Here is a 163,222-nt window from a genome sequence, read left to right on the forward strand (position 1 = left end):
AGCGATTCAACCTGCATAAAACGAACGCTGCGAATGAGGAACTGGTTATCAGTCTATTTAACGGACGCGAAGTCCAAGGAAGGAAAAGATATCCAATTGCTACCTACATTCTAACAGCTTAAGCAACAAGATGGATAATTCCTTACTGGCTGTAAGGGATATTAACCATAAATATATTGTAGTAGGAAGGAAATCAGATACCAATGATACAGGATATTTATCCACACAAATTATACAATGAATACAATCCAGCTGCCAAAGTGCAGGAGAACAGCCCTGTTTTAAATATCTACAATGGAAAGGTGCTGGTTCATACAGAAAAATTCGACAATCATATCATAGCATTCCCATTGAAGAAAGAAATGCCGGAAGAGCTGGAATATACCTATCTTTTTAGGGTGGACGACATTGAGTATTTTCTGTGGAACGAGGAGCTTCGGGAAGACTTGATTCCGGAGGGGTATGCATACGTTGAAGAGAGAAGTATACGAAAAGCAGGTAACGGTCCATGCGAAGAGGTCTTTGCAGCTACGACAGGAAAACACTTGTCGGATTGGTACAGAGACACCCGGTTTTGCGGAAGATGCGGGACAAGGATGGCGCTTCACGACAAGGAACGTGCAATGAGTTGTCCAGCTTGTGGTTATGTGGCATATCCGCGGATTATGCCGGCGGTTATCGTGGGCGTGAAAAATGGGGATCAATTACTGCTTACCAGATATCGTACAGGTTTTGCTTATAATGCATTGATCGCAGGTTTCACGGAGATTGGAGAAACAGTAGAAGAAACGGTTATGCGTGAAGTAATGGAAGAAACCGGGATCAGGGTTAAAAATATCCGTTATTATAAATCTCAGCCATGGGGAACTGCAAATGACCTTCTCCTTGGATTTTATTGTGAGGTGGATGGGGATGATACCATTACCATGGACTGTCAGGAACTAAAATATGCAAAGTGGGTACAGCGGGAAGAAATTGTGCTTCAGCCGGGGGATTTCAGTCTGACAAATGAAATGATGCGCAGATTCAAAGAAGGGAACGAAGTATAAAAAAGTGATTCATAAAAAATAAAAAAAGTGATTCATAAAAAATAAAAAAAGTGTTGACACCATATAAAATCTGTGGTAGATTATAACTTGCGTAAAGCGAACAACAAAGAAGAGTATCCACTCTCACCTTAGCGCAATCGGGCGACTAACGGTTTGATATTGAATTTATAATACCAGATATAAGTATTGTATGCAATAGATAGTGGATAGTCTGTAGCTATTCACTATTTTTTTATTGGAGGTGCACAACAATTAGCGATTTAATGATTAACGAACAAATCCGCGACAGAGAGGTACGCGTGGTTAGCGAGAGTGGGGAACAGTTAGGAATAATGTCAGCAAGAGATGCTATGAAGCTGGCACAGGAAGCGGAACTGGATCTGGTTAAAATCGCTCCGACAGCGAAACCGCCGGTTTGTAAGATTATCGATTATGGTAAGTTCAGATACGAACAGGCAAGGAAAGAAAAAGAAGCAAAGAAAAAGCAGAGAACTGTCGAGGTTAAGGAAGTGCGTCTTTCACCGAATATTGACACTAACGACCTGAACACGAAGATGAATAACGCTAGAAAATTTATCTCAAAAGGAAATAAAGTAAAAGTTACACTTCGTTTCCGTGGTAGAGAGATGGCTCATATGCAGCAGAGCAAACATATTCTTGACGATTTCGCTGAGAAGATGAAAGATGTTGCTGTCATTGAAAAGCCGGCAAAACTTGAAGGCAGAAGCCTGAGCATGGTTTTAACTGAAAAACGTTAAAAATAAATTATCTATATTAAGGAGGAAAACATCATGCCAAAAATTAAAACAAATAGAGCTGCTGCAAAGCGCTTCAAAACAACAGCTACAGGTAAACTTAAAAGAAACAAAGCTTACAAGAGCCATATCTTAACAAAGAAGTCTACTAAGAGAAAAAGAAATCTTAGACAGTCAACTATCACAGATTCTACAAATGTAAAGAACATGAAGAAAGTATTACCATATCTCTAAGATTTGGCAGGAAGATAGAAGGAGGATTAAGTAATGGCAAGAGTAAAAGGCGGAATGAACGCTAAGAAGAAACACAATAGAACTTTGAAACTGGCTAAAGGATACAGAGGAGCTCGTTCTAAACAGTACAGAATCGCAAAACAGTCTGTAATGAGAGCCCTTACATCAGCATACGCAGGAAGAAAGCAGAAAAAACGTCAGATGCGTCAGCTTTGGATCGCTCGTATCAACGCAGCTGCAAGAATGAATGGTCTTTCTTACAGCAAGCTTATGCACGGACTTAAAGTTGCCGGTGTAGATATGAACAGAAAGATGCTTGCTGAAATGGCAGTTAATGATGCAGCTGGATTCGCAGCTGTAGCTGAAGTTGCTAAAAAGGCACTTGCATAATTAAATCAGACGATTTCGTATAGAGTTTGAGAGAAGAGGGAAAACCTTGTGGAGAGAATCCGCAAGGTTTTTTTGTGCATAAATTTGAGCGATGAAGGTTGTGGTGGGCAAAGGATAGAAAAATAATCGTTCAGATTCAAGTTGTGCAAATCATTCCGATGAGCCTCTGAGGGCGAAAATTGTGTCAGCAATGGCTTCCACAATTTTTGAGTCTCATCTCCATTGCGCAAAATAGAATCCAAACGATTATTTTTCTATCCGCCGCGCATTCAACGGTATCGAGTGAAAAGCATTTTATTTACACGATATTGGAGAGTTTGTTTGCGGATTCCATGGTGGAGTGATGATGCTTGAAAGTTTGTTGAAAAATATTCTTATTTATCTATGGAGTGTTGTTATAACAACGGAATGAGATACGGTTGTGGGGTAGAATGAATGAGTAAAGTTTAAGAAATATAAATTCTAAAAAGTTAAAGTCAAATTTTAAGGAGGACATAAAAATATGATTCGTAGAATTATTCAGATAGATGAGGAGAAGTGTAATGGATGTGGGGCTTGTGCGAAGGCTTGTCATGAGGGGGCTATTTCTATGGTGAATGGGAAGGCGAAGCTGATGAGAGATGATTATTGCGACGGGCTGGGAGACTGTCTGCCGAATTGTCCGGTGGATGCCATTCATTTTGTAGAGCGTGAGGCGGCGGCTTATGATGCGGAGGCTGTGAAGCAGAATATGCTTAAAAAGCAGCAGGAAGAGGCTGCAAAGCAGAATGCGGGAGAAGGACCTAAAGCACCGGTAAAACCATTTGCAGGGGGATGTCCTGGAACCCGTATGCGTATGATGAACAGAGGGGAGAGTACGCAGAATACAGAGAGTGAAGAGGAAGGCAGGGAGACGGCGAAAAGCGTGAATAAGAGTATGCTTTCCCAGTGGCCGGTACAGATTAAGCTTGCACCGGTAAATGCACCGTATTTTGATGGGGCGAAGCTTCTGATCGCCGCAGACTGCAGTGCCTATGCTTATGGAGATTTTCATAATCGTTTTATCAAAGGGCATGTGACTTTGATCGGATGTCCAAAGCTGGATAATGTGGATTATTCGGAGAAGCTGACGGAGATTATTAAGAACAATAATATTAAGAGTGTGACGATCGTGCGGATGGAAGTGCCGTGCTGTGGAGGCCTCGAGATGGCGGCAAAGAAAGCACTCAGGGAAAGTGGTAAATTTATCCCGTGGCAGGTTGTGACCTTATCGCTTGACGGACAGATCATTGATGAATAATATGATACCAGGGTCAAAAGGTCAGAAAGCCGATGCAAGCTTGCTTGCAAGAGGATTTTGACCTCTTGACCCCAACATTATAATATTAGTAAAATAAAGTGATTTCATTACAGAAAACAGCATATGAAGTATGCTGCGGTAAATCTGTAGAGACTGTAAAAGGGCAAAGAAAAAGGCTGAAAAGTTATAAAACTTTTCGGCCTTTTTGATGCGATTACTAATGTGTTCGTACATATTCTTTGATTGCATTAAAGCTTTCTTTGCTGATTACATGTTCCATCTGGCAGGCATCATCGGTAGCGATCTCCTCCGGCACACCGAGTTCAATCAGCCATTTTGAAATAAATTCATGACGTTCATAGATCATGTTCGCGATCTCTTTTCCTGAATCGGTCAGATAAATAAAACCTGCATCTGTTACGGTAATATGATTCTCCTGACGAAGCTTCTTCATGGCGATGCTGACACTTGATTTTTTGAAACCAAGTTCATTTGCGATATCTACGGAGCGTACGACAGGTAATTTTTTACTTAACATCAATATTGCTTCAAGATAATTTTCGGATGATTCATTTTTAGCCATTTATTCCGGTCACCTCACTATTCATTCTTATACCTAATAGGATACCATGGATTGTATTTTTTTTCAAATAATATTGTTCTGTAAATGCTCTTTTTGTGCAGAAAGTAGAAGTTATAACTATTAAAAGTAAGCGCCGAACAGCAAAAATGAGAAAAGAAAAACAAAGGTTTTTTAAAACTTAAAAAAACACTTGACAACGCACAAACGTTAGAATATACTAACTATTGAACCAAAGTTGGTAATGAAAAAAATTATCATTCAAATTCCAAATACGCAAAAGAACAGGAGGTAGCGATTATGCCTTTAACGATGGCGAATATTGGTGAAGTAAATGAAATCAAGAGAATTGGTGGAAATGAAGAAACAAGGCGATTCCTTGCGAATCTCGGATTTGTAGCAGGTGCAGAGATTACAGTTGTTTCTGCAATCGGTGGTAACGTGATCGTGAACATCAAGGATTCACGTGTTGCGGTTAATTCTGATATGGCGCGGCATATCATGATCTAGCCTCTGGCTGGTCGGCGGGTCCGCTGTATATATATTCTGTATTTCGAAGCTTAAAGGAAAGGAGATACGACAATGACTTTAGGTGATGCAAAGGTTGGAAGCACTGTTGTTGTGACCAAGATTGAAGGAGACGGAGCTTACAAACGCCGTATTATGGACATGGGCATAACAAAAGGAAGCGAGCTGTACATCAGAAAAGTTGCGCCTCTCGGTGATCCTGTTGAGATTACTGTAAGAGGATATGAACTTACAGTAAGAAAAGATGATGCACAGTGTGTGCAGGTAAAATAGCATATACATAATTATGCATGAGAGTAGTACAACAAGGAGGTAAAAAGGAATGGCAATTAAAATTGCACTTGCCGGAAACCCGAACTGCGGTAAAACTACCATGTTTAACGCGCTCACAGGAGCCAACCAGTATGTTGGTAACTGGCCAGGGGTTACTGTAGAGAAAAAAGAGGGTAAATTAAAAAGTAAAAAGACAAAGGAAGAAGTTATCGTAACTGACCTTCCGGGTATCTATTCAATGTCTCCATATACACTGGAAGAGGTTGTCAGCCGTGACTATGTGCTGAAAGAAAATCCGGATGTGATCATTGATCTGGTGGATGCAACCAATATTGAACGTAACCTGTATCTGACAACTCAGCTGATCGAGACAGGTGTTCCGGTTGTTATTGCACTGAACATGGCAGATCTTCTTGCGAAGAGAGGAATCAAGATCGATGTGAAGAGACTTTCAATGTTACTTGACTGTCCGATCATCGAGACATCTGCGCTGAAAGGTGAGGGGCTTGACAAACTGATCGATGAAGCAGTAAAAGTTGCTAAGAAGTCAGAAATCGATCTTCCGAAAGATATCTTCTCAGCAGAGCTGGAAGGTGCTGTAGCAGAAGTTAAGAGCGTTCTTCCGGATTCTGTTTCAGAAGAGAAGAAGAGATGGTACGCTGTTAAATTCCTTGAGAACGACAGCAAGGTAGTAGAGAGCATGAAACTTTCCGGTGTGGCAGCCCAGACGGTAGAAGCACAGAGAAAAGCTCTTGAAAAGAAACATGACGATGATATGGAAAGCATTGTAATAGACGAACGTTACAAATTCATCCAGAAGATAGTTTCAACAACTGTTCAGAAGGGAAAAGAAAAGCTTACAACTTCTGACAAGATCGACCGTATCGTTACGAACCGGTTCCTCGGAATCCCGATCTTTATGCTGGTAATGTGGGCCGTATATTATGTTTCTGTAACAACAGTCGGTACCTTTGTAACAGACTGGACAAATGATGTATTTGTAGTAGCAATTCAGGATGCAGCAACAAGCGCACTTTCAGCGATCGGTGCCGGTGACATGGTTATGGGACTTGTTGTTGATGGTATCATCGGTGGTCTTGGAGCAGTACTTGGTTTCGTACCACAGATGGCAATCCTGTTCCTCTTCCTGTCTATCCTTGAAGACTGCGGATACATGGTTCGTATCGCGTTCGTCATGGACCGTGTGTTCAGACATTTCGGACTTTCAGGAAAGAGCTTTATCCCGCTTCTGATTTCATCAGGCTGCGGTATTCCTGGAATCATGGCTTCTAAGACTATTGAACAGGACAATGACAGACGTCTTACAATTATGACAGCAACCTTTATCCCATGTGGAGCTAAACTTCCGGTTATCGCTCTGATGGGTGGTGTTATTTCCGGTGAAGTAGCAGGATATCAGGAAAGCTCATTTATCGCACCGCTTATGTATTTCATTGGAATTGTAGCAGTACTTGTGGCTGCGATCATCCTGAAGAAGACAAAACCGTTCTCAGGAAAACCTGCACCGTTTGTAATGGAACTTCCACAGTACCATATTCCACAGGCTAAGACAGTTCTCCTTCATGTATGGGAAAGACTGAAAGGCTTCATCATCAAAGCCGGAACAATCCTGTTCCTTGCCTGCGTAGTAATGTGGTTCCTTGGTGGATTCGGATTCGTAGACGGAAGCTTCGGTATGGTAGAAGACAGTGCAGACAGCCTTATGGCAATGATCGGTGGCGTGATCGCACCGCTCTTTGCACCACTTGGATTTGGCGAATGGCAGCCGGTAGCAGCTTCTATCTCTGGATTTACAGCAAAAGAAGCGATTGTTTCAACAATGGGTGTACTTGCTAACGTATCTGGTGATACTGAAGATGCAGTGAACGTAGCAGCTGGTGTTGCATCTTGGTTCCCAAGCTCAATTGCAGCATTTTCATTCCTGATGTTCAACCTTCTGGATTCTCCTTGTCTTGCAGCAATCGCTACAATGGCACAGCAGATGCAGTCCAGAAAATGGTTCTGGTTCGCAATCCTCTTCCAGAACATCTTCGCTTACATCGTATGCCTCTGTGTATATCAGATCGGTTCATTCGTAACAGGCGGAGCATTCGGAGTTGGTACAGCAGTAGGATTTATCCTTCTTATCGGAATCCTCTTCATGCTGTTCAGACCAGATCCGTATAAAAACCAGAAAGTTTATTCAAAACGTTCTGTAAACGCATAAGATTTATAAGAACTTTAAGGCGGAAGCCGGATGCAGAAGCCTGTGTCCGGCTTCCAGTGTAAAAGAAAGAACAGGTGAAGGTTTATGATCGCTAATATTGTGATACTCGCACTGATTGCAGGATATTGTATTTTCCTGATCCGTAAAGGATATAAAAACCATAAAGAAGGGAAACCTGTCGGATGTGCGGGCTGTAGCGGAAATTGCAGTTCCTGCAGTGGATGCAGCAGTAAGGCTGCACCGAAGAAGAAAGACTGAAAGGCGGGGAGAATATGGGAAATTCATCAGGCTCTATGTTCTACGCTTTCGGTGCGATCCTGATCATTTATCTCGTAGGAGTCAGTATTTATCAATTGGTCTTGTGGATAAAGAAATGGCGTGAACGCCGGAAGGATGAGGAATAACATGGTTGATGTAATTATTATTCTGATCGTGATCGTACTTCTTATTTTTGCATTAAAGGGTACGCTTAAACATTTTAAAGGGGAAAGTCCTTGCTGTGGCGGTGGATCCGGAACGATCGTGACAGATATTGAAGATAAGGTGCTGGATAACCCGGCAATCGGTAAAAAGACAGTGAAGATTTCCGGTATGCATTGTGAGCATTGTGTAAAAAGTGTAACGGAAGCAATCAACAAAATCGAAGGTGCATCTGCAAAGGTGAATCTCAAAAAAGAAGAAGCAGTTGTAAGCTATGACAGAGAAATCGATGATGATGATCTGAAAAAAGCTGTCGAGGAAGCAGGATTTAAGGTAGTTGATATCAGAGCCTAACAGGTGACAGCATGGAAAGGGGCTATCATGGACGCGAAAGAAAGAATAATCGAGCAGCTGAAAAGAAGTGGCTGCAGGGTTACGAAGCAGCGGCTCATGCTGATCGATGTTATTTTGGAAGGAAAATGTAATTGCTGCAAGGAAATTTATTATCAGGTGTCTCTGAAGGATCCGAGTATCGGACCGGCGACGGTATACCGTATGGTCAATACGCTGGAGCAGATCGGAGCGATCAGCCGCAAGAATATGTACCGTATTTCGGATAAGGGCTGCAAAATGGAATACATGATCGAGCTGGAGGACGGAACAGTTCTTGATCTTCCGGAGGATAAATGGACGGCAGTGATCAAATCTGGGCTGGATGTCTGTGGATTTTCAGGCGGACAGAATGTAAGAAACATCACACTTAAAGAAGCATAACATTGCAAAAAAACGTTCCGGAACGGAACGGTTCGGATATGGAGGCAGGTACCGTGGTTGTATCTGTCTCTTTTAGATAGCGGAGAATGAGTTCCTTCTATATAAATATGGATATAGGTAACTGTGGAAAGTTGTGTAAAAATTAAGATGAAAATAGTGAATTTGTGGCAGATATGGTGGAAAAAAGTTTGACAAAACTGATTTTACATAAAAGTGAGAAAATTTATCAGAAGCAAAAAAAGACTGGTAATTTACAGATTCGTGTCATATAATAGGCGTTAATGAAAAAACAGGAGGTACATAGGTATGTTTGATATTACTAAAGTAAATTGGAAAAAGGTTGGAATTTTTGCATCAGGAGTTCTTTTTGGAACAGCCGGAATCAAAGCACTTTCAAGCAAGGATGCTAAGAACGTGTACACAAATTGCACAGCAGCAGTTCTTCGCGCAAAAGACTGTGTTATGAAAACAGCTACAAATATCCAGGAAAATGCAGAGGATATTTATGCTGAAGCTAAGAGCATCAACGAAGAAAGAGCTGCTGAAATGGAAGAATTTTCTGATGCAGATACAGCAGCAGAGGCTGAAGAAGCTGAAAATACAGAGTTTAACGAAGTAACAGAGTAAGAGGCGCACTGAACGTGAAGTTTATAATTAAACATGAGATGAAAGGCCGGATGAGAGTCCGGCTTTCTCAAAAAAGAATGACATATGAACAGGCTGATATATTACAGTATTATCTGCTCTGCAATGAATCAGTCAAACTGGCAAAGGTATATGACAGAACCTGTGATGCAGTCATTAATTATACCGGCGACAGAGAAGATGTAATCCGTCTTCTGCAGGAATTTCACTATCAGACAGTGGAAGTTCCGGCGGACGTACTTGCAACTTCCGGTCGTGAAGTGAATGCGCAGTATCAGGAAAAGCTGTTCAATAAAGTAGTATTTCATTATGCAAGAAAATGGTTCCTTCCGTATCCACTGAATGCATGCTATACATCAGTCATGTCGCTGAAGTATATCTGGAAGGGAATCAAGTGTCTGTGGGCACGCAAGGTTGAGGTTCCGGTGCTGGATGCGACTGCAATCGGTGTATCCGTTGCGCGTGGGGATTTCAGTACGGCCGGATCCGTTATGTTCCTGCTTGGAATCGGTGAGATTCTGGAAGAGTGGACACATAAGAAATCTGTAGATGACCTGGCAAGAACCATGTCTCTGAATGTAAGTAAGGTATGGCTGAAGACAGAAGACCAGGAAGTTCTGGTTCCTGCATCCAAGATAAAAGCAGGAGACCGGATTGTGATCCGTATGGGAACTGTGATTCCGTTTGACGGCGATATCGTGGATGGTGAAGCGATGATCAATCAGGCATCTCTTACCGGAGAGTCAGTGTCTGTCCGTAAGACGGTTGGAAGCTATGCATATGCAGGAACCGTGGTTGAAGAAGGTGAGATCACAGTCGGAGTCAAACAGGTAAGCGGAAACAGCCGCTTCGATAAGATCGTTACGATGATTGAAGAATCTGAGAAGTTAAAATCAGGAGTAGAAAGCAAGGCAGAGCATCTTGCTGACAAACTTGTACCGTATTCACTTGGTGGAACAGCCATTACCTATCTGCTGACGAGAAATGTCACCAAGGCTCTTTCTATCCTGATGGTAGATTTTTCATGTGCGCTTAAGCTTTCAATGCCGATTTCGGTGCTGTCTGCAATCCGTGAAGCAAACCTTTACAATATTACCGTAAAGGGCGGAAAGTATCTGGAAGCCGTGGCAGAGGCAGATACGATCGTATTTGACAAGACTGGTACACTTACAAAAGCAACACCTACCGTGGTGGATGTGGTTTCCTTTGATGGAAGAACACCGGATGAACTGCTCCGTATTGCAGCGTGTCTGGAAGAACATTTCCCGCATTCTATGGCAAAAGCAGTAGTAAATGCAGCAAAAGAGAAAAATCTGGATCATGAGGAAATGCATTCTAAGGTAGAGTATGTGGTTGCACATGGCATTTCTACAACGATTGGTGATAAAAATGTAATTATCGGAAGCTCTCATTTTGTATTTGAAGATGAGAAATGTACAATTCCGGAAGGCAAACAGGAGTTATTTGACGGTCTTCCGGAAGAATATTCACATCTGTATCTTGCAATCGAGAATCAGCTTGCAGGAGTGATCTGTATTGAAGATCCACTGAGAGAAGAGGCGAAGACAGTAGTTGCCGAGCTCAAGAAAACAGGATTTGGAAAGGTTGTTATGATGACAGGTGACAGCGACCGTACAGCTTCGGCAATCGCAAAGCGTGTCGGCGTGGATGAATATTATTCAGAAGTACTGCCGGAAGATAAGGCTGCATTTGTAGAAAAGGAAAAAGCAGCCGGAAGAAAAGTTATTATGATCGGTGATGGTATCAATGATTCGCCGGCACTTTCTGCGGCAGATGTAGGAATTGCGATCAGCAATGGCGCAGAGATTGCACGTGAGATTGCAGATATTACGGTAGGCGCAGATGATCTTGGACAGATCGTGACCTTAAGACGTCTCAGCAATAGGCTGATGAAGAGGATTCAAAGTAATTACCGCTTTATTGTTGGATTCAATTCCGGTCTGATCGTACTTGGAGTAACCGGTGTGATCCAGCCGACGACATCAGCACTTTTACACAATACTTCAACTCTGGCAATTGGGCTGAAGAGTATGAAGAATCTTCTGTAAGGCAGAACAATTTAATGATAGCTCTAAACGCGGGGTGTGATTCTCTGAATCATGCCCCATTGCTGGATTAAGAGGCAAAATAGCGTTGCTGGTCACAGGTACTGTGAACAGTAACAAAATAGCAGATAGTATCCAAAAGGATAAGATTGACAAATGAAGGGATAATCCATACAATGATAAATAGATTGATAAAAGGGAGGAATAAAAAAGCGTGAAAATTAATCTGTTTTCAATAGGAAAGTTTACGATACATGGATATGGACTGATGATCGCAATCGGTATCCTTTGCTGTGTGGCAATGGCTTCTTATCGGGCAAAAAAGAATGGCCTGGATCCGGAAGCAATTGTGGATATCGGAATTTACGGTGTGATCGGTGGTTTTGTAGGTGCAAAAATTCTATATGTGATCGTGGAGTTCAAGACGTTTATCAAGGATCCGAAGTCGGTACTCGGTTCAGAAGGATTTGTCGTATATGGTGGAATTATTGCCGGTTTTCTGACAGCGATTGTATATTGCAGAATTAAGAAGCTTTATTTTCTGGAATATTTTGATCTCGCTGTGGCAAGTATTTCGATGGCACAGGGATTTGGAAGAATCGGATGTTTTCTTGCAGGATGCTGCTATGGAAGGGAGACAACCTCCAGATTTGGTGTGGTATTCCCGGAAGGCGGGCTTGCTCCGGCAGGTGTTAAACTGATTCCTACACAGCTTATATCATCGGCAGGTGATTTCCTGATCATGATCGTGTTACTTCTATATTATAGGAAGAATAAAAAAGACGGTACACCGGGAAACGTAGGTTTTCTGTATATGCTGCTGTATGGTGTAGGAAGATTCCTTGTTGAGTTTTTAAGAAATGATGACAGAGGGGGAGCCGGAATGTTCTCAACCTCCCAGTGGATCTCCATGGTGATCGTAGCAGGTGGAGTTGTATTGTATCTGGTAAATAAAAGAAGGCATAAAAAGAAAAATCTCTAATAAAAATCAGAGATAATTTTACGGTAAGGAAGCTTCAGCGGATACAGATAAGAAACAGGCGAAGAATAATATTCTGAACTTTATAAAATGTGAAATGATTTCTGAAAGTTAAAGAAATCTTATTGACACAGTCGTACGGCTAATAATATACTTAAAACAAGTAATTTCGCCGTACGACATATTTTTTTTGAAAAAACAAGTAATTTTGCCGTACGACATATTTGGGAGAGGGATTATGAAAATTACAGACTCAAAATCATTAGGACAAGCAATCCGCGAAAGAAGAAAAGAATTAAATTATACACAATCATATGTATCAGACTTCACAGGTCTTTCTGTCACTTTTATTTCTGATTTAGAACGTGGAAAACCTACAGCAGAAATTGAAAAAACAATACGACTGATTAATATTTTGGGATTGGATTTATTCGTAGAGCGACGAGGATAAGAGGATGAGAACATTATTAGTTTATATTGAAATCAAAGGTGAAAATAAATTTGTTGGAGAAATTGTAGGAAACAGTTCAAACGATGCCTGTTTTTCATATGATTCAGCATATTTAAACAATCCTGAGCATCGAGCTATTTCCATTGGTCTACCATTAGAGGAAAAGACATTTGATACAATACGTACTCGAATTTTCTTTGAAGGCTTACTTCCAGAAGGATTTACAAGAAAATGTGTAGCCAAATGGATGCACATGGATGAAAATGATTATTTATCCATTTTAGCAGGTCTTGGTAGAGAATGTCTCGGAGCAATCAAAGTTATAGAAAAGTTAGATCAGGTAATTGATCCAGATTATCGTGAACTGTCTAAAGAGGAAGTTTATTCACTTGCCAGAGAAGGAGCATCAGAATCCGCAGAACTGGTCACAAAATCACATCTGTCTTTAACTGGTGCATCTGGAAAAGTTGGATTGTACTATAACGACTTAGATAAAAAATGGTATTTACCAATAGGAGAAGCGCCGAGTACACATATTGTAAAACAAAGTCATGTTCGATTAAAAAAGATTGTTGCAAATGAGCAACTATGCCTTTTGATGGCAAAGAATTTAGGAATTGAAATTCCGGAAAGCTTTATTGTTACAACAGATAAAAATGATGATGAGGCTGTGCTTTTCGCAACGCAGCGATATGATAGACAATTTACAGCAAGTAATAAAGTGATTAGTTCGATTCTTATTTAAATAGTGGATTATAGGAAAATAAAAAAGCAGAGGCTTCATTCAATAATGAGTGAGGCTTCTTTACTATAAAAAGAAAACCTCTGATAAAATCAGAGGTTTCTTTTTGTAATGCGGAAGATGGGACTTGAACCCACACAAGCGCAATGCTTACAAGATCCTTAGTCTTGCTCGTCTGCCAGTTCCGACACTTCCGCACAAACATTATTTAATTACCGGACTTAGATAAATCCGAATGCGGAAGATGGGACTTGAACCCACACAGGCGCAATGCCTACAAGATCCTTAGTCTTGCTCGTCTGCCAGTTCCGACACTTCCGCATATCACTCAGTGAGCTTTATTTTAACTGCTCGCCGCTGACAAAAGCTATAATACTATATTCCAAACACAAAGTCAACAAAAATTTAAAAGAAATTTTAATTCGCAATATATTACGAAAAATATCGAAAAGATAAATAATTCAATAATTTCACGAATTCACTTTCTTATTATGAGAAAATATAGTAATATAATATATAATTGTATGCGTTAATTGCGTGTTTTATCAATGGATTTGGGGATAATAAGAGCAGAAAATGGTGAAATGGAGGCATTTTATGGAGAAAAATGTAAAAATGAAGGATATAAAAGAACTGGGAGAGCAGCTTGGAGAACTGCAAAGAGTGTGCAGGGAGAAAAAAATCCCGGTGATGATCGCATTTGAGGGTTATGGAGCAGCAGGAAAAGGACTTCAGATTGGTAATCTGATCCAGGCACTCGATCCAAGAGGCTTTAAAGTATATGCGGTAAAAAATGAAACAGAAGAGGAAAGGATGCGTCCTTTTATGTGGCGTTTCTGGACGAAGATCCCGGAAAAGGGAAGAATTGCGATTTTTGATACCAGCTGGTACCGGAGAGTTATGATTGAACGTTTTGAAGGAAAAACACCGGAAAAAGAGCTGGAAAAGGACTTTGAATCGATCCGTGCATTTGAAAAACAGCTGACGGATGATGGAATGGTGATCATCAAACTGTTTTTAAAGATTGACCGGAAAGAACAGAAAAAGCGCTTTGAGAAACTGCTTGCTTCCAAGGATACTGCATGGCGGGTAAGCAAAGGCGATCTGAAGCGGAATCATGATTTTAAAGAGTATAAAGCAATCAATGAAGAGATGCTGCGGAAAACGGATGCAGATTACGCATCGTGGACAGTGATCGATGCTACAAAGAAGAAAGAAGCTAAAGTGGCTGTTTATCAGGCGGTGATCCAGGCAATGGAAGAAGCAGTCGCAAGAAAGGAACTGGAAGAAAAAGGAAGTCTGGAAAAGAAAACGGAAGTGAAAAGGGAAACAGCAGAAACCATTCTGGCAAAGGCGGATCTTTCCAAATCCATGCCAAAAGAGGTTTATGAGGAACGCTTAAAAGAGCTTCAGAAAAAGATGGAACATCTGCATGGAGAGCTTTATCGCAGGAGAATCCCGGTTGTCCTTGGCTTTGAGGGATGGGATTCCGGAGGAAAAGGTGGTGCGATCAAACGTCTGACTTCACATATGGATCCGAGAGGATATGTGGTGAATCCGACAGCGTCACCGAGTGATACAGAGAAAGCACATCATTATCTGTGGCGTTTCTGGCGTGCAATGCCGAAAGCCGGTCATATTGCGATATTTGACAGAACCTGGTATGGAAGAGTGATGGTAGAGAGGATTGAAGGATTTTGCACTGAAAAAGAATGGAGGAGAGCTTATGGGGAGATCAACGCCATGGAGCAGGATCTGGTAAATGCAGGAGCAATCGTGCTGAAATTCTGGATGCAGATTGACAAGGATGAGCAGGCGAGAAGGTTTGAGGCCAGACAGGAAAATCCGAAAAAACAGTGGAAGATCACCGATGAAGACTGGAGAAACCGGGAAAAATGGGATCAGTATGAGGTGGCGGTAGAAGAAATGCTGGAAAAGACTTCTATGCCACATGCACCGTGGATCGTAGTGGAAGGAAATGATAAATATTATGCGCGTATTAAAGTTCTGGAATGCGTGACAGAAGCAATCGAGAAACGTCTGAAAGAAGAGAGGAAATAAAAAATGACGATCAGGGAACAGATGGAAGAAAGAGAAAAGGAATATCTAAGTCCCTGTGCCACATTAAGCATGGCTTCCCGGGGGAGAAAGAGAAATGAGCCACAGTGTGATATCCGACCGGTTTTTCAGAGGGACAGAGACCGGATCCTGCACAGTAAGGCATTCCGGCGCATGAAGCAGAAGACGCAGGTGTTTCTCCTCCCAATCGGAGACCATTACCGGACGCGGCTAACGCATACGCTGGAAGTATCGCAGAACGCCCGGACGATCGGAAAGGCGCTCAGGCTGAATGAAGATCTGGTGGAGGCAATTGCACTGGGACATGATCTCGGGCATACTCCGTTTGGACATGCAGGAGAGAGAGCTCTGAACAATGTGTGTCCGTGTGGATTTAAACACAATGAACAAAGTGTCCGTGTAGTAGAGGTGCTGGAGAAACAGGGGGAGGGACTGAACCTGACCTGGGAAGTGATCGATGGAATCCGCAACCACAAAAGTGCGGGAATGCCTGCGACACTGGAAGGGCAGATCGTCAGACTTTCTGATAAGATTGCTTATGTGAACCATGATATTGATGATGCAGTAAGAGCGGGGATCATGAATGAAGAGGAACTGCCTAAAGAGCTGCGAAAAGTTCTGGGCAACAGTAAAAGAGAGCGTCTGAATACACTTACCCATGATGTGATCGTAAACAGTATGGACAAACCGAAGATCTGCATGTCAGAGGAAGTCCGTGAAGCACTGATGGAGCTGAGGGCATATATGTTTACCCATGTTTATGAGAATCCACTTGCAAAGGGCGAAGAGGACAAAGCAATCCGAATGATCGAAGATCTGTATTCTTATTATGAAACGCACATGGAAAAGATGCCGGAGCAGTATCTGAAACAGCTGCAGAAAGGGGAAATGCCGGAAATCGCGGTGTGTGATTACATAGCAGGGATGACGGATAATTTTGCCGTAAAAAAGTTTGAAGAAATTTTTATTCCACAATCTTGGAAATTTTAAAGGAAATAAAAAAGTTTTGTCGAATATATATTATGTAGGGGTTGCGCAAGGGGCGCGAACCCTGCCAGGAAGGTGTAGGACATAATGTATTATTCAGATGAGATTATAGAAGAAGTAAGATCAAAAAATGATATCGTAGATGTGATTTCCGGATACGTGAAGCTGAAGAAGCAGGGAAGTTCGTATTTCGGACTTTGCCCGTTTCACAGTGAGAAATCTCCCTCCTTTTCTGTGAGCAGGGATAAGCAGATGTATTACTGCTTTGGCTGCGGAGCGGGAGGAAATGTATTTACCTTCATTATGGAGTATGAGAATTATTCTTTTGTAGAAGCACTCAAGTTTTTGGCACAGCGTGCCGGTGTGGAGCTTCCGCAGGAGGAATATTCAAAAGAAGCGAAAGAAAGAGCAGATACGAGAAGTGCGCTGCTTGAGATGAACAAGCTGGCGGCCAAGTATTATTATGCGCAGCTGAAGACGGAGGGCGGAAGGCAGGCAAGAGAATATCTGCAGAACCGTCAGTTAAGCCAGGAGACGATCACTGCATTTGGACTTGGATATTCCAGCAAATACAGTGATGATCTGTTTCGGTACCTGAAGATGAAGGGCTATAGTGAAGAGATGATCATCAAAGCAGGTCTGGTCAATGTCGATGAAAAGCACGGAGTTTACGACAAATTCTGGAACCGTGTCATGTTTCCGATTATGGATGTGAATAATCGTGTGATCGGATTTGGCGGGCGTGTGATGGGCGACGGGAAGCCAAAGTACCTGAACTCACCGGAGACTCTGATTTTTGATAAGAGCCGGAATCTGTACGGACTTCACCGGGCGAGAACATCGAGAAAGCCGTATTTTATTGTATGTGAAGGCTATATGGATGTAATTTCGCTCCATCAGGCGGGATTTACCAATGCAGTTGCATCACTTGGAACTGCACTTACAGCAGGACATGCAGCATTGATCAAACGATATGTGAATGAAGTCTATCTGACCTATGACAGTGATGAAGCCGGAACTAAAGCGGCACTCCGGGCAGCTCCGATCCTTCGGGAGGCCGGTGTGACGACCCGCGTGATCCGGATGGAACCGTACAAGGATCCGGATGAATTCATCAAGAATCTTGGAGCTGAGGCATTTGAAGAGCGGATCAGGAAAGCAAGGAACAGCTTTATGTTCGGTCTTGAGATGCTGGAAAAAAGTTATGACCTGAATGCACCGGAAGGAAAGACGGAATTCCTCAGAGAGGCGGCTAGAAGGCTGGCACGTTTTGAAGAAGAAATTGAACGTGACAATTACATAGAAGCGGTGGCAAAGACTTATCATGTTGGCTACGAAGAACTTAAGAAGCTGGTTGTCAAGGTAGCAGTCCAGAGCGGAATGGCAGCTCTGGCCACAAATCCGAGACAGACGATCCGTCAGGAAACGCCAAAAGAGGATGGTCATATCCGGTCACAGAAGATTCTGCTTACCTGGCTGATCGACAGGGAAGAGTTGTTTGATCAGGTAAGCCGTTATGTTACGCCGGAGGATTTTACGGTGGAGCTGTACCGGAAAGTTGCTGAACTTCTGTATGAACAGCATGCAAAAGGAGAACTGAATCCTGCGCAGATCATGAATTATTTTACAGAGGAAGAGGAACACCGCGCGGTGGCAGCACTTTTCAATACGAGAATCAAAGAGCTGACGACTGCGGGAGAGCAGGAAAAAGCGATCAAGGAGACGATTCTCCGGGTAAAGGAGTACAGTATCGAGACCGCAACCCGGAATCTGGATCCGACAGACATTCAGGGGCTGCAAAGGCTTATGAATGCGAAGAAGGCAGTGCAGGACCTTCATAAACTGCATATTTCCATTAATTAGGGATAGAATATAAACAAGCGATGAGAGGAAGGACACTACATGGAAGAGAACGTAGTAAAGTTTCAGGAAAAATTAAAAAATCTGGTTGCTCTTGCGAAGAAAAAGAAGAACATTCTTGAAATCCAGGAAATCAATGATGTATTCCGGGATATGGAGCTGGAACCGACACAGATGGACAAGGTATTTGAGTACCTGGAGGCCAATGGGATCGATGTGCTTCAGATGAATGATGACTCCAGCGTGGATGATGATGATCTGGAGATCATGCTTTCGGATGAAGACGAAGTGGATATGGAGAAGATCGACCTGTCTGTTCCGGACGGAATCAGCATCGAAGATCCGGTCCGTATGTATCTGAAGGAGATCGGTAAGGTTCCGCTTCTTTCGGCAGAAGAAGAGATCGAGCTGGCAAAGAGAATGGCAGATGGTGATGAAGAAGCGAAAAAGCGCCTTGCAGAAGCTAATCTGCGACTGGTAGTCAGCATTGCAAAGCGTTACGTGGGACGTGGTATGCTGTTTCTGGATCTTATACAGGAAGGAAACCTTGGACTTATCAAGGCGGTAGAGAAGTTTGATTATCAGAAGGGATTTAAGTTCAGTACCTATGCAACATGGTGGATCCGTCAGGCGATCACACGTGCGATTGCTGACCAGGCGAGAACCATCCGTATACCGGTTCATATGGTAGAGACGATCAACAAACTGATCCGTGTATCCAGACAGTTACTGCAGGAGCTTGGACGTGAACCTACGCCGGAAGAGATCGCGGCAGAGCTGGACATGCCGGTAGACCGTGTGCGTGAAATCCTGAAGATTTCCCAGGAACCGGTTTCTCTTGAGACTCCGATCGGTGAGGAAGAGGACAGCCATCTGGGCGACTTTATCCAGGATGACAATGTACCTGTTCCGGCAGAAGCAGCAGCGCAGACACTCCTGAAAGAACAGCTGGATGAAGTATTAAGTACACTGACAGAGAGAGAGCAGAAAGTTCTCCGCCTGCGTTTTGGTATGAGTGACGGAAGAGCACGTACACTGGAAGAGGTCGGAAAAGAGTTCGATGTCACCCGTGAGCGTATCCGTCAGATCGAAGCAAAAGCACTCCGCAAGCTTCGTCATCCGAGCCGCAGCAGAAAATTAAGAGATTATTTGGATTAAGAAGATGGCTGAATTATCAAAAAGATTACAGGCAGTGGCGGATCTTGTCACACCGGGAATGCGTCTTGTGGATGTGGGAACAGACCACGCTTACATCCCAATCTATCTGACACAGAACGGGCTGGTTCCGTCCGCGATTGCCATGGATATTAACAAAGGACCATTAGAGAGAGCGGATGCACATATCCTTGAACATGGACTGGATGGGAAGATCGTTACCCGTCTTTCCGATGGCCTGGTGAATTTGAAAATGAAAGAAGCTGATACAATGATCGCCGCCGGAATGGGCGGCGGTCTTGTCATACACATTCTGAATGAGGATCCGGCAAAAACCAGAAGCTTAAAGGAACTGATCCTGCAGCCGCAGTCAGAGCTTGCAAAAGTCCGCCGTTATCTGGAGGAATATAGATTTCGTATCGTTGCAGAGGACATGGTGGAAGAGGATGGCAAATACTATCCAATGATGAAGGTGATCCCGGCAGAGCAGAAAGGTCTTTATGCAGAAGGTGTTCCGGCAGCAGAAGAAGAGCTTGAATACGGGAAATATTTATTAGAGAAGGCTCACCCGGTGATGGGAGCATATCTGAAAAAGGAACTGTCTGTGAATCAGAGTGTGTATGAAAAGCTTCGGGTGCAGGAGAGCGAACGCACGAAGGAGAGAAGTGCAGAGGTTCTGCATATGATAAAGAGAGCAGAAGACCTGCTTGACCGGTATTTTTAGGAGGAAAATGATGATTTGCAGAGAGATTATAAAAGAAATAGAAGCACGTTATCCAAAGCACTATGCGATGGAGTGGGATAATGTAGGACTGCAGGTCGGAAGAAGCGATAAAGAAGTAAAGAGGATCTATCTTGCACTGGATGCGACGGATGAAGTGATCGAAGAAGCAGCAGACTGGGGCGCAGATATGCTGATCACACATCATCCGATGATCTTTAAGGCAATGAAAAAGATCAATGACGAGGATTTTATTGGCAGAAGAGTACTGAAGCTGATTCGGGATGACATTTCTTACTATGCGATGCATACCAATTATGATGTGATGGGAATGGCAGAGCTTGCGGGGGAGGTACTTGAACTGAGTGAACCGGAGGTCCTGGAAGTGACGGGAAGCATGCATTCAGAATCCGGCGAAGTTCCGGTTGGAATCGGAAGAGTTGCTGATCTGGCACAGCCGATGGATTTAAAATCCTGTGCGGAAATGGTAAAAAAAGCATTTGATCTTCCGAATGTGAAGATTTTTGGAGAGCCGGATATGCAGGTACATCGCCTTGGTGTTTTTCCGGGCTCCGGGAAGAGCGCAATTTCCGTATCTTTGGAAAAAGGTGTGGATGTACTGGTGACAGGTGATATTGATCACCATGAGGGGATTGATGCGGTTGCGCAAAAAATGGCAGTAATTGATGCCGGACACTATGGCGTGGAGCATATCTTTATTGCAGATATGGAACATTTTTGCCGGGAGAAATTTCCAGAGGCAGAGATCCGGACAGCAAAGATCCGGCAGCCATTCTGGGTTTTGACGTAAGGTGTTTGGGAGCGGGGAGAAAAACAGACAGATTTGTCAAAGTGCCGTAAGGCAGAAAGAAGGCGGTAAATATGGAACAGCAGATGTACAAAGTACAGATTGACGGGGAAGAGAGAAGTTTTCCGGCAGAAACCACATATCTGCAGATTGCCGGGGAATATCAGGAAAGATACCCACATAATATTGTTCTTGTATATGTAAATGGAAAGCTTCAGGAGCTTGGGAAGAAGCTGAAAAAGGACTGTGCACTCCATTTTGTGACGACAGGCGAGACGATCGGAAATCTTACCTATCGCCGTGGTGTAAGTTTTCTGCTGGTGAAGGCAGTATATGATACACTCGGACACGATAAGATAGAACAGGTGAGAATCCATTTTTCTGTAGATAAAGGGTATTATTGTACAATAAAAGGAGATCTGAAGCTGGATCAGGAACTGCTTGCAAGGATTGAAGAACGGATGCATGAAATGGCTGATAAGGATCTTTCCATCCGAAAGAGATCGGTCCATACCGATGAAGCGGTTGAAATGTTCCGTAAGTACGGTATGAAGGATAAAGAGCGTTTGTTCCGGTATCGCAGAGTGTCTACAGTCAATATTTACAGTATCAATGAATTTGAGGACTACTATTACGGCTATATGGTTCCGTCAACCGGCTATCTGAAATATTTTAAACTATATTTATATGATGAGGGATTTGTAGTACAGATGCCGGAGGCAGCTGAACCGGAAAAGATACCTCCATTTCAGCCTCAGAATAAGCTGTTCCATGTGCTGAAGGAGTCTACGCGTGGCGGTGATATGCTTGGAATTGAAACGGTAGGGGCACTGAATGATTATGTGACAGGCGGCAACGCCAATCCAAAGGAACTGCTTCTGGTACAGGAGGCAATGCAGGAGAAGAAGATTGCGCAGATCGCAGAGCAGATTGCAGGAAATCCGCAGAAGAAGTTTGTCTTGATCGCCGGTCCTTCTTCGTCAGGAAAGACTACATTTTCCAGACGGCTTTCCATCCAACTCCGGGTAAGTGGTCTGGTCCCGCATCCGATTTCAGTGGATGATTACTTTAAGAACCGTGTGGATACACCGCTGGACGCAGAAGGAAAGCCGAATTATGAATGCCTGGAAGCGCTGGATGTGGAACTTTTTAACCATGATCTGAAAAAGCTGCTTGCAGGCGAGCGGATTGAACTTCCGACGTTTAATTTCAAGACCGGAAAACGGGAATATAACGGACATTATATGCAGCTCGGAGAGCAGGATATTCTGGTGATCGAAGGCATTCACTGTCTGAATGATGCGCTGACCCATGATCTGCCAAAAGAAAATAAATTCAAGATCTATATCAGTGCACTGACCCAGTTGAATATCGATGAGCATAACCGGATCGCATCAACAGATGGACGTCTGATCCGCCGGATGGTGCGCGATGCAAGAACCAGAGGTACTTCGGCAAAGCAGACGATCGCTATGTGGCAGTCGGTGCGAAGAGGGGAAGAGAACAATATTTTCCCGTATCAGGAAGACGCGGATGTGATGTTTAATTCAGCTCTTCTTTATGAGCTGGCTGTTCTGAAAGCTTATGCAGAACCGATCCTGTTCGGAATTGAGAAGGACTGCGCTGAATATCAGGAGGCAAAGAGACTGCTCAAATTCCTGGATTATTTTGTGGGAATCGGAAGTGAGTATGTTCCGCAGAATTCGATTTTGAGGGAATTTATTGGAGGCGGATGTTTTGATTTGTAGAATGTTGAAGCTGGTCACATGGTAAGAGAGCGATATAGATTATAGAGGCAGTTTGAATCCGTTCCGCTGTTTTTTAGTGTGATCCGTCGTCAGAAATAAGAAATAAATAGAAGAAGAGCTCCTGGGAGAATGAATAACTTTGTTCTCTCAGGAGCTCTTTTGGGTATGGTCAGAAAATACACATGGAAAATCCTTCCATAAAAAGAGCATTATGTGCCGGGGTATGCGGCTCACTTACCTGTATTTATCAGAGTAACATATCTTCAGGCACAGGTGCTGTGAAATGCATTTCTTCTCCTGTGATTGGGTGCCGGAAACGCAGATGATGTGAGTGCAGTGCCTGACGGCTGATATGGCTGTAATCCGGATTATAGAGAAAATCTCCCGGAAGCGGATGACCGATGTAATTCATATGCACCCGGATCTGATGAGTGCGTCCGGTATCCAACTTTAAGGCAACCAGAGAGTAGACCGGATCTGTATTTGTGATGGAAAGCCTGCGGTAATGGGTACAGGCGTATTCACCATGTTTAAAATCGACCATGCGCTCGATGGTAGAACCCTCTTTTCTGGCAATTGGAGCAGTGATGGTTCCGTCTTCCGGGACGATTCCTGTGGCAAGTGCCAGATATTCCCGGTGGATTTCCCGACGTGCCATCATAGCAGAGAGGAGAGAGGCACTGTAAAGATGCCGGGCAATGATCAGAAGACCGGTGGTGTCCCGGTCAAGCCGGTTAATGCAGCGGTACACAAAAGGCTCGTCTTTCTCTTTGAAATACCATGCACAGGCATTGGCAAGTGTGTTGTCATAATTTCCCTGGGAAGGGTGAATTGGCATTCCGGCAGGTTTATTGATGACCAGCAGATCCGGATCTTCATATACGATTGAAAGAGGCAGATCTGACGGAACAATATTTTCGGAGAATTTTGTTTCGGTAATCCGGATGGCAAGCCGGTCACCCGGAGAAAGAAGCGTGCGCGCCAGTACCGGCTCCCCGTTTAAATGGATTCCTTCAGGATCTTCTTTGATTGCCCGGATCAGAGAAGAAGAATATCCATGAGCTTTTAAAAACTCATGGATATTGGAAGTTTTCTGTTCGGTTATTGTATAATTCAGAATTCTTTCCCACATTACTTTGATTTCACTTCCCGCCATAATTCATTGTAGACAGCATCGTTTTTATCTCCAAGGAATTTGAAGGTCTCACATCCGGAGAGCTCGCTTGCATCCGGGAATGCAATCTTGCTGTTGCGGATGGACTCGTCTTCGATCAGTTCCCGCGCTGCTTCATTTGGAGTCGAGTAGGTGATGTACTCAAAGTTCTTCAGTGCGATGTCCGGACGGCAGAGGAAGTTGATGAACTTTTCTGCATTTTCCTTATGCTCTGCATTCTTCGGAATTACCCAGGAGTCGATCCAGATATTGGATCCTTCTTTCGGAATCACGTATTCCAGGTTTGGATTTTCTTTCTGTGTGTAAATGGCTTCACCGGAGTAAATAACACCGATGGCTGCTTCGTTTCCGATCATCTTGTCACGCACCTGGTCAACGACGTATGCCTGAACCAGAGGTTTCTGTTTGATCAGAAGATTTTTCGCTTCGTTCAGCTCGTCCAGGTCGGTTGAGTTCAGGGAATATCCAAGATATTTTAAGGTAACACCGAATGCATCGCGGACGCTGTCCTGCATCAGGATGCTGTCCTTGTACTTTGGATCCCAGAGAACAGACCAGGAATCAATTGGTTCGTCTACCATGGTTTTGTTGTAAAGGATCCCGACAGTTCCCCAGCAATAAGGAACAGAGTATTTATTTTCCGGGTCAAATGCCTTGGACTGATCCATATAGGTCTGTCCGATATTTTTGATATTCGGAACATTATCCCAGTTGATCTCGTCGAGAAGATCGTTCTCGATCATACGCTGGATCATATAGTCAGAAGGGCAGACCACATCGTAGGAAATAGCGCCGGACTGCACTTTCGGGTACATGATCTCATTGGTTTCGTATTCTTCATAGACTACCTGGATACCGGTTTCTTCTTCAAAGATATCCAGGACATCCGGATCCAGATATTCGCCCCAGTTGTAGACAATTACCTTTTCGGAGCCGGAAATCTTTGTCTTTGAATTGTAGAAAAATCCGCCGGCTGTAATGACGATCACGAGCAGTGCCGGTACGACACGTGTTACGACGAGGCGCATCGTGTGGCGTGCACGGGATGGCTTGCGGATCGTGCCGTTTTTTTCGTGAACTTCTTTTTCCGGTTTTAAATTAACCAGGAAGAGAAGGAAGAGCACCGTTACGAACATGAGTGTTGAAAGTGCGTAAATCTCCGGACGGATTCCTTTTCGTACTTCACTGTAAATCTTGGTGGACAGGGTATCAATTCCCGGTCCTTTGGTAAAGTGAGTGATAACAAAATCATCCAGTGACATGGTAAATGCAAGCAGGAAACCGGAAAGAATTCCTGGAAGGATATCCGGAAATACGACTTTGAAAAAAGCGTAGATCGGGGAAGCACCCAGATCCAGTGCAGCTTCATAGGTCCGCCGGTTGGTCTGCTTTAGTTTTGGCATGACACTTAGGATGACATACGGGATATTGAAGGTAATATGTGCGATCAAAATCGTTGTAAATCCCATCGTCATACGGAATGCAATGAAAAGCAGCATCATGGATACACCGGTTACGATGTCTGCATTCAGCATCGGGATGTTGGTGACACCCAGCATAAAGGTGCGGAACTTGCGGTTCATGCTCTGGATTCCAATGGATGCCAGTGTTCCGATCACTGTTGCGATCAGCGCTGAAAGCAGGGCGATGATCAGGGTGTTGTATAAGGTGCTCATGATCGCTTCATCCTGGAAAAGGGATACATACCATTTTCCGGTAAATCCGCCCCATTTGGCACGGGTTCTGGAACTGTTAAAGGACAGAACCATCAGTGTCATGATCGGAGCATAGAGGAAGATCACGATCAGCAGTAAATATAAATTCTGTAATTTCTTTTTCATTAGAATGCTGTGCCCTCCCCGTCTTTATCATATTTGGCGATCAGAGCCATACTTGCAATGATGAAGATCATCAGGACAAGTGAAAGTCCACTTCCTACATGCCAGTTGCTTCCCTGCTGGAATTCCTGCTCGATGACATTTCCAATCAGAAGGATCTTGCTTCCGCCAAGAAGGTTGGAAATAACGAAGGTTGTAAGTGCAGGGACAAATACCATGGTGATTCCACTGATGATGCCTGGAACACTAAGTGGAAGGATGATCTTGGTAAATGTCTGGATATTTCCGGCACCGAGATCTCTGGCTGCGGAAATAACATCTTTGTCAATCTTTACAAGTACATTGTAAATCGGCAGCACCATGAACGGCAGGAAGTTGTAGACCATGCCGAGGATGATGGCTGTCGGTGTGTTGATCACGTTCCAGGATGGCAGCCCGAAAAAGTGGAGAACGGAGTTGATGACACCGTTTTTCTCCAGAAGATTCTGCCATGCAAGGGTTCTTAAAAGGAAGTTCATCCACATTGGAAGGATGAAGATGAGAACCACGAAGCTGGACTGGTTTACATTTCTTCCGGCAAGGATCATTGCCAGAGGATAGGCGAGAACCAGACAGATCACTGTGCTGACGAACGCAAGCAGAAGCGCAAGTCCCAGAGCCTTTAGGTTCTCCGGTGTGGTGATTTTGGCAAGGTTCATCCAGGTGAATTTCCCATCATTATCTGTCAGACCATAATAGAAGATCATGATCAGAGGAATAATAATGAAAGAAACTGCCCAGAAGAGGTACGGACCTGCCAGGAGTCGTTTGCTATTCTTCAATTCCTACAGCCTCCTCATCTTCAGATTCCGGTTTTTTCATGATCTGAATATCAAACGGGTCAACATGGATTCCAACCTCAGTGCCAACCGGGAACATATCGGTGCTGTGTACCAGCCATTCATAGTTGTTGGCAAGGACTTCCATTTCATAGTGGACTCCTTTGAAAATCAGATGGGTAACGACACCCTTTAATGTGCCTTCTTCTGGTTTTACAAGATCGATGTCCTCCGGACGGATGACCGCATCGACCGGTTTGTTGGTTCCGAATCCGGTATCCACACACGGGAATTCGGCACCGACAATATTTACCAGCTTATCGCGTACCATAATGGCATTGAAAATGTTGCTATCGCCAATGAAGTCGGCTACGAAAGCATTTTCCGGCTCGTTGTAGATATCTTCCGGTGTACCGATCTGCTGGATGTATCCCTGATTCATGACAACAATCGTGTCAGACATGGTGAGGGCTTCTTCCTGATCGTGGGTAACGTAGATAAATGTGATCCCAAGCTCATTTTTCAGGCGGATCAGCTCATACTGCATATCCTGGCGGAGTTTTAAATCCAGGGCACCGAGAGGTTCATCCAGAAGAAGAACTTTTGGTTCATTTACAATGGCGCGGGCGATGGCAATACGCTGCTGCTGACCACCACTTAAAGAATCCGGATAACGGTTCTGGTAACCTTCCAGATTAACCAGTTTTAATGCATAATGAATCTTATCATCGATGTAAGATTTTGATTTTCCTTTGATCTTCAGACCAAAAGCAATATTTTCAGCAATGGTCATATGGGTGAAAAGCGCATATTTCTGGAAAACAGTGTTGAGCTGCCGTTTATTCGGTGCAAGGGATGTAATGTCCTTTCCGTCGAAAATTACTTTTCCGGAGTCCGGATTTTCGAATCCGCCGAGAATACGCAGAAGCGTTGTTTTTCCGCAGCCGCTAGGTCCTAAAAGTGTGAGAAATTCATTTTCTCTGATATAAAGGTTCAGGTCGTCCAGAACCAGATTGTCTCCATATGATTTGGAAACACCAACAATGTCAATCAGTTTGTTTGGCATATGTGTAATCCTCCTGTGTACTTAAAAACTTGGGGGAGTGCTGACCCAGATCAGGCGTGCCCCGGAAGAAGACGATGCTTCTATATAATGCTTTGCGCGGGGAGTAAAATAAAAGGATTCTCCCTTTTTAGCTTTGTAGACCTTATTGCCTACGTGGATTTTGACGGAACCCTGAAGCACGTATCCGAATTCCTCACCTTCGTGTGGAAGATCCGGGTAGGTTGCACCGCCCGGAGCCAGGGTAAGACGGATCGGTTCCATCATATTGCGCTGGGCATTCGGAATGATCCATTCGATCGTATTCTTCAGATCAGTATCCTTTTTTTCAAAATAATCCTCATCACCGAAGACAACCTGTTCTTCCTCGTCATCGCTGAAAAATTCATTCAGATTGGTGCCGAGACACTGCAGAATATCAACCAGTGTGGCGATAGAAGGAGAAGTAAGATCCCGTTCCAGCTGGGAAATGAATCCCTTCGAAAGCTCACTCCGGTCTGCAAGTTCTTCCTGGGTAAGATTTTTCGCAATACGGAGCTCCCTTACTTTCTGTCCGATGTTCATAAATAGCTCCTTTCTGTAAATTGTTTGTAAAAATAAAAATAAACCTAAAGTTTAGTATTTCTATACACACGACAAGATTTATTATACTATAGTTTAGAGAAAAAGCAACCGTTTTATAAGGGAAATAGAGTTTTTTTTGAAAAATAGAAAACGAGTAAGAATTGACTGATTTTTGTTTGGATCACCTTTGAACCACTTTTGAAAAATTGCATGAAAAAATCCTCCGGATCGAAAGAAAATTCGAAGGACTTTAGCTGATTACCGGAAAGTTTTGATTTGTCGATTCCATATGTTTGGAGGCGAAAATGATAGGATACTAATGAGGGTGTGGGAAGTGGATTCCTACATCCTTTTTTAGTGCGTAAAAAAGGATTGAATGTTATAATAATAGCAGATTGGAGGTGGATTAATGCTAACCACACCATTAGGAGATATTGAAATATATGTAGATGACAACAAAGTTGAATATGCGGAAAAGAATATTGGAGTGTCAGAAAAATTATGTCCTGACGTTAATGGAAGATATGCCATTAAAATTGATTTTATTCCGGATGGAAAAATACATACAATCTCTTGTAAAATAAAGGGACATGTTTCATCTAAAAAGGATGGAATAGAATCAGGAGAGCGATTAGAATTGAAATCGTTTTACAAAGATAATACTAAATTGTCAATAGGTATGGAAGGCGAATCAGGATATTATGCTGATGGTATCTGCGTTTCAGATATATATGATTACGATAATGAGTATATGGAAGACGGTGTTTTATATTTGGTTATGAAAGAAACTAAGACGACAACATATGTATTTGGCATTGCATGGATTGAAAGTATTACAACAGAAAACGACGTACAGACATGGTATGGAGCAGATCCAACATTATTTTGACAAGAAAGAAGGATAATTGTTATGGGAAAACCGTTTAAAGATAAATTGAAAAACGTAGGAGATTTTATTAGTGGTACTATTGCAGAGGTAGAAAAACAGGCAAAAGGCAGTGAGGTGCTTGATAAGATTTCTAAGGGAACGAAAGAGGGTCTTGTGTTCGTATCAAACGGAGTAAAGGATGGAGCTGAAAAGATTACAAATGGAGCAAAAACAAGTGCTGATACGATAAAAAATGTAGTGACTGAACATAAAAAACAGGGCACACAAGACGATAACAAAGAAAAGCAGGGAAGTCTTGATGACCAACTTCATGATGCAGTAAACAGGTATAATGCGGCATATGCAGAGTTTGAGAATAACGGCTCAACGATTCTTAGACAGCGGGAACGATCTGTGGATTTACTGGAAAATGTTGAAAATGTAATAAACAGTATTGCAAATCATCCAAAGAATTTTGATGCAGATTTTAAGGAGATCCATCTTTATAAAAAAGAATTCAAAGATGTATGTGATTATGCAACACAAGAACTTGATGCAGCCAAGAAATCCATGGCAGGTGTAGGTGCAGGAGTAGACGGAGGTATGGCTGTAGCCAGTTTGGCTCCGAGTGCAGCTATGTGGGTAGCAACAACATTTGGTACAGCTTCTACAGGAACTGCTATATCAACACTGTCAGGTGCAGCCGCTACTAATGCAGCTTTAGCATGGCTTGGAGGTGGTGCAGCCGCCGCCGGGGGAGGTGGAATGGCATCAGGAACCGCATTTTTGGCAATGGCTGGTCCAGTAGGCTGGACAATTGGAGGAGCTACATTATTAGCATCAATTGCTCTGTTTGCAAATAAAAAAATCAAACTTGGTAAAGAAAAAAAAGAAGAGATTGAGGCAGTATTACACAATGTTGAATCAGTTAGTGAAGTTAATGTCAAAATGCAGTCATTATTAGATAAGACGGAAAAATTAAGAAGTATGTTGAATGATCAGTACGGAAAATGTATGACTTACTATGGAAAGAACTTTATGGAAATAGCAGATGAAGGGCAAATATTATTGGGAACACTTGTGAACAATGCAAAATCTTTAGCAGCAACGCTTGGTGAAACTGTGGAGGAATAAAGTAAATGATAGAAGCTAAAAAGATGATTAAAAGTGGGCAAGAACAAGCTGTTGCTTCATGGATTAATTACCTGAATCAGGTGCGATTAGACAGATTGATGAAGACATTGCAGAAAGAAGAATCAAATCTGAACGATGCGATCTCTACCATTAGTGAAACACTTAAAACTATTAGCAGAGATATCGTGAATAATGGAAAAGGACGAGGCGGCCAATATGGAATGCACGGATTTATTGCTGAAGTTGCAGAATGTGGTATTGGAAATGCCAGAGAACAGATAGAAGGAAAAGCACCAATATATGAATGGATTAATGATAATGGACCTGAAGATTTGAGAAGGGGAGCAACGCTGATCCAGCAGAAATTTGTAAACGGAGGCGGACATTTATCACTACAGGCAATTCGTATGCATTTAAATGCTTATCCTAATTTCCTTGATAATGGAGGAGTATATCAGATTCCGGAAGACCATTACGAGAAAATCAAGCGGCTGCTTTCGATTTCAGAAAAAGAAGCAAATAAAATGCCGACTTCAACAGGCGATTTTTCTTTGAAACAGTGGAGAGAAGTACATGAATTTTTTAAAAATGGCGATATTCCATTAGATAAAGTAGAACCGTCCAAATTAAAATATTCTGAAGTCCAGAAAGGCACATACGAACAGACTTTTTCAAAAGAAAAGGGTAGTTTAAGAAAACGAAATCAGGAAAGAAAAGAACAGGCATATAATAAAAGTAAACCTACGTTATCTGAGGGAGTGAAAGCAACAGCAGCTGCAGCCGCAATGGAGGGTGCTATGGCATTGTGTCTGGAAATAGCTGAAAAAAGAAAGTCTGGTAAGAAATTCAATGTTTTTGATGAGAATGATTGGAAAGAGATTGCAGCTACTACAGGAAAGGGAACCTTGAAAGGTGGTATACGAGGAGCATCTATTTATACATTGACAAATTTTACTGCAACTCCGGTAGCTGTAGCAAGCGCAATGGTAACAGCAACATTTGGTATTGCGGAACAGGCATATCAATTAAAGCAGGGAAATGTAGATGAACAGAGATTTATTGAGAATTCAGAAATGTTATGTTTAGATGCTTCAGTTAGTGCACTTTCTTCATTTGCAGGCCAAGTATTGATTCCGTTTCCTGTACTTGGCGCAGTGATTGGCAATACTGTAGGAACCATGATGTATCAGATCGCAAAAGATAATCTGTCAGCCAGAGAACAGAAGATATTTGAAGAATATGCAGAAGCAGTACGTCAGCTGGATGTTTCATTACAGGATCAGTATCAGAAATTTGTAGATGAAATTGGTAAGGATACGAAGCTGTTCATGGAATTATTAAACAGGGCATTTGCACCAGACGTTCGTGTAGCCTTTGAAGGTTCTATTGATTTGGCAAAATCATGTGGAGTACCAGTAGACGAGATATTAGATAACAAAGAAAAAATAGCATCGTTTTTTATGGATTAAAAGAGGGCGTAATATGCACGCAATAATAAGACAAGGCAATGGAAAATATTATATTTCATCGGTATTCGGCTATTATAGTGATGTAAAGTCAGAAGATGATTATCAGCGTTATCTTGAAAGAATTCATACCCCATATTATATAGTATTCAATGAAGAAAAAACGAAATTGATAAAATGGTTTAACATACAGCCTGATACGGAATATTTAATAAAACGAGTACTGGTTATAGATTCTGATGAGAGTGGGTGGATTATAAACGAACAAGATGGCACGGGCGGTGTAGAATTTCTTCCAAGAGAACTAGCAGACAAAATTATTTCAGAAGGAGTTGTTCCTGATGATATTATGCAGCAATGTATAAAAATTGAAGAATCTTATACATATGAAGAGTATCGTGAGATTAAAACGAAAAAAGATATTGAAGACTTTGATTGGGCAACCGGAAATTTTCATGATGCATGTATTGAAGAACAAAAAATATTAGATGGTGGAGAACTGTATCTGAGGTTCACCGGGATATGGGGATGTCAAGTTGAAATTTGGTTTTGGGATGACTTGGAGTATTGTACGGACAGCAGAAATCCAGAATACTGGAATCCATATTGGTCATGTTCTACGCTATTATTATTCGATGGATATGTGTATTTTGTAGATGAGGAACTCGAAGTGAATGAAATTACAGATGAATACTGCTGGTTTAAAGCCAGACATATGAAATACCACATTATTCCAAATTAAATGAGATATGCAGGCGATAATTCCAAGGTAGTCATGCGTAAAGAAAATATCAGAAGTGCTTTAATTCACCAATGCGTCCGTTTGTACTTGCCACAACGTCTATTGGTCAGGAGGGTCTGGATTTTCATAATTATTGCCGTGTGATTATGTACTGGAATCTTCCAAGTAATCCCATGGATTTGGAACAAAGAGAAGGCAGGAAGAACTTCTGGAGTATTTATTCAAGGAGTTCAAGGACACAAGTGGATTGAAGAAACTGTTTATCGACTTGAGTCCATTTTCAAAGGGAAAAGAAGGTTGATGTGATGAGAATACTTTTTTGTAACATAGCGTGGATGAAGGAATATCGAGGAAATGAAGATGGAAAGGATATTCCGTTAAATGGTGGAAGTTTTGTTGATGAGACAGGAGACGCACATGAAAAATATAATTTCACACCGGTGAATATGGAAGGCAGGGAAGGGTTATATTGTCTGGGATTCTTCGAGACAAAATCACATAATGGTAAAGATGTCAATCAAATGCGGATTGAGAATATTGCAGGTTGTGAACTATTAAAAAAAAGAAGAATCTGTAGATGATGTGCTTGTTGTGTACTGTGCAAAGCATCCGGCGCATAAGTTTACGACGGTTGTGGGATGGTATAAACATGCTACAGTTTTCAGACATTATCAAGAGGCAGTGTTTGCTCCGGAAGATATACAGTATTACAATGCAATTGCAAACTCATCTGATTGTGTCTTACTTCCTGCAGGGATCAGATCAAGAAAGGTTCAATGGGAAGTTCCAAGAAAATCAAATGGTTGGGCTTATGGATTTGGACGGGCAAATGTATGGTATGCAAGTGAAGAAGATAGCAGGTTACAAGATTATCTTACGAAATTAGTAAAACAGATTGATGAATATGATGGCGAAAATTGGATTGACAAGTACGCTGAGTAGGGGTTAAAACAAGGATAGAACAGGGAGGAATAGCAATGGCGTATGGAAAGTCTATAGAGCTGTTTTTGGTCAATGGAACAGCGGATAGCTTGACTATAGCGGAGTTGTCAAATTGGAATGGAAAAGCAATTAAGATACCAAGAATTGAATTGTCTTCGTGCTATAGAGAGGATATTACTCAAGCAGGAGTATATTTCCTCTTTTGCAAAGAAGATGATGGAACAGATTCGGTATATATCGGAGAAGCAGAAAATGTAAAAGAACGTTTGTTGCAACATTTGCGAGACTATCAAGCTGAAAAAGAGAAATATTATTGGACCACGGCAGTGATTTTTATAGGGAGAGATCTGAACAAGGCATTGATTCGTTATCTTGAAAATCGATTTGTAGACATTGCAAGACAGTGTAAACGGTATTTGGTGCTTACAAAAAACACTTATCGAAATACGGTGATGAAGGAATCACAAATAGCAGTTATGGAAGAATTTATTGATAATGTGAGAATTTTGATAAGTGTTTTAGGATATAAAGTATTGGAACCTGTCAATAAACCAGCAGTTATAGAAGAAAATGATGGTAACGAGATTGAAAAAGACGAAATAAAGCTGCACTTGGAAAGAACAGTGAAGGGAATAGGAAAGATAGAAGCTGATGGTATTCGTACATCTGAAGGTTTTGTAGTGCTAAATGGAAGTCATATTGCTCCAGAGGATGATGAGACAATCTCAGCAGGTATTAAAGAAAAGAGAAGTAAAGCTAATATTGTAGAGAGTATTCTACGGGAGGATATTTTGTTTTCAAGTCCATCTGGTGCAGCAATGTTTGTGGTAGGTAAGAGTGCTAACGGATTGACAAGCTGGAAAAATGCAGACGGTATTACACTTAAAGATATTGAAAGCGATGAAACAAAATGAAACTAATGTTATTGCGAATCGGATGAGAATTGAATGTGACTTTGTTTAAGTATACGAATGAAATATTGGGAGTATAGGAGCAAGATTGATATGTGGAAAGACATATATAAACCGAATTCTATTGGCAGTGAGGGCGGCACGATTATTGCAGATGAGGAATATAAAGAATTGTGCAGGATAACCTTGGAAAGATGTGAAAGATATGATGCAATTACGTGTGGTGTATATGGAAGTATGATGCATACAGCTTTTTGTGATAAAAGTCATAGTCAGGAAGTATTTGATAACATGAAAAGAGATCTACAGGAATTTATTGATAAGGATACAACAGCTGAGGAAGAAGATATTTTCTATGAAGAGTTTACAAGTAAATATTGATTGGAAGATTGGTTCGATGACAGGAAAATGGAACAGATTCTGCATCAGGAACCGGTTCAGCTAAAGCGAGAGGCAGAATACGAGCAGCAGAGCTTATTCTTATAATGGTTCAGAGGAGGAATAGAAAGATGCAAATATTTGTTGATGCAGATGCCTGCCCAGTGGTTGCGATCATTGAAAAGATTGCAAAAGAAAATGGTGTTCCGGTAACGTTGTTGTGTGATACGAATCATGTGCTGTCATCAGCTTATAGTGAAGTTATTGTTGTCGGGGCAGGAGCAGATGCAGTAGATTATAAACTGATCAGTATCTGCCATAAAGGAGATATTGTCGTATCACAGGACTATGGTGTGGCTGCAATGGCATTGGGAAAAGGTGCTTATGCTATTCATCAATCAGGTAAATGGTACACGAATGACAATATTGATCAGATGCTCATGGAACGTCATTTGAATAAAAAAGCCAGAAGAAGTTCCCATAAGAATCATATCAAGGGACCGAAAAAACGAACAGAAGAAGATGATGTAAGGTTTGCGCAGTCTTTTGAAAAAATGCTCATGATGGTACAGGAGAAATTTCAAAAGAATACTAAAACAATGGAGACAGGCAGAAAGGAAAACAAATGAGAAAAGCAATCGTATACGCATCTGTGCATCATGGAAATACAGAAAAATTAGTAAAGAGGATCGCAGAAGAATGTCAGGTGGATTTGATTGATGCTGTAAAACAGCCAGATGCAGATCTGAGCAGTTATGATATGATTGGATTTGCATCAGGAATCTATTTTTCAAAATTTCATCAGTCGATATTGGGATTTGCAGAGAAGAATCTACCGGACGATAAAAAGGTATTTCTGATCTGTACTTATGGTGGAAGTGCGAATTATAAATCCATAGAGCAGATTTTGGACAAGAAGCGTTCTAAAGTGACAGGAAAATTCGGATGCAAGGGTTATGACACATTTGGTCCATTTAAACTGCTAGGTGGTATTGCAAAAGGGCATCCGGATGAGGAAGATCTAAAAAATGCAGTTGAGTTTGTAAAAGGATTATAAGTAGATCTGGATGTGGATAAATCTAAAGAACAGAAAGATTTATCAGAAAAAACTATAAAGGGGCTGCACATTCTTCTGGCGGAAGATAATGAGCTGAACATGGAAATTGCAGAATTTATGTTTCAGAATGAAGACGCTGAAGTGACCAAGGCATGGAATGGACTTGAGGCTGTTGAAATATTTGAAAAAAGCAGCCCCGGTGAATTTGATGTGATTCTGATGGATATCATGATGCCGGTCATGAATGGTTATAATGCCACAAAGAGGATCCGTTCTATGAACAGAGAGGATGCTAAGACAATACCGATCATTGCAATGACAGCAAATGCATTCACAGAGGACAGATTAAAGGCAAAAGAAGCAGGAATGGATGAGCATATTTCTAAGCCTGTTGATGGGAATTTACTGGTAAAGGTAATTCATGAATTGTTGAACTAGTGGAAAATAATTTCAAATGGGAGATTCGTAATGAGAAAATGGAGCAGAGGCAGTGGAGAAAGTTAAGAATTCGATTCCTGGTAATTATGATCTGGTACTGATGGATGGGTTCTTGTCCAAACCGATAGTTATAGAGGAGTTGATCAGTACCTTACACGAAAATCTGCTGGATTAGAGAGCAAATGTACGTTACAATAATGATTATTAGCAAAGATGGATGGTTATATGACAACCAGGGAACTTCGTAAAATCCATATGGTTAAAGGAAATAAAAAGTGGATAAAAGACAAACGATACTTATTGTAGATGATGCGGAATTTAACAGAGATATAAAAAAAGTCACACCGCATTCTTGTTACTTTAGTGATGAGTTAGGTGTGTCAAATTTTTCTATCAAAATACAGAACTGGTGTTTGCTATATACGGAAGCATATGGTACAATTAAAACATGGAAAAAGATATATTTACTATTGAGGGAAATACACTTTCATATGGTAGAGGATATGTTTATTCTTTACAGTACCATCTTGTCTGGTGCACGAAATATCGAAAACAGGTTCTGAAAAATGGAATAGACGCAGAATGTTAAAATTTGTGAATTCCAGCCTATTGTGCAGTTACCGTAAGTGATCGAAGCCGGGATCAGGTAATGGCATATATTGAGGGACAAAAAGAGAAGGAAAAAAGAAAGTAGGAGACTTTATGCAGATTGTATCCAGTTATGGAGTAGAAATTAAAAAAAAGAATATACCGCTCCGTCCTACGCTGGATATTTTTCGGAAGGCAGTTTCCTATCTGATTTCGGTGTATGAAGAGACCTGGGAAGAACTTTCAGAAATCAGGAATCCACAAAAACGCTTTAATGAAGCGGAACATCTGGTACATGAGACAAAAAAGAATCATGCCAGATTTCCGTTTGACCGTGATTTTCCTAAGATGCCATCTTATCTGAGAAGAGCAGCGATTCAATATGCACTTGGAGCAGTTTCCTCCTATCGGACACGTCTTAGTCTGTGGAAAAAGGGAGAACTTAAGGGGAAGCCGAAGCTGGTCTGTGAGAATCATGTGATGCCGGTATTCTATCGGGATGTCATGTATAAGGAAGCAGAACCGGGAGAAGATGTAGCCTGGTTAAAGCTATTTGATGGGCGTGAGTGGAGATGGTTTCATGTAAAATTACTTCATACCGATATGGAATATCTGCGAAAAAAATGGAGTGGGAAAAAGGCATCCGCCCCAACTTTGGAAAGGAAACATCATAAATATTTCCTTCGGTTTTCTTACACAGAAGAAGTAAGCTTATCGAAAACAACTGTAAAAGAGCAGGTGATATGCAGCGTTGATTTAGGGATCAATACGGATGCGGTCTGCAGCATCATGTGTGCAGATGGCACTATCCTGGGACGGAAATTTATAAATTTCCCCAGTGATAAAGACCATTTGTATCATGTGCTTGGCAGAATCCGCCGTTTTCAGAGAGAGCATTCCTCCAGACAGGTCCAAAGCTGATGGGATTATGCAAAAAGGCTGAATATGGAACTGTCCCACAAAATAGCTGCGGAGATCACGAAGTATGCCGTAGAATATCAGGCAGATGTAATTGTGTTTGAGTATCTGGAAATGCAGGGGAAAATATCCGGAAAAAAGAAACAAAAGCTCCACTTATGGAGAAAGCGGGATATTCAGAAGCAGTGTGAACATCAGGTCCACCGGAACAGGATTCGTGTGTCCAGAGTCAGTGCCCGGCATACCAGCAGGCTGGCCTGTGACGGAAGCGGAGCGGTAGTAAGAAATCCGGAGAACTATAGCCTATGTACCTTTCGAACAGGAAAACAGTATAACTGCGACCTGTCAGCAAGTTATAATATCGGAGCAAGATATTTTATAAGGGAATTTTTAAAACCTTTGCCGGAAACGGAAAGGTCTTCACTGGAGGCAAAAGTCCCTGTAGTGAAGCGTAGAACCTCATGTGTTTATGCAGACTTAAGAAAGCTTGATGCAGAAGTAAACAACTTAAAAGCAGGATAAACACAGGCAGATATACAGCGGACTACCTGTAATGTGGAAACCAGCCGTATCCGGTGTGGAAAAAGTGCGTATCCGCACGAATTCTAAGTTACTGGCGTATCCGCCGATATTTAGTCTTGCCGTTTAAAACGGCCGAGAAGCACGTGACTTTAGTCATGTGAGGTTCACAAAATGTTGGTAGAATAATAAGTCGCTGTGATATAATCAAGTAAACGATTTTATATGTAAATTCAAAATTTTAGAAATAAGACAGAAAAATTAAAGTCATTTAAGTTTTTTTAAAGAGAGGGAAGCGCATGGATGATTTAAAAAAACTCACAGAACAACTTTTTGAAATATATATTAATGCCGAATCAATAAATGATTTTGATATAGAAAATTATTTTGATGAAAATGTCAGTCTGATTGGAACTGGGAAACATGAGCTTTTCAGGAATCTGCATGAGTTTTTGGAATCATTTAAATTTGATGTAAAACGAAGAGGTAAAATCAGAATCGAAGTAGAAAATTTACATCAGGAAGAAGAAAGACTTGGTGATGACCATGTTCTTGCACACGGAACAGTAGATTTTACCGGTCTGTTTAAAGATGGTTCTATCTGTTTTAAAATGGAGACAAGATTTACGATTATCTATAAGTGGACGAATGGGAAATGGCTGGTTCAGCATCTGCATCAGTCAACGCCGGATCTGGAGCAGATGGACGGTGAAGAGTTTCCAGTTACCTTGGGAAAGCAGATGCAAAAAACCCGGCAGGCCCTTCATGCATTAGGCACTGCCTATTATCATATCTCAAGGCTGAACTTGAAAACAAAGAAGATCGAACTTGTCAAAAGATCCCGAAAAATGGATTTGGATATTAAAGATAATACTGCAGATTGGGATCCTCAGTTCGAGATTATCGAAGATATTATAGCAGAGCCATTTGTACAGAAGTATATAGATTTTTTTGATATACAAACCATGGCAGCACGCCTTCATAATAAAGAATCTATGTCTTCTGAATTCAAAAAGAAGAATGGAGCATGGTTTCTATCCATGATTGTTCCGCAGAGTTATGGTAAAAATGGAAATGTTACATCTGTGCTGATTGCCAATCGAGATGTGACAGATGAAAAAATGCGGGAATTAAGACAAGAGGAAGAATTGCGGGAAGCTAAATTAAAAGCAGAATGTGCAAATAAAGCAAAATCATCATTTTTGTTCAATATGTCCCATGATATCAGAACTCCTATGAATGCAATCATTGGTTATGCAGAACTGGCGTCCAGACATTTGCAGGAAACAGATAAACTTGGCAGATATATTGAAGATATTCAAATATGCGGAAAAGAACTTTTGTCGATGCTTGGCAATGTTCTGGATCTTGCAAGAATTGAAAATAATAAGGTTGAAATGGAATACACTGTTTCGAATGTCCATGAGTGCTTTGAAAATTGTATTATTATGTTCCGACAGCAGGCAGAAAGTAAAAATCAGACTCTTTCTCTGACAGAACAGATCATGTACCCGTATGTATATATGGATGCACCGCACCTGTCAGAAGTCTGTCTCAATATTATAAGCAATGCAATAAAGTATACAAATACAGGAGGTGCTATATCCTGTAATGTTGTACAGAAATCCTGTGAAAAAGAAGACTGGTGCAATATGATCATTAGCATTACCGATAATGGAATTGGTATGTCTGAAGAATTCCAAAAGCGTATTTTTGAAACTTTTGAAAGAGAACGTAACACTACATCCAGTCATATTGAGGGCAGCGGCATCGGAATGGGCATTACGAAAAAGCTTGTAGAGCTCATGGATGGCACAATAGAAGTGAAAAGTAAGCAGGGTGAAGGTTCCACATTTACAGTAACTATTCCTTGCAGAAAAGCGTCAGAAGACGATTCTCTGGTGAAGAAAAACAGTAATTTGAGCAATAAGAATTGTTTGAATGGTGTTCGGATCTTACTGGTCGAAGATAATGAGATCAACACTGAAATCGCAACGGAATTATTGACGGAAGAAGGATGTATTGTTGAGACTGCCAATGATGGTGTTGCATGTATTGATATGATTGAAAAGGCTGATGCTGATTATTACAAGATGATCCTTATGGATATCCAGATGCCGGTTATGAATGGATATGATGCTACATTAGCTATCCGAAAGATGAAGGATACGAAAAAAGCCAGGATCCCAATTATTGCGATGACTGCCAATGCTTTCGCGGAAGATGCACAAAAGGTTCTTTCTGTCGGAATGAATGCTCATGTTGCAAAGCCTGTTGATATGAACATTCTTGTTCCGATCATGATGAAATATTTATAATACCAAAAAAAGATTCGTCGGCAAATCAGTCGAAAGGCTGAGACGCAAAGCTATAGGGTCTGTAAAATGACAGCCAGCTGCAATGTTTAAGATGCATTGTCTGGAAAGGCAGTGCATTTTTTAGATTTGTGACGTGTAATAACCTGGTGATTTGAGGAGAAAAGAACAATGGATAAAAGTAGAAAAAAATCAGCCGTACTATTTGCATGTATATTTTTGATTTTAGGAATGTGGATGATATTATCAGTCCATTGCCGGGCCGCTGAAAAGAATAATGATGAAAAACAGTCACAGATCATCCGTATCGGATCCTTTGAAGATACCTTTGATTATATCGATGAAAACGGTGTCAGACGTGGATATGGATACGAACTCCTGCAGGCTCTGGCAGGCTATACCGGATGGGAATTTGAGTACGTGAAATGTGACTGGTCCAACTGCTTCGATAAGCTTGAAAATGGTGAGATTGATGTCATGGGCGATATCTCTTACACCGATGAACGTGCACAAAGGATGCTTTTTTCAGATGAAGCAATGGGTGAAGAAAAATATATCCTTTATGCTGATTTGTCAAACATGGATACTGGAACGTCTGATTTCAAATTTATGGACGGGAAACGTGTAGGTGTGCTCATGGATACGGAACCGGAGATTATGCTGACAGAATGGGAAAATAAGAATGGCATACATACAGAGCATGTAAATGTGAATAATAATGATGATGTCGAAAAGAAATTAGCGAACCATGAGATTGATGCTTTTGTATCTCTGGAGGAATCCATCTGGTCTGAACAGGGAATATCATCCGTTACCACGATTGGCAAATCAGGCATATATTTTGCAATAAATAAAGAGCGCAGCGATATCAAGATGGAGCTGGACTATGCTATGCGCAAGTTAGATCAAGATAGTCCCTTTTTCAAGGCAGATTTGTATAAGAAGTATTTTACGCTTGATTATAGTCAGGTTCTTACAGGTGAAGAAAAGTCCTGGGTGGAAGAACATGGTAACATCCGGATCGGATTTCTGAGCAACGATCCGGCGGTATTTTCCCTGGACGAAGAAACTGGAAAACTTACCGGAATGCTGGCAGAATATGTATCCTATGCCAAAGACTGTCTGGGGAATCAGAAACTGGAATTTAATATACAGGAGTACAATGATTATGACGAAATGATACAGGCTTTACAAGAGCGTGAGATTGACATGATTTTTTATGCTGGCAGAAATCCCTGCTTTGCAGAAGAAAAAGGATATGCACTTACAAACACAGCCTGGACTTACAGCCTGATGGCGGTAACTGATGAAAAAAATTTTGATGAGCATAATGTGTATACAGTAGCTGTGCCAAAGGAAAAAGAAGCCTTAAAACAGCATATTGCTTTCAGTTATCCACAATGGAAGCTGGTAGATTGTGATTCGTTAGATGATGCGGCAGATATGGTCTTGAATGAAAAGGCAGACTGTTTCCTCATGGGAGCAAGCCAGGCGATGATATATGATAACAGTCGAAATTTCAAGAGTGTTCCACTTACAAAAACAATGGAGGCATGCTTTGCAGTAAGAGATGGAGAGGATAGCCTTTTATCAATACTGAATAAAACCTTAAAGGCCATGCCGTCTGACATGCTTACAAGTGCACTTGCTATCTATGACAGTACGGCAGATAAGGTAAAATTTTCTGACTTTGTAAAAGACAATGTACTTGCTTTTTTTCTCATCACAGGATTCTCTGCACTCAGTATCATTGTTATTATCCTCATACTTTTACGAAAGGCAAGAAAAGCAGAAGCTGTTGCAAAGCTTGCAGCAAATGATACACAAAAACTCAATGATAAACTTGAGATTGCTCTGGAAAAAGCAGAGGATGCCAGTCTCGCAAAGACTCGTTTTCTTAACAATATGTCACATGACATCCGTACACCTATGAATGTAATTCTGGGCTATGCACAGCTTATGGAGAATGAACTGAAAGGAAAAGACGTGCCTGAAACGTTAGAACATCTGGAAAAACTACAGCAGTCAGGAAATCTTCTCCTGTCGATCATAAATAATGTACTTGATATGGCTCGGATTGAGAGCGGAAAGATGGAGCTTGATGAGAATTACTGCCGGATTGATGATGTCAGGAAATCCTTGTTTGCAGTATTTGATGAGAAAGCAAGGAAAAAGGATATAGCGCTTCATTACACGATGAATGTAGAACATGAGCATGTATTGACAGATGTTACCAAGGTAAAAGAAATTTTGGTCAATATCCTAAGTAATGCTATAAAATATACTCCGTCCGGTGGTTCTGTCATGATGAGCGTAGATGAATTACCATGCGATGAGCCCGGGTACATGATCGTGAGGAACAGAGTGAGTGATACAGGAATTGGCATGAGTCAGGATTATATGACGAAGATTTTCGACGCATTCACACGTGAACATAACACTACAAAGAGCAAAATCGCAGGAACCGGACTGGGAATGTCGATAGTCCGGAAATATGTTGATCTGCTTGGTGGAACAATAGATGTAGAGAGTGAACTTGGAAAAGGCAGCACCTTTACAGTTACACTTAAACATAAGATAGCAGATGAAAGCTATTATGTAAAAAAACATATTGAAGAGTCTGGAACAGGTAGCGAAATCCTTGAAGGCAGGAATATCCTTCTGGCAGAGGATAATGATCTGAATGCAGAGATTGCAGAAGCAATCCTTGGGTGTGCCGGCCTTAAAACAGAACGTGTGGAGGATGGCATTCAATGTGTAAACATGATAGAAAAGATGCCGGCAGGCACATATGATATGATCCTGATGGATATCCAGATGCCGAAAATGAACGGTTATAAAGCAACACAGGCAATCAGACGCCTGCCGGATAAGGAGAAAGCATGTATACCTATCATTGCAATGACAGCAAATGCATTTGAAGAAGATAAGAGAGATGCTATTGCAGCCGGGATGAATGGTCATATCGCAAAGCCAATTCAGCTTGATAAACTGCTGTCGATGTTAGCGGAAGTAATAAGGCAACAAGAAAATTGCTAATTTCATGTTATACTGAATGGAGTGTTATTCTGGAAAATATGTAAAAGCAGGGAGGGGTGACAGAAGCTCCCTCCTCAAGGCTGCCGACTAAGATCTACCTTTTTCACCGAAGTAGCCGGATGCGATGAGGACGGAAGATTGTTGGGTTTATTTTTCAGTGCCGTAGAAGCTTTTGAGTTTGTCCATGCGTGCACTCATATTGGTGAAGAGCAGATCGAGGATCGTGATTGCGGCCATGGATTCTACGACTACGACGGCGCGTGGGACGATGACCGGGTCGTGACGTCCTTTGATGATCATTTCGGTGTTTTCTCCATCTTTGGTGACTGTGGACTGTGGCTGCGAAATGGACGGAGTCGGCTTTACTGCCGCGCGGAAGATGATGCTGCTTCCGTCACTCATACCGCCGAGGACACCGCCTGCATGGTTGGTGTCTTTGGTGATCCTTCCATCGTTTGTATGGAAGGAGTCATTGTTGATACTTCCTTTTGCATCTGCAGCTTTAAAGCCGTCACCGATCTCAAAGCCTTTGACTGCTCCGATGGACAGCATTGCTTTGGCAAGATTGGCGTCCAGTTTTTCAAATACGGTATCACCGATTCCGACCGGCATACCGGTAACAACACATTCAATGATACCCCCAGAGGAATCCTGATTTTTAATACATTCTTCCAGATAGGCAGATGCTTTTTTTGCATATGCGTTGTTTGGCATATAAATCGGGTTCTGGAAAATCTCTTCCGGATGGTATTCATTTTCAGGAACAGATACAGGACCGATTGCTTTCGTATAAGCATGTACTTCAATGCCAAGTTCTTTCAAAATCTTAGCAGCAACTGCACCAGCTGCAACTCTGGCAGTAGTTTCTCTTCCGGAAGAGCGTCCCCCTCCTCTGTAATCACGGAAACCATACTTTTCATCAAATGTATAATCTGCGTGTCCCGGTCGGTATGTGTTCATAATATTTCCGTAATCACGGGAACGCTGATCCTGGTTCTGTACGAGAATTGAAATCGGAGTTCCGGTTGTCCGACCTTCAAATACGCCGGACCAGATCTGTGCCATATCACTTTCCTTACGCCCGGTTGTAAACTGGCTTTGTCCGGGTTTTCTTCTATCCAGATAAATCTGGATATCCTCCTCTGAAAGCGAAAGCCCTGCCGGACACCCGTCGATCACAACACCGATCCCTTTCCCATGGGATTCCCCCCATGTAGAAATCTGAAACAATCTTCCATAAATGGATCCTGCCATAAATATATACCATCCTTTCTGTAAGCTTTTATCTATAAAGAATTAATTTGTGAATCAGTCAAAACAAAAAACGAACAATTCTTCGACTTTCTATTATATTCATATGAATCCACACCTGATTTGAGTCATAAAAAGAATCATTCCAACGCAAATCATTTATTTCCCCCAATTACCTCATTATTATAATAGAAGATTCCTATCCCAACAAGTGATAAAAATATGAAAGTTAAAGTTATGTATTGTATTTACACACCCCTTCGTATTATAATGACTACATATTGAGTGAAAAAAGGAAGTCAATAGTATAAATGAGTGAAAAGAGTATGAATGAAAAAAACGAAAGAAATCTTGACAGCACAGTAGATGAAATCATGGAAGAGATCAGAGAGCAGACTGTAAGTGAGGTGAAGGACATCAATGAAAAAGAACAGAAAAGCGAAGAAAGACCGCGGAAAAAGAAAGTCACTAAAACAAAACGTCCTTCAGGCCATCACGTATCTGGCGATGGTGTGGATCATAAAGCAGCCTCAGGCGAAGATCGACCGGTTAAGAAAAAGGCTCTGCGCCGGAAAAAGAAAGTAGTTCGTGAAGAGACCGGGCTTCTGGATCTGGATGGAGCAGAAGAATGGCGGGATGAAGAAGAGACAGCAGTACCACCAGTTATTAAAAGTGCAGATATTTTAAGCAGTGGAGATGCAGAAGCATTCAATCCGGATGAGGAAGAGATTTTTGATGATTCTTTCTTTGATGAAGAAGAGGAAAAACCACGCAGAAGAGCTAAACGGGAGAAAAAGCAGGGTTCTGAAAAGTCCGGTAAAGTGGTTAAAATTGTAGTTGGCGCTGTGGTTGGAGTGGCAGCGGTTGTTTACCTTGGATTTTCCGTATATTTCATGAATCATTTCTATTTTAATACGAAGATCAATGGTGTGAACTTTTCCGGAAAATCAGTTTCTGCAGTAGAATCATATATGAAGAGTCAGGTAGATGGATATGTTCTGACGATGAAAGAATCAGATGGAACAGAAGAGAAGATTGCCGGAACAGATATTTCTCTTGCGTACAAAGCAGGAGATGAACTGCAGAAGCTCGTAAAAGAGCAGAATGCATTTCTGTGGCCGGTCTGCCTTGGAAAGACACAGACAATTACGGCATCTGTCGGTGTTACATATGACGAAAACCAGCTGGATACCCTGATTAACGGTCTCGAGTGTATGCAGGCAGATCGGCAGGTTGAACCGGTAAATGCACATCCGGAGTATGACGGCAATTCATATGTAGTCAAAGCCGGGGAGACCGGAAGTAAGATTGATACCGAGAATTTCAAAAAGGTAGTGAAAGAATCAATCGAAGGTTTCAAAAGCGAGATTGACATGACCGCTGAAGACTGCTATGTAAAACCAAAATACACAATCAAGTCAGAAGAAGTGAAGAAAGCATGTGACGATATGAATAAGTATCTGAAGGCAAGTATCACTTATACCTTTGGTTCGAATACAGAAGTTGTAGATAAAGATCTGATTTCCCAGTGGGTAACGGTAGATGATAACATGGCAGTTACCTTTAACAGTGATGCAGTTGTGAAATATGTACAGCAGCTGGAGAGTAAGTATGACACTTACCAGACAGCGAGAACATTTACAACCGGAGGCGGCAACAGTGCAACGGTTGAAGGTGGAGACTATGGATGGATCATTGATGAAGCTGCCGAGATTGCAGCCCTTGAAGCGAATATCCGCAACGGAGAGACTGTGACGAGAGAGGCGAATTATTCACAGACTGCAGCAAGTCATGACGGAGCAGACTGGGGAAATACTTATGTTGAAGTCGATCTGACAAACCAGTATATGTATCTTTTTGTAAATGGTGCAATTGTGACACAGGGACCGATCGTTACCGGTAAGCCAAGCAGAGGAGATGCTACACCGCAGGGAGTATATATCCTGAAATACAAAGAAAAAAATACAACCCTTCGTGGACCAAAGAAGGAAGACGGAAGTTACGAATGGGAATCGCCGGTTACTTACTGGATGCCGTTTAACGGTGGAATCGGACTGCACGACGCACCGTGGCAGACGAACTTTGGCGGGGACTGGTATCTGGAACATGGGTCACGCGGATGTGTCAATTTACAGTATGATGTTGCAGAGACGGTGTTCAACAATGTAGATTCCGGAACACCGGTTGTATGTCATTACTAAATTTATGAGAGAGGTTAATTTTATGTATGAGCTGATAAAAAGGGACGGTCGCGCCAAGCGCGGCCGCTTCCATACCGTACACGGAGTGATCGAGACTCCTGTATTTATGAATGTAGGAACAATTGCAGCGATCAAAGGGGCTGTTTCTACTGCAGATCTTGAAGAAATCGGAACACAGGTGGAACTGTCTAATACGTATCATTTGCATGTGCGTCCGGGGGATCAGGTAGTGAAAAAGCTTGGCGGACTGCACAGATTTATGGCCTGGGACAAGCCGATCCTTACTGATTCCGGCGGATTCCAGGTGTTTTCTCTTGCCGGACTCAGAAAGATTAAGGAAGAGGGTGTATACTTCAATTCCCATATTGACGGAAGAAAGATTTTTATGGGACCGGAAGAAAGTATGCAGATTCAGTCGAATCTGGCGTCTACGATCGCAATGGCGTTTGATGAATGTCCGTCCAGTGTAGCGGAAAGAAAATATATGCAGGCATCGGTAGAGCGTACAACGAGATGGCTCGCAAGATGTAAAGAAGAGATGGCAAGACTCAATTCTCTTGATGATACGATCAACAAACATCAGATGCTTTTCGGGATCAATCAGGGTGGTGTCTATGAAGACATCCGTGTTGAGCATGCACAGCAGATCGCAGAGATGGATCTGGATGGATATGCAGTCGGCGGACTCGCAGTTGGTGAGACACATGAAGAGATGTACCGGATCCTGGATGCAGTAGTTCCTTGTCTTCCGGTTGCCAAACCGACCTATCTGATGGGAGTCGGAACACCGGCGAATATTCTGGAAGCGGTAGACAGAGGCGTGGATTTCTTTGACTGCGTATATCCAAGCCGTAACGGAAGACATGGTCATGTTTATACAAAGCATGGTAAGCTGAATCTGTTCAATGCAAAATTTGAACTGGATGAACGCCCGATCGAAGAAGGCTGTCAGTGCCCGGCCTGCCGCCGTTATTCAAGAGCTTATATCCGTCATCTGCTGAAAGCAAAAGAGATGCTTGGAATGCGGCTTTGCGTTCTCCACAATTTATATTATTATAATCATCTTATGGAAGACATCAGAGGAGCGATCGAAGAGGGAAGATATGCCCAGTTCAAGAAAGAGACGCTGGCAAAAATGGAAGAAAAAGAAGATTAGGATAAAAAAATTCTAAAATGTCTTGATGAATGTCCTATTATTGTGTATGATAGTAACAGTGTCTATTTTAGCAGGAGGAAAGAAAAATGAATAATCCAATCGTACTTATTTTATTTTACGTTGTAATTATCGGAGGATTCTGGTGGTTACTGATGAGACCACAGAAAAAGGAACAGAAGAGAGTACAGCTGATGTTATCTGAACTGGCTGTAGGAGATACTGTTCTTACAACAAGCGGTTTTTACGGAGTTGTTATTGATATTACAGATGAAGACGTAATCGTTGAATTCGGAAGCAACAAGAACTGCCGTATCCCGATGCAGAAGTCTGCGATCATGCAGGTCGAAAAGCCGGAGAACAACTAAATCAAATTTTTTGAAAAAAGTTGAAAAAAGCATTGCATTTTATGTGCAATGCTTTTATAATACAATTATTGGAAACGTTACCGTTACCGATACCGAAACCGTTACTGTAGAAAGATATGAGGTGCATATTATGAGAACAAGCGGTATATTACTGCCGGTGGCAAGTCTGCCATCAAAATATGGAATAGGTGCTTTTTCGAAAGAAGCATACAAGTTTGTGGATACACTTGAGAAGGCAGGCCAGAGCTACTGGCAGATCCTTCCGTTAGGTCCGACAGGGTATGGAGATTCGCCGTATCAGTCTTTCTCAACTTTTGCAGGAAATCCGTATTTTATAGACCTGGAAAAGCTGATAAAAAAAGGCTGGATTACAGAAGATGAATGTAAGGCATATGACTTTGGTGATAATGCGGGATATGTGGATTATGAAAAGATTTATAACTGCAGGTATGAGATCTTAAGAAAAGCATATGAAAGAAGCCGGATCGCAGATGATGCAGATTTTCAGAAGTTCTGCAAGGAGAATAAAGAATGGCTGGATGATTATGCGCTTTATACGGAGATCAAAGCCGCGAATGATGGGAAAAGCTGGAGTGAATGGGAAGATGAATATCGTCTGAGAGATGAGCTTGCGCTGGAAAAATTCGCCAAAGAGAATCAGGAAGGGATCCTGTTCCAGAAGTTTATGCAGTATGAATTCGCAACACAGTGGGGTGCACTGAAAGCATATGCGAATGAAAAAGGGATTGAGATCATTGGTGATATCCCGATTTATGTAGCGTTTGACAGTGCAGACAGCTGGTCGCATCCGGAACTGTTCCAGTTTGATGAGAACGGACTTCCGACTGGTGTTGCTGGGTGCCCGCCGGATGCATTTAGTGCAACCGGACAGCTTTGGGGTAATCCGCTTTATAAGTGGGAATATCATAAGAAGACCGGATATGCATGGTGGATGAAGAGAATCCGTCATTGTGTAGAGCTTTATGACGTGATCCGAATTGATCATTTCCGTGGATTCGATGAATATTATTCCATTCCATACGGAGATCTGACAGCGGAATTCGGACATTGGGAAAAAGGACCGGGAATGGATATTTTCCGGACAGTAAAAGAGACTCTGGGTGATGTGAAAATTATTGCAGAGGATCTTGGATTCCTGACAGACAGTGTGATCCGGATGGTGGAAGAGTCCGGATATCCGGGAATGAAGGTTCTGGAGTTTGCATTTGATTCCAGAGAGCCTAGCAATTATCTGCCGCATAATTATGATAAGAACTGCGTAGTATACACAGGAACCCATGACAATGAAACGCTGGCAGGATGGTACAGAGAATTAAAAAAAGAAGATAAGAAGTTTGCACTTCGCTATATGGGAAGAAAGAAACTCAGTGTCAATGAAGCAGTATGGGAAATCATCCGTCTTGCGCAGTCGAGCGTGGCGGATACCTGTATCATTCCGATTCAGGATTATCTCTGCCTCGGTAATGAAGCGAGGATCAATCATCCGTCAACCCTTGGCGGCAACTGGATCTGGAGACTTCATAAGGATGAGATTTCAAAAAAACTTGTGAAAAAGATCCGCAGAATGACAGAACTTTATTGCAGGATCCCGGAGAAGACCGAGATGACACTTAAGGTTGAAGATGCAGAGGACTTAGGAGAAGAAAAAAAATAAAATGGGAATGACGATCAAAGATATTGCGAAGAAGTGCGGGGTCGGAGTCAGCACCGTATCCCGTGCGCTGAACAATCATCCGGATATCAATCCTGAGACCAAAAAGATGATTTTAAAGACGGTTGAAGAATCAAATTTTGTGCCGAATAACAGTGCGAGGAATCTGAAACGGACCGATTCGAAATCCATTGCGATTCTGGTAAAGGAGATTGATAATCCATTTTTCGCGACGATGATGCGGGTAATGGAAAAAAAGATCCGCAGACAGAAATATTCCTTTTTTATCCAGCATATGGGAAAGGATCAGGATGAGGTCGATACCGCACTGGAGCTGATCAAAGAAAAAAAGCTCAGAGGGATTATTTTCCTGGGTGGAGATTTCAGGAAGAACAAAGAGCGGATTGCAAAGATAAAGGTTCCATTTGTTGTTAGTACGGCAGCATTTGATAAACTGCCGGAGAAATGTATCGCATCCTATGTATCAATTGATGACCGTGCGGAAAGCCGTAAGATCGTAGATCATCTGTGCGAGACCGGACATAAAAAGATTGCAATCCTTGCCTCAGATAAGAAAGATGAGAACATCGGAAAACTCAGACTGGAAGGTTACAGGGAAGCACTGAAAGCACATGGTCTGGAAGTGGATGAGGAAAGAATCTGTTATCTGGATGAAGAAGATACCACATATTCGATGGAAAACGGATATCGGATGATGAAAAAACTGCTGAAAAAAGAAACAGAATTTACCGCAGTATTTGCAATTTCCGATCTGATGGTGATTGGTGCATGCAAGGCGCTTCTGGAAGAGGGAAAAAGGATTCCGGAAGATGTGGCCGTTGCGGGATTTGACGGACTTGACTATACCGGATTTTATCAGCCGGCGATCACTACGATGGCGCAGCCGGTCGAAGAGATCGCGAGACAGTCCGTCGGGATTCTGTTTGACATGATAGAAACAAAGAAAAGCCAGGAAGGGAAATATCTTCCGGCAACACTGAAAGAAAGAGAATCAACTACAGGAGGTAGAAGAACATGGAAGCAAGACTGACAGAGATTTTACAGGAGAAATTCCAGACAGGACTTGAACAGGCAACGAATGAACAGGTATATTATGCGCTGCTTACACTGACAAAGGAACGGATCAAAGAAGGACCGAAGAACGAAGGAAAGAGAAAACTCTATTATATTTCCGCAGAGTTCCTGATCGGAAAGCTTTTATCCAACAACCTGATCAACCTTGGAATTTATGATGAGACAGCAGAGGTGCTGAAAAAGCACGGGAAAAATCTTGCAGAGATCGAAGAAGTTGAACCGGAACCGTCTCTTGGAAATGGTGGACTTGGACGATTGGCAGCCTGCTTCCTGGATTCCATTGCAACACTCGGACTTCCGGGAGACGGAATCGGGCTGAACTATCATATGGGTCTGTTCAAACAGGTATTTACCGACCACAAACAGGATGAACAGAAGAATCCGTGGATTGAAAAAGACAGCTGGCTCAATGATACCGGTATTTCATTTGAAGTCCCGTTCAAGGATTTCAGTCTTCGTTCCCATCTGTATGATATTGATGTAACCGGATATGAAGGCGGAAGCAACAAACTTCATCTTTTTGATGTAGAGACGGTAAATGATGCAATCGTTGGAAACGGAATCAATTTTGATAAGAACGATATCCGTGAGAACCTGACGCTGTTCCTCTATCCGGATGACAGCGACAAGGCAGGAAATCTGCTCCGTATTTATCAGCAGTATTTTATGGTTTCCAATGCAGCACAGTACATCATCCGCGAGTGTGAAGAAAAGGGATATGATCTCAGAAAGCTTCATGAGCATGTGGCGATCCAGATCAATGATACACATCCTTCTATGGTTATTCCGGAGCTGATCCGTCTTCTTGTTCAGAAACAGATCGACTTCAATGAGGCGATTGAGATCGTACAGAAGACCTGCGCGTATACCAATCACACCATCCTCGCAGAAGCACTGGAAAAATGGCCGGTTGATTATCTGGAGCAGGTTGCACCACAGATCGTTCCGATCATCCGTGATCTGGATGCAAGAATTAAGGGAAGATATAAAGATCCGAGAGTCTATATTATCGATGACCAGAATCGTGTACACATGGCTCATATGGACATCCATTATGGATACAGTGTCAACGGAGTTGCTTATCTTCATACAGAAATCCTGAAAAATGAAGAACTGAAACCGTTCTACGACATTTACCCACAGAAATTCAACAACAAGACCAATGGTATTACGTTCAGAAGATGGCTGCTGCACTGCAACCATGAACTGACTGCATGGCTGGATGAGAAGATCGGACCGGATTACCGAAAAGATGCAACAAAGCTTGAAAAACTGCTTGATCATGCAAATGATGAGGAAACCTTAAAGAGTCTTCTTGGGGTAAAACAGAAAAAGAAAGAGGATCTGGCAGCTTACTTAAAAGAAACACAGGGACTGGAGATCAATCCAAATTCAATTTTTGATATTCAGGTAAAACGTCTGCATGAATACAAGCGTCAGCAGATGAATGCATTATATGTGATCTATAAATATCTGGAGATCAAGAGCGGAAAGAAACCGGAGACTCCGATCACGGTAATCTTTGGAGCAAAGGCTGCACCGGCTTATGTTATTGCAAAGGATATCATTCATCTGATCCTCTGCCTGCAGGAGCTGATTGATAACGATCCGGAAGTTGCACCGTATCTGAAAGTGGTTATGGTAGAAAACTACAACGTGACACTGGCAGAAAAGCTGATTCCGTCCTGTGATATTTCTGAACAGATTTCTCTTGCATCCAAAGAAGCAAGTGGAACAGGTAACATGAAATTCATGCTGAACGGGGCTGTGACAATGGGAACAGAAGATGGAGCCAACGTAGAAATCCATCAGTTTGTAGGAGATGAAAATATCTACATCTTTGGAGAATCCAGTGAACAGGTTATCGAGCATTACCGCAAGATGGATTATAATGCAGTTGATTACTATATCAATGATGAAGAGATCCGCAGACTGGTAGACTTTATCATCAGCCCGGAACTTCTCCGTATCGGAGATAAATACCTGCTTCTTGAACTGCATGCAGAACTGATCCGTAAAGACTGGTTCATGACACTTCTTGATGTGAAAGATTATATCCAGAAGAAAGAACAGGCTTACGCAGATTATGAAGATCGCATGGCATGGGCAAAGAAGATGGTTGTGAATATCGCGAAAGCAGGATATTTCTCATCTGACAGAACCATTGCTGAATACAACAGAGACATCTGGCATCTGTAAAATGTATATGTAAAAAACAGAAGTCTGTCCTGAAAAAACAGAGACAGACTTCTGTTTTTTTGTGCAAAAGTGTATTTTTATACGGTTTCTGCGGGAACTTCCTGTATTTCCCTTATTGCGGGAAAAGAGAAGGATATGCTATGATAAGAAGAAATATTGCTGTCTGTTTTCCGGATATGGAAAAGTTTTGGGGAAGATCCGGGGAGCAATAGAAGCAGATGAGAGGTGGATATATGGAAAAAAGAAGAAAAAGTGCATCACTTTTGCCGGTCGGTGTATTTCTGGTATTTTATCTGGGACTGGGTATTTTATTTGAATACATAATGAAAATTCCAATGGGGTTTTATAATGTACCGATCGTAGTGGCGTTTCTGGCGGCGCTCCTGGTTGCGTGTCTGCAGAACAGAAAGGTTGGCTTTGATGAGAAGCTGGAGATCATGGGACGGGGAATCGGAGATAAGAATATTATCACAATGCTGCTGATTTTCCTGACGGCGGGAACTTTTGTGGGAGTGGTTGGAAGAAGCAGTGCAGAGAGTGTGGCGTATTTTATGCTATCGATCATCCCGGCACGGTTTGCGGTTGCCGTCCTGTTTATGGTTGCATGTTTTGTTTCAACAGCAATGGGAACTTCGGTTGGGACGATCACCCTTCTGACTCCGATTGCGGCGGCAGTTTCGCAGACATCCGGTTTTTCCCTGGCACTTTGCGTGGCGTCGGTGATGGGAGGTTCCATGTTCGGGGACAATCTTTCTTTCATATCAGATACAACAATTGCTGCCTGCAACGGGCAGGGATGCGAGATGAAAGATAAATTCCGGGAAAATTTCCGGATCGCACTTCCGGCGGCGATCGTATCGTTGGTTCTGATCCTGATCAGCTCTTTCCGGGCAGAGATCGGAACGGCAGTTACGCACGAATACAATCTGACGCAGATCATTCCGTATGTGCTGGTGCTGATCGGCGGGATCGCAGGGTTCAATGTCTTCCTGGTACTTCTGACGGGAATTGTGTCCGGTGCGGTGATCATGCTCGCAATGGGGCAGGTAACACCGTATGAAATGCTTGCTGCCATGGGATCTGGTGTGTCCGGGATGTTTGAAACCTGTATGGTGGCGGTGCTGGTTGCTGCAATGTGTGCGCTGATCCGGGAAAATGGTGGCTTTGATGTATTGCTGGATGTGATCCACCGTGTCTTTAAGGGAACGAAAAGTGGTCAGCTGGGTGTTGGTATTTTGGTAGCGCTCCTGGATGTGGCAACAGCGAACAATACCGTAGCAATTGTGATGGCCAATCCAATTGCAAAGGAAATGGCAGACGATTATCAGATCACACCGAGAAAGACGGCCTCCCTTCTGGATACTTTTTCCTGTATTTCGCAGGGAGTGATCCCGTATGGCGCGCAGATGCTTGTGGCAATTTCGGCAGTGCATGAGCTTGGCGGTGAGATTTCTGCATTTCAGATCATTCCGAAGCTTTTTTATCCGGGAATGCTGTTTGTCAGTTCGCTGATCTTTATCTTTGTGATTCCACAGAAAACGGGAAAATAAAACAGAGTTCGCTCTGATTTTTATACTTTTACAGATTAAAGGGTTGAAACCTGACAAAAAATACGGTATTATAGTGTTTAACAGATTTTTGGAACGAAAAATGGTGCCAAAATCACAGATACATAGAAGGGAATGACAAAGATGAGCCTGAAAATCGGAGTAATTAAAGGTGACGGAATCGGTCCGGAGATTGTAACGGAAGCGATGAAAGTTCTTGATAAAGCAGGAGAGGTATACGGATTTGACTGTTCTTATGAACAGCTGCTTCTTGGGGGAGCATCCATTGATGTACATGGAGTCCCGCTTACAGATGAGACGGTAGCAAAAGCAAAAGCATGTGATGCCGTACTGATGGGATCCATTGGAGGAGATGCAAAGACTTCCCCGTGGTATAAGCTGGAACCGTCAAAGAGACCGGAGGCAGGTCTTTTGAAGATCAGAAAAGAACTGAACCTGTTCGCTAATCTGCGTCCGGCAGTTTTGTATAATGAACTGAAGGGTGCATGCCCTCTGAAAGAAGAGATTACAGAAGGCGGATTTGATCTGATGATCATGCGTGAACTGACAGGCGGTCTTTATTTTGGAGAGAGAAAGACAGAAGAAGTGGATGGTGTGATGACTGCATTCGATTCACTTACCTATAATGAGGATGAGATCCGCCGGATTGCAATCCGCGCGTTTGACATCGCAATGAAGAGAAGAAAGAAAGTGACAAGCGTCGATAAGGCGAATGTACTGGATTCTTCAAGACTCTGGAGAAAAGTAGTAGAAGAGGTTGCGAAAGATTATCCGGAAGTTACACTGGAGCATATGCTGGTAGACAACTGTGCAATGCAGCTTGTAAGAGATCCGAAGCAGTTTGATGTCATTCTTACAGAGAATATGTTCGGAGACATTCTTTCTGATGAAGCAAGTATGGTAACCGGATCAATCGGAATGCTGGCAAGTGCAAGCCTGAATGAGACTAAGTTCGGACTGTATGAACCAAGTGGCGGCTCGGCACCGGATATAGCAGGACAGGGAATTGCAAACCCGATAGCAACAATTCTTTCAGCAGCAATGATGCTTCGTTTCAGCCTGGACCAGGATAAAGCAGCAGATGCGATTGAAGCAGCTGTTTCCCAGGTATTAAAAGATGGATACAGAACCGGAGATATTATGTCAGACGGATGTACAAAGGTTGGAACAGCCCGGATGGGAGATCTGATCTGCGAAAGAATTCGATAGTCAAGGATTTGGAAAGATACAGTTCCGTACTGCTATGGGGAAAGAGAAGCAGGACGGAACTGTAATAGAATAGAGACAAAATTTACAGGAGGATCATAAAATCATGAGAAGTGATAATGTAAAAACAGGTATGCAGCAGGCGCCGCACAGATCATTGTTCAATGCGCTTGGTCTTACAAAAGAAGAACTGGAGAGACCGCTTGTCGGAATCGTATGTTCTTATAACGAAATCGTTCCGGGACATATGAACCTGGATAAGATTGCAAATGCAGTAAAGATGGGAGTTGCCATGGCAGGCGGAACACCGATCATGTTCCCGGCAATCGCAGTCTGTGACGGTATTGCAATGGGACACATCGGTATGAAGTATTCTCTGGTAACAAGAGATCTGATCGCAGATTCGACAGAAGCAATGGCAATGGCACATCAGTTTGACGCCCTTGTTATGATCCCGAACTGTGATAAGAACGTACCTGGACTTTTGATGGCAGCAGCCCGTATTAATGTACCTACAGTGTTCGTTAGTGGCGGACCAATGCTTGCGGGACATGTAAAAGGACAGAAGAGAAGTCTTTCCAGCATGTTCGAGGCAGTTGGATCCTACGCAGCAGGAACAATGGACGAATGTGATGTATGTGAATTTGAAAATAAAGTATGTCCTACCTGCGGATCATGCTCCGGAATGTATACAGCCAACAGTATGAACTGTCTGACAGAAGTACTTGGTATGGGACTTCAGGGGAATGGAACAATTCCGGCTGTATATTCAGAAAGAATCCGTCTTGCAAAACATGCAGGTATGCAGGTAATGGAAATGTACAGAAGAAATATCCGTCCGAGAGACATTATGACAAAAGAAGCCATCTTAAATGCCCTTACTGTTGATATGGCACTTGGATGCTCAACTAACAGTATGCTTCACCTTCCGGCGATCGCACATGAGATCGGTATGGATTTTGAAATTGATTTTGCAAACGGAATCAGCGAAAAGACTCCGAACCTCTGTCACCTTGCACCGGCAGGTCCTACATATATGGAAGACCTGAATGAAGCAGGTGGTGTATATGCTGTTATGAACGAGCTGAATAAGAAAGGTCTTCTTTACACAGACTGCATGACAGTAACCGGAAAGACAGTTGGAGAAAATATCGCAGGATGCGAAAATAAAAATCCGGAAGTAATCCGTCCGATCAACAATCCATACAGCCAGACTGGTGGACTTGCAGTCCTCAAAGGTAATATCGCACCGGATGGCAGTGTTGTAAAACGTTCTGCAGTTGTACCGGAAATGCTGGTACATGAAGGACCTGCAAGAGTATTTGAATGTGAAGATGATGCGATCAAGGCAATCAAAGGCGGAGATATCCATCCGGGAGATGTTGTAGTTATCCGTTATGTCGGACCAAAGGGTGGTCCTGGTATGCCGGAAATGCTGAATCCGACTTCTGCGATCGCAGGTATGGGACTTGGTTCATCGGTAGCACTTATTACAGACGGCCGTTTCAGCGGTGCATCCCGTGGAGCTTCTATCGGACACGTATCACCGGAAGCAGCAGTCGGCGGACCGGTAGCACTGATCGAGGAAGGCGATATCATCGAGATCGATATCCCGAACCTGAAATTAAATGCAAGAATTTCAGATGAAGAACTTGCAAGAAGAAAAGAAAAATGGCAGCCAAGAGATCCTGAAGTTACAACAGGATATCTTGCAAGATATGCAGCAATGGTAACTTCAGGAAACCGTGGAGCAGTTCTGGAAGTTCCACACAAATAAAGTAAAATCTGGACAAGGGGAATGTACAATGCAATTAAATGGTGCAGAGATACTGATAGAGTGTTTAAAAGAGCAGGGCGTGGATACCGTATTCGGATATCCGGGCGGCGCAATTTTAAATGTATATGATGAATTATATAAGCATAGTAATGAAATCAGACATATCCTTACATCGCATGAGCAGGGAGCTTCTCATGCGGCAGACGGATATGCGCGTGCCACTGGTAAAGTTGGGGTGTGTTTTGCAACCAGTGGACCTGGAGCAACAAATCTCGTAACAGGAATCGCGACCGCATTTATGGATTCTATTCCGATCGTTGCGATCACCTGTAATGTAGGGGTACCGCTTCTTGGAAAAGACAGTTTTCAGGAAATTGACATTACCGGTATTACGATGCCGATCACAAAGTATAATTTTATTGTGAAGAATGTCAATGATCTTGCAAAGACGATCCGCAAGGCGTTTGAGATCGCACAGTCCGGAAGACCGGGACCGGTGCTGATCGATATACCGAAAGATGTGACAGGCAATAAAGCAGAGTATGAGCCTGTCAAAATCCAGCCAATCGTAAAATACAAAAAAGAAATCTGCATGGAAGATATTAACAAGGCAGTAGAGATGATCGAAGAAGCAAAGCGTCCGTTCGTATTCGTCGGAGGCGGAGCTATATTATCTGATGCAAGTGAAGAACTCCGTGCATTCGTAGACAAGGTACAGTGTCCGGTATGTGACTCCCTGATGGGAAAAGGTGCATTTCCGGGAACTGATGAACTTTATACAGGAATGCTTGGTATGCATGGTACCAAGACATCGAACTTTGGAGTCAGTGAATGCGATCTTCTGATCGTAGTCGGTGCAAGATTCTCCGACCGTGTCACAGGTAATCCAAATAAATTTGCAAGTAATGCAAAGATTCTCCAGTTTGATATTGATGTGGCAGAGATGAACAAGAATGTCATCATTGATGAAGGTGTGGTTGGAGATATCAAAGAAGTGCTTGCGGCAGTTAATGAAAAACTGTCACAGCAGGAACACACCGAATGGATCAAAAAGATCCAGGAATATAAAGCGAAATACCCGCTTACCTATCATCCGGAAAGTCTGACCGGTCCGTATGTGATCGAAGAGATTTACAAACAGACAGAAGGTGATGCTATCATCGTCACAGAAGTTGGACAACATCAGATGTGGGCAGCGCAGTATTATAAATTCACAAAACCGAGAACACTGCTTACATCAGGTGGTCTTGGAACCATGGGATACGGTCTTGGAGCCGCAATCGGAGCCAAGATGGGCAGACCGGAGAAGACGGTAGTCAATATAGCCGGAGACGGATGCTTCCGTATGAATATGAATGAAGTTGCAACAGCGGCGCGTTATAACATTCCAATTATCCAGGTTGTAGTGAACAACCATGTGCTTGGTATGGTAAGACAGTGGCAGAATCTGTTTTACGGACAGCGCTATTCAGCAACTGTTCTGAATGATGCAGTAGATTTTGTGAAACTCGCAGAAGCGATGGGGGCGAAAGCGGTAAGAGCTACGACCAGAGAAGAATTCGCAGATGCATTTAAGTTTGCTTTAAATGCAGGCGGTCCGGTGGTGATTGACTGCCAGATCGACAGCGATGACAAGGTATGGCCGATGGTTGCTCCGGGTGCTCCGATCAGTGAAGCTTTTGACGAGAAAGATCTGCAGGAAAAACAGCAGATAAACTAGAAAAACATATGCAGCGACAGATACGCAGAGCAGGAATGGAGGAGTAATATGAAACGAGTTTACAATTTTTCAGCAGGACCGGCAGTACTGCCGGAAGAAGTTTTACGAGAAGCAGCAGATGAGATGCTGGATTACAAAGGATGTGGAATGTCCGTTATGGAGATGAGTCATCGCTCGAAAGCTTTTGCTGAAATCATTGAAACCGCTGAACAGGATCTTCGTGATCTGATGGGAATCCCGGATAATTACAAAGTACTGTTCCTTCAGGGTGGCGCAAGCCAGCAGTTTGCAATGATTCCAATGAATCTGATGAAGAACAAAGTAGCGGATTATATTGTTACCGGGCAGTGGGCCAAAAAGGCAGCTGCTGAGGCATCCAAATATGGAAAGGTGAATAAGATCGCATCGTCCGAGGATAAAACCTTTTCGTACATTCCTGACTGTTCGGATCTGCCGGTTGATGAAGATGCAGATTATGTATATATCTGCGAAAATAATACAATTTACGGAACCAAATTCAAGGAACTTCCGAACACGAAAGGCAAGACACTGGTAGCGGATGTATCATCCTGCTTCCTGTCTGAACCTGTAGATGTGACAAAATATGGTCTCATCTATGGTGGAGTCCAGAAGAATGTCGGACCAGCGGGTGTTGTTATCGCGATCATCCGCGAAGATCTGATTACAGAGGATGTACTTCCGGGAACACCGACCATGCTTACATACAAGACACATGCAGACGCAGGCTCTCTTTACAATACACCGCCGGCATACGGAATCTATATCTGCGGTAAGGTATTTAAATGGCTCAAAAAGATGGGCGGACTGGAAGTTATGAAAGAACGCAACGAAAAGAAAGCCAAACTGCTCTATGACTACCTGGATCAGAGCAAACTGTTCAAAGGTACGGTAGAAAAGAAAGACCGTTCTCTTATGAATGTACCATTTGTGACAGGCAGTGACGAGCTGGATGCCAAATTTGTAAAAGAGGCAAAAGAAGCGGGTCTTGAAAATCTGAAAGGACACCGTACTGTTGGTGGTATGCGTGCAAGTATTTATAACGCAATGCCATACGAAGGTGTGGAAGCCCTGGTTGCATTTATGAAGAAGTTTGAGGAGGAGAATCTGTAATATGTATAAATATTTTTGCTTGAACCCGATTTCTCCTGTTGGACTGGAGAAATTCAGTGATGATTATGTACCTGCCGGTGAGATGGCAGGAGCAGATGCGGTACTTGTAAGAAGTGCCGGAATGCATGAACTGGAATTTGATAAAGATTTAAAAGCGGTTGCCCGTGCCGGGGCCGGTGTAAATAATATTCCACTGGACAAATGTGCGGAGCAGGGAATCGTTGTATTTAATACACCAGGGGCAAATGCCAATGGTGTAAAAGAGCTGGTGATCGCCGGTATGCTGCTTGCATCCAGAGATATACTTGGCGGGATCAACTGGGTACAGGAGAACGAAGAGGATGGCAATATTGCCAAAGATGCAGAAAAAGCGAAAAAAGCATTTGCAGGCTGTGAGATCCAGGGAAAGAAGCTTGGTGTGATCGGTCTTGGTGCAATCGGTGTCCTGGTTGCCAATGCGGCTACGCATCTCGGGATGGAAGTGTATGGTTATGATCCATATGTTTCTGTAGATTCCGCATGGAGACTTTCAAGAAGCATCCATCACACTAAGAATGTAGATGAGATCTACAAGGAGTGTGATTATATCACAATCCATGTACCGGCACTGGAAGATACAAAGGGTATGATCAATAAGAATGCCATCAGTCTGATGAAAGACGGCGTTGTGATCCTGAACTTTGCAAGAGATGTACTGGTGAACAGTGAAGACATTGTGGATGCACTTGTTGGTGGAAAAGTCGGACGCTATGTAACGGACTTCCCGACACCGGAGATCGCAGGAGTAAAGCATGCGATTGTCATTCCGCATCTGGGAGCGTCAACTGCTGAATCAGAAGATAATTGTGCAAAGATGGCAGTAGAAGAACTGAAGGATTTCCTGGAAAATGGAAATATCCGTAATTCTGTCAACTTCCCGGCATGCGATATGGGTGTAAGGGATAAGACAAGAATTACGATCCTGCACAGGAATATTCCGAACATGATCGGTCAGTTTACTGCGCTTCTGGCAAAGGATAATGTCAATATCGATGATATGACGAATAAGAGCCGTGGCAGCTATGCATATACGATGATCGATGTGGATAATGATGTGGCAGAAGACGTGGTAAAAGGTCTGGAAATGATCGAGGGCGTTTTGAAAGTCAGAGTAATTGCATAAGAAAGTGATGGGGTGCGTTTGAAAAAGCGCATCCCTTTTATTTACATTTTGCCTGGTTATTCAAAAGTTTTCAAAATTCTTTTTTCAAAGGCAGAAAATATTTTTTTCAATGATGATTCAGTGGAAATTTGTTTTTTATAGGCAGTTCAAAAATTAAAAAAATCGTTTTTTAAATAACGATGCTTGCGTATTTTGAAAAATATGGTATGATAGAGGACAAAAGTAGCACTTTACAGTGCGAAAATGTAACGCAGGAGGAAAATATAATGGCATACGAGATTACAGGACATACAGTTCTTACCGGGTTACTGGGGAGTCCGGTAGCACACAGCATTTCCCCAATGATGCATAACGAGGCATTTCGCCAGCTGGAGCTGGATTACGCATATTTGGCATTTGATGTTGGAACAGATAATTTAAAGACAGCAGTAGATGGTCTGAAAGTCATGGGAGTCAGAGGATTCAACCTGACTATGCCTGACAAGAATCTGATGTGTTCACTGGTTGACAAACTTTCACCGGCATCTGAGATCGGTGGAGCAGTCAATACCGTTGTCAATGATAACGGTATACTGACAGGTTACACAACAGACGGAATCGGATTCATGCGTGCAGTCAGTGAGACAGGCATGGATATCATCGGCAAGAAGATGACTCTTCTTGGAGCAGGCGGAGCAGCAGCAGCGATCCTGATCCAGGCAGCACTCGACGGAGTTGCAGAGATTTCGGTATTCAACATCCGTGATGAATTTTTCACCCGCGCAGAAAAGACCATCGAGAAGCTTCATGAGAAGACAGACTGCAAGATCAACCTTTATGATTTCTCTGATCCGGAAGTCCTCAAAAAAGAGATTGCAGAAAGTGCAATTCTGGTAAACGGAACTTCGATCGGTATGGCACCGAAGACAGACAGATGTATCATCACAGACGACAGCGTATTCAGAAAAGACCTGTTTGTATTCGATGTCATCTACAATCCGGAAGAAACCTTATTCCTGAAGAAAGCAAAAGCAGCAGGATGCCAGACACTGAACGGTCTGAATATGCTGTTATATCAGGGTGCTGCATCATTTGAGCTCTGGACAGGAAAAGAGATGCCGGTTGATATTATCAAAGAAAAATATTTCTCGCGTTAATTTGTTGAAAATGATTGACAAAGCCTATTGATTCGTGTAACATAAGTTATAGATTTTAAAAATTATATATTCTACTATCAAAATACAATGAAAAGAAGTAGTAAATATAATAAGACGTCACAGAGAGTCCTTTATCGGTGGAAGAAGGATACCGAAGATTATATTGAATTCCTCTTGGAGTAGGATACTGAATGCATTCTCTTGAAGAATTGTTAATAGGTATTTCCGGTAGCAGCCGTTATCTGCAAGGGTATAACCGTTATGAACGACGTACCTGACGAGGCAGTTGTCGTGAGACAATTGTAAAATGAGGTGGAACCACGAAGTATATCATACTCTCGTCCTCTGTTTTGAAAGAAACAGAAGGCGGGAGTTTTTTGATTAGTAGAACATTCGCAAAGAGAAAGGGAAAAATTATGATTATCGTATTAAAACCAAGAACAAGTGATGAAAACGTAAAACGAGTTGAAAATATGGTCCGTGCAAAAGGACTGGAAGTACATACTGTAAAAGGTGAGGATCTTACAATTATTGGCTGTATCGGCGATACGGTCCGTGTAGATCCAAAGCTTTTCGAGGTAGACTCTTCTGTTGAGAAGGTTATGCATGTACAGGAACCTTATAAACTTGTAAACCGTGCATTCCATCCGGATGACACCATCGTGGATGTATCCGGTGTCAAAGTTGGTGGCGGACATCTTGCACTGATCGCCGGACCTTGCTCCGTAGAATCCGAAGAGCAGGTAATCGGAATTGCAAAAGCGGTCAAAGCATCCGGCGCAAACATGCTCCGCGGCGGTGCATTCAAACCGAGAACAAGCCCATATTCATTCCAGGGACTCGGACTTGAAGGCCTGGAAATCTTATGTGCAGCAAGAGAAGAGACAGGACTTCCGATTGTAACAGAACTGATGTCACCGGAATATCTGGAAATCTTCGATGAAAAAGTAGACCTGATCCAGATCGGTGCACGTAACATGCAGAACTACGATCTTTTAAAACAGCTTGGACAGACCAAGAGACCAATTCTCTTAAAGAGAGGACTTAATGCAACCTACGAAGAATGGATGATGTCAGCTGAATACATTATGGCATCCGGAAATCCGAATGTTATCCTCTGTGAAAGAGGAATCCGTACTTTCGAGACTTACACGAGAAATACACTGGATCTTCAGTCTATCCCGGTTGTAAGAAAGCTCAGCCATCTTCCGGTTGTCGTGGACCCAAGCCATGCAGGAGGAAAATGGTGGCTGGTTGATCCGATGGCAAAGGCATCAGTTGCGGCAGGAGCGGACGGACTGATCATCGAAGTACATAACAGTCCGGAAACAGCACTTTGTGACGGAGCACAGTCGCTGAAACCGGAAAAATACGATACACTGTTAAAAGAGATTACCGGAATCGCAAAAGCAGTCGGTAAAGAAATGTAAAAAACAGCATCCTGGGAGGAACAAAACGATGAAAATGACGGTAGATTTAAAGGAACACAGCTATCCGATCTATATTGAAAGAGGAATTCTGAAAGAAGCAGCAGAAAGAATAGCGGAAGTATATCAGGGATCAAAGATCATGATCATTTCTGATGACAGAGTTTATTCTTATTACGGAGAAGCGCTTAAGAAAAATCTTTCTGAAAAATATGAGTGTACGGAAACCGTGATTCCACATGGAGAACCGTCAAAAGCATTCGAAACCCTTCCGGGTGTATACAGCTCTCTTCTGGAAGCAAAGATTTCCAGAACAGACCTGATCGTTGCACTTGGCGGTGGAGTGGTAGGAGACCTTGCCGGATTTGTGGCAGCGACCTTTCTTAGAGGAATCAAGTTCGTACAGATTCCAACTTCCATTCTTGCACAGGTAGATTCTTCTGTTGGTGGAAAAGTTGCGGTCGATCTTCCACAGGGTAAGAACCTGGTAGGTGCCTTTTACCAGCCGAAGATGGTACTGATCGATCCGGATGTACTGGAAACCCTGCCGGAGCGTTACGTGACGGACGGCATGGGGGAAGTTATCAAATACGGCTGCATCAAAGACCGCAAGCTCTTTGAACTTCTGGAAGAATGCGGATCCTATGAGAATCTGAAAGAACATTTGACAGATGTGATCGCAACCTGCGTCGATATCAAACGCCGCGTCGTAGAGGAAGATGAGTTCGACACCGGAGAGCGGATTCTCCTGAATTTCGGACATACCCTTGCCCACACCATTGAGCAGCATTTCCACTACGAAAGAGAAAGCCACGGTGAGGCCGTGGCAATCGGAATGTACCAGATCACAAAGATCGCTGAAGAGAAAGGGCTTACCAAAAAAGGCGAAGCCGAGCATATCCGCAAAGTCCTGGAAGCTTATAAACTTCCGGTAAAAGCTGATGTCCCACTCCCACAACTTACCGAAGCGATCAAGCTGGACAAAAAAACATTGAATAATAAATTAAAAGTCGTCCTTCTCCATGAAATCGGAGATTCCTACACATACCCGACCGGACAGGAATTCTTTGATGGGGACAGGATGGTATAAGTAAATACGATAAATAAGAATGCCGTAAGACCATGAAAGATATTGGTTTTACGGCATTTTTATTTTCTCTTGCGGCGTCCGTTCGTTAATATATCCTTACTTTCCCGCTGACAAAATTTATCTCATATTTCTCTTCGCAAGCAAATCATGAATCTTATCTGTCGGATTCATAACCGCACTAATAGATGTAGAATGATTCATCGAATCAATGATCAGTGCAAGGAACTTACTCATATCTGCTTCAATGAAATACGGTTTATCATGAAGCTGAGGAGGCAGATAGGTCAGATTGGTTGTGATCAGTCTGTCCAGATATCCCTTTTCATAATATTCATCGAACTTGTCAAGGCCTTCTGTGAAGAGACCAAAAGTAGTACATACAAATACACGCTCAGCTCCGCGGTCTTTTAACTGTCTGGTAACATCCAGCATACTTTCACCGGAAGAAATCATGTCATCAATGATGATAACGGTCTTTCCATGTACATCGTCACCTAAGAATTCATGTGCAACGATCGGATTTTTACCATTTACGATGGTAGAATAATCACGGCGTTTGTAGAACATACCCATATCAACGCCAAGTACATTGGAGAAGTATACAGCTCTCTGCATTGCACCTTCATCCGGGCTGATGATCATCAGATGGTCTTTGTCTGCTTTCAGATCCGGTTCTGCTTTAAACAGAGCTTTGATGAACTGATACAGAGGGTTGAAGCTGTCGAAACCATTGAGTGGGATCGCATTCTGTACACGCGGATCGTGTGCGTCAAATGTCAGAATGTTAGATACACCCATTGCGGTTAATTCTTCCAGGGCCATTGCACAGTCCAGAGATTCGCGTTTGGTTCTCTTGTGCTGGCGGCTTTCGTACAGGAATGGCATAATTACATTTACACGGTGTGCCTTTCCTGTAGAAGCGGAGATGATACGCTTCAGATCCTGATAGTGATCATCCGGTGACATATGATTGATATGTCCGTTTACTGTGTATGTCAGGCTGTAGTTGCAGACATCCACCATAATAAAGAGATCTTTTCCGCGGATACTTTCGCCAAACATTCCCTTTGCTTCCCCCGAACCAAAACGTGGGCAACTGTTCTTTGCAAGATAAGAATCTGCTTCATAAGATGAATAGATTGCAGGATCCAGAAAATCATGCAGAGAATTTTTGCGGAACGATACGATGTACTGATCCACTTTTTCTGCCAGATCCTTGCAGCTTTCCAGAGCAGCAATTTTAAGTGGTGCTGTCGGAAGAGCTTTTTCCATAAGTTCGATATTTGTCATGAGTGCCTCCTTATAATAAGCGTTTTACGCGCTTTTTATCTAATCTTACCTATCTTTTATACCATTATTTAAAAGCAATGACAAGAAAGAGGTGTTAAAAAATTGCATTTTTTGAAGAAATCTAGTATGATATAGAAGCAGAATTCCGAATAAATATCAGGAGGAAGAAAATATGAGTAAACCAGTTGTTGCCATTGTAGGGCGGCCGAACGTTGGAAAGTCGACGCTTTTTAATGCACTGGCAGGAGAAAAGATAGCAATCGTTAAAGATACGCCGGGTGTTACCCGCGACAGAATTTATGCAGAAGTGAATTGGCTCGATAAAGAATTTACGTTGATCGATACCGGTGGAATCGAGCCGGACAGCCGTGATGTGATCCTTTCCCAGATGAGAGAGCAGGCACAGATCGCCATTGACACTGCAGATGTGATCCTGTTTATGACAGATGTAAAGCAGGGACTTGTAGATTCTGATTCAAAAGTGGCAGATATGCTCCGCCGCTCCCACAAGCCAGTCATCCTTGTTGTCAATAAAGTGGACAATTTCAACAAGATGATGCCGGATGTGTATGAATTTTATAATCTGGGAATCGGAGATCCGGTTCCGATCTCAGCATCGGAACGAATTGGAATCGGAGATATGCTGGATAAGGTTCTGGCACATTTTCCGGAAGGGGCAGGTCAGGAAGAGGAAGATGACCGTCCGAGAGTTGCAATCGTTGGAAAACCGAACGTTGGGAAATCTTCGATCATCAACCGTCTGATCGGAAAAGACCGTGTGATCGTATCCGATATTGCCGGAACTACAAGAGATGCCATTGACACGGAAGTAGTACACAATGGAAAAGAATATGTATTTATTGATACAGCAGGACTTCGTCGTAAGAATAAGATCAAAGAGGAACTGGAGCGATACAGTATTATCCGCACAGTTACGGCAGTAGAAAGAGCGGATGTGGTCCTGGTTGTGATCGATGCGGCAGAAGGAGTAACCGAGCAGGATGCCAAGATCGCAGGAATCGCACATGAGCGTGGAAAAGGTGTCATCATCGTTGTAAATAAATGGGATGCCATTGAAAAGAACGATAAGACCACGAGGGAATATGAGCATCAGATCCGGATGGTGCTGTCTTTCCTGCCTTACGCAGAGATCATGTATGTGTCTGCGCTGACAGGTCAGAGACTTCCGAAGCTCTTTGACATGATCGACACCGTTATTGAGAACCAGACACTCCGTGTAGCTACGGGTGTCCTTAACGAGATCATGACCGAAGCTGTTGCAATGCAGCAGCCACCGTCAGATAAGGGAAAACGTCTGAAACTTTACTATATTACCCAGGTAGCGGTCAAACCGCCGACATTTGTCATCTTTGTAAATGATAAAGAACTGATGCATTTCTCTTATACGAGATATCTGGAGAATAAGATCCGTGAAGCGTTTGGCTTCCGTGGAACGTCTCTTAAATTCTTTATCAGGGAGAGAAAGGAGAAGGACAAATAAGATGGAACGTCTTGTATGTTTGCTGATCGGCTATATATTTGGCCTGTTTCAGACCGGCTATTTCTATGGAAAAACCCAGGGGGTAGATATCCGCAAGATGGGAAGCGGAAATGCAGGTTCTACCAATGCACTTCGCACCATGGGAATCAAAGCCGGAATGATCACCCTGCTTGGTGACTGCTTCAAATGCGTGATCGCGGTTCTGGTGGTCCGCGGAATTTACGGACAGTCTCACACAGATATTTTACCGCTCCTTTCGCTGTATACAGGTTTTGGGGCAGTGCTTGGACATAATTTTCCATTCTATCTGAAGTTCAAGGGCGGAAAGGGAATTGCAGTTACGGCAGGTATGATCTTATCTACAGATATTCGGATTGCGGCAGTATGTCTGATCGTGTTTATCGTAATTGTTGCCGTGACACGTTATGTATCACTGGGATCGCTGGTGATTTCCGTACTGTTCCTTGTCGGACTTGTCATTGACGGACAGATGGGAATGTTTGGAATGGCGCAGAAGTATCTGTTTGAAATGTATGGAATCGGAGCACTTTTTGTTCTTTCTGCATTTATCCGCCACCGTGCGAATATCGGACGTCTGAGAAATGGTACAGAGAGCAAGATCAGTTTTTCAAAAAAGAAAAAATAAGAGGTAATAATTTATGGCAGAAATCGGAGTTATCGGTTCAGGGAGCTGGGGAACGGCCCTGGCGCTTGTACTGAATAAAAACGGACATCATGTAACCATCTGGTCTTATTTAAAAGAAGAAGCAGATGAGATCAGGGGGAAACGGGAAAATCCAAGTAAGCTTCCGGGCGTTCATATCCCGGAGGAGATCGAGATCACAACAGATCTGCGGGGAAGCGTGGAAGGAAAAGATGTGGTCGTTCTTGCAGTTCCGTCTATGGCAACCAGAGCTACGGCGAAGAAAATGTGCCCGTATGTAAAGGAAGAGCAGATTCTGGTCAATGTGGCAAAAGGAATTGAAGAGGGTACGTTAAAGACACTTTCTGAGCAGATTGAAGAAGAGATTCCGCAGGCAAATGTAGCTGTTCTTTCAGGTCCAAGTCACGCAGAAGAAGTAAGCCGCGAACTTCCGACAACGGTTGTAATCGGAGCAGAGACCGAAGAAACCGCCATTTATCTGCAGAAAATTTTCATGAATGATGTATTCCGTGTCTACACAAGCCCGGATATTAAAGGAATTGAGCTTGGTGGTTCCCTGAAAAATGTAATCGCACTTGCAGCCGGAGTTGCAGATGGACTCGGATACGGGGATAACACCAAAGCTGCACTGATCACCAGAGGAATTGCGGAGATCACAAGACTTGGTGTAAAGATTGGCGGAAAGCTGGAATCCTTTACCGGACTTACCGGAATCGGTGATCTGATCGTCACCTGTGCAAGTAAGCACAGCCGTAATCGTAAGGCAGGTGTTCTGATCGGTGAGGGAATGACGATGGAAGAAGCGATGGCTGAGGTCAAGATGGTTGTCGAGGGCGTGTATTCAGCAAAAGCGGCAAGAGAGCTGGCTGAAAAATATGAGGTATCCATGCCGATCGTGGAAAAGGTCAACCAGGTACTTTTTGAAGGCAAACCTGCAAAGGATGCGGTAAGCGAACTGATGATGCGTGACGGACGCAGTGAATATAGTAACCTTCCGTGGGATTAAAGTTTCAAAGAAATTTCATAAAGTCTTAATGGAAAATCCTTCCGTATAGGCGTATAATGACGTGTATACAGGAGGATTTTTTGTATGAAATTCGGAAAAAAAGAAAAAGAAACACAAGAGGAAGAGGTCGTTCGCGGCGAGATCCAGCGTGTGGTTCCGGACTACCGGGTAGGTCTTAATCCCGAGCAGATCCGGATAAGAGAAGAGAATGGCTGGACCAATGATGAGGTTGCCTCGCCGGGACTTACGACAAAAGAGATCGTTCATAATAATATATTTACCTATTTCAACCTGATCTTTCTGATTCTGGCGATTCTGCTGTGCCTGGTAGGTTCTTTTCGAAACCTGACATTCCTGCCGGTCATCATCTGCAATACACTGATCGGGATCGTTCAGGAGATCCGCTCTAAGAAAGTACTGGATAGGCTGACCATGCTGAATGCACCGCACGCAGAAGTAATCCGTGGAGGGGTATCGCTGAATCTGGAGGCGGATCAGCTGGTTGTGGACGACATTGTTGTATTTCGTGCGGGGAATCAGATCTGTGCAGATGCGGTTGTTGAGGCTGGCGAGGTTCAGGTCAATGAATCTTTACTTACCGGTGAATCCGATGAGATCACGAAAAAGCGTGGAGACCGTCTGATGTCAGGTAGTTTTGTGGTATCAGGAAGCTGTCATGCGCGTCTGGACAAGGTGGGAGCAGATTCCTATATTTCACAGCTGACTCTGGAAGCAAAAGCCATGCAGCAGGGGGAACAGTCGGAGATGATCCGTTCCCTGGACAAGCTGGTAAAAATAGTCGGAATCGCACTGATTCCGATAGGAATCATTTTGTTTGTGCAGAGTTATTTCTATAATCACGACAGCTTCCGGCAGAGTATTATCTCCATGGTTGCTGCAGTGATCGGCATGATCCCGGAAGGATTATATCTTCTTGCAAGCGTGGCACTTGCGGTAAGCGCAATGCGTCTTGCATCGAAGAAGGTATTGCTCCATGATATGAAAAGTATCGAGACTCTGGCGAGGGTGAATGTGCTTTGTGTTGACAAGACAGGTACGATCACGGAAGATAGTATGTGTGTCAGTGAAGTGGCGAAAGCCAAGGCCTATGACGAAGAAAAGATGCCGGATCTGAACCGGATGATCGGCGATTTTGTCAAAGGAATGGACGCGGATAACAGTACGATGCGTGCGATGAAAGAACATTTTACAGAGCATTCAGAAAAAGTACCGGAAAAAGTGATTCCTTTTTCTTCCACAGTCAAATACAGCGGAGTAATTTTCAAAGATCAGGCATATGTGCTCGGTGCACCGGAATTTGTCCTGCGTGAGGATTATACAAAGTATCAGGGAAGAATTGAACAGTATACGTCCAGGGGATTCCGTGTACTGGTATTTGGAAGCTATGATGGAGAGCCGGATGGCAAGCCGCTGACTGGAACGGTAACGCCGCTTGGCTATGTCCTCCTTCTCAATAAAGTCCGGGAAGAAGCACCTGCGACTTTCAAATATTTTGCGGACCAGGGTGTTGCGATAAAAGTTATTTCCGGTGATAATCCGATCACCGTATCGGAGACTGCGAAGCAGGCCGGAATTGAAGGCGCAGAGAATTACGTGGATGCGGGAACATTAAAGACCGAAGAAGATATTGCCCTTGCGGTGAGCAAATATACGGTCTTCGGAAGGGTAATCCCGGAACAGAAAAGACAGTTTGTGCAGGCACTGAAAAAGCAGGGAATGACGGTCGCTATGACCGGTGATGGTGTGAATGATGTACTTGCCCTGAAGGATGCAGACTGTTCGGTGGCAATGGCATCGGGAAGCGATGCGGCGGTCCAGGCGTCCCAGGTGGTACTTCTGGAATCCGATTTTTCAAGGATGCCGGAGGTCGTTCTGGAAGGAAGAAGAGTTGTCAATAACATTCAGCGTTCAGCGAGTCTGTTCCTGGTGAAGAATATTTTTTCCTTCCTGCTTGCAATTTTCTCGGCAGTCTTTATGATTACCTATCCGCTGGAGCCATCCCAGGTATCGCTGATCAGCATGTATACGATCGGTATTCCGGCATTCTTCCTGGCACTGCAGCCGAACCGGGATATCATCAAGGGACATTTCCTGACCAATGTGTTCTTAAAGGCACTTCCGGCAGGACTTACAGATGTACTTGCAGTTGGTGCGCTGGTTGTGTTTGGACAGACGTTCGGAGTTGCATCCAAAGATATTTCTACAGCGGCGACGATGTTGCTTGCAATTGTCGGATTCATGATCCTTTACCGGATCTGCCAGCCGATGAATGCACTGCGTATGATCGTCTGGATCGGATGTGTGATCGGACTATTAGGATGCAGTATCTTCCTGCCACAGTTATTTGCGATTACGGGAATGTCCAGAAAATGCATTATGCTTTTTGTAGTATTCTCTATTGCGACTGAGCCGGTACTTCGGTATCTGACGAAGCTGATCGAATGGCTGAGAAAGCAGTACATAAAATTTATCAAAAATCCAATCAGAGAATTAAAAGGAAAAGCTGCCGATTAAGGCAGCTTTTCTTAGAAAATGAGTATTTTTTAAAGAATAAAGATCAGATAATTCAGTCTGCAGATTCTGCATTCTGATCCACTTCTTCCGACTGGTTTACGATATGATTGGTCAATGCCTCATCATCCGTGGTAAATACAATATCCGGCAGAAGTTCAAAATAAAAATCCGTATATTTTTTTGCCAGAGCCTGGATACAGAAATTCTGTACAATCTTAAACCGGGTAATGGATACAAGATCTTTGTCAAAGGTGATGTAAACACTGATCCAGAGCTTTCTTCCGGTACGGAGAATGTCATAGTAGAGTTTTTTGTAACCATAGGCATTCAGAACAGGTTCGATCGTTTCTTTAATCTCATCAACTGTCTCTTCCTCCGGCGGGATCAGGAACAGATCCCGAAGTCCGGTGATTACCGTCTTTATCGGTGTCGGCAGCATAAAGATGGACAGGGTGACGGTAATGATCTGGTCAAGATAAGGTGTTATGGGTTTGAACCAGGAAAATGGAAGCAGAACCGGAAGGAAGAAGGCGATTGCCATACCGAAAGAGGCAATACTGTCGATCTTCCAGCCTTCCATTTCCATTGTGATCATTGGGGAATCCATCATACGGTTTTTATATTTGAGGTAAATGGATACGGTAATTCCCAGAAAAAATGCAAATAACTCAAACCAGGCAATGGTATCAAAAGCGACTTTTCTGCCACCATGGATCATGATTTCGATATTGTTCAGAATCAGTCCGAGGGTAACGCCGGTCATAGTGATTCCCTTGACGACGACGAACATGGATTCAATCTGCATGTAGCCAAAGGGGTGCTTTTCATTTGATGGCTTGTAAAGCAGCGGGATCAGAAAAAGCGACGGCAGGAGCATACAGAACTCGACTCCGTCATAGACTGCGTCCAGAAGAACTGCCTGGGAACTGGTGTAGATCGCCATGACGATCTCAACGATGACAAAAAACAGATTCCCGTACAGAGAGACGGACATTGCTTTTTTTTCTCTTTTCTGTGCTTTTCTTCCTACGTGCATAGGATACCTCCTTTTTTCACTATTATTTATCATACCCGATTTTGGAAATACTGGCAAGAAAGTAAAAGTGAACTGACAGTATAGTGGTTCTAAACTGAAAAAAGACGGCATACACTGTATCAGCAATCAAAGGGGGACAGTGTATGGATACATTTGATTTATACAAGGATATGCAGTGCCGGACGAATGGAGAGATCTATCTGGGTGTGGTAGGGCCGGTGCGGAGTGGCAAATCAACCTTTATCAAACGGTTTATGGATGTACTGGTACTGCCGAAAATGACGGATGAGCATGCGAAAGAGCGGACGGTGGATGAGCTTCCGCAGTCTGCATCTGGAAAGAGTATTATGACAACAGAGCCGAAATTTGTGCCAAAGGAAGCGGCCAAGATCCAACTCGCGAAGGATGTGAGTGTCCGGGTACGTCTGATCGACTGTGTCGGTTATATGGTAGATGGCGCGTCCGGACACCTGGAAAACGGGGAAGAGCGTCTGGTAAAAACACCGTGGAATGAGAAGGAAATCCCATTTACAAAAGCGGCAGAAATCGGAACCAAAAAGGTGATCCATGATCATTCGACGATAGGGATTGTTGTAACGACAGACGGAAGTATCGGAGAGCTTCTCCGGGAAAGCTACCGGGCAGCAGAAAAGAAAACGATCCAGGAGCTGAAAAGCATCGGCAAGCCATTTGTGGTTCTGGTAAATACCAGGAAACCATACAGTACAGAGGCGAAGAATGTGGCAGAAGAAATCCGAAGAGAATATCAGGTGACAGCACTTCCGGTCAACTGTGAGCAGCTTAGGGAAGAAGATATCCACCGGATCATGGAACAGGTGCTGTTTGCATTTCCGGTCACAGAAGTGAAATTTTTCCTTCCAAAATGGGTGGAAATGCTTCCAAAGGATCACAAGGTCCGGGAAGAGCTTGTGTCTTATGCAAGAGAGGTCATGAGTGGGATCGGGGAGATCCGGGATGCGATGGAGATTCAAAAACCGGAGCAGGCTACATACATAAATGCGGTAAATGTAACGGGTGTATCTATGGATAATGGTGAAATCTCGGTGGAGATCAAGGTGGAAGATGGTTGCTATTATGAAATGCTAAGTGAGCTGACCGGAACACAGATCAGCGGGGAATATGACCTGATCCATACCGTGCGGAACCTTGCCATGCTCCAGAAGGAATATGAAGGGGTCAAAGATGCGCTCGCCTCAGTCAAGATGAAAGGGTATGGTGTGGTCAGCGCCACCAGGGAAGAAATCCGGCTGGATGATCCGGTGGTGATCAGGCAGGGCAATAAATACGGAGTAAAGATCCATTCCGAGGCACCGTCTATCCATATGATCCGGGCAAATATCGAGACTGAGATCGCACCAATTGTGGGAAATGAGCAGCAGGCGGAGGATCTGGTAAATTATATCAGCGAGGCGGCAAAGAGTCCGGAAGGTGTATGGGGAACCAATATTTTCGGAAAATCGATCGAAGAACTGGTAATGGATGGAATGAAAAATAAGATCGCCATGATCGGAGATGAGAGTCAGGCAAAATTGCAGGATACAATGCAGAAAATAGTGAATGACAGCACCGGGGGTATGGTATGCATCATTATCTAAAATTTTTCTTAAATCATTTCGATTGCCGGTGGGAAACTTGCATGGCAATTGGGGAGTATGTTATACTAAAGTCTATACGTTAGGGGATATATTTCATGAAAAAAGGTCAGAAGACCGGTCATGGAATCTATACGTCAGGAGAAAAGAAAAGAGGGACATCTATGAAAGTAGCAATTGTATCAGCAGACACCATGATATACAGAAAACAGAAGGATGACACCTGTTCGCCAATCGTGCAAAGAGTGCTCGCTCAGGTCAGCTTTAAGACGGAACTTGTACAGCCGGTACCGAATGATAAGGAAGTGATCCGCAAGATCCTTGCCAAGATCGCTGATGCACAGATGGCAGATCTGATCCTTACAATTGGAGGGATCGGATGCAGAGAAGAGGATTGTGTTCCGGAAGCAACAAAGGCAGTGGTTGACAGGGAGATTCCGGGAATCGGAGAGTCGATGCGTCTTTTTATGACACGCACCAGAAAGCGGGCAATGCTGACGAGAGGGACGGCAGGTATCCGTGGCAAATCCCTGATCGTCAATCTTCCGGGAAGTCAGAAGGTTATCAAGGAGTGTCTGGAATATGTTCTTCCGGAGATCGTTTATGCGACAGAGACAGCAGCCGGCGAACATGATGATGTTGAGGAGTAGGCAGAAAGATGAAAGTGACGTATATCGGACACAGTGGATTTTCAGTAGAACTGGAATCCCACATTCTCTTATTTGACTATTATGAAGGAGCGATGCCGGAGTTTGATCCGGCGAAAAAGCTGCTGGTATTTGCCAGCCATTCCCATCCGGATCATTTTAACAGGGAGATCCTGAAGCTGGAGGAGATGTATCCGGATGTGGAGTATATTTTCCCAAAGGATATCGGAATCGCAAAAAAAGAACAGCGTATATCTGAACATTTTATGAGGAAAAGAGACGAGATCACTGTCGGGGATACGAAGGTACGCAGTCTGCGTTCAACAGATGAAGGAGTTGCCTTTCTTATAAAATGTGAAGACAGGACGATTTACCATGCAGGGGATCTGAACTGGTGGCATTGGGAAGAAGAAGACGATGCGTATAACCGGATGATGCGAGGTGATTATAAAAAGGAGATCGAAGCACTTGCCGGGGAAAAGATCGATCTTGCATTTGTTGTGCTTGATCCGAGGCAGGAAGAACAGTTTTGCTGGGGCTTTGACTGGTTTATGCGGCATACGGATACGAAAATCGTCTTTCCGATGCATATGTGGAAAAAGTATGAGGTACAGGACAGGCTTGCCGGAATGGAAGTATCAGAGCTGTACAGGGACAAGATCATGCGGATCCGGGAAATGGGACAGACATTTGAATTGAATTTATAACCGGTTTTGGACGGACATATTTTCTAAGATAGAAAAATGGACGGATGCAGACCGGATGATGATAAGGAGACAGACTATGAAAGTCAGTATTTATACAGATGGAGCAGCAAGAGGCAATCCGGACGGACCGGGAGGATATGGCGTTGTTCTCGAATATGTGGATCCAAAGGGAGAACTTCATGTCAAAGAACTTTCCGGCGGTTATGTGCGGACAACGAATAACCGGATGGAACTGATGGCCGTTATCAGTGGACTGGAAGCTCTCAACAGACCATGTGAGGTAGAGCTTTATTCGGATTCCCAATATGTAGTTAATGCATTTAACCAGCACTGGATCGAAGGATGGATCAAAAAAGGCTGGAAGCGTGGGAAGAATGAACCTGTTAAGAATACCGATCTGTGGAAGCGCCTACTGGAAGCCAAAAAACCGCACCAGGTGAACTTCAACTGGGTAAAAGGACATGACGGACACCCGCAGAATGAGCGGTGCGATACTCTGGCAACAACAGCAGCCGATGGAAATGAGCTGCAGATTGATCCGGGCGTGTAGAAGAATTCCCTTTACACTGATAAAAAAATGTGATAAAGTATCTAAGGCAAGTAAGACAGACGTTCGCGGATGCAAGTGCCGAAAGGCCGCAGACGAGGAAAGTCCGGGCTTCACAGGGCAGGATGCCGGATAACGTCCGGTAGAGGTGACTCTAAGGATAGTGCAACAGAAATATACCGCCTGCAGATGCAGGTAAGGTTGGAAGGGCAGTGTAAGAGACTACCGCCTGTATGGTAACATACAGGGCATATGTAAACCCCATCCGAAGCAAGACCGAAAAGAAGTGTTATGGCGGCCCGTCATGCTTCAGGTTGGTCGCTTGAGTCTGCTGGCAACAACAGAACTGGATAGATGAACGTCCACGACATAACCCGGCTTATCGTTTTGCTTGCTTTTAATTTTTTATTGAGAAATTTTGAAAAGAATCTGTACTCATATTTCTGAAGTATACAGATTCTTTTTTGCAGTATAACAGGAAAAAATTGAAGAAAACACGGATAAATTTTCGTTAACCAGGTACACAGCCACACCAGACAAAATATCCTCTCCAGATTCATGTATGTGCAATGGAGATGAGACTCAGAAATTATGGAAGCCATTGCTGACATAATTTTCGCTTTCAGAGGCTCATCGGAATGCCTTGCACATAGAATCTGGAGAGGATATTTTGTCTGGTGTGGCGTCCCTTACCGTTTACAAAAATTTATCCAGTTCCGCTTCAACATTCTTCCTCTTCTTAACCGTTGGATGTTCGATCACATTCCCTTTTGCAACCACCATTTCCAGATTCCTCAGTACTTTCAGATCCTCCAGTGGATTCTTCGCTGTCACGATCAGATCTGCAAATTTACCTTTTTCAATCGAACCGGTAAGATCTCCGATCCCTGCAAGCTCGGCACTCCTCTTTGTTGCCGTATAAATGGCAAAAGAATTGGAAACACCCACATATTTGTGAAAATAATAAAGTTCACGCCAGAAATCATACTGTGTGATCCACGGGCAGCCGACATCATTGCCGAGAACAACCGGGATATCATTTGCAAGAGCAGCTTTGGCACAGTCAACGATTCCCTCAAAAACAACATTTCCGTTATATTGTTCGACTTCGGTTGCGTTGGTAATGGAGCGGTCGAAGAGCGCATAAGGCAGAGCCGGTGAAATCGTGGTACAGAGGAATGCATCCCGTTCCTTGAACAGTTTTATCATATCTTCGCTTAGTTTTGCACCGTGTTCGATGGAGTCAACACCATTTTCCAGAGCGACGCGGACACCTTCCGGAGATTCGACGTGGGCAGCAACCAGATAACCGTCGGCGTGCGCTTTTTCACAGATAGCACGAACCATTTCCGGCGGCATTTTCAGTTCACCCGGAACGCCTTTTTCTTTGGCATCTAATACGCCTCCGGTGATCATGAGTTTGATCAGGTCGACCTTTTCCTTCTCGGACTGTTCAAGGTGTGCAAGCGCATCAGAAATGGAGGAGGCGGCAACAGCAACCGATCCTGCCATATGCCCACCCGGAACCGAGATTCCCTGGTTGGAAGCAAGGATACGCGGTCCGGTTTTGGTTCCGGCTTCGATCTCGTCACGCAGCCGGGTGTCGAAGCTGCCAAGTCCTCCGACGGTCCGGATTGTTGTGACACCGCCAAGCAGCTCATCCTTTGCAAATCCGGCTACCATCTTATAGGCGATTGTACGGGTAAGAGAAGAACTCATGATGATATTTACCAGCTTCTCGTTATCGCGCTGCTTTTTCTGTGGCTTTCCGCTTCCGGCAAGGTGAACGTGCATATTGATCAGACCAGGAAGAATATAGTGCCCGTGAAGATCAACAATTTTGTAATCATGAAGATCCGTGGTATCTGGTACAATGTCTTTAATTTTGCCATCCTGGACCAGAATACAGAGGTTTGTCTGTGGCTTCATGTCTCTGGTGCCGTCCAGAATAATTCCGTTTGTAAATGCGTAATTCATAACTCATTCCCCGATTCTTTAAAATAATTAATTTTACTATACACCAGATGCGAAGCAGGCGGCAAGAAACATTTTGATGATATCGTAGTATTGTGTGGATGATTTCTCGGATGGAATGAAAAATAAAATAGCGTGAAGATAGTTTGACAATCGTCTGAAAAATATGGTAATTTTAGGGGTATTAAAGCTATATAGGAGTGTCAAATGAGTAATGATCGTTTTCAAAGTCAGGAAAAGAGAAATGTGGCATATTACCACCTTCCGGGCTTGTTTGAATTTTATGAATTGTACAGGATGTTTCTGCCACTATTTTATACACACAGAGAGTATTTTTACGATTGGTGTGAAATCGGTTCTGTTTATGGAGCACCCGAGGACTGTCTGTGGGGCGGTGGACGCGTGGAGGCGGGAGAAGCAGATCCGGAAGGAGTGTTTACACTTACGCAGGAGTATGGAATTTCTGCGCGCCTGACATTTAGTAATTCATTGATTAGAGAAGAGCATCTTGCGGATCAGAGATGCAATAAGCTTTGTGTGTTGTTTGAACAAAGTGCAGGGAAGAAAAACGGTGTGATCGTGTATTCGGATCTGCTGCTGGATTATTTGAAAAAGAATTATCCCGGATTATATTTTGTTTCATCTACCACGAAGGTTCTGACGAAGTTTCAGGAGTGTCTGCGGGAAATACAGAGAAAGGATTTCCGGTATGTCGTGCCGGATTTCCGTCTGAATAAGGTACTGGATAAATGGAATACATTATCAGAAGGTCAGAAGGATAAAGTCGAATTTCTGTGTAATGAATGCTGCTGGTTCGGCTGCAGGGACAGAAAGCGATGTTATGAAGATGTGAGCCGGAAAAATCTTGGAGAAGATGGAGAGGAACACAGATGTACTGCGCCGAATGCGAAAGAAGGCTACCGTTTTTCAAAAGCAATGACAAATCCAGGATTTATCAGCGTGGATGACATCAAAAATATTTATTTACCGATGGGATTTACAAATTTTAAGATCGAAGGCAGGGGACTTGGAAGTGCGCTGGTTCTGGAATTTCTACTGTATTATATGACAAAGCCGGAATATCAGTTGCATGTGAGAGAAGAATTGTATCTGGATAATATGCTGGATTTGTTTTAAAATCAAGGGAATTTTCGCAGCACCTGCTGTGAACAACAAGAAAAAATTTTTAATTGGATCTTACTAACAACTTTTTGTATATTGAGGAATGCCGAAGGATAAAAATAACGTTCCATTTTATCAAAAGCATGGATTTTCAGTTGTGGAAAATGGTTAACAAACAGCCGTGGAAAAATAAAATATCCTCTCCAGATTCATGTATGTGCAATGGAGATGAGACTTAAAAATTATGGAAGCCTTTGCTGACATAATTTTCGCTTTCAGAGGCTCATCGGAATGATTTGCACATAGAATCTGGAGAGGATATTTTATTTTTTCACGGCGTCCCCTTGCCTAACTATTCAAAAGCCGGAATCTATCCCCGCTTTCTATTGTATTTCTCCTCACAGTATTTGCACCGGTATACTTCATTCTCCGGATCGGTCAGTACAAACACATGATCCAGTCCCTGTTCAATCGAAGTAATACATCTCGGATTATGGCATCTGATCACATTCTTGATCTCAGATGGCAGTTTCAGTTCCTTTTTCTCAACAATCTTGGAATCTTCGATAATATTTACTGTGATATTATGATCGATAAAACCAAGGATATCCAGATCAATAATATCGATCGGGCATTCAATCTTGATGATATCCTTTTTTCCCATCTTGTTACTCTTTGCGTTCTTGATGATGGCTACGCAGCAGTCGAGCTGATCCAGATTCAGATATTTGTAGATATCCATACTTTTTCCGGCCTGGATGTGATCCAGTACGAAGCCTTCTGAAATTTTCCCGATGTTCAGTGTGTTTTCAACCATGTCTTTCGCCTCCCTTAATCTACATGAATATCCAAAAGTGTCAGGATCAGTGCCATACGGATATAGACACCATACTGTACCTGTTTGAAATAAACGGCTCTCGGATCATCATCAACTTCAACAGCAATCTCATTGACACGCGGAAGTGGATGGAGAACCAGCATATCTTTTGGCGCGAGCTCCATTTTTTCTTTGTCCAGGATGTAGAAATCTTTCATACGGACATAATCTTCTTCGTTGAAGAAACGCTCTTTCTGCACACGTGTCATATAAAGAATATCGAGATCCGGAAGGGCATCTTCCAGACGTTCCACTTCTTTGTATGGAATATTTTTCTTATCCAGTACATCTTTGCGTACATAACCTGGCAGACGGAGCTCTTCTGGTGAAATTAATACAAACTCAATGTTTTCATAACGCACCAGGGCGTTGATCAGAGAATGTACGGTACGACCGAATTTGAGGTCTCCACAGAGTCCGATCTTCAGGTTGTTCAGACGTCCTTTTAAAGAACGGATGGTTAAAAGGTCAGTCAGTGTCTGGGTAGGATGCTGATGTCCGCCATCACCTGCGTTGATCACCGGGATTGAAGAGTGCTGGGCTGCAACCATCGGTGCACCTTCTTTTGGATGTCTGATCGCACAGATGTCTGCATAGCAGGAAACCATACGGATCGTATCTGCTACACTTTCCCCTTTGGTAGCAGAGCTGGAAGCTGCTGAAGAAAAGCCAAGTACATTACCACCGAGATTCATCATTGCTGCTTCATGACTCAGTCGGGTACGGGTACTTGGCTCATAGAATAAAGTGGCAAGCTTTTTGCCTGCGCAGGCATGTGCATATTTTTCCGGATGAGCTTCGATATCACCTGCAAGATCCATAAGCTTATCAAGCTCTTCCACAGAAAAATCTAAAGGACTCATTAAATGTCTCATAAGAAACCTCCTTAAAAATAACCGCAGAAAATGTGCGGGTTCATATATTCTTTATCTATAATATAACAAAAGCAGGGGTATTTCAACCAAGTTTTACATGTTTTTTCTGGACGGGTTTGCGAAGAAATGTAGATTTTAGGGAAAAAATATATTATAATGAAAAATTAGTAATGTCAGCGTAAAAAAGACATCAGGATAAAACGATAAGGAGTGGGACAATGCAGAGTCTGGAAGAGATGAGAAAAGAGCTGGATGTGATCGATGACCAGATCACCACGCTTTATGAACAACGTATGAAGGTCTGCGAAGGTGTTGCAGAATATAAGATAAAAAATGGCCGCAAGGTATTTGATAAGACAAGAGAGAATGAGAAACTGGCAGCGGTAGCGGAAAAGGTGTCTACAGATTTTAACAAAAAAGGGATCCGGGAGCTTTTTGAACAGCTGATGAGCATGAGCAGAAAGCTGCAGTACCAGCGTCTTTCTGAGGAAGGAGTTCTGGGAAGACTTCCTTTTATCGGACTGGAGCAGCTGGATCTTGATGGTACACGTGTGGTCTTCCAGGGAGTGGAAGGAGCCAACAATCAGGCAGCTATGTTAAAATATTTTGGGAAAAATGTGAAAAACTTCCATGTACCGTCATTCCGTGATGCAATGGAAGCAATTGAAGAGGGAAGCGCAGATTATGCAGTCCTTCCAATTGAAAATTCTTCCGCAGGTCCGGTGACACAGGTGTATGACCTTCTGGTGGAATTTGAAAATTACATTGTAGGAGAGACGGTCCTTCCGATTAAGCATATGCTTGCCGGAGTGAAAGGAACTACACTTTCCAGCATTGAAAGAGTGTATTCACATCCACAGGGACTGATGCAGACATCCCATTTCCTGGATGAACACGGAACCTGGCAGCAGATCAGTGTTGCCAATACTTCTATGGCGGCCAAGAAGATGATGGAAGAACAGGATACCACGCAGGCAGCTGTCTGCAACGAATATGCAGCAGAGCTTTACGGACTGGATATCCTGGCAAGAGAGATCAATGACGAATCTGACAACAGTACAAGATTTATCATTGTCACGAACCAGAAGGTATTCCTGAAAAATGCATCCAAGATCAGTATTTGCTTTGAAATACCGCATGAGAGTGGATCGTTGTACCATCTGCTTTCCCATTTTATTTACAATGACCTGAACATGACAAAGATCGAATCCCGGCCGGTAGAAGGAAAAAGCTGGGAATATCGTTTCTTTGTGGACTTTGAAGGAAATCTGGCAGATGCCGCAGTGAAAAATGCGATCCGTGGACTGAGGGAAGAAGCACTGAACCTGAAAATCCTTGGAAATTATTAGACTGAAAAAGAGAGGACACGGCTATGAGAACAAATGAACTGATATTATATCGTTATATGGAACATGAAGATCTGCTGCGGGACATGACATTTCTGATCGACAATGCAGATAATGATTATTACAACAAAGAGGATTTGAAGAGCCTTCTTTTCGAAAATTTAAATGAGCTGATCGAGCTGGCTGCAAACTATGGATTCGAGGGAAACCTCTGGCATACCTTCCTGACCTTCCTGCTTGCCAACAGTGAGAATGCTTACAGCACAGCCTGTGAAGTGGTAGGAGAGGTAGAGGGAAGCGTCAATAAAGTAGCCCTTCATGATTTTCAGATTTTTAAAGAACTGTTTGAATATGATCTGAAAGAGATGGGTGAAAAACTCGGTACAGACAGCCTGGAACTGATTGAGGACTATCATCCGGTCAGTGCCAAGGGACATGTATTTAACAAGAGGATTCGCGACCGGATCTGCGACTTAAGCAAAGCTCTCGCGCAGACAGATGATGCAGAAGAATTTAAGACAACTGTAACCCAGTTCTACAAAGAATTCGGAGTGGGAACTTTCGGACTTCACAAGGCATTCCGTATTGAGCACACGGAAGAAGGAGCACAGATCGTGCCGATCACCAAGATCGCACACGTCCATCTGGATGATCTGGTGGGCTATGACATTGCCAAGAAGAAACTGATCGATAATACCGAGGCATTTGTAAAGGGCAAAAAGGCTAATAACTGTCTGCTTTTTGGTGATGCCGGAACCGGTAAATCTTCTTCGATCAAGGCAATCCTGAACCAGTATTATGATCAGGGGCTTCGTATGATCGAAGTGTACAAGCATCAGTTCAAAGATCTGAATGATGTGATCGCACAGATCAAGAACCGTAATTATAAATTTATTATTTATATGGATGATCTTTCATTTGAAGAATTCGAGATTGAGTACAAATACCTGAAAGCTGTGATCGAAGGCGGTCTGGAGAAGAAACCGGATAATATCCTGATCTATGCAACTTCCAACAGAAGACATCTGGTACGTGAGACATTCAAAGACAAAGCTGACAGAGATGAAGAACTGCACACCAATGATACTGTACAGGAGAAGCTTTCTCTTGTAGCAAGATTCGGTGTGACCATCTATTTTGGCAAACCGGACAAAAAAGAATTCCAGAAGATTGTCACCACGCTTGCAGATCGTTACGGTGTCGAGATGGAAGAGGAAAAGCTTCTTCTGGAGGCAAACAAATGGGAACTGAGCCATGGTGGATTAAGCGGACGTACTGCACAGCAGTTTATTGATTATCTGCTTGGACAACAATAAAAGGAGAACCAATATGAAGTGGAATAAATTCAGATTAAAGACAACAACCGAGGCAGAAGACATTGTCAGCAGTATGCTGATGGACCTTGGTGTACAGGGAATCGAGATTGAGGATAAGATTCCGATGACACAGGCGGAAAAAGAGCAGATGTTTGTTGATATCCTTCCGGAGACAGGAATTGATGATGGCGTGGCATATATCAGCTTTTATCTGGAAGAGGACGAAGAAAAAGAAAGCCTTCTGGAGAGTGTAAAAAATGAACTGGAAGATATGCGTGCCTATGTGGAAGTAGGCGAAGGAACGATAGAAGAATCCCAGACAGAGGATGTGGACTGGGTCAATAACTGGAAAAAATATTTTCACCAGTTCTATGTGGATGATATCCTGATCATTCCGTCCTGGGAAGAAGTAAAGCCGGAAGATGAAGGCAAGATGATCGTGCATATCGATCCGGGAACAGCATTTGGAACCGGAATGCATGAGACCACACAGCTCTGTATCCGTCAGCTCCGCAAATATGTGACAGAGGACACCAGAATTCTGGATGTGGGATGCGGAAGTGGAATTCTTGGAATGCTGGCGCTGATGTTCGGTGCGAAGTATTCGGTAGGAACAGACCTGGATCCGTGTGCGATTGATGCAACTTATGAAAATATGGAAGTCAACGGTATTTCAAAGGATAAATACGAAGTAATGATCGGAAATATCATTGATGATAAAGCGGTTCAGGATAAAGTTGGTTATGGGTGCTATGATATTGTTGTAGCGAATATTCTTGCAGACGTACTGGTGCCGCTGACACCGGTGATCGTGAACCAGTTAAAAGATGGTGGTATCTACGTGACAAGTGGTATCATCGAAGACAAGGAGGAGACGGTAAAAGCAGCGGTAGAGGCAGCAGGTCTCACGGTCCTGGAGGTTCATCATCAGGGAGAATGGGTATCTGTAACAGCGAGAAAAGAAACGAAAGCGTAGGCAGAGAGGATCAGAAAAGATGCATCATTTTTTTGTGACACCACAGCAGATCTCCGGAGATAAGATCCGGATTGAAGGCGGAGATGTTAATCATATGAAGAATGTGCTCCGGATGAAGCTGCATGAAAAGGCTGAAATCAGTGACGGAGAAAGCAGAACCTATCTGTGCGAGGTGGAAGCCTATGAAGAAGATGTGGCGGTTCTGCATATTCTGGAAGAGATGGAAGCGGACACGGAACCGGCGTCAAAGCTGTATCTTTTCCAGGGACTTCCCAAAAGCGATAAGATGGAGCTGATCGTGCAAAAAGCGGTGGAGCTTGGCGTGTATCAGGTGATTCCGGTAGCAATGAAGCGTTCTGTTGTTCGGCTGGATGATAAGAAAGCAGCGAAAAAAGCAGACCGCTGGAATTCTATTGCGGAAAGTGCGGCAAAGCAAGCCGGAAGAAACCGGATCCCGGAAGTTACCATGCCGCTTTCTTATAAAGAAGCCCTGAAAATGGCAGAGGAGCTTGATGTGATTTTGCTTCCGTATGAGCTTGCGGGCGGTATGGAAGCAACAAGAGAAGTGATCCGTCAGATTAAGAGCGGACAGTCTGTCGGAATTTTCATCGGACCAGAGGGAGGGTTTGAACCGGAAGAAGTTGATGTGGCAGTCAGTATGGGGGCGAAGGTCATCACCCTGGGCAGGCGGATCCTGCGGACAGAGACAGCCGGACTTGCAACGCTTGCTGTACTGATGTTTGAACTGGAACAGTAGACCGGCAGGCAAAGAACTGCATAAGATAAAGAGAAGAAGTGTTTGGGAGACAAAGAAAAATGGAAGTTTATCTGGATAATTCAGCAACAACGAGAGCCTATGAGTGTGTTCGGGATATAGTCGGAAAAGTGATGTGTGAGGATTACGGCAATCCATCCTCCATGCATAAAAAAGGTGTGGATGCAGAAGCGTATGTCCGTGAGGCGAAGGAGACACTTGCAAAGATTCTGAAGGTGCAGGAAAAGGAACTTTATTTCACATCCGGTGGAACAGAAAGTGACAACCTTGCATTGATCGGAGGTGCACGTGCCAATCACCGTGCCGGTAAGCATCTGATCACCAGCTCGATCGAACATCCGGCAATTCTCAATACCATGCGTTACCTGGAAGAGGAGGAGGGCTATCGTGTGACCTATCTTCCGGTTGATGAGTATGGACGGATCCGTCTGGATGCGTTAAAGGAAGCGCTCTGTGACGAGACGATCCTGGTATCGGTCATGTATGTGAACAACGAAGTAGGATCGGTTCAGCCGATCGCAGAAGCATCTGCGATCGTAAAGGCTTACAATAAAAATATCCTGTTCCATGTGGATGCAGTACAGGGATTTGGAAAATATAAGATTTACCCGAAAAAGATGGGAATCGATATGCTTTCTGTAAGCGGACATAAGATTCATGGACCGAAGGGAATCGGTTTTATCTATATCAATGAAAAAGCAAAAGTAAAACCGATCATTTTCGGAGGCGAGCAGCAGAAAAACATGCGTTCCGGAACAGAAAATGTACCGGGGATTGCAGGAATCGGGCTGGCAGCAAAGACGATTTACACAGACCTGGATGAAAAGGTGGCACATATGCGTGCCTTGAAACAGCACTTTATCGAAGGGGTACAGAAAATCGATCGTACTGTGATCCACGGACTTTATGATGAAACAAGTGCACCACATATCATCAGTGTGGGATTTGCAGGAATCCGGAGTGAGGTTCTTCTTCATACACTGGAAGAGAAGGGGATTTATGTATCATCCGGTTCGGCATGTGCATCCAACCATCCGGCGATCAGCGGAGTGTTAAAGGGAATCGGAGCCGGAAAAGAATATCTGGATGCAACGCTCAGATTCAGTATGTCAGAATTTACTACAGAAGAAGAAATTGACTATACGCTGGAAACATTATATAATTGTGTACCGATGCTTAGAAAGTACACACGCCATTAGGAGGAAAGAATGAAGTTTCAGACTTATTTGATAAAATATGGAGAAATCGGAATCAAAGGAAAGAACCGTTATATGTTCGAGGATGCACTGGTAAGACAGATTAAGCATTCCTTAAAGGATCTGGACGGATTATTCCATACTTATAAAGCACAGGGAAGAGTTTATGTGGACTGTGACGGAGATTATGATGGGGACGAAGTAGTAGAAGCTCTGAAGAGAGTATTCGGAATCGTCGGGATCTGCCCGGTTGTCCGCGTAGAGGATAAAGGATTTGAAGAACTGAAAAAAGATGTGATCGCATATATGGATGAAGTATATCCGGATAAGAACATCACATTTAAAGTGGAATCCCGCCGTGCAAAAAAAACTTATCCAAAGAAATCGATGGAGATCAACTATGACCTTGGGGAAGCCATCCTGTATGCATTCCCGGAGATCCGTGTAGACGTCCATCATCCGGATGTACTGCTTCACGTAGAAGTCAGAGAAGAGATCTATATCTATTCTGAGATCATTCCGGGACCTGGTGGAATGCCGATCGGGACCAATGGAACCGCGATGCTTCTGCTTTCCGGTGGAATCGACAGTCCGGTTGCAGGTTATATGATTTCCAAACGTGGTGTCGGACTGGAGGCAACTTATTTCCATGCACCGCCGTATACAAGCGAGAGGGCCAAACAGAAGGTAGTGGATCTTGCAAAGCAGGTTTCCAAATATACAGGACCGATCAAGCTGCATGTAGTCAACTTTACCGATATCCAGCTTTATATCTATGAAAAATGCCCGCATGACGAGCTGACGATCATCATGCGCCGTTATATGATGCGGATCGCAGAGCATTTTGCAAAAGAAGACGGATGCTTAGGGCTGATCACAGGTGAGAGTATCGGACAGGTGGCAAGCCAGACCATGCAGAGTCTGATGGCAACCAACGATGTATGTACATTGCCGGTATACCGGCCACTGATCGGATTTGACAAGCAGGAGATCGTAGATATTTCAGAGAAGATCGGAACCTATGAGACTTCCATTCTTCCATACGAAGACTGTTGCACGATCTTCGTGGCAAAACATCCGGTTACCAAACCGAATGTAGAAGTGATCCGCAAATCAGAAGAGAACTTAAGTGAAAAGATTGATGAACTGTTTGCAGAAGCAGTGAATACTGTGGAGACGATCATCGTAAAATAATAAAAGAAAAAGGGGAGCTTTTCCAGGCTCTCCTCAAAAAGGAAAGGACGCAGTACAAAAATGTACTGCGTCCTGATACTTCGCATTCTATTATACTAAGTATGGTTTCAGAAGTTCAATGATGTTATCAGCATCCTGGTTCTCAGCATGGATGTTCAGATCGATCGGTTTAGAAAGATCAAGACTGAAGATACCCATGATAGATTTTGCATCAATTACATATCTTCCGGATACCAGGTCAAAATCGTAATCGTATTTTGTGATTTCGTTTACGAATGATTTTACTTTGTCGATAGAATTTAAAGAAATTTGTACGGTTTTCATTGAAAACACACCTCCTTGATTTCATTTTCTATAGTTATATTAAAAGTTATACACAAAAAAGTCAAGGAACAAAACGCCGAAGAATAAATGAAATTTTCGTTAAATGTTATAAATATTGAAAGTAGGATGAATTTATGAAAAAAGCAGCATTACACAACCTGGGCTGTAAGGTAAATGCTTATGAAACAGAAGCGATGCAGGAACTGCTGGAAAAGAACGGATATGAGATCGTACCGTTTCATGATCTGGCAGATGTCTATGTGATCAATACCTGCTCGGTGACGAATATGGCAGACCGCAAGTCCAGACAGATGATCCACCGTGCCCGAAAACAGAATCCAGATGCAGTGATCGTAGCGGCTGGCTGTTATGTGCAGGCGCAGGCAGATATGGGGGAGCTGGATGAGAATATAGATATTGTAATCGGGAATAATAAAAAAAAGGATCTGATCCGCCTTCTGGAAGAATATTTTAAAGAAGACATTCCGGAACAGATGCAGGAGGTCATTGACGTTAACCATACCTCCGAGTATGAGAGCCTACACCTTTCCCGGACAGCAGAGCATACAAGGGCATATCTGAAAGTGCAGGATGGCTGCAACCAGTTCTGTACCTATTGTATCATTCCTTATGCGAGAGGACGCGTGCGCAGCAGGAAAAAAGAAGATGTAGTGGAAGAGGTGCGTACACTTGCGGAACATGGGTATCAGGAAGTGGTGCTTACCGGAATCCATCTCAGTTCTTATGGGCTGGAATGGAAAGATGAAAATGGAAAGCAGACAGAAGGACTTCTGGAGCTGATCCGTGCGGTACATGAAGTTGAAGGAATCAAAAGGATCCGACTGGGCTCTTTGGAACCGCGTATCGTGACGGAAGAATTTGCAAAAGAACTGGCTTGCCTGCCGAAGATATGTCCGCATTTTCACTTGTCTCTGCAGAGTGGATGTGATGCAACCCTGAAACGGATGAACCGCAGATATGACGCGGCAGAATACCGGGAAAAATGTGAGCTTCTACGGAAGTATTTTGAAAATCCGGCACTGACAACCGATGTGATCGTAGGATTCCCGCAAGAATCAGAGGAAGAATTTGAAGCCTCCCGGGATTTTGTAGACAGCATCAATTTTTATGAGACGCATATATTTAAGTATTCAAAGCGGCAGGGAACGAAAGCTGCGAAGATGGACGGGCAGATCCCGGAACATGAAAAAACGCGAAGAAGCAATATCATGCTGGAGCTGAACCGCAAAAAAATGCGGCGTTATGAAGAAGGATGGCTCGGAAAAAAGGTGGAAGTTCTTTTTGAAGAGATGACAGAGCGTGATGGGGAAAATTATGTCACAGGGTACACCAAGGAATATCTCCGGATTGGGGTTCCATGCGAACCGGAACAGGCAGACCGGTGGACCAATCAGTTAAAAGAGATAGAACTTACTTCACTTTCACAAATTATGCATTGAATTTTTGTATAGATTATATTAAAATGAATATGAAGTATTGGAGGTCGTAAGATGAAAGATATAACGAATACACAATTTTTTCAGGTAGAGACAGGACCACAGATCCAGGCAAAAGATATTCTGGAAATTGTATATAATGCTCTGGTGGAAAAAGGATATAATCCGGTGAATCAGATTGTAGGATACATTATGTCCGGTGATCCTACATACATTACCAGCTATAACGGAGCAAGAAGCCTTGTAATGAAGGTTGAGCGGGATGAGATTGTAGAAGAATTATTAAAAGCTTATATCAGACATGAACTGTAGGTTGAAGATATGATGCGGATAATGGGACTTGATTATGGTACGAAGACCGTAGGTGTTGCTGTAAGTGATCCTCTGGGGATTACGGCACAGGCAGTGGAGACGGTTACGAGGAAGGACGAGAACAAGCTCCGAAAGACACTGGCAAGGATTGAGAGCCTTGCAGCCGAATATGGAGTAGAGAAGTTTGTGATCGGTTTTCCGAAACATATGAATAATGATATCGGAGAACGGGCAGAGAAGGCACTGGAATTTGGTGAGATGCTGAAGCGGCGTACCGGCATCGAGATCGTGATGTGGGACGAGCGCCTTACAACGGTGGAAGCGGAACGGACACTTATGGAATCCGGTGTAAGACGGGAGAACCGCAAGCAGTATGTGGACCAGATTGCGGCTGTATTTATATTGCAGGGATATCTGGATTCTCTGGATATGCAGAAGTAACAGGCTTTGGAATACAATCAGACGATAAGGGGAAAGTATATGAAGAATGAAAAATTAACGTTTACATGCGGAGAAGGCGGCGAAGCAGAAGAATTTTTTGTTGTGGAGCAGACCAGACTGAATGGAGTGACTTACCTTCTGGTTGCAGATTCAGAAGAGGATGATGCAGAGTGCCTGATCCTGAAGGATACAAGTGCGCCGGAAGAGAAGGACAGCGTTTATGAGATGGTAGAAGAGGAAGTAGAACTTAATGCCGTACTCAAGGTGTTCGAAGAGCTTCTGGAGGACGTGGAGATTGAAGTGTAGACGGAACTGTCAAAAGAATATTTCTGGCAGATAAGAACGGGGTTCGCACACAGGGGCGGACTCCGAATTTTACGATAATTAAATGTACGGATGAGATACATAAAAATATATGGAGGTGTGAGATTGAAGAAAAAAAGCAACTCAAAACTTAAGATCATTCCGCTTGGAGGTCTTGAAAAGATCGGAATGAATATCACTGCCTTTGAATACGAAGACAGTATTATTGTAGTGGATTGCGGACTGTCGTTCCCGGAAGATGATATGCTGGGAATCGATCTTGTAATCCCGGATATCAGTTACCTTAAGAGCAATGCGGATAAGGTGAAGGGCTTTGTGATCACACATGGACATGAGGATCACATTGGAGCGCTTCCTTATGTGCTCAAAGAGATCAATCTGCCGATTTATACAACAAAGCTGACTATGGGAATTATCGAGAAAAAGCTCACAGAGCACAATCTTCTCCGCTCAACCAAAAGAAAAGTAGTGCGCCATGGACAGTCGATCAATCTTGGAAAATTCAGGATTGAATTTATCAAGACGAACCACAGTATCCAGGATGCATCAGCACTGGCAATCTATTCGCCGGCGGGTATTGTTGTGCATACCGGAGACTTTAAGGTAGATTATACACCGGTATTTGGTGATGCGATTGACCTGCAGCGCTTTGCAGAGATTGGCAAGAAAGGGGTACTGGCACTGATGTCAGACAGTACCAATGCGGAGAGACCTGGTTTTACACAGTCAGAAAGGACAGTGGGAGCTACATTTGACCGGCTTTTTGCCGAACACTCCAATACAAGAATTATTGTAGCAACCTTCGCTTCGAATGTAGACCGTGTACAGCAGATCATCAATACGTCTTACAAGTATGGACGTAAAGTAGTTGTAGAAGGCCGCAGTATGGTAAATATCATTTCGGTTGCATCAGAGCTGGGCTATTTGAACGTGCCGGAGAATACGCTGATCGAGACAGATCAGTTGAAAAACTATCCAAGAGAGAAGACAACGATCATCACAACCGGAAGCCAGGGAGAATCTATGGCGGCTCTGTCACGTATGGCGGCAGATATCCATAAGAAGATCTCGATCATGCCGGGTGACACGATCATTTTAAGTTCTAATCCGATTCCGGGTAATGAAAAAGCGGTATCGAATATTATCAATGAACTCTCTGAAAAGGGAGCGAATGTTATTTTCCAGGATACGCATGTATCCGGACATGCGTGCCAGGAAGAACTGAAGCTGATCTATTCACTGGTAAAACCAAAATATGCAATTCCGGTTCACGGAGAATACCGCCATCTGAAAGCGAACGCAGGTATTGCCAAATCTCTTGGAATTCCGAAGGACAACATTTTCATCCTCAAGTCAGGCGATGTACTTGCACTGGATGATGAAAGTGCAGAAGTTGTAGATAAGGTACACACAGGAGAAATCCTGGTAGATGGACTCGGTGTTGGTGATGTCGGTAATATTGTACTGCGTGATCGTCAGCATCTGGCAGAAGACGGAATCCTGATTGTCGTTCTGACACTGGAAAAGCGTACCAACCAGCTTCTTGCAGGACCGGATATCGTATCCCGTGGATTTGTTTATGTACGTGAATCCGAAAGCCTGATGGAAGAGGCACGGAAGGTTGTTACGGAAGCAGTTGAAAAATGTCTGATGAGCCGTCATGCTGACTGGAGCAAGATTAAGCTTGTGATCCGCGACACAATGAATGACTTTATCTGGAAAAGAACCAAGAGAAAACCAATGATCCTTCCGATCATTATGGATGTATAATATAAAGATGCCTGTGGCATTTTTGTGAAAATAAGCAGATGCGAAGATATCTGCATAAAGAAGCGCAGTCAGAGTTGAAAAGAAAAAAAACTTTGTCTGCGCTTCTATAATAAATGTATAGGATAAGAATTTCTTTGGAAAAAGAAAAGAGGAAGATATGATAGTAGAAGAACGACTGACGACTTACCTCCATTCTCTGGAAAGCGCGGATATTCCCGTTCTCGATGAGATCGAACAGGAAGCCCTTGCGGACATGGTTCCGATCATCCGCAAAGAAACAAAAAGTTTTCTGAAAGTAATGCTGGAGATCAAACGTCCGGCAAAGATTCTTGAAATTGGGACAGCAGTTGGATTTTCGGCAATTCTGATGGGAAAATATTCTCCGGAGGAATGTCACATAACAACAATCGAAAATTACGAAAAAAGGATTCCGATTGCCAGAGCCAATTTTGCCAGGGCAGGTATGGAACAGAAAATTACGCTGCTTGAAGGCGATGCACTGGAGATTATGAAAGGCATGCCGGATGATGCAGGCTTTGATTTTGTGTTTATGGATGCTGCAAAGGGACAATATCCGGCATATTTAAAACAGGTGATGCGTTTCCTTGTGCCGGGAGGGATCCTGATCACGGATAATGTGTTGCAGGACGGAGATATTATTGAGTCTCGTTTTGCGGTGGAAAGAAGAGACCGCACGATTCATAGCCGGATGAGAGAGTATCTGTATACTCTGAAACATCATCCTGAGCTTGAGACATCTATTCTTCCTCTGGGAGATGGAGTGGCACTGAGCGTGCGAAAATAAAAACAGGAGATAACAGTAACAGAAAGGAAAAAAATAATGGCAAGACATCCTGAATTATTGATACCGGCAAGCAGCCTGGAAGTGTTGAAGACTGCAGTCGTATTTGGAGCAGATGCAGTTTATATTGGAGGAGAAGCATTTGGACTTCGTGCAAAGGCAAAGAACTTTTCCAAAGAAGATATGATGGAAGGAATCCGGTTTGCACATGAGCATGATGTAAAAGTATATGTAACTGCAAATATTCTGGCACATAACTACGATCTGGAAGGCGTGCGGGAATATTTTAAAGAGTTAAAGGAAATAAAGCCGGATGCACTGATCATTGCTGATCCGGGTGTATTTGAGATCGCAAAAGAAGTTTGTCCGGAAATTGAAAGACATGTGAGTACACAGGCCAATAATACAAATTATGCAACTTATATGTTCTGGTACAGACAAGGGGCGAGCAGAGTTGTATCCGCAAGAGAACTTTCCATGCGTGAGATCAAAGAAATCCGTGCACATATCCCGGATGATCTGGAGATTGAGACATTCGTACACGGTGCAATGTGTATTTCTTATTCCGGAAGATGCCTGCTCAGTAATTTCTTTACAGGCAGGGATGCAAACCATGGCGCATGCACCCATCCGTGCCGCTGGAAGTATTCAGTTGTGGAAGAAACCCGTCCGGGAGAATATATGCCGGTTTATGAAAATGAGAGAGGAACGTATATTTTCAATTCAAAAGACCTCTGTATGATCGAACATATTCCGGAGCTTATTGATGCGGGGATTGACAGCTTCAAGATCGAAGGAAGAATGAAAACGGCTCTGTATGTGGCAACTGTAGCGAGAACATACCGGAAAGCAATTGATGATTATCAGAAAGATCCGGAGCTTTACAGGAAGAATATGCCATGGTATCTGGACCAGATCTCGAATTGTACCTATCGACAGTTTACAACTGGATTTTTCTTTGGAAAACCGTCGGAAGAGGCACAGATTTATGACAGCAACACCTATATCCGGGAGTACACATATCTTGGAATTGCAGAAGAGATCAAAGACGGTATGGTGAAGATCGAACAGAGGAATAAATTTTCGGTTGGCGAGACGATTGAGATCATGAAACCGAACGGAGATAACGTGGAGGTTCAGGTAAAACGGATCGTAAATGAAGAAGGAGAAGAACAGGAGAGTGCACCACATCCGAAGCAGGTACTGTATGTAGAACTGTCCGGTATGGCTGACAAGTACGATATTCTCAGAAGAAAAGAGGAAGCAGATGAATAAAAAAACGTGGAAGCCATATGTGGCGATCGTACTGATCTTTCTGTACGGCGTGGACATATTCTGGCTTTCCGGATTTTGTGTCTATTATTTTGGTGAGTGGGGAATTCTAATGTATGAGGGTCTTCTTGCGGTGCTGGCACTTGGAACAGTAGCGCTTTTCCGGGAAGACGTAAAGCGTGCATTTCCACTTCACAGACCGACGATCGCAAAGACTGTCGGAACAGTGCTGATGTGGATCGGAACCCTTCTGATCACGATGATTCCGACATCGATCCTGCTTTATGTATTTCCGGAGCAGATGAGCGGGGCTACAGAAAGTGTGAGTGAATTATCCGGCGGATTGCCGTTTGGAATTGCATTTCTTCTGATCTGTGTCACGCCGGCGATTTTTGAGGAAATGGCATTCAGAGGCGGGCTTTTCAGCTGTTTCCGTGGCTTTAGGAGTCCATGGCCGGCAATTCTGATCAGTGCAGTAGTGTTCGGTGCATTTCACGGAAGCTTCTGGCGGTTTGTGCCGACAGCGATGCTTGGAATCGCCATGGGATATCTGCTTGCCGAGACGGATAACATGTTTTATAACATGCTCTTCCATCTGATCAATAATGCGTTACCGACATTGCTTTTACAGCTTACTTCCAGTGTGGCTTCAGAACAGATGGAAAGTGCAGAAGCTATGGCATCGACAGGTATTTTGCTTGTAACGGTGGCAGTGTATTTTATTTATGCATCGGCAGGACCGTTTCTGCTTTATGCGGGAAATTACCTGATCCATAAAGGACAGCCGGGATACGACAGGGGGCTTCTGCCAAGAGAAAAAAAGAAAACTCTACTGGGGCTTGTGCTGGTAAGTTGCGTCTTTCTGGGAATTGGCATTCTGCTTTTGGGTATAGGAATGTTTGAGTAGAGTGTCCTGTCTGTCGGTGTGAAAGAAGCATCATGAATTTTGAAATGGACAGACAGGATCTGGACCGGACAGAAATTAAAAATGAGAAGGAAGAAAGCAGGGGCGGAGTTTTTGGATCGCCCCTTTTTCGATCCGCGAAACGTAGGAACGTGAGATGCCAAGAGAAGCTGCAACTTCTTTCTGGGTATATTCTTTTTCACCATAAAGACCGTAGCGCTTTTTCAGTACCAGCTGTTCGCGGTCGGTGAGAACGGATTCCAGTTTTTCATAGAGAAGAGAAATATCATTTTTCAGGGCAAGCTGCATACAGGCATCTTCTTCATCAGATTCGATGATATCATACAGGCGGATCTCATTCCCTTCCCGGTCTGTACCGATCGGTTCGTATAGGGAGGTTTCCCGGTTACTCTTCCGCTTGGTGCGCAGCATCATCAGAAGCTCATTTTCGATGCAGCGGCAGGCGTAGGTGGCAAGCCGGGCTTTTTTGTCCGGGTTAAAGGTGGAGACTGCTTTGATAAGGCCGATGGTTCCGATGGACAGAAGATCTTCTGTATCGTCCTCCAGATGCTGATATTTTTTTATGACATGAGCGACCAGACGGAGATTGCGCTCGATCAAAATATGACGGGCCTCATTGTCACCGTCTGCACTGCGTCTGAGAAGCTCGGATTCCTCTTTTGGAGTAAGAGGCGGAGGAAAGGATTTCAATACGATTACCTCAAAATAGAGTTACTAACAGTGTATGTAAAAGTGAAAAGTTCTGTGCTTTTCCATTCGGGTTATTTTGCGCTTGTGGTACGTCTGAAAATGCGTTATAATGAGCGTTGAATCATGTAGTAGCAGATATGGTTTACAAAAGAAATGAGATTACGAGAGAAAAGGAAATATTATGGGAATAAGGACAAGATTAGCGGTACTTGCCTGTAAGACATCCAACGCAGTCCTGCGGCGGATGGGACGTGGCGGAACGAACCTGCCGGGCAAGATCGCATTAAAAATTGACAAAGATATTTTAAAGGAATTATCACGTGGGGTGAAGGTTACGGTAGTGACCGGAACCAATGGAAAGACGACCACGTCCCGTATGATCGAGCAGGCATTTGAAGAAGCCGGATATAAGTACTTTGCAAATAAATCCGGTGCCAATCTTCTGACCGGGATCATTACGGTGTTTGCACAGCACTGCAGTCTTTCCGGTAAATGTTCTTACACACATGCACTGATCGAGTGCGATGAGGCAGCGTTCCGTAAGACCAGTGAGATGCTGCCGGTAGAGTGTCTGGTAGTCAACAATATTTTCCGTGACCAGCTGGACAGATATGGGGAGATCACCCACACGCTGAATGCAATCCGCGAAGGAATTACCCATGTACCGGATGCAACCCTGTGCCTGAATGCGGACTGTTCACTGACGGCATCTCTTGCAGATGATGTACCGAATAAGGTTGTATGGTTCGGGGTGGATGTGCCGATTTACAAAGAGACAGCGTTTGAACTGTCTGATGCAGTGTACTGTATTCATTGTAAGACAGAATATGAATACGATTACAGAACTTATAGCCATCTTGGCGGTTTCCGTTGTCCGAAATGTGGATATCACCGGCAGACACCACAGGTTGGCGTGACGCAGGTAGTGCGTACCGGAGCAGATTCTTCGGATATCGTGTTAAATGCATTCGGGCATAGCCATGATGTGCACATTAACCTTCCGGGAGGCTACAATATTTACAATGCGGCAGCTTGTGTTGCGGCTGCGGAGATTGTTGGAATCGATGAAGACACCGCAGTTGATGCACTCGGCAGATTTGAGTGTGGCTTCGGACGTGCGGAACAGTTTGAACTTGGCAAGTCTAAAGCACGTATGATGCTTGTCAAGAACCCGGCAGGGTACAATCAGGTCATCAACCAGATTTCTAATGATGAGGAAGAGTGCAAGATTGCGTTCCTTCTGAATGACCGTTATGCAGATGGAACCGATATCAGCTGGATCTGGGATGTGGATTTTGAAGCACTTGCCCGTCAGAGTGCACGCTTTACCCGTATTCTGGTATCTGGAGTCCGTGCAGATGATATGGCGCTCCGCCTGAAATATGCAGGATTTGACACTGGACGGATTGAAGTGATCCGCGACTATGAGAACCTTTTAGAGGCAATCGGAGCTGATGAGACACCGACATTTATTATGCCGACCTATACCGCTATGTTTGACCTGCGCGGCGAGATCAGCAAGCATACCGATATCAAGGCATTTTACGAATAAGGAGGAAAGGGAATTATGGAACTGAATATCTGTCATCTCTACCCGGACATCCTTAATCTGTATGGAGACCGGGGCAATATCATCACAATGAAACGCCGTATGGAGGATCGTGGAATCAAGGTCAATGTAGAAGGCTGCTCGATCGGAGAGGCACTGGATGCAAACCGCTATGATATCTTCTTCATCGGTGGAGGTCAGGACTTTGAACAGGAAGTCCTTCTGAAAGACCTGGGAACCGGAAAAGCAGCAGAGATCCGCGCAGCCGTGGAAGATGAAAAGATCTTCCTGGCAATCTGCGGAGGCTATCAGATGCTTGGTCAGTATTATAAGACCTGGGATGGAGTCCAGCTTGACTTCACCGGCGCGATCAACATTCATACCGTTGGCTCCAAAGAGCGTATGATCGGCAACTACATGTTTGAGACACTTCCGGAGAGCAGTGGATCTGTCGTAGTCGGCTTTGAAAATCATTCCGGTAAGACCTACCTGGGCGAAGGCGTATCACCACTCGGCAAAATGCTCAAAGGCTACGGCAACAACGGAGAAGACCAAACCGAAGGAGCCCGCTACAAAAATGTCTTTGGAACCTATTCGCACGGCTCCCTTTTACCAAAGAACCCGGTACTTTGCGATTTTATATTACAAACTGCCCTCGAACGCAAATACGGCAAAATCGCCCCACTCGCCCCACTGGACGACACCTTAGAATTAAACGCCAACGAATACATGAAACAAAGATTAAGTAAATAACTATTTTAGCAAAATGCCTCTGCACACAAGGTCGCGTCCTGTCTGTGCAGAGGCATTTTGTCCCATCTATGATACAACAAGGCAAAACTTTGCCAGTAAAGTACAGCGGTCGTTGTGGGAGAATCATCTCTTTCGATTCACTTATTGTGTAATGGAGAGAAGACTCAAAAATTATGGAAGCCATTGCTGACACAATTTTCGCTTTCAGAGGCTTCTCGGAATGGTTTGCACAATGGAATCGAAAGAGATGATTCTCCCACGATGACCTCACAACCTACTCCCACAAATTTCCCCTCCCAATCATCTTGACAAAATCCCCTCCCCATACTATCATAAGGATACATTTTCTAAAAGATATCGGTTTTCTTTTAGCAAATCACTCATGGCATTTCGCCATACATTTTCTGAAATAAAACTTCTGAACTTTTGCCGGGGAAAGGCAAGGGTGAATTTAATATGGGATTTTACAAGGTACATTCGGCAACGATTCTGGGGCTGAAAGTAGAATTTGTGCAGGTAGAAGCAGATGCAGGGAACGGACTTCCAATGTTTCATATGGTGGGATATCTGTCTTCGGAGGTAAAGGAAGCAGCAGAACGGGTAAGAACTGCCATGCGCAATACCGGTTATACCATGCCGGCGAAAAAGATTGTGATCAATCTGTCGCCGGCATGTGTCCGCAAGAAGGGATCTGTATTTGATCTTCCAATTGCAGTTGCAGTACTTGGGGCAATGGGGAGATTCCCGGAAAAAGCCGTGGAGGATATCTTACTTGCAGGGGAGCTCGGACTGGATGGAAAGCTGCAGCCGGCAGAGGGAATCCTTCCGATTGTTCTGGAAGCAAAGAGGGCTGGTTTCAGGTGTTGTGTGATTCCGAAGTCAAATGAGGATGAGGGAAGGCTGGCGCAGGGAATACAGATTTTTGGGGCAGAGACTCTGGAAGAGGTATGCAGATGGCTGAAGGGTGAGTATATGCCTCAGATGGAGAAACCTGACAAAGAAGAGGCTCATGGAACGGAAGAATGGGACATAGATTATAGTGATATTCAGGGACAGGAAGCAGTAAAAAGGGCGACGATGGTGGCAGTGGCAGGAGGACATAACCTGCTTTATGTCGGGCCGCCCGGTTCCGGAAAGACGATGCTTGCCAAACGGATCCCGACGATCCTGCCACCGCTTGACCGGGAAGAAAGTCTGGAGATCACGGGGATTTACAGTACGGCGGGACTGCTTAAAAGAGAGAATCCGCTGATCTGGCAGAGACCGTTCCGGGAGGTCCATCATACCGTGACACGGGCAGCACTCATCGGAGGCGGACGAATCCCATCGCCGGGAGAAGCAACACTTGCGCATGGAGGTGTTCTTTTTCTGGATGAATTGGCGGAGTTCCCGAGAGGTGTTCTGGAGGTGCTCAGGCAGCCGCTGGAAGAAAAATGCATTCATCTGGCAAGGCAGCAGGGAGCTTATATTTTTCCGGCAGATTTTATGCTGGTTGCTGCAACAAATCCATGTCCCTGCGGAATGGCTCCTGGTCCCCAATGTACCTGTACGCCCGGGCAGATCCGGAATTATCAGGGAAAGCTGAGCCAGCCGTTTCTGGATCGGATTGATATCTGCATGGAGGCACCCAAGGTCGAATATGAAGAACTGACCGGAAAGGGAACAGGGATGGATTCCAGAGGCATGCGGGAAAAAGTGATGCTTGCAAGAATGCGTCAGATGGAACGTTTTCAGGAAGAAAAGCTGACAAAAAATGCACAGATGGGGCAAAATGAAATTGAAAAATACTGCCGTCTTGGGAAAGAGGAAGAACGGATGATGCGCCAGGCTTATGAAGTGATGAACCTGACGGTGAGGAGCTATCATAAGGTGTTAAAGGTGGCACGGACGATTGCGGATCTGGAGGAAAAAGAGGAGATCGATCTTGCGGCACTTCGAGAGGCACTGGGGTATCGGGTTATGGATAAAGAATACTGGGGATAAGAGAAATGAGTGAAATGTGGTATACATACTGGCTGGCGTGTGTGGAAGGAATCACAGGTGACAGAAAGTGTGAATTATGCAGAAAGAACGGATCTGCGGAAGCGGTCTATTATATAGAAGAAAAAGGAATCAGAGAACAGATAATTACAGAAAAAGAGTGGGGGATCCTGAAAGAAAGTAAGAAAAAAAGGAACTGGAGGGAAGCGTATCAAAAAGCGGCGGACCGGGGAATTCAGATGGCAGTCCGGGGACAGAACAATTATCCGAAACGGTTTGAAGAACTTGCAGGAATGCCGTATGCACTCTTTTTTATCGGGAAGATGCCACAGGAGGGAATCCCGTCGGTGGCGGTGGTAGGTGCCAGAAGATGTAGCAGCTATGGTGAGAAAATGACGCTTCGCTTTGTTGAAAGACTTGCGGAGAGCGGAATCCAGATCATCAGTGGAATGGCACTGGGAATTGACGGGATGGCACACCGGGCTGCATTAAATGTCGGAGGGAAGACATTTGCGGTTCTGGGAGGCGGAGCAGATGTATGTTATCCGGCGGCACATAAAGGACTTTATAAAGATTTAATAAAGCGCGGAGGTATACTGTCTGAACAGCCACCGGGAACTCCACCGGTTGCCTGGCATTTTCCGGCAAGAAACCGTCTGATCAGCGGACTTGCCGATGTGGTACTCGTTATGGAGGCAAAAGAAAAGAGCGGATCCCTGATTACAGCAGACATGGCTCTTGAACAGGGAAGAGACATTTATGCTCTCCCGGGGATGGTGACAGAGCCGCTGAGCTGTGGTTGTAACCGCCTGATCCGGCAGGGGGCAGGGATCCTTCTGAATGAAGAAGATTTGCTGGAAGAACTGGTTATAAAAGGGTTGCTAAAGAAGAAAAACGCAATTATATCAGACACGAAAAATAAAATAAAGCTTGAAACGAAAGAAAATTTGGTGTATAGTAAGCTCGGTTTGTATCCGCGGGGGCTGGATGATTTACAGAGAGAAACCGGACTTACTCCACAGGAGGTGATGGGAATCTGTGTATCTCTTCAGTTGAAAGGATACATTCAGGAAAGATCAAAAAATTATTATGTCAGAGTAAAATGATCTGACACTGTTAATATGGAGGAATATAATATATGGCACGTTATCTTGTGATTGTAGAGTCACCGACAAAAGTGAAGACCATAAAGAAATTTCTCGGCAGCAATTACGTGGTAATGGCATCCAACGGACATGTAAGAGATCTGCCGAAAAGTCAGATGGGAGTAGACCTGGAGCATGACTTTGAGCCGAAATACATTACAATCAGAGGAAAAGGTGAGATCCTTGCAGGGCTTAGAAAAGAAGTAAAAAAAGCAGATAAGATTTATCTTGCAACTGACCCGGACCGTGAAGGAGAAGCAATTTCCTGGCACCTGATGAAGGCGCTTAAGCTGGAAGGAAAGAAAGTATACCGGATCAGCTTTAACGAGATCACTAAAAGTGCGGTAAAGGCATCACTGAAAAATGCACGTGATATCGACATGGATCTGGTAGATGCGCAGCAGGCGCGTCGTGTGCTGGATCGTATTGTGGGATATAAGATCAGTCCGGTTCTCTGGGCAAAAGTAAAAAGAGGTCTCAGTGCCGGACGTGTACAGTCAGTAGCACTTCGCATCATTGCAGACCGGGAAGACGAGATTGCATCTTTTATTCCGGAAGAATACTGGTCACTGGACGCCAATTTCAAGATAAAGGGAGAAAAGAAGCCTCTTACAGCAAAATTCTACGGAACAAAGGATGAGAAGATTACGATCCATAATGAAGAGGAACTGAATAAGATTCTTGCAGAACTGGAAGATGCAGAATATAAAGTGGTCGATGTAAAGCGCGGTGAGAGAAGCAAAAAAGCACCGCTTCCGTTTACGACCAGTACCCTTCAGCAGGAGGCATCCAAAGCACTGAATTTTGCAACTTCAAAGACGATGCGTATCGCACAGCAGCTTTATGAAGGTGTGGATATCAAAGGAAGCGGAACGGTTGGTCTGATCACTTACCTGCGTACTGATTCGACCCGTATCTCTGAGGAGGCGGATGCAAATGCAAGAGCCTACGTTGGAAAAGCCTACGGAGAAGAGTATGTGGCAGAGACTGCATCGGAACAGAAGCAGAAGAATGACGGGAAAAATATTCAGGATGCACACGAAGCCATCCGTCCGTCAGATGTTACCCGTGTTCCGGCAGAAATCAAAGAATCTCTTACAAGAGATCAGTTCCGTCTGTATCAGCTGATATGGAAGCGTTTTGTGGCGAGCAGAATGCAGCCGGCAAAATATGAGACAACTTCTGTTAAAATCGGAGCAGATGATTACCGTTTTACGGTATCGGCATCTAAGATTGTATTTGAAGGTTTCCGTCTGGCATATGTGGAAAGCGATGAGGAAAAACAGAGTGGAAATGTAATGGTCAAGAGTATTGACAAAGATTCAGAACTGACGAAAGAATCCTTTGATTATAAGCAGCATTTCACACAGCCACCTGCACATTACACTGAGGCATCTCTGGTAAAGACACTGGAAGAGCTTGGAATCGGACGTCCGAGTACCTATGCACCGACGATCTCTACGATCATTGCAAGAAGATACGTTGCAAAAGAGAACAAGAATCTTTATATGACTGAGCTTGGTGAAGTGGTCAATAATATTATGAAGCAGTCTTTCACAAGCATTGTCGATGTCAACTTTACCGCTTATATGGAAGGACTTCTGGATATGATCGCAGAAGGAAAGGTAGAGTGGAAATCGGTTATCAGCAATTTCTATCCGGATTTGAATGAAGCGGTTGAAAAAGCAGAAAAAGAGCTGGAAACAGTTAAAATCGAGGATGAGGTAACCGATGTAGTCTGCGAAGAATGTGGAAGAAATATGGTCATCAAATACGGTCCCCATGGAAAGTTCCTTGCATGTCCCGGATTCCCGGAATGCCGCAACACCAAACCGTATCTGGAGAAGATTGGAGTTGCCTGCCCGAAATGCGGAAAAGACATTGTACTGCGTAAGACAAAGAAAGGCAGACGTTATTACGGATGTGAGGATAATCCGGAATGCGATTTTATGTCATGGCAGAAGCCGTCAGAAGAAAAATGTCCGAAATGCGGAAGCTATATGGTAGAAAAAGGAAATAAACTTGTCTGCGGTAATGAGCAGTGTGGATTTGTTAAAAATAAAGAGAAAGATGAAAAATAAATCAAATTTCATTGAACTATTCAGAATTGTATGATAATATATTTATGTGCACATTTTTTTGACTAATTTGTGCACATAATTTCAACAATATTTCATATTCGTGAAAAATGCGAACGGAAACGCACATTTTTAATAAAAGTATATGGAGGCAGATATGAGCGTACAATTATTGGATAAAACAAGAAAAATTAACAAACTGTTGCACAATAATAATTCAAGCAAAGTTGTGTTTACAGATATCTGTGAAGTTCTGACAGAGATTCTGGCATCGAATGTACTGGTAGTCAGTAAGAAAGGAAAGGTACTCGGTGTCAGCACATGCGAAGGAGTCCCGGAGATCCATGAGCTTTTGCAGGACGAAGTGGGAGAACATATTGATCCGATGTTAAATGAGCGTCTTCTCAGTATTCTTTCCACAAAAGAGAATGTTAATCTGCAGACACTTGGATTTACAGCTGATGTATCTCAGGGATATCAGGCGATCATTACTCCGATCAACATTGCAGGAGAGAGACTTGGAACTCTGTTTTTATACAGAAAAGAGTCCATGTACGAAATCGACGACATCATTTTGAGCGAGTACGGAACCACTGTCGTGGGACTTGAGATGCTCCGATCTGTTAACGAAGAGAGTGCAGAAGAGACCAGAAAAGAGCAGATCGTACAATCTGCGATCAGTACACTTTCTTTCTCTGAACTGGAAGCAATCATCCATATTTTTGATGAACTTAACGGAATGGAAGGCATTCTGGTGGCAAGCAAGATTGCAGACCGTGTGGGAATCACCCGTTCTGTAATTGTCAATGCACTCCGCAAATTTGAGAGTGCAGGCGTGATAGAATCCCGTTCATCCGGTATGAAAGGAACTTACATCAAGGTTGTGAATGATTACGTGTTCAAAGAACTGGATAAGATCAAAAAAGAAAAAATGAATTAAGGATAAAAGTAAAAGAGGGGTATCAGACAAATCTGATGCCCTTTTCTTTAACGGGGGACTATATTTGTAAAAAAGGAGAGAAGAGAGCATGTATGATGGAGATAAAGCTGTACTTACGATGGTACAGTATCTGAAAGAAGATAAGGAAAAAGATGAGAATATTTATGAGGCAACAGTCATAGAATATCAGAAGGAGATGGAGCAGGTACATCTGATCCTGCGCTCAGGCAGTCTTTCTGATATTTCACTGGATGCAGTATATGAATGCCGGATCCGGACGATCACATGTGAGACTGTGTGTACAGGGATGATAAAGGAGCGATATGAGAACCGTGCAGGTATGATTCTGGTCCTGCAGGTGACGAATGGATTTTATGAAATAAATCTAAAGTAATTATAAAATTCAAAATCGAATGTTGACAAAAAAGAAAGAGAGTGCTATCTTATACCTAGAAAGTTTTTAGCACTCGATTTTGTTGAGTGCTAACAAGATAGAGTTAGGAGGAATTTATAATGAAATTAGAACCATTAGCTGACAGAGTTGTATTAAAACAGTTAGTTGCAGAGGAGACTACAAAATCAGGAATCGTACTTCCTGGACAGTCAAAGGAAAAACCACAGCAGGCAGAAGTTGTTGCTGTAGGACCAGGCGGAGTTGTTGATGGAAAAGAAGTTACGATGAATGTTTCTGTAGGTGATAAAGTTATCTATTCCAAATATGCAGGTACAGAAGTAGAACTCGATGATGAAGAATACATCATTGTAAGACAGAATGATATTCTTGCAGTGATCAGATAATCCTGCAGGAGATCATATACAGATAAAAATCAGATTTTCAGATCAGAACAGAATTTTATTTTTAAGAATCAGGAGTGATAGAAATGGCAAAGGAAATTAAATACGGAGCAGACGCAAGAAAGGCACTGGAAGCAGGTGTCAACAAACTTGCTGATACAGTAAGAGTAACAATCGGACCAAAAGGAAGAAACGTAGTTCTGGATAAATCATTCGGAGCACCGCTTATCACAAATGACGGTGTAACAATCGCAAAAGAAATCGAACTGGAAGATGCATTTGAAAATATGGGAGCACAGCTGATCCGTGAAGTTGCATCTAAGACCAACGATGTTGCAGGTGATGGTACAACAACAGCAACTGTTCTTGCACAGGCTATGGTACACGAAGGAATGAAGAACCTGGAAGCAGGTGCAAACCCGATCGTATTAAGAAAAGGTATGAAGAAAGCAACAGACTGTGCTGTGGAAGCTATCAAGAAGATGAGCAGCAAAGTTACAGGAAGAGAGCAGATCGCAAGAGTAGCAGCTATCTCAGCAAGTGATGACAGTGTAGGTGAGATGGTAGCAGAAGCTATGGACAAAGTTTCCAACGACGGCGTTATCACAATTGAAGAGTCAAAGACAATGAAGACAGAACTTGACCTTGTAGAAGGTATGCAGTTCGACCGTGGGTATATTTCAGCATATATGTGCACTGATATGGAAAAGATGGAAGCAAATCTTGATGATCCATATATCCTGATCACAGACAAGAAGATTTCTAATATTCAGGAAATCCTTCCGCTGCTGGAACAGATCGTACAGTCAGGAGCCAAACTTCTTATCGTAGCAGAAGATATCGAAGGAGAAGCTCTTACAACTCTGATCGTCAACAAACTGCGTGGAACATTCAATGTAGTTGCAGTAAAAGCACCTGGATATGGTGACAGAAGAAAAGCTATGCTGGAAGATATTGCAATCTTAACAGGCGGACAGGTAATCTCGGAAGAACTTGGTCTGGAACTGAAAGATACAACTATGGCACAGCTTGGACGTGCAAAATCTGTAAAAGTTCAGAAAGAGAATACAGTTATCGTTGATGGTATGGGTGATAAGGCTGCTCTGGAAGCAAGAATCGGACAGATCAAAGCCCAGATCGAAGAGACAACATCTGATTTTGATAAAGAAAAACTTCAGGAAAGACTTGCAAAACTCGCCGGCGGAGTTGCAGTTATCCGTGTAGGTGCTGCTACTGAGACAGAAATGAAAGAAGCAAAACTCCGTATGGAAGATGCTCTTAATGCGACAAGAGCTGCAGTAGAAGAAGGAATCATTGCAGGTGGTGGATCTGCATACATCCATGCATCCAAAGAAGTTGCCAAACTTGCAGAAACTCTGGAAGGTGATGAAAAGACAGGAGCAAAAGTAGTCCTCAAAGCTCTGGAAGCTCCATTATTCCACATTTCAGCTAACGCAGGTCTTGAAGGTGCAGTTATCATCAACAAGGTAAGAGAAGCTGAACCTGGAAATGGTTTTGATGCTTACAATGAAGAATATGTTGATATGGTGAAAGCAGGTATCCTTGATCCTGCAAAAGTAACAAGAAGCGCACTGCAGAACGCTACAAGTGTTGCATCTACACTCCTTACAACAGAATCCGTTGTTGCTAACATCAAAGAGGATGCACCGGCTATGCCGGCAGGCGGAGCTCCGGGAATGGGCATGATGTAAGCTAAAAATATGATTTTTAGAAAACTCCTCAGAAGAGGAGTTTTCTTTTTATTATAAAAGTGTTACAATAGTTCTAATATATAAATTTGGAGGTTAGGATATGGGTGATTTTTACACAGAACAGCTGGTGAAGAGGCAGAAAGCATCTTCGACGACGCTGATCAAAGCAATACTTATCATACTTACTGTTCTGTCGGTCGTACTTATATTTATGATCCCATTCGGTATAATCGGTCCGGTGATCATGATCGCACTGGATGTTTTTTTGTTCCGGAGTATGGATGTTGAATATGAGTATTTATTTGTGAACGGAAGTCTGGATATTGATAAGATTATGGCAAAATCCCGTCGGAAAAATATCTTTTCGATGGAGATGACGGATCTTGAGATAATGGCACCTTCCGGTTCGCCGGAACTCAGACCTTATCAGGGGCTGAAAGGAACCGATTACAGTTCAGGTATGCCGGGGGCAGATACATATGAGCTGATCGTTGTAAATAACGGGGAAAAGAAAAAGATTATTTTTGAGCCGAATAAGACAGTCTGTGAAGGACTGAAGATGCTGGCGCCAAGAAAAGTATTTTGTAAATAATTCCCGAAAGACGTGCAGAAAAGCTTGCAGGTTCCGGGGGACAATTGCATCCGGAAAGACGGTTACGTAAAACTATCAGTGATCTGCAGAAACGTGATTGTCACGGACGGACGAATGTACTCGATAAAGGACTTGACATAGCAGGGATTTATGCGTTATCATAGCAGAAAATCAAAATTACAGACGAGAGAGAAAGGAAGAAAAATCATGGGAAAGATTATTGGAGAAGGAATTACCTTCGATGATGTACTTCTGGTACCTTCTTATTCAGAAGTAATTCCAAATCAGGTTGATTTATCAACTTATCTTACAAAGGGCATTAAGCTTAACATACCGATGATGAGTGCGGGAATGGACACTGTTACCGAACATCGTATGGCGATCGCTATGGCACGCCAGGGAGGTATCGGTATTATTCACAAGAATATGTCGATTGAACAGCAGGCAGAAGAAGTAGACAAGGTTAAGCGTTCTGAGAATGGTGTTATTACAGATCCATTCTATCTGTCACCGGAGCACACACTGGCAGATGCTAATGAACTGATGGCGAAGTTCCGTATTTCCGGAGTTCCGATCACAGAAGGAAGAAAGCTGGTAGGTATCATTACGAACCGTGACCTCAAGTTTGAAGAAGATTTCTCCAAGAAGATCAAAGAATCCATGACAAGCGAAGGTCTTGTAACAGCACAGGAAGGTATCACCCTGGAAGAAGCAAAGAAGATCCTCGCAAAAGCAAGAAAAGAAAAACTTCCAATCGTAGATAAAGATTTTAACTTAAAAGGTCTGATCACAATTAAAGATATTGAGAAACAGATCAAATACCCACTGTCAGCAAAAGACGCGCAGGGAAGACTTCTGTGTGGTGCAGCGATCGGTATTACAGCGAACTGTCTTGAAAGAGCAGAAGCCCTTGTAAAAGCAAAAGTAGACGTAGTAGTACTTGATTCGGCGCACGGACATTCGGCAAATGTACTTCGTACCGTAAGAATGATCAAGGATGCATTCCCGGATCTTCAGGTGATCGCAGGTAACGTTGCAACAGGAGAAGCAACAAAAGCGCTGATCGATGCAGGTGTTGATGCAGTTAAGGTTGGTATCGGACCAGGATCCATCTGTACAACCCGTATCGTAGCCGGTATCGGTGTACCACAGATCACAGCTGTTATGGACTGCTACGAAGCAGCAAAAGAGTCGGGAATTCCGATTATTGCAGATGGTGGTATTAAGTACTCAGGTGATATGACAAAGGCGATCGCAGCCGGAGCCAACGTATGTATGATGGGAAGTATCTTCGCAGGATGCGATGAGAGCCCAGGAACATTCGAACTCTATCAGGGAAGAAAATATAAAGTATATCGTGGAATGGGATCTATCGCAGCAATGGAGAACGGAAGCAAAGACAGATACTTCCAGACAGATGCGAAGAAGCTTGTACCGGAAGGCGTAGAAGGACGAGTTGCTTATAAAGGATCTGTAGAAGATACAGTATTCCAGTTAATGGGCGGTCTCCGTTCCGGTATGGGCTACTGTGGAGCACCAGACATCGAAACCCTCAAGACAACAGGACGTTTCGTAAAGATTTCCTCCGCATCCCTCAAAGAAAGCCATCCACACGACATCCACATCACAAAAGAAGCACCAAACTACAGCGTAGATGAATAAGATGTAAAATTAATCAAGAGAGAAGAATCATTTCCGTAAGAGAGACGATTCTTCTCTCTTACATTATCCAACTATTTTCAAACTTCACCCAAACCTTCAACAGTCAACTGAATATATGGCAAAAGGGAAAATCAGTGCCCCAGGGAAGAACAAGAATTGCCATCAGATTCGATTGTTGTGCAATGGAGATGAAACACAAAAATCGTGGAAGCCTCTGCTGAACACGATTTTCGCCCTAAGTGGTTCATCGGAATGGTTTGCACAACGGAAGCGGAGGGCAATTCTTGTTCTTCCCTGGGGTACGTCCCTTTCCATTCACCTTAATAAAAAAATAATATTTTTTTCAACAATTTCTCACCATTTTATGATAGTCTAGATATAGTTGGAATTCCAACAGAAAATTTGCAAAAAACACAAAAGATTGAGATGACGAAATGAACCGAAGAAGGAAGAAAAACGCCAGAGCCAACCTGTACAGGGGTGGCAATGGAAAAAGCTATTATGAGGCGAATAAGAGGCGCAGAATGAGCCGTTATATAAAGGTGGGGAGTACGATCCTGATCACACTGCTTCTTGCACTTTCTATTATGAAGATCAGTGGAAGAGGAATCTTTGCACAGAGAGCATACAGTGAGCTTTCTGATGAAGTGATCAGTGCCCAAAAGCCGGATATTGATGTAGAACTGTTAACTGTGAATGAATATTCAAGACCGGGACTTTCAACCAATGAGATTACCGGAATAGTCATTCATTACACTGCCAACCCTGGTTCGACAGCGATGGAGAACAGAGACTATTTTGAGGGACTGAAGGACAGTCATATTACGCAGGCAAGCAGCAATTTTGTAGTGGGACTGGACGGGGAAATCGTACAGTGCGTACCGACCTGGGAGGTTGCTTATGCATCCAATACACGGAATTTTGATACAGTGTCTATTGAGTGCTGTCATCCGGACGAGACCGGAAAGTTCAACGAGGCAACTTATAAGAGCATGGTACAACTTACAGCATGGCTGTGTGAAAAGTTTTCTCTGACAGAAGAAGATGTGATCCGACATTATGATATTACAGGGAAAATCTGTCCGAAATACTTTGTCGAAAATGAAGATGCCTGGAAGCAGTTTAAAAGTGATGTAAAAGCGGTCCTGGATAACGCAAAATAAAAAATATCTATTGATTCACTTCCAAAGAGTCTGCTATAATGTCTTAGTATAACGGGCAATTGAAGGCGCTCGGAAAGCAGTAGAGTGAGAAACGAGGAATTGATAGATGAACGATTTGGAATTATACCGTGAAGAACTTGCAAACTGTGATGCGAAGATCACAGAGGCATTAAAAGAAAGATATGCGATCATTGAAAAGATCATGGCATACAAAGAAGAGTATGGTATGCCGATCCTGCAGCCGGAACAGGAAGAAAAGCAGAAGAAGAGACTGATGTTCAGCCTTCACAATAATAAGCACAGAGACGAGATTTATGATGTATTTGAGCGTATCCAGCGCAACAGTAAGAAGATCCAGGCAAGAAAGCTTTTTGATTACAACATTGTCCTGATCGGGTTTATGGGAGCTGGAAAAAGTACGATCTCTGATTATCTTAGTACCATGTTTGCCATGGAAGTGGTTGAGATGGACCAGCTGATTGCAGAACGCGAAGGCATGAGTATTTCCGATATTTTTGAAACCTATGGGGAGGAATATTTCCGTAATATGGAGACCAACCTTCTGATCGAGATGCAGGAGAAGAAGAATGTGATCATTTCCTGTGGTGGTGGTGTGGCAATGCGTGAACGCAATGTTGCAGAGATGAAGAAAAATGGTCGTGTAGTACTCCTTACTGCACATCCACAGACCATTCTTGACCGTGTAAAAGACAGTGACGACAGACCGCTGCTCAATGGACACAAGAATGTAGAATATATCGAGCAGCTGATGGAAGCAAGAAGAGAAAAATACGAGGCGGCTGCAGATATCGTTGTAGATACAGATAACAAGACGGTTCTGCAGATCTGTGAAGATCTGATTCAGAAGCTTCTGGAAATGGATGAGAATCATGTTTAAGACCTTTTATCCGGACGAATATGCAGCGTCCACTTATGTACTGGATTTTGAAAAAATGTATCGGGAAGGCTGTCGTGGACTGGTATTTGACATTGACAATACACTGGTTCCGCATGGAGCACCGGCAGATGAGAGAGCAATCCGTCTTTTTGACAGGCTGCGCAGCATCGGGTTTGATACATGTCTGATTTCCAATAACCAGGAACCACGTGTAAAGCCTTTTGCCGAAAAGGTGCAGAGCAAGTATGTGTTTAACGCGCATAAGCCTTCCACGAAGAATTATATAAAAGCCATGGAGCTGATGCACACAGACAGAGGAAACACTGTGTTTATCGGAGATCAGCTTTTTACGGATGTGTGGGGAGCGAAGCGTACCGGGATGAAGAGTATTCTGGTAAAGCCGATCCATCCAAAAGAAGAGATCCAGATTGTGCTGAAAAGATATCTGGAGAAGATTGTATTACATTTCTATAAAAAAGAGAACGAAAAGAGAATGTCCTGCAAGTAGGCAGGACATTTTTTATTTCATAGGAAATTCCAAAGGAACTTCCTATGAAATAAAAGGCACTGCGTGCCGGAGATGCGCACTCGCACGAAGATGAAGAATGTCGCAAGCGACCGCGCTCGGCGCGAGAATGTGCCGAGGCACATTCGTTTTTATTTGGTAAAGCAAATAGAAATCCCCCGGCTCTCATAACGAGAACCAGGGGACATCAGGGGGGATACTATATTTACAAAATCTTATAAGTAGTCATGTTTGGCAAGAACATTCAGGATGTTACGTCCTTCTTCTGTACCTTCGATGATACGGCGGGCACGTACACTGTCACCGATGTTCATGATTTCAACATCTTCATCTTCAAATTCTTTACGGACTGCATCAAGGATCGGAGCGTTTGCTCTCATACCAAGACATACAAATCCATAATCAAATGGCATTTCTTCTTCATTTCCTTCTGGTGTTTTAACAAGGAAGGAATCCGCTTTGACTTCAAGAAGAGCAGTATTCGGACACTGTTTTACACCATATTTATCCATCAGTGCAAAGGTTCCGACTTTGGATACCGGATCAATTCCGTTACCGATTACCGGCATCATTTCCACAATGCTTACATCAGCGCCACGTGGAGCAAAGAATTCTACTACGTCAAGACCTACGGCACCACCACCGATAACAACAACTTTCTTACCTTTCAGATCTTCCGGATATTCCATAACATGGTCAATCATATTTGTAATAGAAGAAACTTTTCCTCCTTCTTTGTCAATGTTCTCATGAAGACCCTTGATCGGTGGAAGGAGCGGATTAGAACCGGTAGCATTTACAATAATGTTCGGGTTCATGCTTCTGATCATTTCAATCGTAGCTTCTGTGTTCTTGAAGATGAACAGGTTTTTCAGCTTGCTTGCACGATGGATCAGATAGTTCGGGAAGTCAGCAAGTCTCTTCTTGTCCGGGATCTTGGAGATCAGGGCAGCAAGTCCGCCGAGTTCCGGTTTCTTCTCGATCAGGAAAGTAGTGCATCCAACTTCGGCAGCTGTACATGCAGCTTCCAGTCCGGCAGTACCACCACCGATCACAACAACGTTGCAAGGCTTGTTGATTTTCTGCTTTTTGTAATCTTCGCCGCCATTTACAGATGGGTTAACAGTACAACGGATCGGACGGTTGATTCCGATACGGTGTCCGGCACATCCGATGTTACAAGAAATACATTTACGGATATCACATTCATCACCGAATTCTACTTTGTTTACCCATTCTGGATCAGCGATCAGTCCACGTCCCATACCGATCAGGTCAGCGTCGCCTCTTGCAAGGATATCTTCAGCAACCTGTGGGTTACGGATGTTACCCATTGTCATACATGGTTTGCCGTAACGTTCTTTTACAGCTTTTGCCATGTAAGAACGCCATCCATCCGGAAGGTAGTTTGCATCGATCTGGTACTGGATGGATCCGTTAAGACCTGCAGATACGTCGAATACGTCAACTTCTTCCTGGAAATACTGAAGGTAATCCAGACAGTCATCCAGCGTATTGCCGCCTTCCATAAATTCATCTGCACTGATACGAACGAAGATCGGGAAGAAAGGTCCAACCTGTTTTCTTACTTCTTCAATAACGAGTTTTGCAAATCTTGCACGGTTTTCCGGAGATCCGCCGAATTCGTCTGTTCTCTTGTTGGTAAGAGGTGAGAGGAACTGGCTGATCAGGTAGGAATGACCTGCGTGGATCTCTACAGCGTCAAAGCCTGCGATCTGCGCACGTTTTGCTGCTTCACCGTATTTCTTAACGATGTGCATGATCTCATCTTTTTCCAGTGGACGCGGGATTTCACCGCCTGCTTTTGAAGGAACATCAGAAGCAGAAACCGGCTGCATATTGATACGTGCTGACTGTGCAGAAGCACCGGCATGATTGATCTGGATTGCAATGCAGGATCCATGTTTGTGTACTGTTTCACAAAGTTTGAAAAGTCTTGGAATATAGTTATCCTGATCGATACGAAGCTGTGTGGTTCCGTTAGATCCCTGTGGAGAATCAACGCTGGCGTTCTCTACGATGAGAAGTCCTGTACCGCCTTTTGCACGCTGCTCGTAATAATTGATATGAAGAAAACTCATTTCACCATTCTGTTCACCGTAGTTGGTTCCCATTGGAGTCATGACGATACGGTTCTTGACCGTCATATGTTTGATGGTAAATGGCTCGAAAATGTGTTTGTATTTGCTTTTCATTAGAAATTCCTCCGTAAAAATGACTTAATAATCAAAATTAAATAGAATCAAAAAATCTTAGTCACGCGAGGTTGTCTTATACCGGCTTGGGCGTACCGGCTTTTGTTAAATCCATTATAACCACAAAAAACTGAAAAATACAAATTGAAAATATATAGAAAAATAATAGAATATAACTATAGAAACAATGAAAAAGATAAAAATAAAATTATAGTTGGAAGACGGAAAATAGAAAAAGATAGACAATTTAAACAAAACTATAGAATAATTAAATAATTTATGCTATGTTTAATATAAGAACAGGAAAGAGGGTGATGGTTTTATGAATCTGAATCAGTTGCATTACTTTGTGACACTGGCACATATAGAACACTATACCAGAGCGGCGGAAATGCTGTCCATTACGCAGCCAAGTCTCAGCCATGCCATCAGTATGCTGGAGCAGGAGCTGGAGACAAACCTGTTTGAAAAAAGAGGGCGTAACGTTGTACTGACAAAGTACGGAAAAGTATTTCTGGAATATGTAGAAGAAGCTTTAAAGATTCTGGACAGTGGCGTAAAAAAGACAAGGGCGCTGACAAGTGACACCGGCGGGGTGATCGATCTCGCATATATTTTTACGCTTGGAAGTGTATTTGTTCCACAGCTTGTAGGCGGGTTTTTGAAGGAACACGCAGACTGGGATGTGAATTTCCGCTTTTCGGTCGGGAATACGACGGAGATCATACAGGGACTGAAAGAGGAAAAGTATGATATTGCTTTCTGCTCGAGAAAAGAAAAAGAATCCGGGATTGATTTTGTACCGATCGCCAAGGAAAAGCTGGTGGTTGTTGTTCCGAAAGGGCATGAACTGGCAGGAAGGGGATCTGTTGATCTGAAGGAAACACTTCCTTATCCGCAGGTGTATTTCACCAAGAACAGCGGACTCAGACCGGTGATCGACCAGCTGTTTGAACAGACCGGAGGGACACCGAAGATCGCTTATGAGATCGTGGAAGATGCTTCCATGGCGGGGCTTGTGGCAGAGGATTTCGGAATTGCAGTGATGCCGGAGATCCCGATCCTTAAGAATCTGGATGTGGATGTACTGGATATTGAGAATCCACCATATGAGCGTTATATTTATCTGGCAAAACTAAAAGAAAAGTATCTGGCGCCGGTTGTAAAAGAATTTATTGAATATGTAAAAGAAAGTAATGGGAAGGCACTTTAATAGGCCTTCCCATCTCTTTTGACAAACTGAATGAAACGTTTGACAGCGGGGATCTGGTATTTGTCGCGGATGTAGCCCATATAAACCGTATGGGTAAGATCGGCGTCGGCAAGCGGCAGAATCGTTACGTTTGCCTGGTCTACTGCGTCTACCTTTGCAACAAGGGCAATCCCAAAATCTTCGGCAACAAGAGCGGCGATCGCGTTCTCATCCGGGCATTCACAGACAATGTTTACTTTTAGCTTCTTTTCTTTATAGAAGTTACGCGTAAATCCACCGAGTCCGGAATAGCGGTCATAACCGATCAGAGGATATTCGGTGAGGTCACTGCAGGATACCGTATCTTTCTGCGCCAGGGGATGATTTTTCGGCGTGATCACAACCATGTCCTGATGCAGGATCGGGATAAAGGAAATATCCGGTTCATCCGCAACAAAAGAGCCAAAGATCACATCGTGGCGGTCGGATTTGAGTCCCTGGATCATATCGGCGGTATGTGTCTGGTTGAAATTGAAGGTAACGTGCTTGTTTCGGTCCAGATCCAAGAAGGAGCGGACGGTATGGGGAATATAGTAGTTCGCTAGAGGGAATACATAGGCAATATCGATGTGTCCGCCACTTCCGGCAAGCTGCTTCATCTTATGCTCGGCAATGTGCACCTCCTCGAGGATTCGGTTGACGTGTTCCAGAAAGACGCGGCCAGATTTGGTGAGGACAACATTACGTCCCTGATGTTCAAAAAGCATCAGTCCGAGTTCCTCTTCCAGAAGCGCCATGGACCGGCTGAGGCTTGGCTGGGAGATCTTGAGAGCTTCGGCAGCCTGCCGGAAATGCTGCAGGGTTGCTACTTTTTGGAAATATTCAAGCTGATTGAGGGTCATGATAAAAAATCCTTTCTATATTAAATAAAAAGATTGTAACATAACTGATGTTAAAAAGCTATCAAAAATGCATATAAGATGTATTTGAACTATCAAAGGATATCGTCTATAATTTAACTATCAAGAGGTTGTTTAAAAATTAACAAAAGTTGGGCAAACGTTAAAAACATTCTCAAAGAACAAAGAAACAAATTTCTATGGAAGAAGAAAAGGAGAACAAATCATGGCAGAGAGAATTACAGGACACACAGAACTTATTGGACTTATGGCTTATCCGATCAGACATTCAAGTTCACCGGCAATGCACAACGAAGCATTTGCTTACCTTGGACTGGATTATGCTTACCTTGCATTTGAAGTTGACAACAGCACACTGGAAGATGCAGTAAAAGGACTTCGTGCTCTGAAAATGGTAGGATCTAACGTGTCTATGCCAAATAAAACAGTTGTTGGACAGTATCTGGACAAATTATCTCCGGCAGCAGAGCTCTGTGGAGCAGTAAACACAATCGTAAATGAAGATGGTGTTTTGACAGGACACATCACAGACGGTATCGGATTCATGCAGTCATTAAAAGACAATGACATCGATGTAATCGGAAAGAAGATGACAATCGCAGGAGCGGGCGGAGCTGCTACAGCAATTGAAATCCAGGCTGCACTTGATGGTGTAAAAGAAATCTCCATCTTCAACATCCATGATAAATTCTGGGCAAACGCAGAAGAAACAGTAAGAAAGATCAATGAAAAGACAAACTGTAAAGCAACTCTTTACGATCTGGACGACAAAGAAAAATTAAGAGAAGAAATGAACGATTCTTACATTTTTGTAAACGGAACAGGTGTTGGTATGAAACCACTCGAAGGAATGTCTGTTGTACCGGATAAATCATTCTTCCGTCCGGAACTGATCGTAATCGATGTTCCTTACTCACCACTGGAGACAAAGATGCGTTCTATGGCAAAAGAAGTTGGATGTAAGACAATGAATGGTCTTGGAATGATGTTATTCCAGGGAGCAGCTGCATTCAAACTCTGGACAGGAAAAGAAATGCCGATCGAACACATGAAAGAAGTATTAAATATCAGATACGATGACTAATATCCGGCAGGCTGGTATTTAATTTAAGAAGAAATCGAGAAAAAAATGAAAAACAGGAATGTGAGGAAAAGAGATGAATAAGAAATACATACCTAGCGCCCTGATACTTTATTTAAACTACTTTATCCACGGTGTTGGATGTTCCATCCTTGGACAGGCAGTCATCAAGGAAGCACTTGCTGCTTCCTGGGGCGTAGAAGTTATGGCAATCACTGCAATTTCAGCAGCACTCGGACTTGGACGTCTGATCGCGCTTCCGTTCGCCGGACCGCTTTCTGACAAACTCGGACGTCGTATTTCGACAGCGATCGGTAGTGGATCCTATGCAATCTACCTGATCGGACTTGCACTTGCATTTAATGCAGGAACAAATGGCGGATACCAGATCGCATATATCTGTGCAATCGTTGGTGGTATCGCAAACTCTTTCCTGGATACAGGAATTTACCCGGCTGTTTCAGAAATCATTTACAAAGCACCGGGCGTTGCAACTATGGGGATCAAATTCTTTATTTCTGTATCACAGATGCTTTTGCCGTTCGTACTTGGTGTAACTGTTGCTACCACAGCAACAGGAGCAACTTCTTACAACACGCTGTTCTATGCATGTGGAATCGCTTATCTTGTACTTCTGGTACTGGTTATGATCTTCCCACTCCCGGATACAGATCAGAAAGCAGCAGGAAAGAAAGAAGGACTGATCGACAGCTTAAAGCATACCCATTTCTCTGTAGAATCCATCGCAATGATCCTGATCGGATTCACATGTACAGGTACTTTCCAGTTATGGCTGAACTGTGCACAGAACTTTGCAAAAGAGAATGTAGGCTGGGCTGATCCGTCTATTATGCAGACATATTATTCAGCAGGAACAATGCTTGCACTTGTTGTAACTGCACTTTTAACAAGAAAGATCAAAGACGTAAGATTTATCCTGGGATACCCGGTAATCTGTCTTGTAACTATGATCGCTGTTCTGGTTGGAAAGAGCCAGACACTTATGATCGCAGGTGCTTTCCTGATCGGATGGGCAGGAGCTGGTGGACTTCTTCAGATCGCAACTTCTGTATGCAACATGCTGTTCCCGAAAATCAAAGGAACCGTAACAGCACTTGTTATGATCGCATCTTCCCTGTGTAACTACACCATCCTTACCGCAGCATCCAAAATGCAGCCGGCACAGGTTATGGTTATGAACATTGTTCTTACAGCAGTCGGAGTCCTCCTTGGATTATTCGTAAACTTACGCTATACTAAGATGGTAGAACAGGCACAGGCTGACAACTAAGAAAAAGAGGAGAAAATAGACATGAGTAAATATGTAGAAGTTCGTGGCGTTAAAATCGGCGAAGGGGTACCGAAGATCTGTGTACCGATCGTTGGAAAGACAAAAGAAGAAATTCTTGCAGCAGCAAAATCTTTTGAGGATGTTGCACTTGACGTTGTAGAATGGCGTGTAGACTGGTTCGAAGGTGTGTTTGATTTTGCACAGGTTGAAGATGTATTAAAAGACCTTCGTCCGGCACTTGGTGAAACTCCGATCCTTTTCACATTCCGTACTTCCAAAGAAGGCGGCGAAAAAGCAATCGAAGCAGATGCATATGCAGAGCTTAACAAGAAAGCAGCAGCAACAGGACTGATTGACCTTGTAGATGTAGAAGCGTTTACAGGTGATGAAGTTGTGAAAGATATCATCGAAGGTGCACATGCACACGGCGTAAAAGTTGTTGCATCCAACCATGATTTCGATAAGACACCGGACAAAGACGATATCGTAGGACGCCTTGTGAAAATGCAGGAACTCGGTGCAGATATCCCGAAAATTGCAGTAATGCCACAGTGCAAAAAGGATGTGCTTACACTTCTTGAAGCAACACGTGAAATGGCAGAAGAACATGCAGACCGTCCGATTATTACAATGTCTATGGCAGGTACAGGACTGATCAGCCGTCTTTGCGGTGAAGTATTCGGTTCCGCACTTACTTTCGGGGCAGTTGGAAAAGCTTCTGCACCTGGTCAGATGAATGCATCAGATTTAAGAGAAATCCTGACGCTGATCGATAAGAGCATCTAGTAAAGAAACATCCGGAGAAGTCCTGTGGCAGATCCGTTATGTTTAACCTGAATGAAGAGTGAAAAAAAGGCAGGATAATAACCCGCAGTCATACCGGGGATTCCGGTGAGACTGCGGGTTATTTATATCTGATGTTTGTTAAAAATCTAACCGATGCCCGGAGCGGAACGGTTATAGAGATTTTCACTATTTAAAGGGATAAAATCAATATGGAAAATAATAGACAACTTCCACAGAAATTGTTATCATTTTTCTATATGACTACATGAATGGAGGGCAAACGTGAATGAAGAAAACAGTAATCTGGCTGGATAACTATCTGGAAGAATTTCTCATGGTGGTCAGCCTGATCTTGATGACGGTGATCATGGGAATCCAGGTGTTTTCCAGATATGTACTCGGCTCAGCTCCGTCCTGGTCGGAGGAGATTACCCGATACCTGTTTGTATGGTCGGGCTTTTTGAGTGTCAGCTATTGTACGAGAAAGTGTATTTCTATTAAGATCGAACAGTTTGTGGCGATTTTTCCGAGAAGAGGAAAGGCAATGTTTAAATTGGTCAATCATACTTTTGAGCTTATGGTATTCCTCTATCTGATTCCATTTGCATTCAAGTATATGATGTCGGCAGTGGAGAGCGGGCAGGTGAGTCCGGCGTGCCACATTCCGATGTATTATGTACAGGCAGCACCGCTTGTCAGCTTTATCCTGGTGGCGATCCGTATTGTCCAGCGGTGGTTTGCAGAGTTAAAAGTCGTAAGAGATAAAGAGGAGAAAGGAGACAAAGCATGCCGGCAGCAGTAGTATTTATCTTATTTGTAATCTGTCTGATTATTGCCATTCCGGTATCGATCGCGCTTACGATCGCATCGGTTCTCCCGGGTGCTTTTGATCCATCTTTCACAGCCAGCGGACAGTTCGTGATCCGTTCCATGCTGGGAGGAATTGACAGTTTCCCGCTCCTTGCGGTTCCGATGTTTGTACTTTCCGGAATCATCATGGCAAGAGGTGGTATTTCCAAAAAATTATTTGATGTATTTTCGTATTTCCTTGGAAATCTGACAGCAGGTCTTCCGTGCGCGGTCATTGTAACCTGTCTGTTTTATGGCGCAATCTCAGGTTCCGGACCGGCGACGGTTGCAGCAGTCGGAAGTATGACGATCCCGATTCTGATCGAGCTTGGATACGATAAGGATTTTTCCGCGGCGATCGTAGCCGTTGCAGGTGGTCTTGGAGTTATTATTCCACCAAGTATTCCGTTTATTATGTTCGGAAGTGCTTCCGGCGAATCAGTAAGTGACCTGTTTATCGCAGGGATCATTCCGGGACTTCTGATCGGCGGACTTCTGATGGTTTATGTAGTCTATTACTGTAAAAAGAATGGAGAAGACAAAGAAAAGATCCAGAAAGTAGTCGGGGAGCTTCATGAGAAAGGACTTTTGAAGGTTTTAAAAGAAAGCTTCTGGGCACTTTTGAGTCCGGTCATCATTCTGGGATGCATCTATTCCGGAATCGCATCGCCGACAGAAGCGGCAGTCATTTCGGTATTTTATGCATTGATCGTCAGCCTGTTTATTTATAAGACGATGACGTTTAAAGATATCTGGCCGGCACTGGTGGAAGGGGTGCGTACTTATGCACCGATCATGTTCATTCTTGCGGCATCGATTGCGTTTTCAAGAGTTCTGACTCTGATGCAGATCCCACAGATGGTCAGCACCTGGATCCTGACGCACTTTACCAATAAGATCGTCCTTCTTCTGGTGATCAATGTATTCCTTCTGATCGTGGGAATGGTCATGGATACCACACCGGCAATCCTGATCCTGACACCGATCCTTCTGCCGATCGTAACAGCAGTCGGCATGAATCCGATCCACTTTGGAATCATGATGGTTGTCAACCTTGCGATCGGATTTGTAACACCGCCGATCGGGGTTAACTTATTTGTGGCAAGTTCGCTTACAGATATCCCGATCATGCGGATTTCCAAACATGCGATGCCGATGATCGGCTACTTCCTTGTTGCGCTTTTGTTAATTACGTTTATCCCGGCGATCAGCCTGGCACTGATATAGGAGGTGGCAGCATGAAGAAAGCAGTAAGAATGGCAGTAGCGGCAGGAATGTGTGCGGCACTTGCACTCAGTGCGGGATGCCAGAAAAAGACGGTTACGGATGATGAAGTACAGCGATATGCATGGCCGCTTGCAACGGCGAGTCCGGAGGATACCGTAACACAGATCTATGCAGAAAAATTTGCGGAAGAAGTAGAAGAATTAAGTGATGGCAAGATGAAGATCCAGGTCTATCCGAACGGTACGATCGGAGGGGACAGGGAGCTTCTGGAGAGTTGTAAGGATGGGGACATTCCGTTTGTGATCCAGAATACAGCTCCGCAGGTAACCTTTATGCCGGATCTGGCGGTATTCGATCTTCCGTGCCGTTTCAGCACGATTGATGAAGTACGTAAAAAGGCCGATGATCCGGAATTCTACGGACTTCTGGAGAATGTCTATGAAAATGGCGGATACAAGCTTCTTGGTTATGCAGATCAGGGATTCCGCGTGATGTCAACGAATAAAAAGGTCGAATCATTGGCTGATTTTAAAGGACAGAAGATCCGTACCATGGAGAATTCCTACCATATGGATTTTTGGAAAAAACTGAAAGCATCTCCGACACCGATGAGTTTCAGTGAGGTGTATATCGGGCTGCAGCAGGGAACCATTGACGCCCAGGAAAATCCATACGAGGTTATCGTATCCAACAAGCTTTATGAACAGCAGGATTATGTGGTGGAGACCAATCACCTGCCACATCTGATCTCTCTGATCGTCAGTGATGAATTTTTTCAGGATCTGCCGGAAGATAAGCAGGCGATCCTTGTAGAAGCTGCAGAGATCGCCAAAGAAGAGGCTCGCCAGGCATCGGATGACCGGATTGCGGACAAGATCAAAGTAATTGAGGACAGCGGAACACAGATTGTTACACTTAGTGATGAACTGAGAGTGGAAATCCGTGAGGCAGTGCAGCCGGTTTACGATGAAATCGAGAAAAATGTGGATAAAAAGCTTTATAATTCCTATATGAAATAGCAAAAAATACGGAAAATCAGGGAAATCTGTAATTGATTGAAATTTTTTGTTGAAAAATAGAGTTTTTTATTATAGAATTATAAGTAATGTATATAAAAAAGTAAAAGGAATGCCTCAGGGCATATATAAGGAGGATATTACAATGATTTCAGCAGGCGATTTTAGAAATGGTCTTACAGTACTGATCGAAGGAAATATTTATCAGATTCTGGAATTCCAGCATGTAAAACCGGGAAAGGGAGCAGCTTTCGTTAGAACAAAACTTAAAAACATCATCAGTGGTGGTGTAGTAGAAAAGACTTTCCGTCCGACAGAGAAATTCGATACCGCTCATATCGACAGAAAAGATATGCAGTATCTGTATTCTGATGGTGAACTCTATCATTTCATGGATGTTGAGACATTCGACCAGATCGCAGTTGATGGAGATACAGTAGGAGATTCTCTCAAGTTCGTAAAAGAGAACGAGATGGTTAAAGTATGTTCACATGAAGGTAACGTATTCTCAGTAGAGCCGCCGATCAGTGTGGAACTTGAAGTTACAGAGACAGAGCCGGGAGTAAAAGGTGACACAGCTACAGGCGCTACCAAACCGGCTATCGTTGAGACCGGAGCAAGCGTTCTTGTACCTCTGTTCGTTAACCAGGGTGACAAGATCAAAATTGATACCCGTACAGGAGAGTACAGCTCAAGAGCATAATCCTTTCGTCATAATTCACAAAATTAAGACAGAGATAAAAGCCGAAAGCAGAGGCAAGTCCTCATGCTTTCGGCTTTTTTGCATGTCAATGCCATTTTGGAAGGGAAAAGAATGTTCTTGTAATCTGAAAAAAGGGCAGATATAATTGGCAGTACACACCTGCTTGAATGCAGGTGATATTCAAATCATAAGCTGCCTTAAGATGGCAGAAAAGGTTCTTTGCGGCGCATGGCTTTCGGGAAGGAGAACGGATGAATTATACAGAATTTATGAATGCTATGTTATGCGAGATCAGAGGACAGGTAGATGCGCAGGTGAGGACAGAGCTGTACACTGTGACAAAGAATAATGGAACCAGAAGAACGGGGATTCTTTTTAAGCAGGAGGACAGCAACCTTGCACCGACGATCTATCTGGAGGAATTTTACCAGAAGTACCTGAAGGGGCAGCAGGTACCGGATCTGGCGGATTCCATTTGCAGTATTTATCAGGAGATTCGGGTGAAGAAGACCTGTGATTGTCAGAATCTGTTTGATTTTAATCATGTAAAAGAGCATATCGTGTACAAGCTGATCCGGCGGGATGCCAACGAAGAACTGTTAAAGCAGATTCCTTATGAGCCGTTCCTGGATCTGGCAGTGGTCTATTATATCCAGATAGACAACACACGCTTTGGTTCGGCGGCGATCCAGATTCGCAACGAGCATCTGCGGTACTGGCGTGTGGAAAAGGAAGAGATCCGGCGTCTTGCCGAGAAGAATACACCGCGGATCTATCCGGTGCAGATCCAGAAGATCGTGCGCTTTATGTATGTGGCGACGAACGAGCAGTGCAGTCTGGGGGCAGCAGTGATGCGGTATCCGGATTTCTTGGAAAAGGTCTGGGGGATGATCGGAGAGGGGTTTTATATCCTGCCAAGCAGTATCCATGAAGTCATTCTGGTGCCGGAAAGCTTTGGAATGGAGCCGGAGCGGATGCAGGAGATGGTCAAAGAGATCAATCAGATCGGAGTGGCGCCGGAGGAAGTGCTTTCGGATTCCGTGTATTACTCTGATGGGGAGGAGATTCGGATCGTGGCGAAGTAGGGATAGATTATAAACGTGTATAGAGTAGGGAAAATTGACAGGGAAATATACCATTGTATAGCAGAGGATATAGTAACAGATGAAGTTATTATAACTGTTGTGCAGATTATGCATATTAGGGAAAGACATCCCAATGATTATGAACTTTTTTCTACATACAAATTCTTTACAAAAGAGAATAATATTGATATACTGAAAGTAGAGAAAAATTTATTCATATGATTATTTAAGGTGGAAGATTTCGTGCGATCCACACGCCGATGGTATAGACAGGGGAAACCTGAGAGATGCAGGAGAAGCGCACGCCTGCTGGATAATCATTTGAAGAAGACTTAAAGAGGTGTCGCAGGTTTGCGGCACCTTTTTGTGTATACGATGAGCCAAGTGCAGATTTGTGCTTGCACAAGAATCTGCATTTGGCGAATGTACATCATCTGGCTGTTAAGCGAGATGGTGTACAAAGTATACGAATCAAGTAGGAGTCAGCCTGCTCGATTATATAGATCAAGTAGGAGTCAGCTTACGCAATCATACAATAGAAATAAAGAAAGGAATTCCAAGCATGAACACAGAAATTTTAGTAATTGAAGATGACGATCTGGTAAGACAGGGAATCGTAGACATCCTGGACCTAAAGGGATGGAATGCGGTCGCAGTAAAAAACTGTAGTGAGGCGCTTACAAGGATCCGAGAAGAAGAATATATGCTGTATGTACTGGACATGAAGCTGCCAGACGGGAACGGAATCATGCTCTGCAGGGAGATCCGCAGATATACAGACAATCCCATTCTTTTCTTATCAGCCTATGACAGTGAAGAATTTATTGTAGAGGGATTTGAGGCGGGAGCAAATGATTATGTGATAAAGCCTTTCCGCACATTTGAATTTATTGCGAGAATCAAGGCTTTGCTGCGACGTACCGGTATGCAGAATGGCAAGAAAGTGAAAAAAGGAATCAAAAGCGGAGAATATGAACTGGATTTGCAGAATCAGATTTTGCAGAAGGATGGTGTCCGGATCGATCTTACAAGGACGGAGTACCAGGTTCTGCGCAGTCTTCTGGAAAATGCACCGAATCTTGTCGCACGGGAGTTCCTGTTGGATACTATCTGGGATTCCAATGAAAATTATATCGATGACAATACCTTGTCTGTACATATGAACCGGCTGAGAAAGAAGCTGACTGCAGAAAGTGAGCAGGATCCGATTGAGACAAAGCGTGGAGTCGGTTACGCATGGACGATGAAAGCAGAGGATGTGTATGATGAAATCTGAGAAAAAGACAGAAAAATGGAGAATACCGGGAAAATGGATTCTGATTTTTCTTTTGATATTGCTGGCTTTTTATGGATATCAGAATATTCTTGCAGAAAATTATGAAAGACAGGTTGTTTCCTGGATTGGACAGACAGAAAAAGACAGAACGGTTTCTGCCTTTACAGAACCGGATGAAGAAGCATATCAGAAGGGCTGCGAGGCATTGAAAGAGGCAGGATATGGAGAGACAGGAAAAGTCTGGCTGGGAAAAAGAATCCGAAGCTATGGAAGAGGCACGTTTGTGTTTGCAATCGGCATCATCTGCATTGCTGGTCTGCTGACAGAACTGCACATGGAGAAAAGACGGAAAAAAACACTGAATAATCAATTTGCAGAAAAAGACAGGGAATTGGAAGCAAAGCTAGCGGAAGAAAAAGAATTTCTGCATCGGGACCGGCAGAAAATGGGAACTTATATGGAAAATATTTCCCATCAGCTAAAGACGCCGATCGCGGGAACACTTCTGAATCTGGAGGTGCTTCTTGCGACAGAAGAGAATGAAAAGCGGTATCAGAAGCTGGAAGACTGTGTGAAAAAAGTGCAGTGGATGTCGGATATGACGATCGTGCTTCTGAGGCTTGCACAGATTGATTCCGGGAAAATCTGGATGAAGCGGAAAAAAGAAAATCTGACCGGACTCATCGAAGAATGCATGGACAGAACACAGCCTTTAGCGGAAGAAAAAAGCGTTGGATTTGAAAAGGATGTTCCAAAAGAATGCCTGCTTTCCTGTGACGGATTCTGGCTGAAAGAGGCAATGGAAAATGTACTGAAAAATGCCATAGAATATGCAGATACAGGAAGCAAGATACAGATTCTTCTGAAAGAAGATACAGATTATTACAAGCTGTATATCACTAATCAGGGAAAACGGATTGAAAAAGAGAAAAGAGAGCTGATTTTTGACCGTTTTTACCAGATGGAACAAGGCAGTGGAATCGGGATTGGCCTGCATCTTGCAAGGGAAATTGTCACGCTTCATCGGGGGACACTGAAGGTTGTAGAGCGGAGTGGTCTGGAAGAGGCGACAACCTTCCAGTTTATACTGCCAAAGATGATCGCAAAGGATCATGGGCGGGAAGTGAGTAATCTTACGATATCGTAAGATTAGGGTAAGTGAATCGAAAGACAGATCTGGTATAGTAAGACTAACAAATGAAGGAGGTGATGGAAGATGAAAACCGTAATCAGACTGGACAAGGTAAGCAAAAGCTATACCCTTGGTGAAAAGAAAATCACAGCATTAAAGGAGTTTTCTTTTGAAGTGAAAAGTGGTGAGTTTGTGGCAGTGATGGGGCGAAGCGGATCCGGGAAATCTACTTTTCTTAAGATTGCAGGAACACTGGAAAAGCCAGATACCGGAGCAGTCTTTCTGAATGGAATACAGATCAACGGACTTTCCCAAAAGAGGATCTGCAAGATCAGGCAGAAGAAAATCGGGTTTATTTTCCAACAGTATCAGTTACTGCCGGAGTATACGATCTGGGATAATGTATGTATGCCGCTTTATATCGCACATACAGTACCGGATAAAGCCTATATCCGACAGCTTCTTGAAAAGGTCGGATTATGGGACAGGAATGGAGATTATCCGGATCAGTTATCCGGTGGAGAGCAGCAGAGAGTGGCAATTGCCCGTGCAATGGCGGCAAAGCCGGGAGTGATCCTTGCGGATGAACCGACCGGGAATCTGGACTATCAGACCGGGCAGGAGATCATGAAGCTGATCTGCGCATCCAGAGAACTTTACCGTCAGACAATTGTCATGGTGACACATGATATGGACAGTGCCAATTATGCGGACAGGATTGTGTATATGGAAGATGGTGCATTGCGATGAAAAGAGAGAAAAGACATGGAATTGAACGGGAACTCAGTATAAAAAGAATTCGCAGCCAGAAGAAATACAGCATCCTGATTGTCTCAGTCCTGCTTCTTACCTGCACACTGGTCCAGATTGGCTTCCAGATGTCAGAAGGACTGAAAGCCGCATATATCGAGAATCGCAAGGCGGTATATGGGGAATGGGAACAGGTATTTGTGGATATGGATGAAAGCTCGGTGAAAGTAGCAGAAGAGAATCCATTTCTTGCACAGACCGGGAAAATAAGGATCTATGGTGCGATCTCCGGGGATTATCTGGAAAACCGTCAGATGAATATCGGGACGATGGACGAGACGGCGTGGAAGCTTGGCAGACTGGAAATGAAAGAAGGGCGCCTGCCGGAAAATGAGCATGAGATCGCAATGGAATACAGTACACTTCGCTCACTTGGATATGAGGAGATGCTTGGAAAAGAAATTACACTGGACGTTACATCGGCGCTTTCCATTCTGGAGCAGGGGGAATCGAAAAGCTATGCTTATACTTTGTGCGGGATTCTAAAAGATTATCAGATAAACTGGGAGATCTGCAACCGGCATCGGTTCCCGACCGGGATTGTGACCCGGGAAGGCGGTGACAGGATTGGATCTATTCAGGATATGCATATGCTTGTAAAAGCGAAAGAAGGCAGTGAAAGTGTCTATGAAGATCTGAAAGACAGTGAAGAATTTACCTGCGGCATGGATGAAAATGTGGAACAGGACAAACTTTCTGATGTAAGTCTTCCGTATATGGATTTTCTGGAAAATATCCGTTTGCTGATTGGTGGTGCGTCGATCTGTATCCTGTTTCTTACGGTATCGCGTTCGATTATTTCAAGAGAACAGTTCTGGAGGTTCCTGGATGCACTTGGAATGAGAAGAGGGCAGATGTACCAGATTATTTTCTGGGAAGCAGTTCTGTTTGGTGCAGGGGCTGTTATTGTTGGAAATCTTGCAGGAATTGGGATTTACCAGCTGGTTATCCCTGTTTTTGAAAAGATAACCGAGCAGACATTACCACAGGCAATTGCTTGGGAAGGAGTTCTTTTTGGAACTGGATTCAGTGTGTTATGCATTGGGGCAAGTTATGGACTCAGTGCAGTGCAGCTTCGCATACTTCTGAAAGAAAAAAAGAAGAAAGTTCAGAAAAGAAGAGAAAAATATAGGAAGATCGTAAGGTTTACGCCGGGGAGAGTTTTACTTCATAAATGGCAGATGCATCGTGTGCGTAAGAGTGTGGAAATCGTTCTTCTGGCAAGTGTTTTTCTGATCGTGGGATTTGGAAAGATGGAAATCTCAACCAGGCAGGAAGAACTGAAAGTATATCAAAGGCTGACAGGAAATGGATATTATTTAAGTACAATGGAAATTACGAATTCACCGGGAATTTCAAAGCAGACAGTTGATAAACTGGAACAGGTTGCCGGAGTGACTTCTGTAGAGCAATATCACAACAATGAGAAAGAGGAGTTCTGGATTGATCTGTCAGAATATGCCGAAAGCGAGTATTTTCAGAAAGTAGTCGAAACATTGGTGGCATATCTGAATGAGACATCAATAAAGGAAAAGATATCTATTGAGAAAGTAAGATTGTCTTTGCTTACAATAGACAGATGGCAGGATATACAGCGTTTTCTGAGAAATCTGGATGAAGGCAGCCTGACAAAAGAAGAATTTGAACAGGGAGATTTTTGCATTCTGGATCTTACAGAACTGCAGGAATATGATGGGAAATATCTGAGCGCATTCAGCCCGGACGGACAAGGAATATCAGAAGATACGGTACAGGTTGGTGATGAACTTCCGGTTTATACATTGAATGAGGATGGAAGCAGAAACGAAAATCCGATTCCGGTAACAGCGATTTTACGTGGCATGAAGGAAGAAGATGTGCGGAATCCACAGATAGGTGGATCTGGTATATCGATGATTGTTGGAAAGAATTTCTGGAAGAAATTTGGGAAAAGCAGAATTATGGAATATGATCAGATTGTAAAAATTCTGGTATCGGATGATGTGGATGCGTATGATACGGAAGGGCATATTCTAAGTATTTTAAAACAGGGAACAGCTGTAAATGTGCAGAATAACCATGAAGAGTATAAGAAAATACGTCAGGAATTGTATTCCTTTATAGGAATGTACAGCATTTTTGCAGTGTTTTACATGATTCTGATTTCTATCGTTTTATATCAGATGTTCCTTGCAGAGAAGCAGGAAGAAAAAAGAGAATGGGAAATCTTACAGTCACTTGGAATGGAAGAAAAGTTCCAGAAGAAAATGCATCGGATAGAAGTTCTTTGGATGATGGGATGCGCAGGAGTAATTGGAGTTTTTACGTTATGGGGTGCTTGCCGACTGATATAGAGGAGGCTTTGAAGAAAGAATAAATTAGTTGAAAGCAGCCGGAAATGGCTGTAATATAAACTGGATTTTTCTTAAAAAAACGGATATACTGTAACTAGAAGTAGAAATCGAAACTGTTGAATAAATGCCAAGGAGGATTCAAGATGAAGAGAACCTATATCCTATATTGCTACATAATCAGCTTTATTCTAATGCCGTTCAAATGGTTTGCGCCGGAGTATATGACGGAGTTATCAGAATGGGGATTTAAGAGTATTGCCAATCCGGTTGGGATTGCGTTGCTTGTGATTGGCGTTCTGCTGATTCAGGCAAAGCGTATAGAAGCAAGAGAACGGATTCTGGCGGGAATTGGATTAGTGGCAATCGTTCTTGGTGAATTCTATACTTATTTCACCTGGTATAAGGACTTATATTATCCGGCAATTTCACTTGAGGCGGCAAAAGCCAGTGCGTTACCAACCTTTTACATAGGTGTGTTCTTAAGCTTTCTTGCATGTATTATTTTTCTTATTTTGTGTATAAGGGAGAAGAACAGGAAGTGATTCTTCAGAACGAATTCTGTGATTGAAAGTACAAGCTATGGTAGTATGAATTTCACTTGAATAATTGCCTGTATGGAAGAGATAACCTAAAAAACTGACAACAAAGAAAATGCAATGGAAAGCCAATCAAGCTACTAAAAAAGACTGTCAAGCCATAAAAGCTTCACAGTCTTTTCACGTCCCTGATCAGAATCGAACTGACGCACCCGCCTCCGGAGGGCGGTGCTCTATCCACTGAGCTACAAGGACATTTACTAATATAGCACTTGCCCAGAAAAAAATCAAGAAGAAATTTTGAACAGGACAAGTAAAACGGGATGAACAGAATAGCAGCCGGAATACCATTTGCAAGTGATTTGATACACAGAGGGGGCATCAGCATAAAGCAATTTTAATGCAGAAAAAGAATAAATAATCGCTTCGACAAAACCCGTCAAAACAAGTCTTTCTTCGCTATTGACGCAAAAGCTGGCATTGCGTATGATAGGTGGCAAAGGAGGAAATGCCATGTCGGAAGAAAAAAGGATGCCCGTCCTTACAGGCAGAAAGAAGCAGATTTTCTACACTGGTCTTGTGTATCTGCTGGTCTGCTTTATGACGGCGGGAGTCACCGTTTTTCTTACGAAAGAGAAAAAAGATGAGGTAAAAGAAGTAAGTGCAGTTGTTACAGAAGAGCCAAAAGTAAATACCGGGTACGCAGCGATGGAAACCAATCCGCTTCTGGAGAATCAGGACGAAGAGCTTGCGGATGCAGTAGAAGCATACTATCAGGAACTTTCCGGAAAAGAAGCCTATGCCGAAGCATACGATGGGATTGCGATTTACACGAAAGACGGCAAAGCAGAAGGCAGCAGGATCCTGTATGTACGGTACAATATGAAGATCCGTGGAATTTACACCGAAGTACCGGGGCTTGGAACCTTGTATGTGGTTAAGGATAAAGAAGGGAAATTCGATATTCAGGCAGAGATCTCTGACGAGCAGATTCAGACGGTGATTGAAGAAGTTTCCACACAGACAGATGTACAGGAGCTGTTTGCACAGGTAGAAACGGATTACGAACAGGCACTTGGTTCAGATGCAATGCTCGCACAGGCAGTGGAAGATCTGAAAAAAGCAGTGGATCAGTAACACTGTAAATACAGTGAGCCAGTAACGTCTGAAAAAAGCGGTAAAGTCTATGAAAAATGTTGTGCGTCAGCAGAAGTGGATGCTGTCTTGCCCCAAATTCATAAAGAATGCAGAATTTCAGGCAACATCCAGTCCCCAGATTACGATTTTCTATTGCGCTTACATAAGGATTCCGATATAATAAATAAAGCGGCGCAGGCAGAGAGTCTGCGCTAACGTTTATGATGAAAAAGAGAGGAACGATCGATACTATGAAGAAGATCCTGGATCTGATAACAGAAGAACTGGAACAGGCATTTGTAGATGCCGGATATGAGAAAGAGCTGGCGCGGGTTACACTTTCCAACCGCCCGGATTTATGTGAATATCAGTGTAATGGCGCGATGGCAGGTGCAAAGAAATACCACAAAGCACCGATCATGATCGCCGAAGAAGTCGTGGCAAAGATTCCGGAAAATGGATATGTCAGCGAAGCAGAAGCCGTAAAGCCAGGTTTCATCAACCTGAAGACCAACCCGGCAGCAGTCGCAGAATATCTGAACCAGATGGAAGCAGATAAAAAGCTCGGTGCGGAAGAAGTAGCAAATCCAAAGACAATCGTCATTGATTACGGCGGACCGAACGTGGCAAAACCGCTTCACGTTGGACATCTCCGCTCCGCGATCATCGGAGAAAGCGTAAAGAGAATCACCCGTTTTATGGGCAATAAAGTAGTTGGTGATATCCACCTTGGAGACTGGGGATATCAGATGGGACTGATCATCACAGAACTGAAGAAACGCCAGCCGGATCTTCCGTATTTTGATGATAATTTCACCGGAGAATATCCAAAAGAGGCACCATTTACCATCAGTGACCTGGAGGAAATCTATCCGGCAGCATCCACTTATGCAAAAGAGCATGATGATTACAGAGAAGAAGCACTGGATGCGACCTTCCAGCTGCAGAGTGGAAAGCGCGGTTACCGTGCAATCTGGGATCACATTATGAATGTGTCTGTGACAGACTTAAAGAAAAACTATGCGAACCTGAATGTTGAATTCGACCTCTGGAAAGGGGAATCTGACGCACAGAAATACATCCCGGATATGGTAGAAAGACTGAAAAATGAAGGCTATGCACATATTGATAACGGAGCCCTCGTTGTAGATGTCAAAGAAGAGACCGATACCAAAGAGATTCCGCCATGTATGATCCTGAAGTCCGACGGTGCAGCACTTTATGACACCACAGACCTTGCAACACTGGTAGAACGTGAAGAACTGTTCCAGCCAAATGAAGTCATCTATGTGGTTGACAAGCGTCAGGAACTGCATTTTGTACAGGTATTCCGCTGCGCGAAGAAGACCGGTATCGTAAAAGACGATACCAAGCTGACCTTCCTTGGATTCGGTACGATGAACGGAAAAGACGGAAAGCCGTTCAAGACCAGAGAAGGCGGCGTCATGCGTCTTGAGAACCTGATCCGTGAGATCACCGAGAAGATGTATGAGAAGATTACTGAGAACCGTACCGTATCGGAAGAAGAAGCAAAAGCGACAGCGAAGATGGTCGGAATGGCTGCGATCAAATACGGAGATCTCTCCAACCAGGCAGCAAAAGACTATGTATTTGATGTGGACAGATTCACTTCCTTTGAGGGAAATACAGGTCCGTACATCCTGTACACCATCGTTCGTATCAAATCCATCCTGAACAAATACAAAGAATCAGGAAAGAGCATGGACGATATTAAGATCCTTGCGGCTGCAAGCGAGAGCGAAAAAGCTCTGATGCTGGAAGCTGCGAAGTTTGGAAGCGTAATGCAGAACGTCTACGAAGAGCTTGCACCACACAAGATCTGTGCATATATTTACGATCTTGCAAATGCATTCAACCGTTTCTACCATGAGACCAAGATCCTGGCAGAAGAGGATGAACAGAAGCAGAAGAGCTACATTGCCCTTCTCACACTGACAAGAGACATTCTGACAACCTGCATCGATCTGCTTGGATTTGAAGCACCGGAGAGAATGTAAAAAGGCAGAAGCATCAGAAGTAATGACAATATGATAAAGAGGCGAGGACATATGACAGAGAAATTGTTTTACACAGACAGTCACCGGCAGGAATTTACTGCGGAGGTTGTGTCCTGCCGCCCGTGCGATAACGGATATGAGGCAGTTCTTTCAAGAACTGCCTTTTTTCCAGAAGGCGGCGGTCAGGCAGCTGATACCGGACTGATTGACGGGATCAGAGTATATGATGTACAGGAAAAAGGAGACCAGATCTTCCACTATCTGGAAGGGGCACTGGAAGAAGGAAAGACCGTGACCGGTCAGATTGACTGGGACAAACGTTTTTCACGGATGCAGCAGCACAGCGGAGAACATATCGTATCGGGAATCGTTCATGCACGTTTTGGATATGATAATGTGGGATTCCATTTGAATGATGAGCTCTGCACTCTGGATTTAAGCGGTCCGCTCACAAAAGAAGAGCTCCGCGAGGTAGAGGATGCGGCAAATGAAGCGGTATTTGCAAATGTGCCGGTTCAGGTAAGCTATCCGTCCAAAGAAGAACTGAAGACGCTGGATTACCGCAGTAAGATTGAGATTGACGGTCAGGTGCGTATCGTAACGATTCCGGGATACGATGTGTGTGCCTGCTGTGCACCGCACGTGAATTTTACCGGAGAGATCGGTCTGATCAAACTGGTACAGAGCCAGAATTACAAAGGCGGAATCCGGATCACCATGCTCTGCGGAAGACGGGCGCTGAAGGACTATCAGCAAAAAGAAGACAGTGTCAGGGCAATCATGGGCAGCCTTTCGGCAAAAGAAGAGCTGATCGCAGAAGCTGTAGAGCGCGTCAAAGACGAAGGGACACAGCTGAAAAGTGAACTCGCTGAGGCAAGAATGCAGCTTCTTGCAGTGCAGGCAGAAAAGATACCGGAAGGACAGAAGATAGTCTGTATTTTTGATGAAAAATTAAGTGGAAATGAGCCACGAGAACTGATGAATCTTGTGCTGAAACGAGAAACCAAAGTGTGCGCGGTATTTGCAGGAACAGAGGCAGACGGATACCGTTACGTGATCGGAAGCGAGACCGAAGATGTGCGCCCGTACAGCAAGATCCTCAAAGAACAGTTTGACGGAAGAGGCGGCGGAAAACCGGTCATGGTACAGGGGTCCGTAAATGGAAGCGAAGAAGCAATCCGGAAAGTATTTGAGTAAGAAAAGGCGGAGATAGAGAATGCGAGACAGGAAAACAGGAAGAATCATCTGGTATTTATTCAGTGCGGTTCTGATCAAATGGGGTGTGGAGATCGCAGTAGCGACATTTGCACTTTCCTGCGGTCTGCGCAGCAATATGGGAATTGGGGCAGTCTCTTCGATCATTACGATCCCAATGATTGCGTGGATCTACCGGAAAGATAAGGGACGATATGAAAAGCAGCAAGAATCCTGGTGGAAATATAAGGCAGCTTCCGGATATGGAATGTGGCTTGTTATGCTCGTCGGTGCAGTGACTGCGTGTGTGGCGATGAATGATATCGTCATGCTGATGAATATGCAGAGGATCAGCCAGGTTTATCAGAGCACAGAGCAGATCATTTACAGTGCACCACGCTGGCTTCAGCTGGCGGGAGGCGGGATCCTGGCTCCGGTCGCAGAAGAACTTGTTTACCGCGGGATGATCTACCGGCGGATGCGTGAGAGCCTTACCGCTGTGCAGGCAGGTGTGTTTGTATCCATTTTGTTCGGTGTCGGTCATGGAAATCTGCCACAGGGACTTTATGCAATGATACTCGGACTTCTGCTTGCCTGCATTTATGAGAAATTCCGGAATATTGCAGCGCCGGTCCTGTTCCATATTGTTGTGAATATTACATCATTATTGCTTTCGTGGTACGGAGGCTTTGACTGGATCCTGGAAACAGAAGGAAAAACGGTTGGAATTACCATGCTGGCAACGCTTGTTACAGTTCTAATTTATGTAAAAATCAAAAATATAAGACAAGAAATACGATAATTAACTGAAAATTATAGAAAAAGTTCACAAAACAAATAATATCTGACAATTTCTGTAAAATTAGGGGTTTACTTTTTGAGATAAATGCTGTATAGTGTTAAATCATAAAAGCAACAACAAAACCGTTTTACAGAAAGGGCAGGTTATATGAGCGTAGTACAACAGAAGAAAGACCAAGGCTTATACAGCCCTGATTTTGAGCATGACAACTGCGGTATCGGAGCTGTTGTGAACATCAAAGGGCAAAAGAGTCATGACACAGTCGCAAATGCGCTGAAAATTGTAGAAAATCTTGAACATAGAGCTGGCAAGGATGCCGAAGGGAAGACAGGAGACGGTGTAGGAATACTGTTACAGATTTCGCACAAGTTCTTTACAAATGTCTGTCATCCCCTCGGCATCTTTTTAGGTTCTGAGAGAGATTACGGTGTGGGAATGTTTTTCTTCCCGCAGGATGAACTGAAAAGAAATCAGGCAAAAAATATTTTTGAAGTCATTGTCGAAAAAGAAGGACTGAAATTCCTCGGATGGAGAGAAGTACCGATCCACAAAGACATCCTCGGTAAGAAAGCACTTGAATGCATGCCGTGCATCATGCAGGGATTTATCGAACGTCCGAAAAAGGTAAAACAGGGACTGGATTTTGACCGTCGCCTTTATGTGGTAAGACGAGTCTTTGAACAAAGCAGCGATGATACTTATGTGGCATCCCTGTCAAGCAGAACCATCGTGTACAAAGGAATGTTCCTGGTAAAACAGCTCAGGATGTTCTTTGAAGATCTGCAGAATCCGGATTATGAATCAGCAATCGCAGTGGTTCATTCCCGATTCAGTACGAACACCAACCCGAGCTGGGAAAGAGCACATCCGAACCGGTTTATCGTACATAACGGAGAGATCAATACCATCCGTGGTAACGCAGACAAGATGCGTGCCAGAGAGGAAAACATGGAATCCGAGCATCTGGAAGGAGAACTTTATAAAGTCCTTCCGGCAATCAACACCGCAGGTTCCGATTCTGCTATGCTGGATAACACACTGGAATTCATGGTCATGAGTGGCATGCCGCTTCCGCTGGCAGTCATGATCACCATCCCGGAACCATGGGCACAGAATGCAACGATGTCACAGAAGATCAAGGATTTCTATCAGTATTACGCAACGATGATGGAGCCATGGGACGGACCGGCATCCATCCTGTTTTCAGATGGAGATATTTTAGGAGCCGTACTTGACCGAAATGGTCTGAGACCTTCCAGGTATTACATCACGGATGATGATACATTGATCCTTTCTTCTGAAGTCGGAGTCCTGGATATCCCGCCGGAGAAGATTGTGGTCAAAGAAAGAATCCATCCTGGTAAGATGCTTCTTGTCGATACTGTACAGGGACGCGTCATCGATGACCAGGAACTGAAAGAAGAATATGCGGCAAGGCAGCCTTATGGTGAATGGCTGAACAGTCAGCTGGTAAATTTAAGTGACTTAAAGATTCCAAACCAGAAAGTACCGCAGTATTCGAAAGAAGAATGCCAGAGATTGCAGAAAGCATTTGGCTATTCTTATGAAGAAGTAAAGACTTCGATTTTGAATATGGCAATGAATGGAAGTGAAGGAATCGGAGCTATGGGTATCGATGCACCGCTTGCCGTTCTTTCTGAGCAACATCAGTCTCTGTTTGGATATTTCAAACAGTTATTTGCACAGGTAACGAACCCACCGATCGACGCGATCCGTGAAAAAATCGTGACTTCGACAACGGTATATGTCGGAGAAGAAGGAAACCTTCTGGAACAAAAGGAGGAAAACTGTCATGTACTGAAGATCAACGATCCGATCCTGACAGATACCGATCTCCTGAAGATCCGTAACATGAAAGTCGACGGTTTCCGTGTGGCAGAAATTTCTACTACCTATTATAAAAATTCCAGCCTGGAAAAAGCGATCGATTATCTGTTTATCCAGGTAGACCGTGCAATCCGTGAAGGCATGAATATCCTGATCTTGAGCGACAGAGGTGTGGATGAATATCACATTGCGATCCCGTCCCTGCTTGCAACCTCAGCGGTTCACCAGCATCTGGTAAGAACTAAGAGAAGAACAGAGGTTGCCATGATCCTTGAGACCGGAGAACCAAGAGAAGTACATCATTTTGCAACCCTTTTGGGATATGGTGCATCTGCGATCAACCCGTATCTTGCACATGAATCGATCAAACAGCTGATCGATACAGATATGCTTCAGAAAGATTATTATGCAGCAGTCAATGACTATAATGAAGCTGTTATAAGCGGAATCGTCAAGATTGCATCGAAGATGGGAATTTCCACGATCCAGTCTTATCAGGGATCCATGATCTTTGAAGCGATTGGATTAAAACAGGAATTCATTGAAAAATATTTCACCGGAACTGTCAGCCGTGTTGGTGGTATCGGATTGGAAGAAATCGCAAAAGATTATATGGCAAGACATTCCGAGGCCTTTGATCCGCTGGGACTTTCCGTAGATCTGACGCTGAACAGTGTGGGACAGCACAAGTCGAAGAGCGGTGGTGAAAAGCATCTGTACAACCCGAGAACGATCCATATGCTCCAGCAGTCCACAAGACGCGGCGATTATGAGATGTTCAAACAGTACACACAGATGGTTGATGAAGAGTCCAAAGGAATCACCCTTCGTGGACAGATGGATTTCAATTATCCGAAGAAAGGAATCCCACTTTCAGAAGTAGAGAGCGTGGACTCAATCGTGACCAGATTTAAGACCGGAGCAATGTCTTACGGATCGATTTCGCAGGAAGCCCACGAAACCCTTGCCCTTGCAATGAATGCACTGCACGGTAAGTCAAACTCCGGTGAAGGTGGAGAGGATATCGAGCGTCTTGGAACCGACAGAGGCTCTGCAATCAAACAGGTTGCCAGTGGACGTTTTGGCGTTACAAGCAGATATCTTGTCAGCGCAAAAGAGATCCAGATCAAGATGGCGCAGGGAGCAAAACCTGGAGAAGGTGGTCATCTGCCGGGTGGAAAGGTTTACCCTTGGGTAGCAAAAACCAGACATTCTACGCCGGGTGTGGGACTGATCTCACCGCCGCCACATCACGATATTTACTCGATCGAAGATCTGGCACAGTTGATCTATGACTGTAAAAATGCAAATAAGGATGCAAGAATTTCTGTCAAACTGGTTTCTGAAGCCGGTGTCGGAACGGTCGCAGCAGGTGTGGCAAAAGCAGGAGCCGGACTGGTACTGATCTCCGGTTATGACGGAGGTACAGGAGCTGCACCGAGAAGTTCTATCCATAATACCGGACTTCCATGGGAGCTTGGACTTTCCGAGACACACCAGACGCTGATCCAGAACGGACTGCGTGAAAGAGTCCGCATTGAAACAGACGGTAAGTTGATGAGCGGCCGTGACGTGGCAATCGCAGCACTTCTCGGAGCAGAGGAATTCGGATTTGCAACCGCACCGCTTGTAACTATGGGATGTGTTATGATGCGTGTATGTAACCTGGACACCTGCCCGGTCGGAATTGCAACCCAGAATCCGGAGCTGAGAAAGCGGTTTGCCGGAAAACCGGAATATGTGATCAACTTCATGCGTTTTATCGCAGAAGAATTAAGAGAATATATGGCAAAACTTGGTATTCGTACCGTGGATGAGCTGGTAGGAAGAACCGATCTTCTGAAAGTAAGAGATGTGCCGACATCCAAACGTGCCGCAACACTGGATCTTTCCGGAATTCTCAATAATCCGTATGCAAAAGAAAAGAAAGGCATGATCTTCAATCCGAAGAAAGTCTTTGATTTTGAGCTGAATAAAACACTGGATGAAAGAGTTCTGGTAAAAGAACTGCTTCCGTCACTGGAAAAGAAGCAGAAGAGAATCCTGGAGCTGGATGTCAAAAATACAGACCGTACATTTGGTACGATTTTCGGTTCTGAGCTTACAAAACGTTATCCGGACGGACTGGAAGAGGACAGCTACGTTCTGAAATGTAAGGGTGCAGGCGGACAGTCATTCGGAGCATTTATACCAAAAGGTCTGACACTGGAACTGACCGGTGACAGCAATGATTACTTTGGAAAAGGACTTTCCGGTGGTAAACTGATCGTCTATCCACCGACTGGTGTGAAATTCAAAGCTGATGAAAATATTATTATCGGTAACGTAGCGCTTTATGGTGCAACAAGCGGAAAAGCCTATATCAATGGTGTGGCAGGCGAACGTTTCTGTGTCCGTAACTCCGGAGCAACAGCAGTTGTAGAAGGGGTCGGTGATCATGGATGTGAATATATGACCGGTGGACGTGTTGCAATCCTTGGAAAAACAGGCAAGAACTTTGCCGCAGGTATGAGTGGCGGTGTTGCCTACGTTCTGGATATGGACAGTGATCTTTATACAAAAGTCAACAAACAGATGGTTAATATCGAAAAAGTAACATCCAAGTTCGATGTATCTGAATTAAAAGGCATGATCGAAGAACATGTAGCAGCAACCAATTCCGAGACGGGAAAAGAAATCCTGGATCATTTCAAAGAATACCTGCCGAAGTTCAAGAAGATCATTCCGCGTGATTACGAGAGAATGCTGACCCGCATCCTTCAGCTGGAGGAAAAAGGTCTCAGCAGCGAACAGGCAAAAACAGAAGCATTTTATGCAATCAAAGAAGGAAGATAGGAGGCGGAAAACGTGGGAAAAGCAACAGGATTTATGGATTATGACAGACGCGATGCCGAGTGCGAATCTCCAAAAGAGAGAATTAAGCATTTCCGGGAATTCCACACGCCTCTGTCAAAAGAAGAGCAGGAAATACAGGGCGCCAGATGTATGGCATGCGGCGTCCCGTTCTGTCAGGCAGGTCAGATGATCGCAGGGATGGCAAGCGGCTGTCCTCTGCACAATCTGGTGCCGGAGTGGAATGACCTGATTTATCACGGCAACTGGGAAGAAGCATATTACCGGCTGAAAAAGACAAACAATTTCCCGGAATTTACTTCCAGGGTATGCCCGGGGCTTTGCGAGGCGGCATGTACCTGTAACCTGCACGGAAGCCCGGTGACGACTAAAGCAAATGAATATGGGATTATTGAAAATGCTTACGAAAAGGGATATGCAAAAGCATGTCCGCCGAAAGCGCGTACCGGCAAAAAGATAGCGGTAATCGGTTCCGGACCTTCAGGTCTCGCAGTCGCAGATCAGTTAAATAAACGAGGACATCTGGTGACAGTATTTGAGCGGGAAGATAAGCCGGGTGGACTTCTCCGCTATGGAATCCCGAATATGAAGCTGGAAAAACAGTTCATCGACCGGAAACTTGCAGTAATGGAAGAAGAAGGCATCCGTTTTGAAACTGGCTGCAATATTGGAAAAGATAAGAAATCCGCAGAGCTTCTGAAAGAATTTGACCGGGTGGTGCTTTGCTGCGGTGCATCCCATCCGCGTGATATAAAAGCACCTGGAAGAGATGCAAAAGGAATCTACTTTGCAGTAGATTTTCTGAAATCAACTACGAAATGTCTCTGGAAAAATGAGATGCAGCTGAAAGAAGGCGAATATATTTCTGCAAAGGGCAAAAATGTAATTGTCATCGGTGGCGGCGATACGGGAAATGACTGTGTGGGAACGTCAATCCGTCATGGCGCAAAATCCGTTCTTCAGTTGGAAATGATGCCGAAGCTTCCGGATGAGAGAAGCGCTATGAATCCATGGCCGGAGTGGCCGAGAGTCTGCAAGACAGACTATGGTCAGCAGGAAGCAATTGCTCTTTGGGGACATGATCCGAGGGTTTATCAGACAACGGTAAAGGAATTTGTCAAAGATAAGAATGGAAATCTTTGCAAGGTGGTACTTGTGAAACTGGAAAGCAAGAAGGATGAAAAGACCGGACGTATGATGATGGCAGAGGTCGCAGGAAGTGAGTATACGGTAAATGCAGAACTGGTGCTGATCGCAGCGGGGTTCCTCGGAAGCGAGGATTATGTGACAAAGGCATTCGGTGTGGAAGTCAATGAGCGTACGAATGTGAAGACAGCACCGGGTGAGTATAAAACGAATGTGCCGAATATATTTACGGCAGGAGATATGCACAGAGGACAGTCGCTGGTTGTGTGGGCAATCCGGGAAGGAAGAGAAGCGGCACAGCAGATAGATCTGGATCTGATGGGGTATACGAATCTGTCGGTACAGTAGTGGTGTTTGGTTTATGAAGGGGGACGCCCGCCGCGAGGTGCAGGAAGTGGTTCCGGCGCTGTGGGTGGCGGAAAAGCAGATGTAAGAAAAGGAAAGAGACCGTTGATAACGGAATCGGGATTATTCGATGAGAAATCTTGATGATTTCTCACCTCAGAATCCCTTGAACTGTGTTTTGGGAAACACAGTTCATCCGCTATCCCCGGTCTCTTTCCTTTTCACATCTGCTAATCCCACCACCCAGTGGCTGTTTGACGGAAGATTTTTTGAGCAAGGTAGGGATTGTGTTTTATAAGATATAGATTTCTGAGGGGATTTAGATGTGTTTGATTTGTTTGTGATAAAGGGCGCTGGTATGTGGCTGGCGAAAAAAGAATTGGGATTAGAATAAAGAGGAATAAAAAAATAGCAGGGGATTCGGGCGGAAAGCGGGAATCCTCTGCTGAAAATGTGTGGGAGATTTATTTCTCAGGTACGATTTCTAACCAGTAGCCGTCCGGGTCTTCGATGAAATAGATGCCCATGGACTCATTTTCGAAACAGACACAGTTCATTTCTTTATGGTGTGCCAGGGCGGCATCCATGTCGTCTACGGTAAAGGCGAGGTGGATTTCATTGTCGCCGAGGTCGTATGGGCGGTCCATATCGCGAAGCCAGGTGAGCTCGAGCTGATGAGCGGAGCTTCCATCACCGAGGTAGACGAGCTTAAAGCTTCCGTCGGCAGCATCTTTTTCGCGGACTACGGTGAGTCCGAGTGCATCTTTGTAGAATTGAATTGATTTTTCAAGGTCACGTACATTTAAGTTATTGTGGTTGAATTTGAAATTCATAGTGGAATCCTTCTTTCTTACTTAATATTATAAAGTGGTTGAATTATGAAGCTAGTTTAGCATAAGAAATAAGTGCTGCGCAAGCAATTCTCAATTCTTCTGCGATTAAGTGTTTAAAAGCAGTTACCATAATCCCAGCGACAGCGCAGCGTCTCACGTTCCCTGACCTCACCCTCCCCTGTTTCCACTTTCACCTTCCAAAAAGAAACTTTTATGGGACGTAATGTTACAAAAATGTTAAATTGTATTGCAAAAATTAGGAAAATGGTATATAATCGAGCACAGGGTTAGGAAAATAATTAGTAAAAAAACATAGGATGGGTGATTATGAGAAAATTTAAACATGTATTTGTGGCATCTATTCTTGCAAGTTCAATGGTAGTTACACCAGTATTTGCAGATGATGTCAGCAATCTGCAGAATAGTAAAAATGCAGCACAGAGCGAAGTGAATTCTCTTCAGTCAGAATTGCAGACACTAATTGAAAAAATGAGTAAGCTGGAAGATGAACTGGTGTCAACAGGTCAGCAGATCACGCAGGCACAGGATGATCTTACGGTTGCCGAAGAAAAAGAACATCAGCAGTACGAAGATATGAAGAAGCGTATCAAGTATATGTATGAAGAAGGCAACTCGACTGCGATTGAGACTCTGATCAGTGCTGAGAATTTCTCGGATTTGCTTAACAAAGCAGAGTATGTTCAGAATGTACATAGTTATGACAGAAAGCAGCTTCAGGAATACATTGATACCAAACAGCAGATTGCAGATCTGAAAGCACAGCTTGAAGAAGATCAGGCGAATCTGGAATCTATGCAGTCTGATTATGAAGCAGAGCAGACGACGCTGAGTAATACGCTGGAATCTAAGAAAGAAGAAGTCGCAGATCTGGATGAACAGCTTCAGGCAGCTGTAGCAGCAGCTGAAGCAAAGAGACAGGCAGAAGAAGCTGCAAAGGCAGCAAAAGCAGCTGAGTCAACAAAGTCAAATTCGACCGTTGCATCGACAAGCAACAGCGGTTCACAGACTGCAAATAATACAACAAATAACGATAGTAATAACAACACAACCGTTACACCTAGTACACCGAGTACCCCAAGTACCCCAAGTACCCCAAGTACCCCGGCAGTGACTCCGGATACAAGTAATAATAACAGCAGTAGTGATAACGGTGGAAGTACATATGGCAACGGAAGTGCTATTTTAAGTGCAGCAGCAGCATACCTTGGAGTTCCTTATGTATGGGGCGGTACTTCAGGAAGTGGTGTTGACTGTTCAGGTCTTGTATACCTGGCACATCAGGCATGTGGTATTCCAATTACACGTAACTCATACAGTCAGGGAAGTGGCGGACAGGCAGTGTCAGACCCACAGCCGGGTGATGTTGTATGTTACGGAGGACATGTGGGAATCTACGCAGGTGGCGGACAGATGATTCATGCACCGCAGCCGGGCGAGGTCGTATGTTATACAAGTGTTAATTATGCATACCACTGGTATAGAAGATACTGGTAAGAGAAGTAACGAAGTGCGTAACGGAAAATTCTGTTACGCACTTTTTTTCGTGCCCCTTTTTCAGCTCGATATTTCTTCCATGTTTTCTTGAATACATTGCGAAAATATGTTATGTTAATTTCGAGATAATTTGCAAAAAATACTATGCTTTTTTGTAATGATAAATGTCTCTCCGTAAAAGAGAAAAAGGGAGAATGATATGGGACAGATAACAGAACTAATATCTATGCTGGGATCACACATGGAAATTGTTGTGATCGGATGCGCGGAGATTGCGGCTGCAGTGGCACTGATAAGTACGGGGATAGCCAGAAAATTCAGAAAAGAGAAAAAACCGGATACCAGATCCGCAGAACAGCTTTTTCTGTATGAGATCGGAAGAAGCCAGGATGAAGGCTATATGGTTGTGCGACACAAAGATATGATGCCGGTTTATGGAACCGGAGATCTGGAAGGACTTCTTGGTGTCAGTCTTTTACAGGTGCAGGATGATATTACATCCATTCGCAGTAAAATGAAAAATGATGCAGCAGTAAAACGGTTCTGGAAAAGCTATCGTAGCTGGGACAGAGAGAAACCACTGTATGCAGAGATCCAGATGAAGGATGGACAGTGGATCCGTGTAGCTGTATATGGTTGCAAGGATGGCAGGCATGATCTGATCAGTTTCGTCCGTACAACAGGAATGCATAAGCAGATAGAAGCATATGAAAAAGAACTGGAGCAGGCAGAAGAAGCAAGCCAGTCAAAAACCAGCTTTTTGTACCAGATGTCGCATGAGATCCGTACTCCGATGAACGGAATTATGGGTATGCTGACCCTGGCACAGGAAAAACTGGATGCCAGCCACCCGGCAGCCCAATATCTGACCAGAGTAGAAGAACTGTCCGGTCATCTGTTATCCCTGATCAATGATATCCTGGATATGTCCCGTATCGAAGCCGGTAAGGTAGAACTGGAAGAAAAAGCATTCAGCCTCAGAAGTCTGGGGAATAAACTGTATGATATGTTTGCAAAGAACCTGGAGAGCAGGGGAATCAATTACGAAGTAAATTTTGAAGATATGACAATAGATTATGTGATTGGAGATGAGTTGCGTATCAGCCAGATCATCATCAACTTTCTGTCGAATGCAGTAAAATTTACACAGGAAGGAGAGATCATCGTAACCTTCCGGCAGATGTTTCTTCAGGATGGAAATGCAGATCTGATGATCCGGGTACATGATACCGGAATCGGAATGGATCCGGAATTTATCAACCGTATTTTCAGACCGTTCGAACAGGAAGGTGCAGATACCACCAGAAAATATGGCGGAACTGGTCTTGGAATGGCGATCACGGATCAGCTTGTCAAGTTGATGAATGGAGAGATCGTGGTAAAAAGTATACCAGGAGAGGGATCGGATTTTTCTGTGTTTTTACACCTTCCGGTTGCAGAAGGAACGGTACCGGCAGAGCAGATTGAAAAAGAAAATACCGCCGAAGAGGCAGAATCGGAAGAAATTGAAGTGTTCCGCGGCAGACGGATCCTTGTGGCAGAGGATAATGAGATCAATGCAATGGTTGCCCGGGAAATTCTGGGACAGATGGGAGCCGGAATCGATGTGGCAGAGAACGGACAGAGGGCTGTTGAAATGTTTGACGAGAAGCCGGAAAATTATTACGATTTCATTTTGATGGATGTACAGATGCCGGTGATGAACGGACGAGACGCCGCAAAGGCGATCCGAAGGCTGCCGAGAAAAGATGCAGGAGAAATCCTGATTTTTGCACTTTCCGCAGATGCTTTTGTTGAGGATGAGAGAAAGTCTCTTGAAAGCGGAATGAACGGACATTATGCGAAACCGGTAGATTTTGAAGCACTTCAGAAGAATGTAGGGGCGATTCTCAGAGAGAAAGAGCGGTGCAGCAGATGAGAAAGAGAAGAATAGGAAAAAAAAGACTGATAGTAACCGCAATTCCTGTGCTGACAGCCGGGGCGGTAGCATCGGTAGCTGCTTATCAGGCGGGAGTTGGCTTTAAGCCCAAAGCGTCTGACAGGAACCTGCAGGTCAATCAGGTCGTTTTTTCCGATAATAAAGATACCACGGGAAAGGATCAGCAGAAGAATAATGATGAGAGTGAACTGTGGCAGAAGGATAAAGATTCGCAAAATGAGCAGAGCCCTCAGCTGAATGAGAATGCAGATTATCTGTTTGAAAATACGCAGATGGCGGAGAATACTGAAAGTACGGTGGGGGTTATCAGCGATGACAGGAACCGGGCACAGCTGAACGACAACGTACTGCCGGATAAGGTCTACGATGTATCAGGTAATGGTGAAAAAGGTGATACAGTGATCGGAACAGGCGGTCAGAACACCGGAACAAATGGAAATACATCGGGAAACAACGGTGGAAACGGCACATCTGATGCCCTGCTTCCGAATCCGGGAGATCAGCCAACACCAGATACGGGCAATACAACCAGACCATCTGATACAGCAAAAGATCCGAAAAATGGAAAGTATACCCCTGGAAGCGCCTGGGGAGAAAAGGACTGGAACAAGCCTTATACAGAAGATATGACTCCGAATAAAGATACAAAAGAAGACGGAGATAATGACAGTGTAATTATTGAGCAGCCGTATGGATATACAGACGAAATGCTGTATGAAGGACAGTTGGTTGATCAGAAAACGATTTTCAATGCGCTGATGACCTATGTACAGGGAAGCGATAAAAAATTCTATCTGTGGGGAGCAGATGCACTGAACCGCTATGTGCGGATCGATGCTGTGTCTTTTGACGGCGGTATAAGCTGGCAGAGTGGATTTCCTGTCGCGATACCAAAGGGACTGGAAACGGGACAGATGAAGATCAGGGCGTCTTATCGTCTGTCTGTGTCCGGCGAAAAATGGGTTGAGCGTATTGTGGATTATGTGCCGGCAAATAACCGCCTGTTTGTATTGAAGGAGCAGATCAAGAAAGAAAATGCAACGATTGATACAAGTAAGCTTCTGAATATGGATGGACAGTTTCAGGAGGAGGGAACGATCATCAATCTGTTTGGATATATTGATGATCTTTTCCGCGGGCAGAATGCACTGACAGAGCTTTCACCCGGATGGACGGAGGACGGAAAACTGGTTCCATGGTATTATAAAGTAACCGCCGGCAGGCATATTCTGGAACCGGCAGATATGGTCCCGCTTTCCGGTGATTATATAGTGAAGATCGAGTATGTATGGATGTCGGATGATTATCAGGTTGGCAACCAGTATTCAAATCTGTCTTATTTACAGACACTGAAAAATTATAAGGGCGGAGGATCCTACAAGACACTGGATGTACCGGAATATATTCAGGCAATCCGGATTGACGAGGATACTTCTCTGAAAGTAGACAAACTCAGCATTCCATCGACTGTTCTTTATATTGAAATGACAAATAGTGGGCTTGAGGTTGAGGATGGTTATGAAGTCAGCAAAGATAATCTGTTTTACAGTGCTTCGGATGACGGAGTCCTGATGAATAAAGCAAAAACAGAGATGATCGGAATCCCGAGTAAGGTTAAGCAGATTGAGATTCCGGATACGGTTAAAAAAGTAGTGCTTCCAAAAGTAAACAGGCTTAAGACTATTCGGATCGATGCGTCCACAATAGAAGATTTCCCGGAGATTGATTATGCAAATCTTAAAAACTGCAAAGTAATCGTGAAGGAAGATCTGTTGAATGAGTTTTTGCAGAAGGAAAGCAAATATTTTAATGGGACTACCGGGAACAGTATCGCATCGGAACAGGATGAGGACACAACGTATACCCTGGAAAATGATATGATCGTAGATAATAACGGATGGGTCCGGAGAGTGACACAGTCCGGAACCAGTATCAAACTGGCGAAAAAAATCAGAGGAATACAGGAAGGTGCATTTAAAAATGCAGGTAAAGCAAGTATACTAATCATGCCGGAGAATGGAAATGTAGTGAAACTGGAAAAAGGTTGCTTTACCGGAAGCAGTCTGGAAAGAATCCTGTGTTATACCAAGAAGCAGCATGAAAAGATGCAGGCCGAGATTGGAAAGCTTGAGGAAGCAGACCATATTAGTGTAGAACTTCTTGAAACTTCAAAAGAAGGATACGCCTATTGCAGCACAAAGATCAATAGAACGAAAAGGAATACACTGATTTCGGCGCCGGAAGGGATCACGTATTATGATGGAACCGTGACATCTGAAAGCGGAGAACCGATAGCTATCCATGAAATCGGTGCTCAGGCATTTGCAGATTGTGACGATTTGAAGTGGGTGGAACTTCCAAAAGAAACGGATACGATCGGCTACCGGGCATTTGCAAACTGCAGTTCTATGGAAGGTCTGCTGATCGATCAGCAGGATACGGTTACGATTGGCAATCAGGCACTGGATGGATGTACAGCTCTTCGATTTGCGGCATCCAATGCGATGCATGGGATGATGGAGGATGGATATGCAGTTCTGTATTCTGAAGAACACGGTGCAGGAAGTGACAGATTTTCTTCTTTCTACATACCGACTAACTCGGATGGTTATGAAGGCTACTGCCAGAATTTTACAGTAGAATCCAATGTAACCGGATATGCAATGACAGAAATCGGTGGAACGATGATGCTGTACGGAACGAATGCCGAACAGGGATTGTGGCTCGGAATAAGGTCAGGAAAAACGGTGGATGAGAAAGTGGCCCTTCCACTGACAACTGTGGAGATTTTCCAGTATGCGATGGCGAATACGACGTCGGAGACAGGAAAATATACCGTTAACTGGGAAGAGCTGACAAAATGTTTTGCACTGGATGATGGCGCATTTTATCGTTCAGATCTTGCGGGAGATCTGAAGCTTTATGGAGACAATCTGTTCTATCTGCTTACTGAAGCACTGGCATACTGCCCGAATATTACCAGTGTACGGATAGCTGCGGATCAGACTTATCTGGGGCAGTTCATATTTGAAGAAGACAGTGCACTGAAAACCGTCGAGTTTAACTGGACAACAACGATGGCAGCAGGTACATTTACCGGATGTGACAGCCTGGAAAGAATCGTTTTTAACAGTTATACACCAATCGCATTATGCATTTTTGGAAACAGCGATTTTCAGTTTAACTATAGCTGGACGGAAGAAGAAGAGACGGAAAAGCTGTCTGTCCAGATTCCGGAGACTGCCGCCGTGAACTATATCAAGAAATGGAGATATTTGTTTGCCGGTTATTATGACTTTGACGGTCAGAGTGCGTACCAGTGTCTTTGGAGTGATCTGGAAAGTGCGTTGACCGACTGGGATACCGGCAGGGTACCTGACGAGGAAGAGGTTGACGAATTTGTTGAGGCGGTTGTCCTGAAACATGAAAACCGGATACGAAAAATGATGGGAATGGCAGAAGCAGTGGATCCAACAGAATTTTACCCGTATCGTGTGGATAAAAATGGAAATATTACACTGATCGGTGCATCCAGTGATATCGATTATGCACTTCTCTGGGGAGATGAGATAGGACTTCCAAGTGGATGGACACTGGATTATATCGGAGAAGGAGCATTTAAAAGATGTAAAAATCTGCGAAATGTCTGGATTGATGCGTCATTAATTGGAATTTATGAAAATGCTTTTGAAGGTGTTGAAAGTGACAGCCTTTCAATTATCTTCTGGGGCAGTACACCACCAAAGCTTCTCGGACTGACAGAGGGAACGCCGTTTGATTTTGGCGTGGATTATGATAAGATCAGTCTGGTTATGCTTGATGAAGAAAGCAAGTCAGAGTATCTGGAAGCCTGGAAATATCCGATGGCAGGATATGAAGATGAAATCCATATGAAGGCTGCTGTTTATAAGGAACTTTCGGCAGACGGAACGGAACCGTCTGATGAAGAAGTAGAAAAAGAGATCAACAAAAGGCTGAAGCCTGTGGAAAAACAGCTTCGCAAAATGCTTCATCTGCCGGAAGCGGAAGAGCAGGAAGATGAAGAAAAGACTGATCAGAAGGAACCGGAAGTGGCAGCAGATCCAGCGTCAGATGCTGTAGAATCGGATATTTCCGTAACTGGTAAGACAGAAGAAAATATTTCCGGAGAAGACAATGCAGATTCGGAGAAAAAAGAAGATGCATCAGCAGACCGGAACAACGGGGACGGATCTGCAAATGAAGAAATAGAGCCGGATCAGGAGCAGGAAGAAGAACCTGCAGATAAGGAAGAGATGAAGGCAGAGGAAAATGAGGAGGATACAGAAGAAAAATGATCGTTGAACAGTCAAAAGAGATTATTGCTGAAGTAAATAAAGCATTTATCGGAAAGAATGACATTGTAGAAAAAGTACTTATGACCATCTATGCCGGTGGTCATGTACTGCTTGAGGACTGCCCGGGAGTGGGGAAGACAACGCTTGCACTGGCGTTCTCGAAAGTGATTGGACTTAGCAATAAACGTATCCAGTTTACAACCGATACACTGCCGTCAGACATTACCGGTTTTAATATGTTTAACAGAGAGACCAATCAGTTCGAATACCGGGAGGGTGCGGCAAACTGCCAGCTGCTTCTGGCGGATGAAATCAACCGTACCTCACCGAAGACACAGTCAGCGCTTCTGGAAGTCATGGAAGAACATACGATCAGTATTGACGGACAGACCTTCGCACTACCGGAACCTTTCATCTGTATTGCGACGCAGAACCCGCTTGGTTTTGCAGGAACCCAGCCACTGCCGGAATCACAGCTGGACCGTTTTATGGTCTGCCTGTCCATTGGTTATCCGAGCCTGGAAAATCAGATGAAGATCATCAATGCACAGAGATACCACAACCCGCTTCAGGATGTGAAGACGGTGGCAAGTGCACAGAATGTACTGGAAGTTCAGAATTACCTGACATCGATCAAAGTAAAGGATACCGTGCTTGCCTATGCGATCAGGCTGTGCGAAGAGACCAGAGAGCACCCACTTGTAGAACTTGGGATTTCTCCACGAGGTGTGGCTGCACTCATAAAAATGGCACGTGCAAATGCAGTACTCAGGGAACGGAATTATGTGATTCCGGAAGATGTTCAGAATGTGTTCTGTGATGTCTGTGCCCATCGTCTTGTACTTAGACCACAGGCGCAGGTAGAAGGTGTCAGCGCACGGAAGCTTCTGCAGGATATTATGGCTGTGATCAAGCCGCCGACAAGGACAGAGAGGTAGAAACATGTGGAAAAATCGGTTGGGATACATCCTTTTTTTCGCAGCAGTAATGATCATGCTGGTGATTTCCGGAAAGCCGTATCTGCTTGGAGTATTGATTGTTCTGTTTCTGCTTGCAGTGGCAATGGGCGTTTTTACAAGACATGATGTGACGAATTTAAAGATTTCCGCAAGTGCACCATCCGGAGCACAGGAAGGAAAAGAAAACTTTTTCACTATAGATGTCTTCGCGGCGAAGAAGATACGGACGGCAGGATATCTGATGATAACTGTTTGTGAAAAGAATGAAATGTTCGGCAGGACCTGGGAGAGAAAGCTTCTGTTGCGGTTAAAAGGAGAAAAGAATCATTACAAAATACCACTTGCATGCAGACTGTGCGGTGAAATCCGGCTTACCTGTAAAGAGATCTGGGTACGTGATCTGCTGAAGCTTTTTCAGGTCAGGGCGAATCTGTTTGGAGAAATCCGGACGGTCATTTATCCGAGAAAAGTAAATTTGCAGGTAGAGCTTTCGCAGGCTACGATCGGAGCACCGAAAAGTGAAGGGATGATGCAGAACCGGAAAGGAAATGATCTGAGCGAGATCTATGATATCAGGGAATATGTGCCTGGAGATGATATCCGTTCTATTCACTGGAAGCTTTCAAGCAAGACAGAGAATCTGATCCTGCGGGAGGCGAGTGATCCTTCCCATTACAATGTTGTTTTGCTGCCGGATTTCGGGCAGGATTTTATGAAAGAAGAACAGTCGGAAAATGTAATAAATGCGGCAGTTGCAGTAGGGGCATCAATCGGGCAAAGACTGATCGAAAAAAGAGTAGCTTTTTGCATGGCACTTCCATCGGTGAGTGGACTTCAGATCTGTGAAATCAAAGACCGCCGGGAATTACAGAGAATCCTTGCCCTGTGGCTTGCGTGTCCGGTTGCGCCGAAAAGCGGTGACGGGCTGCAGTGTTTTATGATGGAACGACTGGAACAGTATTTTACAAGACTTCTGATCCTGACTGCAGGAGAGTACCAGCAGAATTTAAGTGGTCTGAATGAACGGATCGGAATTACGGTCCTTCACATATCAGCAGCGGCCGGGTACGTAAATGCAGAGAGTGGAAATGGATGCGAGATCATAGAAATACCGGCAGGAATTGATAATCAGGAAACTTACCGGATACGATGTTAAGGATGTACAGAAGATGAAAGAGAAAATGAAAGAGATTCCCGTTCAGAGAGTAGAATCGGATGAGGGAAAAACTTTATATAAGATTGCAGGATGGACAGCTTTTCTTGCCTGTATATTGTTGCTCGGCGGAGTATCTGTTCTTCAGAAAAGCTGGGGAGATCTGGCACCGTCTGTCTGGATGACAGGAGGAATGGCAGTTGTCGGAATACTGATCTGCATTCTGGGAAAATGGCTTCAGAGACGATACGCATTTGCATGGATAGCCGACCAGCTTCCGTGGCTGATACTGCTGATCTGGGGAACGCCGGTCCGGTGCCTGAACGGCGCAAAGGAATGGCTCGATCTTATGAGCACCAGATGGAATTTTGCACATAATGGTGGGACTGCGGTTTTTGTAGCAAGTGCCACAAAAAAAGAGATTCTGGTTGTCTCGCTTTTGGCGGCACTTCTTCTTGGACAGGCTGTATTTAAGCTGACAGAAAGCCATTCGCATCTGGCGGGAATCTTCTTCTGTACCTTGCTGATCGCGGTTGAAGTGGCCGGTGATACTTTTGATCCGATAACCAGCAGTTTTCTGATCATTGCGCTTCTTGGTATGAACATGTCTGATGCGGGAACAATGGTAACACGGACGTGTCTGCGGTGGATCATTGGAATAGGGGCACTTTTGTTTGCAGGGGCAGTATTTATCCCAAATGGTGAGGTGGAATCCATCCGTCAGCTGCGTGAAAACACAAAGCAGGCGGTTCATGAGATCCGTTATGGAAAGGACAGCCTTCCTAAGGGAGATCTGGGAAAAGCTGCAAAACTAAAAGAAAGCGAAGCCGTCATGCTGGAGGTACAGTCGGAGCAGGAAAAATCCATGTATCTGCGTGGATTTGTCGGAAGTGTCTATGAAGGTGGAGTCTGGAAAGAGACAGAAGATTCTGCATATGGCGGAGAAAATGCAGGAATGCTGAGGTGGCTGAAACAGAAGCATTTCGATCCGCAGACACAGGTGGCAACGTATTATGAGCTCGGAGAGGACGAAAATGCTCCGGAAAGTAACCGCGTCCGGTACAAGATTGAGGATGCATCCAGATATTATGTATATCTTCCGTCCAGCATAAAGGAAGTAACCGATGGAAGACTAAAAGAGAAAAAGGATATCAGATATGTAAGCCGTGGCTTTATCGCCGGAAAAGGATATGAGATCGAGGAAGTCTCGGGTTCCAGGCCATCTGAGCTTATGGTAGCAGACGGCTGGGTGTCTGATCCGCAGACGGATGCACAGAAAGAATACTGTGAGGCAGAATCCGTATACCGGCAGTTTGTATATGACAATTATACAAAGGCAGAAGCTGATCTGGCAGATTTGATAGACGAAGTATTCTGGAAAGATTATGAAACAGAAAATGACGGGATTTACAGTGCACTTTCACATATCAGGGAGATTCTGAAGGAAAAGGTACAGTACACAGATGCGCCTGCGGCAGTTCCGGAAGGAGCAGATCCGGTCCGGTATTTTCTGAACGGCTCTCATCAGGGAAATGCAATGCTCTATGCCACGACAGCAGTAGAAGCACTTCGTCTGCATGGAATTCCGGCAAGATATGTAGAAGGCTATTATCTGTCGGGAAATACGGTTGCGGACAGTCAGGATGCACCTGCTTTGCTTAGCGGTAAAGACGCACATGCCTGGGCAGAGGTGTATTTTGACGGAATCGGCTGGCTCCCGGTAGATGTGACGCCGGGATACTATTATGAGGCGGTGGCGTTACAGCAGATGGTAGGAACGCCGGATATGGTACGGAAAACTGCATCTGTGAATAATAATTCTTTTGAAGCGAATCAGCTGACCGGTGAAAACGGCACGGCTTCTGAGAAACAGGAAAATTTTCGGGTTGCGAAAAAAACCATGCGGATCCTGCTTGGAATTGTGGCTGTTTTCCTGATGCTCCTGGTTATTATTTTTGCGCTGGCAGAAGCGGTGCGCGTATTGGCCGCCTGGCTGATGAAGAAGGAATATGACCGGACAGCCGGAGAAGAACAGGTGCGGAGGGCAGAGCTGATCATCCGCGGATATCTCGGACTCTGGGGAATAGAAGCGCATCTTGGATGGAATACAGAAGAAACAGACAGAAAGATTGCTGAAAAGACAGGAACACTCCGGAGGGGTGAGTACTGTCGGGTGTGCGAGCTCCTTGAAAAAACGATCTATGGAGAGGAAGAACTGGAAGAATATGAGAAACGTACACTGAACCGGTTCATAAAAAAACTAACTGTTCCGGGCGAAAAATGTAATCTGAAGACGCGGATGAATCTGCGCTATGCATGTTTCAAATTTCTAGGTATGTAAAAAGAATCACTTATCAGAAAAATAAAAACAACAGGAGGAACCTAAAGATGGAAGTAATACGCGCAAAAAGTGCCGGATTCTGCTTTGGCGTAAAACGCGCTGTCGATACAGTATATGAGCAGGTCAAAAAACAGATGGGAAAACAGATCTATACTTATGGTCCGATCATCCATAATGAAGAGGTTGTAAAGGACATGGAAGCACATGGCGTAAAAGTCCTGCGCAGTGAGGAAGAACTGAAAGGTCTGGAAGAAGGGCTGGTGATCATCCGCTCTCATGGTGTTCCAAAGAGAATCTGTGACCTGATGGATGAAAAAGGCATCGAATATGTAGATGCAACCTGTCCGTTTGTGAAAAGGATCCATAAAATTGTTGCCGAAGAAAGTAAAAAAGGCAGCCGGATCATCATCATTGGTAATCCGGATCACCCTGAGGTTGAAGGAATCCGGGGCTGGGCAGAAGGAAATGTAACCGTTATAAAAAATGCAGAAGAAGCTGAAAAATTTGAAAATACTACATCCGAAAGAATTTGTATTGTGTCTCAGACGACATTTAATTACAATAAATTCAAAGATTTAGTTGAAATTATTTCGGAAAAGGGTTATGATATAAGTGTTTTAAATACGATTTGTAATGCGACCAGAGAGCGTCAGACAGAAGCAAGGAGCATTGCAAAAGAGGTGGATGCTATGATTGTAATCGGAGACAAACATAGTTCCAACACCCAGAAACTGTATGAAATATGCAGCAGGGAATGTCACAATACGTACTATATACAGACACTTGACGATTTTGATATGAATCAATTAAGGTCCGTGGAAACAGTAGGTATTACAGCAGGGGCATCCACGCCCAACAATATAATTGAGGAGGTTCAAAATAATGTCAGAATTAACTTTTGAACAAATGTTAGACGAGTCATTTAAAACAATTCATAATGGAGAGGTCGTAGATGGTACTGTAATTGATGTTAAGCCAGACGAAATTATCTTAAATATAGGATACAAAGCAGACGGTATCATCACCAGAAGTGAGTATACCAATGATAACAGTGTAGATCTTACAACTGTTGTTTCTGTTGGCGATCCAATGACTGTTAAAGTACTGAAAGTCAATGATGGAGAAGGACAGGTTCTTCTTACATATAAGAGACTTGTTGCAGAAAAAGGTAATGAAAGATTAAAAGAAGCATTTGAGAACAAAGAAGTCCTGAAAGCACCGGTTACTCAGATCCTTGGCGGTGGATTAAGCGTTGTTGTAGATGAAGCAAGAGTATTCATCCCGGCAAGTCTTGTATCAGATACTTACGAAAAAGACCTTTCTAAGTACAAAGATCAGGAGATCGAATTTGTTATCAGCGAATTCAATCCAAGAAGAAACCGTATCATCGGTGACAGAAGACAGCTTCTTGTTGCTGAAAGAGCAGAAAAGCAGAAAGAACTCTTCGCTAAACTTAAAGTCGGTGATGTGATCGAAGGAACAGTTAAGAACGTAACAGATTTCGGCGCATTTATCGATCTCGGCGGAGTAGACGGACTTCTTCATATCTCTGAGATGTCATGGGGAAGAGTTGACAATCCGAAGAAAGTATTCACAGTTGGTGAAACTCTCAAAGTCCTTGTTAAGGATATCCATGATACAAAAGTTGCACTCAGCTTAAAATTCCCGGAGTCAAATCCATGGGCTAACGCAACTGAGAAGTATGCTGTAGGCACAGTTGTAACAGGAAAAGTTGCAAGAATGACAGACTTTGGTGCATTCGTAGAACTTGCTCCTGGAGTAGATGCACTTCTTCATGTATCACAGATCTCAAGAGCACATGTTGAAAAACCTTCAGACGTACTTTCTGTAGGTCAGGAGATCACAGCTAAGATCGTAGATCTTAACGAAGCTGACAAGAAGATCAGCCTTAGCATGAAAGCACTTGAAAATGCAGAAGCTCAGGAAGAAACTGAAGAATAATTAAACAAGATATACAAGGATAGAGGCTGATTGAAGTCTCTATCTTTTGTTTGAAAAAACTGATAGACATAACTAACTACAGCTAAAAAAGTTTTCGGATCCATAAGTGATCTCGATAAGTAAGATGAAAAATTTTACCGAATAGTCAGAAAATTCACAAAGAGAGGTCGTAGTAGCCTCTCTTTTTTCGTAAAGAGACTATTGTGTTAAAAAAACGACAAGATGTACTGGAAAATATACAATAAAATGACGAAAGTTACTGGAATTGTAGGATTTATTTTAGTATATTTATAAGAGAGAAAACAGGAAGGAAGGATATCAAAATGGGACTTTTGACATTTAAAGGCGGAGTTCATCCAAACGACGGAAAAAGTCTTGCAAAAGACAAAGCAATCGTAGAGCTTCTGCCACAGGGTGATCTTGTATACCCGTTATCCCAGCATATCGGAGCACCAGCTAAGCCAGTAGTAGCAAAAGGTGACCATGTGCTTAAAGGGCAGAAAATTGCCGAAGCGGGGGGCTTCGTGTCTGCACCGATCTATGCATCCGTATCAGGTACTGTAAAAGCAATTGAACCACGTGTGAATCCGACAGGCTCTAAAGTGAACAGTATTATCATTGCAAATGACGGTCAGTATGAAGAAGTAGAATATCCACAGCCAAAACCTCTTTCTGAACTGACAAAAGAAGAGATTCTGAATATCATTGGAGAGGCTGGTATAGTAGGTATGGGTGGAGCAGGTTTTCCTACCAGAGTGAAGCTTTCACCAAAAGAGCCAGACAAAATTGATTATATCATTGCAAACTGTGCAGAGTGTGAACCATACATTACTGCCGATTACAGAAGAATGCTGGAGAATCCGGAGCTTCTGGTAGAAGGTATGCGTGTGATCCTGAAGCTTTTTGATAATGCGAAAGGTTTATTTGCGATTGAAGACAACAAACCGGACTGTATTGCAAAATTAAAAGAGCTGACCAAGGACGAGCCTCGTATGGAGGTCAGAGAGATGATGACTAAGTACCCGCAGGGGGCAGAACGTCAGCTGATTTTTGCAAATACGGGACGTGCGATCAATTCTACGATGCTTCCGGCAGACGCAGGATGCGTAGTAGATAACGTAGAGACGATCATCAGCGTTTACAATGCAGTTGTAAAAGGCATTCCGTCTATGGAACGAGTTGTTACCGTAACAGGAGATGGCGTTGTAAATCCAGGGAACTACAAAGTACTTTTCGGAACCAACCAGAATGAACTGATCGAAGCAGCCGGCGGACTCAAAGAAGGCTGTGAAAAAGTGATTTCCGGTGGACCGATGATGGGATTTGCGATGTACACAACAGATACACCGGTCACCAAGACATCTTCATCTATTCTGTGTATGTCAAAGGATGAAGTATCAGCCTGTGAACCGACAGCATGTATCAACTGCGGACGGTGTGTTGACGCCTGTCCAAGCCGCATTATTCCGTCAAGACTGGCTGATTTTGCAGAGCGCCACGATGAAGAAGCGTTCCTTAAGTTCAATGGTCTTGAATGTGTAGAATGCGGATCCTGCAGTTATGTATGCCCGGCTAAGAGACAGCTGAAGCAGGCAATCGGATCTATGAGAAAAACCGCACTTGCCAACAAAAAGAAAAAATAGAATAGAGAGGAAGAGGTGAACAAAAGTGAGTGAACAGTTAAAAGTATCATCTTCACCACATATTCGTTCTAAAGAGACAACCGGCAATATCATGCTGTGGGTTATCATCGCTCTGTTACCGGCAACTTTCTTTGGAATTTACAACTTCCGTGACACACATGCATGGCTGCTTGTTATTGTGACAACAGCTGCAGCAGTTCTTACGGAGTACATTTACGAAAAACTGATGCATAAAAAGATTACGATCAAGGATTACAGTGCTGCAGTTACAGGACTTCTGCTTGCACTCAACCTTCCGCCGACAGCCCCAATCTGGATGGGAATCATCGGAAGTGTATTTGCAATCCTGGTTGTAAAGCAGCTCTTCGGTGGACTGGGACAGAATTTCATGAACCCGGCGCTCGGAGCAAGATGTTTCCTTCTTATTTCCTTTACAGGAAGAATGACAAGCTTCGTATATGACGGCGTATCCGGTGCAACTCCACTTGCAACGATCCGTGCCAATATCGAAGCAGGAAACGCAGCACTTGACGGTGTGAACAGCATGGACATGCTGATCGGAAATATTGCCGGAACTATTGGTGAGACATCCGTTATCGCAATCGTGATCGGTGCGATCATCCTGATCCTCAAAGGAATCATTGATCTTCGTATCCCTGGTACATATATTGTGACATTTGCACTTTTCATCGGAATCTTCGGTGGATTCGTAGACGGAGTCGGATTCTTCAATGTTCAGTACATGACAGCAGAGCTCTGTGGTGGTGGTCTGATGCTTGGAGCATGGTTTATGGCAACCGATTATGTAACTTCCCCGATCACGAAAAAGGGACAGATCGTATACGGTATCCTTCTTGGATGTCTGACAGGTCTTTTCCGTCTGTTCGGTGGTTCAGCAGAAGGTGTATCTTATGCGATCATCTTCAGTAACCTTCTTGTACCGCTGATCGAGAGAGTTACTCTTCCAAAACCTTTCGGTAAAGGAGGAGAAAAATAATGAATAAGATTATCAAAAATACACTGATCCTTGCAGCGATCACAGTAGTATCCGGTCTGGTGCTCGGAGCAGCTTATGAAGTAACAAAAGATCCGATCGCCCAGACACAGGCAAAGCAGAAACAGGAAGCCTGCCAGGCAGTTTATCCGGAAGCTGATTCCTTCGAAGCAATGGACGTAGATCAGAAAGCTGCAAAAGAAGCAATCAAAAAGATGGGAACGAATGCAACAGTAGATGAAGTCTATTCTGCTGTTATGGATGGAAGCGAAGCTGGTTATGTTATAACAGTAACAGACAAAGACGGTTACGGCGGAGATATCCAGATCACAGTTGGTATCATGGCTGACGGTACGGTCAATGGTATTTCCTTCCTTTCCATCAGCGAGACAGCAGGTCTTGGTATGCGTGCGAAAGAACCGAACTTCTATAATCAGTTTGCAGGACAGCAGGCTGAAAAATTCTATGTATCCAAAGATGGCGGAGACGGACAGCCGATCGATGCTTTAAGTGGTGCAACCATCACTTCCCGTGCAGTCACAGGAGCTGTCAACACAGCACTTGGATATTACCAGACAGCGTTAGGAGGTAGTGGAAATGAATAAATGTACAGAAAGACTTTATAATGGTCTTGTAAAAGAAAACCCAACCTTTGTTATGATGCTTGGTATGTGTCCGACACTGGCAGTTACAACATCCGCAATTAACGGTATTGGTATGGGACTTTCTACCACAGTGGTACTGATCTTCTCAAACCTTTTGATTTCCCTGCTGCGTAAGATCATTCCGGATTCTGTTCGTATGCCGGCATTCATCGTAGTCGTAGCAACACTCGTTACCGTGGTACAGTTCCTTATGGAAGGTTTTGTACCTGGACTTTATGCATCACTTGGTGTATATATTCCTCTGATCGTAGTAAACTGTATCATCCTCGGACGTGCAGAAGCATACGCATCAAAGAACCCGGTTCTTCCGTCTATCTTCGATGGTATCGGTATGGGACTTGGATTTACCTTTGGTCTTACCTGCATCGGTATCGTCAGAGAGCTGATCGGTTCCGGAAAAGTATTCGGTCTTCAGATTATGCCGGATATCTACGAACCTGTTACAATTTTCATCCTTGCTCCTGGTGCATTCCTTGTACTTGCATTCCTTGTGGCTGCACGTAACAAGATCATGAAGAGAATGGAAGCAAAGGGCAAGAAAGTTGTCAAAGCTCAGGGATGCTGCGAAGGCGGATGCGCTTCATGTGGCGGATGCGACGCACAGGTATTCCCGACAGGTCAGGAAAAGGAATAGGAGGGAGATAAGAGATGAAAGAATTACTTATTATAGCAGTTGGTTCGGCGCTTGTTAACAACGTCGTACTCAGCCAGTTCCTCGGTATCTGTCCTTTCCTTGGTGTTTCTAAGAAAATTGAGACAGCAGCCGGCATGGGCGGCGCAGTTGTTTTCGTTATCACGATTGCATCTTTTATTACCGGTGCGATCTACCAGTTTATCTTACACCCAGCAGGATTTGAGTATCTGCAGACCATCGTATTTATCCTGGTCATCGCAGCACTCGTTCAGTTTGTAGAAATGTTCCTCAAGAAGGTAATGCCTCCGCTTTATAATGCACTTGGTGTATACCTTCCGCTGATCACAACAAACTGTGCAGTACTTGGTGTATCACTGAACTGTGTAACAAAAGGATATAACATCCTTGAAGGTGTTGTATACGGATTCTCCACAGCAGTCGGATTTACGATCGCGATCGTAATCATGGCTGGTATCCGTGAGAAGATTGAATACAACGATATCAGTGAGTCTTTCCAGGGAACCCCGATCGTACTGCTTACTGCAGCACTGATGTCCATCGCGTTCTTTGGATTCTCAGGAATCATTTAACAGAAGGAGGACCGTGTTATGAGTATAACAGGAGTATTGATTGCTGCACTTATCGTAGGCGGTACCGGCGTATTCATCGGTGTCTTCCTTGGAATTGCAGGCAAGAAATTTGCAGTTGAAGTAGATGAAAAAGAAGAAGCGATTCTCGCTGAGCTTCCGGGCAACAACTGTGGTGGATGTGGATATGCCGGATGTTCCGGTCTTGCAGCAGCCATCGCAAAAGGAGAAGCTCCGGTCGGACAGTGTCCGGTCGGCGGTGCTCCGGTAGCAGCAAAGATCGCAGCGATCATGGGCGAAGAAGCCGGTGAAAGCGTACACGAAGTTGCATTTGTAAAATGTGCAGGAACCTGCGAAAAAGCAAAACAGGCATATGACTATACAGGAATCACAGATTGCCAGATGGCAGCCATGATGCAGAATGGCGGATCAAAAGGATGTTCCTTTGGATGCCTTGGATTCGGAAGCTGTGTCAAAGCATGTCCGTTCGATGCAATCCATATCGTAGACGGAATTGCAGTCGTAGACAAAGAAGCATGTAAAGCCTGCGGTAAATGTATCGCTACCTGTCCAAAACATCTGATCGAGCTTGTACCTTATGAACAGAAGCATCTCGTACAGTGCAGCTCAAAAGATAAAGGAAAAGATGTTATGAGCGTATGTTCCGTAGGATGTATCGGTTGTAAGATGTGTGAAAAAGTATGTGAATCTGATGCAGTACATGTGGTAGATAACATTGCACATATTGATCCGGAAAAATGTACAAACTGTGGAAAATGTGCGGAGAAATGTCCGAAGAAGATTATTAAGTAAATAAATGATGAAAGAAAAGGATCCGGATGCTGTGATATGCTACCCTCATATAGGACAATGAAATATAAAAGTCCTATATGGGGGTAT

Annotated in this window: 143 protein-coding genes, 3 tRNA genes, 1 other RNA gene, 2 pseudogenes, 1 riboswitch and 1 other annotated feature; of the genes and pseudogenes, 129 read left to right on the forward strand and 20 right to left on the reverse strand. The window is 43.7% G+C overall.

The window, feature by feature from the left end:
* Nucleotides 1-203: 203 nt before the first annotated feature.
* From nudC to G4407_RS03005, 5 genes are all read left to right on the forward strand, one after another.
* Nucleotides 204-1,049 (forward strand): NAD(+) diphosphatase, encoded by an 846-nt coding sequence (gene nudC, locus G4407_RS02985; RefSeq protein WP_173687689.1) that lies wholly within the window; start codon nucleotides 204-206, stop codon nucleotides 1,047-1,049.
* A 263-nt stretch (nucleotides 1,050-1,312) separates the two neighbouring features.
* Nucleotides 1,313-1,807, forward strand: a complete 495-nt coding sequence (infC, locus tag G4407_RS02990; protein WP_173687690.1) for a translation initiation factor IF-3 — start codon at nucleotides 1,313-1,315, stop codon at nucleotides 1,805-1,807.
* A 33-nt stretch (nucleotides 1,808-1,840) separates the two neighbouring features.
* Nucleotides 1,841-2,038, forward strand: coding sequence for a 50S ribosomal protein L35 (rpmI, locus tag G4407_RS02995; RefSeq protein ID WP_022220532.1), 198 nt, complete (start codon nucleotides 1,841-1,843; stop codon nucleotides 2,036-2,038).
* A 33-nt stretch (nucleotides 2,039-2,071) separates the two neighbouring features.
* On the forward strand, nucleotides 2,072-2,428 hold the full coding sequence (gene rplT / locus G4407_RS03000) for a 50S ribosomal protein L20 (RefSeq protein ID WP_173687691.1): 357 nt from the start codon (nucleotides 2,072-2,074) through the stop codon (nucleotides 2,426-2,428).
* Between the two features lie 502 nt (nucleotides 2,429-2,930).
* Entirely contained in the window at nucleotides 2,931-3,707 is a 777-nt protein-coding gene (locus tag G4407_RS03005) for an ATP-binding protein (RefSeq protein WP_173687692.1), read from the forward strand.
* A gap of 217 nt (nucleotides 3,708-3,924) precedes the next feature.
* Here the strand turns inward: G4407_RS03005 and G4407_RS03010 are convergent, their stop codons facing one another.
* Complete coding sequence (locus G4407_RS03010) at nucleotides 3,925-4,290, reverse strand: metal-dependent transcriptional regulator (RefSeq protein ID WP_173687693.1); 366 nt, start codon at nucleotides 4,288-4,290, stop codon at nucleotides 3,925-3,927.
* 297 nt (nucleotides 4,291-4,587) lie between these two features.
* On the opposite strand from G4407_RS03010, the gene G4407_RS03015 reads away from it, so the two are divergent.
* The 12 genes from G4407_RS03015 (at nucleotide 4,588) to G4407_RS03065 (ending at nucleotide 13,395) form a co-directional block, all read left to right on the forward strand.
* Nucleotides 4,588-4,797, forward strand: a complete 210-nt coding sequence (locus G4407_RS03015) for a FeoA family protein (RefSeq protein WP_022220531.1) — start codon at nucleotides 4,588-4,590, stop codon at nucleotides 4,795-4,797.
* 72 nt (nucleotides 4,798-4,869) lie between these two features.
* Nucleotides 4,870-5,088, forward strand: coding sequence for a FeoA family protein (locus tag G4407_RS03020; RefSeq protein WP_055260881.1), 219 nt, complete (start codon nucleotides 4,870-4,872; stop codon nucleotides 5,086-5,088).
* 49 nt (nucleotides 5,089-5,137) lie between these two features.
* Nucleotides 5,138-7,315: a ferrous iron transport protein B gene (feoB, locus tag G4407_RS03025; RefSeq protein WP_173687694.1), complete on the forward strand. Its 2,178-nt coding sequence runs from the start codon at nucleotides 5,138-5,140 to the stop codon at nucleotides 7,313-7,315.
* 84 nt (nucleotides 7,316-7,399) lie between these two features.
* The gene (locus G4407_RS03030) at nucleotides 7,400-7,573 is read left to right on the forward strand and encodes a FeoB-associated Cys-rich membrane protein (protein ID WP_173687695.1); all 174 of its coding nucleotides are present in this window, start codon (nucleotides 7,400-7,402) and stop codon (nucleotides 7,571-7,573) included.
* Nucleotides 7,574-7,587: 14 nt separating this feature from the next.
* Nucleotides 7,588-7,719: a hypothetical protein gene (locus G4407_RS16685; RefSeq protein ID WP_270203598.1), complete on the forward strand. Its 132-nt coding sequence runs from the start codon at nucleotides 7,588-7,590 to the stop codon at nucleotides 7,717-7,719.
* A gap of 1 nt (nucleotide 7,720) precedes the next feature.
* Nucleotides 7,721-8,089 (forward strand): heavy-metal-associated domain-containing protein, encoded by a 369-nt coding sequence (locus tag G4407_RS03035; RefSeq protein WP_173687696.1) that lies wholly within the window; start codon nucleotides 7,721-7,723, stop codon nucleotides 8,087-8,089.
* Nucleotides 8,090-8,116: 27 nt separating this feature from the next.
* Nucleotides 8,117-8,509 (forward strand): Fur family transcriptional regulator, encoded by a 393-nt coding sequence (locus G4407_RS03040; RefSeq protein WP_173687697.1) that lies wholly within the window; start codon nucleotides 8,117-8,119, stop codon nucleotides 8,507-8,509.
* Nucleotides 8,510-8,815: 306 nt separating this feature from the next.
* Nucleotides 8,816-9,136: a DUF6110 family protein gene (locus G4407_RS03045; RefSeq protein WP_173687698.1), complete on the forward strand. Its 321-nt coding sequence runs from the start codon at nucleotides 8,816-8,818 to the stop codon at nucleotides 9,134-9,136.
* 14 nt (nucleotides 9,137-9,150) lie between these two features.
* Nucleotides 9,151-11,223: a heavy metal translocating P-type ATPase gene (locus tag G4407_RS03050; RefSeq protein WP_173687699.1), complete on the forward strand. Its 2,073-nt coding sequence runs from the start codon at nucleotides 9,151-9,153 to the stop codon at nucleotides 11,221-11,223.
* A gap of 211 nt (nucleotides 11,224-11,434) precedes the next feature.
* Nucleotides 11,435-12,202, forward strand: a complete 768-nt coding sequence (locus G4407_RS03055; RefSeq protein WP_173687700.1) for a prolipoprotein diacylglyceryl transferase — start codon at nucleotides 11,435-11,437, stop codon at nucleotides 12,200-12,202.
* A gap of 235 nt (nucleotides 12,203-12,437) precedes the next feature.
* The gene (locus tag G4407_RS03060) at nucleotides 12,438-12,650 is read left to right on the forward strand and encodes a helix-turn-helix domain-containing protein (protein WP_173687701.1); all 213 of its coding nucleotides are present in this window, start codon (nucleotides 12,438-12,440) and stop codon (nucleotides 12,648-12,650) included.
* 4 nt (nucleotides 12,651-12,654) lie between these two features.
* Nucleotides 12,655-13,395, forward strand: a complete 741-nt coding sequence (locus G4407_RS03065) for a HipA N-terminal domain-containing protein (RefSeq protein WP_173687702.1) — start codon at nucleotides 12,655-12,657, stop codon at nucleotides 13,393-13,395.
* Nucleotides 13,396-13,504: 109 nt separating this feature from the next.
* Here G4407_RS03065 and G4407_RS03070 read toward each other — a convergent pair.
* Nucleotides 13,505-13,589: transfer RNA gene (locus G4407_RS03070), tRNA-Leu, on the reverse strand.
* A gap of 39 nt (nucleotides 13,590-13,628) precedes the next feature.
* Nucleotides 13,629-13,713, reverse strand: a tRNA-Leu gene (locus G4407_RS03075).
* Between the two features lie 276 nt (nucleotides 13,714-13,989).
* On the opposite strand from G4407_RS03075, the gene pap reads away from it, so the two are divergent.
* From pap to G4407_RS03110, 7 genes are all read left to right on the forward strand, one after another.
* A complete protein-coding gene (gene pap, locus G4407_RS03080) occupies nucleotides 13,990-15,453 on the forward strand; it encodes a polyphosphate:AMP phosphotransferase (protein ID WP_173687703.1) in 1,464 nt (487 codons plus the stop codon).
* Between the two features lie 3 nt (nucleotides 15,454-15,456).
* Entirely contained in the window at nucleotides 15,457-16,461 is a 1,005-nt protein-coding gene (locus G4407_RS03085) for a deoxyguanosinetriphosphate triphosphohydrolase (RefSeq protein ID WP_008374884.1), read from the forward strand.
* 84 nt (nucleotides 16,462-16,545) lie between these two features.
* Nucleotides 16,546-18,321, forward strand: a complete 1,776-nt coding sequence (gene dnaG, locus G4407_RS03090; RefSeq protein ID WP_173687704.1) for a DNA primase — start codon at nucleotides 16,546-16,548, stop codon at nucleotides 18,319-18,321.
* A 39-nt stretch (nucleotides 18,322-18,360) separates the two neighbouring features.
* On the forward strand, nucleotides 18,361-19,476 hold the full coding sequence (gene rpoD / locus G4407_RS03095; protein WP_173687705.1) for an RNA polymerase sigma factor RpoD: 1,116 nt from the start codon (nucleotides 18,361-18,363) through the stop codon (nucleotides 19,474-19,476).
* Between the two features lie 4 nt (nucleotides 19,477-19,480).
* Nucleotides 19,481-20,197 (forward strand): tRNA (adenine(22)-N(1))-methyltransferase, encoded by a 717-nt coding sequence (locus tag G4407_RS03100; RefSeq protein WP_173687706.1) that lies wholly within the window; start codon nucleotides 19,481-19,483, stop codon nucleotides 20,195-20,197.
* A 10-nt stretch (nucleotides 20,198-20,207) separates the two neighbouring features.
* A complete protein-coding gene (locus G4407_RS03105) occupies nucleotides 20,208-21,005 on the forward strand; it encodes a Nif3-like dinuclear metal center hexameric protein (RefSeq protein WP_173687799.1) in 798 nt (265 codons plus the stop codon).
* Nucleotides 21,006-21,076: 71 nt separating this feature from the next.
* The gene (locus tag G4407_RS03110) at nucleotides 21,077-22,750 is read left to right on the forward strand and encodes a nucleoside kinase (RefSeq protein ID WP_173687707.1); all 1,674 of its coding nucleotides are present in this window, start codon (nucleotides 21,077-21,079) and stop codon (nucleotides 22,748-22,750) included.
* 247 nt (nucleotides 22,751-22,997) lie between these two features.
* Here the strand turns inward: G4407_RS03110 and G4407_RS03115 are convergent, their stop codons facing one another.
* The 5 genes from G4407_RS03115 to G4407_RS03135 are packed head-to-tail and all read right to left on the reverse strand — an operon-like array spanning nucleotide 22,998 to nucleotide 28,207.
* On the reverse strand, nucleotides 22,998-23,882 hold the full coding sequence (locus tag G4407_RS03115) for an RluA family pseudouridine synthase (RefSeq protein ID WP_173687708.1): 885 nt from the start codon (nucleotides 23,880-23,882) through the stop codon (nucleotides 22,998-23,000).
* Entirely contained in the window at nucleotides 23,882-25,765 is a 1,884-nt protein-coding gene (locus tag G4407_RS03120; protein ID WP_173687709.1) for an extracellular solute-binding protein, read from the reverse strand. Before G4407_RS03120 ends, G4407_RS03115 begins: the two co-directional genes overlap by 1 nt.
* Nucleotides 25,765-26,583, reverse strand: a complete 819-nt coding sequence (locus G4407_RS03125) for an ABC transporter permease (RefSeq protein ID WP_173687710.1) — start codon at nucleotides 26,581-26,583, stop codon at nucleotides 25,765-25,767. The genes G4407_RS03120 and G4407_RS03125 overlap by 1 nt, the downstream gene beginning before the upstream one ends.
* A complete protein-coding gene (locus tag G4407_RS03130; protein ID WP_117556198.1) occupies nucleotides 26,573-27,646 on the reverse strand; it encodes an ABC transporter ATP-binding protein in 1,074 nt (357 codons plus the stop codon). Before G4407_RS03130 ends, G4407_RS03125 begins: the two co-directional genes overlap by 11 nt.
* 21 nt (nucleotides 27,647-27,667) lie before the next feature.
* On the reverse strand, nucleotides 27,668-28,207 hold the full coding sequence (locus G4407_RS03135; RefSeq protein ID WP_173687711.1) for a helix-turn-helix domain-containing protein: 540 nt from the start codon (nucleotides 28,205-28,207) through the stop codon (nucleotides 27,668-27,670).
* Nucleotides 28,208-28,616: 409 nt separating this feature from the next.
* Between G4407_RS03135 and G4407_RS03140 the strand changes: the two genes are divergently transcribed.
* The 18 genes and pseudogenes from G4407_RS03140 to G4407_RS03210 all read left to right on the forward strand — a co-directional run bounded on the left by G4407_RS03140 (nucleotide 28,617) and on the right by G4407_RS03210 (nucleotide 43,522).
* Nucleotides 28,617-29,096, forward strand: a complete 480-nt coding sequence (locus tag G4407_RS03140; protein ID WP_173687712.1) for a hypothetical protein — start codon at nucleotides 28,617-28,619, stop codon at nucleotides 29,094-29,096.
* A gap of 21 nt (nucleotides 29,097-29,117) precedes the next feature.
* Complete coding sequence (locus tag G4407_RS03145) at nucleotides 29,118-30,209, forward strand: hypothetical protein (RefSeq protein WP_173687713.1); 1,092 nt, start codon at nucleotides 29,118-29,120, stop codon at nucleotides 30,207-30,209.
* Between the two features lie 5 nt (nucleotides 30,210-30,214).
* Nucleotides 30,215-31,678, forward strand: a complete 1,464-nt coding sequence (locus tag G4407_RS03150) for a hypothetical protein (protein WP_173687714.1) — start codon at nucleotides 30,215-30,217, stop codon at nucleotides 31,676-31,678.
* Between the two features lie 13 nt (nucleotides 31,679-31,691).
* Nucleotides 31,692-32,417 carry a hypothetical protein gene (locus G4407_RS03155; protein ID WP_173687715.1) on the forward strand — a complete coding sequence of 242 codons (726 nt, stop codon included), beginning with the start codon at nucleotides 31,692-31,694 and terminating at the stop codon, nucleotides 32,415-32,417.
* A 71-nt stretch (nucleotides 32,418-32,488) separates the two neighbouring features.
* The gene (locus tag G4407_RS17000; protein WP_243259179.1) at nucleotides 32,489-32,668 is read left to right on the forward strand and encodes a helicase-related protein; all 180 of its coding nucleotides are present in this window, start codon (nucleotides 32,489-32,491) and stop codon (nucleotides 32,666-32,668) included.
* A gap of 54 nt (nucleotides 32,669-32,722) precedes the next feature.
* Nucleotides 32,723-32,998: a hypothetical protein gene (locus tag G4407_RS16485; protein WP_243259181.1), complete on the forward strand. Its 276-nt coding sequence runs from the start codon at nucleotides 32,723-32,725 to the stop codon at nucleotides 32,996-32,998.
* A 10-nt stretch (nucleotides 32,999-33,008) separates the two neighbouring features.
* Entirely contained in the window at nucleotides 33,009-33,359 is a 351-nt protein-coding gene (locus G4407_RS16490; RefSeq protein WP_243259183.1) for a hypothetical protein, read from the forward strand.
* 35 nt (nucleotides 33,360-33,394) lie between these two features.
* Entirely contained in the window at nucleotides 33,395-34,273 is an 879-nt protein-coding gene (locus G4407_RS03170; RefSeq protein WP_173687716.1) for a GIY-YIG nuclease family protein, read from the forward strand.
* 90 nt (nucleotides 34,274-34,363) lie between these two features.
* Nucleotides 34,364-34,651: a hypothetical protein gene (locus tag G4407_RS03175; protein WP_243259184.1), complete on the forward strand. Its 288-nt coding sequence runs from the start codon at nucleotides 34,364-34,366 to the stop codon at nucleotides 34,649-34,651.
* A gap of 128 nt (nucleotides 34,652-34,779) precedes the next feature.
* The gene (locus G4407_RS03180) at nucleotides 34,780-35,277 is read left to right on the forward strand and encodes a YaiI/YqxD family protein (protein WP_173687718.1); all 498 of its coding nucleotides are present in this window, start codon (nucleotides 34,780-34,782) and stop codon (nucleotides 35,275-35,277) included.
* Nucleotides 35,274-35,705, forward strand: a complete 432-nt coding sequence (locus G4407_RS03185; RefSeq protein ID WP_173687719.1) for a flavodoxin family protein — start codon at nucleotides 35,274-35,276, stop codon at nucleotides 35,703-35,705. Before G4407_RS03180 ends, G4407_RS03185 begins: the two co-directional genes overlap by 4 nt.
* Nucleotides 35,706-36,143 (forward strand): annotated as a pseudogene (locus G4407_RS03190) (response regulator); the annotation flags it as partial.
* A gap of 52 nt (nucleotides 36,144-36,195) precedes the next feature.
* Nucleotides 36,196-36,318 carry a hypothetical protein gene (locus G4407_RS16690; RefSeq protein ID WP_274597638.1) on the forward strand — a complete coding sequence of 41 codons (123 nt, stop codon included), beginning with the start codon at nucleotides 36,196-36,198 and terminating at the stop codon, nucleotides 36,316-36,318.
* Nucleotides 36,319-36,591: 273 nt separating this feature from the next.
* A pseudogene (locus G4407_RS03195) lies at nucleotides 36,592-36,837 on the forward strand (transposase).
* An 8-nt stretch (nucleotides 36,838-36,845) separates the two neighbouring features.
* Nucleotides 36,846-37,652, forward strand: a complete 807-nt coding sequence (locus G4407_RS16495; RefSeq protein WP_243259185.1) for a hypothetical protein — start codon at nucleotides 36,846-36,848, stop codon at nucleotides 37,650-37,652.
* Between the two features lie 24 nt (nucleotides 37,653-37,676).
* The gene (locus G4407_RS16500; protein WP_243259186.1) at nucleotides 37,677-38,171 is read left to right on the forward strand and encodes an IS200/IS605 family accessory protein TnpB-related protein; all 495 of its coding nucleotides are present in this window, start codon (nucleotides 37,677-37,679) and stop codon (nucleotides 38,169-38,171) included.
* 296 nt (nucleotides 38,172-38,467) lie between these two features.
* Nucleotides 38,468-40,486 (forward strand): ATP-binding protein, encoded by a 2,019-nt coding sequence (locus G4407_RS03205; protein ID WP_173687720.1) that lies wholly within the window; start codon nucleotides 38,468-38,470, stop codon nucleotides 40,484-40,486.
* A gap of 9 nt (nucleotides 40,487-40,495) precedes the next feature.
* Nucleotides 40,496-40,571: riboswitch (cyclic di-GMP riboswitch) on the forward strand.
* 83 nt (nucleotides 40,572-40,654) lie between these two features.
* Entirely contained in the window at nucleotides 40,655-43,522 is a 2,868-nt protein-coding gene (locus G4407_RS03210; RefSeq protein WP_173687721.1) for a transporter substrate-binding domain-containing protein, read from the forward strand.
* A 147-nt stretch (nucleotides 43,523-43,669) separates the two neighbouring features.
* Here the strand turns inward: G4407_RS03210 and aroC are convergent, their stop codons facing one another.
* Nucleotides 43,670-44,776 (reverse strand): chorismate synthase, encoded by a 1,107-nt coding sequence (gene aroC, locus G4407_RS03215; protein ID WP_173687722.1) that lies wholly within the window; start codon nucleotides 44,774-44,776, stop codon nucleotides 43,670-43,672.
* Nucleotides 44,777-45,084: 308 nt separating this feature from the next.
* On the opposite strand from aroC, the gene G4407_RS03220 reads away from it, so the two are divergent.
* The 15 genes from G4407_RS03220 (at nucleotide 45,085) to aroB (ending at nucleotide 65,678) form a co-directional block, all read left to right on the forward strand.
* Complete coding sequence (locus G4407_RS03220) at nucleotides 45,085-46,974, forward strand: L,D-transpeptidase family protein (RefSeq protein ID WP_173687723.1); 1,890 nt, start codon at nucleotides 45,085-45,087, stop codon at nucleotides 46,972-46,974.
* 22 nt (nucleotides 46,975-46,996) lie between these two features.
* Entirely contained in the window at nucleotides 46,997-48,130 is a 1,134-nt protein-coding gene (gene tgt, locus G4407_RS03225; protein WP_173687724.1) for a tRNA guanosine(34) transglycosylase Tgt, read from the forward strand.
* An 86-nt stretch (nucleotides 48,131-48,216) separates the two neighbouring features.
* Nucleotides 48,217-48,495 carry a preprotein translocase subunit YajC gene (gene yajC / locus G4407_RS03230; protein WP_008374927.1) on the forward strand — a complete coding sequence of 93 codons (279 nt, stop codon included), beginning with the start codon at nucleotides 48,217-48,219 and terminating at the stop codon, nucleotides 48,493-48,495.
* Nucleotides 48,496-48,625: 130 nt separating this feature from the next.
* On the forward strand, nucleotides 48,626-50,170 hold the full coding sequence (gene malQ / locus G4407_RS03235; protein ID WP_173687725.1) for a 4-alpha-glucanotransferase: 1,545 nt from the start codon (nucleotides 48,626-48,628) through the stop codon (nucleotides 50,168-50,170).
* A gap of 1 nt (nucleotide 50,171) precedes the next feature.
* The gene (locus G4407_RS03240) at nucleotides 50,172-51,218 is read left to right on the forward strand and encodes a LacI family DNA-binding transcriptional regulator (RefSeq protein WP_173687726.1); all 1,047 of its coding nucleotides are present in this window, start codon (nucleotides 50,172-50,174) and stop codon (nucleotides 51,216-51,218) included.
* On the forward strand, nucleotides 51,203-53,461 hold the full coding sequence (locus tag G4407_RS03245) for a glycogen/starch/alpha-glucan phosphorylase (protein ID WP_173687727.1): 2,259 nt from the start codon (nucleotides 51,203-51,205) through the stop codon (nucleotides 53,459-53,461). Before G4407_RS03240 ends, G4407_RS03245 begins: the two co-directional genes overlap by 16 nt.
* Before the next feature lie 233 nt (nucleotides 53,462-53,694).
* Nucleotides 53,695-55,011, forward strand: coding sequence for a Na+/H+ antiporter NhaC family protein (locus G4407_RS03250; RefSeq protein WP_243259187.1), 1,317 nt, complete (start codon nucleotides 53,695-53,697; stop codon nucleotides 55,009-55,011).
* A 141-nt stretch (nucleotides 55,012-55,152) separates the two neighbouring features.
* Nucleotides 55,153-56,238, forward strand: a complete 1,086-nt coding sequence (leuB, locus tag G4407_RS03255) for a 3-isopropylmalate dehydrogenase (protein ID WP_118198395.1) — start codon at nucleotides 55,153-55,155, stop codon at nucleotides 56,236-56,238.
* A gap of 103 nt (nucleotides 56,239-56,341) precedes the next feature.
* Nucleotides 56,342-58,012 carry a dihydroxy-acid dehydratase gene (ilvD, locus tag G4407_RS03260; protein WP_173687729.1) on the forward strand — a complete coding sequence of 557 codons (1,671 nt, stop codon included), beginning with the start codon at nucleotides 56,342-56,344 and terminating at the stop codon, nucleotides 58,010-58,012.
* A gap of 28 nt (nucleotides 58,013-58,040) precedes the next feature.
* Nucleotides 58,041-59,732 (forward strand): biosynthetic-type acetolactate synthase large subunit, encoded by a 1,692-nt coding sequence (gene ilvB / locus G4407_RS03265; protein ID WP_173687730.1) that lies wholly within the window; start codon nucleotides 58,041-58,043, stop codon nucleotides 59,730-59,732.
* Nucleotides 59,733-59,780: 48 nt separating this feature from the next.
* Nucleotides 59,781-60,863 carry a 3-phosphoserine/phosphohydroxythreonine transaminase gene (serC, locus tag G4407_RS03270; RefSeq protein WP_173687731.1) on the forward strand — a complete coding sequence of 361 codons (1,083 nt, stop codon included), beginning with the start codon at nucleotides 59,781-59,783 and terminating at the stop codon, nucleotides 60,861-60,863.
* A gap of 1 nt (nucleotide 60,864) precedes the next feature.
* Nucleotides 60,865-62,025, forward strand: a complete 1,161-nt coding sequence (locus G4407_RS03275) for a phosphoglycerate dehydrogenase (protein WP_173687732.1) — start codon at nucleotides 60,865-60,867, stop codon at nucleotides 62,023-62,025.
* 266 nt (nucleotides 62,026-62,291) lie between these two features.
* On the forward strand, nucleotides 62,292-63,161 hold the full coding sequence (locus G4407_RS03280) for a shikimate dehydrogenase (RefSeq protein ID WP_173687733.1): 870 nt from the start codon (nucleotides 62,292-62,294) through the stop codon (nucleotides 63,159-63,161).
* Nucleotides 63,162-63,239: 78 nt separating this feature from the next.
* Nucleotides 63,240-63,510, forward strand: a binding site (T-box leader).
* Nucleotides 63,511-63,577: 67 nt separating this feature from the next.
* On the forward strand, nucleotides 63,578-64,591 hold the full coding sequence (gene aroF, locus G4407_RS03285; protein WP_173687801.1) for a 3-deoxy-7-phosphoheptulonate synthase: 1,014 nt from the start codon (nucleotides 63,578-63,580) through the stop codon (nucleotides 64,589-64,591).
* Nucleotides 64,592-64,619: 28 nt separating this feature from the next.
* Entirely contained in the window at nucleotides 64,620-65,678 is a 1,059-nt protein-coding gene (gene aroB / locus G4407_RS03290) for a 3-dehydroquinate synthase (RefSeq protein WP_173687734.1), read from the forward strand.
* Between the two features lie 117 nt (nucleotides 65,679-65,795).
* On the opposite strand, the gene G4407_RS03295 is transcribed toward aroB, so the two are convergent.
* Nucleotides 65,796-66,968, reverse strand: a complete 1,173-nt coding sequence (locus G4407_RS03295; protein ID WP_008374954.1) for a ribose-phosphate pyrophosphokinase — start codon at nucleotides 66,966-66,968, stop codon at nucleotides 65,796-65,798.
* Nucleotides 66,969-67,140: 172 nt separating this feature from the next.
* On the opposite strand from G4407_RS03295, the gene der reads away from it, so the two are divergent.
* From der to G4407_RS03315, 4 genes are all read left to right on the forward strand, one after another.
* Nucleotides 67,141-68,469 carry a ribosome biogenesis GTPase Der gene (der, locus tag G4407_RS03300; RefSeq protein ID WP_055260578.1) on the forward strand — a complete coding sequence of 443 codons (1,329 nt, stop codon included), beginning with the start codon at nucleotides 67,141-67,143 and terminating at the stop codon, nucleotides 68,467-68,469.
* Nucleotide 68,470: 1 nt separating this feature from the next.
* Nucleotides 68,471-69,115, forward strand: a complete 645-nt coding sequence (gene plsY, locus G4407_RS03305) for a glycerol-3-phosphate 1-O-acyltransferase PlsY (RefSeq protein WP_173687735.1) — start codon at nucleotides 68,471-68,473, stop codon at nucleotides 69,113-69,115.
* A gap of 13 nt (nucleotides 69,116-69,128) precedes the next feature.
* Nucleotides 69,129-70,139, forward strand: a complete 1,011-nt coding sequence (locus G4407_RS03310) for an NAD(P)H-dependent glycerol-3-phosphate dehydrogenase (RefSeq protein ID WP_173687736.1) — start codon at nucleotides 69,129-69,131, stop codon at nucleotides 70,137-70,139.
* An 84-nt stretch (nucleotides 70,140-70,223) separates the two neighbouring features.
* Complete coding sequence (locus G4407_RS03315; RefSeq protein ID WP_173687737.1) at nucleotides 70,224-72,674, forward strand: cation-translocating P-type ATPase; 2,451 nt, start codon at nucleotides 70,224-70,226, stop codon at nucleotides 72,672-72,674.
* Nucleotides 72,675-72,726: 52 nt separating this feature from the next.
* Here G4407_RS03315 and G4407_RS03320 read toward each other — a convergent pair whose 3' ends face one another.
* A complete protein-coding gene (locus G4407_RS03320; RefSeq protein ID WP_173687738.1) occupies nucleotides 72,727-73,710 on the reverse strand; it encodes a cation diffusion facilitator family transporter in 984 nt (327 codons plus the stop codon).
* Nucleotides 73,711-73,853: 143 nt separating this feature from the next.
* Here G4407_RS03320 and spoIVA point away from each other — a divergent pair, with 143 nt between their 5' ends.
* The 5 genes from spoIVA (at nucleotide 73,854) to rnpB (ending at nucleotide 77,622) form a co-directional block, all read left to right on the forward strand.
* The gene (spoIVA, locus tag G4407_RS03325) at nucleotides 73,854-75,326 is read left to right on the forward strand and encodes a stage IV sporulation protein A (RefSeq protein ID WP_173687739.1); all 1,473 of its coding nucleotides are present in this window, start codon (nucleotides 73,854-73,856) and stop codon (nucleotides 75,324-75,326) included.
* Between the two features lie 95 nt (nucleotides 75,327-75,421).
* Entirely contained in the window at nucleotides 75,422-75,973 is a 552-nt protein-coding gene (locus G4407_RS03330; protein WP_243259188.1) for a MogA/MoaB family molybdenum cofactor biosynthesis protein, read from the forward strand.
* A gap of 8 nt (nucleotides 75,974-75,981) precedes the next feature.
* Nucleotides 75,982-76,677 (forward strand): MBL fold metallo-hydrolase, encoded by a 696-nt coding sequence (locus G4407_RS03335; RefSeq protein ID WP_173687740.1) that lies wholly within the window; start codon nucleotides 75,982-75,984, stop codon nucleotides 76,675-76,677.
* A gap of 76 nt (nucleotides 76,678-76,753) precedes the next feature.
* Nucleotides 76,754-77,227, forward strand: coding sequence for a ribonuclease HI (rnhA, locus tag G4407_RS03340; protein ID WP_173687741.1), 474 nt, complete (start codon nucleotides 76,754-76,756; stop codon nucleotides 77,225-77,227).
* A gap of 47 nt (nucleotides 77,228-77,274) precedes the next feature.
* An RNA gene (gene rnpB, locus G4407_RS03345) (RNase P RNA component class A) lies at nucleotides 77,275-77,622 on the forward strand.
* 298 nt (nucleotides 77,623-77,920) lie between these two features.
* Here the strand turns inward: rnpB and G4407_RS03350 are convergent.
* Nucleotides 77,921-79,201, reverse strand: a complete 1,281-nt coding sequence (locus G4407_RS03350; protein WP_173687742.1) for an amidohydrolase family protein — start codon at nucleotides 79,199-79,201, stop codon at nucleotides 77,921-77,923.
* Between the two features lie 204 nt (nucleotides 79,202-79,405).
* Between G4407_RS03350 and G4407_RS03355 the strand changes: the two genes are divergently transcribed.
* Nucleotides 79,406-80,335 carry a hypothetical protein gene (locus tag G4407_RS03355; protein WP_173687743.1) on the forward strand — a complete coding sequence of 310 codons (930 nt, stop codon included), beginning with the start codon at nucleotides 79,406-79,408 and terminating at the stop codon, nucleotides 80,333-80,335.
* 355 nt (nucleotides 80,336-80,690) lie between these two features.
* Here G4407_RS03355 and G4407_RS03360 read toward each other — a convergent pair whose 3' ends face one another.
* On the reverse strand, nucleotides 80,691-81,137 hold the full coding sequence (locus G4407_RS03360; RefSeq protein ID WP_173687744.1) for an aspartate carbamoyltransferase regulatory subunit: 447 nt from the start codon (nucleotides 81,135-81,137) through the stop codon (nucleotides 80,691-80,693).
* Between the two features lie 14 nt (nucleotides 81,138-81,151).
* Nucleotides 81,152-82,072, reverse strand: a complete 921-nt coding sequence (gene pyrB, locus G4407_RS03365; protein ID WP_173687745.1) for an aspartate carbamoyltransferase — start codon at nucleotides 82,070-82,072, stop codon at nucleotides 81,152-81,154.
* Nucleotides 82,073-82,290: 218 nt separating this feature from the next.
* On the opposite strand from pyrB, the gene pheA reads away from it, so the two are divergent.
* The 6 genes from pheA to thiI are packed head-to-tail and all read left to right on the forward strand — an operon-like array spanning nucleotide 82,291 to nucleotide 88,875.
* Nucleotides 82,291-83,421, forward strand: coding sequence for a prephenate dehydratase (gene pheA / locus G4407_RS03370; RefSeq protein WP_173687746.1), 1,131 nt, complete (start codon nucleotides 82,291-82,293; stop codon nucleotides 83,419-83,421).
* A 23-nt stretch (nucleotides 83,422-83,444) separates the two neighbouring features.
* Nucleotides 83,445-84,734, forward strand: a complete 1,290-nt coding sequence (locus tag G4407_RS03375; RefSeq protein WP_173687747.1) for an ATP-binding protein — start codon at nucleotides 83,445-83,447, stop codon at nucleotides 84,732-84,734.
* Nucleotides 84,735-84,747: 13 nt separating this feature from the next.
* Entirely contained in the window at nucleotides 84,748-85,710 is a 963-nt protein-coding gene (prmA, locus tag G4407_RS03380) for a 50S ribosomal protein L11 methyltransferase (protein WP_173687748.1), read from the forward strand.
* Between the two features lie 19 nt (nucleotides 85,711-85,729).
* Nucleotides 85,730-86,467 carry a 16S rRNA (uracil(1498)-N(3))-methyltransferase gene (locus G4407_RS03385; protein ID WP_173687749.1) on the forward strand — a complete coding sequence of 246 codons (738 nt, stop codon included), beginning with the start codon at nucleotides 85,730-85,732 and terminating at the stop codon, nucleotides 86,465-86,467.
* 59 nt (nucleotides 86,468-86,526) lie between these two features.
* Nucleotides 86,527-87,684 (forward strand): cysteine desulfurase family protein, encoded by a 1,158-nt coding sequence (locus tag G4407_RS03390; RefSeq protein ID WP_173687750.1) that lies wholly within the window; start codon nucleotides 86,527-86,529, stop codon nucleotides 87,682-87,684.
* A 9-nt stretch (nucleotides 87,685-87,693) separates the two neighbouring features.
* Complete coding sequence (gene thiI / locus G4407_RS03395; RefSeq protein ID WP_008374992.1) at nucleotides 87,694-88,875, forward strand: tRNA uracil 4-sulfurtransferase ThiI; 1,182 nt, start codon at nucleotides 87,694-87,696, stop codon at nucleotides 88,873-88,875.
* 90 nt (nucleotides 88,876-88,965) lie between these two features.
* Here the strand turns inward: thiI and G4407_RS03400 are convergent, their stop codons facing one another.
* Nucleotides 88,966-89,199, reverse strand: coding sequence for an HPr family phosphocarrier protein (locus tag G4407_RS03400; protein WP_008374994.1), 234 nt, complete (start codon nucleotides 89,197-89,199; stop codon nucleotides 88,966-88,968).
* A 134-nt stretch (nucleotides 89,200-89,333) separates the two neighbouring features.
* On the opposite strand from G4407_RS03400, the gene mtaB reads away from it, so the two are divergent.
* The 8 genes from mtaB to G4407_RS03440 all read left to right on the forward strand — a co-directional run bounded on the left by mtaB (nucleotide 89,334) and on the right by G4407_RS03440 (nucleotide 96,484).
* Nucleotides 89,334-90,659, forward strand: coding sequence for a tRNA (N(6)-L-threonylcarbamoyladenosine(37)-C(2))-methylthiotransferase MtaB (mtaB, locus tag G4407_RS03405; protein WP_173687751.1), 1,326 nt, complete (start codon nucleotides 89,334-89,336; stop codon nucleotides 90,657-90,659).
* Nucleotides 90,660-90,710: 51 nt separating this feature from the next.
* Entirely contained in the window at nucleotides 90,711-90,968 is a 258-nt protein-coding gene (locus G4407_RS03410; protein WP_008374998.1) for an IreB family regulatory phosphoprotein, read from the forward strand.
* A gap of 12 nt (nucleotides 90,969-90,980) precedes the next feature.
* Nucleotides 90,981-91,409 carry a Holliday junction resolvase RuvX gene (gene ruvX / locus G4407_RS03415; RefSeq protein ID WP_173687803.1) on the forward strand — a complete coding sequence of 143 codons (429 nt, stop codon included), beginning with the start codon at nucleotides 90,981-90,983 and terminating at the stop codon, nucleotides 91,407-91,409.
* Nucleotides 91,410-91,448: 39 nt separating this feature from the next.
* The gene (locus G4407_RS03420; protein WP_008375002.1) at nucleotides 91,449-91,715 is read left to right on the forward strand and encodes a DUF1292 domain-containing protein; all 267 of its coding nucleotides are present in this window, start codon (nucleotides 91,449-91,451) and stop codon (nucleotides 91,713-91,715) included.
* 123 nt (nucleotides 91,716-91,838) lie between these two features.
* Complete coding sequence (locus G4407_RS03425; protein WP_117556117.1) at nucleotides 91,839-93,503, forward strand: ribonuclease J; 1,665 nt, start codon at nucleotides 91,839-91,841, stop codon at nucleotides 93,501-93,503.
* A 157-nt stretch (nucleotides 93,504-93,660) separates the two neighbouring features.
* The gene (locus G4407_RS03430; protein ID WP_173687752.1) at nucleotides 93,661-94,308 is read left to right on the forward strand and encodes an O-methyltransferase; all 648 of its coding nucleotides are present in this window, start codon (nucleotides 93,661-93,663) and stop codon (nucleotides 94,306-94,308) included.
* 36 nt (nucleotides 94,309-94,344) lie between these two features.
* Complete coding sequence (locus G4407_RS03435; protein ID WP_173687753.1) at nucleotides 94,345-95,580, forward strand: peptidase U32 family protein; 1,236 nt, start codon at nucleotides 94,345-94,347, stop codon at nucleotides 95,578-95,580.
* Nucleotides 95,573-96,484 carry a CPBP family intramembrane glutamic endopeptidase gene (locus G4407_RS03440; protein ID WP_173687754.1) on the forward strand — a complete coding sequence of 304 codons (912 nt, stop codon included), beginning with the start codon at nucleotides 95,573-95,575 and terminating at the stop codon, nucleotides 96,482-96,484. Before G4407_RS03435 ends, G4407_RS03440 begins: the two co-directional genes overlap by 8 nt.
* A gap of 75 nt (nucleotides 96,485-96,559) precedes the next feature.
* Here the strand turns inward: G4407_RS03440 and sigK are convergent, their stop codons facing one another.
* A complete protein-coding gene (sigK, locus tag G4407_RS03445; protein ID WP_173687755.1) occupies nucleotides 96,560-97,192 on the reverse strand; it encodes an RNA polymerase sporulation sigma factor SigK in 633 nt (210 codons plus the stop codon).
* A 181-nt stretch (nucleotides 97,193-97,373) separates the two neighbouring features.
* Here sigK and G4407_RS03450 point away from each other — a divergent pair, with 181 nt between their 5' ends.
* From G4407_RS03450 to G4407_RS03515, 14 genes are all read left to right on the forward strand, one after another.
* On the forward strand, nucleotides 97,374-98,744 hold the full coding sequence (locus G4407_RS03450) for a MurT ligase domain-containing protein (RefSeq protein ID WP_173687756.1): 1,371 nt from the start codon (nucleotides 97,374-97,376) through the stop codon (nucleotides 98,742-98,744).
* A 15-nt stretch (nucleotides 98,745-98,759) separates the two neighbouring features.
* Complete coding sequence (locus G4407_RS03455) at nucleotides 98,760-99,494, forward strand: type 1 glutamine amidotransferase (RefSeq protein ID WP_179963091.1); 735 nt, start codon at nucleotides 98,760-98,762, stop codon at nucleotides 99,492-99,494.
* A 456-nt stretch (nucleotides 99,495-99,950) separates the two neighbouring features.
* A complete protein-coding gene (locus G4407_RS03460) occupies nucleotides 99,951-101,477 on the forward strand; it encodes a YifB family Mg chelatase-like AAA ATPase (RefSeq protein ID WP_173687757.1) in 1,527 nt (508 codons plus the stop codon).
* 5 nt (nucleotides 101,478-101,482) lie between these two features.
* Nucleotides 101,483-102,580: a DNA-processing protein DprA gene (gene dprA, locus G4407_RS03465; RefSeq protein ID WP_173687758.1), complete on the forward strand. Its 1,098-nt coding sequence runs from the start codon at nucleotides 101,483-101,485 to the stop codon at nucleotides 102,578-102,580.
* A gap of 32 nt (nucleotides 102,581-102,612) precedes the next feature.
* Nucleotides 102,613-104,700 carry a type I DNA topoisomerase gene (topA, locus tag G4407_RS03470; RefSeq protein WP_173687759.1) on the forward strand — a complete coding sequence of 696 codons (2,088 nt, stop codon included), beginning with the start codon at nucleotides 102,613-102,615 and terminating at the stop codon, nucleotides 104,698-104,700.
* A 154-nt stretch (nucleotides 104,701-104,854) separates the two neighbouring features.
* A complete protein-coding gene (codY, locus tag G4407_RS03475) occupies nucleotides 104,855-105,637 on the forward strand; it encodes a GTP-sensing pleiotropic transcriptional regulator CodY (RefSeq protein WP_022220379.1) in 783 nt (260 codons plus the stop codon).
* Nucleotides 105,638-105,725: 88 nt separating this feature from the next.
* Nucleotides 105,726-106,031: a hypothetical protein gene (locus tag G4407_RS03480; protein WP_008375025.1), complete on the forward strand. Its 306-nt coding sequence runs from the start codon at nucleotides 105,726-105,728 to the stop codon at nucleotides 106,029-106,031.
* Between the two features lie 119 nt (nucleotides 106,032-106,150).
* The gene (locus tag G4407_RS03485) at nucleotides 106,151-106,435 is read left to right on the forward strand and encodes a co-chaperone GroES (protein WP_173687760.1); all 285 of its coding nucleotides are present in this window, start codon (nucleotides 106,151-106,153) and stop codon (nucleotides 106,433-106,435) included.
* A gap of 83 nt (nucleotides 106,436-106,518) precedes the next feature.
* Nucleotides 106,519-108,144: a chaperonin GroEL gene (groL, locus tag G4407_RS03490; protein WP_008375030.1), complete on the forward strand. Its 1,626-nt coding sequence runs from the start codon at nucleotides 106,519-106,521 to the stop codon at nucleotides 108,142-108,144.
* Between the two features lie 100 nt (nucleotides 108,145-108,244).
* Entirely contained in the window at nucleotides 108,245-108,736 is a 492-nt protein-coding gene (locus tag G4407_RS03495) for a DUF6106 family protein (RefSeq protein ID WP_173687761.1), read from the forward strand.
* 207 nt (nucleotides 108,737-108,943) lie between these two features.
* Nucleotides 108,944-110,398, forward strand: coding sequence for an IMP dehydrogenase (gene guaB, locus G4407_RS03500; protein ID WP_055155624.1), 1,455 nt, complete (start codon nucleotides 108,944-108,946; stop codon nucleotides 110,396-110,398).
* Nucleotides 110,399-110,832: 434 nt separating this feature from the next.
* Entirely contained in the window at nucleotides 110,833-111,561 is a 729-nt protein-coding gene (locus tag G4407_RS03505; protein ID WP_173687762.1) for a peptidoglycan recognition protein family protein, read from the forward strand.
* A 106-nt stretch (nucleotides 111,562-111,667) separates the two neighbouring features.
* Nucleotides 111,668-112,459, forward strand: coding sequence for a shikimate kinase (locus tag G4407_RS03510; RefSeq protein WP_173687763.1), 792 nt, complete (start codon nucleotides 111,668-111,670; stop codon nucleotides 112,457-112,459).
* A complete protein-coding gene (locus G4407_RS03515) occupies nucleotides 112,452-112,967 on the forward strand; it encodes a YqeG family HAD IIIA-type phosphatase (protein ID WP_173687764.1) in 516 nt (171 codons plus the stop codon). The genes G4407_RS03510 and G4407_RS03515 overlap by 8 nt, the downstream gene beginning before the upstream one ends.
* Nucleotides 112,968-113,200: 233 nt before the next feature.
* Here G4407_RS03515 and G4407_RS03520 read toward each other — a convergent pair whose 3' ends face one another.
* Nucleotides 113,201-115,201, reverse strand: coding sequence for an oxidoreductase (locus G4407_RS03520; RefSeq protein WP_173687765.1), 2,001 nt, complete (start codon nucleotides 115,199-115,201; stop codon nucleotides 113,201-113,203).
* 322 nt (nucleotides 115,202-115,523) lie between these two features.
* Between G4407_RS03520 and G4407_RS03525 the strand changes: the two genes are divergently transcribed.
* On the forward strand, nucleotides 115,524-116,414 hold the full coding sequence (locus G4407_RS03525; RefSeq protein WP_173687766.1) for a LysR family transcriptional regulator: 891 nt from the start codon (nucleotides 115,524-115,526) through the stop codon (nucleotides 116,412-116,414).
* Here G4407_RS03525 and G4407_RS03530 read toward each other — a convergent pair.
* Nucleotides 116,411-117,295, reverse strand: coding sequence for a LysR family transcriptional regulator (locus G4407_RS03530; RefSeq protein WP_173687767.1), 885 nt, complete (start codon nucleotides 117,293-117,295; stop codon nucleotides 116,411-116,413). The two genes, G4407_RS03525 and G4407_RS03530, sit on opposite strands and share 4 nt — an antisense overlap.
* A gap of 223 nt (nucleotides 117,296-117,518) precedes the next feature.
* Between G4407_RS03530 and G4407_RS03535 the strand changes: the two genes are divergently transcribed.
* From G4407_RS03535 to G4407_RS03595, 13 genes are all read left to right on the forward strand, one after another.
* On the forward strand, nucleotides 117,519-118,397 hold the full coding sequence (locus G4407_RS03535) for a shikimate dehydrogenase (RefSeq protein ID WP_173687768.1): 879 nt from the start codon (nucleotides 117,519-117,521) through the stop codon (nucleotides 118,395-118,397).
* Between the two features lie 73 nt (nucleotides 118,398-118,470).
* Nucleotides 118,471-119,685, forward strand: coding sequence for an MFS transporter (locus G4407_RS03540; protein ID WP_173687769.1), 1,215 nt, complete (start codon nucleotides 118,471-118,473; stop codon nucleotides 119,683-119,685).
* 21 nt (nucleotides 119,686-119,706) lie between these two features.
* The gene (gene aroD / locus G4407_RS03545) at nucleotides 119,707-120,471 is read left to right on the forward strand and encodes a type I 3-dehydroquinate dehydratase (protein ID WP_173687770.1); all 765 of its coding nucleotides are present in this window, start codon (nucleotides 119,707-119,709) and stop codon (nucleotides 120,469-120,471) included.
* A 286-nt stretch (nucleotides 120,472-120,757) separates the two neighbouring features.
* Complete coding sequence (locus G4407_RS03550) at nucleotides 120,758-121,273, forward strand: TRAP transporter small permease (protein WP_173687771.1); 516 nt, start codon at nucleotides 120,758-120,760, stop codon at nucleotides 121,271-121,273.
* Complete coding sequence (locus tag G4407_RS03555) at nucleotides 121,258-122,547, forward strand: TRAP transporter large permease (protein WP_173687772.1); 1,290 nt, start codon at nucleotides 121,258-121,260, stop codon at nucleotides 122,545-122,547. Before G4407_RS03550 ends, G4407_RS03555 begins: the two co-directional genes overlap by 16 nt.
* A gap of 11 nt (nucleotides 122,548-122,558) precedes the next feature.
* Entirely contained in the window at nucleotides 122,559-123,566 is a 1,008-nt protein-coding gene (locus tag G4407_RS03560; RefSeq protein WP_173687773.1) for a TRAP transporter substrate-binding protein, read from the forward strand.
* Between the two features lie 142 nt (nucleotides 123,567-123,708).
* The gene (gene efp, locus G4407_RS03565) at nucleotides 123,709-124,266 is read left to right on the forward strand and encodes an elongation factor P (protein WP_022220387.1); all 558 of its coding nucleotides are present in this window, start codon (nucleotides 123,709-123,711) and stop codon (nucleotides 124,264-124,266) included.
* 251 nt (nucleotides 124,267-124,517) lie between these two features.
* Nucleotides 124,518-125,351, forward strand: a complete 834-nt coding sequence (locus tag G4407_RS03570) for a DUF5688 family protein (protein WP_173687774.1) — start codon at nucleotides 124,518-124,520, stop codon at nucleotides 125,349-125,351.
* 562 nt (nucleotides 125,352-125,913) lie between these two features.
* Nucleotides 125,914-126,627, forward strand: coding sequence for a response regulator transcription factor (locus G4407_RS03575; protein ID WP_173687775.1), 714 nt, complete (start codon nucleotides 125,914-125,916; stop codon nucleotides 126,625-126,627).
* Nucleotides 126,614-127,774 carry a sensor histidine kinase gene (locus tag G4407_RS03580; RefSeq protein WP_173687776.1) on the forward strand — a complete coding sequence of 387 codons (1,161 nt, stop codon included), beginning with the start codon at nucleotides 126,614-126,616 and terminating at the stop codon, nucleotides 127,772-127,774. Before G4407_RS03575 ends, G4407_RS03580 begins: the two co-directional genes overlap by 14 nt.
* A 69-nt stretch (nucleotides 127,775-127,843) precedes the next feature.
* Nucleotides 127,844-128,509, forward strand: coding sequence for an ABC transporter ATP-binding protein (locus tag G4407_RS03585; protein WP_173687777.1), 666 nt, complete (start codon nucleotides 127,844-127,846; stop codon nucleotides 128,507-128,509).
* A complete protein-coding gene (locus G4407_RS03590) occupies nucleotides 128,506-130,902 on the forward strand; it encodes an ABC transporter permease (protein WP_173687778.1) in 2,397 nt (798 codons plus the stop codon). Before G4407_RS03585 ends, G4407_RS03590 begins: the two co-directional genes overlap by 4 nt.
* Before the next feature lie 143 nt (nucleotides 130,903-131,045).
* Complete coding sequence (locus tag G4407_RS03595; RefSeq protein WP_173687779.1) at nucleotides 131,046-131,444, forward strand: hypothetical protein; 399 nt, start codon at nucleotides 131,046-131,048, stop codon at nucleotides 131,442-131,444.
* 177 nt (nucleotides 131,445-131,621) lie between these two features.
* Here G4407_RS03595 and G4407_RS03600 read toward each other — a convergent pair.
* Nucleotides 131,622-131,693 (reverse strand) — tRNA-Arg (locus G4407_RS03600).
* A 258-nt stretch (nucleotides 131,694-131,951) separates the two neighbouring features.
* Between G4407_RS03600 and G4407_RS03605 the strand changes: the two genes are divergently transcribed.
* The 6 genes from G4407_RS03605 to G4407_RS03630 all read left to right on the forward strand — a co-directional run bounded on the left by G4407_RS03605 (nucleotide 131,952) and on the right by G4407_RS03630 (nucleotide 142,784).
* Nucleotides 131,952-132,575 carry a hypothetical protein gene (locus tag G4407_RS03605; protein ID WP_173687780.1) on the forward strand — a complete coding sequence of 208 codons (624 nt, stop codon included), beginning with the start codon at nucleotides 131,952-131,954 and terminating at the stop codon, nucleotides 132,573-132,575.
* 251 nt (nucleotides 132,576-132,826) lie between these two features.
* Nucleotides 132,827-134,593, forward strand: coding sequence for an arginine--tRNA ligase (gene argS, locus G4407_RS03610; protein ID WP_173687805.1), 1,767 nt, complete (start codon nucleotides 132,827-132,829; stop codon nucleotides 134,591-134,593).
* A gap of 51 nt (nucleotides 134,594-134,644) precedes the next feature.
* A complete protein-coding gene (locus G4407_RS03615) occupies nucleotides 134,645-135,790 on the forward strand; it encodes an alanyl-tRNA editing protein (protein ID WP_173687781.1) in 1,146 nt (381 codons plus the stop codon).
* A 19-nt stretch (nucleotides 135,791-135,809) separates the two neighbouring features.
* Entirely contained in the window at nucleotides 135,810-136,589 is a 780-nt protein-coding gene (locus tag G4407_RS03620; RefSeq protein WP_173687782.1) for a CPBP family intramembrane glutamic endopeptidase, read from the forward strand.
* Between the two features lie 147 nt (nucleotides 136,590-136,736).
* A complete protein-coding gene (gltB, locus tag G4407_RS03625; RefSeq protein ID WP_173687783.1) occupies nucleotides 136,737-141,272 on the forward strand; it encodes a glutamate synthase large subunit in 4,536 nt (1,511 codons plus the stop codon).
* A gap of 12 nt (nucleotides 141,273-141,284) precedes the next feature.
* On the forward strand, nucleotides 141,285-142,784 hold the full coding sequence (locus tag G4407_RS03630; protein WP_173687784.1) for a glutamate synthase subunit beta: 1,500 nt from the start codon (nucleotides 141,285-141,287) through the stop codon (nucleotides 142,782-142,784).
* 461 nt (nucleotides 142,785-143,245) lie between these two features.
* Here G4407_RS03630 and G4407_RS03635 read toward each other — a convergent pair whose 3' ends face one another.
* Nucleotides 143,246-143,614, reverse strand: a complete 369-nt coding sequence (locus tag G4407_RS03635) for a VOC family protein (RefSeq protein WP_173687785.1) — start codon at nucleotides 143,612-143,614, stop codon at nucleotides 143,246-143,248.
* A 327-nt stretch (nucleotides 143,615-143,941) separates the two neighbouring features.
* On the opposite strand from G4407_RS03635, the gene G4407_RS03640 reads away from it, so the two are divergent.
* From G4407_RS03640 to G4407_RS03705, 14 genes are all read left to right on the forward strand, one after another.
* Nucleotides 143,942-145,129 carry a C40 family peptidase gene (locus G4407_RS03640; RefSeq protein WP_173687786.1) on the forward strand — a complete coding sequence of 396 codons (1,188 nt, stop codon included), beginning with the start codon at nucleotides 143,942-143,944 and terminating at the stop codon, nucleotides 145,127-145,129.
* 199 nt (nucleotides 145,130-145,328) lie between these two features.
* Nucleotides 145,329-147,047: an ATP-binding protein gene (locus G4407_RS03645; protein WP_173687787.1), complete on the forward strand. Its 1,719-nt coding sequence runs from the start codon at nucleotides 145,329-145,331 to the stop codon at nucleotides 147,045-147,047.
* The gene (locus G4407_RS03650) at nucleotides 147,044-151,384 is read left to right on the forward strand and encodes a leucine-rich repeat protein (protein ID WP_173687788.1); all 4,341 of its coding nucleotides are present in this window, start codon (nucleotides 147,044-147,046) and stop codon (nucleotides 151,382-151,384) included. The genes G4407_RS03645 and G4407_RS03650 overlap by 4 nt, the downstream gene beginning before the upstream one ends.
* Complete coding sequence (locus G4407_RS03655) at nucleotides 151,381-152,322, forward strand: AAA family ATPase (protein ID WP_173687789.1); 942 nt, start codon at nucleotides 151,381-151,383, stop codon at nucleotides 152,320-152,322. The genes G4407_RS03650 and G4407_RS03655 overlap by 4 nt, the downstream gene beginning before the upstream one ends.
* A 4-nt stretch (nucleotides 152,323-152,326) precedes the next feature.
* Nucleotides 152,327-153,499, forward strand: coding sequence for a DUF58 domain-containing protein (locus G4407_RS03660; protein WP_173687790.1), 1,173 nt, complete (start codon nucleotides 152,327-152,329; stop codon nucleotides 153,497-153,499).
* A gap of 13 nt (nucleotides 153,500-153,512) precedes the next feature.
* On the forward strand, nucleotides 153,513-155,837 hold the full coding sequence (locus tag G4407_RS03665; RefSeq protein WP_173687791.1) for a transglutaminase-like domain-containing protein: 2,325 nt from the start codon (nucleotides 153,513-153,515) through the stop codon (nucleotides 155,835-155,837).
* Nucleotides 155,838-155,884: 47 nt separating this feature from the next.
* A complete protein-coding gene (gene ispH, locus G4407_RS03670; RefSeq protein WP_173687792.1) occupies nucleotides 155,885-156,739 on the forward strand; it encodes a 4-hydroxy-3-methylbut-2-enyl diphosphate reductase in 855 nt (284 codons plus the stop codon).
* A complete protein-coding gene (gene rpsA, locus G4407_RS03675) occupies nucleotides 156,720-157,799 on the forward strand; it encodes a 30S ribosomal protein S1 (RefSeq protein WP_173687793.1) in 1,080 nt (359 codons plus the stop codon). Before ispH ends, rpsA begins: the two co-directional genes overlap by 20 nt.
* 323 nt (nucleotides 157,800-158,122) lie before the next feature.
* On the forward strand, nucleotides 158,123-159,442 hold the full coding sequence (gene rsxC / locus G4407_RS03680; protein WP_173687794.1) for an electron transport complex subunit RsxC: 1,320 nt from the start codon (nucleotides 158,123-158,125) through the stop codon (nucleotides 159,440-159,442).
* A gap of 25 nt (nucleotides 159,443-159,467) precedes the next feature.
* Complete coding sequence (locus G4407_RS03685; RefSeq protein ID WP_173687795.1) at nucleotides 159,468-160,439, forward strand: RnfABCDGE type electron transport complex subunit D; 972 nt, start codon at nucleotides 159,468-159,470, stop codon at nucleotides 160,437-160,439.
* Nucleotides 160,439-161,041, forward strand: coding sequence for an RnfABCDGE type electron transport complex subunit G (locus G4407_RS03690; RefSeq protein WP_173687796.1), 603 nt, complete (start codon nucleotides 160,439-160,441; stop codon nucleotides 161,039-161,041). The genes G4407_RS03685 and G4407_RS03690 overlap by 1 nt, the downstream gene beginning before the upstream one ends.
* Entirely contained in the window at nucleotides 161,034-161,735 is a 702-nt protein-coding gene (gene rsxE / locus G4407_RS03695) for an electron transport complex subunit RsxE (protein ID WP_173687797.1), read from the forward strand. The genes G4407_RS03690 and rsxE overlap by 8 nt, the downstream gene beginning before the upstream one ends.
* A 14-nt stretch (nucleotides 161,736-161,749) precedes the next feature.
* Nucleotides 161,750-162,325 carry an electron transport complex protein RnfA gene (locus tag G4407_RS03700; RefSeq protein ID WP_055155598.1) on the forward strand — a complete coding sequence of 192 codons (576 nt, stop codon included), beginning with the start codon at nucleotides 161,750-161,752 and terminating at the stop codon, nucleotides 162,323-162,325.
* An 18-nt stretch (nucleotides 162,326-162,343) separates the two neighbouring features.
* On the forward strand, nucleotides 162,344-163,135 hold the full coding sequence (locus G4407_RS03705; protein WP_173687798.1) for an RnfABCDGE type electron transport complex subunit B: 792 nt from the start codon (nucleotides 162,344-162,346) through the stop codon (nucleotides 163,133-163,135).
* Nucleotides 163,136-163,222: the final 87 nt, after the last annotated feature.

This window comes from Allocoprococcus comes (assembly GCF_013300725.1).
In the GTDB taxonomy this organism is placed as follows: domain Bacteria; phylum Bacillota; class Clostridia; order Lachnospirales; family Lachnospiraceae; genus Allocoprococcus; species Allocoprococcus comes_A.

What these genes read in the sequence shown, in the direction of transcription:
- G4407_RS03100 (WP_173687706.1), top strand. Translation starts at nt 19,481, where the DNA reads ATGGCTGAATTATCAAAAAGATTACAGGCAGTGGCGGATCTTGTCACA.
- G4407_RS03520 (WP_173687765.1), bottom strand. Translation starts at nt 115,201, where the DNA reads ATGAAAAGCAAATACAAACACATTTTCGAGCCATTTACCATCAAACAT.
- G4407_RS03580 (WP_173687776.1), top strand. Translation starts at nt 126,614, where the DNA reads ATGATGAAATCTGAGAAAAAGACAGAAAAATGGAGAATACCGGGAAAA.
- G4407_RS16685 (WP_270203598.1), top strand. Translation starts at nt 7,588, where the DNA reads ATGGGAAATTCATCAGGCTCTATGTTCTACGCTTTCGGTGCGATCCTG.
- aroF (WP_173687801.1), top strand. Translation starts at nt 63,578, where the DNA reads ATGATTATCGTATTAAAACCAAGAACAAGTGATGAAAACGTAAAACGA.
- nudC (WP_173687689.1), top strand. Translation starts at nt 204, where the DNA reads ATGATACAGGATATTTATCCACACAAATTATACAATGAATACAATCCA.
- aroB (WP_173687734.1), top strand. Translation starts at nt 64,620, where the DNA reads ATGAAAATGACGGTAGATTTAAAGGAACACAGCTATCCGATCTATATT.
- G4407_RS03530 (WP_173687767.1), bottom strand. Translation starts at nt 117,295, where the DNA reads ATGACCCTCAATCAGCTTGAATATTTCCAAAAAGTAGCAACCCTGCAG.
- G4407_RS03020 (WP_055260881.1), top strand. Translation starts at nt 4,870, where the DNA reads ATGACTTTAGGTGATGCAAAGGTTGGAAGCACTGTTGTTGTGACCAAG.
- pap (WP_173687703.1), top strand. Translation starts at nt 13,990, where the DNA reads ATGGAGAAAAATGTAAAAATGAAGGATATAAAAGAACTGGGAGAGCAG.
- G4407_RS03150 (WP_173687714.1), top strand. Translation starts at nt 30,215, where the DNA reads ATGATAGAAGCTAAAAAGATGATTAAAAGTGGGCAAGAACAAGCTGTT.
- G4407_RS03175 (WP_243259184.1), top strand. Translation starts at nt 34,364, where the DNA reads ATGTGGAAAGACATATATAAACCGAATTCTATTGGCAGTGAGGGCGGC.
- G4407_RS03130 (WP_117556198.1), bottom strand. Translation starts at nt 27,646, where the DNA reads ATGCCAAACAAACTGATTGACATTGTTGGTGTTTCCAAATCATATGGA.
- G4407_RS03420 (WP_008375002.1), top strand. Translation starts at nt 91,449, where the DNA reads ATGAAGAATGAAAAATTAACGTTTACATGCGGAGAAGGCGGCGAAGCA.
- G4407_RS03655 (WP_173687789.1), top strand. Translation starts at nt 151,381, where the DNA reads ATGATCGTTGAACAGTCAAAAGAGATTATTGCTGAAGTAAATAAAGCA.
- G4407_RS03280 (WP_173687733.1), top strand. Translation starts at nt 62,292, where the DNA reads ATGGCATACGAGATTACAGGACATACAGTTCTTACCGGGTTACTGGGG.
- groL (WP_008375030.1), top strand. Translation starts at nt 106,519, where the DNA reads ATGGCAAAGGAAATTAAATACGGAGCAGACGCAAGAAAGGCACTGGAA.
- G4407_RS03390 (WP_173687750.1), top strand. Translation starts at nt 86,527, where the DNA reads ATGGAAGTTTATCTGGATAATTCAGCAACAACGAGAGCCTATGAGTGT.
- G4407_RS03245 (WP_173687727.1), top strand. Translation starts at nt 51,203, where the DNA reads ATGGAAGCAAGACTGACAGAGATTTTACAGGAGAAATTCCAGACAGGA.
- G4407_RS03385 (WP_173687749.1), top strand. Translation starts at nt 85,730, where the DNA reads ATGCATCATTTTTTTGTGACACCACAGCAGATCTCCGGAGATAAGATC.
- G4407_RS03605 (WP_173687780.1), top strand. Translation starts at nt 131,952, where the DNA reads ATGTCGGAAGAAAAAAGGATGCCCGTCCTTACAGGCAGAAAGAAGCAG.
- G4407_RS03045 (WP_173687698.1), top strand. Translation starts at nt 8,816, where the DNA reads ATGTTTGATATTACTAAAGTAAATTGGAAAAAGGTTGGAATTTTTGCA.
- G4407_RS03595 (WP_173687779.1), top strand. Translation starts at nt 131,046, where the DNA reads ATGAAGAGAACCTATATCCTATATTGCTACATAATCAGCTTTATTCTA.
- G4407_RS03065 (WP_173687702.1), top strand. Translation starts at nt 12,655, where the DNA reads ATGAGAACATTATTAGTTTATATTGAAATCAAAGGTGAAAATAAATTT.
- G4407_RS03185 (WP_173687719.1), top strand. Translation starts at nt 35,274, where the DNA reads ATGAGAAAAGCAATCGTATACGCATCTGTGCATCATGGAAATACAGAA.
- G4407_RS03650 (WP_173687788.1), top strand. Translation starts at nt 147,044, where the DNA reads ATGAGAAAGAGAAGAATAGGAAAAAAAAGACTGATAGTAACCGCAATT.
- G4407_RS16500 (WP_243259186.1), top strand. Translation starts at nt 37,677, where the DNA reads ATGGAACTGTCCCACAAAATAGCTGCGGAGATCACGAAGTATGCCGTA.
- G4407_RS03690 (WP_173687796.1), top strand. Translation starts at nt 160,439, where the DNA reads ATGAATAAGATTATCAAAAATACACTGATCCTTGCAGCGATCACAGTA.
- G4407_RS03460 (WP_173687757.1), top strand. Translation starts at nt 99,951, where the DNA reads ATGGGATTTTACAAGGTACATTCGGCAACGATTCTGGGGCTGAAAGTA.
- rnhA (WP_173687741.1), top strand. Translation starts at nt 76,754, where the DNA reads ATGAAAGTCAGTATTTATACAGATGGAGCAGCAAGAGGCAATCCGGAC.
- G4407_RS03440 (WP_173687754.1), top strand. Translation starts at nt 95,573, where the DNA reads ATGAATAAAAAAACGTGGAAGCCATATGTGGCGATCGTACTGATCTTT.
- G4407_RS03645 (WP_173687787.1), top strand. Translation starts at nt 145,329, where the DNA reads ATGGGACAGATAACAGAACTAATATCTATGCTGGGATCACACATGGAA.
- G4407_RS03220 (WP_173687723.1), top strand. Translation starts at nt 45,085, where the DNA reads ATGAGTGAAAAGAGTATGAATGAAAAAAACGAAAGAAATCTTGACAGC.
- G4407_RS03640 (WP_173687786.1), top strand. Translation starts at nt 143,942, where the DNA reads ATGAGAAAATTTAAACATGTATTTGTGGCATCTATTCTTGCAAGTTCA.
- G4407_RS03310 (WP_173687736.1), top strand. Translation starts at nt 69,129, where the DNA reads ATGGCAGAAATCGGAGTTATCGGTTCAGGGAGCTGGGGAACGGCCCTG.
- G4407_RS03665 (WP_173687791.1), top strand. Translation starts at nt 153,513, where the DNA reads ATGAAAGAGAAAATGAAAGAGATTCCCGTTCAGAGAGTAGAATCGGAT.
- G4407_RS16495 (WP_243259185.1), top strand. Translation starts at nt 36,846, where the DNA reads ATGCAGATTGTATCCAGTTATGGAGTAGAAATTAAAAAAAAGAATATA.
- G4407_RS03115 (WP_173687708.1), bottom strand. Translation starts at nt 23,882, where the DNA reads ATGTGGGAAAGAATTCTGAATTATACAATAACCGAACAGAAAACTTCC.
- G4407_RS03505 (WP_173687762.1), top strand. Translation starts at nt 110,833, where the DNA reads ATGAACCGAAGAAGGAAGAAAAACGCCAGAGCCAACCTGTACAGGGGT.
- argS (WP_173687805.1), top strand. Translation starts at nt 132,827, where the DNA reads ATGAAGAAGATCCTGGATCTGATAACAGAAGAACTGGAACAGGCATTT.
- G4407_RS03005 (WP_173687692.1), top strand. Translation starts at nt 2,931, where the DNA reads ATGATTCGTAGAATTATTCAGATAGATGAGGAGAAGTGTAATGGATGT.
- G4407_RS03485 (WP_173687760.1), top strand. Translation starts at nt 106,151, where the DNA reads ATGAAATTAGAACCATTAGCTGACAGAGTTGTATTAAAACAGTTAGTT.
- G4407_RS03510 (WP_173687763.1), top strand. Translation starts at nt 111,668, where the DNA reads ATGAACGATTTGGAATTATACCGTGAAGAACTTGCAAACTGTGATGCG.
- rsxE (WP_173687797.1), top strand. Translation starts at nt 161,034, where the DNA reads ATGAATAAATGTACAGAAAGACTTTATAATGGTCTTGTAAAAGAAAAC.
- G4407_RS03085 (WP_008374884.1), top strand. Translation starts at nt 15,457, where the DNA reads ATGACGATCAGGGAACAGATGGAAGAAAGAGAAAAGGAATATCTAAGT.
- G4407_RS03140 (WP_173687712.1), top strand. Translation starts at nt 28,617, where the DNA reads ATGCTAACCACACCATTAGGAGATATTGAAATATATGTAGATGACAAC.
- G4407_RS03535 (WP_173687768.1), top strand. Translation starts at nt 117,519, where the DNA reads ATGGCAGAGAGAATTACAGGACACACAGAACTTATTGGACTTATGGCT.
- dprA (WP_173687758.1), top strand. Translation starts at nt 101,483, where the DNA reads ATGAGTGAAATGTGGTATACATACTGGCTGGCGTGTGTGGAAGGAATC.
- topA (WP_173687759.1), top strand. Translation starts at nt 102,613, where the DNA reads ATGGCACGTTATCTTGTGATTGTAGAGTCACCGACAAAAGTGAAGACC.
- spoIVA (WP_173687739.1), top strand. Translation starts at nt 73,854, where the DNA reads ATGGATACATTTGATTTATACAAGGATATGCAGTGCCGGACGAATGGA.
- ilvB (WP_173687730.1), top strand. Translation starts at nt 58,041, where the DNA reads ATGCAATTAAATGGTGCAGAGATACTGATAGAGTGTTTAAAAGAGCAG.
- G4407_RS03240 (WP_173687726.1), top strand. Translation starts at nt 50,172, where the DNA reads ATGGGAATGACGATCAAAGATATTGCGAAGAAGTGCGGGGTCGGAGTC.
- malQ (WP_173687725.1), top strand. Translation starts at nt 48,626, where the DNA reads ATGAGAACAAGCGGTATATTACTGCCGGTGGCAAGTCTGCCATCAAAA.
- rpoD (WP_173687705.1), top strand. Translation starts at nt 18,361, where the DNA reads ATGGAAGAGAACGTAGTAAAGTTTCAGGAAAAATTAAAAAATCTGGTT.
- feoB (WP_173687694.1), top strand. Translation starts at nt 5,138, where the DNA reads ATGGCAATTAAAATTGCACTTGCCGGAAACCCGAACTGCGGTAAAACT.
- G4407_RS03205 (WP_173687720.1), top strand. Translation starts at nt 38,468, where the DNA reads ATGGATGATTTAAAAAAACTCACAGAACAACTTTTTGAAATATATATT.
- tgt (WP_173687724.1), top strand. Translation starts at nt 46,997, where the DNA reads ATGTATGAGCTGATAAAAAGGGACGGTCGCGCCAAGCGCGGCCGCTTC.
- G4407_RS03295 (WP_008374954.1), bottom strand. Translation starts at nt 66,968, where the DNA reads ATGACAAATATCGAACTTATGGAAAAAGCTCTTCCGACAGCACCACTT.
- G4407_RS03570 (WP_173687774.1), top strand. Translation starts at nt 124,518, where the DNA reads ATGAATTATACAGAATTTATGAATGCTATGTTATGCGAGATCAGAGGA.
- G4407_RS03250 (WP_243259187.1), top strand. Translation starts at nt 53,695, where the DNA reads ATGGAAAAAAGAAGAAAAAGTGCATCACTTTTGCCGGTCGGTGTATTT.
- G4407_RS03110 (WP_173687707.1), top strand. Translation starts at nt 21,077, where the DNA reads ATGGAACAGCAGATGTACAAAGTACAGATTGACGGGGAAGAGAGAAGT.
- G4407_RS03035 (WP_173687696.1), top strand. Translation starts at nt 7,721, where the DNA reads ATGGTTGATGTAATTATTATTCTGATCGTGATCGTACTTCTTATTTTT.
- rpmI (WP_022220532.1), top strand. Translation starts at nt 1,841, where the DNA reads ATGCCAAAAATTAAAACAAATAGAGCTGCTGCAAAGCGCTTCAAAACA.
- G4407_RS03435 (WP_173687753.1), top strand. Translation starts at nt 94,345, where the DNA reads ATGGCAAGACATCCTGAATTATTGATACCGGCAAGCAGCCTGGAAGTG.
- efp (WP_022220387.1), top strand. Translation starts at nt 123,709, where the DNA reads ATGATTTCAGCAGGCGATTTTAGAAATGGTCTTACAGTACTGATCGAA.
- G4407_RS03120 (WP_173687709.1), bottom strand. Translation starts at nt 25,765, where the DNA reads ATGAAAAAGAAATTACAGAATTTATATTTACTGCTGATCGTGATCTTC.
- G4407_RS03430 (WP_173687752.1), top strand. Translation starts at nt 93,661, where the DNA reads ATGATAGTAGAAGAACGACTGACGACTTACCTCCATTCTCTGGAAAGC.
- G4407_RS03040 (WP_173687697.1), top strand. Translation starts at nt 8,117, where the DNA reads ATGGACGCGAAAGAAAGAATAATCGAGCAGCTGAAAAGAAGTGGCTGC.
- G4407_RS03400 (WP_008374994.1), bottom strand. Translation starts at nt 89,199, where the DNA reads ATGAAAACCGTACAAATTTCTTTAAATTCTATCGACAAAGTAAAATCA.
- rsxC (WP_173687794.1), top strand. Translation starts at nt 158,123, where the DNA reads ATGGGACTTTTGACATTTAAAGGCGGAGTTCATCCAAACGACGGAAAA.
- G4407_RS03635 (WP_173687785.1), bottom strand. Translation starts at nt 143,614, where the DNA reads ATGAATTTCAAATTCAACCACAATAACTTAAATGTACGTGACCTTGAA.
- aroC (WP_173687722.1), bottom strand. Translation starts at nt 44,776, where the DNA reads ATGGCAGGATCCATTTATGGAAGATTGTTTCAGATTTCTACATGGGGG.
- plsY (WP_173687735.1), top strand. Translation starts at nt 68,471, where the DNA reads ATGGAACGTCTTGTATGTTTGCTGATCGGCTATATATTTGGCCTGTTT.
- G4407_RS03555 (WP_173687772.1), top strand. Translation starts at nt 121,258, where the DNA reads ATGCCGGCAGCAGTAGTATTTATCTTATTTGTAATCTGTCTGATTATT.
- G4407_RS03275 (WP_173687732.1), top strand. Translation starts at nt 60,865, where the DNA reads ATGTATAAATATTTTTGCTTGAACCCGATTTCTCCTGTTGGACTGGAG.
- G4407_RS03700 (WP_055155598.1), top strand. Translation starts at nt 161,750, where the DNA reads ATGAAAGAATTACTTATTATAGCAGTTGGTTCGGCGCTTGTTAACAAC.
- G4407_RS03590 (WP_173687778.1), top strand. Translation starts at nt 128,506, where the DNA reads ATGAAAAGAGAGAAAAGACATGGAATTGAACGGGAACTCAGTATAAAA.
- ruvX (WP_173687803.1), top strand. Translation starts at nt 90,981, where the DNA reads ATGCGGATAATGGGACTTGATTATGGTACGAAGACCGTAGGTGTTGCT.
- gltB (WP_173687783.1), top strand. Translation starts at nt 136,737, where the DNA reads ATGAGCGTAGTACAACAGAAGAAAGACCAAGGCTTATACAGCCCTGAT.
- yajC (WP_008374927.1), top strand. Translation starts at nt 48,217, where the DNA reads ATGAATAATCCAATCGTACTTATTTTATTTTACGTTGTAATTATCGGA.
- G4407_RS03015 (WP_022220531.1), top strand. Translation starts at nt 4,588, where the DNA reads ATGCCTTTAACGATGGCGAATATTGGTGAAGTAAATGAAATCAAGAGA.
- aroD (WP_173687770.1), top strand. Translation starts at nt 119,707, where the DNA reads ATGAGTAAATATGTAGAAGTTCGTGGCGTTAAAATCGGCGAAGGGGTA.
- G4407_RS17000 (WP_243259179.1), top strand. Translation starts at nt 32,489, where the DNA reads ATGCGTCCGTTTGTACTTGCCACAACGTCTATTGGTCAGGAGGGTCTG.
- rplT (WP_173687691.1), top strand. Translation starts at nt 2,072, where the DNA reads ATGGCAAGAGTAAAAGGCGGAATGAACGCTAAGAAGAAACACAATAGA.
- G4407_RS03170 (WP_173687716.1), top strand. Translation starts at nt 33,395, where the DNA reads ATGGCGTATGGAAAGTCTATAGAGCTGTTTTTGGTCAATGGAACAGCG.
- ispH (WP_173687792.1), top strand. Translation starts at nt 155,885, where the DNA reads ATGGAAGTAATACGCGCAAAAAGTGCCGGATTCTGCTTTGGCGTAAAA.
- G4407_RS03030 (WP_173687695.1), top strand. Translation starts at nt 7,400, where the DNA reads ATGATCGCTAATATTGTGATACTCGCACTGATTGCAGGATATTGTATT.
- G4407_RS03525 (WP_173687766.1), top strand. Translation starts at nt 115,524, where the DNA reads ATGAATCTGAATCAGTTGCATTACTTTGTGACACTGGCACATATAGAA.
- G4407_RS03330 (WP_243259188.1), top strand. Translation starts at nt 75,422, where the DNA reads ATGAAAAAAGGTCAGAAGACCGGTCATGGAATCTATACGTCAGGAGAA.
- guaB (WP_055155624.1), top strand. Translation starts at nt 108,944, where the DNA reads ATGGGAAAGATTATTGGAGAAGGAATTACCTTCGATGATGTACTTCTG.
- prmA (WP_173687748.1), top strand. Translation starts at nt 84,748, where the DNA reads ATGAAGTGGAATAAATTCAGATTAAAGACAACAACCGAGGCAGAAGAC.
- G4407_RS03410 (WP_008374998.1), top strand. Translation starts at nt 90,711, where the DNA reads ATGAAAGATATAACGAATACACAATTTTTTCAGGTAGAGACAGGACCA.
- G4407_RS03360 (WP_173687744.1), bottom strand. Translation starts at nt 81,137, where the DNA reads ATGGTTGAAAACACACTGAACATCGGGAAAATTTCAGAAGGCTTCGTA.
- G4407_RS03705 (WP_173687798.1), top strand. Translation starts at nt 162,344, where the DNA reads ATGAGTATAACAGGAGTATTGATTGCTGCACTTATCGTAGGCGGTACC.
- G4407_RS03155 (WP_173687715.1), top strand. Translation starts at nt 31,692, where the DNA reads ATGCACGCAATAATAAGACAAGGCAATGGAAAATATTATATTTCATCG.
- G4407_RS03455 (WP_179963091.1), top strand. Translation starts at nt 98,760, where the DNA reads ATGGAACTGAATATCTGTCATCTCTACCCGGACATCCTTAATCTGTAT.
- G4407_RS03105 (WP_173687799.1), top strand. Translation starts at nt 20,208, where the DNA reads ATGATTTGCAGAGAGATTATAAAAGAAATAGAAGCACGTTATCCAAAG.
- thiI (WP_008374992.1), top strand. Translation starts at nt 87,694, where the DNA reads ATGAAGTTTCAGACTTATTTGATAAAATATGGAGAAATCGGAATCAAA.
- leuB (WP_118198395.1), top strand. Translation starts at nt 55,153, where the DNA reads ATGAGCCTGAAAATCGGAGTAATTAAAGGTGACGGAATCGGTCCGGAG.
- pheA (WP_173687746.1), top strand. Translation starts at nt 82,291, where the DNA reads ATGCAGAGTCTGGAAGAGATGAGAAAAGAGCTGGATGTGATCGATGAC.
- G4407_RS03375 (WP_173687747.1), top strand. Translation starts at nt 83,445, where the DNA reads ATGAGAACAAATGAACTGATATTATATCGTTATATGGAACATGAAGAT.
- G4407_RS03585 (WP_173687777.1), top strand. Translation starts at nt 127,844, where the DNA reads ATGAAAACCGTAATCAGACTGGACAAGGTAAGCAAAAGCTATACCCTT.
- rpsA (WP_173687793.1), top strand. Translation starts at nt 156,720, where the DNA reads ATGTCAGAATTAACTTTTGAACAAATGTTAGACGAGTCATTTAAAACA.
- G4407_RS03515 (WP_173687764.1), top strand. Translation starts at nt 112,452, where the DNA reads ATGTTTAAGACCTTTTATCCGGACGAATATGCAGCGTCCACTTATGTA.
- pyrB (WP_173687745.1), bottom strand. Translation starts at nt 82,072, where the DNA reads ATGAGACATTTAATGAGTCCTTTAGATTTTTCTGTGGAAGAGCTTGAT.
- G4407_RS03210 (WP_173687721.1), top strand. Translation starts at nt 40,655, where the DNA reads ATGGATAAAAGTAGAAAAAAATCAGCCGTACTATTTGCATGTATATTT.
- G4407_RS03320 (WP_173687738.1), bottom strand. Translation starts at nt 73,710, where the DNA reads ATGCACGTAGGAAGAAAAGCACAGAAAAGAGAAAAAAAAGCAATGTCC.
- G4407_RS03495 (WP_173687761.1), top strand. Translation starts at nt 108,245, where the DNA reads ATGGGTGATTTTTACACAGAACAGCTGGTGAAGAGGCAGAAAGCATCT.
- dnaG (WP_173687704.1), top strand. Translation starts at nt 16,546, where the DNA reads ATGTATTATTCAGATGAGATTATAGAAGAAGTAAGATCAAAAAATGAT.
- G4407_RS03335 (WP_173687740.1), top strand. Translation starts at nt 75,982, where the DNA reads ATGAAAGTGACGTATATCGGACACAGTGGATTTTCAGTAGAACTGGAA.
- G4407_RS03560 (WP_173687773.1), top strand. Translation starts at nt 122,559, where the DNA reads ATGAAGAAAGCAGTAAGAATGGCAGTAGCGGCAGGAATGTGTGCGGCA.
- G4407_RS03450 (WP_173687756.1), top strand. Translation starts at nt 97,374, where the DNA reads ATGGGAATAAGGACAAGATTAGCGGTACTTGCCTGTAAGACATCCAAC.
- G4407_RS03550 (WP_173687771.1), top strand. Translation starts at nt 120,758, where the DNA reads ATGAAGAAAACAGTAATCTGGCTGGATAACTATCTGGAAGAATTTCTC.
- G4407_RS03620 (WP_173687782.1), top strand. Translation starts at nt 135,810, where the DNA reads ATGCGAGACAGGAAAACAGGAAGAATCATCTGGTATTTATTCAGTGCG.
- G4407_RS03315 (WP_173687737.1), top strand. Translation starts at nt 70,224, where the DNA reads ATGAAATTCGGAAAAAAAGAAAAAGAAACACAAGAGGAAGAGGTCGTT.
- G4407_RS03135 (WP_173687711.1), bottom strand. Translation starts at nt 28,207, where the DNA reads ATGAACATCGGACAGAAAGTAAGGGAGCTCCGTATTGCGAAAAATCTT.
- G4407_RS03010 (WP_173687693.1), bottom strand. Translation starts at nt 4,290, where the DNA reads ATGGCTAAAAATGAATCATCCGAAAATTATCTTGAAGCAATATTGATG.
- codY (WP_022220379.1), top strand. Translation starts at nt 104,855, where the DNA reads ATGAGCGTACAATTATTGGATAAAACAAGAAAAATTAACAAACTGTTG.
- mtaB (WP_173687751.1), top strand. Translation starts at nt 89,334, where the DNA reads ATGAAAAAAGCAGCATTACACAACCTGGGCTGTAAGGTAAATGCTTAT.
- G4407_RS03575 (WP_173687775.1), top strand. Translation starts at nt 125,914, where the DNA reads ATGAACACAGAAATTTTAGTAATTGAAGATGACGATCTGGTAAGACAG.
- ilvD (WP_173687729.1), top strand. Translation starts at nt 56,342, where the DNA reads ATGAGAAGTGATAATGTAAAAACAGGTATGCAGCAGGCGCCGCACAGA.
- G4407_RS03540 (WP_173687769.1), top strand. Translation starts at nt 118,471, where the DNA reads ATGAATAAGAAATACATACCTAGCGCCCTGATACTTTATTTAAACTAC.
- G4407_RS03350 (WP_173687742.1), bottom strand. Translation starts at nt 79,201, where the DNA reads ATGAATTACGCATTTACAAACGGAATTATTCTGGACGGCACCAGAGAC.
- G4407_RS03615 (WP_173687781.1), top strand. Translation starts at nt 134,645, where the DNA reads ATGACAGAGAAATTGTTTTACACAGACAGTCACCGGCAGGAATTTACT.
- G4407_RS03660 (WP_173687790.1), top strand. Translation starts at nt 152,327, where the DNA reads ATGTGGAAAAATCGGTTGGGATACATCCTTTTTTTCGCAGCAGTAATG.
- G4407_RS16485 (WP_243259181.1), top strand. Translation starts at nt 32,723, where the DNA reads ATGAGAATACTTTTTTGTAACATAGCGTGGATGAAGGAATATCGAGGA.
- G4407_RS03060 (WP_173687701.1), top strand. Translation starts at nt 12,438, where the DNA reads ATGAAAATTACAGACTCAAAATCATTAGGACAAGCAATCCGCGAAAGA.
- der (WP_055260578.1), top strand. Translation starts at nt 67,141, where the DNA reads ATGAGTAAACCAGTTGTTGCCATTGTAGGGCGGCCGAACGTTGGAAAG.
- G4407_RS03145 (WP_173687713.1), top strand. Translation starts at nt 29,118, where the DNA reads ATGGGAAAACCGTTTAAAGATAAATTGAAAAACGTAGGAGATTTTATT.
- G4407_RS03180 (WP_173687718.1), top strand. Translation starts at nt 34,780, where the DNA reads ATGCAAATATTTGTTGATGCAGATGCCTGCCCAGTGGTTGCGATCATT.
- G4407_RS03355 (WP_173687743.1), top strand. Translation starts at nt 79,406, where the DNA reads ATGAGTAATGATCGTTTTCAAAGTCAGGAAAAGAGAAATGTGGCATAT.
- infC (WP_173687690.1), top strand. Translation starts at nt 1,313, where the DNA reads ATGATTAACGAACAAATCCGCGACAGAGAGGTACGCGTGGTTAGCGAG.
- serC (WP_173687731.1), top strand. Translation starts at nt 59,781, where the DNA reads ATGAAACGAGTTTACAATTTTTCAGCAGGACCGGCAGTACTGCCGGAA.
- G4407_RS03480 (WP_008375025.1), top strand. Translation starts at nt 105,726, where the DNA reads ATGTATGATGGAGATAAAGCTGTACTTACGATGGTACAGTATCTGAAA.